At 70.8% G+C, this 230686-nt stretch carries 172 protein-coding genes, 1 tRNA gene and 7 pseudogenes (1 of these 180 cut by a window edge); 55 read left to right on the forward strand and 125 right to left on the reverse strand.

Features of this window, described 5'->3' with window-relative positions; translation table 11 throughout:
- The 4 genes and pseudogenes from ACFYRY_RS31210 to ACFYRY_RS31225 all read left to right on the forward strand — a co-directional run.
- Nucleotides 1-501: pseudogene (locus ACFYRY_RS31210) on the forward strand (glucose-6-phosphate isomerase); the annotation flags it as partial.
- A gap of 10 nt (nt 502-511) precedes the next feature.
- The gene (gene gnd / locus ACFYRY_RS31215) at nt 512-1393 is read left to right on the forward strand and encodes a phosphogluconate dehydrogenase (NAD(+)-dependent, decarboxylating) (RefSeq protein ID WP_389153880.1); all 882 of its coding nucleotides are present in this window, start codon (nt 512-514) and stop codon (nt 1391-1393) included.
- 7 nt (nt 1394-1400) lie between these two features.
- Nucleotides 1401-1988, forward strand: a complete 588-nt coding sequence (locus ACFYRY_RS31220; RefSeq protein WP_389153025.1) for a histidine phosphatase family protein — start codon at nt 1401-1403, stop codon at nt 1986-1988.
- Between the two features lie 252 nt (nt 1989-2240).
- Nucleotides 2241-3704, forward strand: a complete 1464-nt coding sequence (locus ACFYRY_RS31225; protein WP_389153028.1) for a membrane-associated oxidoreductase — start codon at nt 2241-2243, stop codon at nt 3702-3704.
- On the opposite strand, the gene ACFYRY_RS31230 is transcribed toward ACFYRY_RS31225, so the two are convergent.
- Nucleotides 3691-5496: a bifunctional sugar phosphate isomerase/epimerase/4-hydroxyphenylpyruvate dioxygenase family protein gene (locus ACFYRY_RS31230; protein ID WP_389153031.1), complete on the reverse strand. Its 1806-nt coding sequence runs from the start codon at nt 5494-5496 to the stop codon at nt 3691-3693. The genes ACFYRY_RS31225 and ACFYRY_RS31230 overlap by 14 nt on opposite strands.
- Nucleotides 5497-5544: 48 nt before the next feature.
- On the reverse strand, nt 5545-6429 hold the full coding sequence (locus ACFYRY_RS31235) for a shikimate dehydrogenase (RefSeq protein ID WP_389153034.1): 885 nt from the start codon (nt 6427-6429) through the stop codon (nt 5545-5547).
- 162 nt (nt 6430-6591) lie between these two features.
- Here ACFYRY_RS31235 and ACFYRY_RS31240 point away from each other — a divergent pair, with 162 nt between their 5' ends.
- Nucleotides 6592-7257, forward strand: a complete 666-nt coding sequence (locus ACFYRY_RS31240) for a TetR/AcrR family transcriptional regulator (RefSeq protein ID WP_389153037.1) — start codon at nt 6592-6594, stop codon at nt 7255-7257.
- A 127-nt stretch (nt 7258-7384) separates the two neighbouring features.
- Entirely contained in the window at nt 7385-8734 is a 1350-nt protein-coding gene (locus tag ACFYRY_RS31245; RefSeq protein ID WP_389153040.1) for an MFS transporter, read from the forward strand.
- A 154-nt stretch (nt 8735-8888) separates the two neighbouring features.
- Here the strand turns inward: ACFYRY_RS31245 and ACFYRY_RS31250 are convergent, their stop codons facing one another.
- Nucleotides 8889-9956 (reverse strand): N-acetylmuramoyl-L-alanine amidase, encoded by a 1068-nt coding sequence (locus ACFYRY_RS31250; RefSeq protein ID WP_389153043.1) that lies wholly within the window; start codon nt 9954-9956, stop codon nt 8889-8891.
- 122 nt (nt 9957-10078) lie between these two features.
- Complete coding sequence (locus ACFYRY_RS31255; protein WP_389153046.1) at nt 10079-10513, reverse strand: PPOX class F420-dependent oxidoreductase; 435 nt, start codon at nt 10511-10513, stop codon at nt 10079-10081.
- A gap of 196 nt (nt 10514-10709) precedes the next feature.
- On the opposite strand from ACFYRY_RS31255, the gene ACFYRY_RS31260 reads away from it, so the two are divergent.
- Nucleotides 10710-11939: a serine hydrolase domain-containing protein gene (locus ACFYRY_RS31260; protein ID WP_389153049.1), complete on the forward strand. Its 1230-nt coding sequence runs from the start codon at nt 10710-10712 to the stop codon at nt 11937-11939.
- A 7-nt stretch (nt 11940-11946) separates the two neighbouring features.
- Here the strand turns inward: ACFYRY_RS31260 and ACFYRY_RS31265 are convergent, their stop codons facing one another.
- The 3 genes and pseudogenes from ACFYRY_RS31265 to ribA all read right to left on the reverse strand — a co-directional run bounded on the left by ACFYRY_RS31265 (nt 11947) and on the right by ribA (nt 13865).
- Nucleotides 11947-12996, reverse strand: a complete 1050-nt coding sequence (locus ACFYRY_RS31265; protein WP_389153052.1) for a saccharopine dehydrogenase — start codon at nt 12994-12996, stop codon at nt 11947-11949.
- Nucleotides 12993-13154: pseudogene (locus ACFYRY_RS31270) on the reverse strand (sarcosine oxidase subunit beta); the annotation flags it as partial. The gene ACFYRY_RS31265 and the pseudogene ACFYRY_RS31270, both read right to left, overlap by 4 nt.
- Nucleotides 13155-13205: 51 nt before the next feature.
- Nucleotides 13206-13865, reverse strand: a complete 660-nt coding sequence (gene ribA, locus ACFYRY_RS31275; protein ID WP_389153055.1) for a GTP cyclohydrolase II — start codon at nt 13863-13865, stop codon at nt 13206-13208.
- Between the two features lie 38 nt (nt 13866-13903).
- On the opposite strand from ribA, the gene ACFYRY_RS31280 reads away from it, so the two are divergent.
- Nucleotides 13904-14692 (forward strand): creatininase family protein, encoded by a 789-nt coding sequence (locus ACFYRY_RS31280; protein ID WP_389153058.1) that lies wholly within the window; start codon nt 13904-13906, stop codon nt 14690-14692.
- A gap of 116 nt (nt 14693-14808) precedes the next feature.
- On the opposite strand, the pseudogene ACFYRY_RS31285 reads toward ACFYRY_RS31280, so the two are convergent.
- The 5 genes and pseudogenes from ACFYRY_RS31285 to ACFYRY_RS31305 form a co-directional block, all read right to left on the reverse strand.
- Nucleotides 14809-16152: pseudogene (locus ACFYRY_RS31285) on the reverse strand (lysylphosphatidylglycerol synthase domain-containing protein); the annotation flags it as partial.
- Nucleotides 16149-17153, reverse strand: a complete 1005-nt coding sequence (locus ACFYRY_RS31290; RefSeq protein WP_389153061.1) for a class I SAM-dependent methyltransferase — start codon at nt 17151-17153, stop codon at nt 16149-16151. The gene ACFYRY_RS31290 and the pseudogene ACFYRY_RS31285, both read right to left, overlap by 4 nt.
- On the reverse strand, nt 17150-18319 hold the full coding sequence (locus ACFYRY_RS31295; protein WP_389153882.1) for a glycosyltransferase family 4 protein: 1170 nt from the start codon (nt 18317-18319) through the stop codon (nt 17150-17152). The genes ACFYRY_RS31290 and ACFYRY_RS31295 overlap by 4 nt, the downstream gene beginning before the upstream one ends.
- Before the next feature lie 11 nt (nt 18320-18330).
- A complete protein-coding gene (locus ACFYRY_RS31300; RefSeq protein WP_389153064.1) occupies nt 18331-18729 on the reverse strand; it encodes a 6-pyruvoyl tetrahydropterin synthase family protein in 399 nt (132 codons plus the stop codon).
- Between the two features lie 153 nt (nt 18730-18882).
- A complete protein-coding gene (locus ACFYRY_RS31305; RefSeq protein ID WP_389153067.1) occupies nt 18883-19866 on the reverse strand; it encodes a zinc-binding alcohol dehydrogenase in 984 nt (327 codons plus the stop codon).
- Between the two features lie 108 nt (nt 19867-19974).
- On the opposite strand from ACFYRY_RS31305, the gene ACFYRY_RS31310 reads away from it, so the two are divergent.
- Nucleotides 19975-20757 (forward strand): CDP-alcohol phosphatidyltransferase family protein, encoded by a 783-nt coding sequence (locus ACFYRY_RS31310; RefSeq protein WP_389153885.1) that lies wholly within the window; start codon nt 19975-19977, stop codon nt 20755-20757.
- A gap of 42 nt (nt 20758-20799) precedes the next feature.
- Here the strand turns inward: ACFYRY_RS31310 and ACFYRY_RS31315 are convergent, their stop codons facing one another.
- The 11 genes from ACFYRY_RS31315 to ACFYRY_RS31365 form a co-directional block, all read right to left on the reverse strand.
- Entirely contained in the window at nt 20800-21246 is a 447-nt protein-coding gene (locus tag ACFYRY_RS31315) for a GNAT family N-acetyltransferase (RefSeq protein WP_389153070.1), read from the reverse strand.
- A 10-nt stretch (nt 21247-21256) separates the two neighbouring features.
- Entirely contained in the window at nt 21257-22504 is a 1248-nt protein-coding gene (locus ACFYRY_RS31320; protein ID WP_389153073.1) for an MDR family MFS transporter, read from the reverse strand.
- Nucleotides 22501-24297: an ABC transporter permease subunit gene (locus ACFYRY_RS31325; RefSeq protein WP_389153075.1), complete on the reverse strand. Its 1797-nt coding sequence runs from the start codon at nt 24295-24297 to the stop codon at nt 22501-22503. Before ACFYRY_RS31325 ends, ACFYRY_RS31320 begins: the two co-directional genes overlap by 4 nt.
- A 4-nt stretch (nt 24298-24301) precedes the next feature.
- Nucleotides 24302-25798 (reverse strand): ABC transporter substrate-binding protein, encoded by a 1497-nt coding sequence (locus ACFYRY_RS31330; protein WP_389153078.1) that lies wholly within the window; start codon nt 25796-25798, stop codon nt 24302-24304.
- Nucleotides 25795-26328 (reverse strand): GNAT family N-acetyltransferase, encoded by a 534-nt coding sequence (locus ACFYRY_RS31335; RefSeq protein WP_389153081.1) that lies wholly within the window; start codon nt 26326-26328, stop codon nt 25795-25797. Before ACFYRY_RS31335 ends, ACFYRY_RS31330 begins: the two co-directional genes overlap by 4 nt.
- 227 nt (nt 26329-26555) lie before the next feature.
- Entirely contained in the window at nt 26556-28616 is a 2061-nt protein-coding gene (fusA, locus tag ACFYRY_RS31340; RefSeq protein ID WP_389153084.1) for an elongation factor G, read from the reverse strand.
- A 487-nt stretch (nt 28617-29103) separates the two neighbouring features.
- On the reverse strand, nt 29104-31422 hold the full coding sequence (locus tag ACFYRY_RS31345) for an ABC transporter permease (protein ID WP_389153087.1): 2319 nt from the start codon (nt 31420-31422) through the stop codon (nt 29104-29106).
- A 65-nt stretch (nt 31423-31487) separates the two neighbouring features.
- Nucleotides 31488-32180, reverse strand: a complete 693-nt coding sequence (locus tag ACFYRY_RS31350; protein WP_389153090.1) for an ABC transporter ATP-binding protein — start codon at nt 32178-32180, stop codon at nt 31488-31490.
- Nucleotides 32177-32701, reverse strand: coding sequence for a PadR family transcriptional regulator (locus ACFYRY_RS31355; protein ID WP_389153093.1), 525 nt, complete (start codon nt 32699-32701; stop codon nt 32177-32179). Before ACFYRY_RS31355 ends, ACFYRY_RS31350 begins: the two co-directional genes overlap by 4 nt.
- 142 nt (nt 32702-32843) lie before the next feature.
- Nucleotides 32844-33470, reverse strand: a complete 627-nt coding sequence (locus tag ACFYRY_RS31360; RefSeq protein ID WP_389153096.1) for an AAA family ATPase — start codon at nt 33468-33470, stop codon at nt 32844-32846.
- Nucleotides 33471-33552: 82 nt separating this feature from the next.
- The gene (locus ACFYRY_RS31365; protein ID WP_389153099.1) at nt 33553-34383 is read right to left on the reverse strand and encodes an SDR family NAD(P)-dependent oxidoreductase; all 831 of its coding nucleotides are present in this window, start codon (nt 34381-34383) and stop codon (nt 33553-33555) included.
- 200 nt (nt 34384-34583) lie between these two features.
- Here ACFYRY_RS31365 and ACFYRY_RS31370 point away from each other — a divergent pair, with 200 nt between their 5' ends.
- Nucleotides 34584-35528: a virginiamycin B lyase gene (locus ACFYRY_RS31370; RefSeq protein WP_389153102.1), complete on the forward strand. Its 945-nt coding sequence runs from the start codon at nt 34584-34586 to the stop codon at nt 35526-35528.
- Nucleotides 35529-35610: 82 nt separating this feature from the next.
- On the opposite strand, the gene ACFYRY_RS31375 is transcribed toward ACFYRY_RS31370, so the two are convergent.
- On the reverse strand, nt 35611-37326 hold the full coding sequence (locus tag ACFYRY_RS31375) for a CocE/NonD family hydrolase (RefSeq protein ID WP_389153887.1): 1716 nt from the start codon (nt 37324-37326) through the stop codon (nt 35611-35613).
- 97 nt (nt 37327-37423) lie between these two features.
- Between ACFYRY_RS31375 and ACFYRY_RS31380 the strand changes: the two genes are divergently transcribed.
- Nucleotides 37424-38137, forward strand: coding sequence for a TetR/AcrR family transcriptional regulator (locus tag ACFYRY_RS31380; protein WP_389153105.1), 714 nt, complete (start codon nt 37424-37426; stop codon nt 38135-38137).
- Between the two features lie 248 nt (nt 38138-38385).
- Here ACFYRY_RS31380 and ACFYRY_RS31385 read toward each other — a convergent pair.
- Nucleotides 38386-38470, reverse strand: a tRNA-Leu gene (locus ACFYRY_RS31385).
- A 142-nt stretch (nt 38471-38612) separates the two neighbouring features.
- On the opposite strand from ACFYRY_RS31385, the gene ACFYRY_RS31390 reads away from it, so the two are divergent.
- Nucleotides 38613-39941, forward strand: coding sequence for a DUF2254 domain-containing protein (locus ACFYRY_RS31390; RefSeq protein ID WP_389153108.1), 1329 nt, complete (start codon nt 38613-38615; stop codon nt 39939-39941).
- Nucleotides 39942-40062: 121 nt separating this feature from the next.
- Here the strand turns inward: ACFYRY_RS31390 and ACFYRY_RS31395 are convergent, their stop codons facing one another.
- The 3 genes from ACFYRY_RS31395 to sucC form a co-directional block, all read right to left on the reverse strand.
- Entirely contained in the window at nt 40063-41643 is a 1581-nt protein-coding gene (locus ACFYRY_RS31395) for an aldehyde dehydrogenase family protein (protein ID WP_389153110.1), read from the reverse strand.
- Between the two features lie 155 nt (nt 41644-41798).
- Nucleotides 41799-42698: a succinate--CoA ligase subunit alpha gene (gene sucD, locus ACFYRY_RS31400; RefSeq protein WP_389153112.1), complete on the reverse strand. Its 900-nt coding sequence runs from the start codon at nt 42696-42698 to the stop codon at nt 41799-41801.
- An 11-nt stretch (nt 42699-42709) separates the two neighbouring features.
- Nucleotides 42710-43840: an ADP-forming succinate--CoA ligase subunit beta gene (gene sucC, locus ACFYRY_RS31405; RefSeq protein ID WP_389153890.1), complete on the reverse strand. Its 1131-nt coding sequence runs from the start codon at nt 43838-43840 to the stop codon at nt 42710-42712.
- Between the two features lie 176 nt (nt 43841-44016).
- Here sucC and ACFYRY_RS31410 point away from each other — a divergent pair, with 176 nt between their 5' ends.
- The 5 genes from ACFYRY_RS31410 (at nt 44017) to ACFYRY_RS31430 (ending at nt 52056) form a co-directional block, all read left to right on the forward strand.
- Entirely contained in the window at nt 44017-45699 is a 1683-nt protein-coding gene (locus ACFYRY_RS31410; RefSeq protein WP_389153115.1) for a thiamine pyrophosphate-binding protein, read from the forward strand.
- A gap of 10 nt (nt 45700-45709) precedes the next feature.
- Nucleotides 45710-46960: a formyl-CoA transferase gene (gene frc / locus ACFYRY_RS31415; protein ID WP_389153118.1), complete on the forward strand. Its 1251-nt coding sequence runs from the start codon at nt 45710-45712 to the stop codon at nt 46958-46960.
- Nucleotides 46961-46964: 4 nt separating this feature from the next.
- Nucleotides 46965-49097 carry an acetate--CoA ligase family protein gene (locus ACFYRY_RS31420; protein ID WP_389153892.1) on the forward strand — a complete coding sequence of 711 codons (2133 nt, stop codon included), beginning with the start codon at nt 46965-46967 and terminating at the stop codon, nt 49095-49097.
- Nucleotides 49098-49262: 165 nt separating this feature from the next.
- Nucleotides 49263-50651, forward strand: a complete 1389-nt coding sequence (locus ACFYRY_RS31425; RefSeq protein WP_389153120.1) for an OFA family MFS transporter — start codon at nt 49263-49265, stop codon at nt 50649-50651.
- Between the two features lies 1 nt (nt 50652).
- Nucleotides 50653-52056, forward strand: a complete 1404-nt coding sequence (locus ACFYRY_RS31430) for an OFA family MFS transporter (protein WP_389153123.1) — start codon at nt 50653-50655, stop codon at nt 52054-52056.
- Nucleotides 52057-52124: 68 nt separating this feature from the next.
- Here the strand turns inward: ACFYRY_RS31430 and ACFYRY_RS31435 are convergent, their stop codons facing one another.
- The 20 genes from ACFYRY_RS31435 to ACFYRY_RS31530 all read right to left on the reverse strand — a co-directional run bounded on the left by ACFYRY_RS31435 (nt 52125) and on the right by ACFYRY_RS31530 (nt 75856).
- Complete coding sequence (locus tag ACFYRY_RS31435; protein ID WP_389153126.1) at nt 52125-53168, reverse strand: sugar phosphate isomerase/epimerase family protein; 1044 nt, start codon at nt 53166-53168, stop codon at nt 52125-52127.
- An 87-nt stretch (nt 53169-53255) separates the two neighbouring features.
- Nucleotides 53256-54713, reverse strand: coding sequence for an alkaline phosphatase family protein (locus ACFYRY_RS31440; protein WP_389153129.1), 1458 nt, complete (start codon nt 54711-54713; stop codon nt 53256-53258).
- Nucleotides 54710-55879: a metabolite traffic protein EboE gene (eboE, locus tag ACFYRY_RS31445; protein WP_389153132.1), complete on the reverse strand. Its 1170-nt coding sequence runs from the start codon at nt 55877-55879 to the stop codon at nt 54710-54712. Before eboE ends, ACFYRY_RS31440 begins: the two co-directional genes overlap by 4 nt.
- A gap of 3 nt (nt 55880-55882) precedes the next feature.
- Nucleotides 55883-56731: a TatD family hydrolase gene (locus ACFYRY_RS31450; RefSeq protein ID WP_389153134.1), complete on the reverse strand. Its 849-nt coding sequence runs from the start codon at nt 56729-56731 to the stop codon at nt 55883-55885.
- Nucleotides 56731-57447: an EboA domain-containing protein gene (locus tag ACFYRY_RS31455; protein WP_389153137.1), complete on the reverse strand. Its 717-nt coding sequence runs from the start codon at nt 57445-57447 to the stop codon at nt 56731-56733. Before ACFYRY_RS31455 ends, ACFYRY_RS31450 begins: the two co-directional genes overlap by 1 nt.
- Complete coding sequence (locus tag ACFYRY_RS31460; protein WP_389153140.1) at nt 57444-58349, reverse strand: sugar phosphate isomerase/epimerase family protein; 906 nt, start codon at nt 58347-58349, stop codon at nt 57444-57446. Before ACFYRY_RS31460 ends, ACFYRY_RS31455 begins: the two co-directional genes overlap by 4 nt.
- Nucleotides 58346-59380: an SCO3242 family prenyltransferase gene (locus ACFYRY_RS31465; RefSeq protein ID WP_389153143.1), complete on the reverse strand. Its 1035-nt coding sequence runs from the start codon at nt 59378-59380 to the stop codon at nt 58346-58348. The genes ACFYRY_RS31460 and ACFYRY_RS31465 overlap by 4 nt, the downstream gene beginning before the upstream one ends.
- Entirely contained in the window at nt 59377-60570 is a 1194-nt protein-coding gene (locus ACFYRY_RS31470) for an inositol-3-phosphate synthase (RefSeq protein ID WP_389153146.1), read from the reverse strand. Before ACFYRY_RS31470 ends, ACFYRY_RS31465 begins: the two co-directional genes overlap by 4 nt.
- A gap of 88 nt (nt 60571-60658) precedes the next feature.
- Entirely contained in the window at nt 60659-62068 is a 1410-nt protein-coding gene (locus ACFYRY_RS31475) for a ThuA domain-containing protein (protein WP_389153149.1), read from the reverse strand.
- A gap of 15 nt (nt 62069-62083) precedes the next feature.
- Nucleotides 62084-64600 carry a PQQ-dependent sugar dehydrogenase gene (locus ACFYRY_RS31480; protein ID WP_389153895.1) on the reverse strand — a complete coding sequence of 839 codons (2517 nt, stop codon included), beginning with the start codon at nt 64598-64600 and terminating at the stop codon, nt 62084-62086.
- A gap of 82 nt (nt 64601-64682) precedes the next feature.
- The gene (locus ACFYRY_RS31485; protein WP_389153152.1) at nt 64683-65699 is read right to left on the reverse strand and encodes a sugar phosphate isomerase/epimerase family protein; all 1017 of its coding nucleotides are present in this window, start codon (nt 65697-65699) and stop codon (nt 64683-64685) included.
- A 14-nt stretch (nt 65700-65713) separates the two neighbouring features.
- A complete protein-coding gene (locus ACFYRY_RS31490; RefSeq protein ID WP_389153155.1) occupies nt 65714-66970 on the reverse strand; it encodes a Gfo/Idh/MocA family protein in 1257 nt (418 codons plus the stop codon).
- Between the two features lie 256 nt (nt 66971-67226).
- The gene (locus ACFYRY_RS31495) at nt 67227-68285 is read right to left on the reverse strand and encodes a substrate-binding domain-containing protein (RefSeq protein ID WP_389153157.1); all 1059 of its coding nucleotides are present in this window, start codon (nt 68283-68285) and stop codon (nt 67227-67229) included.
- 17 nt (nt 68286-68302) lie between these two features.
- On the reverse strand, nt 68303-69322 hold the full coding sequence (locus tag ACFYRY_RS31500) for an ABC transporter permease (protein WP_389153160.1): 1020 nt from the start codon (nt 69320-69322) through the stop codon (nt 68303-68305).
- Entirely contained in the window at nt 69319-70836 is a 1518-nt protein-coding gene (locus tag ACFYRY_RS31505) for a sugar ABC transporter ATP-binding protein (protein ID WP_389153163.1), read from the reverse strand. The genes ACFYRY_RS31500 and ACFYRY_RS31505 overlap by 4 nt, the downstream gene beginning before the upstream one ends.
- Before the next feature lie 134 nt (nt 70837-70970).
- Nucleotides 70971-72152, reverse strand: coding sequence for an ROK family protein (locus tag ACFYRY_RS31510; RefSeq protein ID WP_389153166.1), 1182 nt, complete (start codon nt 72150-72152; stop codon nt 70971-70973).
- Between the two features lie 340 nt (nt 72153-72492).
- On the reverse strand, nt 72493-73170 hold the full coding sequence (locus ACFYRY_RS31515) for a GntR family transcriptional regulator (RefSeq protein WP_389153168.1): 678 nt from the start codon (nt 73168-73170) through the stop codon (nt 72493-72495).
- 153 nt (nt 73171-73323) lie between these two features.
- Nucleotides 73324-74271, reverse strand: coding sequence for a beta-ketoacyl-ACP synthase III (locus ACFYRY_RS31520; protein WP_389153171.1), 948 nt, complete (start codon nt 74269-74271; stop codon nt 73324-73326).
- Nucleotides 74272-74418: 147 nt separating this feature from the next.
- Nucleotides 74419-74553 (reverse strand): hypothetical protein, encoded by a 135-nt coding sequence (locus ACFYRY_RS31525; protein ID WP_389153174.1) that lies wholly within the window; start codon nt 74551-74553, stop codon nt 74419-74421.
- A complete protein-coding gene (locus ACFYRY_RS31530) occupies nt 74522-75856 on the reverse strand; it encodes an OFA family MFS transporter (protein WP_389153177.1) in 1335 nt (444 codons plus the stop codon). The genes ACFYRY_RS31525 and ACFYRY_RS31530 overlap by 32 nt, the downstream gene beginning before the upstream one ends.
- Before the next feature lie 230 nt (nt 75857-76086).
- Here ACFYRY_RS31530 and ACFYRY_RS31535 point away from each other — a divergent pair, with 230 nt between their 5' ends.
- From ACFYRY_RS31535 to fdhD, 5 genes are read left to right on the forward strand one after another with little or no spacing between them, the layout of a single operon-like run.
- Nucleotides 76087-77058, forward strand: a complete 972-nt coding sequence (locus tag ACFYRY_RS31535) for a 2-dehydropantoate 2-reductase (protein WP_389153180.1) — start codon at nt 76087-76089, stop codon at nt 77056-77058.
- A 36-nt stretch (nt 77059-77094) separates the two neighbouring features.
- Entirely contained in the window at nt 77095-79020 is a 1926-nt protein-coding gene (locus tag ACFYRY_RS31540) for a molybdopterin oxidoreductase family protein (RefSeq protein WP_389153183.1), read from the forward strand.
- A 4-nt stretch (nt 79021-79024) separates the two neighbouring features.
- Complete coding sequence (locus tag ACFYRY_RS31545; protein ID WP_389153186.1) at nt 79025-80857, forward strand: NAD(P)H-dependent oxidoreductase subunit E; 1833 nt, start codon at nt 79025-79027, stop codon at nt 80855-80857.
- Entirely contained in the window at nt 80854-81714 is an 861-nt protein-coding gene (locus tag ACFYRY_RS31550) for a 2Fe-2S iron-sulfur cluster-binding protein (RefSeq protein WP_389153187.1), read from the forward strand. Before ACFYRY_RS31545 ends, ACFYRY_RS31550 begins: the two co-directional genes overlap by 4 nt.
- Before the next feature lie 7 nt (nt 81715-81721).
- Nucleotides 81722-82570 (forward strand): formate dehydrogenase accessory sulfurtransferase FdhD, encoded by an 849-nt coding sequence (gene fdhD / locus ACFYRY_RS31555; RefSeq protein WP_389153190.1) that lies wholly within the window; start codon nt 81722-81724, stop codon nt 82568-82570.
- 162 nt (nt 82571-82732) lie between these two features.
- Here the strand turns inward: fdhD and ACFYRY_RS31560 are convergent, their stop codons facing one another.
- Nucleotides 82733-83740, reverse strand: a complete 1008-nt coding sequence (locus ACFYRY_RS31560) for a bile acid:sodium symporter family protein (RefSeq protein WP_389153897.1) — start codon at nt 83738-83740, stop codon at nt 82733-82735.
- A 162-nt stretch (nt 83741-83902) separates the two neighbouring features.
- Between ACFYRY_RS31560 and ACFYRY_RS31565 the strand changes: the two genes are divergently transcribed.
- From ACFYRY_RS31565 to ACFYRY_RS31575, 3 genes are all read left to right on the forward strand, one after another.
- Nucleotides 83903-84772 (forward strand): LysR substrate-binding domain-containing protein, encoded by an 870-nt coding sequence (locus tag ACFYRY_RS31565; protein WP_389153193.1) that lies wholly within the window; start codon nt 83903-83905, stop codon nt 84770-84772.
- Between the two features lie 514 nt (nt 84773-85286).
- Complete coding sequence (locus ACFYRY_RS31570) at nt 85287-87113, forward strand: AMP-dependent synthetase/ligase (protein ID WP_389153196.1); 1827 nt, start codon at nt 85287-85289, stop codon at nt 87111-87113.
- A 90-nt stretch (nt 87114-87203) separates the two neighbouring features.
- Nucleotides 87204-87809 carry a dihydrofolate reductase family protein gene (locus tag ACFYRY_RS31575; RefSeq protein ID WP_389153199.1) on the forward strand — a complete coding sequence of 202 codons (606 nt, stop codon included), beginning with the start codon at nt 87204-87206 and terminating at the stop codon, nt 87807-87809.
- 157 nt (nt 87810-87966) lie between these two features.
- Here ACFYRY_RS31575 and ACFYRY_RS31580 read toward each other — a convergent pair whose 3' ends face one another.
- The 5 genes from ACFYRY_RS31580 to ACFYRY_RS31600 are packed head-to-tail and all read right to left on the reverse strand — an operon-like array spanning nt 87967 to nt 97526.
- A complete protein-coding gene (locus ACFYRY_RS31580) occupies nt 87967-90000 on the reverse strand; it encodes a PQQ-dependent sugar dehydrogenase (protein WP_389153202.1) in 2034 nt (677 codons plus the stop codon).
- 13 nt (nt 90001-90013) lie between these two features.
- On the reverse strand, nt 90014-92281 hold the full coding sequence (locus ACFYRY_RS31585; RefSeq protein ID WP_389153205.1) for an alpha-galactosidase: 2268 nt from the start codon (nt 92279-92281) through the stop codon (nt 90014-90016).
- Nucleotides 92278-95526: a glycosyl hydrolase family 28 protein gene (locus tag ACFYRY_RS31590; protein ID WP_389153208.1), complete on the reverse strand. Its 3249-nt coding sequence runs from the start codon at nt 95524-95526 to the stop codon at nt 92278-92280. The genes ACFYRY_RS31585 and ACFYRY_RS31590 overlap by 4 nt, the downstream gene beginning before the upstream one ends.
- Nucleotides 95527-95539: 13 nt before the next feature.
- On the reverse strand, nt 95540-96328 hold the full coding sequence (locus tag ACFYRY_RS31595) for a Tat pathway signal sequence domain protein (RefSeq protein WP_389153211.1): 789 nt from the start codon (nt 96326-96328) through the stop codon (nt 95540-95542).
- Nucleotides 96329-96332: 4 nt separating this feature from the next.
- Nucleotides 96333-97526, reverse strand: a complete 1194-nt coding sequence (locus ACFYRY_RS31600; RefSeq protein WP_389153213.1) for a glycoside hydrolase family 105 protein — start codon at nt 97524-97526, stop codon at nt 96333-96335.
- Nucleotides 97527-97985: 459 nt separating this feature from the next.
- Here ACFYRY_RS31600 and ACFYRY_RS31605 point away from each other — a divergent pair, with 459 nt between their 5' ends.
- Nucleotides 97986-98822 carry an aldo/keto reductase gene (locus tag ACFYRY_RS31605; RefSeq protein ID WP_389153216.1) on the forward strand — a complete coding sequence of 279 codons (837 nt, stop codon included), beginning with the start codon at nt 97986-97988 and terminating at the stop codon, nt 98820-98822.
- Nucleotides 98823-99012: 190 nt separating this feature from the next.
- Nucleotides 99013-99723, forward strand: a complete 711-nt coding sequence (locus tag ACFYRY_RS31610; protein WP_389153219.1) for a glycoside hydrolase family 75 protein — start codon at nt 99013-99015, stop codon at nt 99721-99723.
- A gap of 11 nt (nt 99724-99734) precedes the next feature.
- On the opposite strand, the gene ACFYRY_RS31615 is transcribed toward ACFYRY_RS31610, so the two are convergent.
- From ACFYRY_RS31615 to ACFYRY_RS31630, 4 genes are all read right to left on the reverse strand, one after another.
- Nucleotides 99735-100445 carry an SDR family oxidoreductase gene (locus tag ACFYRY_RS31615; RefSeq protein WP_389153222.1) on the reverse strand — a complete coding sequence of 237 codons (711 nt, stop codon included), beginning with the start codon at nt 100443-100445 and terminating at the stop codon, nt 99735-99737.
- 129 nt (nt 100446-100574) lie between these two features.
- Nucleotides 100575-101498 (reverse strand): class I SAM-dependent methyltransferase, encoded by a 924-nt coding sequence (locus ACFYRY_RS31620; RefSeq protein ID WP_389153225.1) that lies wholly within the window; start codon nt 101496-101498, stop codon nt 100575-100577.
- Between the two features lie 249 nt (nt 101499-101747).
- Nucleotides 101748-103460 carry a glycoside hydrolase family 6 protein gene (locus tag ACFYRY_RS31625; protein ID WP_389153228.1) on the reverse strand — a complete coding sequence of 571 codons (1713 nt, stop codon included), beginning with the start codon at nt 103458-103460 and terminating at the stop codon, nt 101748-101750.
- A 29-nt stretch (nt 103461-103489) separates the two neighbouring features.
- Nucleotides 103490-104977 (reverse strand): cellulase family glycosylhydrolase, encoded by a 1488-nt coding sequence (locus ACFYRY_RS31630; protein WP_389153231.1) that lies wholly within the window; start codon nt 104975-104977, stop codon nt 103490-103492.
- Between the two features lie 251 nt (nt 104978-105228).
- On the opposite strand from ACFYRY_RS31630, the gene ACFYRY_RS31635 reads away from it, so the two are divergent.
- Nucleotides 105229-108144 (forward strand): glycoside hydrolase family 48 protein, encoded by a 2916-nt coding sequence (locus ACFYRY_RS31635; protein ID WP_389153234.1) that lies wholly within the window; start codon nt 105229-105231, stop codon nt 108142-108144.
- A gap of 255 nt (nt 108145-108399) precedes the next feature.
- The gene (locus tag ACFYRY_RS31640; protein WP_389153237.1) at nt 108400-111057 is read left to right on the forward strand and encodes a cellulose binding domain-containing protein; all 2658 of its coding nucleotides are present in this window, start codon (nt 108400-108402) and stop codon (nt 111055-111057) included.
- A 67-nt stretch (nt 111058-111124) separates the two neighbouring features.
- Here ACFYRY_RS31640 and ACFYRY_RS31645 read toward each other — a convergent pair whose 3' ends face one another.
- Entirely contained in the window at nt 111125-111796 is a 672-nt protein-coding gene (locus ACFYRY_RS31645; RefSeq protein WP_389153240.1) for a hypothetical protein, read from the reverse strand.
- A gap of 186 nt (nt 111797-111982) precedes the next feature.
- On the opposite strand from ACFYRY_RS31645, the gene ACFYRY_RS31650 reads away from it, so the two are divergent.
- On the forward strand, nt 111983-112678 hold the full coding sequence (locus tag ACFYRY_RS31650; RefSeq protein ID WP_389153243.1) for an alpha/beta fold hydrolase: 696 nt from the start codon (nt 111983-111985) through the stop codon (nt 112676-112678).
- 164 nt (nt 112679-112842) lie between these two features.
- On the opposite strand, the gene ACFYRY_RS31655 is transcribed toward ACFYRY_RS31650, so the two are convergent.
- The 5 genes from ACFYRY_RS31655 to ACFYRY_RS31675 all read right to left on the reverse strand — a co-directional run bounded on the left by ACFYRY_RS31655 (nt 112843) and on the right by ACFYRY_RS31675 (nt 118516).
- On the reverse strand, nt 112843-113862 hold the full coding sequence (locus ACFYRY_RS31655; RefSeq protein WP_389153246.1) for an NADPH:quinone reductase: 1020 nt from the start codon (nt 113860-113862) through the stop codon (nt 112843-112845).
- A gap of 107 nt (nt 113863-113969) precedes the next feature.
- Nucleotides 113970-114863 (reverse strand): aldo/keto reductase, encoded by an 894-nt coding sequence (locus ACFYRY_RS31660; RefSeq protein WP_389153249.1) that lies wholly within the window; start codon nt 114861-114863, stop codon nt 113970-113972.
- Nucleotides 114860-115417 (reverse strand): TetR/AcrR family transcriptional regulator, encoded by a 558-nt coding sequence (locus ACFYRY_RS31665; RefSeq protein ID WP_389153252.1) that lies wholly within the window; start codon nt 115415-115417, stop codon nt 114860-114862. Before ACFYRY_RS31665 ends, ACFYRY_RS31660 begins: the two co-directional genes overlap by 4 nt.
- Before the next feature lie 156 nt (nt 115418-115573).
- Nucleotides 115574-117514, reverse strand: a complete 1941-nt coding sequence (locus ACFYRY_RS31670) for a rhamnogalacturonan lyase (protein WP_389153255.1) — start codon at nt 117512-117514, stop codon at nt 115574-115576.
- A gap of 45 nt (nt 117515-117559) precedes the next feature.
- Nucleotides 117560-118516: a helix-turn-helix transcriptional regulator gene (locus tag ACFYRY_RS31675; RefSeq protein ID WP_389153258.1), complete on the reverse strand. Its 957-nt coding sequence runs from the start codon at nt 118514-118516 to the stop codon at nt 117560-117562.
- A gap of 63 nt (nt 118517-118579) precedes the next feature.
- Here ACFYRY_RS31675 and ACFYRY_RS31680 point away from each other — a divergent pair, with 63 nt between their 5' ends.
- Both ACFYRY_RS31680 and ACFYRY_RS31685 read left to right on the forward strand, forming a co-directional pair.
- Nucleotides 118580-119059 (forward strand): hypothetical protein, encoded by a 480-nt coding sequence (locus ACFYRY_RS31680; RefSeq protein WP_389153261.1) that lies wholly within the window; start codon nt 118580-118582, stop codon nt 119057-119059.
- Entirely contained in the window at nt 119056-119532 is a 477-nt protein-coding gene (locus ACFYRY_RS31685; RefSeq protein WP_389153263.1) for a hypothetical protein, read from the forward strand. Before ACFYRY_RS31680 ends, ACFYRY_RS31685 begins: the two co-directional genes overlap by 4 nt.
- Here the strand turns inward: ACFYRY_RS31685 and ACFYRY_RS31690 are convergent.
- Together ACFYRY_RS31690 and ACFYRY_RS31695 are read right to left on the reverse strand one after the other, a co-directional pair.
- Nucleotides 119492-120244, reverse strand: coding sequence for a class I SAM-dependent methyltransferase (locus tag ACFYRY_RS31690; RefSeq protein WP_389153266.1), 753 nt, complete (start codon nt 120242-120244; stop codon nt 119492-119494). The two genes, ACFYRY_RS31685 and ACFYRY_RS31690, sit on opposite strands and share 41 nt — an antisense overlap.
- Nucleotides 120245-120249: 5 nt before the next feature.
- Nucleotides 120250-120555, reverse strand: a complete 306-nt coding sequence (locus ACFYRY_RS31695) for a 4a-hydroxytetrahydrobiopterin dehydratase (RefSeq protein ID WP_389153269.1) — start codon at nt 120553-120555, stop codon at nt 120250-120252.
- Between the two features lie 252 nt (nt 120556-120807).
- On the opposite strand from ACFYRY_RS31695, the gene ACFYRY_RS31700 reads away from it, so the two are divergent.
- On the forward strand, nt 120808-121641 hold the full coding sequence (locus ACFYRY_RS31700) for a helix-turn-helix domain-containing protein (RefSeq protein ID WP_389153272.1): 834 nt from the start codon (nt 120808-120810) through the stop codon (nt 121639-121641).
- 180 nt (nt 121642-121821) lie between these two features.
- Nucleotides 121822-122685, forward strand: a complete 864-nt coding sequence (locus ACFYRY_RS31705; RefSeq protein WP_389153275.1) for a helix-turn-helix domain-containing protein — start codon at nt 121822-121824, stop codon at nt 122683-122685.
- Between the two features lie 8 nt (nt 122686-122693).
- Here the strand turns inward: ACFYRY_RS31705 and dnaK are convergent, their stop codons facing one another.
- From dnaK to ACFYRY_RS31735, 6 genes are all read right to left on the reverse strand, one after another.
- Nucleotides 122694-124568 (reverse strand): molecular chaperone DnaK, encoded by a 1875-nt coding sequence (gene dnaK / locus ACFYRY_RS31710; RefSeq protein ID WP_389153278.1) that lies wholly within the window; start codon nt 124566-124568, stop codon nt 122694-122696.
- A gap of 126 nt (nt 124569-124694) precedes the next feature.
- A complete protein-coding gene (locus ACFYRY_RS31715) occupies nt 124695-125453 on the reverse strand; it encodes a glycerophosphodiester phosphodiesterase family protein (protein WP_389153281.1) in 759 nt (252 codons plus the stop codon).
- Nucleotides 125454-125460: 7 nt separating this feature from the next.
- On the reverse strand, nt 125461-126849 hold the full coding sequence (locus tag ACFYRY_RS31720) for a hypothetical protein (RefSeq protein ID WP_389153284.1): 1389 nt from the start codon (nt 126847-126849) through the stop codon (nt 125461-125463).
- A gap of 171 nt (nt 126850-127020) precedes the next feature.
- Nucleotides 127021-127449 (reverse strand): OsmC family protein, encoded by a 429-nt coding sequence (locus ACFYRY_RS31725; RefSeq protein ID WP_389153287.1) that lies wholly within the window; start codon nt 127447-127449, stop codon nt 127021-127023.
- A gap of 122 nt (nt 127450-127571) precedes the next feature.
- The gene (locus ACFYRY_RS31730; protein ID WP_389153290.1) at nt 127572-129677 is read right to left on the reverse strand and encodes a phage holin family protein; all 2106 of its coding nucleotides are present in this window, start codon (nt 129675-129677) and stop codon (nt 127572-127574) included.
- Nucleotides 129678-129761: 84 nt separating this feature from the next.
- Complete coding sequence (locus ACFYRY_RS31735) at nt 129762-130193, reverse strand: hypothetical protein (protein WP_389153292.1); 432 nt, start codon at nt 130191-130193, stop codon at nt 129762-129764.
- Between the two features lie 85 nt (nt 130194-130278).
- Here ACFYRY_RS31735 and ACFYRY_RS31740 point away from each other — a divergent pair, with 85 nt between their 5' ends.
- Complete coding sequence (locus ACFYRY_RS31740; RefSeq protein WP_389153295.1) at nt 130279-131052, forward strand: MBL fold metallo-hydrolase; 774 nt, start codon at nt 130279-130281, stop codon at nt 131050-131052.
- Nucleotides 131049-131675: a DedA family protein gene (locus tag ACFYRY_RS31745; RefSeq protein WP_389153298.1), complete on the forward strand. Its 627-nt coding sequence runs from the start codon at nt 131049-131051 to the stop codon at nt 131673-131675. Before ACFYRY_RS31740 ends, ACFYRY_RS31745 begins: the two co-directional genes overlap by 4 nt.
- Before the next feature lie 552 nt (nt 131676-132227).
- Here the strand turns inward: ACFYRY_RS31745 and ACFYRY_RS31750 are convergent.
- From ACFYRY_RS31750 to ACFYRY_RS31760, 3 genes and pseudogenes are all read right to left on the reverse strand, one after another.
- Nucleotides 132228-132743, reverse strand: a complete 516-nt coding sequence (locus ACFYRY_RS31750; RefSeq protein ID WP_389153301.1) for a DinB family protein — start codon at nt 132741-132743, stop codon at nt 132228-132230.
- Between the two features lie 304 nt (nt 132744-133047).
- On the reverse strand, nt 133048-133647 hold the full coding sequence (locus ACFYRY_RS31755; RefSeq protein ID WP_389153304.1) for an SMI1/KNR4 family protein: 600 nt from the start codon (nt 133645-133647) through the stop codon (nt 133048-133050).
- A gap of 73 nt (nt 133648-133720) precedes the next feature.
- Nucleotides 133721-134101, reverse strand: a pseudogene (locus ACFYRY_RS31760) (hypothetical protein); the annotation flags it as partial.
- A 104-nt stretch (nt 134102-134205) separates the two neighbouring features.
- Between ACFYRY_RS31760 and ACFYRY_RS31765 the strand changes: the two are divergent.
- From ACFYRY_RS31765 to ACFYRY_RS31775, 3 genes and pseudogenes are all read left to right on the forward strand, one after another.
- The gene (locus ACFYRY_RS31765) at nt 134206-136506 is read left to right on the forward strand and encodes a molybdopterin-dependent oxidoreductase (protein WP_389153900.1); all 2301 of its coding nucleotides are present in this window, start codon (nt 134206-134208) and stop codon (nt 136504-136506) included.
- Nucleotides 136507-136640: 134 nt separating this feature from the next.
- Nucleotides 136641-137192 (forward strand): EF-hand domain-containing protein, encoded by a 552-nt coding sequence (locus ACFYRY_RS31770; RefSeq protein WP_389153307.1) that lies wholly within the window; start codon nt 136641-136643, stop codon nt 137190-137192.
- Nucleotides 137193-137224: 32 nt separating this feature from the next.
- Nucleotides 137225-138020: pseudogene (locus tag ACFYRY_RS31775) on the forward strand (IS110 family transposase).
- Between the two features lie 215 nt (nt 138021-138235).
- Here the strand turns inward: ACFYRY_RS31775 and ACFYRY_RS31780 are convergent.
- Entirely contained in the window at nt 138236-139174 is a 939-nt protein-coding gene (locus ACFYRY_RS31780) for a zinc-binding alcohol dehydrogenase family protein (protein ID WP_389153310.1), read from the reverse strand.
- 82 nt (nt 139175-139256) lie between these two features.
- Here ACFYRY_RS31780 and ACFYRY_RS31785 point away from each other — a divergent pair, with 82 nt between their 5' ends.
- A complete protein-coding gene (locus ACFYRY_RS31785; protein ID WP_389153313.1) occupies nt 139257-139730 on the forward strand; it encodes a MarR family winged helix-turn-helix transcriptional regulator in 474 nt (157 codons plus the stop codon).
- Nucleotides 139731-140118: 388 nt separating this feature from the next.
- On the opposite strand, the pseudogene ACFYRY_RS31790 reads toward ACFYRY_RS31785, so the two are convergent.
- Nucleotides 140119-140400: pseudogene (locus tag ACFYRY_RS31790) on the reverse strand (DUF6247 family protein); the annotation flags it as partial.
- 1034 nt (nt 140401-141434) lie between these two features.
- The gene (locus ACFYRY_RS31795) at nt 141435-142763 is read right to left on the reverse strand and encodes a Fic family protein (RefSeq protein ID WP_389153902.1); all 1329 of its coding nucleotides are present in this window, start codon (nt 142761-142763) and stop codon (nt 141435-141437) included.
- 267 nt (nt 142764-143030) lie between these two features.
- Here ACFYRY_RS31795 and ACFYRY_RS31800 point away from each other — a divergent pair, with 267 nt between their 5' ends.
- Nucleotides 143031-143513: a hypothetical protein gene (locus ACFYRY_RS31800; RefSeq protein WP_389153315.1), complete on the forward strand. Its 483-nt coding sequence runs from the start codon at nt 143031-143033 to the stop codon at nt 143511-143513.
- A gap of 288 nt (nt 143514-143801) precedes the next feature.
- Here ACFYRY_RS31800 and ACFYRY_RS31805 read toward each other — a convergent pair whose 3' ends face one another.
- The 4 genes from ACFYRY_RS31805 to ACFYRY_RS31820 form a co-directional block, all read right to left on the reverse strand.
- The gene (locus ACFYRY_RS31805) at nt 143802-144878 is read right to left on the reverse strand and encodes an MBL fold metallo-hydrolase (RefSeq protein ID WP_389153318.1); all 1077 of its coding nucleotides are present in this window, start codon (nt 144876-144878) and stop codon (nt 143802-143804) included.
- Nucleotides 144875-146128: an aminotransferase class I/II-fold pyridoxal phosphate-dependent enzyme gene (locus tag ACFYRY_RS31810; RefSeq protein ID WP_389153321.1), complete on the reverse strand. Its 1254-nt coding sequence runs from the start codon at nt 146126-146128 to the stop codon at nt 144875-144877. The genes ACFYRY_RS31805 and ACFYRY_RS31810 overlap by 4 nt, the downstream gene beginning before the upstream one ends.
- Before the next feature lie 238 nt (nt 146129-146366).
- Nucleotides 146367-147185 (reverse strand): hypothetical protein, encoded by an 819-nt coding sequence (locus ACFYRY_RS31815; RefSeq protein WP_389153324.1) that lies wholly within the window; start codon nt 147183-147185, stop codon nt 146367-146369.
- A gap of 185 nt (nt 147186-147370) precedes the next feature.
- A complete protein-coding gene (locus ACFYRY_RS31820; protein WP_389153327.1) occupies nt 147371-148168 on the reverse strand; it encodes an RNA polymerase sigma factor SigF in 798 nt (265 codons plus the stop codon).
- A 237-nt stretch (nt 148169-148405) separates the two neighbouring features.
- On the opposite strand from ACFYRY_RS31820, the gene ACFYRY_RS31825 reads away from it, so the two are divergent.
- Complete coding sequence (locus tag ACFYRY_RS31825) at nt 148406-150202, forward strand: thiamine pyrophosphate-requiring protein (RefSeq protein WP_389153330.1); 1797 nt, start codon at nt 148406-148408, stop codon at nt 150200-150202.
- A 93-nt stretch (nt 150203-150295) separates the two neighbouring features.
- Here the strand turns inward: ACFYRY_RS31825 and ACFYRY_RS31830 are convergent, their stop codons facing one another.
- Nucleotides 150296-150934, reverse strand: coding sequence for a TetR/AcrR family transcriptional regulator (locus ACFYRY_RS31830; protein WP_389153333.1), 639 nt, complete (start codon nt 150932-150934; stop codon nt 150296-150298).
- A 146-nt stretch (nt 150935-151080) separates the two neighbouring features.
- On the opposite strand from ACFYRY_RS31830, the gene ACFYRY_RS31835 reads away from it, so the two are divergent.
- Complete coding sequence (locus ACFYRY_RS31835) at nt 151081-153417, forward strand: MMPL family transporter (protein WP_389153335.1); 2337 nt, start codon at nt 151081-151083, stop codon at nt 153415-153417.
- 165 nt (nt 153418-153582) lie between these two features.
- Here the strand turns inward: ACFYRY_RS31835 and ACFYRY_RS31840 are convergent, their stop codons facing one another.
- On the reverse strand, nt 153583-153819 hold the full coding sequence (locus tag ACFYRY_RS31840) for a hypothetical protein (RefSeq protein WP_389153338.1): 237 nt from the start codon (nt 153817-153819) through the stop codon (nt 153583-153585).
- Between the two features lie 98 nt (nt 153820-153917).
- Between ACFYRY_RS31840 and ACFYRY_RS31845 the strand changes: the two genes are divergently transcribed.
- Nucleotides 153918-154064 carry a hypothetical protein gene (locus ACFYRY_RS31845; RefSeq protein ID WP_389153341.1) on the forward strand — a complete coding sequence of 49 codons (147 nt, stop codon included), beginning with the start codon at nt 153918-153920 and terminating at the stop codon, nt 154062-154064.
- A 439-nt stretch (nt 154065-154503) separates the two neighbouring features.
- On the opposite strand, the gene ACFYRY_RS31850 is transcribed toward ACFYRY_RS31845, so the two are convergent.
- The gene (locus ACFYRY_RS31850; protein WP_389153343.1) at nt 154504-155391 is read right to left on the reverse strand and encodes a helix-turn-helix transcriptional regulator; all 888 of its coding nucleotides are present in this window, start codon (nt 155389-155391) and stop codon (nt 154504-154506) included.
- A gap of 106 nt (nt 155392-155497) precedes the next feature.
- Here ACFYRY_RS31850 and ACFYRY_RS31855 point away from each other — a divergent pair, with 106 nt between their 5' ends.
- Nucleotides 155498-156238, forward strand: coding sequence for an SDR family NAD(P)-dependent oxidoreductase (locus ACFYRY_RS31855; protein ID WP_389153346.1), 741 nt, complete (start codon nt 155498-155500; stop codon nt 156236-156238).
- A gap of 34 nt (nt 156239-156272) precedes the next feature.
- Here ACFYRY_RS31855 and ACFYRY_RS31860 read toward each other — a convergent pair whose 3' ends face one another.
- Nucleotides 156273-156449 (reverse strand): hypothetical protein, encoded by a 177-nt coding sequence (locus ACFYRY_RS31860; protein ID WP_389153349.1) that lies wholly within the window; start codon nt 156447-156449, stop codon nt 156273-156275.
- A 129-nt stretch (nt 156450-156578) separates the two neighbouring features.
- On the opposite strand from ACFYRY_RS31860, the gene ACFYRY_RS31865 reads away from it, so the two are divergent.
- From ACFYRY_RS31865 to ACFYRY_RS31880, 4 genes are all read left to right on the forward strand, one after another.
- Nucleotides 156579-156980: a DUF2795 domain-containing protein gene (locus ACFYRY_RS31865; RefSeq protein WP_389153352.1), complete on the forward strand. Its 402-nt coding sequence runs from the start codon at nt 156579-156581 to the stop codon at nt 156978-156980.
- Entirely contained in the window at nt 156977-157429 is a 453-nt protein-coding gene (locus ACFYRY_RS31870) for a CBS domain-containing protein (RefSeq protein ID WP_389153355.1), read from the forward strand. Before ACFYRY_RS31865 ends, ACFYRY_RS31870 begins: the two co-directional genes overlap by 4 nt.
- Nucleotides 157430-157643: 214 nt before the next feature.
- On the forward strand, nt 157644-158186 hold the full coding sequence (locus ACFYRY_RS31875; RefSeq protein WP_389153358.1) for a type 1 glutamine amidotransferase domain-containing protein: 543 nt from the start codon (nt 157644-157646) through the stop codon (nt 158184-158186).
- Nucleotides 158186-160285 (forward strand): catalase, encoded by a 2100-nt coding sequence (locus tag ACFYRY_RS31880; protein ID WP_389153361.1) that lies wholly within the window; start codon nt 158186-158188, stop codon nt 160283-160285. The genes ACFYRY_RS31875 and ACFYRY_RS31880 overlap by 1 nt, the downstream gene beginning before the upstream one ends.
- 40 nt (nt 160286-160325) lie before the next feature.
- Here ACFYRY_RS31880 and ACFYRY_RS31885 read toward each other — a convergent pair whose 3' ends face one another.
- Nucleotides 160326-160604: a DUF6158 family protein gene (locus ACFYRY_RS31885; protein ID WP_389153363.1), complete on the reverse strand. Its 279-nt coding sequence runs from the start codon at nt 160602-160604 to the stop codon at nt 160326-160328.
- A gap of 57 nt (nt 160605-160661) precedes the next feature.
- On the opposite strand from ACFYRY_RS31885, the gene ACFYRY_RS31890 reads away from it, so the two are divergent.
- Entirely contained in the window at nt 160662-161777 is a 1116-nt protein-coding gene (locus ACFYRY_RS31890; RefSeq protein WP_389153366.1) for a Vms1/Ankzf1 family peptidyl-tRNA hydrolase, read from the forward strand.
- A gap of 71 nt (nt 161778-161848) precedes the next feature.
- Here ACFYRY_RS31890 and ACFYRY_RS31895 read toward each other — a convergent pair whose 3' ends face one another.
- Nucleotides 161849-163468 carry an ABC-F family ATP-binding cassette domain-containing protein gene (locus ACFYRY_RS31895; protein WP_389153369.1) on the reverse strand — a complete coding sequence of 540 codons (1620 nt, stop codon included), beginning with the start codon at nt 163466-163468 and terminating at the stop codon, nt 161849-161851.
- 256 nt (nt 163469-163724) lie between these two features.
- On the opposite strand from ACFYRY_RS31895, the gene ACFYRY_RS31900 reads away from it, so the two are divergent.
- Entirely contained in the window at nt 163725-164546 is an 822-nt protein-coding gene (locus ACFYRY_RS31900) for a class I SAM-dependent methyltransferase (protein ID WP_389153371.1), read from the forward strand.
- Nucleotides 164547-164588: 42 nt separating this feature from the next.
- Nucleotides 164589-164759 (forward strand): hydrophobic protein, encoded by a 171-nt coding sequence (locus tag ACFYRY_RS31905; protein ID WP_356769894.1) that lies wholly within the window; start codon nt 164589-164591, stop codon nt 164757-164759.
- Between the two features lie 104 nt (nt 164760-164863).
- On the opposite strand, the gene ACFYRY_RS31910 is transcribed toward ACFYRY_RS31905, so the two are convergent.
- The 13 genes from ACFYRY_RS31910 to ACFYRY_RS31970 all read right to left on the reverse strand — a co-directional run bounded on the left by ACFYRY_RS31910 (nt 164864) and on the right by ACFYRY_RS31970 (nt 174762).
- A complete protein-coding gene (locus ACFYRY_RS31910; RefSeq protein WP_356769896.1) occupies nt 164864-165148 on the reverse strand; it encodes a gas vesicle protein K in 285 nt (94 codons plus the stop codon).
- A complete protein-coding gene (locus ACFYRY_RS31915) occupies nt 165145-165333 on the reverse strand; it encodes a gas vesicle protein (RefSeq protein WP_356769898.1) in 189 nt (62 codons plus the stop codon). Before ACFYRY_RS31915 ends, ACFYRY_RS31910 begins: the two co-directional genes overlap by 4 nt.
- Nucleotides 165330-166118: a GvpL/GvpF family gas vesicle protein gene (locus tag ACFYRY_RS31920; protein ID WP_389153376.1), complete on the reverse strand. Its 789-nt coding sequence runs from the start codon at nt 166116-166118 to the stop codon at nt 165330-165332. Before ACFYRY_RS31920 ends, ACFYRY_RS31915 begins: the two co-directional genes overlap by 4 nt.
- A complete protein-coding gene (locus tag ACFYRY_RS31925; protein WP_389153379.1) occupies nt 166115-166450 on the reverse strand; it encodes a gas vesicle protein in 336 nt (111 codons plus the stop codon). The genes ACFYRY_RS31920 and ACFYRY_RS31925 overlap by 4 nt, the downstream gene beginning before the upstream one ends.
- Entirely contained in the window at nt 166447-167565 is a 1119-nt protein-coding gene (locus ACFYRY_RS31930) for an SRPBCC family protein (protein ID WP_389153381.1), read from the reverse strand. Before ACFYRY_RS31930 ends, ACFYRY_RS31925 begins: the two co-directional genes overlap by 4 nt.
- Nucleotides 167565-168248, reverse strand: coding sequence for a DNA primase (locus ACFYRY_RS31935; RefSeq protein WP_389153384.1), 684 nt, complete (start codon nt 168246-168248; stop codon nt 167565-167567). The genes ACFYRY_RS31930 and ACFYRY_RS31935 overlap by 1 nt, the downstream gene beginning before the upstream one ends.
- A complete protein-coding gene (locus ACFYRY_RS31940; protein ID WP_389153387.1) occupies nt 168245-168508 on the reverse strand; it encodes a gas vesicle protein GvpG in 264 nt (87 codons plus the stop codon). The genes ACFYRY_RS31935 and ACFYRY_RS31940 overlap by 4 nt, the downstream gene beginning before the upstream one ends.
- Before the next feature lie 7 nt (nt 168509-168515).
- The gene (locus ACFYRY_RS31945; RefSeq protein ID WP_389153390.1) at nt 168516-169286 is read right to left on the reverse strand and encodes a GvpL/GvpF family gas vesicle protein; all 771 of its coding nucleotides are present in this window, start codon (nt 169284-169286) and stop codon (nt 168516-168518) included.
- Nucleotides 169283-169708 carry a gas vesicle structural protein GvpA gene (locus ACFYRY_RS31950; protein WP_389153393.1) on the reverse strand — a complete coding sequence of 142 codons (426 nt, stop codon included), beginning with the start codon at nt 169706-169708 and terminating at the stop codon, nt 169283-169285. Before ACFYRY_RS31950 ends, ACFYRY_RS31945 begins: the two co-directional genes overlap by 4 nt.
- A 67-nt stretch (nt 169709-169775) precedes the next feature.
- Complete coding sequence (locus ACFYRY_RS31955; RefSeq protein ID WP_389153396.1) at nt 169776-170204, reverse strand: gas vesicle protein; 429 nt, start codon at nt 170202-170204, stop codon at nt 169776-169778.
- Between the two features lie 45 nt (nt 170205-170249).
- On the reverse strand, nt 170250-171179 hold the full coding sequence (gene ligD, locus ACFYRY_RS31960; protein ID WP_389153399.1) for a non-homologous end-joining DNA ligase: 930 nt from the start codon (nt 171177-171179) through the stop codon (nt 170250-170252).
- A complete protein-coding gene (locus tag ACFYRY_RS31965; protein WP_389153402.1) occupies nt 171176-173026 on the reverse strand; it encodes a transketolase in 1851 nt (616 codons plus the stop codon). The genes ligD and ACFYRY_RS31965 overlap by 4 nt, the downstream gene beginning before the upstream one ends.
- Nucleotides 173023-174762 carry an FAD-dependent oxidoreductase gene (locus ACFYRY_RS31970; protein ID WP_389153903.1) on the reverse strand — a complete coding sequence of 580 codons (1740 nt, stop codon included), beginning with the start codon at nt 174760-174762 and terminating at the stop codon, nt 173023-173025. The genes ACFYRY_RS31965 and ACFYRY_RS31970 overlap by 4 nt, the downstream gene beginning before the upstream one ends.
- 190 nt (nt 174763-174952) lie before the next feature.
- Here ACFYRY_RS31970 and ACFYRY_RS31975 point away from each other — a divergent pair, with 190 nt between their 5' ends.
- Nucleotides 174953-175915 carry an LLM class F420-dependent oxidoreductase gene (locus ACFYRY_RS31975; RefSeq protein ID WP_389153405.1) on the forward strand — a complete coding sequence of 321 codons (963 nt, stop codon included), beginning with the start codon at nt 174953-174955 and terminating at the stop codon, nt 175913-175915.
- A gap of 34 nt (nt 175916-175949) precedes the next feature.
- On the opposite strand, the gene ACFYRY_RS31980 is transcribed toward ACFYRY_RS31975, so the two are convergent.
- Together ACFYRY_RS31980 and ACFYRY_RS31985 are read right to left on the reverse strand one after the other, a co-directional pair.
- On the reverse strand, nt 175950-177041 hold the full coding sequence (locus tag ACFYRY_RS31980) for an SDR family oxidoreductase (protein ID WP_389153906.1): 1092 nt from the start codon (nt 177039-177041) through the stop codon (nt 175950-175952).
- A gap of 15 nt (nt 177042-177056) precedes the next feature.
- Nucleotides 177057-177581 carry a phage holin family protein gene (locus ACFYRY_RS31985; protein WP_389153408.1) on the reverse strand — a complete coding sequence of 175 codons (525 nt, stop codon included), beginning with the start codon at nt 177579-177581 and terminating at the stop codon, nt 177057-177059.
- Nucleotides 177582-177704: 123 nt separating this feature from the next.
- Here ACFYRY_RS31985 and ACFYRY_RS31990 point away from each other — a divergent pair, with 123 nt between their 5' ends.
- Nucleotides 177705-178055, forward strand: coding sequence for a VOC family protein (locus ACFYRY_RS31990; protein ID WP_389153411.1), 351 nt, complete (start codon nt 177705-177707; stop codon nt 178053-178055).
- A 41-nt stretch (nt 178056-178096) separates the two neighbouring features.
- On the opposite strand, the gene ACFYRY_RS31995 is transcribed toward ACFYRY_RS31990, so the two are convergent.
- The 18 genes and pseudogenes from ACFYRY_RS31995 to eccD all read right to left on the reverse strand — a co-directional run bounded on the left by ACFYRY_RS31995 (nt 178097) and on the right by eccD (nt 219597).
- The gene (locus ACFYRY_RS31995; protein WP_389153414.1) at nt 178097-178696 is read right to left on the reverse strand and encodes a GNAT family N-acetyltransferase; all 600 of its coding nucleotides are present in this window, start codon (nt 178694-178696) and stop codon (nt 178097-178099) included.
- Nucleotides 178697-178782: 86 nt separating this feature from the next.
- The gene (locus tag ACFYRY_RS32000; RefSeq protein WP_389153417.1) at nt 178783-179706 is read right to left on the reverse strand and encodes an LD-carboxypeptidase; all 924 of its coding nucleotides are present in this window, start codon (nt 179704-179706) and stop codon (nt 178783-178785) included.
- The gene (locus ACFYRY_RS32005) at nt 179703-181685 is read right to left on the reverse strand and encodes a prolyl oligopeptidase family serine peptidase (RefSeq protein ID WP_389153420.1); all 1983 of its coding nucleotides are present in this window, start codon (nt 181683-181685) and stop codon (nt 179703-179705) included. Before ACFYRY_RS32005 ends, ACFYRY_RS32000 begins: the two co-directional genes overlap by 4 nt.
- A gap of 16 nt (nt 181686-181701) precedes the next feature.
- Nucleotides 181702-183006 (reverse strand): M20/M25/M40 family metallo-hydrolase, encoded by a 1305-nt coding sequence (locus tag ACFYRY_RS32010; RefSeq protein WP_389153423.1) that lies wholly within the window; start codon nt 183004-183006, stop codon nt 181702-181704.
- The gene (locus ACFYRY_RS32015) at nt 182999-183832 is read right to left on the reverse strand and encodes a M55 family metallopeptidase (RefSeq protein ID WP_389153426.1); all 834 of its coding nucleotides are present in this window, start codon (nt 183830-183832) and stop codon (nt 182999-183001) included. Before ACFYRY_RS32015 ends, ACFYRY_RS32010 begins: the two co-directional genes overlap by 8 nt.
- 197 nt (nt 183833-184029) lie before the next feature.
- Nucleotides 184030-184734: pseudogene (locus tag ACFYRY_RS32020) on the reverse strand (PAS sensor protein); the annotation flags it as partial.
- Nucleotides 184735-184920: 186 nt separating this feature from the next.
- Nucleotides 184921-187353, reverse strand: a complete 2433-nt coding sequence (locus ACFYRY_RS32025; protein WP_389153428.1) for an MFS transporter — start codon at nt 187351-187353, stop codon at nt 184921-184923.
- A gap of 152 nt (nt 187354-187505) precedes the next feature.
- Nucleotides 187506-187949, reverse strand: a complete 444-nt coding sequence (locus tag ACFYRY_RS32030; protein ID WP_389153431.1) for an SRPBCC family protein — start codon at nt 187947-187949, stop codon at nt 187506-187508.
- Between the two features lie 249 nt (nt 187950-188198).
- Nucleotides 188199-188333 carry a hypothetical protein gene (locus tag ACFYRY_RS32035; protein WP_389153434.1) on the reverse strand — a complete coding sequence of 45 codons (135 nt, stop codon included), beginning with the start codon at nt 188331-188333 and terminating at the stop codon, nt 188199-188201.
- A 67-nt stretch (nt 188334-188400) separates the two neighbouring features.
- Nucleotides 188401-209634 carry a hypothetical protein gene (locus tag ACFYRY_RS32040; RefSeq protein ID WP_389153437.1) on the reverse strand — a complete coding sequence of 7078 codons (21234 nt, stop codon included), beginning with the start codon at nt 209632-209634 and terminating at the stop codon, nt 188401-188403.
- A 168-nt stretch (nt 209635-209802) separates the two neighbouring features.
- Nucleotides 209803-210180, reverse strand: coding sequence for a hypothetical protein (locus tag ACFYRY_RS32045; protein ID WP_389153440.1), 378 nt, complete (start codon nt 210178-210180; stop codon nt 209803-209805).
- Nucleotides 210181-210183: 3 nt separating this feature from the next.
- Complete coding sequence (locus ACFYRY_RS32050; protein ID WP_389153443.1) at nt 210184-210639, reverse strand: YbaB/EbfC family nucleoid-associated protein; 456 nt, start codon at nt 210637-210639, stop codon at nt 210184-210186.
- A 195-nt stretch (nt 210640-210834) separates the two neighbouring features.
- Complete coding sequence (locus tag ACFYRY_RS32055) at nt 210835-214458, reverse strand: AAWKG family protein (protein WP_389153446.1); 3624 nt, start codon at nt 214456-214458, stop codon at nt 210835-210837.
- 123 nt (nt 214459-214581) lie between these two features.
- Complete coding sequence (locus tag ACFYRY_RS32060; RefSeq protein ID WP_389153449.1) at nt 214582-215043, reverse strand: type VII secretion system-associated protein; 462 nt, start codon at nt 215041-215043, stop codon at nt 214582-214584.
- A 200-nt stretch (nt 215044-215243) separates the two neighbouring features.
- The gene (locus ACFYRY_RS32065) at nt 215244-215552 is read right to left on the reverse strand and encodes a WXG100 family type VII secretion target (RefSeq protein WP_389153452.1); all 309 of its coding nucleotides are present in this window, start codon (nt 215550-215552) and stop codon (nt 215244-215246) included.
- Nucleotides 215553-215637: 85 nt separating this feature from the next.
- Entirely contained in the window at nt 215638-215973 is a 336-nt protein-coding gene (locus tag ACFYRY_RS32070; protein ID WP_389153454.1) for a hypothetical protein, read from the reverse strand.
- Between the two features lie 554 nt (nt 215974-216527).
- Nucleotides 216528-218144, reverse strand: coding sequence for a type VII secretion protein EccB (eccB, locus tag ACFYRY_RS32075; RefSeq protein WP_389153457.1), 1617 nt, complete (start codon nt 218142-218144; stop codon nt 216528-216530).
- A 46-nt stretch (nt 218145-218190) separates the two neighbouring features.
- Nucleotides 218191-219597, reverse strand: coding sequence for a type VII secretion integral membrane protein EccD (eccD, locus tag ACFYRY_RS32080; protein WP_389153460.1), 1407 nt, complete (start codon nt 219595-219597; stop codon nt 218191-218193).
- A gap of 460 nt (nt 219598-220057) precedes the next feature.
- On the opposite strand from eccD, the gene eccCa reads away from it, so the two are divergent.
- Nucleotides 220058-224086 carry a type VII secretion protein EccCa gene (eccCa, locus tag ACFYRY_RS32085; RefSeq protein ID WP_389153462.1) on the forward strand — a complete coding sequence of 1343 codons (4029 nt, stop codon included), beginning with the start codon at nt 220058-220060 and terminating at the stop codon, nt 224084-224086.
- Between the two features lie 55 nt (nt 224087-224141).
- Here the strand turns inward: eccCa and ACFYRY_RS32090 are convergent, their stop codons facing one another.
- From ACFYRY_RS32090 to ACFYRY_RS32105, 4 genes are all read right to left on the reverse strand, one after another.
- Complete coding sequence (locus ACFYRY_RS32090) at nt 224142-225392, reverse strand: S8 family serine peptidase (protein WP_389153465.1); 1251 nt, start codon at nt 225390-225392, stop codon at nt 224142-224144.
- On the reverse strand, nt 225389-228706 hold the full coding sequence (locus ACFYRY_RS32095; RefSeq protein ID WP_389153468.1) for a right-handed parallel beta-helix repeat-containing protein: 3318 nt from the start codon (nt 228704-228706) through the stop codon (nt 225389-225391). Before ACFYRY_RS32095 ends, ACFYRY_RS32090 begins: the two co-directional genes overlap by 4 nt.
- A gap of 145 nt (nt 228707-228851) precedes the next feature.
- On the reverse strand, nt 228852-230090 hold the full coding sequence (locus ACFYRY_RS32100; RefSeq protein ID WP_389153471.1) for a ricin-type beta-trefoil lectin domain protein: 1239 nt from the start codon (nt 230088-230090) through the stop codon (nt 228852-228854).
- Nucleotides 230091-230094: 4 nt separating this feature from the next.
- Nucleotides 230095-230686 carry the 3' portion of a type VII secretion system-associated protein gene (locus ACFYRY_RS32105; RefSeq protein ID WP_389153909.1) on the reverse strand. It continues 209 nt past the right edge of the window, so only the last 592 of its 801 coding nucleotides appear in the window; the start codon falls outside the window, past its right edge; it ends in the stop codon at nt 230095-230097.

Genomic DNA, 230686 nt, shown 5'->3' on the forward strand with positions numbered 1-230686 from the left:
ACCAACGGGCAGCACGCCTATTACCAGCTGATCCATCAGGGCACCAAGCTGATCCCGGCGGACTTCATCGGGTTCGCCCGGCCTCTCGGGGAGCTGAGTGAGGGGCTGCGGGCGCAGCACGATCTGCTGATGGCGAACTTCTTCGCGCAGACGCAGGCGCTGGCGTTCGGCAAGACCCCTGAGGAGGTGCGTGCGGAGGGTGTGCCCGAGGAGCTGGTGGCGCACAAGACGTTCCAGGGCAACCATCCCACCACGACCATTCTGGCCGGGGAGCTCACCCCGTCGGTGCTGGGCCAGCTGATCGCGCTGTATGAGCACAAGGTGTTCGTGCAGGGCGCCGTGTGGAACATCGACTCCTTCGACCAGTGGGGCGTCGAACTCGGCAAGGTCCTCGCCAAGCGCGTCGAACCCGCCCTCACCCAAGGCACCGACGTACCCGGCCTCGACTCCTCAACCGCCGCTCTCGTGGCCGCCTACCGCGGCCTCAAGGAAGTGAAGTGACATGACAGCGATGCAGCTCGGCCTCATCGGCCTCGGCAAGATGGGCGGGAACATGCGCGAGCGGGTCCGCCGCGCCGGCCACACCGTCATCGGCTACGACCGCAACGCCGAAGTCTCCGACGTGAGCAGTCTGGCCGAACTGGTCGACAAGCTCGAAGCCCCGCGCACCATCTGGGTGATGGTGCCGGCCGGCGCGGCCACCCAGTCGGTGGTCGACGAACTCGGCGACCTGCTGTCCGCCGGCGACACCGTGGTCGACGGCGGCAACTCCCGCTGGACCGACGACGAGAAGCACGCCGAGGAGCTCGGCGCCAAGGGCATCGGCTTCGTCGACGCCGGCGTCTCCGGCGGCGTGTGGGGTCTCAAGAACGGCTACGCCCTGATGGTCGGCGGCGACAAGGAGCACGTCGACCGGCTCCAGCCGATCTTCGAGGCGCTGAAGCCGGAGGGCCCCTACGGCTACGTCCACGCGGGCAAGGTCGGCGCCGGGCACTTCTCCAAGATGGTCCACAACGGCATCGAGTACGCCATGATGCAGGCGTACGCGGAGGGCTGGGAGCTGCTGGAGTCGGTGGACTCGGTCACCGACGTGCGCGAGGTCTTCCGCTCCTGGCAGCAGGGCACGGTCATCCGTTCCTGGCTGCTCGACCTGGCCGTCGACGCCCTCGACGAGGACGAGCACCTGGCGAAGCTGAAGGGCTACGCGCAGGACTCCGGCGAGGGCCGCTGGACCGTCGAGGCCGCCATCGACAACGCCGTGCCGCTCCCGGCGATCACGGCCTCCCTCTTCGCACGGTTCGCGTCCCGGCAGGACGACTCGCCGCAGATGAAGATGATCGCGGCGCTGCGCAACCAGTTCGGCGGCCACGCCGTCGAGTCGGCGAAGAAGTAGGTGCGCCGTGGGGGACCTTCTGCTGGTCCGCCACGGTGAGACGGAGTGGAGCAGATCGGGACAGCACACCAGCTGGACCGATCTGCCCCTCACCGAGCGCGGCGAGGAACAGGCCAAGTCCCTCGCTCCGCTCCTCTCGTCGCGGACCTTCGCCCGCGCGCTGACCAGCCCGCTGGACCGCGCGATACGCACCGCCGAACTGGCGGGCGTCACCGGGGTCGTACCCGACCCCGACCTGCATGAATGGGACTACGGCGGCTACGAGGGCGTCACCACCGTCGAGATCCACCGCACCCGTCCCGACTGGTACCTGTGGACCGACGGCGTACCGCCCGGCCCGGCCGGACACCCCGGCGAGTCGCCCGAGGAGGCAGGCCGGCGCGCCGACCGCGTCCTCGCCCGGGTGGACGAGGCCCTCCCCGACGGGGACGTGATCCTGGTGGCCCACGGCCACTTCCTGCGGGTCGTGACGGCCCGTCGGCTGGGTCTGCCCCCGTCCGAAGGACGACTGTTCCAGCTCGCCACGGGCACCGTCAGCCGGTTGTCCACGGAGCACGACCGGCCGGTCATCGCGGAGTGGAACACCCGGCCGTAGGAACGCCGTAGCGCGAACCGGTCGGAGAAACCCTGTCGTGGGAATCCGGCCGCAGGAACGCCGTAGCGCGAACCGGTCGGAGAAACCCTGTCGTGGGAATCCGGCCGCAGGAACCCGGCCGTAGGAACCCGGCCGTCGTACGAACGGGCCCGGTACCCGGGACGGCTCACCCTGAGCGGTGAGCGCGTCCGGGTGCCGGGCCCGTCGTCTGCCCATTGACAGGGCGGGCCGGGCGCGCCAGAGTCCCCGCTGATGGAGATCGACGACCTGACCCCGGCCGAACTGCGGGTGTGGCGTGCGTTCCCGCGCGGCGAGTCCGTGAACTTTCGCGAGACGGACGACGAGGACACGGCACAGGGCCAGGAGTGGGGTCCCGAACGGACCGTCCGGGCGGCCGTGTTGCGGGCCCTGCTGCTCAACGGGCCGCGTGAGGACGGGGAGATACCCGCCCTGAAACTGGCGGGTGCCCGGATCACCGGCACGCTCGACCTGCGGTACGGGACCTGCGACCACGCCGTACGGCTGAGTCACTGTCACTTCGCGGGAGTCCCCCAGCTGTACGGGGCCCGGCTTCGGCAGCTGAACCTGAGCTCCTCCGTCCTGCCCGGCCTGACGGCCGGCGCGCTGCGGGTGGAGGGCGTGCTGCGGATGTCGGACTGCGTGGTGCGCGGGCCGGTGCGGCTCGGCGGCGCCCAGATCGCGAACGCGCTGTTCATGGAGCGCGCCCACCTCACCGCCGGGCAGGCCACGGAGCCGGTGCTCCAGCTGAACCAGATGACCACCGGCGACGACGTGTGGGCTCCCGAGCTGCGGGTGGACGGCGAGATGCGGCTCAACGGCGCCCATGTCGCCGGATCGATCAACCTGAACGAGGCACGGCTCAGCCGCCCCGGGCATCCCGTGCTCGACGCGGAGACCCTCACCGTGGAGGGTGACGTCCTGCTGCGGCACGCGCGCGTGCGGGGCTGGGTCGGCCTGCGGGGCGCCCGTGTCACCGGCCGCCTCGACCTGTCGTACGCACAGCTGGTGAACCCCGGCGACGCGGCCCTGCGGGCGAGCAGCTGCACGATCGGGGAGCTGTGGCTGCGCAGAGGCACCCCCATGGAGGGCACCCTCAATCTGCGCCGCACCCAGACGGACGTCCTCTTCCTGGAACCGGGGGTCGTGCCGCACGAGGTGCTGCTCAGCGACCTCGTCTACACAACACTCACCCCGCACGAGCCCGCCGAGCGTCGTCTGTCGATGCTGGAGCGGGACGGGGACGGCTATGTCCCGCACGCCTACGAGCAGTTGACCGCGTCCTACCTGCGCATCGGTGACGACCGCGCGGCCCGGCTGGTGCAGCTGGCGAAGCAGCGCCGCCACCGCAGGACGCTGCCCTGGTACGGCCGGCTGTGGGGCCACGTCCAGGACGCCACCGTCGGCTACGGCTTCCGCCCGCTGCGTGCCTGTGGCTGGCTGCTGTCGCTGCTCGCGGTCGGTTCGCTCGCCTACGCCCTGCACCACCCGCGTCCGCTCAAGCCGTCCGAGGCACCGCACTTCGACGCGGTGTTCTACACCCTCGACCTGCTGCTGCCGGTCATCTCCTTCGGCCAGGAGGGCGCGTTCGCGCCGGACGGCTGGTACCAGACGCTGTCGTACGCCCTCGTCATCGCCGGCTGGGTCCTGGCCACGACGGTCTTCGCCGGCGTGACCCGCACCGTCAGCCGCCAGTGAGCCGCCTGACCGCGTGCTGGGCGGCCAGCCGCACGGGGGCGTTCTGGGCGCCGTAGCCCCGGTAACCCTCGTCGCGCTGGACGAGTTCGAAGAAGACCCGGCCGACGGTGTGGGTGTAGCAGTGGCGGAAGGCGCCGTGCGCGTCCCGGTCGTAGAGGATGCCGAGTTCGCGGTACGTCTCCAGCTCCCCGTCGGGGAGCGCGTACCGGGCCGCCAGGTCGTCGTAGTAGTTCGCGGGGATCGGCAGCAGTCGGCCACCGGCGTCGAGGAAGCGCCGGGCCGCGGCGACCACGTCGTCGGTGGCGAGCGCGATGTGCTGGGCGTGGGCGGTGTCGTCGGTGGGGGCCGCGCCGACCGACAGGGCGATGCGCACGCCGCCGTCGGGGGTGGTGACGGCGCGGCTGCGCAGCAGCCCGTAGGGGTCGGCGACGTCGACGCTCTCCTGGGCACGGAGCCCGAGCACGCCGCGGTGGAAGAGGGCCGCCTCGTCGAAGTGGTGCCAGGGCTGGGTGAGGGCGAGGTGGTCGACGCCGGACACGCCTCCGGTCGCTGCCGGGTGCTGGACGTCCTCGAAGTCGGCCCGCCAGTCGGGGAGTTCGGGGTCGCCGGTGGCGCAGAAGAACAGTTCCGTGCCGTCGGGCGCGGCGACCGCGTCGAGCGGGGCGTCCGCGGGGGCGCGTCGGCGGGGCAGCACGGGGGCGAGCAGCGCCTCGGCACGGCGGGCGGCGCCCGCGGGGTCCGGTGACTCGAGTCCGATCGCGGCCAGGTGGGTGCCGTCCCGGCGTACGGCCGTGCCGGTGTTGACCAGGACGCGGGCCTCGCCCTGCTGCCACAGGTCGACGGGCTTGCTGCGGTGGCGTGCCGTGCGGGCGAAACCGAGCGCGCCCAGCAGGGCACCGACGGGGGCGGCGTCCGGGGTGACCAGTTCGGCGAAGGCCACTGCCGTGGGCACGACCGGGGCGGGCGGTGCGGCGACGCCGACCGTCTCCTGGAGGACCAGCAGCGAGCGCCGGGCGTCCACGGCGGTGGGGCCGGCCTCGGCCTGCCGGAAGACGTCGTTGAAGATCTCCAGGGAGAGCGGGCCGTCGTAGCCGGTGGCGAGGACGTGGCGCAGGAGCCCGGCGACGTCGAGGCCGCCCTGGCCGGGGAAGCAGCGGTAGTGGCGGCTCCACTGGAGGACGTCCATCGCGAGCAGGGGGGCGTCCGCGAGCTGGAGGAAGAAGATCTTCTCTCCGGGGATGTCGGCGATCCCTTCCAGGTCCTTCGGTCCGGAGCATCGGGACAGGATGTGGAAGCTGTCCAGGCAGGTGCCGAGCGCGGGGTGACGGGCCGTCTCGACGATGCGCCAGGCGTGGTCGTAGGTGCTGACGTGCCGTCCCCAGGCCAGCGCCTCGTAGGCGACCCGGATGCCGAAGTCCTGTGCCAGGTCGGCCAGTTCGCTCAGCTGCTCGGCGGCGAGCGCGTCGTCGTCCACGGCGAGCGGGGAGACGCTGGAACAGACCAGGACGGTGTCGGCGCCGAGGCGTCCCATCAGCTCGAACTTGTGCCGGGCGCGCCGCAGGTTGCGGGCCGACTCGTCGCGCGGCACGGCCTCGATGTCGCGCAGGGGCTGGTAGAGGTCGACGGTGAGACCGAGGTCGGCGCAGCGGGCGCGGATCTCCTCGGGGGTGAGGGGGCTGGCGAGCAGATCGTTCTCGAAGATCTCGACGCCGTCGAAGCCGGCCCGGGCCGCGGCGGTGAGCTTCTCGGTGAGGGATCCGCTCAGCGAGACGGTGGCGATGCACGTGCGCACCTCGGTACCTCTCTCTCCTCGGGTCGTGTCGGGGGCCGTCGCGGCTCTCTATCGGGGGGTCCGCACGGCCCCGGTCAGCTCGGCGAACGCGGCGAGCATCCGCGCGCTGTCGGGTTCCCGGCCGGTGAACAGGCGGAAGGCGTCGACGGCCTGGAAGACGGCCATGCCGCCGCCGTCGAGGGTGGCGCAGCCCAGTGCGCGGGCGGTGCGCAGCAGCTCCGTCTCCAGGGGGCGGTAGACCACCTCGGCGACCCACAGCCGGGGGCGCAGCAGTTCGGCGGGCAGGGGCAGGCCGGGGTGGGCGGCCATTCCGGTGGGGGTCGCGTTGATGAGGCCGCCGGTTCCGTCGGCCTCGGCGAGCACGTCGGGCAGCTGGTCGGGGCCCGCGGCGGCGGCCCGGCCGTCCCCGAAGCTCCGGTTCAGTGACGCGGCGAGGGCGGCGGCCCGCTCGGGCAGCGCGTCGACGAGGGTGACGCGCTCGGCGCCGAGGGTGAGCGTGGCGTGCGCGACGGCCGCGCCCGCGCCGCCGGCGCCCAGCTGCACGACGCGCTCCAGCGGTGCGTCGGGCAGGCCGCGTGCGAAGGAGGCGGCGAAGCCGGTGACGTCGGTGTTGTGGCCGATGGCACGGCCGCCGTCGAAGACGACGGTGTTGACCGCGCCGAGCGCCTCGGCCTGCGGGGAGAGGGTGTCGAGGTGCGGGATGACCAGCTGCTTGCAGGGGTGGGTGATGTTCAGCCCGTCGAAGCCCAGGTCCCGGGCGGCCCGCACCAGGTCGCCCACCGCCTCCGGCGGCAGGCCCAGGGTGTCGATGTCGATCAGCCGGTAGAGGTGACGCAGGCCCTGGTGGTCGGCCTCCCGCTGATGCAGCGCCGGGCTCAGCGAGGGGCCGATTCCGGCACCGATCAGCGCCACGAGATACGAGTCCTTGGGCACGTGGCCTCCTGAGCCGCTCAACAATGTACTAACCAGTGAGTTAGTCATAGCAGCAGGCGCGGCCCCTGGGAAGCCCCTGCCCGGGAGACGGACACGCCCGGACGTCCGCACGCCGGGGCTTCTACAATCACCGGCACAGGCCCTACCGCCCGAAGGAACCCGATGACCAGCGTCGACGAACCGGCAGCACCGAACGGGCGGATCCGTGACGCCGCCCGTACCCAGGCCGAGATCCTCGACGTCGCCACCCAGGAGTTCGCCCGGGCCGGCTACGACGGGGCCCGGGTGGACGAGATCGCCGCCCGCACCCGCACCACCAAGCGGATGATCTACTACTACTTCGGCGGAAAGGAGCAGCTGTTCACGACCGTCCTGGAGCGGGCGTACGGCGTGATCCGCGAGGCCGAGCAGCGGCTCGACGTCGAACACCTCGACCCGGTCGCGGCCATCCGGCGCCTGGCCGAGCTCACCTTCGACCACCACGAGCAGCACCCGGACTTCATCCGCCTGGTCAGCATCGAGAACATCCACGGCGCCCAGCACATCGCCGCCTCCGAGAAGCTCGGCAGGATCGGCTCGCCCGCCCTCGACGTGATCCGCCGGATCCTGGCGACGGGCCAGGAGTCCGGCCTGTTCACGGCCGACGTCGACGCTGTCGACCTGCACGCGATGATCAGCTCGTTCTGCTTCTTCCGGGTGGCCAACCGGCACACCTTCCGCGTGCTGTTCGACCGCGACCTGGTGGACCCGGCCGAGCGCGAGCGCTACCGCACCATGCTGGGCGACATGGTGATCGCCTACCTGACGGCTGAACGCTCGGCGCAGTGAGCGCGCCGCGCGACCTCTTGACACCCGGGGAAACAACGGCGCAACATCCCACCCACCGCGACTAACTACCCAGTGGGTTAATTAGCCGAGATCCGGCACCTCCCCTTCCGCTCACAAGGAGCACGCCGTGTCCGTCCCCACCGCCTCCCCGCCCACCGGCCAGCCGAAGAAAGCCGCCACTGCGGCCTGGATCGGCAGCGCCCTGGAGTACTACGACTTCTTCATCTACGGCAGTGCCGCCGCGTTGATCTTCCCCGAGGTCTTCTTCGACGAGTCCGACCCGGCCACCGCCACCCTGCTGTCGCTGGCCACCTTCGGTGTCGCGTACGCCGCCCGCCCCGTCGGCGCCCTGTTCCTCGGACACATCGGCGACCGGGTCGGCCGTAAGAAGATCATGGTCTTCACGCTGATCCTGATGGGCCTGTCGACGTTCCTCATCGGCTGCCTGCCGACCCGCGCCCAGGTCGGCACCCTCGCGCCCGTCCTGCTGGTCCTGTGCCGCGTGCTGCAGGGCATCTCGGCGGCGGGCGAGCAGGCCAGCGCCAACTCGATGACGCTGGAACACGCGCCACCGCACCGGCGCGGCTTCTTCACCAGCTTCACCCTCAGCGGCACCCAGGGCGGGCAGCTCCTCGCCACCCTGGTCTTCATCCCGGTCGCCGCGCTCCCCGACGACCAACTGCTGTCCTGGGGCTGGCGGATCCCGTTCTGGCTGAGTGTCGCGGTCGCGGTCGTGGGCTATGTGATCCGGCGCAAGCTGGACGAGACCCCCGTCTTCGCCCAGCAGCAGGCCTCGGGCGAGGGCGTCGCCAAGCTGCCGCTGGCAGTGCTGCTGCGCGAGCACTGGGCGGATGTGCTGCGGGTGATCGCGGGCGCGCTGGTCGCCTCGGTCAGCACGATCTTCACGGTGTGGGCGCTGGCGTACGCGACGAGCGACTCCGTCGGGATGAGCCGCTCCTCGATGCTGTGGGTGGGCGCGCTGGCCAACCTGGTCGCGCTGGCCGCGATCCCGCTGTGGGCCGTCCTGTCGGACCGGGTCGGCCGCCGCCCGGTGTTCCTGATCGGCGCCGCGGGCAGCGCGGTGGCGATGTTCGCCTACCTGTGGGCGATCTCCACGGGCTCCTACCCGCTGACCCTCGTCCTCGGCGTGGTCGCCTTCGGTGTCCTCTACAGCGCCGCGAACGGCGTGTGGCCCTCCTTCTACGGCGAGATGTTCCCGACCCGCGTCCGCCTGTCCGGCATGGCGGTCGGCACCCAGATCGGCTTCGCCGTCGCCGGGTTCGCGGTCACGTTCGCCGCGCAGATCGCCGGCCCGGACGGCGCCGACTGGTCCGCGGTGGCCCTCTTCACGGCGGCCCTGTGCGTACCGCCGGTGGTCGCCGCCCTGTCCGCCCGCGAGACCGCGAAGGTGCCGACCGAGGAACTCGGCGAGCGGACGCGGCCGGAGGCCTCCCAGCCGGAGACGGTGGGGGCCTGACGGCCTGACGGCTCTGCTCCGGGTCCTCGACCGTCACACCCCACTCGTCGTTCCCGTACGGAGCGGGCCGCAGCACTCGCCGCACCCGCCCGTGCGCCCACAGCGGGGCGGACCGCTCCCCACGGCCGCCCCGCCCCCGGCGCTACCCGAGGCCTCAGCTCTCCTTCCACACCATCAGCTTCAGCACGGCGCTGGTGATCCGCACCGGCACCGTTTCGAAGGTCTTCAGCCGGATGCGCATCTGGCGACGGGAGCCGACGCGGCCGGTGAGGGGTAACTTGCCGAACGTGTCGCCGGAGGTGCCGATGAGCTCCCCGATGGGGTGGTCGGTGACGTACGCGCCGGTGGAGTCGACCTCGGACTGGCGCATCTGGAGGGCGTGGCCCGCGGGGAGACCGGAGACACGCAGGTTGAGTTCGCCGGTGAAGCGGGCCGGGCCGCGGACGAAGACGGAGCCGTCATCGGCGTGGCCGCCGGGTTCGTCGGCCCACTCGGCGGTGAACTCGATGGCGTCCCAGTCGCCGCCGGGCCTGAGCGTGAACGGCGCGTCGATGCCGAGGTTCACGTAGAGGGGCATGGGGTCCTCCTTCTCCCAGTGGCCGGCCGGCAGCGCCAGGCAGTCGGCCAGATCACGACGGAAGTCCTTCATGTCGAAGCCGCGCGGGTCGGGCTTCCAGTCGCTCCACTCGAGGTGGCCGATCGCGCTCTTGCGGCCCCAGCCGTGGGCGCGGCAGATCGCGGCGTTGGCCTTGACCATCGCCACGTACTGCACACGCGGCCACGGGTCCTTGCCGTTGCCGAGGTTCTCGCACTCGAAGCCGTAGAAGTAACGGTTGCCGTCGACCGCGCCGGCCGAGCCCTCGTGCTGGTGCGTGGCGGGCGGGCGGTCTCCGTACGACTCGTCGCGCACGGCGGCCAGCACGGCTCCGGCACCGCCGCCGGCGTGGTTGGCGCGGCCGTTGCCCACGAGGTGGACGACGCCGTCCTTGGTGATGCAGCCGGTGGCGAGCGGGCCGGGCAGGTCGCTGCGTCCGTCGTAGACGAGGTCGACGACGTCGACTCCGGATCCGGTCGCGGTGTGGTGGTTCATCACGCCGTACACCGGGCCCCAGGCGCCGACACCGTTGCGGTTGTGGGTCCGCCAGCTGCGGACCTCGTGCACGGTGCAGCCCTCGGCGAGCAGTGCGGCGAGCAGTCTGGAAGCCGTGAGTGGTGTGGCCATCTAGCCTCCGTTTCCCTCTCGTTGTCCCCGTCATGTCGCCGTACGCAGCGTAGGGCGGCCTGGCGGGGACCGCTGAGGAATCCGAACGATCACAGGAACTCACAGGAACCGCATGCCCGGACTCACGCGGGAATGCCGTACGCCCGTTCCACCCGCAGTCGCACCACCAGGCGGCCGTCCCGGACCATGGCGGCCCGGTAGTCGTCCCAGTCGGGGTGCTCGCCGACCACGTCACGGTAGAGGCGGACCAGTTCCTCGACGGTCTGGTCGTACGGGTCCTTCGCGACGGGCAGGAGGTCGGCGGTGCCCTCGACCACCGTGTAGGCGCGATGGTCCGCAGAGGTCACGTGGTACGAGGCCCGCGGGTCCCGTCGCAGGTTGCGGGTCTTGGCACGGTCGTCGGTGACCGAGATCCGGACGACCCCCTCCTCCGGGTAGTAGTGGTGGCTCACGTTCGAGAGCTGGGGACGGCCGTCCCGCTTGAGGGTGACCAGCACCCCGCTGCGGCCGTCGGAGAGCAGCGCGAGCAGTGCGTTCTGTTTCGGGTCCTGAGTCATGCCAGCGACAACCTGAGGGGGCGAGGTGCGCATTCCCCCCGTCGTGGGCAGCGGGGACGGAAGATCACTGTGACACTGGCGACGATCTTGGGAGTGCGGGTCCCCGGACGTCTGTTCCTGCGCGACGATGATGTCTGAGGCCGTTTCCGGCGGGTAGGACGGACCGCACCTCGACGAACGGTGACGGAGGAGAACGATGGCACAGCTGCGGCAAGAGGTGGACCCCCGCGAGGTCGGGCTGGACGCCAAGGCGCTGGACCGCCTCGACCAGCATGTCGCTCACTACGTGGACGAGGGCCGCCTGCCCGGTTTCCTGGTGGCTGTCGCCCGCGGCGGCCGTGTCGCCCACCTCACGACGCACGGCCACCGGGACATCGCGGCCGGTCTGCCGGTCGAGCCGGACACGCTGTGGCGGATCTACTCCATGACCAAGCCGGTCACCGCGGTCGCCGCGCTGCTCCTGGTCGAGGAGGGCCGGCTGTCGCTGGACGACCCGGTCGAGCGGTATCTGCCGGCCTTCGCCGAGCCCCGGGTGTACGTCAGCGGCTCCGGCGCCGACCTGGTGACCCGCCCGGCCGCCGGACCGATACGGGTACGGCATCTGATGACCCACACCGCGGGCCTGACCTTCGCCTTCTACCACACCCACCCGGTGGACGCCCTCTACCGTCAGGCGGGCCTGGCGTCGTCGGTGATACCGGGCTCGACCCTGGCTGAGACGGTCGACGTGTACGCGAGTCTGCCGCTGCAGTACGAGCCGGGCACCCAGTGGAACTACTCCGTCGCCTCCAACGTGCTGGGCCGGATCATCGAGGTGGTGTCGGGACAGCCGCTCGACACGTTCTTCGCCGAGCGGGTCCTCGGGCCGCTCGGGATGACCGACGCCGGTTTCCACGTCGCCCCCGAACAGGCGGGCCGACTGGCCGAGTTGTACGGGGACGCCGACGGCGGCGGTATCGAGCCGATCCCCGGACTCCCGCTGCGGGGCCGGCCCCGCTTCCTGTCCGGCAGCGGAGGCCTGGCGGCGTCCGCGCACGACGTGCACCGCTTCATGGAGCTGCTGCGCCGCCGCGGCGAACTCGACGGTGTCCGTCTCCTGTCCCCCGAGTCGGTGGACCTGATGACCTCCAACCACCTTCCGGGCGGCGCCGACCTGCGTGCGGTCGGCAGCAAACCCGCGCACGACGAACCCGGCAACGACGGCGTCGGCTTCGGCCTCGGCGTCTCCGTGGTCACCGACCCGTCCCGCACCCTGGCGCCCGCGGGCCTCGGCACGTACGGCTGGAGCGGGGTGGCGACGACGACGTTCTGGGTGGACCCGAGCCGCGACCTGACCGTGCAGTTCATGACACAGCTACGGCCGAAGAAGTCCCTCGCGCTCTTCCCGGACCTCAAACGGCTGGTGCACGAGGCGGTCACCGACTAGCGCCCCTCTACGCCCCTGGTTCGAGGCCCAGTTCACGGCATGCCTGATGGAACCGGTCCAGGCAGCGTCCCCAGGCGCCGCCCACCTCGAAATCGAGCAGCTGCGGCAGCAGGGCGGCCGAGAAGTCGGTGCTGGACTCCTTCGGCAGCAGGGACGGGAGGTTGTCGATGGCGATGAGATCCAGCGGGGGTTCCTCGCGCAGCCGCCGGGCGGGCTCCTCCCAGTCGGTGGTGCGGTCGTAGACCGGCAGGACGTTCAGGGGTGAGCCGACGTCGCAGGTGACGTCGCACAGGGTGCGCAGCCGACGGGCGGGGGTGTCGAGGTCCACGTCGCGGAGGAAGGGCGGGACGGGGGTCGTGGCGAGGACCGCGTTCACCATCACGTCGTGCGCGAGCAGGGCCGGCCGGTCCAGGTCGTGGGTCTCTTCCAGGTCCCAGCTGGTGGGTTCGACGCCGGCCGTGCGGAGGGCCACCCGCGCGCCCCGTCCGCTGCGGCCGAGGGCGCCGATCACCAGGGCGGTGAACTCCTCGTCCCCGGCGACCGGACGCAGCGTCGCGTCCAGGGCGTCCTTGTCGGTGGGCGTCAGGGGTGCGGCGAGGCGGCCCCGGTGCTGGAGCACGGCGAGGGCGGCGCCCAGGTAACCGGCCCAGAAGCCGAACGCCGCGAGGCGACGGCCGGTGTCGTTCACCAGGTATTCGAGGTCGAACAACGCCCCTTTCCCGGCGGTGAACCGGCCGAGCAGGGCGGCGGCGGACGGCTGCCGTTTGTAGGCGTGCCCGAAGAAGATGTGCCGGTGCCTCAACTCGGCTGGTTCGTCGGGGAGTTCCTTCAGCCCGAGGATGACGGCGTCGGTCGGCGCCGAGATCCACGACCCGGCCGGGACGACCCGGCAGCCGGCCGCCTCGTACTGCTCGACGGGAAAGATCCGCTGCGGGGACTCCTCGACGGTGAGCGTCACTCCGTTCTCGACGAGCCCGCGGGCGTCGGACGGCACGATCGGCGTGCGCCGCTCGGTGGTGCGGACCTCGTGGCGCAGCCACAGATGGAGCTCGGTCATACCAGGTGGGCCTCCGGTCGCGGTGCGTCGGCCGCGAACCGGCCGGCGCCGAGCGGGCTGACGTTCACGAAGGGTACGCGGCCGCCCAGGTACAGGTCGCGGATGACCTCGCCGACGGCGGGTCCCCGGGGGAAGCCGTGGCGGCGCCCACCGCGGGCGCGGCGGTCGGCGCCGGAGTGGCACCGGCCGACCGCCGCGGGGCCCGGGGTTCAGGAGGAGCTGACGACCGCGTCCAGATGGGGCAGGTGGTGGTCCAGACGCTCCCGCTTGGTACGCAGGTAGGTGATGTTGTTCTCGCACGGCGGTATCAGCAGCGGCACCGTCTCCGCGACCTGGATGCCGTGCCGCAGCAGCGCCTCGCGCTTGCGCGGGTTGTTGGACATCAGGCGGACCGAGTTCACGCCCAGGTCGTGCAGGATCTCCGCGGCGACGCCGTAGTCGCGGGCGTCCACCGGCAGACCGAGCGCCAGGTTCGCCTCCACGGTGTCCAGGCCCTCCGCCTGCAGCGCCATCGCCCGCAGCTTGGCGAGCAGGCCGATGCCCCGGCCTTCGTGCCCCCTGAGGTAGACGACGATGCCGCGGCCCTCCGCGGCGACCGCGCGCAGCGCGGAGGCCAACTGGTCGCCGCACTCGCAGTGCTGGGAACCGAACGCGTCACCGGTCAGGCATTCGGAATGCAGACGCGTGAGGACGTCGTCCGTGCCGATCTCGCCGTAGACCAGAGCCACTTGCTCCTCGCCACGGTCGTGATCGAGATAGCCGACCGCCTGGAATTTCCCGTAGACGGTGGGCAGCGGGGCATTCACGACGCGTTCCACACCCGTGCGCTGCGGCGACTTCTTGCCGAGCACGCCAATTTTTTCTGTCATGATCTGGTTCCTAAGCAGAGACGAAAGGCCGTGAAGAGATGAGTGGTTCGGGCATACGGTCGGCGGCGTACGGCCTGGTGCCGGCGGACACTACGGAAGATGTACGGACGCGAGGCGCGGGCGTCTCAACCCAGGTGGCGATACTTCCGGTCGGGAGCTTCGAACAGCACGGGCCGTACCTTCCGTTGGCGACCGACACGCTCGTGGCCTGCGCCATAGCCCGGGAGATCGCCGCCGCGTACCCGGTGCACCTCCTTCCGCCGGTGACCATCGCCTGCTCGCACGAGCACGCGGCCTGGCCGGGAACCGTCAGCATCTCCTCGGTGACCCTTCACGCGGTGGTACGGGACATCGCGGCGTCGCTGCGCCGCTCGGGCGTCGAGGCCCTGGTACTGGTCAACGGGCACGGCGGGAACTACGTCCTGGGCAATGTCGTCCAGGAGTCCTCCGCCCGCGGTGAGCGGATGGCGCTCTTCCCGGCCCCGGAGGACTGGGAGGCGGCCAGGGAGCGGGCCCAGGTGGCGACCTCGCTGCTCACCGACATGCACGCGGGGGAGATCGAGACCTCCATCCTGCTGCACGCCCATCCCGAAATGGTCCGACCCGGTTACGAGTCCGCCGATTTCGTCGCGGACGACCGCCGTCATCTGCTCACCGTCGGAATGTCCGCCTATACCGATTCGGGCGTCATTGGCCGTCCTTCCCTGGGATCCGCGGAAAAGGGGAAGGAACTGCTGGCGGGCTTCGCCGATTCCTTCGGGGCGTATTTCTCGATGCTCACGTCCACCGACGGCACCCCGAGGTCCGCGGATTCCGAGTCCGCGTAGTCGGCGGCGTCCGCGCCGCGCAGGCCGGTGTACCACCGGGCGACCAGGACGAGGGCGCCCGGCAGGGCCGCCACGAAGCTGAGCACCCCGTACACCACCGCGACCGCCAGCCCGCTGCTCGCGCCGAGGCCGGCCGCGCCGAACGCCCAGGCGGTGACGCCCTCGCGGGGGCCGAAGCCGCCGACGTTCAGCGGCAGCCCCATCGCGAGCAGGGCGAGGACCGCGAGGGGCAGCAGTACGGCGACGGAGGCGCTGGACCCGGCGACGCGGGCGGCGACCACGAACATCGCGAGGTGTCCGGCGAGGACCACGGCCGAGGACAGTGCGACGCCGGGCCAGTTACGGCGGGACAGCAGCCCTTCGCGGGCCTCGGCGAGGCCGGCCCGCAGGGCGCGTCCGCGCCGGGAGGGGGCGCGGTTCATGCGCAGGGCCAGGACGACCGCGAGGGCGCCGAGCGCGGCGAGGCCGATCAGCGGGGCGAGGTGCCGGGCGTCGGCCAGCACGGGCGAGGGCATGGTCAGCAGCACGGCGGCGCCCACGACGGCCAGGACGACCTGTCCGGCGGCGCGTTCCAGGACGACGGCGCGGACTCCGCGGCCGAGGTCACCGGTGCTCTGTCCGTGTCTGACCGCCCGGTGGACGTCCCCGAGGACACCGCCGGGCAGGGCGGCGTTCAGGAACAGCGCCCGGTAGTAGTCGGCCACGGCCGGTTTCAGGGGCAGCCTGATTCCCAGGCCGCGGGCCACCAGCGCCCAGCGCCAGGCGCTGAACACGGTGGTGAGCAGCCCGATACCGACGGCCACCAGCAGGGTCGGCGCGTCGATGCGCCGCAGACCGTCCAGGAAGACGCCGGTGCCCATGCGCCACAGGAGGACGGCGAGGATGACGACACCGACGACGGTGCCGAAGTGGGTGCGGACGGCCCTGGAGTTGACGCGATCCCGAACGCCGCCCAGGACGGACCGCCACCGGGGCGCGGCCGAGGCACCCGCTTCGGGCCTCGCCCCGGGCGTCTCGGTACGGGCGGCGACCACCTCAGCGCGAGGAGCGGGCACCTCGGCGCAGGCCGCGATCACCTCACCGCGAGGAGCGGGCGTCTCGGCGCAGTCCGCGACCACCTCACCGCGCGCCGCCGGAACCTCCGCCCGGCCCGCGAGCAGCTCGTCGCGGGCGGCGAGGGCCTCGGTGCGGGCCGTGAGGATCTTGGTGCGGGCGATGAGGTCCTCGGGTGAGGGCACGCCCGCTCCGGTCGGGAGCGCGAAGACCTCGACCGGGCCCTCGTACCGCTGAGTCGGCTGCCCCCGCTGTTCGGTGTTCGACTCGCCCTGGGTGATGTCCCGCTCGCGTGAGGGGATGTCCGCCTCCCGCGGTTCGGCGGCCTGCTGACACGGCACGGCGCTCGGCGCGCGCGGCCCGACAGTGGACCGGGCCGCCCCCACGCCCACCGTCTCCACCTTCATGACTCCCCGCCGGTCGTCGGCCGGGACAGCGCCAGCAGGTCGCTGTGGTGCACGACGACCCGCAACTCCCCCGCCTCGCAGGCCGCGAGGCGCTCGCGCAGATACCGTTCCGCGCGCGGTGCCAGCTCGGGCCGTTCCTCGACGGCCGCGCCGACCCAGCCGCGCAGCCACTGCGCGGTCAGCGCCGACTCGGAGGGGCCGAGCCGCCAGGGGCTCGGGTGCAGCCGTACCGTGGCGCCGCGCTCGGAGAACGCCTCGCACGCCGCGTTGATGGCGTCCGGCCCGAGCAGGCCGTCGCGGCGCTGGTGGGCGTTGAACGCCTCGGCGATCTCCGCGTCCAGCGGGTCGGAGGGGGTGAGGTCGACCCGGCCGGCCACCGACAGGGTCAGCAGGGCCGGGCAGCCGGCGCCGGTGCAGGCGGCGGCGAGGGCGTCGATCTCCTCGCGGGTGAGGACGTCGAGCAGGGCGGAGGCCGTCACCAGGGACGCTCCGGCGAGGACGTCCGTGGTCAGCCGGGCGACGTCACCGCGGCGTGTCTCCACGGTGACCCGGCTGCCGTCTGCGGCGGAGCGCGGGGAGGCGACGGCGGCGAAGTGCAGGAGGTAGGGGTCCCGGTCGTGCAGGATCCAATGCTGGGCGCCGTCCAGGCGGGGGGCCAGCCAGCGGCCCATCGAGCCGGTGCCGCAGCCCAGGTCGTGGATGACCAGACCGGCCTTCCCGGGCAGGTTCGCGAGCCGGATCCGCAGCGGGTCGAGCAGGTCGTTCGACCGCCCGAGGGCGTCGGCCCCTTCCCGCAGCTCCAGCCACTCGGGGGCGTACCGCGGCGGGTCGTCGGGGCCGGCGTCCCGCAGCCGCACGGTGGCCCGCTCGCCGGGGCCGAGGGTGGGGCCCGCACCGGCGATCACGGTGTTCGTGACCGCTCCGGTACCGCCGACCGCCTCGCGGGGGCCGGGCTGGGTCGGGATCTTCCCCGCCTGCTTGGTCATCGCCGTCTCCGTCATGCCGCCCTCCTGGGTTCGTTCGGCAGTCGGCCCAGAACTCCGGCCAGGCTGCGAGCCGTGGTCGCCCAGCCGCCCAGTGCGGCCCGTCGGCCCCGGGCCGCGGCCTTCAGGCGACGTCGTACGTCCGCCTCGCCGAACCAGCCGCGCAGTTCGGCGGCGAGGGCGGCGGGGTCCTCCGGCGGGACGAGGATGCCGGGCACTCCTCCGTCGGGCGCCCGCCCGACGGCCTCCGCGAGCCCGCCGACGTCCGTCGCCAGCACCGGGATGCCGCGGGCGAGCGCCTCGGTCACCGCCATGCCGTAGGTCTCGGCGTAGGAGGCGAGGACCATGAGGTCGGCTGAGGCGTAGCTGGCGTCGAGTGCGGCGCCGGTCTGGGGGCCCGCGAGGTGCAGGCGGTCCTGGAGGCCGTGCTCGCTGATCAGTGCCCGCAGCCCGGCGACGTACTCCGGGTCGTGCCCGAGCCCGCCGACGAAGACGCAGCTCCACGGCAGTTCGGTCACCGTGGCCAGCGCCTCCACCAGCCGGTGCTGTCCCTTGCGCGGGGTCACGGAGGCCACGCACAGCAGCCGGGAGACGCCGTCGGTGCCGGAGGCGAGGGGGGCGATGTCGGCGCCGGGGGCGGCGACATGGACCCGCTCGGGGGCGAGGCCGTGGTGCGAGACGAGTCTGCGTACGGCCCAGTCGCTGGTGGCGATGACGGCCGGGACGGCCCGCAGCACGGTACGTTCCCGGGCGTCGAGGTCCGCGGCCACCGCCGGGTCCAGTCCCGTCTCGTCACCGAGCGGGAGGTGCACCAGGACGGCCAGGCGCAGTCGTTCCGCCTCGGGGACGACGATCTCGGGCACCCCGCAGGCGACCAGCCCGTCCAGCAGCACCACCGTGCCGTCCGGCAGCTCCCGCAGCACCCGGGCGAGTTCCGCGCGGGCGGCCACTCCGGGACTCGGCCAGCTGCCGTCCACGGCGTGCTGGTGGACCTGCCAGCCGAAGCCGGGCAGATCCAGGCTGACCCGCCGGTCGTAGGCGTTGCCGCCGCTGGGGGCGGCCGGGTCGTTCACGCCGCCCGGCAGGACGAAGTGCACGGAACGCAGCGACATCGGGATGATCTCCGCGTGCTTGAGTACGGAGTTCTGCACCGGCACGTAGCCGAGCGTGGTGGTCCGCTCCATGGTGGTGTCGGTCACAGCGCACGCTCATAACTCGCCCAGGCGACATGCGACTCGTGCAGCGAGACGGTGAGGCCCGCCAGGCCCTTGGCGCCCTCGCCGAGCGCGCCCTTGTGAACGCGTTCGGCGAGCCGGTCGGCGATGACCTTCGCCAGGTACTCCGTGGACGTGTTGACTCCGGCGAAATCGGGCTCGTTGTCGAGGTTGCGGTAGTTCAGCTCGCTGACTACGGCCCCGAGTTCCTGTGTGGCCAGTCCGATGTCGACGACGATGTTGTCGTCGTCCAGCTGCTCGCGCCGGAACGTGGCGTCCACCAGGAACGTCGCTCCATGCAGGCGTTGCGCGGGTCCGAAGACCTCGCCGCGGAAGCTGTGGGCGATCATGATGTGATCGCGGACGGTGATGCTGAACAACGGACGACCCTCCAGGTGCGGCGCGTCTGGTCCCCCAGCTGGTTCCCTGCCGGGGGATGCCGGGTAATACGGCTCCTCACCCCCCGTTGTTCAGCCCCCTCCCACTCTTTTCTCAGGTCAGGCGCCCTTCTCGTACGGGATTGGACCTGTGTGTCAGGTTTGCTGGTCGTATCGGACCCGGTGGCAGAGGGCGGGGATCTCGCCGGAGGTCAGCCGGGGCAGCACGTCCGGCAGTTGCTCGAACTCGCTTTCGCCGGTGACGAGGGCGTCCAGGGCCGGGTCGGCGAGCAGGTCGAGCGCGAGGGCGAGCCGGTCGGCGTAACTGCGGCTTGAGCGGCGGGCCGGGGAGACGGAGCCGACCTGGCTGCTGCGGACGATTAGGCGCCTGGAGTGGAAGGCCTCGCCGAGCGGGAGGCTGACCTGCCGGTCGCCGTACCAGCTCAGTTCGAGGACGGTGCCTTCGGGCCTCAGCAGTTCGAGGGCACGGGTCAGGCCCTGTTCGGTGGCGCTGGCGTGGACGACCAAGTCGCAGTCGCCGAGCGCGTCGCCGGGGGTCGCGAAGTCGACGCCGAGCGCCTGGGCGGTCTTGGCCCGGGCGGGGTCGGCGTCCACCAACTGGACCCGGGTCCCGGGGAAGCGGGCCAGCAGGGCGGCCACCGAGCTGCCGATCATGCCGCCGCCGACGACCGCGATCCGGTCGCCGACCAGGGGGGCCGCGTCCCACAGGGCGTTCACCGCGGTCTCGACGGTCCCGGCGAGGACGGCCCGTGGGGCGGGCACGTCCGCCGGTACGACCGTCACCGCGTCCACCGGGACGACGTACCGCGTCTGGTGCGGGTGGAGGCAGAAGACGGTCCGGCCGACCAGGGCCTCGGGCCCCTCCTCCACCAGTCCGACGCTGAGGTAGCCGTACTTCACCGGTGCCGGGAAGTCGCCTTCCTGGAACGGGGCCCGCATGGCCGCGTACTGGCTCTGAGGCACCCCGCCGCGGAACACCAGGGTCTCCGTGCCCCGGCTGACCCCGGAGTACAGCGAGCGGACGACCACGTCGCCCTCGCCGGGGTCCGGCAGGGTCAGGTCGCGTATTTCGCCGTGGCCGGGTGAGCTGAGCCAGAAAGCACGCGCGGTGCGCTTCATCGGCATCCTCCTGAACGATCGGGAAGCGGTTCACGTACCGAGGTGTGCACAGGTCGCGCACAGTACGCGTCCTTGATCGACTCTGTCACCTGGCCGGAGGAATGTGCGGTGGCCCTGAACAACACTTACGAAGCAAGGCTGGTCCAGCAGGAGACCGCGGTGGGAGCGGGCCTGCAGATCCTTTTGCTGGCCTTGCTCGGTACGGCGATCGGCATGGGGCCGGCGGGCTGGCTGACCGGCCTCGCCTTCGCCGTCGCCACCTGGGCGGTGCTCTCCCGGGCCCTGCACCGCTCACAGCCGCGTTCCTTCGGCCCGGCGAACCGGGTGACTCTCGGCCGGGCGACGCTGGTCGGCGGTGTCACGGCGCTGGTCGCGGACTCCTTCGAGAGCTCACCGCCGGTCACGCTGTTCGTGGGTCTGACGGCGGTGGCCCTGATACTCGACGGGGTCGACGGCAAGGTGGCCCGCCGCACGGGCACGTCGACCCCGCTGGGCGCGCGTTTCGACATGGAGGTCGACGCGTTCCTGATCCTGGTGCTCAGCGTCTACCTCTCGATGTCCCTGGGCCCCTGGGTCCTCCTGATAGGCACGATGCGCTATGCGTTCGTCGCCGCGGCCCGCGCCCTTCCCTGGCTCAACGCGCCCCTTCCCCCGAGCATGGCCCGCAAGACGGTGGCCGCGCTCCAGGGCGTCCTCCTTCTCCTGGCCGCCTCCGGCCTCCTGCCGTACCCGGCGAACTTCGGCGTCGTCGCCGTCGCGCTGGCCCTGCTGGTGTGGTCGTTCGGCCGGGACATCCTGTGGCTGTGGCGGACGTACCGGTCCCAGGAGGCCGCGGTGGCGCAGATGCTGGAGTTGGAACTGGTGTCGGAGCCGGAGCCGGTGGCGTCCTGATCCGGCGCCCGTACCACGGGTACCGGACCGGCTCCTGGCCCGTCAGCCCCGCAGCGGCACCCGGTACACGGTGGATTCCCGGGGCCGGAACCCCAGCCGCTCGTACAGCCGGTTCGCCGCGGCCCGGTCGGGTCGCGAGGTGAGGTCGACGGTCCGTGCCCCCGCCTCCCGGGCCAGCCGCAGAGCCTCCAGGGTGAGCAGCCCGGCGACTCCGTGACCGCGTGCCGCGTGGTCGACGACCACGTCCTCCACCCGGGCCCGCAGCCCGCTCGGCACGGGGAACATCACCAGCGTCAGGGTGCCGACGATCGTGTCGGCGGTGCGGGCGACCAGCACGGTGTTCGCGTCGCACTTCAGGATGGTGTCGACCATCGCGAGGTCGAGCGGGGTCGCGGCCGAGGACAGCTGCGGCAACATCCGGCCGAAGGCGTCGACGAGTTCCTGATCCGCCTCCCGGGCGATCTCCACCCGAATGTCTTGGTTGTCCATGCTGGGGAGCCTATCGGCCGGGCCCGCCCGTCCGCCGCCCCGGCAGCAGCGCGATCGCCGCGGCCGGCACGGCCGCCAGCACCAGCCACGGCACGGCACCCGGCAGCCCGCTGTCCAGCAGAGTGCCGGTCGCCGCGCTGCCGACCAGGACGATCAGACCGGAGAGTGAGGACAACGCCCCCGTGTACAGGCCGAGGCGGCCCTCCTCGGCGAGGTCGGGAACCCAGGCGCGGGCGACGGGGGCGACCAGCATCTGACCGAGGGTGAGCAGGACGACGAAGCCCGCCGCGGGCAGCATCCCCAAGGTGCCGGTCCACTCGGCGGGCCGGGCGGCGGCCACGACGACGAACCCGGCCGCGACCAGCAGCAGACCGCTCACCATGGACCGGCGGAGCGTCAGCCGGCTGTCGGCCCAGCGGGTGAGGGGCAGTTGGGCGGTCACCACCAGCAGCGACGACAGGGCGAACAGCCAGGCCAGCGGCGCCTGCGAACCCGTCGCGCGCTCCACCTCTGCGGGCAGGGCGAGGTAGAGCTGGTTGTAGGCGAGCAGGTAGGCGCCGTATCCGCAGCACAGCGCCAGAAAGCGCCGGTTGCCGAGCAGCAGCCCCATGCCGCCCCGGACCTCGACGCGGGCCCGCCCGGCGATCCGCTGTGGCAGCAGCCAGGCGTGCCCGCCGAGGACCAGCACGAAGATCCCGGCTCCGGCCAGGCACACGGTACGGAAATCCACCGCCAGCAGCAGCGCGCCGAGCAGCGGGCCGACGAACGCCCCGGCCTGTCCGGCGACGGTGAACAGCGCCAGGACCCTGGTACGGGGACCGCCGCCGGTCTCCTCCCACACCACCGCCTGCCGGGCGACCTCGGATTCCACGGCCGGTGAGAACAGCGCGGCGGCGAACCCGATCAGCAGGACGGCACCGATGACCGTCCAGGTCCGTTCGGCGAAGCCGAGCCAGGCGAACCCGGCGATCCTGAGCGCGCACCCGGCGAGGACCACCGGCCGGATGCCGTACCGGTCCGCGAGCGCCCCGCCCACCACGAACAGGCCCTGCTGGCTGAAGGTCCGCAGCCCGAGCACCAGACCGACCAGCCAGCCCGCCATGCCCACGGCCCGTCCCAGGTGTTCGGACAGGAACGGCAGCACGGCGAAGAAGCCGATGTTGAAGGCGAGTTGGGTGAGGATCAGCAGCCGCAGCAGGGGCGAGAGGCGAGTGCGTCCTTGAGACTCCTCGACCGGAACGACCGATGTCGACGTCATCGCGCCGCCACCAACTCCCTTGCGTCTGACGGTTGTTCGGCAGCGACCGGAGGTGGTGTGCGGGATCCCGCCCGCCTGCGTGGCACCCGCACTCCGCCCGCCGCGCTCACCGCGAACGCCCCGAGCAGGGCGAGGACGGCGGCGGGTGCGAGGACCGCCCAGGGGGCGCGTTCGGCGTAGGGCTGGTTCTCGGCGAGGAGCAGACCCCATTCCGGGGAGGGCGGCTGCGCGCCGAGGCCGAGGAAGGCGAGCGAGGCCAGGGCCAGCGCGATGCCGGGCAGGCGGAGCAGGGCGTGGCGGGTGACCGGCGGGAGGACGGCGGGCAGCAGTGCGTGGCGCAGGAGGTGCCCGCGGCCCGCTCCGAGACCCCGGGTGGCGGTCACATGGAGAGCGGCGCGTTCCTGACGCAGCAGCGCGGAGGCGTGCGCCGCGAGGGGCGCCCAGGCGACGGCGCCCACGGCGAGCGCGGGGGTGGCGGATCCGCTGCCGACGACGGCGGTGACCAGCAGCGCGAGGAGGACGGGCGGCACCGCGTTGACGGTGTCGACGAGGGGGCCGGACAGCCTGGGCAGCAGGCCGAGCAGGACACCGGCGAGCAGGGTGGCGGCGCCGATCGCCAGGGTGAGCAGCAGGGTGTCGAGGGCGCCGTGCGCGACTCGGGCGAGCATGTCCCGGCCGAGCGCGTCGGTGCCGAACGGGTGGGACGCGGAGGGGGGCCGGAGGCGTTCGCCGGTGTCGAGGGCGAGCGGGTCGCGGGGCAGACCGAGCGCGATGACGGCGAGGAGGAGCCCCCCGTGGACGTACGGCAGGACCCGGCGGGCCGGTGGCGTGGGCCGGTGCAGCGAGGGCAGCGCGCCGTCGCGCAGCGCCGGGCCCGCGACGATCCGGGTGACGAGGGCGGCCAGCCCGGCCGTCACCGCGGCCAGCAGGATCATGACCAGCGTGCCGGCTTGGAGGACGGGCAGGTCCTGGGCGAGGGCGGCCTGGAGGGTGGTGCGTCCGAGGCCGGGGATGTCGAAGATCTGCTCCACCGCGACCGCCCCGCCGGTCAGGCCGACCACGAACAGGCCGAGGTTCGGCAGCAGTGCGGGCAGGCAGCGGCGTACCGCCTGACGGGCGACGCGCCGGCCGGGCAGTCCGCGTGCGGTGGCGGCCAGCGCCCAGGGTTCGCCGAGGGCGCCGGGCAACAGGTCGTCGAGGAGCCGTCCGATGACGGCGCCGGCGGGCAGGCCGAGGGCGAGGGCGGGCAGCACCGTCCACTGGGGGCCGTACCAGCCGAGGGCGGGCAGCCAGCCCAGTTGGACGCCGACGACGGTGGCGAGGAGGGACGCGGTGAGGAACTCGGGCAGCGCAGCGAGCACCGCCGAGCCGCTGCCTCCCGCCCTGCGCCCGTCCAGGCGCCGGTGCGCGCCGAGCCACAGGGTGCGGGCGCAGATCAGCGCGGCGGTGACGGCGGCGACCGCGAAGGCCACCGCCATCAGCAGCAGGGACACCCCGAGGGCCTGGAGGACGGCGGGTGCGACCGCGTCGCCGGACAGCCACGACCGGCCGGCGTCCCCGTGCCACAGCCCGCCGAGCCACTGCCCGAGCAGGGAGAACGGTCCGCGGTCCAGGCCGAGTTGGGTGCGGATGTCGGCCAGTGCGCCGGGGGTGGGGTCACGGTCGGCCGAGCGTGCCTTGAGGACGGTGAGCGCCGGGTCGGTCCGGGTCAGCCAGGGCAGCAGGCCGATGCCGCACACCAGGGCGGCCGCGAGCACGGCCCGCCACACGGGCGTGGCCAGGTGGCGTCGCATGGGATCAGCGCCGCGTTCCGGTGCCGAGGAGGGTGCGCTCGTACGGGTCGAGGAGGGCGCCGCTGACCGAGGTGTCGACGCCGGTGATGACGCGCTGGTGGACCAGCGGGACCACGGCGTCGGTGCCCAGGATCCGGGCCTCGGCGGCCATGGCCGCGTCCTGCCGTTCGGCGGTGTCGGCGATGCCCTCGGCCTTCGCCACGGCCCGGTCGACGTCCCGGTCGCAGAGCTGGGCGATGTTGAAGCCGCCGTCGCAGGTGTAGTCGCCGGCGAGGACGGCGAGCGGGTCGCCGGTGTCGACGAGGGAGTTGCGGGCGAGGACGACGGCGTCGAACTTCCCGTCCAGGGCGTCACTCTCCAGCCGCGAGTACTCGCGCACCCGCAGCGTGACCCGGAACCCGGCCTTCTCCAGCTGCTGCTTCAACACCTGTGCGACCTCGGGGAGTTCGGGCCGGTTGTCGTAGGTGGCGAGGGTGATCCTGGCGCCGTCGGGGTTGGCGGCCTTCGCCCTGCCGACTGGCTGCCGACGCTTGCCCTCGGCCCAGGTCACGGCGGGTCCGTAGATGCCCGCGCCGGGGTCGGCGTGTTGCTCGTAGACGCCCTCGGCGAGCGCGGAGGTGTCGACGGCCCGGCGGGCGGCGGCGCGCACCTTCGGGTCCTTGAAGGGGCCCGACGTCGCGTTGAGCAGCAGGCTGGTGGTGCGGGTGGTGGCCGTCTCCTTGCGGGTGGCCTGGTCGAGGGTGGCGGCCTGCGCGACCGGGACCGCCTCGGCGAGGTCGATCTCGCCGGTGCGCAGGGCGCTCGCGCGGGCGGCGCCGTCGGCGATGAAGCGGACGTCGACGCCGGAGGCCTGGGCGCGGCCGCCCCAGTAGTCGTCGTGGCGGTCGAGGGTGGCGGACGTGGATCCGCTCACCTTCGTCAGTGCGAAGGGTCCGGTGGCGGTGCCGACCGGGTCGACTTGGTCCTTGCCGTCGTAGGCCTTCGAGGAGAGGACGGCGAGGCTCGGGCTGGACAGGCGCAGGGGCAGTACGGGGTCGGGGACGCCGGTGGTGATCCGCACGCCGGTGGCGCCGTCGGCCTTGGCGGCGAGGGTGACGCCGGACAGGGCGGCGGGCGCGGGCTTGGCGTCGGTGGCGTGGGTGAGGGCGGCGGCGACCGCGGCGGGGGTGACGTCCGAGCCGTCCTGGAAGGTGGCCTCGCGCAGGGTGAACAGCCAGGTGCGGTCGTTCTCCTGGCGCCAGGAGGCGGCGAGCGCGGGGGTGGCGGCGCCGTTGGCGTCCAGCGCGGTCAGGCCCTCGGTGACGCCGAGGCGACTGAGGATGGTGGCGTCGGCCCCGTACGGCGAGAGGTTCTCGGCGGGCGGGAACGCGAGCGCGACCCGCAGCCGGGCGCCGCCCTCGGCGCCGCCCGAGGAGTCGCCGCCCGAGGAGGCGAAGCAGGCAGTGAGGAGCGGGGCGAGCAGCAGGGAAGCGAGTATGTGGCGGCGGCGCACGCCGGTCACCGTCCTATCGGGATCTCGAAGTGGACGACCCCGTTGCCGCGGGAGTCGTCGCGCTCGTCGTGCACGGCCTTCGCGAGTGACCGCCAGAAGGGTTCGGCGCCCGGCACCGCAGGGTCGGTGTGCAGATAGACGGCGCGGTAGCCGCCGTCCGCGGCGGCGAAGGCGAGCAGTTCGTCGACCAGGCGCCGGGCGAGTCCGCGCCGCCGGTGCTCGGGACGGACGTACACCCGGCGAAGCTGCGCGGTCGCGCCGGAGGGATACCGCTCGGCGATGTGACGGGGGTTCGGCGGATGGGCGGGGCCGCGGGAGTCGAGGGCCGCGGTGGCCACGACGGTCCGCTCGTCCGGGTCGAGGGCGACGAGGAGGGTGTGGCGGGCCGGGACGAGGTAGGCGGCGGCCGGATCGATGATGTCGGCGTGCCAGCGGGGCACGTAGCCGGTACCGAAGTCGCGGTAGACGGTGTCGAGCATCACGGCTCGCGCACCTTCGAGGTCGTCGGGGCTCGCCGCCCTGATGCTGTAGTTACGCACTTGCGAATCATATGCATTAAGCCCTTCGGGTGATCACGGGTGGGTGGCGGGCGGGCAACTCCCCGGCGATGAAGCGCGTTGCCCGACACTCCCGCAACTTACCAACATGACATCCATTTTCAAAAAAGTGCGGGAGATGGCCCGGCGATGCGGCCCCGCCCGTATCAGGGGTGGGGCCGCATCGCGTACGGGTTGGGTGCCCGCTTACGGCTGGGCCGCCCGGCGCGTTATCGCGTCGGCGTCACGGCCGGGGCCGGGGCCGGGGCGTAGCCGGTGGGGCGGGTCGTGAAGGTGCCCCGGCCCTGGGTGCGGCTGCGCAACCGGGTCGCGTAGCCGAAGAGTTCGGCCAGCGGCACGGTGGCCGTGACCACCGCCGCGCCCGCCCGCGTGACCGAGCCGGAGACGCGGCCACGGCGTGCGGCCAGGTCGCCGAGGACGGTGCCGACGGCGTCCTCGGGGACGGTGACCGTGACCTCGACGACCGGTTCCAGCAGGGTCATCGCCGAGGCGCGCAGTGCTTCCCTCAGGGCGGAGCGGCCCGCGGTGCGGAACGCCATGTCCGAGGAGTCCTTCACATGGGTCGCCCCGTCGGTGAGGGTGACCCGCAGCCCGGTCACCGGGTGCCCGCCGAGCGGCCCCTCGGTGAGGGCGTCCCGGCAGCCGGCCTCGACCGCGCGGACGTACTCCTGCGGCACCCGGCCGCCGACGACCGTCGAGCGGAACTCGAAGCCCATGATCTCCTCCAGCGGCTCCACATCGATGACGACCTGCGCGAACTGCCCGGCGCCGCCGTCCTGTTTGACGTGCCGGTGAACCAGACCGGACACCCCGCGGGCGACCGTCTCCCGGTAGGACACGCCGGGACGGCCCACGGTGACCGTCAGCCCGTGGTCGCGCCGCACCTTCTCCACCGCGACCTCCAGGTGCAGTTCACCCATGCCGGACAGCACCGTCTGCCCGGTCTCCGGGTCGGTGCGGACCACCAGCGACGGGTCCTCCTCGACCAGCCGTGCCAGCGCCGACGCCAGCCGGTCCGTGTCGGCGGGCCCGCGGGTCTCGACCGCCACGGAGACGACCGGATCGGCCATGGCCGGCGGTTCCAGGACGAGTGGAGCGTCCGGCGCGCACAGGGTCGAGCCGGCCCGGGCCGACTTCAGCCCGACCACGGCGACGATGTCCCCGGCGAGCGCCCGGTCCACCTGGGCGTGCCGGTCCGCCCGCACCCGCAGGATGCGTCCGATCCGCTCGGTCCGCCCCGCGCCCGCGTCCAGCACCGTGTCCCCCTTTCCGATCGTTCCCGAGTACACGCGTATGTAGGTCAGCCGTCCCGTCGCGGTGGCGTGCACCTTGAACGCCAGTGCCGCGAACGGCGCGTGCGGATCCGCGGCCCGCTCCTGCTCCTGCTCCGTTCCGTCGAGCGTGCCGCGTACGGCGGGCACGTCCAGCGGGGACGGCAGATACGCCACGACGGCGTCGAGCAGCGGTTCGATCCCCCGGTTGCGGTAGGCCGAGCCGCACAGCACGACCACGCCGTCGCCGCTGCGGGTGAGGTCCCGCAGGGCCGCGGTGAGGGTCGCGGCGGAGAGCGTCTCCCGGTCGCAGAACTCCTCCAACGCGGCCGGATGCCGTTCGGCGACAGCCTCCTCCAGGAGCCGACGTCTCCGTAGCGCCTCCTCGTACAGGGCGTCCGGCACCGGCCCCTCGGTGGCCGTGTCACCGTCTGGGCCCCAGGTCAGCGCGCGCATCCGGAGCAGGTCGACGACACCGGTGAACCCGTCCTCCGCTCCGATGGGCAACTGCACGACGAGCGGGGCCGGGTGCAGCCGCTCCCGGATCGAGGCGACGGCCGTGTCGAGGTCGGCGCCCGCCCGGTCCAGCTTGTTGACGAACGCGATCCTCGGTACGCCGTAGCGGTCGGCCTGCCGCCACACCGACTCGCTCTGCGGCTCCACGCCCGCGACGGCGTCGAACACGGCGACCGCGCCGTCCAGGACCCGCAGCGAACGCTCCACCTCGTCGGCGAAGTCGACGTGGCCCGGGGTGTCGATCAGGTTGATCCGGTGACCGTCCCAGGCGCAGCTCACGGCCGCGGCGAAGATCGTGATGCCCCGATCGCGCTCCTGCGGGTCGAAGTCGGTGACGGTGGTGCCGTCGTGGACCTCGCCGCGCCGGTGGGTGGTGCCGGTGGCGTACAGGATCCGCTCGGTGACGGTGGTCTTGCCGGCGTCGACGTGGGCGAGGATGCCGAGGTTGCGGACGGTGGTGAGGGCGTTGAGGTTGGTGCGCACGGCCCGGGGCCTTTCGGACGAGATGTGTCAGGGCGGCGCGATTCCCGGCGGACATGACGGCACGTCAACAGGCCTGGTTCCGCGGTTCTGCGGTTCCGCGAGGAGTTGACGGCGCGCTGATCAGAGGGTCGGCACGGGCATCCGGTACCGGCCGCGCAGCGGGCACCGGACGGGCAGAGACACGAGGATCACCTCGTGCAGCGACCGGGGGACGACAACAGCGGTGCGGTACAACACGGCCGGTCCCCCTCTCTGGTCTGCTCTCTGGTCTGCTCTCTGGTCTGCCTTGTCCGCGCATCCGGGCCCGGTGCGCCGGGCGGTGCGTGATCCGTGATGAGTGTAGGGCTCGTGACACGAACACGAGCGGGCATTTTTTGAGGCGTCTCCGTCAGATCGGGATGCAGGTCAGCTCTGTCCACGCCCTTCCCGCGTGCAGGGGTGGGCTCCTCCTGCGCGGAGGAGCCCACCCCATGGGATCTGTCAGTGGTTATTCCGTACGCAGGCCCGACGGGCGCATCATGCGCAGGAGCGGCGGCAGGCTGAGCAGCGTGACCACGCCGACCACGGCCGCGCCCACACCGGTCATGGTGAGCACGCTCGCCCAGTCCATGGTCACCGGCGTACGGGTCATCTTCAGCAGGACGACGCCGAGGGTGACGCCCACCATCGTGGCCAGTGCGAGACCGAGTCCGACCGGCAGGGCTGTCTGCCACAGGACGGACAGGCTGAGGGTGCGGCGCCGGGTACCGAAGGCGACCAGCGCGGAGAGCAGCTTCTTGCGTTCCCGTAGCTGTTCCAACTGGGAGACCAGCAGGCTCGCCCCGATCAGTGCCAGCACGAAGGCGGAGCCGACGAACAGGCCGGTGCGGATGGAGGCGTACTTGGCGTTCTCCTGGGACTCCGACCAGGCGAAGGTCTGCGCCAGGGGGTCGATGCGGGCGGCGACGTTGCGTATGTACTCCCGTGAGTCCGGCACCGAGGGATCCAGACGCAGGTAGACACCGCCCGAGAACACCGCGGGCGCGGCCTTGCGGGGCAGGGCGGAGGGGGTGACCAGCAGACTGGTGTAGTCCTGCAGTGAGTCCTTGCGCGCGTCCACCTCCCGGATGTTCGCGGGGACGTTCCAGGGCACCTCGAGGCCGCGTTCGGGGCCGTCGTACGACGGGTCGATGTAGAGCTTCCGACCGGGCTTCACCAGGGCGATCTCGGATGCGTTGCTGGGGTCGTCGTAGCCGCTCCGCGTTCGCGTGATGAACACGTCCCCCTCCTTGCAGGAGGGCAGTGTGGCGAGTTCGCGCAGGGCGGCGCAGTTGCCCACGGTCAGACCGTTGCCGTTCTCCGGGTTGCGGCGTGAGTCCCCGTACTGGGACTGGGCCAGGGCCACCGCGGCCTGAACCCCCTTGGTGCCGGTGAATTCGCGCTCGACGCCGGACAGTTGCTTGGGGCCGCTGAAGTCGACCTCCATCTGGACCCGGCTGGGGTCCTGGCCGGTGCTCTCGGTGTACTGGCTCTGCGTCCCCGTGAAGAGCATCTGCAGCGCGATGGCCCCGGCCACCGCCACGGCGATGCCGTTGACCATGCGGGCGGCGGTGCCGCTGCTCAACTGAAGCCGTCGCACGGCCAGCTGCCAGGACAGCGAGCCCTTGCCGAGCCGGACGACGACCGCCTCCACGACCCAGGGCAGCAGGGCGGTGATGCCGACCAGCAACAGCAGGACGCCGCCGATGACGAGGTACTGGTTGAAGTCTCCGTTCTTGTGGCCCTGGCCGATCATCGGGTAGAGCATCGCGAGGCCGGCCAGCGGGGGCAGCAGCCGCCACCACAGTCGGCGGCGGCGCTGCTTGGCCGCGCGCACCACACCGAGGGGTTCGACGACGACGCCGCGCATCGCGAGCAGCGTGACCAGCACCGCGGCGACCGGCACAGCCACCGCGACCAGCGCGGCAAGCGCGGGAGTGGGGTTGAGGTAGCTGGGCCAGACGCTCACGCCCAGCAACTCGCCGGTGCCCAGCTTCTGCCGGCCGAGCAGGAAGAAGACGGTGCCCACCGCCAGGCCGAGCAGTGCTCCGGCCAGCGCCTCGCCCGCCGCGATCCGCCGGGTCATCGCCCCGTCGGAGCCGACCAGGCGCAGCGCGGCGAGGCGGCGGTCGCGGCGTTCGCCGCCGAAGCGGACGGCGGCGGCGATGAACACGGCGACCGGCGTCAGCAGCACCACGAACACGACCAACACCATGAGCAGCAGCACCGGGTCGGTCTTCTCGGGCGCCACGTCCGCGTCCGGTCTGCCGAACTTGGTCAGCCGCGTCACCAGAGAGGCGTCCGCGATCTTCATCCCCGAGGCGCCCGCGTAGTAGGCCAGTTCGTGCGAGCCGATCAGACCGCTCTCGCCGATCGTGCCGGTGATTTTGTACGGCAGGCGCTCCCGCAGCAGTTTCGCGTCGTCCGACTCCAGCAGATCCTTGAGCGCGGGGGAGACCACCATCTCGCCCTTGCCCGGGAAGCGGTCGACCCCAGGGGGCAGCGGCGCCCGGCTGCCCTCGGGTTCGACGAGCCGGCCCAGGATGTCGTCGTCGTGCCAGGTGGTGTCGGCGGCGGCGATCAGGAGCGTGTTGTCGGCCTTGGGCACGGCGTCCTGGGAGTACAGGTTGACGTGGCGGGCGTCCTCCACCTTGCTGCGGGAGGAGAACACGTTGGGCATCGCGGTGCACAACAGGAGCAGGGTCACGCCGATCCCGACACCGACCGCCGTCAGTGTCATGCGGACCCAGCTCTCGCGGCCGCCGGTGACGGCGAACCGGGCCCCCATGGCCAGGTCCGCGCATCTCCCCCACGCTCGGCTTCGCTCGCCGGGAAGGTTCCCTGTGCGCGCACTCATACGGCGCGCTCCATGTCCCGCGACTTGCCGTCGCGTACGACGATCTCCCGGTCGGAGTGGGCGGCCACCCGCGCCTCGTGGGTGACGAGGACGACGGCGGCGTTGGTGGAGCGGGCCGCGTCGGTGAGCAGTTCCATCACGCGCTCGCCGTTGTAGGAGTCGAGCGCGCCGGTCGGTTCGTCGGCGAACAGCACCCGGGGGCCGGTGACCAGCGCGCGTGCCACGGCGACGCGCTGGCCCTGGCCGCCGGAGACCTCGCCGGGCCGCTTGCCCTTCAGGTCGGCGACCTCCAGGCGTTCCATCCAGCCGAGCGCCGCCCGCTCGGCCTCCTTGCGGGAGGTGCCGTTCAGCCTGAGCGGCAGGGCGACGTTCTCCACGCAGGTCAGTTCCGGCACGAGCTGCCCGAACTGGAACACGAAGCCGAACTCGGAGCGGCGCAGCGCGCTGCGCCCGCCGTCGCTCATCGTCGTCACTTCACGCCCGTTGTACGTGATCGACCCGGAGTCGGGCGGCAGGATGCCCGCGAGGCAGTGCAGCAGCGTCGACTTGCCGGAGCCGGAGGGGCCCATGATGGCGACGATCTCGCCGGGGTCGATGGCGAACTCGGCGCCGTCCAGGGCGTGGGTGTGCCCGTAGGTCTTGCGCAGGTCCCGCGCTTCGAGCAGGGAACCAGGGGAAGAAGTCGTCATCGGGCTACAGCCTCACGGAGTTTGTCGAGTCGGGCGGCGGTCAGTTCCAGCCAGCGCAGGTCCGCCTCCAGGTGGAAGAGGGCGTGGTCGCAGATCAGCTGGTCCGCCAGATCGCCCTTGCGCTTACGGTCGGTCAGCATGCGCATGCAGCGCAGGTGCTCGGAGCGTTGGGCGTCCAGGATGTCGGAGGCGTCCCGGTGCGTGAGCAGCGCCAGGACGACTTTGGTGTAGAGGGCGGACTGGAGGTACTCCTCCGGCTTCTGCGGGGTCGCGAGCCACTGATCCACGTCGGTGATGCCGGCGTCGGTGATCGCGTAGCGCTTGCGCTCCGGGCCGTCGCCGGCCTCGATCCCGTCGACTTCGACGAGGCCGTTCTTCAGCAGCCGGGACATCGTCGAGTAGACCTGGCCGTAGTGCAGCGGCCGGTCGTGACCGAACGTCTCGTCGAAGGTCCGTTTCAGGTCGTAGCCGTGTCGCGGGCCGGACTCCAGGAGTCCCAAAAGGGTGTGACCAATGGACATGAGCTCACTATACACAGTGCGTATACGCCGCACGTATACATGACGCGTATACGTTACGCGTATAAGCGGAGTGTATAGCTGATGGCGGGTGCGTACGGCCGCGCAGGCGAGGGAGGACCGCGCTCCAGGTCCCGGACAGGCCTCAGACGCCTCGCGTCATCCGCTGCTCACCGACGGCCGCGAGCACCGCGTCCGCCACCTCCGTCACCGGCCGTCCGCCACCCCCGTCGACGCGCCGCAGGCCCAGGCTGTCGACGGTGCCGGCCATGAGGGTCTGGTAACGCTCAGTGCGGGCAAGGAACTTGTCCATCAGGTGCCGCTCCTCGTCCGTCGCGGTCATGTAGTGACCGGAGCGATGCACGCGGTCGCGTACGACGGAGTGGTCGGCGGTGAGCCAGACGGCCGCGGTTCGTGGGAGCGTCGACTCCGCGACGCGGGCCGGCCAGAGGGCCGAGCCTTCCAGGACCAGGCCCGTCCCGGCGCCGCCCTCGGTGGCGTGGGCCGTGATCAGCTCCTCGATCCGAGGCCACAGGCGTTCGTAGTGGTCGAGAACCGAGGCGATCAACTCGTCGACGGTGAGGGAACGGTAGTGCTCGGCGACATGGTCCGGCACCTCCCGCTCCGGTGTCCGCCAGGGCCGCCCGGGATGGCGCGCCAGCAAGTCCGTCGACCGGTGGGCGAACCCGAGCCGCTGCGCCACCACCCGGGCGACCGTCGACTTGCCGACGTTCGACGTCCCACCGATCAGCACCACCCGCACGTCGTCCACATCGACGACCCTACTGATCCCGCGTCGATCCTCCACGTCGATCCCGAAAGCTCGGCCGGGCGGGCGACGGCCGGTCTCGGCGTCAGCCCGGCGCCCTGCGGCTGAGGGACTCCCAGGCCCGGTACTGCTCGTCTCGGGCCCGGTCCCACTCCTGGACGAGGTCGAAGGACCTGCTTCCGACGATCAGGCGCCGCGGCGGGTCCGGCATCTCGGCCAGCTCCATGACCACGGGCGCCGCGGTACGAGGGTCCGGCCCGGCGTCGTCGCCCCACATCTCGAGCAACCGTGCCCGCAGGGTGTCGTAGGCCGGGTCCGCCTCGGCCACCGTGGTGCCGACCGTGAACAGGCCGGTGGAGTATCCGCCCATCTGCACGATGGTGACCTTGATCCCGAACTGCTCGACCTCCATGGCCAGCGCCTCGCTGACGGAGTCGAGGGCCGCCTTGCCCGCGCCGTAGAACCCGACGCAGGCCACGCCGCCCGCGCTCGCGCTGCCCATGGTGGTGATCTGGAGCAGACGCCCGCCGCCCCGCGCCCGCAGGTGGGGGATCACTGCCTGGGCCACCCACACCGCGCCGAAGAAGTTGACGTCCAGGTGCGCGCGGATCTGCTCCTCCGTGGACTCCTCGACCATGCCGTACAGCAGGCCGCCGGCGTTGTTGACCACGACGTCGAGTCGGCCGAAGGCCGCGGCCGCCTTGTCCACCGCTTCGAAGACGGCCGCACGGTCGGAGACGTCCAGGGGGATCCGCAGAAGATCTTCCGGGTACCGCTCAGCCAGTTCGGCGAGCGGTTCGACATCACGGGCGGCCGCCACGACCCGCGCCCCTGCGGAGAGTGCGGCCTCGGCGAACGCGCGGCCCAGCCCGCGCGACGCACCCGTGACGAACCAGACCTTGGCGGTCGATGACATGAGACCTCATCCCCTTTGTGAGTGGTCCGCGACCAGCGATCAGCGATCAGCGATCAGCGACTCAACACGATACGGACCGTTGCGTCTCGCAAGCGTAGCCACCACGCACACCGTCCGCCACCCGTTTAATGCCGTTGCGCCCGCCCCTCCCCCACGGGCAGGGTGCGACGACGTTCACGAGAACACCGGAAGGACCCACCGTGCAGCACTCCGAGACCCCTGCCCTCACGGAGATTCGCGTGGCGGGCGTGGAGGACGGCCCCTACGGCATCACGACCGGACCCGACGGCGCCCTGTGGCTCACTCTCGTTCACAGCGGTCGCATCGCGCGTCTCGCGGCAGACGGCGAACTGACGGAGTATCCGCTGGACTCGCGCACCTGCCGACCGACGGTCATCACGCCCGGCCCCGACGGGGCGCTGTGGTTCACCCGGTCCCAGGACCACCAAATCGGCCGCGTCACCGTCGAGGGAGACGTGCGCTCCTTCACCGTACCGACGCCCGACAGCGGACCCTTCGGGATCGTCGCCGGCCCGGACGCTGCGATGTGGTTCACGCAGATGAACACCGACCGGGTCGGACGCGTCACCGTCGACGGGAAGATCACCGAGTTCGTCCTGCCTGCGGAAGGCGGCTTCCCGTCCGCGATCACTGCAGGACCCGACGGCGCCCTGTGGTTCACGCTCCACCAGGCGAACGCGATCGGCCGTATCACCGTCGACGGCGACACCACCCTGCACCCCCTGCCCACTCCGGGCGCCGGACCGGTGGGCATCACCAGTGACGGTGCGGCCCTGTGGTTCGTCGAGATCGCGGCGGGACAGGTCGGCAGGATCTCGGTGGACGGCCGCATCGAGGAGTTTCCGCTGCCCGACCGCACCGCAAGGCCGCACGCCATCGTGGCAGCCGCGCCCGGAGACTGCTGGTTCACCGAGTGGGGTGCCAACCGGGTCGGCCACCTCACCGTGACCGGAGAAGCGGAGGAGACCACGGACACCGGGATCGTCCGCATCGTCGAGTACGCCCTCCCGTCCCCGTCGTCCGAGCCGCACGGCCTCACCGTGGGACCCGACGGCGCGATCTGGGTGGCTCTGGAGACGGGCGGGGTGGCGCGGCTGGAGCGGGGGCCCGGGGTATCGCCGTAGCGCCCCGAATCCCCCGCCCCCAGGCACTTTTCACCCGCACCCGCACCCCAACCAGCACCAGCACCAGCACCCGGCGATGGACCTATGCGTCCGGCTGATGGTCACCGAAGGGCTGGGCAGCCCCCGCGCCCTGAGGAAGCATCAATACCGACCCGGCGTGGAGGGTCGTCCGTATCGGTGTGAACGTCTTGGCGTCGACCGACGGCTCCCCCGTGCCCGGGTTGCGGGCATAACGCGGATGGGCACCTCCGCTGATCTGCCAACGCATACGATGCCCGGCGGCGAAGCGGTGGGCCGTGTAGCTCATCGGCACGGTGACCTCCGACGGCCCCTCCCCCACGGTCCTCAACTGAGCCAGCCCGTCACACACGTTGGTGGAACGCCCTTGCGGGTCCACGTCGCACAGGCGGGTGAAGACATCGGCGTATCCGGTGTCCGTGGAGACACGCAGCCGCGCGGTGACCGGGCCGATGACATCCACGGGCTCGGACAGCGGCGGGCCGGTGAAGGTCAGAACATCGTCTCGGGCCTCCAGGGCACTGTTGTCGCGTGGGCCGGCAGTCCGGGAGAGCAGACGGCCACCGAGCGACGGGGTGGGGTCCGCCGGGTCGTAACGGAAGGACGTCAGCGGTGCGTTGCCCGTGGGTGCCTGTCGGGTCAGATGCCCGTCCGGGGAGGAGAACCACGAGGCAGTGACCGGTGACAGCGGATAGTCGTCGAGGTCCCGCCACGCGTTTTCGCCGCCGACGTGGACGCGCGCCGTGGTGGGGCGCAGCCCGGAGCGGTCACCGCACAGGTGCGCGCGCAGCCAGGCGAGGCTCTCGGCGAACACCTCGGGCCAGCCCTGTTGCAGTGCGGAGGTATGGGTCCACGGGCCGACGAGCAGGGCGGTCTCGCATCCGGCCCGACGCAGCCGGTCGTACTGCTCGAAGGTCTGGTCGACCAGCGCGTCGTGCCATCCGGTGATCAGGCTGGTGGGCACGCTCAGCCGCTCCGCCGCCTCCCCTGGAGACGCGCCGACCCAGTACGGATCGTCGGCCTCCGGGTGGGTCATCACGCCGTCCAGCCACGGCACTTCACGCCCAAGGGCTGACACGTACGCCCCACGCAGCGGTTGCGCGGTGACGATTTCGCGCAGTCGGCGCTGCAGGCGCAACGTCGCTCTCAGGGACGGTGCCATCCCCCGGTGCTGGTACTCCATGCCGACGCCGACGAGGAGGGCGTTCTCCAGGTGGAGCGCACCGTCCGTGTGGAACAGGGCATAGGGATCGTGCAGACCCACCTGCACCACCATCGCCTTCAGCTCCGGCGGCGGGTCCAGAGCGAGCGCCCACTGCACATACCCGAGGTAGCTGGGGCCGATGGTGCCCAGCGTTCCGTTGAACCACGGCTGCTCTCTCAGCCAGGCCACGGTGGCCTGGCCATCAGCGGCCTCGTTGCGCCACAGATCGAACTGACCGCCCGAGCCACCGGTGCCGCGGCAGCTCTGCAGGACCACATGGAAGCCCTGTTCGGCGAAGAGCATGCCGTACATGGGTGACCACGGCAGGCCCCTGCCGTACGGCGAGCGCACGAGAAGGGTGGGGAAGTCTCCCGCTGCCCGGGGAAAGTAGTGATCCGTGATCAAAGGGCTGCCGTCGGCGGCCGAAACCACCAGCCCCGGCTGCCACCCCACGTCGTGCCGTTTGGCGGGGAGGTTGCGCCAGATGCTTCTCATCATCCGCGAGGACAACGGTGGTTTCCCGGGCGGCGGTGTCCAGGCCGGGTTCGACGCGGCGTCGTGCGTAGGTGATGTCATCATTCCCCTCCACCATTCTCGTACGGTGTACGACAATAGTGGATGCTTGGATGGCCTGTGCAAGGGCCACTGCGAGGAGAAGGGGACAACGAAGATCGTGACCCGTGATGGCGTGTCCGGCAGGGGCGTTGACCCGCAACAGCTCTGGTTGAGCCCCACCGGGCCGCGCAGGGGGCGCCGGCCCGCCTTCAGCCGCGAGGCGATCACGGTGGCGGCCGTCGCCCTGGCGGACACCGAAGGGCTTGACGCGGTCACCATGCGGCGGGTCGCCTCACAGGTCGGAGCCGGCGTCATGTCGCTCTACAGTTACGCCCCCGACAAGGAGACGCTGCTGGAACTGATGGTCGACCACGTCAGCGGCGAACTACCCACGACGGACGCACTCACCGGCGCCTGGCGCGTCGACCTCAAGGCCATCGCCCATCTCCAGCGCGCCCTCATGCTGCGACACCCCTGGCTGCCCGGCGCACTGTCCACCCGCAGGACACCCGGCCCCAACGCCCTGGCCTTCCTGGAACGGGCCCTTGCCGCCCTGCGGCCCACCGGCCTGGACGGCGCGGCGAAACTGGAGGTCTTCGCCCAGCTCACCGCGTTCGTGGCGGGGCACGTCGGCTACGAGATCACGCAGGCCGCAGCGGCACAGTCGCCCGAACGAGCCACAGCCGAAGCCCGCTACCTCGCCGCCGTCGCCGCGGACGGCCACCACCCGGAGCTGGCCGAAGCCCTCACCGCACCCGGACGCCCCCTCACGCCCGAGGCCACCTTCACCCGCTTCCTCAACCGCCTGATCGACGGCCTCGACGCCGACTGATCCGGGACGCCTTGCGCCAGTTGGAGGCGGAGGGGCTGGTCGAGTCCCGCGGCCGCGGACTGTCGGTCGTCGGACTGCACGACGAGGACATCGCCCTTGAGCAACGGCTGGTCAGGCGGGCGAACTCTTCACGCGCCCGAGAGCTCGGGCGGCACCGCGCCGCGCCGACACCGGAGCAGGCCCGGTCGCGTGACCACGAAACGCAAAAAGGTGCCGGCCGAGAATCAGCCGGCACCCGTGTGCCTGTGTGTCCGAGGGGGGACTTGAACCCCCACGCCCGATAAAGGGCACTAGCACCTCAAGCTAGCGCGTCTGCCATTCCGCCACCCGGACGAGGTGTCCGCCGCCTGGACGGGGGTGTTCCCCGCGGCGACATGGACAACAATACCAAGCTTTCGGAGTGCCCTTCACCTGCGTTTCCGTCGCCCGAGCGCCGCTCCCGGACCGGCGGCGCCGGTGACCCTAAGGTCTCACCATGAGCGACTGGATGGTTACGGGCGGACCGGCCACGGGGCGCCGCCCCCGGGCGTTGTCGCCGCTCAGGGAACATCTGCGGGACACCTTCTGGTTCGCGCCCGTCGCGGCGATGGTGGGCGTCTTCGTGGTGTGGGCGGTGGCCTCGGAGATCGACACCCGGATCATCGCGACGCTCCAGGACCAGCAGGACTACGACACGGTCGAGCAGCTGCTGAAGTTCGCCGACGACGCCAGGACCGTGGTGACCACGGTGAGCTCGGCGATGATGACCTTCATCGGCGTCGTCTTCAGCATCTCGCTGGTCGCCGTGCAGATGGCGAGCGGTCAGTTCAGTCCGCGGGTGGTGCGGATCTTCGTACGGAGCAGGATCACGAAGGCCACGTTCGCCGTGTTCCTGGCGACGTTCGTGCTGACACTGCTGGTGCTGACCTCGTACGGCAGTGATCAGGATCCCCGTCTGGTCTCCTCGGTTCCGCTGGTGCAGTCGGTCCTCACACTCGCCATGGTCGGGCTGAGTCTGCTGCTGTTCGTGATGTACGTGAACTCGACGCTGCGTCTGATGCGGATCAGCCATGTGATCGCCCGGATCGTCGCCGAGGCCTTCCGGGTGGCCGCGACGATGCCGACGGGTAAGCCTCCGCAGGAGGGCGCGCTCGGGCCGGTGACCGCGTGGATCGCCCACGACGGGCGGGCCGGTGTCCTGCGGGACGTCGACATCGCGCGGCTGGTGCGGGTGGCCCGGCAGCACGGTGTCGTTCTGAGGCTGATTCCGCGGATCGGGGACTTCGTCGTCCCGGGGACGCCCGTCCTGGCGGTCCACGGCAGCGCCGCACCACCCCGTCGCGCCCTGCGCCGCACCGTGTCCGTGGGCGTGGAGCGCACCTTCCACCAGGACCTCGGTTTCGGGCTGCGCCAACTGTCCGACATCGCGCTGAAGGCCCTCTCCCCCGCGATCAACGATCCGACGACCGCCGTGCAGGCCCTGGACCGGATCGTCCAGTTCCTCGCCGCGGTGTCCCGACGCCCGCTGGACGCGTCGGTGTACCGGGACCGGCGCGGTGAACTGCGGCTGGTGCAGCCGGTGCCGGGGTGGACCGATCTGGTGGATCTGGGGTTCACCGAGATCCGTGGCTGTGCGCTGGGAAACCCACAGGTCACACGGCGTCTGCTGGCCGGGTTGGACGACCTGGCGCTGCTCGCCCCCGAGGAGCGGCGGGCCCCGCTGCTGCGTCATCGGGCACTGCTCGCGCAGGCCGTCGAGCGTCACACTCCGGCGCCCGCGGACCGTGCGTTCGCCCTCCGGCCCGACCGGCAGGGCATCGGCTGACTGAGCGCCAGCCGGGCGCGGCGGGGCCCGGGTGGTTCGTCGCGGGTGACCCCGCCGGTGCCCAGGAACTGATCGTCAGCCATGCCGGCGGAGGAGTCGGTACGGCTGACGATCGTGTTCCTCACGGCATGAGGTGGTAGTCCGGGAAGTTGCCGGGGAGCCGCTCCCCGGCCGGGCCCAGGGTCACGGCACGCACGAGGAGCTCGCCGCCGACGAACGCGCCGCGCCAGGACGCGCCGAACCCGCCGAACAGTTCGTCGCGGTCGCCCCGCGAGCGGGGTGTGCCGTGGCCGACCTTGAACGCGCGGATCTGCGGGGCCAGCCGCTCGAAGGTCGCCGGGTCGTCCGTGGACAGCGTGGCCACCAGCGCGCCGTTGGAGGCGTTCATCGCGGCCAGCAGCTCCGCCTCCGTGTCGACCAGGACGATGGTGTCGACGGGGCCGAACGGTTCCGCGTGGTGCAGCGGGGAGGACGGCGGCGGGTTCAGGAGCGTGACCGGCTGGACGTACGCGGAGGTGTCCTGTCCGGGCAGGAACCGGGCGTCGGGCTGCCGGCCGCGGTGCAGGGGGACGGCGCCCCGCTCGACGGCCTCGGTGACCTGGTCGTGCAGTTCCTTGGCCTTGGCCGCGTTGATCACCGGTCCGAAGTCCAGCTCCGGGTACGGGTCGTCGGGCTTCTCCACGGCCAGCGGGTGCCCGACGCGCAGGGTGCGGACCGCCGGGAGGTAGGCGGCCAGGAACTCGTCGAACAGCTGCCGCTGGACGACGAAACGCGGGTATGCCGTGCACCGTTGCTTGCCGTAGTCGAAGAGCTTGGGAACGATCGCGGTGAGCGCGTCCCAGTCCGTGTGGTTCCAGATGCCCCAGGTGTTGAGTCCCTCCTGTTCGAGTATGTGTCGCTTGCCCAGGTCGGCGACGGCCGTGGCCACCGCGGCGCCGGTGTCGCGGCCGCCGACGAAGGAGACGCAGCCGATCTCCGGTGCGCGCACCAGCACTTTGGACAGCTCGCGGCCGCTGCCGCTGACCAGGGTGACGGGAATCCCCTCGCGGGCGGCGAGCGCGCAGGCCAGCGTCAGACAGGCGACACCGCCGTCGGTCGGGGTCTTGGCGATGACCGCGTTGCCTGCCAATGCCTGTACCAGCACTGCGTGAACGAGCACGCTCATCGGGTAGTTCCAGCTGGCGATATTGGACACCGGGCCGTCCAGCGGAACCCGGCCCGCCAGCATGGGGTCGATGCCGTCGACGTACCAGCGCACACCGTCGATGGCCCGGTCGACATCCGCCTGCGCGAGCCGCCAGGGTTTGCCGATCTCCCAGACCAGCAGCAGCGCGAGCAGTTCGCGGTGTTCGGTGAGGGCGTCGAGGGTGGCGGCGACACGGGCGCGGCGTTCGTCGAGGGGGAGGTGGCGCCAGGCCCGGTGCTGGTCGAGGGAGGCGCGGACGGCCTGCCGGGCGGTGGCCTCGTCCAGCCGGGGCGGGCCGGCGATCGGACTGCCGTCGACCGGACTGGTGGCGGGCAGGGTCCGGCCGTCGGACCGCCAGGCGGAGCCCCAGAGGTTGAGGACACGGTCGTCCCGGAATGCCTCGGGGGCGACGGCGAGACAGCGTCGCCAGGCGTCGGCCCAGGACGTGCCGGACTTGAGGGTGAGGGCGGGGGCTCGGGTTTCCATCGGCGTGTTCGGGGCGAGAGTGAGTGCCATCGTTAGCTCCGCTCACAGTGCACGGTCAGGGGCGGGGGTGCATGACTCGTCGCGCGCACGGGTCGCTCGGGCGGGCGCGGACGACGGGTGGCGGGCGCGGACCATCGTGGGGAGGAAGGTAGTGCGGTCGGCTGGCGCGGGACAGTCACCCCACGTCAACTCTCGGTGGTGTCACGCTCGGTGTTCAGTCGGTCGAGCACCAGCCGGGCCGTCTTCGTCGGTGTGCTGCCCACCTGGACGCCGGCCGCTTCCAGCGCCTCCTGTTTGGCGCGCGCGGTGCCGGACGAGCCGGACACGATCGCGCCGGCGTGTCCCATGGTCCTGCCCTCGGGTGCGGTGAAGCCGGCGATGTAGGCGACGACGGGCTTGGTGACGTGCGCGCGGACGTACGCGGCGGCGCGTTCCTCCGCGTCGCCGCCGATCTCGCCGATGAGGACGATCAGTTCGGTGTCGGGGTCGTCCTGGAAGGCGGCGAGGCAGTCGATGTGGCTGGTGCCGACGACCGGGTCGCCGCCGATGCCCACGCACGTCGAGAAGCCTGTGTCGCGGAGTTCGTACATGAGTTGGTAGGTGAGTGTGCCGGACTTGGACACCAGTCCGATGGGGCCCGGCTTGGTGATGTCGGCGGGGATGATGCCCGCGTTGGACTGCCCGGGGGTGATCAGGCCCGGGCAGTTGGGGCCGATGATCCGGGTGCCTTTCCGCTCGGCGTACGCGGTGAAGGCGACGGAGTCGTGGACCGGGATGCCCTCGGTGATGACGACGGCGAGCCCGATTCCGGCGTCCGCCGCCTCCATGACGGCTGCCTGGGCGAAGGCGGGCGGCACGAAGACGACGGTGACGTCCGCTCCGGTCGCCCGCATGCCGTCGGCGACGGATCCGAAGACGGGCACGGCGCGCTCGTCGAAGTCGACGGTGCGCCCCGCCTTGCGGGGGTTGACGCCGCCGACGATGTTCGTGCCGGCCGCGAGCATGCGGCGGGTGTGCTTCATGCCCTCGCCGCCGGTCATGCCCTGGACGAGCACCTTGCTCTCCTTGGTCAGGTAGATCGCCATGTCCCGTCTCCTCAGGCTGTGGTGGCGAGTTGGGCGGCACGGCGGGCGGCGCCGTCCATGGTGGTGGCCTGCTGGACCAGCGGGTGGCCGGTCTCGTCGAGGATGGCGCGGCCACGCACCGCGTTGTTGCCGTCCAGGCGGACCACGAGCGGTTTGGTCAACCGCACGCTCCGCAGGGCCTGGACGATGCCGTCGGCGACGGCGTCGCAGGCGGTGATGCCGCCGAAGACGTTGACGAAGACGGACTTCACGGCCGGGTCCGAGAGGATCACCGACAGGCCCTCGGCCATGATCTGGGCGGAGGCGCCGCCGCCGATGTCGAGGAAATTGGCGGGCCGGGCTCCGCAGCCGGCGACCACGTCGAGGGTGGACATGACCAGGCCGGCGCCGTTGCCGATGATGCCGACCTCGCCGTCGAGCTTGACGTAGTTGAGGCCCTTCGCGGCGGCGGCCGCCTCCAGCGGGTCGTCGTGCGCGGTGTCGCCGTCGCCCCAACGTGTCTGCCGGAAGCGTGCGTTGTCGTCGAGGGTGACCTTGCCGTCGAGGGCGAGGATCTGTCCCTGCCGGGTGCGGACCAGCGGGTTGACCTCGACCAGGAGGGCGTCCTCGCGCACCAGCACCTCCCACAGCCGTATGAGGACGTCGACGGTCTGCGCCGGCAACCCGGCCGCCCCCGCGATCTGCGTGGCCTTCGCCGGGGTGACGCCCTCGGCCGGGTCGATGGGGACGCGGGCGACGGCGTCCGGCCGGCCGGCGGCGACCTCCTCGATGTCCATGCCGCCTTCCGCGGAGGCGATGGCGAGGAAACGGCCGGCCGCGCGGTCCAGGACGTAGGAGACGTAGAACTCGCTCTCGATGTCCACGGGTTGGGCGAGCATGACGGCGCGGACCGGGTGGCCCTTGATGTCCATGCCGAGGATCTGACGTGTCGTGAGCTCGGCGGCAGCCGGGTCGGCGGCGAGTCGGACACCGCCCGCCTTGCCGCGGCCACCGGTCTTCACCTGGGCCTTCACCACGACGCGGCCGCCCAGCCCGCGGGCGATCGCGCGCGCCCGTTCGGGCGAGTCGGTGACCTCCGCCCTCGGCGTCAGGATGCCGTGTTCCTCGAAGAGTTGCCGTGCCTGATGTTCGTACAGGTCCATCTCGGCTCCCGTCTGCGAAGTCATCGCGAGGCCGAACTCCGATGACTGAAAGTGCCGCACGCCCCCTGGACACCACCCACCGGATGCGGGATAACAAGCTTCATACAGTATTCGTCGACTGTATGCAATGTACCGCGAGAGAGCTCCAACCCCCTACGAAGGGACAGGACTTCGCCATGCCCGACGACACCCAGGACATGATTTCCGGTGGTCATCTCGTTGCCAAAGCCCTGAAGGCGGAGGGGGTCGATCGCATCTACACCCTGTGCGGCGGCCACATCATCGACATCTACGACGGCTGCGTGGACGAGGGCATAGAAGTAGTCGACGTCCGTCACGAACAGGTCGCCGCCCACGCCGCCGACGGCTACGCGCGCATCACCGGCAAGCCCGGCTGCGCGGTCGTCACCGCGGGCCCCGGTACCACCGACGCCGTCACCGGCGTAGCCAACGCCTTCCGCGCGGAGTCGCCGATGGTGCTGATCGGCGGTCAGGGCGCCCTCACCCAGCACAAGATGGGGTCCCTGCAGGACCTCCCGCACGTGGACATGATGACCCCGATCACCAAGTTCGCCGCGGCCGTGCCGGACACGGCCCGGGCCGCGGACATGGTGTCGATGGCCTTCCGTGAGTGCTACCACGGCGCGCCCGGCCCCTCCTTCCTGGAGATCCCGCGTGACGTCCTCGACGCCAGGGTCCCGGTGGCGAAGGCACGCGTGCCGAAGCCCGGCGCCTACCGGGCCTCGACCCGCTCGGCCGGCGACCCCGAGGCCATCGAGAAGCTCGCCGACCTGCTCGTGCACGCGGAGAAGCCGGCCATCCTGCTGGGCAGCCAGGTGTGGACGACCCGGGGTACCGAGTCGGCCATCGACCTCGTCCGCACCCTCAACATCCCCGCGTACATGAACGGCGCGGGCCGCGGCACCCTGCCGCCCGGCGACCCGCACCACTTCCAGCTGTCGCGCCGGTACGCCTTCTCCAACGCCGACGTCATCGTGATCGTCGGTACGCCCTTCGACTTCCGCATGGGCTACGGCAAGCGGCTCTCCCCGGACGCGACCGTCGTACAGATCGACCTCGACTACCGCACGGTCGGCAAGAACCGCGACATTGACCTCGGGATCGTCGGCGACGCGGGTCTGGTGCTGAAGTCGGTGGCAGAAGCGGCCTCCGGGCGCATCAACGGAGGCGCCGCGAAGCGCAAGGAGTGGCTCGACGAGCTGCGGGCCGCCGAGCAGACCGCGATCGAGAAGCGGCTGCCCAGCCTGAAGTCGGACGCCTCGCCCATCCACCCGTACCGCCTGGTCAGCGAGATCAACGACTTCCTGACCGAGGACTCCATCTACATCGGAGACGGCGGCGACATCGTCACCTTCTCCGGTCAGGTCGTGCAGCCCAAGTCACCCGGGCACTGGATGGACCCGGGCCCGCTCGGCACCCTCGGCGTCGGCGTCCCCTTCGTGCTCGCGGCCAAGCAGGCACGGCCCGACAAGGAGGTGGTGGCCCTCTTCGGTGACGGCGCCTTCTCGCTCACCGGCTGGGACTTCGAGACCCTCGTCCGCTACGACCTCCCCTTCGTCGGCATCGTCGGCAACAACTCCTCCATGAACCAGATCCGCTACGGCCAGGCCCAGAAGTACGGCCAGGAGCGCCAGCGGATCGGCAACACCCTCGGCGACGTCCACTACGACAAGTTCGCCCAGATGCTGGGCGGTCACGGCGAGGAGGTCCGCGACCCGGCCGACATCGGCCCCGCACTGCGCCGGGCCCGTGAGTCGGGCAAGCCGTCACTGATCAACGTCTGGGTCGACCCGGACGCGTACGCCCCCGGAACCATGAACCAGACCATGTACAAGTGAGGTGGCCGTCATGACCGGCACGACGGGAACACCGTCCAAGGCTCTCGAAGGCATCCGCGTCCTGGACATGACCCACGTCCAGTCCGGGCCCTCCGCGACCCAGCTGCTCGCCTGGCTCGGCGCGGACGTCGTCAAGCTGGAGGCGCCGACCGGTGACATCACGCGCAAGCAGTTGCGCGACCTCCCGGACGTCGACTCCCTCTACTTCACGATGCTCAACTGCAACAAGCGGAGCATCACCCTCAACACCAAGACCGAGCGCGGCAAGGAGATCCTCACCGAGCTGATCCGGCGCTCCGACGTCATGGTCGAGAACTTCGGACCGGGCGCGGTCGACCGCATGGGCTTCACCTGGGACCGCATCCAGGAGATCAATCCGCGGATCGTCTATGCCTCCATCAAGGGGTTCGGGGACGGCCCGTACACCAACTTCAAGGCGTACGAGGTCGTCGCGCAGGCCATGGGCGGGTCGATGTCGACCACCGGTTTCGAGGACGGGCCACCGATGGCGACGGGGGCCCAGATCGGGGACTCGGGCACGGGCGTCCACGCCGTGGCGGGGATCCTCGCGGCGCTGTACCAGCGGGAGAACACCGGGCGTGGTCAGCGGGTCAATGTGGCCATGCAGCACGCGGTGCTCAACCTCTGTCGGGTGAAGTTGCGCGACCAGCAGCGCCTGGCACACGGCCCGCTCGCTGAATATCCCAACGACGACTTCGGCGACGAGGTTCCCCGGTCCGGGAACGCGTCCGGCGGCGGGCAGCCCGGCTGGGCGGTGAAGTGCGCGCCGGGCGGGCCCAACGACTATGTGTACGTCATCGTGCAGCCCGTCGGCTGGCAGCCGCTCAGCGAGCTCATCGGCCGGCCCGAGCTGGCCGACGACCCGGAGTGGGCGACCCCGGAGGCCCGGCTGCCCAAGCTGGGCAAGATGTTCCAGCTGATCGAGGAGTGGTCCGCCACCCTCCCCAAATGGGAGGTGCTGGCGAAGCTCAACGCCCACAACATCCCGTGCGGGCCGATCCTGTCCACCAAGGAGATCATCGAGGACCGGTCGCTGGTCGCCAACGAGATGGTGGTGACCGTGCCGCACCCCGAGCGGGGCGAGTTCAAGACCGTGGGCAGCCCGCTCAAACTCTCCGACTCCCCCGTGGACGTGACCAGTTCACCGCTGCTGGGCGAGCACAACGAAGAGGTGTACGTCGGCGAGCTCGGACTCGGCGACGAGGAGCTGCGCCTGCTCAAGTCGAACGGAGTGATCTGACGTGATGGCCGAAGACCGCGCCCTGAGGGTACGCACGCTCCTCGACTCCGTACGGGCCGAGGGACGCACCGCGCTGACCGCGCCCGAGGGCAAGGTGATCGCCGACGCGTACGGGATCGCCGTACCCGGCGAGGAGTTGGCGACCGACGTCGACGAGGCGGTGGCGTACGCGGCGCGCTTCGACGGGCCGGTCGTGATGAAGATCGTCTCCCCGGACATCCTGCACAAGACCGACGCCGGCGGCGTGATCGTCGGCGTGCGGGGCGCCGCGGACGTACGGGCCGCCTTCCACCGGATCGTCGACAACGCACGCGCGTACGACGCGCGGGCCCGGATCGAAGGCGTCCAGGTCCAGGAGCTGCTGCCCAAGGGGCAGGAGGTCATCGTCGGCGCGGTGACGGACCCGACGTTCGGGAAGGTCGTGGCGTTCGGGCTCGGCGGGGTGCTGGTCGAGGTCCTCAAGGACGTCACCTTCCGGCTCGCGCCGGTCGACGCCGACGAGGCGCTGTCCATGCTGGACTCGATCCGGTCGGCGGAGATCCTGCGTGGGGTGCGCGGCGCGCCGGCCGTGGACCGGTGGGCGGTCGCCGAGCAGATCCGGCGGGTGTCCCAACTGGTCGCGGACTTCCCGGAGATCGCCGAGGTGGACCTCAACCCGGTGATCGCGACACCGGAGGGCGCCGTCGCCGCGGACATCCGGGTCATCCTCGCCGAGTCGCAGCCGCCACCGCGCCGCCGGTACACCCGCGACGAGATCCTCACCTCCATGCGCCGCCTGATGCAGCCGAGCGCGGTCGCCGTGATCGGTGCCTCCAACGAGCAGGGCAAGATCGGCAACTCGGTCATGCGCAACCTCGTCGACGGCGGTTTCGCCGGTGAGATCCATCCGGTGAACCCCAAGGCCGATGACATTCTGGGCCGCAAGGCGTACAAGAGTGTCACGGACGTTCCCGGTGAGGTGGATGTGGCGGTCTTCGCGATCCCCGCCAAGTTCGTGGCCGCGGCCCTGGAGGAGGTGGGACGCAAGAAGATCCCCAACGCCGTACTGATCCCCTCCGGTTTCGCGGAGACCGGCGAGCACGAACTCCAGGCGGAGATCGTGGCCATCGCCGAACGGCACGGCGTACGTCTGCTCGGTCCGAACATCTACGGCTACTACTCGACGTGGCAGGACCTGTGTGCCACGTTCTGCACGCCGTACGACGTCAAGGGCGGGGTCGCGCTGACCTCGCAGTCCGGTGGCATCGGGATGGCCATCCTGGGCTTCGCGCGCACCACGAAGACGGGTGTGTCGGCGATCGTGGGTCTGGGCAACAAGTCGGACCTGGACGAGGACGACCTGCTGACCTGGTTCGGCGAGGACCCGCACACCGAGTGCATCGCGATGCATCTGGAGGACCTCAAGGACGGGCGGGCCTTCGTGGAGGCGGCCCGCGCCACCGTGCCGAAGAAGCCGGTCGTCGTCCTGAAGGCGGGCCGTACGGCGGCGGGGGCGAAGGCCGCCGGATCGCACACCGGAGCGCTCGCGGGCGACGACGCCGTGTACGAGGACATCCTGAAGCAGGCCGGGGTCATCCGGGCACCCGGCCTCAACGACATGCTGGAGTACGCGCGCGGGCTGCCCGTACTTCCCGCTCCCCGGGGCGACAACGTCGTCATCATCACCGGGGCCGGCGGCAGCGGCGTCCTGCTCTCCGACGCGGTGACCGACAACGGGCTCACCCTGATGGAGATCCCGCCGGACCTCGACGAGGCGTTCCGGACGTTCATCCCGCCCTTCGGGGCCGCGGGCAACCCGGTGGACATCACCGGGGGCGAGCCGCCGTCGACGTACGAGGCGACGATCCGCCTCGGTCTCGAGGACCCGCGCATCCACGCCCTCGTCCTCGGCTACTGGCACACCATCGTCACTCCCCCGATGGTCTTCGCGGAGCTCACCGCGCGCGTGGTGGCCGAGTTCCGGGAGCGGGGCATCGAGAAGCCGGTGGTGGCGTCTCTGGCCGGCGACGTCGAGGTCGAGGAGGCCTGCCAGTACCTCTACGAGCGAGGTGTCGTGGCGTACCCGTACACGACGGAGAAGCCGGTGGCCGTGCTCGGCGCGAAGTATCGCTGGGCGCGGGCGGCGGGGTTGCTGTGAGGGGTGGTCCTCGTTCGGCCGCGAGGTGGTTGGGGGGCGGCGCATGAGGTGAGCGAGGAGGGGCCGGCCGACGGTGCGCGTCGGCCGGCTCCGGAACCCGTGCGCACACGAAAGGCATGGGACAGGGGGCGCTGGCCAGCACTTTCGACGCAAGGGGTGCGACACATGACAACCACCGACTTCTCGAGGTCCGTCCCCTACAGGGAGGTGACGGACCGCAATGGCCGCGTGTACCGGATCGGCGAGACCGACCGGGACATCATGGGCCGGCCACGATGGACCATGGTGCTCTTCCCGTGGATGGGCATGCTGGGCATCAGTTCCTCGGAGTACGCGTTCACGTCGGCCGAGGACACCCTGCACGAGGCCCACCTCTGGAACAGCGGGCACATCTTCTGGCTGATGGGCGTCTGGGTGTTCTTCCAGGCCGCCGTCGCCTTCCCCGCCGGGCAGTTGCGGGAGAGCGGGAGGCTTCCCGCGCGGTACGCGATGATGCTCGGCGCGCTGGGCACCATCTGCGGTTACCTCTCGCTGGCGCTCGCGCCGCACGTGATCGTCGCCTACCTCGGCTTCGGCATGTTCAGCGGCATCGGCGCCGGTTTCGTCTACGCGACCTGCGTGAACATGGTCGGCAAGTGGTATCCGGAGCGCAAGGGCGGCAAGACCGGCATGGTCAACGGCGGTTTCGCCTACGGCTCGGTGCCCTTCGTGTTCCTGTTCACCTCGTACATGGACCTGGGCAACTACCAGGGCGTCCTGGTGACGGTGGGCCTGATCTGCTGCGCCGTCGTGGCGTTCGCGGGGTGGTTCTTCAAGGACCCGCCGAAGAACTGGTGGCCCGCGCACGTCGACCCGCTCCGGCTGACCGACGACCCGAAGATCCGCCGGGCGCTGGAGAAGAACCCGCCGGCGGTCAAGCAGTACACCCCGAGGGAGGCTTCCCGCACGCCCGTTCTGTGGATGATGTGGTTCTGTCTGCTGTGCACCGCCGGCATCAACATCTTCGGCATCGCCTTCCAGGTGCCGTTCGGCAAGGACATGGGCTTCGCGGGCGGAATCGTGGCCACGGCGATGTCCCTGAAGGCCATCGTCAACGGCACGGGACGCGGTGTGATCGGCTGGATCTCCGACAGGGTCGGCCGCCGCCACACACTGATCATCGTCTGTCTGGTGCTGGGGACCGCCCAGTTCGGGGTGCTGGTCTCCGGCCAGATGGGCAGCATGCCGTTCTTCCTGTTCTGCTCCATGGTCTCCGGCTTCGGCGGCGGCGCGATCTTCCCGCTGTTCGCTGCCATGACCGCCGACTACTTCGGCGAGAACAACAACGCCTCCAACTACGGAATGGTCTACAGCTCGAAGCTGATCTCCGGTCTGGTGGGATCCGGGATGGGCGCGGTCGTGGTCGACGCGTGGGACTACGAGGGCGCGTTCGTCATAGCGGGCTCCATAGGGCTGGCCTCCGCGGTTCTGGCGCTCTTCCTGAAAGCACCGGGCAGGCCGAAGGCCCGGCGAGTCGCACCCAACCCGCAACCGCTCGGCGAGGAGATGGCGTGACATGACGGCTGACCCCGTCGCACCGAACAGCTCGGAACGATCCGGCGCCGCGAACCGTCCCTACCGTGAAGTGACCGACGCGCATGGCCGCGTCTACCGCATCGGCGAGACCGACCGGGACATCCTCGGTCACTCCCGCACCATCATGGTGTATCTGCCGTGGATCGCCATGATGGCCATCAGCGTCTTCGAATACGCGTACGGCTCGGCGGAGGACACCCTGTCCCACGCCCACGGCTGGACGCAGAGCAACACCTTCTGGATCCTCAGCGTCTGGGTGTTCTTCCAGGCCGGCATCGCCTTCCCGGCGGGCTGGTTACGTGAGAAGGGCGTCCTGACGGCCCGCAAGGCGATGTACGTCGGCTCGTTCATGTGTGTCGTCGGGTTCCTCGCCCTGTCACACATGGACAACGTGTGGCTGGCGATCCTCGGGTTCGGCGTCGTCGGCGGAGTCGGCGCCGGGCTGGTCTACGCGACCTGCATCAACATGGTCGGCAAGTGGTTCCCCGAGCGGCGGGGCGCCCGGACCGGCTTCGTCAACGGCGGGTTCGCGTACGGGTCGCTGCCGTTCATCTTCATCTTCAACTACGGCTTCGACACGGCGAACTACCACCGGGTGCTGGACCTCATCGGCTGCTACGTCGTGATCGTGGTCTTCGGATGTGCCTTCTTCTTCAAGGACCCGCCGAAGAACTGGTGGCCCGCGGAGGTCGACCCCCTGACGTTCTCCGGCGACCGGAAGAACGCCACCAGCCTGGCCAGGAACCCTCCGGCGGTACGGCAGTACACGCCCAAGGAGGCCATCCGGACGGGCATGCTGCCGCTCATGTGGCTGTCCGTCGTGCTGACCGCCGGTGTGTCGATCTTCGGGATCTCCTTCCAGGTCGACTTCGCCAAGGAGGTCGGCTTCGGACCGCTGGTCGCCGCGTCGTCGATGGGTGTCATGGCGGTCATCAACGGCGTCGGCCGCGGCGTGGTGGGCTGGCTGTCCGACCGATGGGGCCGCAAGCCCACCCTGGTGTTCGTCATCGTGGTCCTGGGACTGGCGCAGTTCGGCGTGATCTGGGCCGGTGACGTCAGAAGTGAAGGGCTGTTCCTGCTGTTCGCCTTCCTCTCCGGGTTCGGCGGCGGCGCCTTCTATCCGCTGTTCGCGGCGCTGACCCCGGACTACTTCGGGGAGAATTACAACGCCACCAACTACGGGCTGGTGTACAGCGGCAAGCTGATCAGCGGTCTGTTCGGCGGTGGTCTCGGCTCCATGGTGGTCGCGGCCTGGGGCTACAACGGCGCGTACGCGCTGGCCGGCGGTGTCTCGATGGTGGCGGCGGGGATCGCGCTGCTGCTGCGGCAGCCGGGGCGGACATCCGGGGTCACCAGCTCCCCGGAACCTCAGCCCGCCGGCTGATCCGCCGCGTACGTGAGGAGGCCCTCCCCGGTGCGGGGAGAGCCTCCTCACGTCGTGCCGGCCGTCGGTCAGCACTTCTCCCGCAACGAGTGCAGGTGGGCACTCGAACGGCGTGCGAAGGTGAAGGACTCGGTCGGGTTGTCGTGCTCGGCCTGCCAGTGGTGGGCCATGCGTTCGCCGCGCAGCCGGGTCACGGCGGAGATGAACCGCTGGTAGTCGATGTCGCCGTCACCGACGTCGGTCATCCGGTAGCCGTACTGGTTCGCCGGGTCGCTCACGCCGTCCTTGACGTGGAAGAGCGGGTAGCGGTGCGGCTGTTTGAGGATGTAGTCGAGCGGCTCGAAGGGGGCGGCGGTGCCGTCGGGCCGCTTCGAGAAGCGGAACTGCCCGGAGTACGCCCAGAAGATGTCCATCTCCAGGAACACGAGATCGGGGTCGGTCTCCGCGAGCAGCACGTCGTAGAGCCGGACCTTGGGGTTGTCGGTGGCGAAGGAGAACTCCTCCGAGTGGTTGTGCTGGTAGAACTTCATGCCGCGCGCCCGCGCCGCCGCTCCGTATGTGTTGAACTCCTCGGCCGCCCGCTTCCACGCGTCGACCGTGGAGCCGTAGCGGAACGGCCCGGAGGCGGTGCCTATGTGTTTGAGGCCGAGGGCCTGGGCGTCGTCGAGGACCTTGGTGAGGTTCTGCGCGAAGGTGTAGGCGTTCGGGTCGTCGGCGTAGTAGCCGACGTGGCTGCCGATCGGGTTCAGGCCGTGGTTGTGCGCCAGCCGCTTGAGCTGGGCGAGCGTGATCGGGCCCGCCGAGCCCTGGGTGTATCCGGCGAACTCGACCTCGTCGTAGCCGTATTTCGCCAGTTCGGCGAAGACGGGCGCGAAGCCCAGCGTGGAGACCTTGTCGCGCAGGCTGTAGAGCTGGATACCGAGCCGGCCGGGCGGCAGGACGGGACGGCCACGGCCGCCACCGGCGGCGGCGGTCTCGGCGGAGGCTGCCGTCGCCGGGGAGGCGGCGGCGCCCAGCAGTGCGGCGGCGGTGGCGCCCGCGGCCACGCCGAGCATGCCGCGCCGGGTGAGGCGGTGGGTGAGTTCGGGATCCGTCTGGGAGGTGCGGCTCATACCTGGAACTCCTCGGTGTCGGAGGGCGTTGTCAGTGGTGAGTGCTTCACTTGTGACCAGTCAGGACAGACAGACCGGTCGGACCGGTCAGGACAGACCGGCCAGGTGGAGCAGCAGTGCTTTCACGTCGGTGGCCTCGATGCGGCCGTCGACAGAGCGGGGGGTGGAGCAGATGAGGAGTGGACCGTCGTCGTCGCTCGCCGGGAGGCGGCCGTGGCTGCCGCGAATAGGTGAGGGATCCAGGGGCACGACCGCCATGCGGTAGCGCAGCCCGAGTTTCTTGCGGGCCAGCGCCGTCGCCGCCTTGACCTTCACATAGGGGTCGAGCGGGTCCATGAAGAGTTCGACCGGGTCGTAGCCGGGTTTGCGGTGGATCTCGACCAGTCGCGCGAAGTCGGGCGCGCGGGCGTCGTCGAGCCAGTAGTAGTACGTGAACCAGGCGTCCGGTTCCGCGACGGCGACGAGTTCGCCCGCACGCGGATGGTCGAGGTGATGGGCCTTCTTGCCCTCGTCGTCCAGCAGTTGCTCGATGCCGGGCAGGCCGTCGAGGGCGGCCCTGGTCGCGTCCAGGTCCTCCGGTCGACGGACGTAGACATGGGCGATCTGGTGGTCGGCGACCGCGAAGGCACGGGAGGCCATCGGGTCGAGGTACTCCATGCCGTCCTGGGTGTGCACCTCCAGCAGGCCGGCGCGGCGCAGGGCGCGGTTGATGTCGACGGGGCGCTCCGCGCGGGTGATGCCGTACTCGGAGAGCGCCACGACGGTACGGCCCTCGGCGCGGGCGTCGTCCAGCAGCGGGGCGAGGGCCGCGTCCAGGTCGGTGGCCGCTTTCAGGGAGCGCGGGTCGTCGGGGCCGAAGCGCTGCAGGTCGTAGTCGAGATGAGGGAGGTAACACAGTGTCAGGTCGGGGTGGCGGGTGCGCAGGATGTGCCGGGTCGCGTCGATGATCCAGCGGCTGGAGACCAGGTCCGCGCCGGGTCCCCAGAAGTGGAAGAGGGGGAAGGTGCCGAGTTTCTCGGTGAGTTCGTCGTGCAGGGCGGCGGGCCGGGTGTAGCAGTCCGGTTCCTTGCGGCCGTCGGAGTAGTAGATGGGACGGGGGGTGACGGTGATGTCGGTGTCGGCGCCCATGGCGTACCACCAGCAGATGTTGGCGACGGTGTAGCCGGGGTGCGCGCGACGGGCGGCGTCCCAGAGTTTGTCCCCGGCGACCAGACCGTTGTGCTGGCGCCACAGGAGTACGTCGCCGAGCTCGCGGAAGTACCAGCCGTTGCCGACGATGCCGTGCTCCGACGGGTGGGTGCCGGTGAGGAAGGTGGACTGGGCCGCGCAGGTGACGGCGGGCAGCACGGTGCCGAGGGGCGCGCGGGAACCGGACTGGCCGAGCGCCTTGAGGTGGGGCATGTGGTCGAGGAGACGGGGGGTGAGGCCGACGACGTCGAGGACCAGGAGGGGCACGGGGTGCCCGGCGCCGGTGGCGCTGTCGGCGTCAGAGTGGGCCTGGGCTGGCAGGTCGGCTTCGGCGCCGGGAGAGGTGGGGCTGCTCATGGGAGTTCCTTCAGGCCGAGGTCGGTCAACAGGTCGCGGGCCAGGGCCAGTTCGGCGGCGATGCCGTCGGCGAGCTGGGTCCGGCCGCGGGGCCTGAGCTCGGGCGGGAGCGCCTGCCAGGTGTAGGTCTCGACCTCCAGATGGCGGGTGAGGGGGGTCGGGCCGCCGACGAGCCGGGTCAGGGCGGCCTTCAGGACGGGAAGCGTGGAGGTGAGGGGCGCGGCGGGGGCCGCGTGCAGGGGGACGTGGAAGTGGGCGCGCCAGGGCGCCCCTTCGGGCAGGGTCTCGCCGGCGAGGGCCTCACCGAGGTCGTCGGTGCCGCGCAGGCCGGCGGCGGTGGAGGTGCGGGTCTGGTGCAGGAAGCGGGGTTCGTCGAAGGCGGCGAGGGCGGCGCGGACCTCGGGGAGGTGGGGGTGCTCGGCGTGCAGGGCGGCCGAGAGCTGGGACTTGATGACGGGAACGCCGGCGTCGGCGAGCGCGTCGATGGCGGTGTGCGGGTCTTCGAAGGAGGTGGCGAGGTGGCAGGTGTCGACGCAGAGGCCGATCCGGTCGTGGGCGATCGCGGTCAGCGGGGTGATGGCGTCGTGGGTGGTCTCGACGACGCAGCCGGGTTCCGGTTCGAGGCCGAGACGGATGGAGCGTCCGGTCAGCTCCTCCAGGGCGTCGAGTCGTTCGGCAAGGGTGAGCAGGGCGGTGCGTGCCGTCTGTGCGGTGCGCCGGTCGTGGGCGGTGCGCCAGGCGAGCGGGAGGGTGGAGATGCTGCCCTCGGTGACGTCGTCGGGGAGCAGTTTGGCCAGGACGCGGGCCAGGGCGGTGGTGTGGTCGAGGCGTTCCGGGTCCGCCCAGTCGGGTTTGTAGACGCGGTACTTGACCTCCTCGGCGCCGAATCCCTGATACGGGAAGCCGTTGAGGGTGACGACTTCGAGGCCGCGTCGGTCGAGTTCGGTGCGCAGTCGGCGCAGCGCGGACGGGTCGCTGACGAGGGCGTGCGCCGCGTCCCGGGCGAGCCACAGGCCGATGCCGAGCCGGTCGCGGCCGAGGCGGCGGCGCACGGGTTCGCAGTGGTCACGCAGTTGCGCGAGGACGCCTTCGAGGGTCTCGGCGGGGTGGACGTTGGTGCAGTAGGCGAGGTGCACGGTGGTGCCATCGGAGTGCCTGAAGCGCATCGTTCACTCCCCGCCGCGCAGGACGGAGTTGCCCTCGTGGGTGCCGGAAGGGTCCGGGACGTCGAGGACCAGGCGGCCGCTGAGTCCGTAGAAGGCGACGGGGTTGCGCCACAGCACCTGGTCGACGTCGTCCTCGCCGAAGCCGCTCGCCAGCATGGCGTCGGCGACGCTGCGGGTCTTGAGGGGGTCGCTTCTGCCCCAGTCCGCCGCGGAGTTCACGAGCACCTTCTCGGGGCCGTACTCCTTGAGGATCACCACCATCCGCTCCTCGTCCATCTTGGTGTCCGGATAGACGGAGAAGCCCAGCCAGCAGCCGCTGTCCCTGGCCTCCTTGACAGTGGTCTCGTTGAGGTGGTCGACCAGCACCCGCTCCGGCGGCAGGGCGGATGCGCGGATCGCGTCGAGGGTGCGGCGCAGGCCGGCGAGTTTGTCGCGGTGCGGGGTGTGGACGAGGGCCGGCAGTTCGTGGTCGGCGGCGAGCTGGAGCTGTGCGGCGAGGGCGGTGTCCTCGGCCGGGGTCATCGAGTCGTAGCCGATCTCGCCGACGGCCACCACCTGGTCCTTGACGAGATACCGGGGCAGTTCGTCGAGGACGGGGAGGCAGCGCGGGTCGTTCGCCTCCTTGGGGTTGAGGGCGATCGTGCAGTGGTGGGCGATGCCGTACTGGGCGGCCCTGAACGGCTCCCAGCCCAGCAGGGAGTCGAAGTAGTCGAGGAAGGAGGAGGGCGAGGTGCGGGGCTGGCCGAGCCAGAAGGACGGCTCGACGACGGCGCGGATGCCCGCGGCGCGCATGGCCTCGTAGTCGTCGGTGGTGCGGGACGTCATGTGGATGTGGGGGTCGAAGAGACGCATCAGGACTCCTTGCCGTCGAGGCCGCGGGTGCCGGGGTCGGCGGGCGGCGTGGGCGTGGGGCCGGTCAGGGTCAGGACGCGGCGCAGGTCCTCGGGCACGGGGCGGCCGGCGGCGGTGCGTTCCTCGGCGTAGTCGTGGAGCATGCGGGCGAGTTCCGAGTCGGCGCGGGCGCGCCGGTCCAACTCGCTCACCTCCGCCACGGGAACGCCGGTGAACAGGCACTTCAGGACGGCGTGCCGCCATGCGTGGGCAGGCAGGTGCCGGGCGGCGTAGGGGCCGACGGCGGCGGCCAGGAGCCGGGTGTCGTTGGTGCGCAGGGCGTCCTCGACCAGCGGGAGCGCCTCGGGCCCGGGCACCAGGTGGGGCAGGGCGTACAGGACGGCGCGGCGTTCCGCGGCGGTGCCCTGGGCGTACACCCGGGAGACGGCGTCCAGGTCGGCGCGGGCCGCGTGGAGGATCAGGACACGGACGGCGTCGGCGTGCTGCGGGCCGCAGCGGCGTCCGGCTTCGGCGAGCCGGAGCTCCCACACGGAGATGGGTCCGTTGGTGCCGGGGCGGGCGGCGGCCTCGTCGAGGGCCTGGTCCAGCCAGGCGCGGGCGGCTTCGTCGAGGCCGGTGGCGACGTGGTGGTGCAGGTCGGACAGCTGGGTGTGGGCGAGGGTGGTGCCCTGGGTGCCGACCGCGGGGTGCGCCGGGTGGGCGTGCGCTCGGGTCATGGGGTGCTCCCTTGTGAGGGCGCGGCTGCGTGGCGGAGGTAGGGAAGGGAGAGTTCGGCGAAGTGGGGGCCCGCGTGGGAGTGGCGGGGCAGTTCGACGACGGTCAGGCCCTGGTAGCCGGTGGCGGCGAGGGCCGCGAGCACGGGCGGGAAGTCGATCTCCCCGTCCCCGAAGGGGAGGTGTTCATGGACGCCGCGGCGCATGTCCTCGATCTGGACGTGGCGCAGCCAGGGAGCGGCGGCGCGTACGCAGTCGGCGGGCGGCAGCGGTTCGAGGCACTGGCAGTGGCCGATGTCGAGGGTCAGACCGAGGAGTTGTGGGTCGCCGAGGGTGCGGCGGAGCCGGTGGAAGTCCGCGAGGGTGGCGAGGAGGTGGCCTGGTTCGGGTTCGATGGCGAGGGGGACGCCTGCTGTGGTGGCCGCGTCCAGGACCGGGTCGAGTGCCTCGGCCAGGCGCTTCCACGCGGTGTCCTCGTCCGTGCCGGCCGGTGGGGTCCCGCTGAAGCAGTGGACGGCGTGGGCGCCGAGGTCGGCGGCGACACGGACCGCGCGGATCAGCAGGTCGACGCGCCGGGCGCGGTCGTCGGGGTCGGGGTCCAGCAGGGCGGGCCCGTGTTTGCGGCGCGGGTCGAGGACATAGCGGGCGCCCGTCTCGACGGTGACCGTCAGGCCGAGCTGGTCCAGCCGGTGTGCGAGGCGGCGGGTGCGGGCGGCGAGGTCCGGGGCGAGCGGGTCGAGGTGCATGTGGTCGAGGGTCAGACCGAGGCCGTCGTAGCCGAGGTCGGCGAGCAGGGTCAGGGCGTCGTCGAGACGGAGGTCGGCGAGGCCGTTGGTGCCGTAGCCGAAGCGGAGGGCGGTGGCGTCGGGTCCTGCGCCGGCCGGGTGGAGGGCTTCGGAGTTCATGTGACGCTCACCTTCTTCGCGAATCTCGCCGCGAGCGGGGCGAGGGTCGCGGTGAGCAGCGCGGTGACGGACGCACCGGAGCGGGCGGTGAGGGCGGACTGGAGGGGGATGGTGGCGCGGATGCCGCCGCCGACGGCTCGTTGGGTGAGCGGGGGTGACGGATTGAGGGTGGCGTGGAGGTAGGGGCGGGCGGCGGTGGCGGCGTAGGAGGCGGCGAGGGCGGCCGCCAGGGCGGTGCGGAGGGTGTCCGGGGCCGGGGGCTTGAGGCTGCGGTGCCTGGTGGCCTGTATGGCACCCGGGCTGCCGTTCGGCTTGCAGGTCGGGTGTGCCAGGAGTCGCGTGAGTACGGCGGTGGTGGCCAGGGCGCCGAGGGGAGCCAGGGGTGAGCCGCCTACGGTTTCCCTCCGCGAGACGGTGGTGACGGCGAGGGTGTGGGTGCCCAGCAGGGCGGCGGACGGCAGGGCTCGGCGCATCCTGCCGGTGCCGGCAGGCGGTGTCGTGCCCCTGGTCCGGCCTTTGACGTTCGTTCCCGTGGTGGCCGCGGCGCCGAGCAGCAGGTCGAGGCCACGGGCGGTCGCCATGGCGAAGGGGCCTGCCGGGGTGTGCTTCAGGGCGAGGTCGTACGCCCACACGGTCGCGGCCAGCGGAACCGCCACGGCGAGGGCGGGCCGGCCGGCGCAGGCCGCCAGGGACAGTCCCGCGCCGGTGAGGGCGCACGCTGCCGTGAGAGCGGCGGCCGGGCGGATCCGGCCGGAGGGGAGGGGACGGTGCGGACGTTCGGCGGCGTCCTCGGCCCGGTCGGCCCAGTCGTTGAGGGCCATGCCCGCCTCGTACAGGCACAGGGAGGAGCAGATGGCGAGCAGGGTGCGCGAATCGGCTCGCACGCCGGCCGCGGCGGCACCCGCGAAGGCGTCCCCGGGGACGGTGAACAGGGCTGGGAGGCGCAGCAGTTCGGCCCAGGCACCGACGCCGGCGGCGCCCTGTGTGGGCCCGGTGTCGACCGATCCGTCGGTGTCCGTCCGGCCGCTCATCGGCCTTCCCCCCGTTGGTCCGTCGCCGGGGCCGGGATCTCCCCGGTCCGCTCCGGTGGACGTGAACCGGGGCCGCCGTCCCGCAACCGCTGCGCGAACCCCACGAGTGCCGCGTACTGTTCGCCGAGCGCCGCCGGGCCCTCGCCCATGGGGTCCTTGAAGTAGAAGCCCAGTTCGGTCAGCGGTCCCGACAGGCCCTGCTCGTGGGCGCGGGCGGTCAGGCGGGCCAGGTCGAGGACCAGGGGGGCGGCCAGGGCCGAGTCGCAGCCCTGCCAGATGGTCTGGAGGATCATGCGGGCGCCGAGGAAGCCGTCGAAGGCGATGTGGTCCCAGGCGGTCTTCCAGTCACCGAGCACGGGGACGTCGTCGATGTGGACCTCGCCCTCGGGGACGGTACCGAGGGTGTCGGCCAGCACCCTCTCCTTGCCGGCGTTCTTCGCCGCCGCGGCGGCCGGGTCGGCGAGGGCGGCTCCGTCGCCACCACCCAGCAGGTTGGTGCCGGACCAGGCACGGACGGCGAGGGCCCGCTGCGCGAACATGGGGCCCAGTACCGAGCGCAGCAGCGTCTGGCCGGTCTTGCCGTCGCGGCCCGCGTAGGGCAGTCCGCTGGTCGCCGCCGGGGCCGCGAGCGCCGGGTGGTGCAGTCCGGTGGAGGGGGTGAAGTTGACGTAGGGGCAGCCCGCGCGCAACGCGGCCGCCGCGTACAGGGAACTCGGGGGCAGGGACCGGCCGGTGGCCGAAGGTTCGGTGGAGGCGACGTTCACCACCACCGCCCGTGCCAGCCCGTGTCGTCGTACGAAGTCCCGTAGGTCCGCGGCGAAGGCGGCGATGAGTTCCTCCTCGCTGCGCGTGTCGCCGGGGAGCGGGCCGCCGGGGGCGATCTCCCGGTCCGCGGCGGCGAGTTCGGCCTGGACCGCCGCGGCGAGGCCGGGTGGCAGGACGCCGCCCGCCGTGAGTGTCTCCGCGCGTTTGGGCAGCGGGCAGTCCACCGTGTCATGGCCGCCGAAGACCAGCGAGGCCAGCGGTGGCAGTCCGCTGTCGGCGAACGCGGGGGTCTCGGTGGTCAGGCCGGTCGGCGGGTGCAGGCCCGCGGTCACTGCGGCGCAGCCCGCCACGACGGTGGTGGCGACGGAGCCGCGGGCGCCGATCAGCCAGACTCCGACGCGCGGTGCGGAAACGGACGCGGACATGGGCAGCCTCCTTCTCGAACACGACGTACGCCCCGGGGTGGGGAGGATGACGGCGGGCGGAGGTCCGGCGTCCCCCGCCCGCCGCCGTTCAGTGGCCCTGCGAAGCCGTGCGTGCCGGGGACTTCGCGGGCAGTTCCTTGATCCGGATGTCACGGAACGACACCCGGTCGTCGGCTCCGTGGTTCTGGATACCGATGTGTCCGTCGCCGAGGCTCCGGGCCGGGTCGGTGTTGGTGAAGTCGTTGATCTTCACGCCGTTGAGCCAGAGGCGCAGGTGTTCGCCCTCCACCCGGATCTCGTACGTGTTCCACTCCCCCGGCGGGTTCAGCGCCCGGTCGCGCCTGCCCAGGTCCGCGGACTGGAAGCCGTAGACGGACCCGGTGGTCTTCTCCGGGACGTCGGTGGCGTCGATCTGGATCTCGTAGCCGTTGTCGACGGCCGACCACGGGTCGTCGGAGGGCGGGAATCCCACGAAGACACCGGAGTTGTCGTCGCCCGACTCGCCGGACATCCTCCAGTCGAGTTTCAGGGAGTACGCCCCGAAGCTCCGGTCGGTGTACCAGAGCATGCCCATCCCGCCGGACGACGTGAGGGTGCCGTCGGCGCCCAGGGTGAAGGATCCCGGGCCGGCCTGGTTCCAGCCGGAGAGGGAAGCCTGGCTGCCGTCGAAGAGCGGACGGTATCCGCTCTCCGGCCGGCAGTCCGCCTGGGCGTCGCCGACCGCGTACCGGATGCCGCCCAGCAGGTGCCGGAGGAATGCCGGTTCGGCGTAGGACTCCTTCGTGTGGCCGAGGCCGGTGTAGAAGGCGCGGCCGCCCTGGTAGGTCTGGCACCAGGCGATCGGGTGATCGCCGTTCATGGTGCCGCCGGTGTACGACGACTCGTCGAGGGAGGCGAGGACGTGGGCGCGGTCCCGGGGGTTGGAGCGGTAGTTGTACCACTCGTCGGTGCGTTCCCAGGCCCGCGGGAGCCCCGAGGTCGCCGGGTGCGCGCCGTCCTCGACGGTCACCGTCGCGGGCTGGATCGCCGGGTGGGACTGGAAGTAGGCGCCGGCGATACCGCCGTAGAACTCCCAGTCGTACTCGGTGTCGGCGGCCGCGTGGACGCCGACGTAGCCGCCGCCGCGGTGGATGTAGCCCTCGAAGGCGCGCTGTTGGGCGGGGTCGAGGACGTCTCCCGTGGTGGAGAGGAAGACGATCGCGTCGTAGCGCCGCAGGTTGCGCGGCGTGAACGCGTCCGCGTCCTCGGTGGCGTCGACCTTGAAGCCGCCGCTGTCGCCCAGTTCCCTGATCGCCGCGATGCCCGCGGGGATCGAGTCGTGCCGGAAGCCGGCCGTCTTGGAGAAGACCAGCACCCGCGCGCCGTCGGCGACATCCGAGGACGCGGCCGGTGAAGAGGCGGGCTGTGCGGACGCGGGGCCCGAGACACAGCCCAGGAGCAGGGCCGCGCCCACAACCGCCGTAGCGAAGCGCCTGGTGGAGCGTCTGGTGGAGTGCATGAGGATCACCTCCGCTCAGCTCGTGGTGAAGACGAAGTCGTCCACGTCGTAGAGGGCGCCGGTGCCGCTGCCCTTGAAGACCAGGTACAGCGTGGTGGTGCCCCTGGGGGCGCGGGACAGGTTGGCGGTGACGTCCTGGAAGGTCTCCCAGCCGCCGGTCACCGGGACGGTCGCCTTGCCGAGGAGGGTGCCGCGCGCGGAACCGGCCCGGATCTCCAGCGTGCCGCCCGCTCCGCCCGAGGAGACCCGTGCGGTGATCTTCTGGGCGTTGCTCAGCACGTACGGCGTGAAGGAGATCCAGTCGCCGTTGTTGATGTCGCCGACCGTCTTGCCGCCGTGCGCGGTGTCCTTGTCGATGGCCGAGACCCCGGAGGAGTCGCTGAAGTGCTCGGCCTGACGGTGCCGCGGCTGGACGACGCTCTGGTCGTGCGTGGTGAGCGCGGCCTGGCCGCCGCCCCCGCCGTCGGTGTACTCGGCGTCGACCACCCCGAAGATGTTGGCGTCGTCGTCGTGGCCGCCGTCGGCGCTGGTCTGCAGGGTGCCGGAGCAGCCCTGGGCCGAGGTGATCGGGTGGCCGTGACTGTCGTGGCCCAGGACGAAGTTGACCTTGACCTTGGAGCAGTCGACGGTGCCGTCCTCCGGGTCGGTGACCCTCACCTTGAACGGGATCGCGTCGCCGAAGCTGAACAGCTGGCCGTCCTTGGGGAGTTCGAGGGTGACCTGGGGCGCGGTGTTGCCCACCACGATCTGCACGCTCGCGCTGCCGGTGCGACCGGACGGGTCCTTGGCGGTCAGGGTCGCCGTGTAGGTGCCGTTCTTCGTGTACTTGTGGGTGGGGTTGGCCGCCGTCGACTTGCCGCCGTCACCGAAGTCCCAGCTGTAGGTGACGGCGTCGCCGTCCTGGTCGGTCGTGCCGGCGGAGGAGAAGGTCACCCGCAGCGGAGCCTGGCCCGAGGTGCGGTTCGCCGCGGCCTGCGCGACCGGGGAGTGGCCGTCGGTGGCGTTCTCGATGCGGTACAGGGCGGAGTTCTCGTCGCCGCCGAACCAGGACACGCCGTAGTCGAGGACGTACAGCGCACCGTCCGGGCCGAAGGCCATGTCCATGATCTGCGTGCCGGTCCACGGGACGTCGTTGATCGACTGCACGGTGCCGTTGTCGTCGCTGCTGATCCGCTTGATCCAGCGGCGGCCGAACTCCCCGGCGAAGAAGTCGCCGTCGTAGGCCTCGGGGAACTTCACGGGCGAGTCGAGCGCGGGGTCGTAGTGGTAGACCGGGCCGCCCATCGGGGACTCGGAGCCGGTGCCGAACTCGGGTACCGATCCGTCGTCGTACGGGATCCAGGCGGGCTGGGCCGGCGGCAGGTCGGTCAGGCCGGTGTTGTGCGGGGAGGTGTTCTTCGGCGCGGCGCAGTCGAAGGCGGCACCCGAGGCCTTGGTCGCGAAGTCGTAGTCGACGTAGGCGTCGTTGTCGCCCGTGCAGTACGGCCAGCCGAAGTTCCCCGGCTTGGTGACACGTGCGAACTCGACCTGTCCGGCCGGGCCGCGGGCCGGGTCGGCGGCGCCGGCGTCGGGGCCGTAGTCACCGACGTAGAGGATGCCGGTCTTCTTGTCGACGCTGAAGCGGAACGGGTTGCGGAAGCCCATCGCGTAGATCTCGGGCCGCGTCTTGTCCGTGCCGGGCGCGAAGAGGTTGCCGTCGGGGATCGCGTACGAGCCGTCGGCGTTCACCTTGATGCGCAGGATCTTGCCGCGCAGGTCGTTGGTGTTGCCGGCCGAACGCTGGGCGTCGAAGGCGGGGTTGCGGTCCGCTCGCTCGTCGATGGGCGTGAAGCCGTCCGACTGGAAGGGGTTGGTGTCGTCGCCCGTCGACAGGTACAGGTTGCCCGCCGCGTCGAAGTCGATGTCGCCGCCGACATGGCAGCACAGGCCGCGGGAGGCCGGGATGTCGAGGATCTTCTTCTCGCTGGCCTTGTCGAGGGTGCCGTCGGTGTTCAGCACGAACCGGGAGAGCCGGTTGACGCCGTCGAAGGGGGCGAAGTCGGCCGCGGTGCCGGTCTCGGGCGCGTCTCCCGCGGGGGTGTTCAGCGGGGGCGCGTAGTAGAGGTAGATGAAACGGTTCTCTGTGAAGTCCGGGTCGACGCCGACGCCCTGGAGGCCCTCCTCGTCGTGGGAGTAGACGTCGAGCTTGCCGGCCAGGCGGGTGGTGCCGGCCGCGTCGGTGAGACGGAGTTCGCCGTCGCGTGAGGTGTGCAGGACCGAGCGGTCCGGGAGGACGGCGAGCGACATGGGCTCGCCGACCTCCGGTTCGCCCTTGGCGAGGGTGACCTGCTGGAAGTCCTCGGCCGCGGCGGCCGGAGCGGTGGGTGCCGTGGCCGGGCCGGTGTCGGCCGCACCGGCCTGCGGTGCGGTGAGGGTGAGGGACGCGCCCGCCAGCAGGGCCCCGCTGAGCAGGGCGGCCGCCTTGCGGAAGGACAGGCGTCGTCTGGGGGTCGGGGGTCCGTCGGTGCTGGTGGTGCCGTCGTACGTGTGCACGGGTGCCTCCAGAAGGGGCCGGTTGTGCATGCGGGTGCCTTGCGCCGGGGTGCGCCGTCACCCCGGAACTCGCAATGAAAAACTAGGAGTTGGCCTGGTCGTTGCCACCGAAGGCAGCGTCGAAGGAGGCCGAGGGCGGCTCGAAGTCGTACGCCTTGAGGCGGGCCAGTGCCTCAGGTGCGCCCTGGAGCCGGTCCATGCCGGCGTCCTCCCACTCGACGGAGATCGGGCCCTGGTAGTCGATGGAGCGCAACATCCGGAAGACGTCCTCCCAGGGGACGTCGCCGTGGCCCGCGGAGACGAAGTCCCAGCCCCGGCGCGGGTCACCCCACGGCAGATGGGAGCCGAGGCGTCCGTTGCGGCCGTCGAGCCGCTTGCGGGCCTCCTTGCAGTCGACGTGGTAGATCCGGTCACGGAAGTCCCACAGGAAGCCGACCGGGTCGAGGTCCTGCCACACGAAGTGGGAGGGGTCGAAGTTCAGGCCGAAGGCGGGCCGGTGGTCAACGGCCTCCAGGGCGCGCTGCGTTGTCCAGTAGTCGTACGCGATCTCGCTGGGGTGGACCTCGTGCGCGAACCGCACGCCCTGCGCGTCGAAGACGTCGAGGATCGGGTTCCAGCGCTCGGCGAAGTCCTCGTAGCCGCGCTCGATCATGGACTCGGGGACGGGCGGGAACATCGCGACCAGGTGCCAGATCGCGGAGCCGGTGAAGCCGATCACGGTGTCGACGCCGAAGGCGGCCGCGGCGCGCGCGGTGTCCGCGATCTCGGCGGCGGCCCGTTGCCGGACCCCCTCCGCCTCGCCGTCGCCCCAGATACGGGCGGGCAGGATCGCCTGGTGGCGTTCGTCGATGATGGCGTCGCACACCGCCTGGCCGACCAGATGGTTGGAGATCGCCCAGCACTTCAGTCCGTACTTGTCGAGCAGCTGGTGACGCGAGTCCAGGTACGAGGGGTCCGCGAGTGCCTTGTCGACCTCGAAGTGGTCTCCCCAGCAAGCGAGTTCGAGTCCGTCGTAGCCGAAGTCGCGGGCCAGGCGGCAGACCTCTTCGAGCGGGAGGTCCGCCCACTGACCGGTGAACAGCGTGAACCTGCGCGGCATGTGCGTACGCCTCCTCAGATCGCGACGGGTGTGTAGACGGAGTTCTTCTCCGCGCTCTCCTCCACGGCCGCCAGCACGCGCTGCACCTGCAGCCCGTCGGCGAAGGAGGGTTCGGGGCGGCGCCCCTCGTGGATCGCGTGCACCAGGTCGCGGGCCTGGTGGACGAAGGTGTGCTCGTAGCCGAGACCGTGGCCCGGCGGCCACCAGGCCTCCAGGTAGGGGTGCTCGGGTTCGGTGACCAGGATGCGGCGGAAGCCGGCGTGCGCTCCGGGTTCCGTGCCGTCGTGGTAGGAGAGTTCGTTGAGGCGTTCCAGGTCGAACGCCAACGAGCCGCGCTCGCCGTTCAGTTCGATGCGCAGGGCGTTCTTGCGGCCGGTGGCGTAGCGGGTGGCCTCGAAGGAGGCGAGGGCTCCGGAGGCGAAGCGGCCGGTGAACACGGCGGCGTCGTCCACGGTGACCTGCCCGGCGCCGCCCGCCGAGACGGCGGCCAGGCCGCTGGTCGGCCCGCCGGGCAGTGGGCGTTCCCGCACGAAGGTCTCGGTGAGCGCGGAGACCCCGGCGAGCTGTTCACCCGTCAGGTACTGGGCCAGGTCGATGATGTGCGCCCCGAGGTCACCGAGCGAACCGGAGCCCGCACTCTCCTTGCGCAGCCGCCAGGTGAGAGGGAACTGCGGGTCCACCAGCCAGTCCTGGAGGTACGTCACCCGCACGTGCCGCAGGGCTCCGAGGCGGCCCTCGGCGACCATGGAGCGGGCCAGCGCGGTGGCCGGCACCCGCCGGTAGTTGAAGCCGACCATCGCCACCTGACCACGCCGGTGGGCCGCCTCGGCCGCGGCGGTCATCGTCTCGGCCTCCTCGACGGTGTTCGCGAGGGGCTTCTCGCACAGCACGTGCTTGCCGGCGGCCAGCGCGGCGAGGGCGATCTCGGCGTGGCTGTCGCCGGGGGTGCAGATGTCGACGAGGTCGATGTCGTCCCGTTCCAGCAGGGCCCGCCAGTCGGTCTCGGTCGCCGCCCAGCCGTGCCGGTCGGCCGCCGCCCGGACCGCGGTCGCGTTCCGTCCGCAGATCACGGACAGGACCGGGTCGCGGGGGAGGTCGAAGACACGGCCCGCGGTGCGCCAGCCCTGGGAGTGGGCGGCGCCCATGAAGGCGTAGCCGATCATGCCGACACGCAGTGACGGCTTCTCGTCCGCAGGCCTCGGTGGACGCGCTGCCTCGGCCGTCTGCGGGCGCTTCGCCCCCGCCCCTTCTGACTGCTGCGGCTGTGCCATACGCGGTGTCCTCCTCGTGGTGGCGCGGTGGGGGGTGCAGCCCGGTCCGTCGATGAACCGGGCTCCTGGGGGTGTCCGCAAAGTCGCGTCGTCCGCCCGAAGGGCGGGCCCTGCGGCGTCCGGTGCGTGCTCTCGGCGTGCCGGGCGGACATCCGCGTACTGGTCGTACTCGGGTGTTCGCCCGGTGCGGCGAGAGTGCGTGCCGGGCGTCGCGGGGCAGGCGGGACTTTGCGGACACCCCCTAAGGCGGGACGCCTCACTTGAAGCCGGTGGACATGTACTGGTCGACGTTGTCCTTGTCGACGACCGCCGAGTAGAGCGTGATCGACGAGGGGATCTCGTACTCGGCGAGACCGCTCACGCCCTTGGCCTGGCCGAGGGCGCGGGCGAGGTCGATCGCGGAGGCGGCCATGGTCGGCGGGTAGAGGACGGTCGCCTTCAGTACGCCGTTGTCCTGCTTGATGGCCTGGAAGGCGGACAGGGCGCCCGCCCCGCCGACCATCAGGAAGTCGTCGCGTCCGGCCTGCTCGATGGCGCGCAGCGCGCCCACGCCCTGGTCGTCGTCGTGGTTCCACAGCGCGTCGAAGCTCGACTGCGCCTGCAGGAGCTGGGACATCTTGGCCTGGCCGGACTCGACGGTGAAGTCGGCTGCCTGGCGGGCCACCTTCTTGATGTTGGGGTAGTTCTTCAAGGCGTCGTCGAAGCCCTTGGTGCGCTGCTTGGTCAGCTCCAGGTTGTCCAGGCCGGCCAGTTCGATGACCCGCGCGTTCGACTTCCCCTTGAGCTTCTCGCCGATGTAGCGGCCGGCGCTGAGGCCCATGCCGTAGTTGTCACCGCCGATCCAACAGCGGTACGCCTGCGGGGTGTTGAAGATCCGGTCCAGGTTGACGACCGGGATGCCCGCGCGCATCGCCTTGAGGCCGACCTGGGTGAGGGCCTTGCCGTCGGCGGGCAGGACCACCAGGACGTCGACCTTCTTGTTGATCAGGGTCTCGATCTGCCCGATCTGCTGGGCGGTGTCGTTCGAGCCCTCGGTGATCGACAGGGTGACGTCGGAGTACTTCTCGGCCCGCTTCTTGGCGTTGTCGTTGATGGCGTTGAGCCAGCCGTGGTCGGCCTGCGGGCCGGCGAAGCCGATGGTGACGGCCTTGCCGGGCTTGTCGTCGGCGGCCGGCCGGTCGTTCGCGGCGGGCTCGTCGTCCTTCGACTCGTTGCTGGTGCAACCGGTGAGGAGGGCACCGGCGGAGACCGCGGCGGTCCCGAAGAGCAGTCCTCTGCGACTGGTGAAGCGGCTCGTGAATGTCGGCTCTGACATGGCGGTGAACCCTTTCCTCAGGTCGTGCTCGCGGTACGGCGCTGGACCAGCACGGCGGCGACGATGATCGCGCCCTTGGCGATCTGCTGGACGTCGCTCTGCAGGTTGTTCAGGGCGAAGATGTTGGTGATCGTGGTGAAGATCAGGACGCCGAGAACCGAGCCGGTGATGGTGCCGCGTCCCCCGGTGAGCAGCGTGCCGCCGATGATCGCGGCCGCGATGGCGTCAAGTTCGTACAGGTTGCCGTTGGTGTTCTGGCCGGAGCCGGACAGAATGATCAGCAGGAAGGCGGCGATGCCGCAGCACAGCCCGGACAGCAGGTAGAGGTACAGCCGCTGGCGGCGGACGTCGATGCCGGCCAGCCGGGCCGCCTCCGCGTTGCCGCCGACGGCGACGGTGCGGCGCCCGAAGGTGGTCCGGTTCAGCACGAGCCAGCCGATGATCGTCACGACCGCGAACACCATCACCAGCGGCGGTACGCCGAGCACATAGGAGTCGCGCTCGCCGAGGTCGAGGATGTTCTCGACGGTGACGATCTGGGTGCGGCCGTCGGTGATCTGGAGGGCCAGGCCGCGGGCCGAGGCCAGCATGGCGAGGGTGGCGATGAACGGGACCATCCCGCCGTACGCGATCAGCAGGCCGTTGACCAGTCCGCATCCGACACCGACGAGCACCGCGGTGAAGAGGATGCCCGCGAAGCCGTACTCCTGGGTGGCGACGGTGGTCGCCCACACCGAGGAGAGGGCGACGATCGCGCCGACCGACAGGTCGATGCCACCGGAGGTGATGACGAAGGTCATTCCGACGGTGACGACACCGATCACCGAGGCCTGGGTGAGGACGAGTTGGAGGTTGCGGGTGTCGAGGAACGCGTCGGGCTTGGTGATGCCGCCGATGACGATCAGCGCGGCCAGCACACCGAGGAGGGAGAGGGTGCGCACGTCGGCGCGGAACACGAGGGACCGCCAGGCCGGGGCGTCGTTCGTCGACGGCACCTTGTCGGTGCTGTCCCTGGGCGGGGAGACGGGCTGCGTCATGACGCGGGGCTTCCTTCCATGACGAGGTCGAGTACGCGGTGTTCGTCGAGGTGGCGGGCGGGCGCCGTATGGACGACGCGGCCCTCGCGCAGCACCAGGACACGGTCGGCGAGGCCGAGCACCTCGGGGACCTCGCTGGAGACCAGCAGCACGGCGAGCCCTTCGTCAGCCAGTCGACGGACGACGGCGTACAGCTCGGCGCGGGCGCCGACGTCGACCCCGCGGGTCGGTTCGTCGAGCAGCAGCACCCGGCAGCCGCGCAGCAGCCAGCGGGCCAGGACGGCTTTTTGCTGGTTGCCGCCGGACAGCGTGCGCACCGGTACGGAGGGGTTGTCGGGCCGCAGCGACAGTTCACGGGTCGCGGCCCGGGCCGCCCCGCTCTCGGCGCCCCGGTCGATCCAACCGCCGTGCGAGAAGCGGGACATGGAGGAGACGGAGACGTTGCGGGTGACGGACTCCAGCATCAGCAGGGCCTGCGCCTTGCGTTCCTCCGGAGCGAGTCCGAGGCCGGCGCGGACGGCGGCGCGCACGCTGCCGGGCCGCAGCGCGCGACCGTCGACGAGGACCCGGCCGGCGGTGGGCCGCCGGGCGCCGTAGATCGTCTCCAGGATCTCCGAGCGGCCCGAGCCGACGAGTCCGGCGAGACCGACGATCTCCCCGGGCCGTACCCGCAGGTCGAGGGGTTCGAACTCGCCCTCCCGGGCCAGCCCTTCGACCTCCAGGACCGCGGGGGTCTGCGAGGCGGACACGGGCCGGTCGGGGAAGACGTACTCGACGTTGCGGCCGGTCATCAGCGCGACGACCTCGCGGGTCGGCGTCGACTTGGCGGGCAGTCCGCCGGCGACGGCCCGCCCGTCCTTGAGCACGGTCACCCGGTCGCCGATCCGTCTGATCTCCTCCAGCCGGTGGGAGATGTAGACGACGGCGACACCGTCGGCGGTGAGGTCGCCGACGATCCGGAACAGGTTGTCCACCTCGTCCGGGTCGAGCGCGGCGGACGGTTCGTCCATCACGATGAGCCGTACGTCGTGCGAGAGCGCCCGGGCCATGGACACGATCTGCTGCTGCGCCGCCGACAACCGCCCCACCAGGCGGGTGGGATCGATCTCCGGGTGCCCGAGTCGCTTGAGCAGCGCCGCCGTCGACGATCGTGCGACCTTGCCCCGTACGACGAACCCGGCGGCTGTGGGTTCATGGCCGAGGTGGACGTTCTCGGCCACGGAGAGGTGCTCCACCAGGTCGAGTTCCTGGTAGATCGTGGCGATGCCCAGCCGCATGGCGGCGATCGGCGAGCGGAGTGTGACGTCCTCGCCGCGCCAGCGGATGGTGCCGGTGTCCGGTTGGTGGGCGCCGGCCAGGACCTTGATGAGGGTGGACTTCCCGGCCCCGTTCTGGCCGAGCAGACAGTGCACCTCGCCGGCCTGGACGTCGAGGTCGACGCCGTCGAGGGCCCGGACTCCGGGGAACGACTTGGTGATGCCGGACATGCTGAGCAGCGATGGTTGTGATGCCATGGGTGGTTCCCCTCGACTGGCGTGCGGGCCGGTTCAGGGCGCCTGTGGGGCAGGCGTTTTCAGGCAGGGCGAAGCATGGCTCGGTACTGGTGTGCCGTATGGGAGACGCCGGTGCGGCCGTACGTCGTCGGCGGCTATGCGGGTGAGAACAGGTGGTCGCTGATGAGGCGGGCCGCGCCGATCACTCCGGCGGTGGGGCCCAACTCCCCCAGCACGATGGGCAGATTGCCGGTGGCGAGTGGCAGTGACTGGCGGTAGACCTGGGTGCGGATCGCGGCGAGCAGGGTGTGGCCGAGGCCGGTCACCCCGCCGCCGATCACCACGAGACCGGGGTTGAAGAAGCTGACCAGACCGGCGATGACCTGACCGACACGGTCGCCGCCCTGACGGATCAGGTCGAGCGAGGTGGCGTCACCCGCGGCGGCCGCGGCGGCGACGTCGACGGCGGTGAGGCCGCCGTTCGCCTCCAGTCGCGTCGCGAGTTCCGCCGAGAGTCCCTGCTGGGCCGCGTCCGTGGCGTCCCGGGCCAGGGCGGCCCCACTGAAGTAGGCCTCCAGGCATCCCCGGTTGCCGCAGGCGCAGGGGCGTCCGTCGGGCACGACCTGGATGTGCCCGATGTCGCCCGCGCTGCCCGTGGTCCCGCGGTGGACGTCACCGCCGGCGACGATGCCGCAGCCGATGCCGGTACCGATCTTGACGCAGAGGAAGTCGCCCACCGAGCGTGAGACGCCCGCGTGCATCTCCCCCATGGCCATCAGGTTCACGTCGTTGTCGACCATGACCGGACAGCCGAGTTCCTGACTGAGCGCCTCCCGCACGGGGAAGCCGTCCCAGCCGGGCATGATCGGCGGAGCCACCGGTACGCCCTCGGGGAAGCGGACCGGTCCCGGTACGCCGATTCCGGCGCCGTCGAAACCCTCCGCGAGCCCCGACGCCCTCAGTTTCGCGGCCATGGACAGGACTTGCTCGAAGACCGCGACCGGGCCCTCGCGGACGTCCATGGGCTGGTTGAGATGACCGAGAATCTCCAGCTCGGCGTTGGTGACGGCGACGTCGACCGAGGTCGCGCCGATGTCCACGCCGAGGAATCGCAGGCTTGGAGCCAGCCGGATGTTGTGGGAACGGCGGCCGCCGCGCGAGGCGGCGAGTCCGTCGGCCACGACCAGGCCGGTCTCCAGCAGTCGGTCCACCTCCACGGCGAGCTTGGAACGCGAGAGGTCGACCTGGTCTCCCAGCTGTGCCCGGGAGTTGGGGCCGGCGTCGCGCAACAGCTTCAGCAGCCGGGCCTGGTGGGTGTTCGCGGGTCGTGCCGTCATGCGTCTCACGAGCCCCTCCCCGCCTCATTCGGCCGCCAGCTGTCGTGCTTTCGAGTGGAACGTAGCAGCGACCGCCGAACCTGGGAAGAAGCTGTGCACAGATTGCTGCCAACTTTCTCCACTCACAGGACAAAGGTGTTCGGGAGGGTCCGGTGACCTGGTGTCTCTAATAACGGCTCGGCAGGATGCGCCGGAGACGCCTTCTGGAGGGCAATTACCCGCAGGGCCGAATCCCCGGAGGCACGAACACCAGGAGACCGAACTCCCACAGGCCGAACTCCCGCAGGCCGAACTCCCGCGGACCGCCGAACTCCCGCGGGCGGTCGAACTCCCTTAGGAACTAAGCCCCTTGGCGCGCGTGGTACGAACGGCGGGTGTGCTCCGTGTGCTCCCGCATCAGCTCGGTGGCGCGCTGCCCGTCACGCTCGGCGATCGCGGCGATCAGGTTCCGGTGTTCGATCCAGGACTCCCTGCCGCGCTGCCTCGCGACCGGCGTGTAGTACCAGCGCACCCGGCGGTCGACCTGCGCGGCGAGTTCGGCGAGGACCGCGTTGCCGGCGAGCTCCATGATCGTGGCGTGGAAGCGGGCGTTCATGGCGACCGCGCCGTCCACGTCGTCGGCGGCGACCGCCCGCTCGCCCTGGGCGCACAGTTCCTCCAGGGCGGCGACGCCGGCACTGCCCGCGTTCGCGGCCGCGAGTCGGGCCGCCTCGGCCTCCAACAGCGTGCGCACGGTGAGGAGTTGGTCGGCCTCGTCCTCGGTGGGTTCGTGCACGAAGGCGCCCTGGGCGGGCCGCAGATCGACCCAGCCCTCGGTGTTCAGCCGCTGCAGCGCCTCCCGCACCGGCTGTCGGGAGACCCCGAGGTGTCCGGCGAGTTCACTCTCGACGAGATGCTGGCCGGGCTGCAGCGCACGGGTGGTGATGAGTTCGAGCAGCGCCTCGTAGACACGGTCGCGCAGCGGACCGGGTCGTTCGAGCTTGGGCACTGCACCCTGCGGCAGTCCTGTCGACAGCATCGCGGTCCCCCTCCTCGGCGGGCCGTGCACCACAGCTGTGAAGCCGGTGTCATCGGACACCCAGTATCGATTGTCTTTCGTCTACAGTCTACGGCTCACGGAAGCCAGGGAAACGGGGAGTCGTTCTCGTCACACCTCGACGTTCCGCGGCGCTCAGGGACAGCGGACGACCTGCCCGGCGTACGACAGGTTCCCGCCGAAGCCGAAGAGCAGCACCGGGTCCCCCGCGGCGACCGCGCCCTGCTCGACCAGCTTGGAGAACGCGAGCGGGATGCTCGCCGCCGACGTGTTGCCGGATTCGGTGACATCGCGGGCGACCACGGCGTTCACGGCACCGATCTTCTCCGCGAGGGGTTCGATGATGCGCAGGTTGGCCTGGTGGAGGACGACCGCGGCGAGGTCGGCGGGGGCGAGTCCGGCCCGCTCGCAGGCCTGGCGGGCGATGGGCGGCAGCCGGGTGGTGGCCCACCGGTAGACGCTCTGCCCCTCCTGCGCGAACCGCGCGGGCTGCCCCTCGATCCGCACCGCGTTCCCCATCTCGGGCACCGATCCCCACAGCACGGGCCCGATCCCGGGCTCCGTCCCCGGTGCGGCCGCCTCCACGACGGCGGCCCCCGCTCCGTCGCCGACGAGCACACAGGTGGTGCGGTCGGTCCAGTCGGCCACCTCGGACATCTTGTCGGCGCCGATCACCAGTGCGCGGGTCGCCGCTCCCGCGCGGACGGTGTGGTCGGCGGTGGCCAGCGCGTGGGTGAACCCGGCGCAGACGACGTTGATGTCCATCGCGGCGGGCGAGGGGATGCCGAGCCGGGCGGCGACCCGGGCGGCCATGTTCGGGGAGCGGTCGATGGCCGTGGAGGTGGCGACGAGGACCAGGTCGATGTCGCCGGGGGTGAGGCCCGCCGTCGCCAGCGCCTTGGCGGCGGCGTGGGCGGCCAGCTCGTCGACGGGTTCGTCGGGCCCGGCGATGCGGCGCGTGCGGATGCCGACCCGGCTCCTGATCCACTCGTCACTGGTGTCGACCATGCCCGCCAGGTCCTCGTTGGTGAGCACCTTGGCGGGCTGGTAGTGACCGACGGCGGTGATGCGCGAGCCGTTCATGGGTGGATCCCCTCGTTGCCTCAGATAGCGGGATCCACCAGTCTGATCAATGACCCACGAGTACGACGGCAGGTGATGCCACAGGAATCGGGCGCCCAGGTTGTCACTTCCGTCATCCCCCCGGACGCCCGACCACCTTTCGAACGGTTACCCGGTGAACAGCTGGGTCGCCTTCTGTACGAGCTCGTAGACGCCGTAGACGAGCGGTGCGCCCACCCACAGCCAGGCGAAGGCGATCAGCCCTCGCCGGTCAGGCGGACTCTGACTGCTGTCGCTGGACATCGACGGCCTCCTGCCTCGGCGCGGGAATGTGGTGACGGGCGTTGACGGGCCGTACGAGTTCGTTGGCGACGAAGCCGACCACGAGCAGCCCGATCATGATGACGAAGGACATACCGTACAGAGACGAGCCGTGTTTGCCGGCGTCCTCCTGCCGGTCGGCGATCCAGTTCACGATCAGCGGCCCGAGGACTCCGGCGGTGGACCAGGCGGTGAGCAGCCGGCCGTGGATCGCGCCGACCTGGTAGGTCCCGAAGAGGTCCTTCAGATAGGCGGGGACGGTGGCGAACCCACCGCCGTAGAAGGACAGGATGACCAGCGCGCACAGGATGAACAGCGGTTTCGAGGAGTCGCCGAACAGCGCGATCAGCGCGTACATCACGGCGCCCACGCCCAGGTAGACGCGGTAGATGTTCTTGCGGCCGATCAGGTCGGAGGTGGACGACCAGCCGATCCGGCCGGCCATGTTGGCCGCCGACAGCAGGGCGACGAAGCCGGCCGCGGCGGACACCGACACCGGGGTCGAGGTGCCCGCGAAGAAGTCCGTGATCATCGGCGCGGCCTTCTCCAGGATGCCGATGCCGGCGGTGACGTTCATGCAGAGCACGACCCACAGGCACCAGAACTGCGGGGTGCGCACGGCGCTGCGAGCCGAGACCTGCGGGCCCGCGAGGGCACTGGGCGCGCCCTCGACCGGCTTCTCGGTGCGCGGCACCCGCACCAGCAGCACGCCCAGGGTCATGAAGACGGCGTAGGTGAGGCCGTGGACGAGGAACGCGAGCGCGATGCCCGAGCTGTCACTGCCGAAGGACTCCAGCATCTGGGCCGACCAGGGAGAGGCGATAAGCGCGCCGCCGCCGAAGCCCATGATGGCGATGCCGGTGGCCATGCCGGGCCGGTCGGGGAACCACTTGATCAGCGTGGAGACCGGCGAGATGTAGCCGATGCCCAGGCCGATGCCGCCGACGAACCCGTAGCCGAGGACGATCAGCCAGTACTGCTCGGTGGCGGCACCGAGGGCGGACAGCAGGAAGCCCGACGAGAAACAGATCAGCGCCACGGTCATCGCCCAGCGCGGTCCGTTGCGTTCCACGAGCGTGCCGCCGAACGCGGCCGACAGGCCCAGCATGACGATGCCGAGCTGGAAGGGCAGCGCGCTCTGCGTGCCGCTGAGGCCGAGGGCGGATTCGAGGGGCGGCTTGAACACGCTCCAGGCGTAGGCCTGGCCGATGGAGAGGTGGACCGAGAGGGCGGCGGGCGGAACCAGCCACCGGCTCCACCCGGGGGGTGCGACTGGGGGACTCATGATCCCGAACGGTAGGTAGGAATCAGCGAGTTGAGAAGGCGGCGCGGCGACGAGTTGCGATGAACGGTATCCAGAGCGCGCCGAACGGTCAGACCGACCGGTTTCTCGTCCGTCCCGTCGTGCTGGTCCTGCGCGAACCCTTGCTGCCCCAACTTCCATACTGTAGACAATATTTCGTCGACATTGTTCGACAGTTCCTCGGTACCCTCGACCGAACGGAGCTCCCTCGTATGAAAGTCGCAGTACTCGGCGCCGGAGCCATCGGTGCCTATGTCGGTGCCGCGCTCCACCGCGCGGGCGCCGACGTGCACCTCGTCGCCCGTGGACCGCATCTGGCGGCCATGAGGCAGCACGGAATACACGTGCTCAGCCCGCGCGGTGACTTCACCGCCCGCGCCCACGCCACCGACGACCCGGCCGAGATCGGTCCGGTCGACTTCGTCTTCCTCGGCCTGAAGGCCAACTCGTACGCGGCGTGCGGGCCGCTGATCGAGCCTCTCCTGGACGACTCCACCGCGGTGATCGCCGCTCAGAACGGCATCCCCTGGTGGTACTTCCACCGGCACGGCGGCCCCCACGACGGCCACCGCGTCGAGAGCGTCGACCCCGGCGGCGCGGTCAGTGCGGTGCTCGCGCCCGAACGGGCCATCGGCTGCGTGGTCTACGCGGCGACCGAACTGGCGGGGCCGGGAGTGGTGCGGCACCTCGAAGGAACCCGGTTCTCCGTCGGCGAGCCGGACCGCGGCATTTCCGCACGCTGTCTGGCCTTCAGCGAGGCCATGCGAGCCGGCGGTCTGAAGTGCCCGGTCGAGCCCGAACTGCGCAACGACATCTGGCTCAAGCTGCTCGGCAACATCTCCTTCAACCCGATCAGCGCGCTGGCCCGCGCCACCATGCGGCAGATGTGCCTGCACGGCGGTACCCGACAGGTCATCGAGATCATGATGACCGAGACGCTCTCGGTCGCCGAGGCCCTCGGCTGCGAGGTCGGCGTCTCCATCGAACGCCGTCTGGCGGGCGCCGAACGGGTCGGCGACCACCGCACCTCCACGCTCCAGGACCTGGAGCGCGGCAAGCCGCTGGAACTCGACGTGCTGCTCGCCGCCGTCGTCGAACTGGCGGAGATCACCGGCGTCCAGGTGCCCACCCTGCGCACCGTGCACGCCATCTCGGACCTGCTCGCCCTGAGGAGCGCCGCATGAGGCGTCCCATGAGGAGCGTCGGATGAGGAGCCCACTGTGAGGAAACGCGACCGGACCCCGAAGACCTACACCCGGCTCACCCACCCCCTGGTCCGGGACTCCCGCGACGAGCCGTTCCGGCAGGCGAGTTGGGAGGAGGCCCTGGACCGGGCCGCCCGGGGCATCGAGGCGGCACGCGGCGCGTTCGGGATGTTCTCCTGCGCCCGCGCCACCAACGAGATGAACTACGTGGCGCAGAAGTTCGCCCGTGTCGTGATGGGCACCAACAACGTCGACTCCTGCAACCGGACCTGTCACGCCCCGAGCGTCGCCGGTCTGTCCGCCGCCTTCGGATCGGGCGGCGGGACGTCCTCGTACGAGGAGATCGAGCACACCGACGTCATCGTGATGTGGGGATCCAACGCCCGCTTCGCGCATCCGATCTTCTTCCAGCACGTGCTGAAGGGCGTCCACAACGGCGCCCGCATGTACGCGGTCGACCCGCGCCGCACGTCCACCGCCGAGTGGGCGGAGAGCTGGCTGGGCCTGAACGTCGGCACGGACATTCCGATGGCGCACGCGATCGGCCGCGAGATCATCCACGCGGGGCTGGCCAACGAGGCGTTCATCGAGCGCGCGACCTCCGGCTTCGAGGAGTACAAGGCGCTGGTCGAGCCGTGGACGCTGTCACTCGCCGAGAAGGTGACCGGCGTACCCGCGCGTGCCATAAGGGAGTTGGCGCACGCCTACGCCCGCGCCGAGCGCGCCCAGCTGTGCTGGACCCTCGGCATCACCGAGCACCACAACGGCACCGACAACGTCCGCGCGCTGATCAACCTCTGCCTGCTGACCGGACACGTCGGCCGGTACGGCTCGGGGCTGCAGCCGCTGCGCGGGCAGAACAACGTGCAGGGCGGCGGCGACATGGGCGCCATCCCCAACCGGCTGCCCGGCTTCCAGGACATCCTCGACCCCGGCACCCGGCGGAAGTTCGAGGCCGCGTGGGACACCGTCATCCAGCCCCACTACGGCATGAACCTGACCGAGATGTTCGAGGCGATGGAGGAGGGCACGCTCAAGGCGGTCTACTGCGTCGGCGAGAACCCGGCACAGTCGGAGGCCGACAGCGAGCAGGCCGTGCGGCGCATGAAACAGCTGGACTTCCTCGTCGTGCAGGACATCTTCCTCACCCGGACGGCCGAGTTGGCGGACGTCGTGCTGCCCGCCACCGCGGGGTGGGCCGAGACCGACGGCACCACCACCAACAGCGAGCGGCGCGTGCAGCGGGTCCGCCGGGCCCTCACCCCGCCCGGTGAGGCGCGCGAGGACATCGACATCATCTGCGAGCTGGCCGCACGGCTCGGCCACGAGTGGAAGTACGCCGACTCCGAGGCCGTCTGGAACGAGCTGCGCTCGGTCTCCCCGGACCACTACGGCATGACGTACGACCGGCTGGAGGAGCACCAGGGCATCCAATGGCCCTGCCCCGACACCGACCGGATCGAACCGACGTACCTGCACGGCCGGTTGTGGGAGTCCGACCCTGACAAACGCGGCCGGCGCGCCCCCTTCGGGCTCGTCCAGCACGATCCGCCGGTCGACCTCACCGACGAGGAGTACCCGATCCGGCTGACCACCGGCCGACGGCTCGACTCCTACAACACCGGTGTCCAGAGCGGGAGTTTCGCGTCCCCGCTCCGGCGCGGCGAGTTCGTCGAACTGTGCCCGGAGGACGCCGAGCGGTACGGCGTCGTGGTCGGTGAGCAGGTGCGGGTCAGCTCGCGGCGCGGCGCGGTCGTGGCGCCGGTGTGGATCGACACCGCACTGCGGCCCGGGCTGGCCTTCATGACCATGCACTTTCCCGACGAGGTGGACACCAACCAGCTGACGATCGAGGCCAATTGTCCGATCGCGGGGACGGCGGAGTTCAAGGCGTCGGCGATCCGTATCGAGAAGCTTCCGGTCGTGACCTACGTGAGGTGAGGCAGTGGACCTGCACTTCGGGGACAGCAAACCGACGGACGAGGAGAGGGCGGCGGTCGACGCGCTGCTGGGCCCGCCCGACTCCTCCTGGGAGGGGGCCGACCGGGATGAGATGAGGGCCGCCGACCTGAGGTGGGCCCGTGGCGGCCACGCGGCCAGGGACCGCCGCGACCAGCTGTTGCCGGGGCTGCACGCGATCAACGACCGGGTCGGCTGGATCAGCGAGGGCGCCCTGGACTATCTGTGCCGGCGGCTGACGGTGCCACCGGCGGAGGCCTACGGGGTGGCCACCTTCTACGCGATGTTCTCCGTCCGGCCCCGGCCCGCGACCGTGCTGCACGTGTGCACGGACCTGGCGTGCGCGGCGGCCGGGGCGTCCGAGCTGTGCGCCGGCATCGAGTCCCGGCTGGGCCCCGGCAGCGGCGTCGCCGTGCAGCGCGGCCCGTGTCTGGGCCTGTGCGAACGGGCTCCGGCGGCACTCGCGGTCAAGGCCGGCGATCCGGTGCGTACGGCGGTCTCGGCGCCGGCGACCGTGGCGGAGGCCGTACTCGCCGCGAGCGCACCCGACTCGGCCCCCGAGGAGCCGGCGGCGGCGATGGCGGTGCCGCAGTCGGGCGACCCGTCACTGACCCTGCTGCGCCGCGTCGGCGTGGTAGATCCCGCGAGTCTCGACGACTACCGCGCCCACGGCGGCTACACCGCGCTGCGCCGGGCCTTCGAGCTCGGTCCCGCCGGGGTGATCCGCGAGGTGACCGACTCCGGCCTGGTCGGGCGGGGCGGCGCCGCCTTCCCCACCGGCCGCAAATGGCAGGCGACGGCGTCCCAGCCCGACCATCCGCACTATGTGGTGTGCAACGCCGACGAGTCGGAGCCGGGCACCTTCAAGGACCGGGTGCTCATGGAGGGCGACCCGTACGCGTTGGTGGAGGCGATGACGATCGCGGGGTACGCGACCGGCGCGCACCGGGGCTACCTCTACCTGCGCGGTGAGTACCCGCGGGCGACCCGCCGGATGCGGCACGCGCTCGACCAGGCGCGCGCCCGCGGTCTGCTCGGCGACGACGTCCTCGGCCAGGGCTACGCCTTCGACATCGAGATCCGGCGCGGCGCGGGCGCGTACATCTGCGGTGAGGAGACCGCCCTGTTCAACTCGATCGAGGGCCGCCGCGGCGAGCCGCGTTCGAAGCCGCCGTTCCCGGTCGAGAAGGGCCTGTTCGGCAAGCCCACGGTCGAGAACAACGTCGAGACGCTCGTCAACGTGCTGCCGATCCTCACCATGGGCGCCCCGGCCTACGCGGCGATCGGCACGGAGCGTTCCACCGGGCCGAAGCTGTTCTGCGTGTCCGGCAGTGTGGAGCGGCCCGGGATCTACGAGCTGCCGTTCGGTGCGACGCTGGGCGAGCTGCTCGCCCTCGCCGGGGTGCGCGGGGGGCTGCGGGCGGTGCTGCTCGGCGGGGCGGCCGGCGGTTTCGTACGACCGGACGAACTGGACATCCCGCTCACCTTCGAAGGCACCCGGGAGGCGGGCACCACGCTCGGTTCGGGGGTGGTGATGGCCTTCGACGACACCATCCCGCTGCCCCGGCTGCTGCTCCGCGTCGCCGAGTTCTTCCGCGACGAGTCGTGCGGGCAGTGCGTGCCGTGCCGGGTCGGAACGGTGCGGCAGGAGGAGGCGCTGCGCCGGATCGTGGACCGCACGGGCGCCGCCGCGGCCGATGACATCGCCCTGCTCAGGGAGGTGGGCCGCGCGATGCGGGACGCCTCCATCTGCGGTCTGGGGCAGACCGCGTGGAACGCCGTGGAATCCGCCATCGACCGTCTGGGGGCGTACGAATGACCGTGACACCGCTGGGGATTCCCCGCCGTCTGCTGGAGTTCACGATCGACGGGGAGGAGGCCCGGGTGCCCGAGGGCACGACGATCCTCGACGCCTGCCGGGCGGCCGGGAAGGACATCCCGACCCTCTGCCAGGGCGACACCCTCGCCCCGAAGAACGCCTGCCGTGTCTGTGTGGTCGAGGTGGCGGGCTCACGCACACTGGTCCCGGCCTGCTCCCGCACGGCCGAGCCCGGCATGGAGGTACGGACCGACACCGAACGGGCCCGCCACAGCCGCAAGATCGTCCTGGAACTGCTCGCCTCCTCGGTCGACTTGTCGACGACTCCGCAGGTGGCCGACTGGATCAAGGAGTACGAGGCGAAGCCGGACCGTTTCGGGCCGGACGCGGCGCGGCTCGACGAGCAGCCGAGGGTCGACAACGAGCTGTACGTGCGCGACTACGACAAGTGCATCCTCTGCTACAAGTGCGTGGACGCCTGCGGCGACCAGTGGCAGAACACCTTCGCGATCTCCGTCACGGGACGCGGTTTCGACGCCCGGATCGCCGTCGAGCACGATGCCGCGCTCACCGACTCGGCGTGCGTCTACTGCGGCAACTGCATCGAGGTGTGCCCCACGGGGGCGCTGTCCTTCAAGTCGGAGTTCGACATGCGGGCGGCGGGTACCTGGGACGAGTCGGCACAGACCGAGACGACCACGGTGTGCGCGTACTGCGGAGTGGGCTGCAACCTGACGCTGCACGTGCAGGAGAATGAGATCGTGAAGGTCACCTCACCGCACGACAACCCGGTGACCCACGGCAATCTCTGCATCAAGGGCCGTTTCGGCTACCAGCACGTACAGAACCGGGGCTGATCAGGACATGGGACGAGTCACGGAACGACGCAAGGTGATCCGGATCCGGGACGGGGTGGTCTCCAGCCGCGCGGACACCCTCGTCGCGGAGGAACCGCTGGAGATCCGTCTCAACGGCAAACCACTGGCGATCACGATGCGCACGCCGGGCGACGACTTCGCGCTCGCCGCCGGTTTCCTGGTGAGCGAGGGGGTGCTGGCCGCCGCGTCCGACCTGCTGAACATCGTCTACTGCGCGGGCGCGACGGTGGACGGGTCGAACTCGTACAACGTCGTGGACGTGCGGACCGCTCCGGACGTGGTGATACCCGACATCACCCTCGAACGGAACGTCTACACCACCTCGTCCTGCGGACTGTGCGGCAAGGCGAGCCTCGACGCCGTCCGTACGACGGCCCGTTGGCCCATCTCCGACACTCCCCCGGTCCGTGTCGACCCGGAACTGCTCGCAGGACTCCCCGACCGGCTGCGCGCGGCCCAACGGGTCTTCGACCGGACCGGGGGGCTGCACGCGGCGGCCCTGTTCACCGAGGAGGGGGAACTGGTCGACGTCCGGGAGGACGTGGGCCGGCACAACGCGGTCGACAAGCTGGTCGGCCGTGCCCTTCAGAACGGCGACCTGCCGCTGTCCCGCACCATCCTGCTCGTGTCGGGCCGGGCGTCCTTCGAGTTGGCGCAGAAGGCCGTGATGGCGGGCATCCCGATGCTCGCGGCGGTGTCCGCGCCCTCCTCCCTGGCGGTGGACCTCGCCGCCGAGACGGGCCTGACCCTGGTCGGATTCCTGCGGGGCAGCTCCATGAACGTGTACGCGGGCGAGGACCGCATCGCCCTGCGGGCCGCGGCCGCCCAGGGCTGACCGGCCTTCCCCGCGACACGGCGGCGGGGCCCCGGACGGCGGGGAGCGCCCCCTGCGCCGCAGGGGCCCCGCCTCAGTCCGGGCGGCGGCCGGTCCGGCCCCGCGGCCGGTGGCCCCGGCCGCGTCGGGAGCCGGCCGGGCGCACCGGCGCCGCGGCGCGGCTCAGCCGGAGCGTGTCCCGACCGCGGGGCGCGACCCTGACGCCGGCGCCGACGCGGTTTCCTCCTCGGGCACATCGCGCGCGCGGCGCTTGGCGATGACCGCGCACACCATCAGCTGCATCTGGTGGAAGAGCATCAGCGGCAGCACGGCCAGCGAGGCCTGCGCGCCGAACAGGACGCTGGCCATAGGCAGGCCGGAGGCGAGGGACTTCTTCGAGCCGGCGAACTGGATCGTGATCCGGTCCTCCCGGCCGAAGCGCAGCGCCTTGCCGCCGTACCAGGTCAGGGCCAGCATCACGGCGAGCATGACGGCCTCGACGACCAGCAGTCCGCCCAGCCGGACGGGGCTCACCTGGTGCCAGATGCCCTGGACCATGCCCTCGCTGAACGCGGCGTAGACGACGAGGAGGATCGAGCCGCGGTCGACCAGGCCGAGGACCTTCTTGTGCCGCGTGACGAACCCTCCGATCCAGCGGCGCAGCAGCTGCCCCGCGAGGAACGGCACCAGCAGCTGGAGCACGATCTCCAGGAGCGAGTCGGCCGAGAAACCGCCGGTACCGCCGCCGAGCAGCGCGGCGGCCAGCAGCGGGGTGACGACGATGCCGACCAGGGACGAGAAGGAGCCCGCGCAGATCGCGGCCGGCACGTTGCCGCGGGCCATCGAGGTGAACGCGATCGACGACTGGACGGTCGACGGGACCAGGGTGAGGAAGAGCAGGCCCTGGTAGAGCGGATGGGTCAAGAACACCGGCACGAGTCCGCGGGCGGCCATTCCCAGCAGCGGGAAGACGACGAAGGTGCACGCCAGCACCGTGACGTGCAGCCGCCAGTGCTTGAGCCCGTCCAAGGCCTCACGGGTCGACAGCCGGGCGCCGTAGAGGAAGAAGAGGAAGGCGATGGCGGCCGTGGACGCGCCGGAGGCCACGTCGGCGCCCGTCCCGCGCGCGGGGAACAGGGCCGCGAGACCCACCGTCCCGAGCAACAGCAGGATGTAGGGGTCGATCGGCATCCAACTCGGCCATCGCAGGCGTTTCACGGTGCTCCACTTGCTGATTGTCCTGTGCGTGTGCGGAGGCCCGGAGGGGCCCCTTCCATCGTCCTCCTCCGACCCTTGATCGGGAATCCGGCATACCACTCTGACTGTCATCATGTTCCGCGATAGCCTGAGCGGGTGTACGACCCGTCCCAGCTGCGTACGTTCCTCGCGGTGGCCCAGACGCTCAGCTTCACGCAGGCCGCCCGGCGCCTCGGCCTGCGCCAGTCCACGGTCAGCCAGCACGTACGCCGCCTGGAGGACGCCACCGGGCGACAGCTGTTCAGCCGCGACACGCACTCGGTGGAGCTGACCGAGGACGGCGAGGCGATGCTCGGCTTCGCCCGCCGGATCCTCGCGGTGCACGAGCAGGCGACGGCGTTCTTCACGGGGACCCGGGTGCGCGGCCGGCTGCGTTTCGGCGCGTCGGAGGACTTCGTGCTGACCCGGCTGCCGGAGATCCTGGAGGGCTTCCGCTACGACCATCCCGAGGTCGACCTGGAGCTCACGGTCGAGCTGTCGGGCACGCTGCACGAGCAACTGGCGGCCGGGAAACTGGACCTGGTGCTGGCGAAGCGGCGTCCCGAGGACCCGCACGGCCGCCTGGTGTGGCGCGACGAACTGACGTGGATCGGCGCGGAACGACTGCGGCTGGACGCGGACCGTCCGGTGCCGCTGATCGTGTACCCGCCGCCCGGCATCACCCGGGCGCTCGCCCTGGAGGCCCTGGAACGGCAGGGCCGGGCCTGGCGCATCGCCTGCACCAGCGGCAGCCTCAACGGCCTGATCGCGGCGGCCCGCGCGGGCCTCGGCGTGATGGCCCACTCCCGGGGACTGATCCCGCCGGGCCTGGTGCGGGCACCGGAGCGAGCAGAGCTTCCGGAACTCGGCCACGTCGACTTCGTCCTGGTCCACGGCCACCGCCGCCCCTCGGCCCAGAGCGCGGCGGACGCCCTGGCGGCGGCGATCCTGGCGGGCGGGGAGCGCTTGCAGCGGCGGGGGGTCTAGGGCGTGTTGCGAAAGTCCCGTCGTCCGCCCGTAGGGCGGGCCGAGCGGCGTCTGGTGCGTGCTCTCGGCGTGCCGGGCGGAAGCCCTCGTACTGGTTGTACGTGGGTTTTCGACCGGTGCGGCGAGAGTGCGTGCCAGGCGTCGCTCGGCAGGCGGGACTTTCGCAACACGCCCTAGCGCCAGGAGTGCCCGCCCGGTGACGGATCCGGGCGTCCCGGCGCTGAGGAAAAGAGGGCCAGTTGCCGGCTCAGGGGCCGACCGCGCACCGTTCAGGGCCGGCCTGCCGACAGGTCAGCGGAGCGTAATCGCGTCGTACAGATTCGGTGGAGATTGCGGGACCGAAACTGACCCAACCGTCAGCTTTCTGTCCGACCCCTACCTATGTGAGCGCATTTCGCGTCACTGATTGCTGCGTATCTGAGCACTGTTCGTGTTCGGACCCCCTCCCGCGCCGCCCCCGGGTGGGGTAGCTTTCACCGCGCTGCGGGGAGCGACAAAGAGCCGGGAGCGGGGATTGCGCGAGTTCACCAACCCTCCGTTGGCGTTGGCACCGCCGGTGGGCGGTCTGGCCGATGTCGTCTTCCAACATGCCCAGGAAGACCCTCTGCATATCGCGCTCGGCCGCAAGGGCGAGGACGGCCAGTGGCGGGACGTGACCGCCGCCGAGTTCCGCGACGAGGTCCTGGCCCTCGCCAAGGGCCTGCTCGCCCAGGGGATCCGCTTCGGCGACCGGGTCGCGATCATTTCCCGCACCCGCTACGAGTGGACGCTCTTCGACTTCGCGCTGTGGGCGATCGGCGCCCAGGTGGTGCCGGTCTACCCCACCTCCTCGGCGGAGCAGTGCTTCTGGATGCTGTACGACGCCGAGTGCACGGCGGCGGTCGTCGAGAACGAGGACCACTCGATGACCATCGCCACGGTCATCGACCGGCTGCCGCAACTGCGTCAGCTGTGGCAACTGGACGCGGGCGCCCTGCAGCAGCTGTACGACTCGGGCGCACACATCGACGACGAGGTGGTGCACCGGCACCGGCAGGCGGTCACCCCGGACTCGGTCGCCACGATCATCTACACCTCGGGTACCACCGGCCGCCCCAAGGGCTGTGTCATCTCGCACGGCAATTTCATGTACGAGGCCGACACGATGATCACGCGCTGGGAGCCGGTGTTCCACTCGAAGCGGGGCGACGAGGCGGCGACGCTGCTGTTCCTGCCGCTCGCGCACGTCTTCGGGCGGATGGTGGAGGTCGCCACGATCCGCGGCAAGGTGAAGTTCGGCCACCAGCCGCAGATGAGCGCGGCCGCCCTCATGCCCGACCTGGCCGCGTTCCGGCCGACGTTCTTCCTCGGGGTGCCCTACATCTTCGAGAAGGTCTTCAACGCCTCCCGCCGCAAGGCCGAGAAGGAGGGCAAGGCGGGGCCGTTCGAGAAGGCCGTCGAGGTCGCCGTGAAGTACGCGGAGGCGATGGAGGCGAAGGCCTGGGGCACCGGGCCCGGTCCGTCGGCGGGCCTGCGGATGCAGCACCAGCTCTTCGACAAACTCGTCTACGCCAAGATGCGGGCGGCGATGGGCGGCCGTATCCGGCACGCGATGACCGGCGGCTCGGGCATGGACCGGCGGCTCGGCCTGTTCTTCGCGGGCGCGGGCGTACACATCTACGAGGGCTACGGACTCACCGAGACCACCGCGGCCGCCACCGCCAACCCGCCCGAGCGCACCCGCTACGGCACCGTGGGGCAGCCCATCCCCGGCATGACCGTGCACATCGCGGACGACGGCGAGGTCTGGCTGCGCGGCAATAACGTCTTCCAGGGCTACCTCAACAACCCCAAGGCCACCGACGAGGCCCTGCACGACGGCTGGCTGGCCACCGGTGACCTGGGCTCCCTCGACGAGGACGGCTACCTCACGATCACCGGCCGCAAGAAGGAGATCCTGGTGACCTCCGGCGGCAAGAGCGTGTCGCCCGGCGCCCTGGAGGAGCGCGTCCGCGACCATCCGCTGGTCGCCCAGTGCATCGTCGTCGGCAATGACCGCCCGTACGTCGCAGCCCTGATCACCCTGGACCAGGAGGCCGTCGAGCACTGGCTGACGATGCGCGCCAAACCGCAGATGCCGGCGGCCCAACTGGTGCGCGACACCGACCTGGAGACCGAGGTCAGGCGGGCGGTGGTCGCCGCCAACACCCTGGTCTCACAGGCCGAGTCGATCCGCACGTTCCGCATCCTGGCCCAGCCGTTCACCGAGGAACACGGTCTGCTGACCCCGTCCCTCAAGCTGAAGCGCAAGGCCATCGAGAACGCGTACGCCAACGAGGTCGAGGCGCTGTACCGGGCGTAGCGCGTGTCGTCGATTGCCGACGCTCCACATCGCCGATGAGTTTTTGGCGCTTGTGCGGTCTACCAGTCGACGAGACGAAGGGAGCGCACCATGCGCAAGATCATCGTTTGCACGTTCCTGACACTCGACGGCGTCATGCAGGCGCCGGGCGGTCCGGACGAGGACACGCAGAGCGGCTTCGAGCACGGCGGCTGGCAGAAGCCGGTGTCCGACGACGAGGTCGGCGCGGCCATCGCCGGCTGGTACGAGACCTCCGACGCGATGCTCCTCGGCCGCAAGACGTACGAGATCTTCGCGTCGTACTGGCCGACCGCCGACCCCGGCAACCCGTTCACCGAGCGGATGAACACCATGCACAAGTACGTGGCCTCCCGGACCCTGACGTCCGTCGAGTGGCAGAACTCCACCCTGCTGGAGGGCGACGTCGCCGATGCGGTACGCAAGCTGAAAGCGTCCGACGGCGGCAACATCAACGTCGTCGGCAGCGGCGACCTCGCCCAGACCCTCATGCGGCACGACCTCGTCGACGAATACCGGCTGACCATCCACCCGGTGATCATCGGCACCGGCAAGCGGCTTTTCGCCGACGGAGCGATCCCCACGGCGCTGGAACCGGTCAGCGTCTCCACGACGAAGGGCGGCACCACCGTCGGCGTCTACCGACCGAACGGCAAGCCCAGCTACGACAGCTACTAGCCGGTTTCCTGGCACCTCGCGGTGGTCACGCCGGCGACCACCCGGCGTCAGCGTTCGGTCCGGGGGTACCGGCTCGAGCCGCGCCCACGGCGCGTCACTCGACGGCACACCCGGACCGGCGATCAGATGATCCGGACGAAGACGGCCTGCGCCGGTCCTAGCTGATATTGACTCGGAAGATCTTGTCCGAGCCGTCCGCCTCACCTCCGTTGTTGTCGCTGTTGGTGGTCGACAGCCACAGCTGGTCGGCGCCCGGCACCTTGGTGACCGTGCGCAGGCGGCCGTAGGTGCCGACGTAGTACGCCGTCGGGGAGCCGACGCTCTCGTTGTCGCCGTTGATCGGGATCCGCCACAGGCGTTCGCCGCGCAGGGACGCCATGTAGACGACGTTGCGGACGATGGCGATGCCGCTGGGTGAGGCCTCGGAGACGTTCCAGGTGGCCTTGGGGTTGGTCATCCCGGAGACGCTGCAGTTGCCCTCGCAGGTCGGCCAGCCGTAGTTGGCGCCCGGCTTGATCAGGTTCAGTTCGTCCTTGGAGCTGTTGCCGAACTCCGCCTCCCACAACCGGCCGTTGCGGTCGAAGGCGAGGCCCTGCGGGTTGCGGTGCCCGTAGCTGTAGACGTAGTTCCCGAACGGGTTGCCGGGGGCCGCCTTCCCGTCCGTCGTCATGCGCAGGATCTTGCCGTTCAGGGAGTTCTTGTCCTGGGCCAGGTCGGGTGTCTGGGCCTCGCCGGTGGAGACGTACAGGTAGCCGTCGGGGCCGAAGGCGAGGCGGCCGCCATTGTGGTAGCGGTTCTTCTTGATGCCCTGCAGCAGCACCGTGTAGTCGCCGAGCTTCGTGCCGTCGTACGTCATACGGACCACGCGGTTGCCCTCGGACGCGGTGTGCATGAGGTAGACGTAGTGGTTGGTCGCCCACTTCGGGTCGACGGCGACGCCGAGCAGCCCGCCCTCGCCGTTGGTGGTGACCGCGTTGGGGACGGTCCCCACCTGGGTCTTCGCGCCGGCCTTCGTGACCTTCCAGACGCGGAAGTCGTCCCGCTCGGTGACCAGGGCGGACTGTCCGTCGGGCAGCCAGGAGGTGCCCCACGGGATCGTCCAGCCCGAGGACAGGGTGGCGACGGACGACGGGACACCGCCGTCGGTGGCGCACGCCTTGGTGGTGAAGTTCACCGTGTTGCTCTGCGCGGAGACGTTGCCCGCCGCGTCGCGTGCGACGACGTTGAGGGCGTACGGGCTGTCGCAGGCGAGCCCGGTGAGGGTGGTCGACGTGCCGCTGGTGACCGACTTGTAGACCGTGGTGTCGCTGCGCACGTCGTACCCGGTGACCGCCCGGTCGTCCGTGGCGGCGCCCCAGGTCAGGTCGACGGCGTTCGAGGTGATGCCCGCCGCGGACAGCGTGCCGGGTTTGCTCGGCGGTGTGGTGTCGGAGCTCGGCTTGGTCGTGCAGTCGACGACCGGGCTCGCGGACGAGGTGTTGCCGGCCGCGTCCCGGGCGATGACGGTGAGGTTGTACGTCGTGTCGGGCGTGAGACCCGTCAACGCCTTGGAGACCGAACTCCCGGACGCCTCACTGATCTTGTTGCCGTGCTCGTAGATGTCGTACGCCGTCACGCCCACGTTGTCCGTGGCGGCGCCCCAGGCGAGGGTCAGGCCGTTCTCGCCGATGTCCGAACAGCTGGGCTGGCCGGGGCGGGTGGGTGCCTGGCTGTCGGCCGCCGCCGCGATGCTGACGCGGTCCAGGTTGGGGCCGCCGGCGTCGGTGGTGGCGGTCGCGCGGATCTTGTTGGACCCGGCCTTCAGCGGCACGTTCACGCTCTTCGTCGCCCAGGTGTCCCAGTCGGCGGTGGCCGGGAAGGACACCCCCGAGGCGACCACGGTGCCGCCGACGGATATGTCCATCGGCCGGTTGGTGGACGTCCCGTTGGCGTACCGGAGGGCGAGCGACGAGGTCCCGGCGTCGGTCGCGCTCACCGTGAACTCCACATAGGAGCCGGTGATGTTGGTGTAGTCGACGAAGCCGGTGCCGGTGTAGCCGGTGTGGTTGGTGGCGACGGTGCCCTGGGAGACGGTGGCGTCCTCGGCCTGGTAGTCGGTGGCCGCCCGGGCGCTGGTCCCGGTGAGGCCGACGAGCGGTAGGGCGAGGGCCAGGGGGAGGCCCCATGCCACGGTTCTGGTGGGTCGCTTCATGGATTGATTCCCCTCAGCCCGTGTACCGGGTGAAGACTTTGAGGTAGTCGTACGGCTGCTGCGACACGCCGCTGCACGCGTCGCCGTCCCCACCCGAGCCGCAGGCACGGTCACGGTTGACGGACCAGTAGGTGAGGCGCCCGATGTGGTGCTGCTGGGCGTAGGCGAGCATGGTCTCGAAGTCGGCGACCCGGACCCGCTCACCGGAGTCGTCGGTCTTGCCGTTCATCGACGACAGCCCGATGTGGGCGTAGGCGGTGGCGTCGCTGTAGCCGTACGCCGACTTGACCCGTGCCTTGAGGCCCTCCATGGCCTGCGTGGTCAGGGTGCCCATGTTGGTGGTGCCGCCGCCGAAGTCGAACGGCATGATGCACCAGACGTCGTTCGCCAGACCGGAGTTCGCGGCCCGCTTGATCATGTCGACGCCGGTGGAGTCGGGGCCGCTGGTGGTGGTGCCGAAGGTGATGACGGTCTTCAGACCGGGGTTGTTCGCCTTCACGGTCTTCAGCGCGTCGACCACGCGCTGCCGCACGGTGGCGTTGGACCACTCGGTGTTCTCGATGTCGACGTCAAGGGCCTTCAGCCGGTACGCGTCGATCACCTTCTGGTACGCGCCCGCGAGCGCCGAGGCGCTGGAACACTTCTCGCCGAGCTTGTTCCCGCTCCAGCCGCCGACGGAGACCATGACGTCGCCGCCGGCGGATCTGACCGCGTTGATCTTCGACTGGTCGGTGCCGCCGGTCAGCGGGCGCGAGCCGTCCCACTTCGGGTTGCAGCCGCCGTCGGAGAGGATGAACGCCAGCGTGAACCACTTGACGCCGGTCGCCGACATCACCGAGGTGGGGTTCGGCGGGCTGCCCCAGCCGAGGTACTCGTAGGGGGCGACGGCCATGCCCGGTGAAGCGGCCGCGCCCTTCAGGGAGTTGACCGGCTTCACGCGGATCAGCCGGGTCTCGCCGGGCCGCAGGGTCGCGCTGTAGGAGTCGTCGATCACGCCCTTGTGGGAGCCGGACCACAGGTCGGTGACGTCACCGGAGCCGGTGAAGCCGACCTGTGACCAGTCCACGGCGACCGTCGCGTTGCCGGACGTACCGGTGTTGAACAGGGCCACCACGTACTGGCCGTCGCTCTCCTTCTTGCTCCAGACCTGCTTGACCCCGCTGCTCACGATCCGCTTGGCGGCGACGCCGTCCTGGTCGACCCCGATGAGCCGGTCGTTGGTCAGCATCGCCTTGTCGACCGGGTCGAGATCGGTGAGGTCGGTGCCGAGCAGCAGCGGCGAGGCCGCCATCGCCCAGAGGGTGAAGTGGGACCGGCGCTGGTCGGCGGTGAGGCCGGCCCGGTCGCCGTTGCCGATCTCCAGGGAGTCGAGGTCGTTCCACCCGCCGGGACCGGCGTGCGGCTGCCAGGAGGCCGCGGTGTTGAAGCGGGAGGAGACGTGGGACCAGTCGGTCAGCGGATAACCGCTGCCGTTGTCGCCCGGACCGCAGTAGCACTCGACGTCACCCTGGGTGCGCCAACTGTTCGCGTGCTTGCGCCAGGTGGCGGCGTCCGCGATCGCGAGGTTGTTGGACAGGGCGAAGTTGATGGGCCGTCCGGTGGCGCGCAGCGCCTTGTCCCAGGCCTGGACGTCGGGGATGTCCTGGCTGCCCACTCCGTCGATCTTCAGGTAGTCGACCCCCCAGGAGGCGAACTGCCGGGCCCAGGAGTTCACGAACTCCTGCGCGCCCGGCTTCTGGTAGTCGATGTAGTACATGTTCTTGCAGTTGTAGTTCTTCTCCGTCTTCGACGTGTCCGCGATGTCCTTCGCGTGGTACGAGGTCCCCTCGATCGGCGTGTTCTTGGTGACGGCGTTCTTGGCGATGCCGGGCGTCACGTAGAAGCCGAACTTCAGGCCCTTGGAGTGGATGTAGTCGGCCAGCGCCTTGATGCCGCCGGGAAACTTGGCGGAGTCCACGGACCAGCGGCCGTAGGAGTCGACGACGAAGCCGTTGTCGTCGCACTTCTGCCAGAAGTCGTCGAGGTTGATGTAGACGAAGCCGTGGTTCTTGAGGCCGCTGGACACCAGCGCGTCGGCCTGGGCCTTGATCTTCGCCTCGGTCGGCCAGCGGCGTGTGAAGCTCCAGCTGCTCCAGCCCATGGCGGGCCGGACGGACTGGCCGTTGTCGGAGGCGGCCGCCGGGCGGGCGGCCGCCAGCAGCGGGACGACCGAGGCGATCAGCAGCCCGACCAGGGCCACGACCAGTGATCTGACGCGGGTGACACGGGTGATGCCTGTCATGACTGTCCCCTCTTCGCGGGAGTCGCGTACGAGGTGCCGATCCACGCCTCGTCGATCCGCAGCCGCTGGTAGCGGGTCGTGTCGGTGGCCGCGGCCCAGGTGGAGTCGACCTGGAGGCGGACGTAGCGTGCGCCCGCGGCGGTCAGGTCGATGCCCTGCATGCCGCGGCGGCTCGGCAGCTGGCCGGTCTTCACCGGGCTGCCCCAGGTCGAGCCGTCGGCGCTCAGATACACCTTGTAGTCCTTGATCCGTGCCGACTGCTCGGTGTCCGAGCGGGCGTAGGCGACGGAGTCCTCGCGCTGGTTGAGCCCGAGGTACTGGACCTTCTTCGAGCTGCCCAGGTCGAAGGTGAGGTTCACCGGGAGGGTCTTGTTGTTGTCCCAGTAGGTGCGGTAGTCGCCGTCACCGGCTGCCGAGCCCGCGTGCGAACTCGCCGAGGCGCTCGCGCTCACCTTGACGCCGGTGAGGATCCCCTGACGGCCGGCCGTCGTGACCTTGAACACCGTGTCGTACGGGTCCCAGTTCCCGAGCCCGGTGAGGGTGAGGACGCCGCCCGACTGCGACCACGAGACCGCCGCTCCCGTACGGAGGTTGGTGACAGACGCGACGCGGTAGCCGTTGTCGCGGACCCGCAGGGTGCTGGTGCTGGGCGGGGTCAGGACGTGGATGTACTGGCGGTTGGCGTTGGTCTTGCTGATCGTGGTCACGCCGTGCGCGCCGTCGTTCCAGAAGCCCGGCTTGAGCCCGCCGTACAGGTAGCCGCCGCCCTCGGTGCCGTGCAGGGACTCCCAGATGGGGTCGAGGTAGGAGTTCGCGAAGTTGTTGAAGTCGGCCTGGTTGGCCGGGAACGTGCCGTTGACCTGGGCGGTCTCCGCCATCAGCGCCTTCACGGACGAGCCGGTGTTGGTGACGAGGCGGCCGAGGGTGAGCATCTTGTCGACCGCCGGGTCGGTACCGCCGTACCACCAGGAGCCCGTGGAGGGCAGCTTGAAGTCGGCCTCGGTGAGGCGGGGCTGGGCCGTGTAGACCGCCTGCGGGTAGTCGTAGGCCGGCGTCATTCCGGTCTTCTGCTCGTTGCTGATCATGTCCATGATCGGCGTGTCTTCGTTGTTGTTGCTGATCGTGTAGTTCGGGCGCTTCTGGTAGACCTGCGCGTAGAGGTTGTTGCTCTCCCAGTACGCGTTGTCGTTGTCGATCCAGAAGCCGCCGAGGTCGGGGTAGCGGTCCATGACCTCGAAGAAGTTGTCGTAGCTGAACTGCCCGAAGCCGTCCCGGGTGGTCAGGTCGACGTCCTTGCCCTTGTACGAGGAGTACGCCGCCGAGTCGAGCCACTCGTGGCCGCCCTCGGCGTGCCACTGGGGGTCGTCGGTCATGTAGAGGATGACCTTCAGCCCCTTGGCCTTCGCGGCGCTGACCAGCTCGCCGAGGAAGTCCCGCTTGGTGGAGCAGGAGCCGGGGATCTTCGACGGCCAGGCGCGGGCGTAGCCGAGGCGGCTGTGGAAGGAGGCGAGGACGATGTACTGCGTGTGCAGCTTCTGGGCCTCCTTCACCCAGTAGTCGGCGTTCCAGCCGCCGTCGGTGACGTCCTTCTCCCAGTCGGTGCAGCTGGTGTGGGCGGGCGCGGTGCGCAGGCCCCAGTGCAGGAAGAGGCCGCCGACGGAGTTCCGCAGGAATTCCTGACGCGGGTTCTCCAGGTCGAGCGGCTTGGCCGGCGTGGCCGCGCAGTTCTCGCTCGACCCGCTGCCGGACACCCGCAGCGCGCCGCCGGAGGTGTTCTGCCCGTCCGTCAGGCAGTAGCCGGTGACGTTCTGGAAGCCCACGTCGTACGGGGATTGATTGCCGCGCTGGGCGGTGAGGCCGGTGAACCTGATTCCGCTCGCCGCGTTCGCGATGACCGCGGGGCGTCCGTCGTCCGCCGCGGACCTCACCGAGCTGTCGGTGAAGGTGATGTTGTCGGCGTTGTGCAGGTACCACCCGTACGCCGGCCGGGTGCCGATGGCCTTCGGGTTGTAGTCGGCCGGGTCGTTGCTCGGCACCGCGGTGGACATGGTGCCGTTGCCGCCGGGGACCGTGATGTTGACGTCGGTGAACGTCACGCCGTTGATGCGGTGGCCGTTCTCGCCCCACAGGGTGGGGCTGAAGGACGGGCTGGTGCCGGTGGCCGTGATGTTGTCGTACGTGACGTTGCTGATGGAGCCGACGCCCGGGTTGTTCCCGCACCGTTTCCGGGTGCCGATCTTCTGCATGATCGGCGAGTGGACGCCGGTCATCGTGATGTCGCGGTAGTGGACGTCGGAGATTTTCGCGCCGTCCATCGACACCATGCCGAGGCCGGACTTGTCGGCGCCCTCGATGCGGATGTTCTCGAACCGGTAGTCCGAGAAGTCGCCGCAGGTCTCGGAGCCGAACATCAGGGCGTTGCAGCAACGGGCGGACAGATAGGAGTCGTTGACCCGTACGTGTCCGTTGGCGAGCTTGGCGCCGAGGGCGTAGTCGCTCTTGAAGACCAGTGCGTCGTCGTTGGCCTTGATGCTGGCGTTGGTGATCGTGACGTTGGTGGTGGAGATGATGTTCCAGCCGTCGCGGTCGCTCGCCGTGTCGATGGTCAGGCGGTCCGAGACGACGTTCTTGCAGCCGTTGACGAGGGCCGCGAAGTGGCCGCCGCGGCGCAGCGTGAGGCCGTCCCCGATGCGCAGTCCGTCGCACCGGGTCAGCGAGATGATCTTGTCGGCCTCCCCGGAGTCCGGGTTGCCGGTGATCAGGTTGCCCATGCCGTCGATGACGCCCTGGCCGACGAACCCGATGTCGGTGAGCCGGTCGCCGTAGATCATCGCGTCGCGGAAGTGGCTGTGCCCGTAGTCCTGGTAGGCGTCGTACGGGTTGGACTCGGCCTTGTCGTAGGTGTCGGCGCTGGAGCCCTGGAGCGTGGCGCCCTTGTCGAGCTGGAGCGTCACATGGCTCTTCATGTGGATGGTGTTCTTGGACTTGTAGTCGCCCGCGGGGAAGCGGACCGTGGCGCCCCCGCTCGTCGAACCGGCCGCCGTGATGGCCTTGTTGATGGCGGGCGTGTCGTTGGTGGAGCCGTCCCCCTTGGCGCCGTAGTCGCGTACGTCGAGGACGGTGGCGGCGGCGGGAGCGGCGGGCGGTGCGGCGGGAGCGGCGGGGTGGGTGAGCCCGAGGACCACGGCGAAGGCGAAGAGAACGATCGACGCGACCCGGTACCCGGGAACAGTGGGGGGTCTCATGGGGCGTGGCTCCTCATCCGAGCTGGTAGCCGCGGAGCTTGGTGAGCAGGAGGTAGGTGTTCTGCAGGGATCCGGAGGTGTCACCGAGGGAGCGGTAGATTCCCCACTTGGGGCGCACGCGGTCGGCGAGGAAGGTGTCGACGCCGGTCTTCGACGCGTCGATGACGGTCGAGCCGCCGCTCTTGAGGATCCAGCGGACCGAGCCCGCCGACCCGTCGCCGACCTTGATCTGGAAGTCGACGTCGGTCCATTTGTCGTGCAGGGGGTCCAGATCGGTGCGGCCGATGAGGATGTCGTCGATGGCGAGCTTCAGCTCGATGGTCTGCTTGCCGTTGACCCGGCGAAGGGACTGCACGACGATCGGCGAGCTGCCGGCGCCCGGCTGCTTCATCTGCATGATGTGCGTGAAGGTGGTGGTCGCCTTCAACGAGCTCGGGATGTACATGGAGTACGTGACCCGCCAGGTCTGGCCCTGGGTCCACTTGAGGTAGCTGCTGCCGCTGGTGCGCAGTCCGGTGACCTCCTGCCGCTGCCGATCGGTCGACGTGTCACGGTCGACCGTGTGCATGTTGAAGCGCCAGTTGTCGCCGGTGGCGTAGATGTGCGGCTGTCCGGCGGTGTGCGAGTCGGCGCGGTCGTCCTCGATCGTCTCGAAGGCGCCCAGGCCGTCATCGCTCGCGGACGGCGCCCACTTCTGCTGCCAGGAGGCGGCGTGCGCCGTGGTCGCGGCCGGAAGACCGACGGCGGCTCCCGCCGCGCCGCCGAGGGCGGCACCCAGCAGTCTCCTTCTAGATGTGCTCATGACACTAATCACCTCGCAGCTGTTCGTTCATGATCAGGAACGCGCCCAGTCCGTGGAAGTCGTTGGTGGCCCGCTTGCGGGCGATGTAGTACGCGTAGTCGCCGACGTTCGTCCCCTCGGAGATGTCGGCGAGTTCGGTACGGCCGTCCGTGCCGACCGACAGCTTCGCCAGGACGCCCTGGTAGCCGCGGCGGGCGACGGTCGCGTAGTGGCGGTCGAGGTAACCCTTTTGCGCTCCGCGGTCGAGGGCGTAGGTGAACATGCTGGAGCAGGACGTCTCGGTCCAGTTGCCGCTGCTGCCGCCCTTGTCGATCACCTGGAACCAGCGCCCGGTCGCCGGGTCCTGGTACTTCTCCAGGCCCGCCGCCAGCTTCCGGAATATCTTCAGGAGTTGGGCCCGGCGGGGGTGGTTGGCTGGGATCGCGTCGAGCACGTTGGTGATCGCCATCGAGTACCAGCCGACCGCCCGGCACCAGTGCTCGGGGGCCAGCCCGGTCTGCGGGTCCGCCCAGCTCACGCTCTTCGACTCGTCGTAGGCGTGCTTCAGCAGGCCGCTCGCGACCTGTAGGTGACCGCCGTAGAGGGAGAGCTGCTTGGCCGCCTCGTCGTCGGCGTACGTCCGGTCGCCGAACTCCTTGCCGTACTCGACGAGGAACGGGTTCACCATGTAGACGCCGTCCGCCCAGAGTTGGTTGGCACGGCTGGCGGTGTCGGCGTGCCAGAAGCCGCCGTCGGAGGTGCGCGGAAAGGTGTTCAGGCGGTCGCGGATCTTCTTCGCCGCCTTGCGGTAGCGGTCGTCGCCCGTCTCGTGGTGCAGGATCACCAGCAGGCGGCCGGCCTGCATGCTGTCCAGGCTGTTGAAGGGCTGGTCCATGGAGCCGTCGCTCTTCACGAAGCGGTCGACGTAGTCCTTGATGTAGGTGAGGTAGCGCGCCTCGTGCGTACGCCGGTAGGTGAGGTACTGGCCGTAGAGGTAGAGGCCGACCGGGTAGGACCAGCTGCCGATGGTGCTCGGGGTGTAGCGGGCCATGGTGGAGTCGACGAGGGCCACGGACCAGTCGGGCGCGGCGGCCGGGCGGCTCGCGGGCCGCGCGCCGGCGGCGACGGCCGGGGACGGGGCGACCGCCGGCAGAGCGGACAGGGTGACGGCGGCCAGGGCGACGGTCGTCAGCGCCGTGGACATGCGTCGGCGTGTCATGTTCCTCCCTTTCGAACGAGGCCTTGCGGTGGGGGCCGTTGCGGCAGAGGGCATGGCCTGCCGGACCCTTTCATCCGATGTCTGGCGAACGGGAGCCTCCGCCTACGCGGCCTGCGTCGTGCTCTTGCTCATGGATGCGACCTGCTTTCCGGAAGGTGGGGGGTATGGAAAGTCCAGGACAGCGCGGCGTTCACATGGGTGTACTGAGTTCAGCGACTCGTTCGACAGCGCCATACAGAGTTGCGGCACGAGGCCACGCGGTCAATGGTCCGGACCGAAGACGTCGGATGCGTTTCCGGCCAATCTCCGGCCGGCCCCCCGCCGATGACACTGACTCACCGGTCAGCCACCAGGGATCCGGATCGATGTGGACGGATTCTTCCGTCAGGAATTCTTCACGGCCCGTGATCGTTGATTATGGGAGTGCCATCTGACGACAACCGTAAGGATCAAGAGCTCGTGAGCAGCAAGGTCCCCCCGATCATCCTGAACAACGGCGTCGAAATGCCCCAGCTGGGTTTCGGCGTCTGGCAGGTGCCGGACGACGAGGCGCAGCAGGCGGTCACCACCGCGCTGGAGGCCGGGTACCGCAGCATCGACACAGCGGCGATCTACGGCAATGAAGAGGGCACCGGCAAGGCCATCGCCGCCTCCGGAGTCCCGCGCGAGAACCTCTTCGTCACCACCAAGCTCTGGAACAGCGACCAGGGATACGACTCCACCCTGCGCGCCTTCGACACCTCGCTGGAGAAGCTCGGCCTGGACTACGTGGACCTGTACCTGATCCACTGGCCCACCCCGTCCCGGGACCTGTACGTCGACACGTACAAGGCGTTCGAGAAGCTGCACGCCGACGGCCGGATCCGGGCGATCGGTGTCTCCAACTTCGAGCCCGAGCACCTGGAGCGACTGATCGCCGAGACGTCCGTCGTCCCGGCCGTCGACCAGATCGAGCTGCACCCGCATCTGCAGCAGGCCAAGGCCCGCGAGTACCACGCCGAGCAGGGCATCACCACCGAGGCCTGGTCGCCGCTCGGCCAGGGCAAGGGCCTCCTGGAGGTCCCGGCGATCGTGGCCATCGCGCAGAAGCACGACCGCACCCCGGCCCAGGTCGTGCTGCGCTGGCACCTCCAGCTCGGTAACGTGGTGATCCCCAAGTCCGTGACACCGTCCCGGATCAAGGAGAACATCGAGGTCTTCGACTTCAGCCTGGACACCGAGGACCTCGCGGCGATCAGCGCCCTGAACGAGGACCGGCGCCTGGGCCCCGACCCGGTGACGTTCAACCAGGCCTGAGCCGTTCGCCCCAGCGCCCCGGGACCGCTGCGGCGGTCCCGGGGCGCTGTCGCGCCGGGGCACCGTCGCGCCCGGCCTGTGAACGGAAGTCGCGACGGACCGCCCTCCAGGGGATTGACGCGGCCATGCCGAGGGGGCACCTTGGTTCCCGCCAGGTAAGGAAACTTTCCTAACAGAAGGGTCCCCCACAGTGCGTATACGACCACTGACCCTCGCCGTGGCCTGCTCGGCCGCCCTGCTCACCGCCGGAGTGCTCCCCGCGACCGCCACCGGCGCCCCTTCACCGACATCCGCCTCACCGGCATCCGCCCAGGAGGGCACGGTCAGCGCGGCCGACCTGCTGGCCAAGCTGTCGGGCTGCTCGCAGCTCTCCAACGGCAAGTACCGGACCGACGACGAGACGTCGGCCACGATCCCCGTGTGCGGCAAGAACGGCGCGGTGTTCTGGAAGGCCGACATGGACGTCGACTGCGACGGCCAGCGCACCTCGAAGTGCAACGAGGACACCGATCCCTGGTACCAGGACGACACGGCGTTCCACCAGTCCAACGGCAAGCCGCTGAAGGCCGATTCACTGCCGTACGTCGTCGTGCCCAGCTCCAGCAGCATCTGGAACTACTCCGGCGCCGGCATCAAGGGCGGCGGCGTGGTCGCCGTGATCTACAATAACAAGGTCGAGTACGCCGTCGTCGGCGACACCGGCCCCACGAAGATCATCGGCGAGGCCTCGTACGCCACCGCCAAGGCCCTCGGCATCGACCCGGACCCTGAGTCCGGCGGAACCGACTCCGGGGTGACCTACATCCTGTTCAAGAACTCCCAGGTGTCCCCCATCGAGAACCACAACGCGGCGGTCACCCTCGGCGACCGCCTCGCGCAGCAGTTCCTGCGGGACAACTGACCGCGGGGGACCTAGATGGGCTGCCCGATCGGCCGTACGACAACCGTGTTGACGTCGACGCCGGCGGGCTGCCCGACGGCCCACACGATCGAGTCGGCGATCTGGTCTGCGGTGAGCAGATGGCCGGGCGGCAGACTCCCGTAGCTGTCCCAGAACGGGGTCTCCACCCGGCCCGGCGCGACCAGCGTCACGCCCACCCCGAACTCGGTCACCTCGCGTCGGGCGTTCTCGGCGAGGCCGGTCACCGCCCACTTGGTCGCCCCGTAGATGTTGCCCGGGCCGTGCACGAACCCGGCGACACTGCCGACCAGCACGATCCGGCCCCGGGTCTCCTTCAGCGCGTCGATCGAGGCGCGGATGAGCAGCGCGGGGCCGAGCACATTGGTCAGCACCATCTCGGTCCAGCCCGTGGGGTCGCCCTCCGCGACGGTGTCGTGGGTGGCGAACCCCGCGTTGGCGACGACCGTGTCGAGCCGGCCGAACTCCTTGAGCGTACGGTCGACCGCCGAGCGCACGTCGTCGTAGTCGGCCGCGTTGCCGACGAACGTCAACAGGCCGTCCGGATCGCCGAGTTCCTCGGCGAAGCCGCGCAGCCGTGCCGCACCGCGGCCGGTGACGGCCACTCGGTGCCCGGCGTCGAGCAGCCGCCGGGCGGCGGCGGCACCGATGCCGCTGCCGCCGCCGGTGATCAGCGCTACCGGAGCGTCGTGAGAGTCGGTCATGAATCCCCCTGAGGTGCCTCGATGTGCTCAACAGACGTCAGGAGTCAATCAGTTGGAGCACTCTCGAAGTCAAGGGCTGTCGACGGCGCCGGGTGGCGGGTGGGCGGGCGCCGGGTACCGGCGGAGATGTCAGCCCGTACGTTCCGCTGTGTACAGCGTGCGGGCCGCCAGCACGAAGACGTCCCGTCGGCGGTGCACGCTCGCCGGGTCCTCGGGGTCGAGCAGTCGGTCGAGGGTGGCCCGGTCGGTGCTGTCGAGGCGGTCGCCGAAGCCGTCGCGCAGGCGGGAGAGGGTGGCGGCCGCATGGGCGCGGGCCCGGTCGGTGGTGGGGGCGGGCAGGTCGAGGAGGAAGCTGCGGGTGCCGGTGTGCCGCAGGCCCGCGGCGGCCATCAGCCCCGGCCAGTCATCGACCTCGGCGACGGCGCCGGGCAGGTCCGCGCGCATCCGCGCGAACCACTCCTCCTCCAGCGCGTCCAGCCGCGCCTGCAGTCCCGGCCGGCCGATGCCGATGTCACGGGGCAGGAAGCGGGCGGGCAGGCCACCCTCCAGCAGCGCGAGCGTGCCACCGGGAGCCAGCCTGGCGGCGAAGCCGGCGAGGGCGGCCCGCTGGTCGCCGATGTGGTGCAGGCTGTTGCTGGCCCAGATCAGGTCGGCAGGGTATTCCAAGTCGTCCAGCACACCAGGCAGTTCACCGGCGAGGGTGCCGAATCGGTCGGCGACGCCGAGCCGGGCGGCCCGGGCGCGGGCCCGTTCCAGCAGCGGCTCGGTGGCGTCCACGGCGACGACCCGGGCTCCGGGGAAGCCATCCGCGAGCAGGCAGGAGATGACACCGGGACCGCTGCCCGCGTCGACGATCAGCCCGGGCTCGGTCTGCTTGTGCCCGAGCCAGGCCAGAGCCCGCTCGTACAAGGGAGTGAACAGCTCGGCCTGGGACTCCAGCATCGGAGCATGTTCGTTCCAGTCGATGTCGGTGCCGGTGTCGGTGCCACCGTGGCCGTGATCGTGGCCGGACCGTTGGTGGTCGTGGCCGGGGTCGTGGTGTGGGTGCGCCATGGTGGTCAGCCTCTCGTCGCGGTACGGCCAGGGTGCGCCGACGCACCGCACCCGGGCCACCACTGTTGCCGACCCGGCAAGAAACTCGGCAGAAGACGCGACGAAAAGCACGACACGAAGCACGGTGAGAAGGAAGCGTCCCCGTCCGGCCGCACCACCTGCGGCCGGACGGGGACCAAGGACAGCCACGTACGCGATGTGCCGGGGGCCGGCCCGGGAGAGCCCGCCCCCGGCACATCGCCGAGGCCGCTACAGCGCCGGGTAGGCGTTCTTCATCAGCTCCTGGAACTGGGCCGAGAACCATTGCCCGGAGAGCGGGGCGTTCGGCAGGGCGCCGGACATGTTGTTGTTGTTGCGCGGGTTGCCCGTGTAGGTCGGGTCGCACATCCGGTCGAAGCCCTTGCCCTCGTCGTTCGGGATCGCGCTGCTGGAGCCGTCGGACTCACCCGGGGGCTTCATCCAGACGTACGCGTCGATCCCGGCGGCCGGGCTGGCCTTCGGGCGTTCGCCGAGACCGGCACCGGACTGGTTGCACCAGTTGCCGACGTGGATACGGCGGTCGTATCGGCCCCCGTTGACGTAGGTGTCGACGTCCGTCATCGCACCGGGGCCGGTGGGCCGTGCGGTGCCGCCCCAGCCGTTGCGGCTGGTGTCGATCAACATGCCGATGTTCGAGTTGAAGCCGGTCGACACCAGTTGGTTGCGGAACGCCTGGGCGAAGGACAGTTCGTCCGTGTACCGGTTCCAGTCGACCCACTTCGACTCGCGGACCGACTTGCCGGCCACCGTTTCGTTGATGGAGAAGTTGTTCTCCTTCAGGGCGCTGTAGTTGGCCGTGTTGGTGATGAAGCCGTGGACGTCGTTCACGGTGGCGCCCTCGGAGGTGGCTGCCTCCTTCATGATCGCGGCGCTGGGGGCGAAGTTGTCGTCCCAGCCGAGCCAGCCGTGGTGCCCGGCGTCGATGTAGTTGTAGACGTTGGGCACGTCACCGAGCTTGTTCAGGGCGTAGCCGACGCCCTTCTGGTAGTTGCCGTTGGCCTTCATCACGTCGCACTGGGGCGTGGCGGTTGCCCGGCTGCCGGTGTTGGTGACGAGGTTGGGCAGCGAGTCGATCTCGATGGCGGTGACGATCCGCAGTCCGGCGTACTTGGAGTCGGCGAGGATCGTCTTGATCGGGTCGATGTACTGCGTCTTGTACTTGTCGATCTCCGTCGGGCCGAGTTCGCCGTTGGAGGCGAGGGCGGAACAGTCGCGGCCTGGCAGGTCGTAGATCACCAACTGGACGACGAGCTGGCCGGAGCCCTTCTGCTTCAGTGCCTCGTCGAGGTGGGCGCGCAGGCCCATATGGCCGTTGGCGCCGTTGATCGCGGCGATGCGGTCCAGCCAGACACCGGTCGGCTGGTTGGAGATCCGGCTTCCGCCGGGCTCGGCCGCTGCGTTCGCGGACCACTCCGGGTTCACGTACACCTTGGCGCCGCTGTAGGGGTTGTCGACCCGGGTGCCGCCGCCGGGGTCCGTCGGGTCGGTCGGGTCGGTGGGGCCGCCGCCGTCGACGTTGCAGGTCACGCCGTCGAGGGTGAAGGTGGCCGGGATCGCGTTGGTCCCGCTGTAGGTGCCCTGGAAGCCGAAGCTGACCGAGCCGCCGGTGGCCAGCGAGCCGTTGTAGCTCTCGTTGGCCGCGGTGACGGTGGTGCCGCTCTGGCTGACCTTGGCGTTCCAGCCGCTGGTGACCTTCTGGTTACCGGCGTACGCCCACTTCACCGCCCAACTCGACTTGGCGGTGCTGTTGTTGGTGACGGTGACGTTGGCGGTGAAGCCGGTGTCCCACTGGTTCTGCACCTTGTAGTCGACGGTGCAGGGGACGGCGGCGACAGCTGCGTCCCCGGCGGCGGCGAACGCCGTCCCGGAGGCCCCGGCGACCAGCGCCAGGGCGGAAAGCAACGCGGTTCTGGTACGACTCATGAGTGCGGGTTCCCTCTCGGTTGCGGGTGTCAGCCGTTCAGGGCGCGCAGATGATCACGCAGCCCGATTCCGTACGCGGTGGGGGTGCCGTCGTAACTGGAGATCAGGGACGGACCGGTGGCGCAGTTCCAGGTGTTCCAGGTCCAGCCCAGGTAGGACAGGCCGCGGTCGTCGAACCACTTCATGACCTGGTCGACGAAACCGTGTGAGCAGGTGTTCTCGCCGATCTCCCCGGCCACGAGCGGCACTTGGGCGGCGACCGGGGCGAGTGTGGAGTTCCAGCAGCTCTCGTTCGAGCAGGTGTTGAAGTTGTAGACGTGCCAGGCGGCGGCGAGATTGCCCGCCGGGTCGGTGGGCCGGTACGCGAGCCACTGGCTCAGGTCGTTGGAGTAGGCGAGTCCGCCGGCCAGGATCAGGTTCTTCGCGCCGGTGGCCCGGATCGCGTCGACCAGATCCTGCATGCCGGCCACCTGGTACCCGATGCCGGGGCAGGTGCCGCCGTCCCGCCAGCACTGCCACGCCTGAGTGGTCGTGGCGGTCGCGCGGTCCGGGTAGGGCTCGTTGAACAGGTCGAACACCACGGTCGGATCGCCCTTGAAGGTGTTCGCCACCGACGTCCAGAAGGACGGCGTGTACTGCATGTCGGGCATCGGCTTCTGGCAACTGGCGTGCACGTCGGAGCAACCGGACGAGTTGCCGGTGTACTGGCCGTAGGTCCAGTGCAGTTCGAGCATGGGTGTCATGCCGTGCGCCCTGACCTTCGCCACCAGGTCCTTGACCGCGTTGATGTAGTTGGCGCCGGCGTACTGGGGTTGGATGTTGGAGAGGCCCAGCCAGCACTCCTCGTTGAGCGGGATGCGGACGGTGTTGGCCTTCCAGTCGGCGATCGCCTTGACCGAGGCGTCGTCGACCGGGCCGTCCCAGATGCCACGGCCCTGCACGCACATGAACTCGCCGCCCGAGCGGTTCACACCGAGCATGCGGCGGGTCCTGCCCGCGCTGTCCACCAGCTTGTTGCCCAGGGCCCGCAGGGCGGGTGCCGTGCCGTCACCGGGAGCCGGCGGATCGGTCGGATCCGTCGGGTCGGTCGGGCCGGAGTCGGTGTTGCAGAGGGTGCCGTTGAGTGTGAAGGTGGTCGGTACGGTGCCGCCGCCCGACCGGGACGCGATGAACCCGGCACTGACGCTCGCGCCGCTGCCGAGCTGTCCGTTGTAGCTCTCGTTGGCGGCGGTGACGGTCGTGCCGGACTGGGACCACTTGGCGTTCCAGCCCTGGCTGACCTTCTGGCCGCCGGCGAGGTCGAAGGTGAGGTTCCAGCCGCTCATGGCAGCCGTGTTGTTGGTGATCTTCACGGCACCCTGGAAGCCGGTGTCCCACTGGCTGGTGACGGAGTACTCCACCGTGCAGGCAGGGACGGCTCCGGACGCCGTGACCGCCGGCACCGTCACGGACCCGAGGAGGGCGACCGCGGCGGTGGCGGTGACGGCTAAAAGTACTGAACGCGGGGGGTGTCGCATGAGCGACTCCTTGCAGATCAGGCGCGTCGTGACGGACGCGTCGACTGATGGAACCGCTCCCACTGGTGTCAAGGAAGGTAGCGCCAAGTGACGGCAAAGAACAGAGGAGTCACTGACTTTCCTTCAAGGCCTGGCGTCGAATCTTTTCGACTCTTCAAGCATCTTGACCCCTACCACACCCATCCCCACTATGGGAGCGCTCCCACTGGTTCAAGCCTTGACTTCTCCGAGCCGCAAGGAGGAACCAGCACATGCCCCCCACGAATAGACGCCGGGCCGCTCGGCGTATGTGGACCGCTGTCGTGGCGGCCCTCGCGCTTCCGTTCACGATGCTGAGTGCGGGTTCAACTCCTGCTCAGGCGGCGCCACTTCAGTGCAGCGTCGACTACAAGACGAACGACTGGGGCGCCGGTTTCACCGCGGAACTGACGATCACCAACCGCGGCACGGACGCCATCGACGGCTGGACCCTCACCTACGGCTACACGGGCAACCAGAAGCTGACGAACGGCTGGAACGGCACCTGGTCCCAGTCCGGCCAGACGATCACGGCGAAGAACGCCACCTACAACGCCAGGATCGCGGCCGGTGCGGCGGTGTCGACCGGCGCGCAGTTCACGTACAGCGGCACCAACGCGGCGCCGACGAACTTCGCGGTCAACGGCACCAGTTGCACCGGTGCCCACCAGCCGCCGATCACCGTGCTGACCAGCCCCACCGCGGGCGCGGTCTACACCCAGGGCGGCGCGGTCCCGCTCGCGGCGACCGCCGCCGCCGCGGACGGCGCGACGATCAGCAAGGTCGAGTTCTACGACAACACCACGCTGCTGGGCACCGACACGAGCGCGCCCTACTCGTTCTCCGCTTCTGGCTTGACCGTGGGCAGTCATTCGTTGCTGGCCAAGGCGTACGACAGTCTGGGCGCCTCCGCGGAGTCCACGCCGGTCGGCGTCACGGTCGCCTCGGGTCCCGCCGTGGTGGCCTCGACCACCCAACTGGCCGTCCAGCAGGGCAAGACGGCCACGTACGACGTGAAGCTGTCGACGCAGCCGTCCGCCAACGTGACCGTGACCACCGCCCGCACCACCGGCAACTCGGGCCTCACGGTGACCGGCGGGGCGTCGCTCACCTTCACGCCGTCGAACTGGAGCACGGCGCAGAAGGTGACGATCACGGCGGACTCCTCCGGGACCGGCGCGGCGACGTTCGAGTCGACGGCCACCGGTCACGGCAAGGCCTCGGTGACGGTCACCCAGATCGCGGCGTCCAAGACGTACGACGCCCGGTTCCTGGAGCTGTACGGCAAGATCACCAACCCGGCCAACGGCTACTTCTCCCCCGAGGGCATCCCCTACCACTCGGTCGAGACGCTGATCGTCGAGGCGCCGGACAACGGCCACGAGACCACCTCGGAGGCGTACAGCTACCTCCTGTGGCTGCAGGCCATGTACGGCAAGGTCACCGGCGACTGGACGAAGTTCAACGGCGCCTGGGAGATCATGGAGAAGTACATGATCCCCACCCACGCCGACCAGCCGACGAACTCCTTCTACAACGCCTCGAAGCCGGCCACCTACGCGCCCGAGCTGGACACCCCGAACGAGTACCCGGCGAAGCTCGACACGTCGGTCCCGGTCGGTTCGGACCCGATCGCCGGTGAGCTGAAGAGCGCCTACGGCACCGACGACGTCTACGGCATGCACTGGCTGCAGGACGTCGACAACGTCTACGGCTACGGCAACTCGCCGGGCAAGTGCGAGGCCGGTCCCTCGGACACCGGACCGTCGTACATCAACACCTTCCAGCGCGGCGCGCAGGAGTCGGTGTGGGAGACGGTGCCGCAGCCGACCTGCGACGCCTTCAAGTACGGCGGCAGGAACGGCTACCTGGACCTGTTCACGGGTGACGCCTCCTACGCCAAGCAGTGGAAGTTCACCAACGCCCCGGACGCCGACGCGCGCGCGGTGCAGGCCGCGTACTGGGCGGACGTCTGGGCCAAGCAGCAGGGCAAGGGCAGTGCGGTCTCGGCGACCGTCGGCAAGGCCGCGAAGATGGGCGACTACCTGCGCTACTCGATGTACGACAAGTACTTCAAGAAGGTCGGCAACTGTGTCGGACCGTCGACCTGCCCGGCCGGTACCGGCAAGGACGCCTCGATGTACCTGCTGTCCTGGTACTACGCGTGGGGCGGCGCCACCGACTCCTCGGCGGGCTGGGCCTGGCGCATCGGTTCCAGCCACGCGCACGGCGGCTACCAGAACCCCCTCGCCGCCTACGCGCTGAGCTCCTACGCCGACCTGAAGCCCAAGTCGGCGACGGGAGCGGCGGACTGGGCCAAGTCGCTCGACCGGCAGCTGGAGTTCTACCGCTGGCTGCAGTCGGACGAGGGCGCCATCGCGGGCGGCGCGACCAACAGCTGGGCGGGCCGGTACGCGACCCCGCCGGCCGGCAAGTCGACGTTCTACGGCATGTACTACGACCAGCAGCCGGTGTACCACGACCCGCCGTCCAACCAGTGGTTCGGCTTCCAGGCGTGGTCGATGGAACGGGTGGCGGAGTACTACCAGCAGACGGGGAGCGCCTCCGCGAAGGCGGTCCTCGACAAGTGGGTCAAGTGGGCGCTGTCCAAGACCACCGTCAACCCGGACGGCACCTATCTGATCCCGTCGACGCTCCAGTGGTCGGGCCAGCCCGACACCTGGAACGCCACCAGCCCGGGCGCCAACAGCGGCCTGCACGTCACCGTCGCCGACTACACCGACGACGTCGGTGTGACCGCCGCGTACGCCAAGACCCTGACGTACTACGCGGACCGCTCCGGTGACACCCAGGCCGCGACGACCGCCAAGGCACTCCTCGACGGCATGTGGAAGAACCACCAGGACAGCCTGGGCATCGCCGTCCCGGAGACCCGCGCCGACTACAACCGCTTCGACGACGGCGTGTACATCCCGTCCGGCTGGACCGGGACGATGCCGAACGGCGACGCGATCAACTCCTCGTCCACCTTCGAGTCCATCCGTTCCTTCTACGAGGACGACCCGGCCTGGTCGAAGATCGAGGCCTACCTGGCGGGCGGAGCGGCGCCCTCCTTCACGTACCACCGGTTCTGGGCCCAGGCGGACATCGCCCTGGCCATGGGCTCGTACGCGGAGCTTCTCGAATAGTCCCCGCCGGGCGCTCCGCGGGTTGGGCGGTTCTTCGACTGCGGGTCAGTTGTGGCTGGTCGCGCAGTTCCCCGCGCCCCTGAAGGGCGCGGGGCGGCACCGCCTGTCTCCGAGGCGCTTGGAAGTTTCGCGTACGTGGTCCCGTCACCTGACGACGGGGCCGGCCGGCCGGGCGGCCTCCTCCCGCACTGGGGGTCGCCCGGCCCTCGCACGCTTCCCTCCTGAACGGCCCTCCCGAAAGGAAGGTCCCCCACCGTGCGAAGAACCCGCATCCTCACGGCCGTGCTGGCGCTGGCGGCCGGTCTGCTCGCGGGCACGCCGCCCGCGCTGGCGGCCGGCCCCGAGCGGGCGGCGATCGCCGCCGACACGTACACCTGGAACAACGCCCGCGTCGACGGGGGCGGCTTCGTCCCCGGCATCGTCTTCAACCGCGCCGAGAAGAACCTGGCGTACGCCCGGACCGACATCGGCGGCGCCTACCGCTGGCAGGAGTCGACGAAGACCTGGTCGCCGCTGCTGGACTCGGTGGGCTGGGACGACTGGGGGCACACGGGCGTGGTGAGCCTGGCGTCCGACTCCGTCGATCCGAACAAGGTGTACGCGGCGGTCGGCACGTACACCAACAGCTGGGACCCGGGGAACGGGGCGGTCATGCGCTCCTCCAACCGGGGCGCGAGCTGGCAGAAGACGGACCTGCCGTTCAAGCTGGGCGGCAACATGCCCGGCCGGGGCATGGGCGAGCGCCTCGCGATCGACCCGAACCGCGACAGCGTGCTGTACCTGGGGGCGCCGAGCGGCAAGGGCCTGTGGCGGTCGACGGACTCAGGTGTCACCTGGTCGCAGGTGACGAACTTCCCCAACGTCGGCACCTACCAGCAGGATCCGACCGACACGAGCGGCTACGCCAGCGACAACCAGGGCATCGTGTGGGTCACCTTCGACGAGTCGACGGGCACCGCGGGCACGGCGACGAAGACCGTCTACGTGGGCGTCGCGGACAAGGACAACGCGGTGTACCGGTCCACGGACGCGGGCGCGACGTGGACGCGGCTCGCGGGGCAGCCGACCGGCTACCTCGCGCACAAGGGCGTGCTGGACGCCAAGAACGGCTACCTCTACCTCGCCTACAGCGACAAGGGCGGTCCCTACGACGGCGGCAAGGGCCAGCTGTGGCGGTACGCGACCGCCACCGGCACCTGGACGAACATCAGCCCGGTCGCCGAGGCCGACACCTACTACGGCTTCAGCGGACTGACCGTGGACCGGCAAAAACCCGGCACCGTGATGGCCACCGGGTACAGCTCCTGGTGGCCGGACACCCAGATCTTCCGCTCCACGGACAGCGGCGCGACCTGGACGAAGGCCTGGGACTACACCTCGTACCCGGACCGGTCCAACCGCTACACGATGGACGTCTCGTCCTCGCCGTGGCTGACCTGGGGCGCGAACCCGTCGCCGCCCGAGCAGACGCCCAAACTCGGCTGGATGACGGAGGGGTTGGAGGTCGACCCGTTCAACTCGAACCGGATGATGTACGGGACGGGCGCGACGGTGTACGGCACCGAGAACCTCACCAACTGGGACGCCGGCAGCAAGTTCACCGTCAGACCGATGGTGCGGGGGCTGGAGGAGACGGCGGTCAACGACCTCGCCTCTCCCCCGTCGGGCGCCCCGCTGCTCAGCGCGCTCGGTGACATCGGCGGTTTCCGCCACGCGGACCTCACCAAGGTCCCGTCGATGATGTTCACCTCGCCGAACTTCACCACCACGACCAGCCTGGACTTCGCCGAGACCACCCCGAACACGGTGGTGCGGGTCGGCGACCTCGACTCGGGCCCGCACATCGCCTTCTCGACCGACAACGGCGCGAACTGGTTCGCGGGGACCGACCCGTCGGGCGTGAGCGGGGGCGGCACGGTGGCCGCGGCGGCCGACGGCAGCCGGTTCGTGTGGAGTCCTCAGGGCGCCGGCGTGCAGTACGCGACCGGCTTCGGCACCTCGTGGGCGGCCGCCGGCGGTATCCCGGCGGGCGCGATCGTCGAGTCCGACCGGGTCGACGCGAAAACGTTCTACGGCTTCAAGTCCGGGAAGTTCTACGTCAGTACGGACGGCGGCGCCACCTTCACGGCCTCCCCCGCCACCGGCCTGCCCAGTGGGGACAGCGTGCGCTTCAAGGCGCTGCCCGGCACGAAGGGCGATGTGTGGCTGGCCGGCGGGGCGAGCGACGGCGCGTACGGGCTGTGGCACTCCACCGACGGCGGGGCCTCCTTCACCAAGCTCTCCGCTGTCCAGCAGGCCGACACCATCGGCTTCGGCAAGGCGGCCCCGGGGGCGTCGTACCAGACGCTGTACACCAGCGCGAAGATCGGCGGGGTCCGCGGCATCTTCCGTTCCACCGACAAGGGCGCCACCTGGACCCGTATCAACGACGACGCCCACCAGTGGGGTTGGACGGGTGGGGCGATCACCGGTGACCCGCGGGTGTACGGCCGGGTGTACGTGGCGACGAACGGCCGCGGGGTGATCTACGGCGACAGCTCGGACAGCGGCGGCGGTACGGATCCCGGTCCGGGCCCGGACCCCACTCCCACCGGTACCTGCTCGGTGACGTACAAGGTCACCAACCAGTGGTCCGGCGGCTTCCAGGCGGACGTGCAGCTCACCAACACCGGTTCGGGCGCCTGGAACGGCTGGTCGCTGGGCTGGACCTTCGCGGCCGGACAGAAGGTAACCCAGGCGTGGAACGCCGAGACCGCGCAGTCCAGTACGGCGGTGACGGCCAAGAACGTCGGCTGGAACGGGACCGTGGCGGCCGGCTCCTCGGTGGGCTTCGGCTTCACCGGCAGCTGGTCGGGGACCAACCCGAAACCGACCGCGTTCAAGCTGGGCGACCAGAACTGCGCGGTGAACTGACGCCGTGGGCCCCCGTCCGGGCACGGGACCGGACGGGGGCGCGGCAGCTCGGGCCTGACCCGTGCCCCTACTTCACACTGCCGGTGAAGATCGCCGTCTCGGAGTCGAAGTCGGGAGCGACCTCGATCTGCAACAGCTTCTCGCCCTTGGGGAGTTCGCAGCCCCACGGCACATTGAGTGACCGGCCGGCCAGCACCTTCGTGTCGGGGCCGCCGTCGAGACCCGCGTCGCTGTCGAAGATGGCCTCGCTGCTGCTCCCGTCCTTTCCGTAGGAGCAGTTGACCGTCAGCATGGTGGCGTCGAGTGTCTTGTCCCCGCCGTTGACGACCTTCACGGTGAACTTCACGTACGGGGTGTTCTCCGGTGACGCGTACTCACCCGACACCGCCCGCGAGAACTTCGAGAGGCTGACGTCCACGTCGCTGTCGTAGGTGACGGTGTCGTCCAGCGCGTAGACGCCGTCGTCGTCGGTTTCCTCGGCGGCCGGTTCCTCGGAGGCGTCCTCGGCCGCGGCGGCGGCCTCCTCGGGGGAGACGGTTTTGGTGACGGTGACCGTGGGGGCGGGTTTCGCCTCGTCGGCGACGTTGGCTCCCACCGCGACGCCGGTGGCGACGATGGCGACGATCACGGCCGCGGCGGATCCGAGGACGATCGCGTTGGCGGGTCCCCTCTTCTGCGGCGGCTGCGGCTGCTGCGGCGGCGGGAAGCCCGGCATTGGCGGCGTGACGTGCTGACTCATGGTCCCCCCAGGGATGGTGCTGTTGCAGGGTGAATCATCCCCGAGAAGACGCACATGGGGAGATCTCGTAACGAAAACGTGTTCATGACGAATCGACTCGGCGTTCCCATTCGCCCTGCCGCACACCTCGCCAACAGAACTGAACTCACTTAAGGTTCGGTCACGGTCTTGACGAGGAGGTCAACCATGGCGTTCGTTCTCATCCACGGTGCAAGCTTCGGCGCGAACTGCTGGGACGAGCTGATGCCCCACCTCGGTGCGGAGGCGTTGGCAGTTGATCTTCCGGGGCGCGGGAGCAGGGCCGAAGTCGACCTGGGCACGGTCACTCTCGCGGACTGCGCCGATGCGGTCCGGGAGGACGTCGAGGCGAAGGACCTGCGGGACGTCGTACTGGTCGGTCACTCCTTCGCGGGAGTCACCATCCCGCGCGTCCTGGACCTCATACCCGACCGGATCCGCCATGTCGTCCTCGTGTCGGCCGTGGTGCCGGCGGACAGATCCCGGGTGCTTGACCAGATCGATCCCGAAGTGCGGGAGCTGGTGGAGCAGTCCATCGCCGGCGGCGTCTACCACCAGACCCGCGAGGGCGCCGCCGCCATGCTGTGCAACGACATGGACGAGGCCACCACCGCGTCCACCCTGGACCGGCTCGCGGACGATTCGGCCGCCCTGCTGAGCGAGCCCGTGGACCTGAGCGGCTACCGACGCGCGATCCCCCGGACGTACGTGCACCTCACGCGGGACCAGTGCTACGTCGAGGAACTCCAACAGCGATCCATCGCGCTGCTTCGGCCCGACGTCATCGATCTCGACACCGGTCACATGGCCATGATCAGTGCGCCCGAGAAGCTTGCCCTGGTCCTCAACACCCTTCACGGCTGATCGCCGGACCGACCTGCGATGGACGGACCGCGAACGGACGGTTGTGGCCCTCGGGGAGTATCGCCGCGGGGCCGGACAGAGGTCGGGGGTGACGGCGCCCACCCGGCCGCCCCATGCGGGGTTCCCCGTGGGCGGCGGGTGGGTGCGCGGTAGCCGACTGGGCGTCAGGAGGTGACGTCCACCAGGACTTTGCCGACGGCGTGGCTCTCGACCGCTCGGTGCGCGTCGGCGGTGCGGTCGAGGGGGAAGCGGATCAGCGGCAGGCCGTGCTCCTCGCCGACCGGCAGCGCGCCGTCGCGCACTGCGGCGGCGACGTCCTGGACGGCCGCGGCGCGTGCCTCCGGACCGGCCGTGTAGAGCACCAGGAACTGAAAGCGGGTGTTCAGCACCATGTTCTGCGGCACGTTCAGTTCGACTGGCTTGCCACCGTCGTTGGCGTAGGTCGAGATCGTGCCGCGAGTTCGCAGCGCGGCCAGGTCCAGTGCGAGGTTCGCGCCCAGCGCCACCTCGGCGACGATGTCGACGCCGTCCGGGGCGATCTTGCGGATCTCGGCGGCCGGGTCGCCCTCGCGATAGTTGATGACGTGGTGGGCCCCGGCGGCGGTGGCCAGCCGGGCTTTCTCCGGGCTGCTGATCGTGCTGATCACGGTGGCGCCGGCCCATCGGGCGAGCTGGATCACCGCGTGCCCGACCGCTCCGGCCCCGCCCGCGGCGAGCACCACCCTCCCGTCGAGTGCCCCGGGCCGCAGCCGGCGCGGGCCGTCCTCGGCGACGGTGAGCGCGCGGTGCGCGGTGAGCGCGGGGACGCCGAGTGAGGCGCCGACGTCGAATCCGGCCTCGTCGGGCAGCGGCACGGCCTGTTCGGCGGGCACGACGGTGAACTCGGCGGCGGTGCCGGTGGGCCGCCCGGCGGCGGCCATGAACAGCCAGACCCGCTGACCGACCCGGCTCTGGTCGACACCCTCACCGACAGCGTCGACCGTGCCGGCGCCGTCGAGGTGCGGGGTGACCTCCGAGAAGTGCTTGGGGTGGCCGACGCCCGAGCGTGCCTGCCAGTCGGTCGGGTTGACCCCGGACACGGCGACCCGGACGCGAACCTCGCCGGGGCCGGGCGCCGGCAGGTCACGGTCGACGAACTGCAGAACGTCGGGGGCGCCGTTGTCGCGGTAGATGATGGCCTTCATGATCCGTCCTTGGAGCCTGGTAGAGCGGGGTTTTCCGGCGTGGCCTGGCGGTGCGTCAGGGTGTCCGGCGTGTGGTGCGGTCGCGAGCCGGGTCGCGTGGGTTCCGGTCAGCCGATAGGGACGTCGTTGGAGCGGGACTCGATGGCATCGAGGGTGGCGAGGGTCGCGGCGTCGAGGGTGATCCCGCTGACCGCGATGTTGGCCTCCAAGTGGGCGGCGTTGGCGGTGCCGGGGATGAGAAGCACGTTCGGGGCGTGGTGCAGCAGCCAGGCGAGGCCGACCTGGGAGGGCGTGGCTCCCAGGGACTCGGCCACGGCGTGCACCGCCGGCTCGTCCGTCGCTTTGGGCAGGCCGGGGAAGACCCCGCCGAGCGGGAAGAACGGCACCCAGGCGATGCCCTCCGCCGCGCACAACCGCAGCATGTCCTCGTCGTCGCGGGAGACGAGACTGTACGCGTTCTGCACGCAGACGATGCCGGCCGGCAGGGCACGGCGCAGGCCGTCGAGGGTGACGCTGCTCAGGCCGATCGCACCGATCTTGCCCTCGTCGCGCAGGGCGGTCATCACCGCGAGCTGGTCGTCGAGGTCGACGACCTGATCGCCCTCAGGACGCAGCCCGGGGCCGGTGTCCAGGCGGCGGAGGTTGACGACCGCGAGCCGGTCGACGCCGAGGCTGCGCAGGTTGTCCTCGATGCTGGCGCGCAGCTGCTCGGGCCGCTGCGCCAGACGCAACGGCACGCGCCCGCCCGGGTTGGGGTCAGCCCCCACCTTGGTGACCACCAGGACGTCGTCCTCGGGGCGCAGTGCCTCGCGGATCACGGCGTTGGCGAAACCGAAGCCATAGAACTCGGCGGTGTCCACGTGGTCGACGCCCAACTCGACCGCGCGGCGCAGCAGCGCGACGGCCTCGCCGCGGCGATCGTGCAGCCGCTCGAGCTGCAAGGCACCGTAGCCGACGCGTAAAACGACGCGGCCGGCGAACGAAGCGGTCGCGGTGGTCATGACGCTGTCTCCTCAGTCGGTGATTGCAAGGCGGTGTACAGCAGTTCGGCCTGGTAGAGCGCCATGACCCGGTGGGCGATCGGAGTGGCGCTCTCCCGGGCCTGGGTCGGCTCATGGTGCTCGACCTTGACGAGCCAGGCTGTGAGGCAGTCGTGCAGCATCGCGCGCATCCGGTCAGTCATGTCGACGACGATGTCGCGGATGGCCGGGTCGGTGGTCGACTCTCCCCAGGTCTGCACGCCGACCCGAGCCTCGGCCGGGTCGATCGCGGCGATCAGACGGGAGAGCAGTTCGTCGGGGCCAGGTGGGGCGTCGGCCGCGGCGTACTCGCCGAGGACATCGGCGCGCTTGGCGAGCACCTCGCGGGCGGCGACCCGGACCAGGTCGGCCTTGTTGCGGTAGTGCGCATAGATCGAGCCGGCCGAGAGACCGGACTCGGCGGTGATGTCGGCGATCGAGGTCCGCTCCAGGCCGTTGCGGCTGAAGCAGCGGACGGCGGCCTCGGCGATCTGAGTACGCCGAAGTTCCTTGCGCGCGTCGGTGAGCCGAGGCACAACACCCCCCACAAAAAGAACGTGCATTCTGCTTATGGGGGGACACTAGCAGAACTACGGTTCTGTTTGTGATGCGTGAGTGTCATACGAGTAGGCCCGGTCATGACGACCGGGCCTACTCGCGATGGGTTCGTCAGACCAGCGCCTGCTACCGGTTCACGGGGTGTACACCGACGGCCGGGGCGCGGTCGCCATGCCGTTGCCGATGAAGAAGCTCGGGTGCGGGGGCTGGTTGTACGCCGTGTTTTGCCAGGCGAGTGCCGTGCGGTACATCGTGTCGTGCAGCAGGGTGGTGATCTTGGTGCCGGTCTCGACGGGCGTGGAGTACACCCGCAGGGCCGTGTTGTTCGACGTGGGCCAGACGACCTCCTCGCGCCAGTCGCCGAGGATGTCGCCGGACAGGGACGGGGTCGCCTTGGTGCTGTTGTTGGAGTGGACGTCGGACCCGGTCAGCAGCCGGGTGTCGCCCGAGGGGCCGTACTTGTCGATGTGGGTGTTGTCGAGGAGTTCGCGGACGGGATCGCCGTCCCACCAGGAGAGGAAGTTGGCCGAGGACGGTTCGCGGCCCTTCGTCGCGCCCGACTCGTCGCGGATGGAGGTGTCGGAGGCCGACCAGACCTCGGCTCCGTCGTTGCCCGCCCAGATGTCACCGGCGACTCCACGGCCGTTGTCACAGCAGGCGGCCAGCTTCCAGTCGACGGTGCCGTTCGCCGGGTTGATGTACAGCTCGGCGGGCTGGCTGGTGGACTCCGAGACCTTGAAGTACTCCAGGCCGGCGTGCGACGGGTCGAGGTCGCCGAGGTGCTGGGCGTCGCCGTGCCCGGTCCTCGTCGTCCACAGGCCGTTGCCGTTGTCGTCGACCGCCATCGCGCCGTAGACGATCTCGTCCTTGCCGTCGCCGTCGACGTCCCCGACGGAGAGGCTGTGCGAGCCCTGACCGTCGTAGCCCTTGCCGCTGTTGGAGGAGGAGTTGGTGTCGAAGGTCCAGCGGCGGGTGAAGGTGCCGCCCCGCCAGTCCCAGGCGGCGACGACCGTGCGGGTGTAGTAGCCGCGGGCCATGATCAGGGAGGGGCGGGCACCGTCCAGGTAGGCGGTGCCGGCGAGGAAACGGTCCACCCGGTTGCCGTACGAGTCGCCCCAGGAGGAGACCGTGCCGCGGGCCGGGACGTAGTCGACGCTCTGCATCGCCTTGCCGGTCTGCCCGTTGAACATGGTCAGGTACTCGGGTCCGGTGAGCACATAGCCGCTGGAGTTGCGGTGGTCGGCCGAGGAGCTGCCGATGACCGCGCCGGTGCCGTCGACCGTGCCGTCCGCGGTCTTCATGGCGACCTCGGCCTTGCCGTCGCCGTCGTAGTCGTACGCCTGGAACTGTGTGTAGTGCGCGCCGGAGCGGATGTTGCGGCCCAGGTCGACGCGCCACAGGCGGGTGCCGTCGAGCTTGACGCCGTCGACGATCGTGTTGCCGGTGTAGCCGGACTGCGAGTTGTCCTTGGCGTTGGTGGGCTGCCACTTGAGGACGAAGTCGAGGGCGCCGTCGCCGTCGAGGTCGGCGACGGAGGCGTCGTTGGCCGCGTAGGTGTAGGCGACGCCGTCGGGGGTGGTGCCGCCGGCCGGCGGGGAGATGGGAACGTCCTTGTAGCCGGTGCGGAGTTGGACGGCGTGTACGGAGTCGGCCTGCTCCACACCTCCGACGATCTCGCGGACCGTGTAGTCGGCCTGGGCGGGGGCGCCGGAGTGGAAGTAGTTCGTCGAGCCCGTCACCGGCGTGGAGTTGACCTTCGTACCGGCCCGGTAGACGTTGAAGGAGACGTCGCCGGGGTCGGTGCCGAGCCAGCGCCAGCTGACCAGGTTGCCGCTGTCGGTGTGCACGCTGACCACACCGCGGTCGAGCTTCTCGACCTGCCGGGCGGTGGCCGCCGTCGGGGCCCCTCCCGCGCGGGTCAGTTCGAGCGTGGGGGAGGTGTCGGGGGTGGTGAGGGTGGTGAGTCCGGCGCCGACCAGGGCCGTGACGGCGGTCATCGCGCCGAGGAGCACGCGGCGTCCGCGGTGCGAAGGCGGGGCGGGGAGCGGGGGCGGCTGGGGGTGCGGGTGCTGCACGGGGCGGGCCTCCTGAACGGGGGGACGGACGCATTCCGGTCCCTGTCAGTCGCCGCCGTGCTCGCCCGGGTTGCCGTATCTTCCAGCCAACTCGGCGACCGTCCGGGCGATCCGCTCACGCAACTCGGGCGGATGGAGGACCTCGACACCGGTGCCCAGGCGCAGGAACTCGGCGTGCGCGTGGTCGACGGACTCGATGGGGACGGTGACCACCGTCCAACCGTCCTGCTCGGTACGGCCGTTCGCCCGCACGGCCATGGGGAGCGTCACGCCCGGCGCCACGCGGACCACCGCCTCGGCACGGTGCAGCCGGTCATGGAAGTCACGCTGGTAGGCGGTCCAGTAGGCCGCTAGGTCGAAGCCGTCGGGGCGTGTGAACTCATCCTCCGAGAGCGCCAGTTGGAGAATCTGATCGACGCGGAAGGTGCGGGGGCCCGGGCCGGCGACCACGTACCAGCGGCCCGCCTTCAGCACGAGCCCGTACGGCTCCAACCGGCGTTCCCCATCGGTGGGTTCACGCCACCGGCGGTACAGGACACGCAGGACCCGGTTGTTCCACACGGCGTCCGCGACCGCCGGCAGGAACGGCGCCTCCTCGGCCCGCGCGTACCAGCCCGGTGCGTCGAGGTGGAAGCGGCCGCCGACCCGGTCGGCATGCGCGCGCAGTTCCGGCGGCAGCGCGGCCCGGACCTTGAGCTGGGCGGCGGCCAGGACGGGACCGAGGCCCAGTTCGGCGGCGGGACCGGGCGCACCGGCGAGGAAGAGGGCCTCGGCCTCACCCGCGGTCAGGCCGGTGAGGCGGGTGCGGTAGCCGTCGAGGAGCCGGTAGCCGCCGGCGTGGCCCGCGTCGCCGTACAGCGGGATCCCGGCCGCGCCCAGCGCCTCCACGTCCCGGTAGACCGTGCGGACGGACACCTCCAGTTCCTCGGCGAGCTGGGCGGCGGTCATCCGCCCCCGGGTCTGGAGCAGCAGCAGGATCGAGACGAGCCGGGCCGACTTCATGATCTCAGGATGCCCGACTTCACTGACACAGGATGTCAGTGAAGCGGCCGTACGGTCCCGTCCATGGCCTTCAGGGAGAAACTGCTGACCGTGCCGCCACCGATCGAGGTGGCCGGTCGTCACATCAAGCGTTACCACGTCACCGCCGACCCGAACGGCATCGCGCCGGACGTGGCGAAGGCGGCTTACTCGATTCTTCCGGAGCTGCTGCCGGAGCCGGACGGGACGCCGCCCGCGACCTTCGTCGTGCTGCACCGGGGCGACGACGACGGCGCCTATCTGAACGCGTACAGCTGGGTGTGGGACAACGTCCTGCACTTCCGGGGCGCGTCGGCGGGCCAGCCGGTCCTCGGCTGCCCGGACCGCGACCCCACGCACTTCATCCGGCCCGACCTGCCGTGGATCGGCTGCGTGTGGGAACTGCCGCCGATCCTGCACGAACGGGACGCCTGGGTACGGCATCTGATCGCCCCCGAAGTCCCCGACCTCGACGCCTACATGGCCGACTCACTGCCCGCCGGCACGACTGGAGACCGCCCATGAGCAGCCCGCACGACTTCGACTTCTTCCACGGCGCGTGGGAGGTCCACCATCGCCGCCGCACCGACTTCCTCGACCCGGACAGCGGTTGGGAGGAGTTCTCGGCCACCAGCCGCTGCTGGAGCCTGTTCGACGGGGCAGCGAACATCGACGAACTCGACGTGCCGGGCCGGCGGTGGAAGGGGCTGACGCTGCGGCTCTACGACCCGGAGAGCGAGCAGTGGTCGCTGAACTGGTCCTCCAGCCGCAGCGGGAAACTGTTCCCGCCGGTGGTCGGCCGTTTCGAGGGCGGGCGCGGCGAGTTCCACGGCGAGGACACACACGACGGCAAGGAGGTGCGGGTGCGGTTCGTGTGGTCGGGGATCTCCGACACCACCGCACGCTGGGAGCAGGCCTTCTCGGTGGACGACGGGGAGAGCTGGGTGACCAACTGGTTCATGGACTTCGCTCGGGCTTGTGGAACCCCAGCACCCTGAACACCGGATCGGCGCGCCGTCGGTCCTGGTCGGGCAGGGCCGCCAGCCGCGCGGCGAACTGTTCGGCCAGCGGGTCGTCGGGCGGGACCCGGGTGAACCAGCCGCGCCGCAGGTCCGCGGCCGTACTGCGCGGGCTGCGCCCCTGACCGACGCCGGGGAAGCGGGCCCGGCCGACCGGATCCAGTCCGCAGGCCACGGCATACGTCGTGACGGCTTCGGTGGCGTCCTGGGCCGGCCGGCGCGGGCGGGGCGCGAGGACCGCGTCGATGTCGCTGCCCACGTCGTGTGCGGCGGCCTTGTCGACGGTGGTGACGTACGCGCCGCCCGGCCTCAGCACGCGGGCGCACTCGGCGACGACCGCGCGGACGTCGCCCGGGCGGTCCAGCAGATGCAGCAGCCAGACACTGGTGACGGCATCGAACGAGCCGTCGGGGAACGGCAGCCGCCTGCTGTCCGCCAGGACGATCGCCCCGGGGAGACGTTCGGCGGCCGTCCGGGCCATGCCGTACGTCAGGTCCACGCCCGTCACCCGCAGGCCGGGGCGGGCCGCGGCGAACCGCCGGGTCACGATCCCGGTGCCGCAGGCGACGTCGAGGAGCCGCCGGGCATCCTCCGGGACCAGGCCGAGCACGGCGTCGGCGGCCGCGGCGGCCCTGGGCTCGCCGCCGCGGGTGACGTCGTAGGCGTCGGCCTCCTTGTCGTAGTCCAGCACCGCCGTCACTGCGCCCCGTGGGCGGCGGCGAGCTCCTGCACCTTGTGGGCGAGCTCGAAGTCCAGCTCGGTCACGGTGCCGCCCGCGCTGTGCGTGTTCACGCTGAGGGACACCGTGTTGTAGCCGAGGGTGAGGTCGGAGTGGTGGTCGAGCTCCTCCTGGACCTGGGCGATGTGGACGACCATCGCGGTCGCGGCGAAGTGCGTGCCGAGCCGGTAGGACCGGGTGAGGCGGTCGCCGTCGACCGACCAGCCGGGCAGTTCCGCGAGCCGGTCCTCGATCTCCTTCTGCGACAGCGGTTCCACGGGCATGGCCTCGCTCCTTCCTGAGTTGCGGATGCCTGTCCAGCCTGCCACAGCTGGGCCGCTTCGGCCCTGGTCAGACGGGCTCCCGAGGGATCGGGTCGCCGAGGGCGCCCCCGATCGCCCCTCCCAGCGGGCAGCCGCGCACGTCGGCGCGCCGGGGCGCCGCGGTCTCCGAGGTCCACGGTCCGGTCGAGCACCCGTTCCTCGGCTGCCGGCGACTCTGCTCCTGGCGGGCGTTCCTCGGCTACGGTCGTCGGTATGACCACCGTCGCGTCCGGTGACGCCGCTCCCGCCACCGTCCCCGCCGACCCGGGCGTCGGCCCGTTGCTGCGGGCCTGGCGGGAGGAACGGCGGGTCAGTCAGCTGGAGTTGGCGCTGCGGGCGGACTCCTCGGCCCGGCACGTCAGCTTCATCGAGACGGGCCGTGCACGGCCGAGCGAGGAGATGGTGCTCAGGCTGGCCGAGCACCTGGAGGTGCCCGTCCGGGAGCGCAACGCACTGCTGCTGGCGGCGGGGTACGCGCCCCGGTATCCCGAGACCCCGCTGACCGACCCGGCGCTGGAGGCGCTGCGCGAGGGCATGGAGCGCCTCATCCAGGGCTACGAGCCCTACCCGGCGCTCGTGGTCGACGCGCTGTACGACGTCGTCGCGGCCAACCGGGGCATCCTGATGCTGCTGGAGGGCGTGCCGGAGTCCCTGCTCGTCCCGCCGCTGAACGCGATGCGGCTGACGCTCCACCCGGAGGGCCTGGCACCCCGTATCCGCAACCTTCGCGAGTGGCGCGGGCATCTGCTCGCGCAGATGGGGCGGCAGATCGCCCTGCGCCGTTCGGAGCGGCTGCGGGCGTTGTACGACGAGGTGTCCGCGTATCCGGTGCCGGAGCAGGACGACGACGCCGGTCCACCGGCCGAGCCCGGCACCTGTTTCGCGTTGCCGATGCGGATCGAGCACGAGGGACGGACGCTGTCGTTCGTCTCCTCCATCTCCACCTTCAACACCCCGATGGACGTGACCGTCTCCGAGCTGGCCATCGAGACCTTCCTCCCGGCCGACCCCGCGACGGTCAAGTACCTTCACTCACTGCTGCCTTGAGGAACCCTCAGGTCGTCGTGCCGGACGCGGACGGCACCTGATACCCCGGGTAATGGGGCCACCGTCGCAAAACGGCACCCGTGTCGCGTGTGTCGCGGTTCCGGCCCGGAGAGACTGATGAGACAGGCAGCGGAACATGACACACTGCATCCGGACTTCGACGCGTAGGGGAGGCGTGGCGTGAGTGAGCGGCGTCCTGCTCCCACGGTGGGCCAGGTGGTGCTCGGCAGGCGGCTGCAGGAACTGCGGGAGGCGGCCGGCCTCAAACGCGAGGAGGCCGCGCGGGCGCTGCGGGTGGCCCCCGCGACCGTACGGCGGATGGAGACGGCCGACGTCGCGTTGAAGATCCCGTACGTGCAGGTGCTGTTGGAGACGTACGGCGTCGCCGACGACGAGGCGGCCGCGTTCGTGGCACTGACCGAGGAGGCCAACCGGCCCGGCTGGTGGCAGCGGTTCCACGACGTGCTGCCCGAGTGGTTCAGCATGTACGTGAGCCTGGAGGGCGCCGCCGGGATCATCCGCTCCTACGAGCCGCACTTCGTGCCGGGTCTGCTGCAGACCGAGGCCTACGCGCGCGCCGTGATGGAGGCCGGGACGATCGGGCAGGCGGGGCCGGGGACGGTCGACCGGCATGTGTCGCTGCGGATGGCCCGGCAGGAGCTGCTGGAGCGGACGAACCCGCCGCACCTGTGGGTGATCATGGACGAGACGGTGCTGCGCCGGCCGGTGAGCATCGACGGCGAGGTCATGCGCGACCAGCTGGACAAACTCGTCCAGCTCGCCGAGAACGACCGGATCACCCTCCAGGTCGCGGAGTTCGAACAGGGCCCGCACCCGGGCACGTACGCGCCGTTCTCCCTCTTCCGCTTCACCGAGCCGGAACTGCCCGACATGGTGTTCACCGAGTACCTCACCGGTGCCCTCTACCTGGACTCCCGCAAGGAGGTCGTCGCGCATCTGGAGGTCCTGGACCACATGTCGGCGCGGGCGGCCTCGGCGGAGCGCACCAAGCAGCTCCTGAGGGAACGCCTCAAGGACTTCTGAGGCCGGGCTCAGGCCGCGCCGCCCTTGCGGTCCTGGTCCTTCTCGTCGTCGACGATCTCGGCGTCGACCACGCCCTCCTCGTCCTGCGGTGAGCTGTGCGCGCCGTCGGCGGCGCCGTCCGTCGGGGTCTGCTGGGCCTGGGCGTACATGGCCTGGCCCATCCGCTGGCTGACGGAGGCGAGTTTCTCGACGCCGGTGCGCAGAGCGTCGGTCTCCGCGTTCTGCTCCAGGAGCTGCTTGACCTCGGCGACCGCCGCCTCCACCTCTCCCCTGGTCTCGGCCGGGACCTTGTCCTCGTTCTCACGGAGGAACTTCTCGGTCTGGTAGACGAGTTGTTCGGCATGGTTGCGGGTCTCCGCCGCCTCCCGGCGGCCCCGGTCCTCCTCGGCGTACTGCTCCGCCTCCCGCATCATGCGGTCGATGTCGTCCTTGGGCAGGGCGGAGCCGCCGGTGACGGTCATCTTCTGTTCCCGGCCGGTGGCGAGGTCCTTCGCCGAGACGTGCATGATCCCGTTCGCGTCGATGTCGAAGGCGACCTCGACCTGCGGCACGCCGCGCGGCGCGGGCGGCAGGCCGGTGAGGTCGAAGACGCCGAGCTTCTTGTTGTACGCGGCGATCTCCCGTTCGCCCTGGTAGACCTGGATGCCCACCGAGGGCTGGTTGTCGGCGGCGGTGGTGAAGATCTCCGAGCGGCGGGTGGGGATCGTGGTGTTGCGCTCGATGAGCTTGGTCATGATGCCGCCCTTGGTCTCGATGCCCAGGGACAGCGGGGTGACGTCGAGGAGCAGGACGTCCTTCACGTCGCCGCGGATGACGCCGGCCTGGAGCGCCGCGCCGACGGCGACGACCTCGTCCGGGTTGACACCCTTGTGCGGGTCCTTGCCGGTGAGCTCCCTGACCAGCTCGGTGACGGCGGGCATCCGGGTCGAGCCGCCGACGAGGATGACGTGGTGGATCGCGGCCAGCTTGATGCCGGCGTCCTTGACCGCCTGGTGGAAGGGGGTCTTGCAGCGGTCGAGGAGGTCCGCGGTGAGTTCCTGGAACTGGGCGCGGGTCAACTTCTCGTCGAGGTGCAGCGGGCCCTCGGCGGAGGCGGTGATGTAGGGCAGGTTGATCGTCGTCTCGGAGGAGCTGGACAGCTCGATCTTGGCCTTCTCGGCGCCCTCACGCAGTCGCTGCAGGGCCATCTTGTCGTTGCCCAGGTCGACGCCGGTCTGCCCCTTGAAGCGCTTGACGAGGTACTCGACGACCCGCTGGTCCCAGTCGTCGCCGCCGAGGTGGGTGTCGCCGTTGGTGGCCTTGACCTCGATGACCCCGTCGCCGATCTCCAGCAACGACACGTCGAAGGTGCCGCCGCCGAGGTCGAAGACCAGGACCGTCTGCTCCTCCCCCCGGTCGAGGCCGTAGGCGAGGGCGGCGGCGGTCGGCTCGTTGATGATCCTGAGGACCTTCAGGCCCGCGACCTCCCCGGCCTCCTTGGTGGCCTGCCGCTGGCTGTCGTCGAAGTACGCGGGCACGGTGATCACGGCGTCGGTGACGTCCTCGCCGAGGTAGGACTCGGCGTCCCGCTTCAGCTTCTGCAGCACCCGCGCGGACAGCTCCTGCGCCCGGTAGCGGGTGCCGTCGATGGAGCCCTCCTGGGGGAACCGCCAGTTCGAGTCGCCCATGTACCGCTTGACCGAGCGGGCGGTGCGCTCCACGTTCGTCACGGCCTGCCGCTTGGCGACCTCTCCGACGAGCACCTCGCCGTTCTTGGCGAAGGCCACCACCGACGGTGTGGTCCTGCCGCCCTCCGCGTTGGCGACGACCGTGGGCTCGCCGCCTTCCAGCACCGCCACCACCGAGTTCGTGGTCCCGAGATCGATTCCGACCGCACGTCCCATCGCTGTTCCCTTCCACCGCGCCAGCGGAGCCTGTGCACTCCAGCAGAAAACTTGAGTGCGCTCTTGTCAATGGGTGGCTCCTGTCAGGAGACGGGTACCCCGGCATAGGAGGACGGGTACCCCGGCTCAGGAGGACGGGTACCCCGCCGGGCGCTCGTCGTGCCGTCCGCCGCGCAGGGCGAGGGCCCGCCGGGGGCGGTCCGTGACCAGGACGTCGACCCGCGGGTCGGCCAGGAAGGTCCGCATCGGCAGGTCCTCGTTGATCGTCCACACCATGCTGAACAGGCCGTGCCGGGCCGCCTCGCGCAGCACACCCGCGCGCGCCAGCCGGTGGTGCACGGCGACCCCGCCCGCTCCGCAGGCACGGACCCGCCGCATGGGCAGCAGCTCGCTCAGCCGGGTGGCGGCCAGGCGGGCCGGAGCGATGTCCCGGCGGTCGCGGCCCAGCGACAGGGCCGTGCGCACCTGCGGGAAGCCCCGCGCGATGGCGGCGACGGAACGGTCCTCCAGGGTGGTGGCGACGAAGCCGTCGGTGCCGAGCAGGGCGATCGCGCGGTCGATCACCGTGCGCTCGTACCCGACCTCCTTGAGGTCCAGGTGCCCGGCCAGTTTCCCGGCGATCAGGGACATGATGTCCTCCATGACCGGTACGGCGTATCCGGCCCGTTCGCAGAGTTCGGCATGCGTGATCGTCGACAGGGGCGGGCCGCCGGGACCGACCCGGGGATCGTGGTAGACGACGAGGACCTGATCCGCGGTGCGCCGGATGTCGAACTCCACGTACTCGGCGCCGGAGCGGACCGCGTCCTCGTACGCCTCCCGGGTGGCGGCGCCGGCGTGTTCGGATCCGCCCCGGTGCGCGGACACGGCGGGTCGTCGCGACATCGGCGGGTCAGCTCCCGGACGGGGATCGGGGCGCGGGCACCGTGGCGGGCCGGCCGTCGGGCGGGGACAGGAGGGCGCCGGAGCGTCTGCTGACCCTCCGGAGCAGCAGGTATCCGATCACGGCGAGGACCACGAAGGGAAGCCAGGCCAGCGCGTACGCCGTGCCGTACGTGTCGAGGTCGAAGATGGAGCGGTCGGAGTGGACGTTGGTGCCGTTGACCCCGAAGTACGTCAGCAGCAGGGTCGGCGGCAGCGCGATCAGGGTGGCCGCGGCGACGAGCGCGGAGACGGTGCGGTCACGGCGATCGTCGCGCTCGGCGAGTTCGGCGTCGAGGGCGGCGGAGCGGGCGCCGATGACGGAGGTGAGCCGTTCGACCATGCGCGCGGAGTTCTCCAGGCTGTCGCGGATGCCCAGGGTGTCGCGCAGGGAGGACTGGAAGGCCTCCATCAGCATCTCCGGGATCAGCAGGCTGTCCACGTACGCCTCGACGCCGAAGGCCAGGTCCAGCTGGAGTTCGTTCACCCCGGCCGACAGCCGGGAGATGAGGGAGCGGACCTCGTACGGCGAGTCGGTCATGGGGGCCCGCTCGTTGGCGCGCATGGTCTCGAAGGCGGCCAGCCGGGTGCGCTGGAGCACGGCGAGGGCGGAGATCATGCCGACGGCGACCAGGATCAGGCCGTTCTCGACGTGCGGGGCCCAGCCGGCCTGGACGGAGACGCCGCGGCCGTGCGCGGAGAGGGTGACGCCGTGGTTCCTGAGGTTGGGCGGCAGGGTGTCCTCGGCCTCGGACGTGCGGTGCGCGGGCAGCCGGCCGCGGTAGACGATCTCGTTCAGCAGGGCGGCCCTGCGGGTGGCGTCGGCGAGGTCCGCGCTCAGCAGGTCGCGCCGCAACCGCCCGCCGGGGAAGACCAGCTGGTGGACGTTCTGGCCGTAGGTGAGGGGGGTCGGCAGGGCGAGCCGTTCGTTGACCACGTCGAGCAGCGGCCGGTCGCCGAGCAGGATGCGCCGACGGTCGAAGCAGGTGTCCGCCAGCCAGGCGGCGAGGGCGTCGGGCGTGGTGTCCGCGGCGAAGCCGCAGTCGACGAGGAGGGTCACGTCGCCGCGCGGGGTGGCGAGGACCAGGAGTTCGGCGGCGGCGAGGGCGAGAGCGTGGTCGCCGTGCGCGGGCCGCAGCTCGTCGGGGCCCAGGTGCTCGGTGAGGACCGGCACGGGCAGGACCGCTCCGCTGGACCTCAGATGGGGTTCGAACCGGCCGAAGTCCAGCCGGTCGACCAGCGCGTCGGACGTGGTGCTGTGCGGGCGGGCGCGGCCGTCGAGGCTGAACAGCAGGACCGCGCGGGTGAGTTCACGGGTCGCGGAGTCGAGCACCGTCGTCCCGCCTGAGGTTCCCGCCACCGATGAGTCCTCCCAGCGCCCGGTCGTTCCACCGCCGTCAGCTACTTACCCGGGCCGGTGCCGGTGAACCGGCCGGGCACGCCCACCGGCCGTGCGCACGGGTCGGCCGGGCCACCCGCCGGGCGCCCCGGCGTGGGGCGGCCCGGCGGATGCGCTGTCCCGGGTGCCGGTTCAGGCGAGCTTCGCCGACAGCGTGATCGATACGGCCTTCAGGGCCTGGCTGACCGGGCAGTTGACCTTGGCCTGCTCGGCGGCGGCGACGAAGCCCGCCTCGTCGAGGCCCGGCACCGTGCCCTCGACGGTGAGGTGGATGCCGGTGATCCCCTCACCGGGCTGGAAGTTGACGTCGGCGGAGGTGACGAGCTTGGTGGGCGGGGTGCCTGCCCCGGCGAGGCCGTGCGAGAGAGCCATCGAGAAGCAGCTGGAGTGGGCGGCCGCGATCAGCTCCTCGGGGCTGGTCTTGCCGTTCGCTTCCTGGGTGCGGGCAGCCCACGTCACCGGCTGCTCGCCGATGGCGCCGGAGGTGTCGAAGGTGACAACGCCGTTGCCCTCGAGCAGGTTGCCTTCCCAGACGGTGTGTGCGGAGCGCGTGGTGGCCACGGTCATTCCTTTCGTATGGTCCCGGTGACGGGATGACGGCACCATCCGATCACACTCCGGCCCGGCTCACGCGAAGGACCTGCCCGCCCGCGCTGAACGACGGCCGCGCCCGACAACACGGATCAGGCGACCCGTCGTTCCTGATGCTCGGTCAGCGGGACCTGGGGGCCGTCCGTCTCCTGGAGCCAGCGGCGCAGCACCTGGTGGATGTGTTCGGCTCCGACGAGTTCCGTGCCGTCCTCGACGGGCGCCGACAGGGCCAGCGGCGACAGCAGGAAGGCCTTGGCCTGGGCCCCGCCGAGACCGCCGTGGGAGCCGATCTGCTCCTCGAAGGCGAGGACCTCCCCGTCGGCCGGGTCGTACCAGGAGTTGACCATGATGTCGGCGGTGTGCGGGAAGGAGTGGGTGCGGCGGACGGCGTCGGCGGCGCCGGGCCCGAAGTCGGCGAGCGGACCGGGGTTGTCGTCGAGTTCGTCGAGCGGGATCTGCGCGCCGAACGGACCGAGGACGACTCCCCCGTGCTCCTCGCTGCGCACCAGCAGGAAGCCGATGCCGGGATGGTTGGCGAGGGTGGTCAGCAGGGCGGGGTGGCGGGCGTCGATCTCCTCCTTGGTCATCCGGTGGTGCACGTCCGGGAAGGAGACCAGGCCCAGGTTTCCGGAGGCCAGCACGATGGGTTCCGAGCGTGGGCCCGACGGGCGGAACTGCTCGGCGCGCTCCTCGACCGGCCGGCGCAGTGCGGCGCGCACGGCCGCGCGGGCCTCGGTGCCGCTGTGGGTGCGCCGCGCCCGGCGCGGCACGGGCAGCCCGGCGCCGGCCCGCACCAGGTCGGAGAGGGTGAGTCCGTAGCGGGAGCGGAAGGTCTCGCCGGGGCTCTGCCCGTGGTCGGACAGCACCACGATCCGGTATGGGCGAGGGGCGTGCTCGGCGACGGTCTCGATGAGGGCGAGGGAGCGGTCGAGGCGTTCGAGGACCTTCTCCGCGTCCCGGCTGGCCGGCCCGGAGTGGTGGGCCACCTCGTCGTACGCGACGAGGTCGGCGTAGACGGCGGTGCGTCCGGCGAGCATGTCGCCCATCACGGCGGCGACGACGACATCGCGTTCGACGACGGTCGCGAAGGCGCGGACGAACGGATAGAGGCCGCCGCGCCCCACCCGGGGCCGTACTTTGCGCGCGCGGGCCCGGCTGGACTCGCCTATCTCACGTCCGACGTCGGCGACGAAGGACATGGCGGTGCGCACCGCGTTGGCCGGGTCGGAGAAGTAGGCGAAGTACCCCGCCCTGGAGCGGGTCTCGCGGCTGCGGCGGCGGGTGGCTATGGACAGCACCAGGGCCTGTTCGTCGGCGCCGCCGGAGAACAGGTTGCCGCGGCTGGCGCCGTCGACGGTGAGCAGTCCGGCGTCGCCGGTGGCCTCCACGGCGCGGCGCTGGAGCTCGAGGGCACTGGTCGGGCGGTTGCAGACCATCACCTCGCCGCGGTCCTTCTCGTACCAGCGGAAGGCGGGGATGTCGTGGTTGCTGCCGTGCAGGATGCCGAGTTGGCTGGCGCCGGTCTGGCTGGACCAGTCGGTGCGCCACGGGGTGAGCCGGTGGCTGGGTCCGCCTCTGGTACCGACGCCGACACCGATGCCGGTGGCGAGCCAACGGGCGACGGTGGGCATCAGTCCCCTGTCGACGGCGTCGAGCAGCACGTCGTGGCCGACCCCGTCGAGCTGGACGAAGACGGTGCCGGGGGCGGGGGAGCAGGCCGGGCCGGATCGGCGGCGGCGGTCGGCGAGCCGGTACAGGCGGCGCCGGTAGGCGTCGTCGTCGCGGACGGCGAGCGCGGCGCCGGTCGCGGAGGCGACGGCGGACATCACGGCGGCCACCACGACCGCGGTCTCCGGAGCGGCGTCGCCCTGCTCGGTGGGGTTCAGCCGCAGCGCGAGCAGGAGCAGCGCGCCGTTGAGGAAGAACACCAGCAGCCCCAGCACCAGGGCGGGCACCAGCAGCAACAGCCGTACGAGGAGGGGCCAGACGAGAGCCGACAGGAGGCCGAAGGCGCCGGCGCCGAACGCGGCGGTGACGGCGATACGGGTGGCGCTGTCGCCGTCGGCGGACTGGAGCCGGAAGTCCGGCAGGATCCCCGCCAGTACCAGCATCGTGAGGGTGCAGACCACCCATACCGCGACGCTCCGCCCGACCTGACTGGCAACCCGCCGCCAACGCCCTGATCGCACGCCCCGCACACCTCACGTCCCGGCCCGTCGTCGGTGCGGGCTCCTGAGCCAAGCCTGTCATACGGGTTTGTCCAGGCGGCCTCTTCGGCAGCGCTAGCGCCCGTCGTACCCGGCCGTGGGCATCGACAGCCTGCGGTGCACCCGGGCCTTCATCTGCGCGTCGTACGCGGGTTCCGCGTGGCCGACGGTCTCCACCCGCACCCCGCGTCGGGCGCACTCGGCGGTGAACTCGTCCACCGACGCCAGCGCGCTGCGCAGCACCCGTAGGCTCGGCGCGACGAACAGGTCACGGCCGGGCCGCACTCCCTCCCACAGGACGCCGTGGTCGGGGCGCAGCGCGCACACCAGGAGTTCCCTGGTGACGACGTGACCGCGCTCGGCGGCCCAGCGGGCGCACATCGCGTGCTGGCTGCGGGAGTCCACCAGGAACGGGTCGTCGTCGAGCTCTTCGAGGGGCGTCAGGCTGGCGATGGCCGTGACGCGCAACGGTAAAGGCGTGCCGAGGTCACCTCGTACCCGTCCCATGGAGTCCCCCCTCACCTCCGGGTTTCGCCGCCGACCCTACTCCTGCCCGTACCCTTCGGGGGAGTCGCGCGAAGGAGGCAAAGAGGTGCCGGTGGAGATCACCTGGTGGGGTCACGCGACCTGCACGGTCACGGACTCGAACGTCCGCGTGCTCACCGATCCCCTGTTCGTCAGACGGCTGGCACATCTGCGGCGCCGTCGCGGGGCGCTGCCCCCGCCGGGCGCCTGGCAGGCCGACGTGGCGCTGGTCTCCCATCTGCACGCCGACCATCTGCACGTCCCGTCGCTGGCCCGGCTCGCACCGGGCACGCGCCTGCTCGTACCCCGGGGCGCGCCCCGTGCGGTACCGGGGCTGCGCCGGCTCACTCATCTCCGGCTGAGCGAGGTGGCGCCCGGGGACCAGGTCCGGGTCGGCGATCTGGTGGTCCGGGTGGTGCCGGCCCGGCACGACGGGCGGCGGCTGCCGTTCGGACCGCACCGCTCCCCCGCCCTCGGCTATGTCGTCGAGGGTGAGGCCCGCACCTACTTCGCCGGGGACACCGGCCTCTTCGACGAGATGGCGAAGGAGGTCGGGCCCATCGACGTGGCGCTGCTGCCGGTGGGCGGCTGGGGACCGTACCTCGGCGAGGGGCATCTGGACGCCGGCCGGGCCGCTCAGGCGCTGGCCCGGCTCGCGCCGCACAGCGCGGTGCCGGTGCACTACGGCACGTACTGGCCGATCGGGATGGACGCCGTGCGCCCGCACGAGTTCCATACGCCGGGCGACGAGTTCGTGCGCCTCGCGGCCGCGCACGCGCCCCGGGTGGCGGTGCACCGGCTCGGGCACGGGGAGAACATACGGCTGGGGGCCGCACGGTGAGCTGGCTCGCCGTGGTCCCGACGGTGGAGCCGACCGCGTCCGCTCAGCAGGCGCTCGGCTATCCGTCGCTGTTCCTGCTGGTGCTGATCGGGGCGCTGGTGCCGGTGGTCCCGACGGGGGCGCTGGTGAGTTCGGCGGCCGTGGTGGCCTTCCACCAGACGGCTCCGCTCACGCTGGTGCTGGTGTTCGTGGCGGCCTCGGCGGCCGCGTTCCTCGGTGACATGGCCCTGTACTGGCTGGGGCGGCGCGGCATGAAGTCGAAGAACGGCTCGCGCTGGCTGGAGGCGATCCGTTCGCGCGCGCCGGAGGAGCGGCTCACGCAGGCCCAGGAGAAGCTCGCCGACCACGGGGTGGCAGTGCTGGTGCTGTCCCGGCTGGTGCCGGCCGGCCGGATACCGGTGATGCTGGCCTGCCTGATGGCCGAGTGGCCGATGCGGCGGTTCGCCCGGGGGAACCTGCCGGCGTGCCTGGCCTGGGCGGTGACGTACCAGGTGATCGGGATCCTCGGGGGCTCACTGTTCCCCGAGCCCTGGGAGGGCGTGGTCGCCGCGGTCGCACTGACCGTGGTGATCAGCACGGCGCCGAGTGTGTGGAAGAGGATCCGTCGGCCGGCGAAAGCCTGATGGGGGATTTCGGGTGTCGGGGGACCCAGGTGTGCTGTCCCGGGACCTTGGCCGCCGACGTCCGCCCCGCTGGCGCGAAGGTCCGGTCGGACACCAGCTACTGGCAGACTGCCGTCGAGGAGCACGTCCGCGATCGGGTAGGGGCCGCCGTGACCAGCCAGCCAGTGGTCGAAGCGCACGTCGCCGGCGGAAAACGTCGCGCCGGTCGCCGTGGCCGAGGTCGTCGACGAGGCGGCCCGCTGCGGCGATTGTGGGATCCGCCGGCGGATCGGTGGGCGGAGGCGGGGCGGTACGGACGGCGCGGACAGCCGGGCGGACCACCGCGCGCACCGTCGGCTCGTCGAGCGCCTCAGGCCGCTCTGGGCGAGCGTGGCGTGTCGGCGGGATCAGCTCCGCGACGTCGCCGGTACGGGCGGAGCCGGTGAAGGGTGAGCAGGTTCTCGCCGCAGGCGAGTCTCTATGGCCCCGTGTCACGTAGGTCAGGGCGGTTCCTGGCCAGTCCGAGGAGCGCTCCTGAACCGTCTCGTGCTGGGCCCGCTTCGCGGAGCTGCGCTAGTAGTAGCCCTTCGTACCGTCGAGCAGCTCCCGGACGATGTCCGCGTGCCCCGCGTGTCGCCCCGTCTCCTCGACGAGGTGGATCAGCATCCAGCGGAGGTTGGCACTGCCGTCGCGGAAGTCGGGGTGACGGCCGGCATCGTCCAGGTCAGCCGCGGCAACGATGTCGTTGCTGCGGGCGCACTGGGCCTCGTACTCCGCGAGGAGCTCTGCAAGGGGGCGGCCGTCGGTGTGCCAGTCGCCGTTCTCGCTTGACTCGTCGAATGCGGGGTTCTGCTTCTTGTCGCCGCCGAGGAATAGCACTTCCAGCCATATGTGCTCGGTCCAGCGCATGTGGGAGATGAGACCGGCCATCGTCATGGCCGGTGAGGTCGGGATGACCTGGCGGCGCGCGTCCTCGTCGCTCAGCCCTTCGCACTTCCAGCGGAGGATCTGCCTCTGCAGGTCCAGCCAGCCGATGAGCGCGGTACGTTCGTCCGCTTGGCGCGGGGGACGTTGCCGTTCCGATGACATGCCGGCGCACGCTACCAGGGGGTCTGGAGGGCGCATCTGGATGACGGGTTCTTTCGCGATTTTCGATCATGGTCACGGCTGAGGGCATCGGAGTGTCACTGGTGATCTTCGCGTGATGCCGTGCGGCGGGCACTCGTCTCCGCAGTACAAGGCGTACGCCCCAGCGACATCACGCATCAAACCGCAGTAACTGCCCTGCCCTGCACGTCAATCCCGCGACAGAGAGAAAACGGGCAAATCTTTGCGTACCGCCCTCTAAGAAATGATCTCATCAGGTTGCTGCTGTGACGAGAGCGGTGGAATCTCACATACCGCGGTCTGGGCCGTACCAAGGTACCGGGCGTTCGTCAGCGGACATCGGAAGGTGCTGCAACTGCACGGGGCCGGGGTAAAAGGCCGTGCTATTGGGCCCGCTCATGTCTTCGCCGACGAGGTAGCGGTAGAGCCATTCCGCGAAACTCATGTGGTGTTCTGCCCAGGTTGCGTCATAGCTCACCAGGAGCCTCGGAGCATCGGGGGCAGCGATCAGGAAGATGGTCTCGCCCCGGTCGGTGCTCGCGATCGGCCACAGCCCGTTGCGGGTACCAAAGCTCAGGTCGTCGAGTCCGAAGAGCTGGCGGGGGTCTTCATCCGCGTCGAGATCGAGGTCGTCCCACGGCACCTCGGACCACGCGGTGATCGTGCTGCGGATGTTTTGTCCCAGGTTCCACCGTTCGGTTGCGGGGTGGGAGAGGGACAGGTGCCCGTTGATCTGGATGGGGGCGAACGCGTCCACAAGGACCCTGTAATCGGGCGGAAGTTGTATGCCGAGCTCTGCGTGGAGACGGTCCCAGGCAGCCGGGTCCGCATAGCGGTTCTGGGCCGGGCCGAGCATCTCCATCACGGCAGCCAGGTAGTCAGTCATGAGTTCCTCGAAGGTGCGTACGCGGCGCGGTCCACCGCGTTGGGCCGCGCCATTTGAAGCCGTACTTTACGGATCACGTCGAGTTGAGAGCCTTCGCAAGTCTGCGGTGGCAGATCAGAGCGGCGGCGATGCCGGCGAAGGCGAGGAAGTGCCCTGCCTTGCGTTCGTACCGACGGTGCAGGCGGCGGCATCCGGCAAGCCAGGCAACCGTGTGGATCTTTGATCCCTTCTTACCGCGATCTACGGGATGCGGACCCGTCAGATCCCCCACTTTCGCTGCCCGCATGTTCACCAAGTCGATCGCGCACTGGGACAAGTCCAGCTCCCCGCGTGCGCCGAGTTCGTCCAGGAGAAGGCGGCGGTCGCCAGAGGCGCTCCGGGCTCCGGTGGAGTGGCGGCGGTGGGAGTCGTGCGCACCGTCAGGGTTGGGCAGCATCCGCCAGGGGGAGCCTGTGTCCTGCGGACCGCTGACTGACGCGGCACCCCTGTGGTGTAGCGGCCGTTGTTCGAGAGCCGGAGAAACTTCAGGGATGGAGTTGATGCACGGTGGAACGACGCATGCCGGTGGCGACGCACTGGGGCAGTTTCGTAGCCGTGGTCGATTCGGGTCAGCTGGTGCGCATTGAGCCCCGGGGTGATGACCCCGCGCCGTCGCCGATCGGCCCGGGCATGGTGACGGCTGCTGAGGACAGTGCGCGTGTGCTGCGTCCCGCGGTGCGCAAAGGGTGGCTCAATGGCTTGCCGCGCGCCGATGAAACGGCCAGAGGTGCGGACGCCTTCGTAGAGGTCAGCTGGGACGACGCGCTCACGCTGGTGAGCGAGGAATTGCGCCGAGTGCGCGCACAGCACGGGGACAGCGCGGTGTTCGGCGGCTCGTACGGCTGGGCCAGTGCGGGCGGGTTCCACAATGCGCAGGGTCAGCTCCAGCGGTTCCTGGCGTTGGGCGGGGGTTACACCGACTCGCGCAACACGTACAGTACCGCCGCTCTTGAGGTCGTCCTTCCGCATGTGATCGGCGGGGCTCCGTGGAGCTACCAGTCCCGGATGCCGATGTGGGACGAGATCGCCGAGAGCTGTGAGCTCGTGGTGGCGTTCGGGGGGCTGGCTCTGAAGAACAGCCAGATCAACCCTGGCGGGCTGGCCCGGCACCAGACGCGGGACCTGCAGCGGAAGTGCCGTGAGGCCGGGGTGCGATTCGTGAACGTCAGCCCGATCCGCAGTGACACCGCCGACTTCCTCGACGCCGAGTGGCTGCCGGTCATCCCCAACACCGACACCGCCTTGATGCTCGGCATCGCGCACACGATGCTGGTCAACGACTGGTACGACGAGGACTTCCTCACCCGCTGCTGCGAGGGATTCGACCGCTTCGCCTCTTACCTGACCGGCGACGTGGACGGCGTCGTCAAGGACGCCGACTGGGCCGCGAGGATCACGGGCGTCAGCCGCGACACGATCCCCGATCTCGCCCGCCGCCTGTCCACACAGCGTTCCCTCATCATGGTCAACTACGCCATACAGCGGGCAGACCACGGTGAGCAGCCGATCTGGATGTCGGTCGTGCTGGCGGCCATGGCGGGTTCGCTGGGCCGGCCCGGCTGCGGCTGGGGCGCGGGCTACGCGACGATGGACGCGACCGGTGTGGCCCCGGGCCGCCCGTCTGTGGCGTCGATGCCACGGGTGGCGAACCCTGTTGCGGACTTCATTCCGGTCGCCCGGATCGCCGACACCTTGCTGGAACCGGGCGCGACCATCGACTACGACGGTCAGCGCCTGACCCTGCCGGACCTGCGCCTGATCTACTGGTGCGGAGGAAACCCCTTCCACCACCACCAGGACCTCCACCGCCTCACCCGAGCCTGGCAGCGCCCGGACACGGTGGTGGTCCATGAAGCCTGGTGGAATACCACGGCGAAGTTCGCCGACATCGTGCTTCCCGTCGCGACAAGCCTGGAGCGTGACGACTTCGCCGCGGGGTTCTCCGACCCTCACCTCGTCGCGATGCCGAAGGTCCGCGAGCCGGCCGGCGAGGCACGCACCGACCACCAAATCTTCGCCGCTCTGGCTGCCCGGCTCGGCTATGAGCGCGAGTTCACCCAGGCGCGTTCCGAGATCGAATGGGTCCGGCACCTCTACGTCCAGACACGGGCGAACCTCGGCGACGACGCGGCCCTGCCAGACTTCGACGACTTCTGGCAACGCGCCTCCGGTGTCGAACTGCCGGCACTCCGCGGGCCGTTTCCTGGCAGCTTCGAAGCACTGCGCTCCGATCCGCAGCGCTTCCCCCTGGCGACGCCGTCGGGCCGGATCGAGATCTTCTCCAAGAAGATCGACTCGTTCGGCTACGACGACTGCACCGGACATCCCACGTGGTTCGAACCCGTGGAGTGGCTCCGCGCCGACCTGGCGGACCGCTTCCCGCTGCACCTGATCTCGAATCAGCCTGCCTCACGCCTGCACAGCCAGTACGACAACGGTGGCCACAGCCTCAAGTCAAAGATCCACGGCCGCGAGCCCGTAACGATCAACCCGCAAGATGCGGCATCACGCGGTATCGAGAACGGCATGATCGTGCGCGTCTTCAACGACCGAGGCAGCTGCCTGGCGGGCGCGATCCTCTCGGACGCCGTTATGCCCGGAGTCATCCAGCTGTCCACCGGAGCGTGGTGGGACCCGGCCCAGCCAGGCCGGAGTGGAACCTTGGATCGTCACGGCAACCCGAACACCCTCACCGGGGACCGCGGGTGCTCGCGTCTGTCCCAGGGACCCAGTGCGCACAGTGCTCTCGTCGACGTCGAGGTCTACGACGGGCCGGTCGAGGAGGTACTCGCCTTCACACCACCACGCCTCGAACACTGAAACGAAGCCAACCCGACGACGCGCGAGTTTGCCGTGTTCACCCTCGTCGGGCGCCCGGTCGGCAGGTCCGACCGGCGCCCGGCCTCCACTCGGACGTTTGCATCGCCGTAACTGCGTGAATACGGTGCGCAGTTATGACTGCACTTCAAGATCTCAAGTACGGCCAGTGGTTCAGGGGCGCCGATGTCGACGGCGACGGGTTCATTACCCAGCACGACGTCCGCAAGATGAGCGAGCGCTACATCAGCGCCCGCGAGACCACCCCTGATGCCGAGACCGTCCGCCGGCTCACCGAGGGGATGGACCAGTTCTGGTCGAACGTCATCGCCCCGATGGATCAGGACGGTGACGGGAAGGTCGATGTGCGGGAGATGATCGAAGGCTTCAAGAGTGTCCTGACCGACCGCGCGCTCTACCCGCAGCAGATTGCGCCGGTCACCAACTGCTTCTTCGACCTCGTCGACCTCAACGGAGACGGCAAGATCGACCAGGCCGAGTTCCAGCAGATGTTCGACTCGGTCGCCGCCGTCCCCGGCGAGGACTGCGCCGCCGTTTTCGCCGCTCTGGACCTCGATGGTTCCGGCGGACTGGACCGTGACGAGTTCCACCAGGCACTCGAAGAGTTCTTCTACGGCAACGACCCCGACGCTCCCGCCAACCACATCTTCGGTAAGGTCACCGCCTGACAGTCCCCGGATACGCCCCCGGACCCGCGCTTATGCCAGGGCCTGCCCCCTGGCTAGCGGCCGCGTGGCGGCGTGGGTCGCGTAGCACCTCAGCTTGTCCTACCTTCCAAGCGTGGATCGGCAAGGAACACCACCACTGCGTGGTGGTCGACGAACGGGGCGAACGCCTCCTCTCGCGCCGAGTCTTCAACGATGAACCGGCCCTGCTGGAGCTGATCGCAGACGTCCTCGGACTGTCCGAGGACGCTCTGTGGGCGGTGGACATCAACCACGGCGGCGCCGCCCTGCTCATCGGACTCCTGCTCAGCCACCACCAGCCGATGGTCTACATCACCGGCCTGGCCGTGCACCAGGCGTCGACGGCCTACGAGTCCAGGGCAAGACGGACGAGAAAGACGCCTTCGTCATCACCGACCAGGCGCGCATGCGCAGGGACCTCGGGCCTCTTCGGCCCGGCGACGAGATAGCCGTCGACCTGTGCACCTTGACCGGCCGTCGCCTCGACCTGGTCAACGACCGAACCTTCAGACCAACCGGTTGCGGGCTCAACTGCTGGAGTTCTTCTCCGCGTTGGAGCGGGCGTTGCGCAATATGCACCGCCCTCGCCGCTACCACCGTGGCCTACTCCGGGCCTTCTACCTCTCCGCGATGGCCAGTCTGAGAACCTGCTCCGCCTCCCAGGCCTACTACGGACGCAAGCGCAACGAGGGGAAGGGACACAAGCAGGTCGTGCTAGCTCTGGCCCGTCGACGAGCCAACGTCTTGTGGGCCATGCTCCGCGACGGAGAGTGTTACCAAGCGCTACCACCCGTTACTGCTGCGGCTTGACATCGTCATTGGGAAGTTCTTTATGGCCTGAGTCGGTTTCGTTGAAAGGTGTAAGATCTCGCCGCCCGTGGCATGGCTCGACGCTGCGACCTGCGGCTTCTCTGGTTGTCTCACGGCCTGGCCGACGAGTTCTGTCTCACCGTCGTGTCATTTCCTCTGCGGGGGGCCTCCCGGCCGCAGCGGCCACTCGTTTCCCGATGCGCTCAGCGTCACCGTCAGGGCAGCAGGACAACCTTGCCGAGGTTGGCACGGGCTTCGATGATCTCGTGCGCTCGTGCCGCGTCAGCCAGCGGAATTTGGGCGTGGACGACCGGCTGCAACTGTCCGGACAGGGTCAGCTTCCACAGTTCCTCGCCATGCTGGTCATAGAGCTCGCGGCGAGTGTTGGCGAACCTCGCCATGGTGAGCCCGGTGATGGTTTTCGATCCTGCCAGGAGGTCGAAGGCGGGAACAGTGCCGCCGCCCGAGTTGAAGAAGACGAGTCGCCCGCCGGGTGCAAGGGCGGAGACGGCGCGTGGAAGTAGATCTCCGCCGACTCCGTCCAGGACGACGTCGACTGGCTCCCCCCAGTGTTCGCTGTCGTAGGTGACGATCTCGTCGGCGCCGAGATCGCGGAGGAACTCCGCCTTGGTGTGCGAACTCACGGCCGCGACGACTCGTCCAATGCCCTGAAGCTTGGCCAGTTGGACCGCGAGATGCCCCACTCCGCTCGCGGCGCCCGTAATCAGGACCGACTCGCTCACGCGGGGACGGGCCGTGGCGAGGGCGGCGAGAGCGACGTGTCCACCGCGCACCAGCGCGACGGCCTGGATGGCGCTCGCTCCGTCCGGTATGCGGCTCGCCATGAAGCCAGGGGCGATTGCCAGTTCGGAATACGAGCCGCCGCTGAAAGTGAGCGACGTGACGCGGTCGCCGACCTGGAAATCCGCCACCCCCGGACCGAGTGCGATCACTGTGCCGGCAACCTCGCCTCCGAGGACTCCCGGTAGCGGCGTCCTGCCGTCTCCTCCGCGAACTTTGCGCACGGAGGGAAGGGTCACGCCGATGGCTTCCGTGCGCACCAGCAGTTCCCCGGGGCCGGGCTCAGGGGCCTCCGCGTCTTCGATGCGGAGCACTTCCGGACCGCCGTGCTCATAGAAACGAACCCGCCGCATACAGACCTCCAGGTCATTGGGAGACCCAACGATAGGGAAAGATCGTAGGGGACCCCAATGATTTTCTGGTTAGTCTGATCCTATGTCCGAGACCACTGGCGCTCCCGCCCGTATCCGCTCCCTCCCCAGCTGGCTCCTGGGCCGCGCAGCAGCTCGGGGGCACCGACTCGTCGCCGAGGCACTCGCTCAGGTAGGCATGCGGATGATGCACCATGCCGTGCTGTCAGCCGTCGCCGAACTGGAACCCGTATCGCAGGCCGAGTTGGGCCGCAGCCTGCGCATCGATCCCAAGGACATGGTCGCGATCCTCAACGACCTCCAGAACGACGGCCTCGTGACCCGCACGCCGGACGTCAAGGACCGTCGTAAGAACGCCATCACACTTTCAGCGAGCGGGAAACGTCGCCTGCTTCAGACAGAGAAACTGGGCCGTGAGGCGAACGATGAGCTGACCGCTGGCTTGACGCCTGCCGAGCGAACCCAGCTCATGGGTCTCCTCGCGCGCATAGTCCAGCAGGATGAGCCTTGCGTTGAAACCGGCCCCGGTGGCGAATAGCAGATCGTCACGCATGCCCGGGAAGACAGCGAGGGAGCCGTCCCACCCTGAGGGCGAGAAGCCTCGGCATCGTGCCCAAATTCTCGGTCGGCGCCTCATGGTCACGTTCCGGAGCCGGACTTTCGCACCGCTGCGGCAACGCTCCTGCCGAACCGGGTGGGTCTCATCCTGCGGCCGCGTTCGGCGCGCTCATGCCGGTTTCGCGGGCGAGGTCCGGCAGAGTTCGCCGGCGGTGGACGTACTGCTCGATGAGCCAGTCCCGTTCGATGGCGCCGTGGCGCTTGTCGATACGGACGTCGTCGCCTTCGGGATCACCGGTGTCCCACTGCCGGAAGCCCCACGGGTCTGCGGCCGCGGCGTCCAGGACGTCCCACACCATCTCTCCGCGTGCCAGGTCCACGAACCCGGTCTCATCCCGGCCTGAGTCGAGGAACGCGTCGACTGCCGGGGCGGAGGCAATGCGGGCCTGCCAGACCTGGACGACCTCGTACAGCGCGGCGAGGGAGGAGGTGCGGGGCGATTCCTCCAGGGCCGTCGCCCACTCCTGATCGAAGGCCGGCACCCACCGCTCCGCGCGGCGGTCGGCGCGCAGCTGGGCGAGCAGTTCGGCCGGAGCTCCCGGCGCGGGCGCGTACGGCGGGACGGGTGCGTGGTCGGGCTGCGCGCCCAGCTGTTCCTCGCGGCGGGTCGTACCGCCACGGTGCGCGCGCCGGGTCGCCGTGGAGGCGGGCATGGGACAGATCGGTCCCACTGGATCAGGGTACTGACGACAGCGTGGGGGCCTGCTGTGCCGACGCGCGACAGTTGTCACAAAGGGCGGCGCCCATCTGCGGCTTTGCCAACAACGGGCACGGTATCTGTCACAGACTCAGCACGCGGCCTGCCACGACGGCAGGTTCGGCATCCCGGCTGTCACCGATAACAGCAGGCCACGCGACCTGAATCAGGACGCCTTGGCTGTCAAGTGGTACGTCGTGTCCACCCAAAAACCGGTCGCGGACTCCCCTTTGATCTCCAGTACATACTGGCCTGGCGTCAAGGGCGCGATGCCACCCCAGATACCCCAAGCAAAACGCCGGGTGAGTCCCGTTCTGAACGGTCCGGAATATTCCTGCAGAGCCAGCGGGATCCCGTTGAGGGACGCTGCGGCCCGCGTAACCGTCAGGGTCTGAGGATCCTTGGCTGACGAGTACCTGTTGAGGACGGGGAAGAAGAGGGGGCGACTCGAGGGGACAGTGCAACGCCGCTCCACCCTGCCCCCGTAGGTCCCTGCGAGAAACCAGAGGTCGGTCGGCTGGTTCCAGGCAGCGTGCTCACCCGTTGTGTCGCTCACAGGGCTGTGGTCGCTGGGGGCGGACAGAGCCCATTTCCACCATCGCCCCGCGAGTACCCCGCCCTCTTCGGCGGTCAGCTTCCATGTGCCGTCTGCCGACTCCGTCGCGCTCATGCCACCCCTCCCGCGCACGCCCCGGCGGGGACGTGTATCGAACAGGTGAACACTACCGTGAGTGGATCATGGGACCGACGGCCCGATGCTGCATGGTGAGGCACGGTAGTTGGCACCAGGTCAGCGCGCTGCTTGTCACCACCAGTGCGCAAAGCACGGCAGTTGTCACCGGCTCCAGTAGGCCGTCGTCCTCTGCAACCTGCACGACGGGGGCCGAGCAGTCCGGACGGTCTCGTCGGCGCCTTCATGCCCAACTGCTAGGAGTCGAAGGAGGTGGTGTTGCGTCGGGTCTCCGTGAGGTGGATGTCGACGTACCGCGTGAGGGCAAGCGCGTCCTGCGGCTCGTCGGCCTGGAAGGTGACGCGGCGCAGCAGGCCGACCTCGTCGAGCGTGATGCCCTCGCGGGCGAGGACGAAGACGAGAGCGAGGAAGGCGGACCGGGCGTTGCCGTCGTCGAACGGGTGGAAGAAGCACACGTCGAGATAGGCACGTGCGGCCCGGGCGGTGAGGGGAAGGGGCGGCTCGGTGCGGCGCGCGCTCTCGGTCAGGCAGGCGTCGAGGCGGGCTCGGGTGTCCGGGGCGATGCCGTAGCGTTCCCGGCCTCCCTTGGCGAAGGCCGGCAGATCGCGGAACGGCGGCGGCTGCGGTGTTCCCAGGACGTGCTGCTGCCAGCGCTGGAGCAGTTCGAAGTCAAGGGAGGCGCCGCGCGCCGCGTCGGCCCGCAGCAGTTCCAGGGCGCCGAGCAGGCCCCGTGCGCGGGCGGGATCCACAGCGCCGTCGAAGGCGCGTATGTCCTCCGCCGCTCCGTCACGCGACGGAGCCACGGGGCCGTCCTGGCTGCCTTGCGAAGCCTCCTGCCATGGCACGCTCTCGCGCACCGCGAGCCAGCGCTCAAGGTGGTCGGGCAGGGGCCTGGCCGATCGTGCGCAGTCGTCAGGCCGCAGCGACAACGCGAGCCGCTCCGCGACGTCCTCGACCAGCACCGAGTCGGGGCCGGTCCAGCTCGCGAACCGCCCGCCGATCGCCCCGTCGACCAGTTCCTGCGCGTGTTCGGGAGCGACCCCCCAGCGGCTGAGGAACCACGTGAGCACTTGACGGCAGTGTCCGTGCCAACCGCTGCCGCAGCCGGTTCGATCGGTCACCTGGAGAATCAGGTCTCGGGCGGCACGCTCCCACAGGATCCGCTGGTCCTCGACCTCGGTCAGGTCCAAGGGGTACGCGTCGAACCACCCGGCGAGACTCTCCAGCCACTCGCGCCACTCGCACAGTGCCGCGACGACACGGGCGAGCGTCTCCTGCGGTGTGGTGATCGAGTCACGTGGGCAGCACCAGTTCCCGACCGGTCCTCCGTCGAAGTCGCCTTCGTCGTGGGCCCAGCGCCAGCCCACCGTCCAGCGGCCGTAGTGCTCGGCGAGGGAATGCGACATGGCGTCGGCCCAGGGCTGTCCCACGCCCCAGCTCCAAGCATTCATCTCCGGGTCACCGAAGGGGGTGCCGGGGCGGCTGGGTACCCTCCGGGCGGGCCCGAGCGACCGCACCACCTGCGGTGCCGACGCACTGTCGAAGAAATGACCGGCGGGATCCACATCGTCCCAGGTCAGAAAATGGGGGGCCAGGTCGACAATCACCGCGCAAGCCTGCCACGTCCACCCGTCCGTGGTTCAAGCGGATTACCGCAAGGCCCGGAGGGCCCGGAGGAAATGCCCGGAAGGGGCCCCTCATGACGACTGTGGTGCTCGAAGCACCGACTGAAGTCTCGAGTACCAGCCGAAGGGGCCGTCAGCCGCCCGGCGCGGGCTCGCCCTGCGAACTTGATCTGCGCGAGCTCGGCGGCACCCGGCCGTCTGTTCGGTATGACCGTCGACGAAGTGGTTGAGGCGGCTGAGACACTCGGCCAGACGAAGGTCAGCGAGTGTGCGCGGGACCACGCGATCTTCTCGCCGACTTGGAAGGTCGAAGTCCACCGTCGCGGGGCGGCCCCCTCACTGCCTGCCGTCACGGCCTATGCGAGCCAAGTTGTGGGGCTGTTCTGCATCGCTGTTGACGCCGTGCACGGTCCCCAGTTTGCGTACGACGGACTCCCGCTCGTCGGGAGGGACCTGTCGGAGCTGGAGAGCGACGCCATCGCGTATGCCGAGGCAATGGACGTGCACTTTCGCTACACACCCGAGGGCTACGCAGGACCGGATGATTCCGGGGTCGTGATGCGCGGGCAACCAGTCGGGCGGGTCCTCCGATCGCGTCCGTTGTTCATGGTGACGCGCGACGGCGCGAATACTCAATGGGACTCGATGCCCTCCGAGGAGTGTCGCGTCAACGGCCAGCCCGCGGCCTGACGTGGTGTGACTCGTGACGTGATTACATCTGTCGCTACTGGGTGCCGCTGACCGCCGACGGTGTGGCCTCGCTCGGACCCCACAGCTCCGTGCCCGTCCTGAGAGACGCTCCGCGAACAGCGATGGACCGCCGCACCTTCTTTACGATCTCCGGCGCCGCCCTGTCCGCGCTGGCTGCGGACTGGGCCGCTGGCCCTAGGGGGTGTTCCGAAAAGTCCTGTGCGGTGCCCGCGGTGTGGGAGGCGTGCCGGGCGCCGTGGGTGCTGTGCGGGGCTTTCGAAACACCCCCTAGCCCTGACCGAGGATCCGGGATCCGCCCACCGGCAGGTCCCACAGGTTCTCCCGGGCCAGGCCCGCCTTCTCCCAGGCCGCCCGGACCCGGGTGAGCGGCTCCAGTACCGGTTCCGCCGACAGCACGAACGTCGCCCAGTGCATGGGCGCCATCCGGCGGGCTCCGAGGTCCTGGGCGGCCCGGACCGCCTCCTCCGGATCGCAGTGGACGTCACTGAGCCACCAGCGGGGGTTGTAGGCGCCGATCGGCAGCAGGGCCAGGTCGATGCCGGGGTAGCGCTGTCCGATGCGGGCGAACCAGTGGCCGTATCCGGTGTCGCCCGCGAAGTAGACGCGCTGCCCGTCCGTGGCGGTGAGGACCCAGCCGCCCCACAGGGTGCGGCAGGTGTCGGTGAGGCTGCGCTTGGACCAGTGGTGCGCGGGCACGAAGTCGAAGCGGACGCCGTCCAGTACGGCCCCCTCCCACCAGTCCAGCTCGGTGACGTTGGTGAACCGTCGGCGGTGGAACCAGCGGCCGAGTCCAGCGGGGACGAACACCGGGGTCTCGCGCGGGAGTCGGCGCAGCGTGGGCGCGTCCAGGTGGTCGTAGTGGTTGTGGCTGATGACGACCGCGTCGACGGGCGGCAGTTCGTTCCAGGCGACGCCGACCGGGGTGATCCGCGCCGGGGTGCCGAGGATGCGGCGGGACCAGACCGGGTCGGTGAGGACGGTCAGCCCGCCGATCTGCACGACCCAACTGGCGTGCCCCGCCCAGGACACGGCGACCGTGCGGGCGTCCACCCGGGGCGGCGGCCCCGGCTCGAAGGGCAGCCGGGGGATGTCGGCGAGGCCTTCACGGCCGGGGCGGATGGAGCCCTCGCGGGCGAAGCGGGCCATGGACTTCAGGCCGGGCAGCGGGGCGGTCAGCCGGTCGTGGAAGGTCCGCGGCCACACCCGGCGCTCACCGAGCGGTCTGGGCGCGACGGGCGGCGCGACAGAGGGCGACAAAGTCGCGGGAGGCGACGGCGGTGAGGCCGTCGGCGCGTCGGCTGCCCGGGTGGGCACGCTCCTGCTGGACTCGGACTGCTGCGTCATCGAGGAGACTCCCGTCCCTGAGCGTCGTCGCGGAGATCGTCGAAGACCGATTCCAGCAGGGTCAACCCGTGGTGCGCGTGCGGCAGTTCCAGCGCCGAGGGGGCGTCGAGGCATTCCGCGCGCTCCTCGTGCGTACCCCCGCCCAGCAGCGGACCGGTGGACAGGCGCACGCGCAGCGCCTGGAGGTCGTCGCCGAAGCGGTGGCCGCCGGGCGCGGGCATGCCGAGGCGGGCGGTCAGGAAGTCCTCCAGTTCCTGGGCGTCGCTCACTCCGTGCGCGCCGAGCGCGGGCCGCAGCGGGTCGAGGTCGACGTAGAGGTGACGGCCGGCCTGCGGGGGCCGGGCGACCGCGCCCGCGGTGACGACGGTGGTGTGCGCCGCGGCGGCCACCCGCGCGTGCAGCCGTACGGCGGCCCGCACACGTGCGGTGACCGGTTCGGGTTCTCCAAGGGCGTACGTGGCCGCGGCGGCCACGGGTGCGGCGACCCGGGCGCCGAGCGCGGTGAGGATGTCGAGCACGCGCGCGTGCAGGCCCCCGCCGTTCGCCTCGCCCGCGGGGAAGCGCGCGACGGCGGCCGGCCAGCCGGTCGGCAGCAGCGCGCCGGACAGGTCGGTGACGAGGGTGACCTGGTCGGGCAGCATCTCGGCCGGGCTGAGCAGCACGGTGGCGTGCGGGTCGTGCAGGGTGTCCCGCCAGGTCTCGTCGCTGACCAGGTGCAGGCCCTCGCCGACGGCGGCCTCCACGGTCTCGTGCAGCAGTTCGGGCGGGGCGACGGTGGCGGTGGGGTCGTCGGCGACGGACAGCACGAGCAGCCGCGGGTCGCCGCCCTCGGCCCGCACCCGGCGCACGGTCTCCAGGAGGGCGTACGGGTCCGGGACACCGCCGCACTCGGCCGGGGTCGGCACGTGGAAGACGGGGCGTCCCAGCAGACGTGCGTACGGCGCCCACCAGGCGGCGCACGGCCGCGGCACCAGGACGTCGCCGCCGAGCGCGGCGGTCAGCGCCAGCAGCAGGGCGGGGGCGCCGGGAGCGGCGGCCACCCGGTCGGTCCCGGTGGACAGGCCGCGCCGGTCCCAGTAGCCGCGGGCGGCGTCCAGCAGGGCGGGCCCGCCGCCGACGGGCTCGCTCACCGGGCGGTCGGCAGCGGCGGCGAGTACGGCGGACAGTTCGGGCAGCACGGGCAGCCCGTCCTCGGGAAGCGGCGGGCCGAAACGGACGGGGCCGTGGCCTTCCGGGTCCGTCGGCGGCATCCGTACCTCCCTGGGGGCCCGACGGTCTCTGGTGGGCCGGTGGGGCTGCTCGTCTCGTCCGTGGGTCGGGGCAGGCGTGGGGTCGGCGGGGCCGGTGGGCTCGTGCGGTGTGTCGTGGGGGGCGGGTCGTGCCCTCGGGCTCTGAGTACCCAGGGTGGCGCGGTGCCATGAGCGTCGATGCCAGTTGCGCGGATCACACCAAGGAGGGTCGGGGTCGGTCGGCGGCGCGGGCTGAGGGTCAGTCGTCGGTGGCGGGCTCCCTGCGGCGCAGGCGGTGGACGGCGGCGCCGAGCGCGCCCGCGATCAGCAGACCACCGGCGACCAGGGCGGGCGTGGATCCGGTGAAGGAACCGCCCTCACCGGCCCGCACTCCGTGCTGGACGGCGGCGCCGTGACTCCCCCCGTTCACGGTGAACGGGGCGCTCCACTGCTTGCCGTGCCCGCCGGGTGCGGTCGGGCAGGTGCCGTCCACGGTCCACGGGGACTCCTTGCCGGCGTCGTCCGCGGCGCCCTCGGCGCCCTCGGCGGTCGCGTCGGGGGCGATGCGGGCGGTGCCTCGGTAGGCGGGACCGGCCGCCTCGTCGCCGGAGACCAGGCCCAGCTGGACGCTGCCCGAGTCGACGGCCTCGGAGGTGGCGGTGATCGAGCCGGGCGGGGTGCCGCCGGTCGGCTCGCAGGAGACGGAGACGGTGACGTCGCCGCCCGGGGACACGCTGCTCGGACTGACCTGAGCGGCCGGATCGACGAGCGACTCCGCGACCGGTCCCGTGGCCGGGTCCTCCAGGGGAGCCTCGCCCGACTGCTCCTCGAGCGGCGCCTCACTCGATTGCTCCTCGACCGGTACCCCGGCCGACTGCTCCTCGGTCGGTTGCGCGACCGGCTGCTCCTGAGCCGGCTCAGCGACCGGCTGCTCCTCGGCCCACTCCTCCGCCGGTCCCGCGGACGGCTGCTCGGCGGCCGGTCCCGCTGTCGGTTCGGCGGAGGCGACCGGTACGGCGAGGCCGATGACGGCACCGGCCAGGACGGCGGCGGACAGGGCACGTGCGCTGCGGCGCATGGGGTGAACTCCTTCGGCCGACTGCGGGGACACGGCGTTCGTGCCCCCGCAGCCATCACAGCCCGCCCACCGCCCGGCCGCGCGCGGCCGGACACCATTCGCGGGACGCGGACCGCCGAGCGGGTGACACGAGGAGCGCCCCCGGACGTCGGCCGCCGGGGCCCCGCGGACACCTCGGGCCCGCCCTACCGGGTGGCGTCCTCCATCACCTGTGCGCGCACCCTCCCGCAGCACCGGCTGATCAGCCGGGACACGTGCATCTGCGAGATTCCCAGCTGCTCGGCGATCCGGCTCTGGGTCATGTCGCCGAAGAACCGCATGTACAGGATGGCCCGCTCACGCTCGGGCAGAGCGGCGAGCCGGTCCTTCACCGCCTCCCGGTCGACCACCAGGTCGAGGGCGGGGTCGGGCGAGCCCAGCGCGTCGCCGAGCGAGTACCCGTCCTCGCTGCCGGGCAGCTCCGCGTCCAGGGACAACGCGGTGTAGCTCTCCAGGGCTTCCATGCCGACGCGGACGTCCTCCTCGCTCATGTCGGCGTGTTCGGCGATGTCCGCGACGGTGGGCCGACGCCCGGAGACGGTCTGGGTCAGGTCCTGGCGGGCGAAGCGGACCCGGTTGCGCAGGTCCTGCACCCGGCGCGGCACGTGCAGGGTCCACATGTGGTCCCGGAAGTGCCGCTTGATCTCGCCGGTGATGGTGGGTACGGCGTAGCTCTCGAAGGCGTTGCCGCGCTCGGGGGCGTAACGGCTCACGGCCTTCACCAGGCCGAGGGCGGCAACCTGGCGGAGGTCGTCGAGGTTCTCGCCGCGGTTGCGGAAGCGGCCCGCGATGCGGTGGGCCATGGGCAGCCAGGCCTCGACGATCTCACCACTGAGGGTGTCGCGGCGATGGCCGGGGGGAAGCCCGGCGAGCTCGAGGAAAGCGGCCGCCGTGTCGGGTGCGTCGTTGTGTGAGTGGCGCTTCGGGCTCGCATGAGTGGGCATACGCGCCGCAACTCCCTAGGTTGTACCGGGGTGGAACGGTCACCGTGGGAGCGTCCGAGGTTCGGGCAGGCGCGTCCGGGAGGCCTGGCGGCCACTCCCGCGGACGTGCCTCCGGTCCGAAGCACTGTGGCTGCGCCTGCCCCGGGCCCCCGGCGGCAAACGCCGGGCGGGTTTCCCGGAGGCGCGCGGGGTGACTCGTAGGGATGCTTGTGTCACCTACGCCCGGGAGGTCCGTACATGAGCACCAAGGTCTCCGACCATGTCCTTGAGCGGCTGCGCGAGTGGGGCGTGGAGCACGTCTTCGGCTATCCCGGCGACGGCATCAACGGTCTGCTCGCCGCCTGGGGGCGCGCCGACAACGAGCCACGTTTCATCCAGTCCCGGCATGAGGAGATGTCCGCGTTCCAGGCGGTCGGCTACGCCAAGTTCAGCGGCCGTCTGGGTGTGTGCACGGCGACCTCGGGGCCCGGTGCGATCCATCTGCTCAACGGGTTGTACGACGCCAAGCTGGACCATGTGCCGGTGCTGGCGATCGTCGGTCAGACACACCGCACCGCGATGGGCGGCTCGTACCAGCAGGAGGTGGACCTGCACTCGCTGTACAAGGACGTCGCCTCCGACTTCGTGGAGACGGTGACGGTCCCCGAGCAGCTGCCGAACGTGCTGGACCGGGCGATCCGCACCGCGTACGCGCGCCGGTGCCCGACGGCGGTCATCATCCCCGGCGATGTGCAGGAACTCGACTACTCGGCGCCCACCCACGAGTTCAAGATGGTGCCCTCCAGCCTGGACCGCAGCTCCTGGACGGCGGTTCCGTCCGAGGAGTCCCTGCGGCGGGCGGCGGAGATCCTCAACGCCGGTGACAAGGTCGCGATCCTGGTCGGCCAGGGCGCGGCGGGCGCGCGGGCCGAGGTGGAACGCGTCGCCGAGATGCTCGGCGCGGGTGTGGCGAAGGCACTGCTCGGCAAGGACGCCCTGAGCGACGAACTCCCGTATGTGACAGGGTCGATCGGCCTGCTGGGCACCCGTCCGTCGTACGAGCTGATGCGGGACTGCGACACCCTGCTGACCATCGGGTCCTCCTTCCCGTACTCCCAGTTCCTGCCGGAGTTCGGCAAGGCGCGGGGCGTGCAGATCGACATCGACCCGCACATGGTCGGGATGCGTTACCCCTACGAGGTGAATCTCGTCGGCGACGCGCGGGCGACCCTGCAGCGGCTGATCCCGATGCTGGACGCCGACCGGGGCGAACGCGACTGGTACGAGACGGTGTGCGACAACGTGACGCGCTGGCGCGACGTGATGGAGGGACGGGCCGGGCAGTCCGCGGACCCGATCAACCCGGAGTACGTGGCGCACGTGCTGGATCCGCTGCTGCCGTCCGACGCGATCGTCAGCTCCGACTCGGGGTCGACGGCGAACTGGTACGCGCGGCACCTGACGATGCGGTCCGGGATGCGCGGCTCGCTGTCCGGGACGCTCGCCACGATGGGCTGCGGCGTGCCGTACGCGATCGGCGCGAAGTTCGCGCACCCGGACCGGCCGGCGATCGCGCTGGTCGGCGACGGCGCGATGCAGATGAACGGGATGGCGGAGCTGATCACGGCGGCGAAGTACCGCGACCTGTGGGAGGATCCGCGGCTGATCGTCGCCGTCTGGAACAACCAGGACCTCAACCAGGTGACGTGGGAGATGCGGGCCATGGAGGGCGCCCCGTCCTTCCTGCCCTCGCAGCAGCTGCCGGACGTGCAGTACGCGGCGTTCGCCCGTTCGCTGGGTCTGACCGGGATCCGGGTCGAGAAGCCGCAGGACGTCGAGGCGGGCTGGCGGGCCGGCCTGGAGGCGGACGGTCCCGCGGTGATCGAGTTCCTCACCGACCCTGCCGTGCCGCCGGTCCCGCCGCACGCCACCTGGGACCAGCTGGAGGCCACGGCCGCCTCGATCCTCAAGGGCGACGCGGACAGCGCGTCCATGGTCAAGCAGGGGTTCAAGGCGAAGATGCAGGAGTTCTTCCCGGGCCGGGAGAGGAAGTGACCTGTTCGGTGTGGAACGGCACTGAGTAGTTCAGTCGCGCACGGAACAGGTCAGTCGGGGCTCCGGTGACCTGGCAGGTCGGGTGGCCATGGATCACGTGCGCGCGACATTGCCGACCGAGGCCCGCAGGTCGTCCTCTCCGGTGACCAACGGAGGCAGGGGGGTCGCGTCGGCCGGGTTGAGCGAGTCGAAGAGCAGGGCGATGAAGCGGGCACGCAGCGAGGGTGTGGTGCCGGGGAGTGCGAGGCCGGCGACGGCCATGACGAGGAAGTGAGGGATGTCCTCGGCGGTGAGGTCGGCACGGATCTCGCCGGCGTGCTGTGCGCGCACCAGGAGCGGGTGGAGTGAGGCGCTGAAGCGCTGGAGGACTTCCACCGCGACGTCGGCGAAGTTGCCGGCGAAGGTGACCAGGCCCCGCTCCTCGGTGATGAGGTCGAGCAGATGCGTGGCGATGCCCTGAAGGGCCTGGCGGGTGTGCGGGGAGTCGGCGGCTCGCTCGATGAGAGGGAGCAGGTCCGTTTCGAGGATGTCCTCCAGGACAGCTCTGACGATGGCCTCACGGTTGGGGAAGTGGCGGTAGAGCGTGGCGATGCCCACGCCGGCTTCTGCCGCGATCTGCTCCAGCGAGGCTTCGCCTCTGCCCAGCACCTTCCGTCCCGCGGCGGTGATGCGCTCCATGCTGGAGCGGGCGTCGACCCGGCGCCGGGGTGCGCGGCCGTCCGTCGTTGCCATCTGTGACTACTTCCCCGATCTCCGATGAGGCCGCTGCATTCGATAGCACCCTACCGCATCGATAGTCTACTCTCACTTTGATAGTACCCTCTCACTTCGCGATGCGGCCTGGCCCGCCAGGCCGCCTGGAACTGAGGGAGAACTCTGTGTCCGTTCTGCTGTATCGGCTGGGAAAGTTCGCCTACGGCAAACCCTGGTACGTCATCGGAGGATGGCTGGCCGTGCTGGCCGCCGTCGTCCTCCTGCTCGTGGCACATCCGGTCAAGCTCAGCAACGAGGTGCGCATCGACGGCACCCCCTCCCAGAAGGTCATCGACGGCTTGGCCACCTCCCTTCCGGAGGCGTCCGGCGGCCAGGGCATGCTGCTCTTCAGCGCGCCGGAGGGTGCCCGGATCAACGACGAGAAGGTCCGGTCCGCCCTGATGGCCGCCGTCGACGCCGTCTACCGCCATGACCACGTCATCGACGCCAGGAAGGCCCTGGCCCGGGAAGCGGCCAAGGGCGAGAACAGCCCACTGCTGCGGGCTCAGGCAGCGGTCGGCCAAGCCGCCGGCGGCCCGTCCTCCGGCAAGACACCCGTCCCCTTGCGGCAGGGCGGTCAGCCGGTGCCCGGGGTCGTCGTCTCCGCCGACGGCTCAACGGCCCTGCTGCAGTTCCAGTTCGACGAGCAGACCTTCGAACTTCCTTCCGGGACGATCGACAGCACCATCCAGGCCGCCAAGCAGCAGTCCGCGTCCGGCGGCCTGGAAGTCCTGCCGTCGGCGGCGATGATGGAGATCCCCGAGATCATCGGCGTCGGGGAGGTCGTCGGTGTCGCGGTGGCGGCCGTTGTCCTGCTGATCACTCTGGGATCGGTCGTCGCGGCGGGCCTGCCACTGATCATCGCCCTGGCCGGCGTCACGGTGGGAGTCGGCGGCGCCTTCACCCTCTCCACCGTTTTCGAGATCCACTCCCTCGCCGCGGTGCTGGCGCTGATGCTGGGGCTGGCCGTCGGCATCGACTACGCGCTGTTCATCGTCAACCGAGAACGCCGGCTGATCCTCGACCAGGGTATGGACCCTCATGAAGCGACCGGCCGTGCGCTCGGCACCGCCGGGAGCGCGGTCTTCTTCGCCGGCAGCACCGTCATCATCGCTCTGGCCGGGCTCCTGGTCATCGGCATCACACTGCTCAGCACCATGGCCATCGTCGCGGCCGCCACGATCGCGATCGCTGTCCTGCTCGCCCTGACCCTGCTGCCCGCCCTGCTGGGCCTGGTCAAGGAACGCGTCTGCCCCGCCCGTACCCGGCGAAGGGAACAAGAGCGGCCAGGAGGACCCGAGCGCACCCGGGCGGTCCGCTGGGGAGCACTGCTGGTCCGCCACAGGTACGCCGCCCTCGCCGCCTCGATCCTGATCCCGGCGATCCTGGCGGTGCCCGCCGCCGGCATGAAACTGGGCCTGCCCTCCGGTGCCAGCTACAACCCCGACACCGGGCAGCGACGCAGCTACGACCTGGTCAGCGACGCGTACGGGCCCGGCTACAACGGTCCCCTCCTGATCGCCGTCGGCTCCACCACGAACGGACAGCCCCTCACCCCCGCGACCCTTGCCGCGGTGACCTCGGACCTGCGAGGCGTCAAGGGCGCCACATCGGTCTCACTGGCCGGGATGAACCAGACCGGAACCACCGCCATCCTCAGCCTGATTCCTGGCAGCGGCCCGAACGACGATGCCACCAAGGATCTCGTCACAGCCGTACGGGCCGACAGCGCGCACATCCGTGAGACCCGCGGCGCTGTCATCGGTGTCGCCGGTTTCACCGCCCTCGCGATCGACGTCTCCGACCGGCTCACCGACGTCCTGCCCGTCTACGTGGCCACCGTCCTCGGACTGTCCCTCCTCGTCCTGCTCCTGGTATTCCGCTCCCTCTTGGTCCCCGTGACGGCCACCCTCGGCTTCCTGCTGAGCATCGCCGCCACCTTCGGCCTCACCACGGCCGTCTTCCAGTGGGGCTGGCTGCAGAGCGTGATCGGACTCGACGCCACCGCACCGGTCGTGAGCCTGCTGCCCATCATCATCACCGGCGTCCTCTACGGGCTCGCCATGGACTACCAGATGTTCCTGGTGACCTCCATACGCGAAGCACACGTCCACGGCGCCACCGCCATCAACGCCACCGTCACCGGCTTCGCGCGTGCCAGCTCCGTCGTCCTGGCTGCGGCCACCATCATGGTGTCCGTCTTCGCCGGCTTCGTCTTCAACGCTCAGCCCATGATCAAACAGGCCGGCTTCGCACTGGCGGTGGGCATCCTCATCGACGCCTTCGTCATCCGCATGACCTTCATCCCGGCCACCATGGCGCTCGCCCAGGAGAAAGCCTGGTGGATCCCCGCCCGGCTGAACCGCCTGCTGCCCGACCTCGACGTCGAAGGCGACAAGCTCGCGCAGAGGATCCCGCTCCCCCACCCGACCGCGGCCCACCAGGCAGAGACCATCAGCTGACCGGCGGCACCGTCCCTTCCCCCACCGTCATCAGGTCATCCGAAAGGGACGAGGCGGTCCCAGACAGACCGCCTTGTCCCTTTCAGCTCTCGGACACCATGAGGACGCCGCGACCGATGCCGGGATCAACATCTGGCAGGACCACCTCGGCACCCGCACCGTGGGTCAGCTGTGGTCGGCGCCCCACCCGTGGGCGCGATCGAGTGCCGCGGCGTAGCGATCCACGACGATGATCTCCGTCTGGGACAACGCGCGAAGGGCCTGGATCGCGATGTGCCCCAGTCCGCCGGCGCCCAGCACGACGGTGCGGGTCCCCGGGACCGCGTGCGGAAGCGCCTTGCGCACCGCGTGGTAGGCCGCCAACCCCGCGTCGGCGAGAGGTGCGGCGTCGGCGGGCGCCATGCTGCTGGGGATCGGTACGACCGCCCGCGCGCTGGTCTTGACGTACTCGGCGAAGCACGAGGGCGGCGTAGCCCTTGTCGGCCAGGCGCTGGGCGTAGATGCTCGTGGTCGGCTCCTTCACGCCCCCGCCCGGATGCGAGACGACGATGGCCGGCAGGCGCTCACCCGCGCGGCCCTCGGGGGCGAAGAACAGCCCCGCGATGCGCAGACCGTTGCTGGTGAAGCTGACCCCGGTGCTCGCGTGAAGCTCTCTCTGTTGGTCGGTTTGCCGGCCGGATGCCACGTTCCGAGAGTGCCCCCGGTGCCACTTGCCGACAATGGGAAGGATCTCTCCTAGTCACTGACCTCCCGGAACCGAGGGAACGCCTCACCCGGGCGGCGATCGTCGAGGCCGTTCGCCGCCTGCTGAGCGGCCGACAAGCAGTGCCCACGACGGCGTACCGGTTGGATCCCCGGCGAGCTTGCGCCACACCTCGCGATAGCCGCAGTCCACGAACAGGGCCGCGTCCAGAGGTGAGGGCCTCCGACGGGGTCGCCGAGTTGACCGCCAGGATCGCCTCCCCCGAGACGAATGTGGCGTGGCTGCTGTGCGATGCCCCAGGCGTGAGGCGAGGGCATGTGGCCGGTGCGACGAACGGCTGGAGATCTCGGCCGGCGGGATCGTGCTCGGCGTAGTCCTGCACCTCACCGGTCGCGGTGGTCGGGCGAGGGACCGGCGGGCTCGGCGTCCTCGGTGGCGGCCCACGCGGCCAGGAGCCGCAGGGCGTCGTGGTCGGGGGTGCCGGGGGCGGCACTGTACGCGGTGAGGGTCAGGCCGGGCTGGGCGGGCAGTTCCATGGCGTCGAAGTCCAGGGTGAGGTCGCCGACGGAGGGGTGCCGGAAGGCCTTACGGCCGGTGTGGTGCAGGCGCACGTTGTGCTTGGCCCAGGAGGTGCGGAACTCCTCGCTGCGGGTGACCAGTTCGCCGATCAGGCCGGTCAGGTCAGGGTCGTGCGGGGCGCGGCCGGCCTCGGTGCGCAGCAGGGCGACGGTGGTGTTCACCGACTGCTCCCAGTCGGTGAAGAAGTCACGTCCGTGCGGGTCGAGGAACTGGAAGCGGGCGATGTTGACCGTGCCCGTGGTGCCGTCGGGGAACAGGGGCGAGTACAGGGCGCGGCCGAGGTGGTTGACGGCCAGGATGTCCAGACGGCCGTTGCGTATGAACGCCGGGGAGTCGGTCATGGAGTCGAGGACGCGCCGGACGCTGTCGGGCAGGGGGCCACGTGCGCGTTTGCGGCGGGTGGGCCGTTTACCGGCGGCGCGGGCCAGGTCGTAGAGGTGGGCGCGTTCGGCGTCGTCGAGTTGCAGGGCGCCCGCGACGGCGTCGAGGACTTCCTCCGAGGCGCCGGCGAGTCGGCCGCGCTCCAGGCGGACGTAGTAGTCGATGCTGACGCCGGCGAGCAGGGCGACTTCCTCGCGGCGCAGGCCCGGCACGCGCCGGTTCCTGCCGTAGGCGGGCAGACCCGCCTGCCGCGGGGTGATCTTGGCGCGGCGGGAGGCCAGGAACTCGCGGATGTCGCTCTCGGTACTCACGCCTTCAGGCTAGAGGGGACGGCCCGCGGCGCATGGGGCCTGTCCGTGCCTGTCATGACAGGCTCTTCCTCAGCACCCGCACTCAGGAAGGAAGGACACGCTCCCCATGCCAGAAGCAGTCACGCGTCGGATCCTGGTGACCGGTTCCGCCGACGGCCTGGGACGTGCCGCGGCGGACGCGCTGTTGTCCGCGGGGCACGACGTGGTCGTGCACGCCCGGAACGAGGAGCGCGCCGCGGGCCTCGACGCGCTGATCGACCGTGAGGCACACCTCGTGATCGGCGACTTCACGGAACGTGACGCCGTACGGAGCATCGCGGCGAAGCTCAACGAGGCGGGGCCGCTCGACGCGGTCATCCACAATGCCGGTGTCTGGAGCGGGCCGGCGGTCATGCCGGTCAACATCATCGCGCCGTACCTGCTCACGGCCCTGCTTCGCGCCCCGAGCCGACTGGTGTACCTGAGCAGCGGCTCGCACTTCGGTGGGAGGCCCACCCTCGACGGCGTGGACTGGCGGGGCGAGAGCGCGGGCTCGTACTCGGACAGCAAACTGTTCGTCACCACGCTCGCGGCCGCGGTGGCTCGGCTGCGCCCCGGGGTGCTGAGCAACGCCGTCGATCCGGGGTGGGTGCCGACCAGGATGGGCGGGCCGAGCGCGCCGGACGATCTCGAACTCGGCCACCGGACCCAGGAGTGGCTCGCCGCCGGCGACGATCCCCAGGCCCTGACCACCGGCGGGTACTGGTACCACCGCCAGCGGCTGGAGCCGCACCGCGCCGTCCACGACGAGGCGTTCCAGGACCGTCTGCTGCAGACCCTGGCCGAGGAGACGGGCACCGCGCTCTGACCAGTCAGGACTCTCCGCGGTCCTGAACCCCAGGTCACCGCGTTGTCGACTGAACCCGTGTATCTCGTCCGACAGCGGCCCCCGCGGGCGGCGCGGCGACCGGTTCGTACCGGTCGGCCTCCTCCCCGGGCAGCAGCATGTCCTCGTAGCGGCCCAGTGCCAGCATCACGCCGAGCATCAGGAGCGGAATCGTCACAGTCAGCAGCGCCATGGCCTGTCCTTCTGCGGGAAAGGTGCGCGGGGGGTCCGATACGGGTCTCCCCGCATCGGGCGTGCAAACCCCGTGTCGGCCTCGGGTCCTCGGGTACGCGGTGCGGACCCCGAAGATGTGGAGGGAGACATGCAGCGAGGCAGTGACCGGCTGAGCCGCCACCGTGACGACGAGATGAAGCACGAACTGCAGGGTCTGCTGCGGTCCGGGCATCCCACCCGGGCCGAGGAGTGGAACGATCCCGAACCGACCGCCGACGACGATCCGGAGATCGCGGGCGGGCCGGTGGCACCACGCGCCGGGGCGTCGCTGGAGGCGGTCCGGCTGGAACTGGCCCGGAGCCTGGGCCGCCACTCGTTCCCCGCGAGCGCCGGCGACCTGGCGCACGTCCTGCGCCGCGAGAACGCGCCCGACGCCCTGGTCGAGGCCGTGCAACGGCTCCCGCGCAAGGAGCACCACGCCAACCTCGAGGAACTCGCGCGGGCACTGACCCGTGGCACGGGCACCGCCCCGGCGGGAGGCCCACGATGACGGCCGACTTCGTGAAGGACGTGATGACGCCCGGCGTGGTCGCCGTCCGCCCGGACGCCTCGCTCGTCGAGGCGGCGCAGCTGATGCGCGCGCAGAACATCGGCGACGTCCTGGTGGCCGACGGACAGCACGTCGTCGGAGTGCTCACGGACCGGGACATCACCGTCCGCGCGGTCGCCGACGGCGTGGACCCGCTGACCGTGAGTGCCCAGACCGTGTGCACACCCGACCCGGTCCTGGTGGCTCCAGACGACCCGGTGTCGGCGGCGGTCGCGCTGATGCGGGCGCACGCCGTGCGCCGGCTGCCGGTGGTCGAGGACGGGATGCCGGTCGGGGTGGTGAGCCTCGGTGACCTCGCCGAGGCCCAGGACCCGGACTCGACGCTCGCCGACATCAGCCGGGCCCAGCCGGGAGAGGAGCGCGGCGGCGACGGGCGGGAGTTCCTGTGAGTCGTCTCCGCGACCAGGCCGCGGAGATCGCCGCCACGGCGCCACCGTGGACGTCGGCGACGTGACCACGCGCTACCGCCGTACGGGCTGCTGAGCGTGCAGCTGGGCGGGGCGGCCGTGCACCAGGGCAAGGAAGAAGCGCGCGACGAGCGACGAGGCCCACGGGCCGGCTCCACGCGCCCCACAGATTTTCAGGAAAGGTCGTTGAACCATCATGCGCATTGCGTTTCTGACGGCACCCGAAGGTGTCGAGCAGATCGAGCTCACCGATCCGTGGCAGGCGGCGAAGAACGCGGGCCACGAGCCGGTGCTCGTGTCGACGAAGCCGGGCCGGATCCAGGGCTTCGAGCACCTCGACAAGGCGGACACGTTCCCCGTGGACGAGGTGGTGGGTGAGACGTCGGCCGACTCCTTCGGCGGGCTGGTGCTGCCGGGCGGGGTGGCCAATCCGGACTTCCTGCGGATGGACGAGAAGGCCGTGGCGTTCGTCCGGGACTTCTTCGAGCGGGGCCTGCCGGTGGCCGCGATCTGCCACGCCCCCTGGACGCTGGTCGAGGCGGACGTCGTCCGGGGCCGGGTGCTGACGTCCTGGCCGAGCCTGCGGACGGACATCCGCAACGCGGGCGGCACCTGGGTGGACGAACAGGTGAAGATCTGCGACCACGGCTCCAACAAGCTGGTCACCAGCCGTAAGCCCGACGACCTCAAGGCGTTCTGCGAAGCGTTCCTGGACGTGTTCGCCGAGGAGGCCGCCTGATGGACCCGGCCGCCGACAAGCAACGGCAGCGCGAGTCGTTCCACGCGGACGACCCGACCGCCGGGCCACTCACCACCGACCAGGGTGTGGAGGTCGACCACACCGACGACTCACTGAGCGCCGGCGAGCGCGGGCCGACGCTGATGGAGGACTTCCACTTCCGGGAGAAGCTCACCCACTTCGACCACGAGCGGATCCCGGAGCGGGTGGTGCACGCCCGGGGCGCGGGCGCCTACGGCTACTTCGAACCGTACGAGTCCTGCGCGGAGTTCACCCGTGCCGCCTTCCTCCAGGATCCCGCGGTGCGCACCCCGGTGTTCGTACGGTTCTCGACGGTGCAGGGGCCGAAGGGCTCGGCGGACACCGTGCGGGACGTGCGCGGCTTCGCCACCAAGTTCTATACGTCGGAGGGGAATTACGACCTGGTCGGGAACAACTTCCCGGTCTTCTTCATCCAGGACGGCATCAAGTTCCCCGACTTCGTGCACGCGGTGAAGCCTGAACCGCACAACGACATCCCGACCGGCGCCTCCGCGCACGACACCCTGTGGGACTTCGTGTCGCTCCAGCCGGAGACGCTGCACGCGATCATGTGGCTGATGTCGGACCGGGCGATCCCCCGCAGCTACCGCATGATGCAGGGCTTCGGCGTGCACACCTTCCGGTTCGTGAACGCCGACGGCCGTGGCACGTTCGTGAAGTTCCACTGGAAGCCGCGTCTCGGCGTGCACTCGCTGGTGTGGGACGAGGCGCAGGAGTGCCAGGGCCGCAATCCGGACTTCAACCGGGGCGACCTGTGGGACGCGATCGAGGCGGGCGAGTTCCCGGAGTGGGAGCTGGGCGTCCAACTCGTGCCGGAGGAGGACGAGTTCGCCTTCGACTTCGATCTGCTCGACGCCACGAAGCTCATCCCGGAGGAGCAGGTGCCCGTCCGGCCGATCGGCCGGATGGTGCTGAACCGCAACCCGGAGAACTTCTTCGCGGAGACCGAGCAGGTCGCCTTCCACACCGCCAACGTCGTCCCCGGGATCGACTTCACCAACGACCCGCTGCTTCAGGCCCGCAACTTCTCCTATCTGGACACGCAGTTGACCCGGCTGGGCGGCCCCAACTTCTCCCAGCTGCCGGTGAACCGTCCGGTGGCGCCGGTGCGGAACAACCAGCGCGACGGCTACCACCAGAGCACGGTCCACCGGGGCACGAACTACTTCCCGAACTCGCTCGGCGGCGGCTGCCCGGCACACGCCGGGGCGGACGGGCGCGCGTTCTCGCACTACGCGGAGCGGGTGGACGGGCACAAGATCCGGCGGCGCAGTCCGAGCTTCCAGGACCACTACAGTCAGCCCGCACTGTTCTGGAACAGCATGGCGGACTGGGAGAAGCAACACATCGTGGACGCCTTCCGGTTCGAGCTCGGCAAGGTCGACGCGATGACGATCCGCACCCGCACGGTCGAGCAACTCGCCAAGGTCGACGGCGAGTTGGCGGCCAAGGTGGCGGCCGGTATCGGGGTGCCGGAGCCGACCGAGAAGGTCAGCGCGTCCAAGGAGGCGTCTGCCGCCCTCAGCCTGGAGAAGGTGCGGGGCGACGGGTCGATCCGCACCCGGCAGATCGCGGTCCTGGTCACCGACGGCGTCGACCCCGAGCAGGTGGCGTCCGTCCGGGAGGTGCTGGCGGCCGAAGGGGCGGTCGTGGAGGCGCTGGCGGCCACCGACGGCACGGTGGCGGGCTCCGACGGCGAGCGGTACACCGTCGACCGCGCGCTGCCCACCGTGGCCTCGGTGCTGTACGACGCCGTCCTGCTGCCGGGCGGTCCGGTGGGCACTCCGGGGACGACCGTCGACCCGGACGCCATGCGCTTCGTGCGGGACGCCTATCGGCACGGCAAGCCGGTCGGCGCGCTCGGCTCGGGCGTCGGGATCCTGTCGGCGCTGGAACCGGAGGGGCTGCACCTGTCCACCGAGTTCCACCGGGTGGTCGCCGACCAGGGCGTGGTGACGGACACCTCGCCGGGTGCCGCGAGCGAGGAGTTCACCAGGGAGTTCGTGGCCGCCGTGGGCGCGCACCGGCACTGGAACCGGCCGCCGGTACGTCGCTGACCGGTCCGTCCGTCCGTTCAGGAACGGCCGGTGTGAGGGTTCAGGAGCGGGGAGTCGCCGACTCCCCGCTTCCGCGTTCCCGTGCCCCCTCGCGGGTGCGGCTCGCGGCCACCGGGCGGTTCGGGTTGCGGCGCAGGAACTCGCCCTCGAGCTGCGCCATGCGGTCGTTGTGTGCCCGCAGCGCGTCGTTCGAGGCGTACAGCAGTGTGTCGTGCCGCGTGCGGTGGATGGTCTCCAGCTCCTTCATGAGCTGTTGGTCGTCCAGCCGGCTGGGGTCGACTCCGGTCATTGTGGGGCCCCGCTCGTCGTGTTCGTTCATACGGTTCGGGTACCCGCCCGGCACGCACTACCCCCGAGCGGAATCCGGGAGAGAATCATGGATCTCGCCTTTCTCCATCCACTCTACGAACATCCGGGCCCCTGGGCCTCCGTCTACGTCAGCACCTCCCGGCATACGGAGGACACGGCCCACGAACGACATCTGACGGCCGTGGCGCTGTCCCGGGAGCTGTCCCGGCAGGGCGCCGACGAGGAGACCTGCCAGGCCGTGCGGGAGGCGCTGGAGGAGCTGAAGCACTCCTCCGAACCGCACGGGCGGGCCCTGTTCGCACGGGCCGGGAAGGTGGTCCTGGATCCGCCGCTCACCCGGGCCCCGGACGGCGACCGGGCGGTGTGGGCCCCGCTGCCGCACACCGCGCCGCTGCTGGAGCTGGCCGGGGAGAACCCGGTCTGCGTGGTGGCGTACATCGACCGCAAGGGCGCCGACTTCGAGCTGCGTGCCGGGCGCGGCCGACAGGACGCCGGCTCGGTCACCGGCCGCCAGTACCCCGTACACCGTACGAGCTCGGCGGACTGGTCGGAGCGGCACTTCCAGCTCCGGGTGGAGAACACCTGGGAGCACAACGCGGCCGAGATCGCGGACGCGCTCGCCGTGTGCCAGGAGGAGGCCCACGCCGACCTGCTGGTCCTGGTGGGTGACGACCGGGAGCGGCGGTCCGTGCACGAGCGGCTGCCCAAGCGGCTGCGCGACCTGGTCGTGGAGGCCCCGCACGGGGCCGGCAGCAGGCTGCTGGACGAGGACGTGGAGCAGGCCCGCGTGGAGCACGTACGGCAGCGGGCCGAGCGTGAGCTGGAGCGGTTCCTGGCCGCCCGGGAGCCGGGTGAGGACGGCCGCGCCGGAGCGGTGGAGGACGTGCCCGCGCTGGTCGAGGCGGCGCGGGAGCACCGTATCGAGGAACTGCTGCTGCGTCCGGACGGCCCCGACGCGCACCGGGAGGTGTGGATCGGCGAGGAGCCGGACCAGGTGGCGGTGCGCCGGACGGATCTGAAGATCCTCGGCGAGCAGAATTCCTGGTCCGCGCGGGCGGACGACGCGCTGATCCGGTCGGCGGTCGCGACGGGCGCCCCGGTGCTCCTGGTGACCGCGGCTCCGGCGGCCGAGGAGATGGAGGTGCCGGTGGGCGGAATGGGCGCCCTGCTGCGCTGGAAGTAAGCCCCCGATGTGCTCGTGACAGGCCCACTCCGTCTCTCGACGGGGTGGGCCGGGCCCGGTGACCTGCGAGGTTACCGGGCCCTTTCGACGCGTCGCTCGTCCCACACCGGCTCGGCCGTCTCCCGGACCCGGCCGTCGCTGCCGAAGACCAGGAAGCGGTCGAAGGAGCGGGCGAACCAGCGGTCGTGGGTGACGGCGAGCACGGTTCCCTCGAATGCCTCCAGACCCTCCTGAAGGGCTTCGGCGGACTCCAGGTCGAGGTTGTCGGTCGGCTCGTCGAGCAGCAGGGCGGTGACGCCCTGGAGTTCGAGCAGCAGGATCTGGAAGCGGGCCTGCTGGCCTCCGGAGAGCCGCTCGAAGCCCTGCTCGGCCTGGCCGGTCAGCTCGTAGCGGCGCAGCCGGGACATGGCGGCGCCCCGGTCCTGGGCGTGCTCCTTCCACAGGATGTCGAGGAGCGTCCGGCCCTCCAGCTCCGGGTGTGCGTGCGTCTGGGCGAAGTGCCCGGGCACCACGCGCGCGCCCAGCTTCCACCGGCCGGTGTGGGCCACCGGCTCGCCGGCCAGCAGCCGTAGGAAGTGCGACTTGCCGGAGCCGTTGGAGCCGAGGACGGCGACCCGCTCGCCGTAGAAGACCTCCAGGTCGAAGGGGGTCATCAGGCCGGTGAGTTCGAGTTCCTCGCAGGTGACGGCCCGTACTCCGGTCCGGCCGCCCTTCAGGCGCATCGTGATGTCCTGCTCGCGGGGCGGCTCCGGCGGCGGTCCCGCCTCCTCGAACTTGCGCAGACGGGTCTGGGCGGCCTGGTAGCGGGAGGCCAGCTCATGGCTGATGGAGGCCGCCTGGCGGAGGTTCAGCACCAGCTTCTTCAACTGGGCGTGCTTCTCGTCCCAGCGGCGGCGCAGCTCCTCGAATCGGGCGAAGCGTTCACGGCGGGCCTCGTGGTAGGTGGCGAAGCCGCCGCCGTGCACCCAGGCGTCGGCGCCCGCGGGGCTCGGCTCGACGGAGACGATCTTCTGGGCGGCGCGGGCGAGGAGCTCCCGGTCGTGGGAGACGAACAGGACCGTCTTGCGGGTCTCCTGCAGCCGCTCCTCCAGCCAGCGCTTGCCGGGCACGTCCAGATAGTTGTCGGGCTCGTCGAGCAGCAGCACCTCGTCGGTGCCGCGCAGCAGGGCCTCCAGGACCAGCCGTTTCTGCTCGCCGCCGGACAGCGTGCGCACCTGACGCCACTGGGCCTTCTCGTACGGCATGCCGAGCGCGGCCGTGGTGCACATGTCCCACAGCGTCTCGGACTCGTAGCCGCGTGCCTCGGCCCAGTCGGAGAGGGCCTGCGCGTACCTCAGCTGGGCGGCCTCGTCGTCGACGGTCATGATGCCGTGCTCGGCCTGGTCGACGGCGCGCGCGGCCTCACGGATGCGGGGCGGCGCCACCGACACGAGCAGGTCGCGCACCGTCGTCTCGTCCCGTACGGAGCCCACGAACTGCCGCATCACCCCGAGGCCGCCGGTGACGGTGACGGTCCCGCCGTGCGGTTTCAGCTCGCCGGAGATCAGCCGCAGCAGGGTGGTCTTGCCCGCGCCGTTGGGTCCGACGAGGGCCACGACGGCCCCTTCGCCCACCCGGAAGGACACATCGCCGAGCAGCGCCCTCCCGTCGGGGAGGTGGTACTCGAGGTGCGCGGCTTCCAGATATCCCATGAGGAGCCAGTCTGCGGTCCCGGGACCTGCCCCGACAAGCCGGTTTCGGCCGCCTGCGTCTGGCGGGGGTCGAGCCGGGCGCGTCTACCGTCCCCCGCGTCCGGCTGAGCCCTCAGCCCGTCAGTCCGCCAGCCCGTCAGGTTGTCCGTATGGCGAGACATGGGGTCTCACTATTCGACATGCAGGCGTACGGTGAGGCCTATCGCCGGTGGGGTCGTGGGGCCCGGTGAGCCGGTGCGTCGAGAGGGGATCAGCCATGTCCGAGGCAGGGGAGAGTGCCGTCTACACGCACGGGCACCACGAGTCGGTGCTGCGGTCGCACACCTGGCGCACCGCCGCCAACTCGGCTGCGTACCTGCTCGGTTCACTGAAGCCCCATATGAGGATCCTGGACATCGGCTGCGGTCCGGGCACCATCACCGCCGACCTCGCCGCACTGGTCCCCGACGGACAGGTCACCGGTGTCGACCACGCGCCGGGCATCCTGGACCGGGCCCGGGCCACGGCCGCCGAGCGCGGCCTGGCCAACGTCGACTTCGCGGTCGCCGACGTGCACGCGCTGGACTTTCCCGACGACACCTTCTGCGTGGTCCACGCCCATCAGCTGCTCCAGCACGTCGGCGACCCGGTGCGGGCGCTGCGCGAGATGCGGCGGGTGACGAAACCGAACGGGTTCATCGCCGTCCGCGACTCCGACTACGCGGCCATGACCTGGTATCCCGCGTCCACGGGCATGGACGACTGGCTCGACCTGTACCACCGGGTGGCCCGCGCCAACGGCGGTGAGCCGGATGCCGGACGCCGGCTGAAGGCCTGGGCGCTCGAGGCGGGACTGTCGGACGTCACGGCCACCTCCAGCACCTGGACCTTCGCCACCGCCGAGGAGCGGGCCTGGTGGAGCGGCCTGTGGGCGGACCGCACCCTGACCTCCGACTACGCGGAGCGGGCCACGAAGGGCGGTCACGCCACCGGTGAGCAGCTGCGGGCCGTGTCGGAGGCCTGGCGGGAATGGGGCGCGCGGGAAGACGGGTGGTTCAGTGTGTTGCACGGAGAAATTCTGTGCCGAAAGGAAGCCTGAATCCCAGATTTCGGGAAACTAGGTGTGCAGGAGGTTCACACTATGGTTCCGATTCTGCTGGTAGCGCTGCTGGTCCTGATCCTTTTCGGCGCCGGTTTCGCGGTAAAACTGCTCTGGTGGATTGCGCTGGTTGTTCTGGTGCTGTGGCTTCTGGGCTTCCTGATGCGGGGTACGACCGCGGGTGGCGGCAGGGGTCGCTGGTACAGGTGGTGAATTGACCCGGAAATGAATCCCGGCCCGACAACCGGGATTCATTTCCGGGGCAACCACCGGGATTCACTCCCAGGAGCATTCCCAGGGGGTTCATTCCCAGGAGTTCATTCCCGGGGAAGCAACGGTCCGAGCGGCCCGAGGTCCAGATTCAGGTCCTCGGGCCGCAGTCCGTAGCGCTCCCGCAGTTCGGTCATACGGTCGTCGAGCAGCATCAGGGTGAGCCCGATGCGCTCCTCCTGGTCCTCGTTGAGGTCGCCCTCGTCGAAGCGGCGCAGCGCTTGCCGCTCCATCAGCTGACGCAGCAGTTCCACCACGGTCAGCACCAGTTTGACCAGGTCCCGCTCGACGGTGTCGGGTTCGAGGTCCAGCCGGTTGCGGCGCTCGGTCACGACGACTCCCCCCACGGTGACGGCACCTGCGCGTTCACCGAACTGATCAGCGCGTTGAGGTCGATACGGACGAGGTCGACGTCAGCGATGCGCAGGGTGATGTCCCCGGTGATGACGACCCCGCCGGCCAGCAGCCGGTCGAGAAGGTCCACCAGGGCGACCTCACGGCGCTCGATCACCGTCACCGGATCTCCTCCTCGCCCGCGAAGGAATAGGCGGCCCAGGGGCCGGTGAGCTCCACACGCATTCCCGCGGTCTCATCTTTCGTGCGGTCCACCATTTCCACGAATTTCTCGGAATCCGAGCGTGGCACGAGATAGGCCGCGTTGAGTACGTTCTGCCCCGAGGCGCCGGAAAGGGCGGGATTCTGCGGGGCGTGCAGCCGAGAATCCTCGGCATGTTCGGAGAGTTTCTCGTGCAGTCGGCTCGCGAAAGCCTCCGCCTGCTGCCACATCTCCTCGCGCGAGCGCACCCGCATACGCCGCCGGCGCAGATAGTCCCGACCCGACATGGCCTTTTCCGCCGGTGCCTCGCCGTCCGCGTCGCCGGCGTTCTCCGCGCCGCCCGCGGCGTCCGTCTCGGCGTACACCTTGACGCCCCATTCGACCCGGCCGTGCAGTCGGTCGAGCGTGCGCTTGAAGGCCTCCTCGCGCTCCTCGATCATCACGCGGACCCCGCTGTCGTCACGGAAGACGGTGCCGAGCCGCAACGGCAGCGGGGTGGTGACGACGGTGAGAGCGTCGATCACGCCCTGGTGGGCGCGGGCGGTCGCGGTCAGCCAGTCCAGGTCCTCCAAATGCCTGTGGAGCGGTTCTTCGGCGAAGTCCCGCTCCGGTACCCGGCTGAGCACGGCGATCAGACCGTGATGCCGCAGCAGTCTGGGCGGATCGCCTGCCACCCCCGTCAACTGGGCCTGCAGAGGGGTGTCGAAGGGGTGGCAGACGGCGTACACATACCGCAGTCCGGTCATGAGGACTCCTTCTCGGTCCGGGTCGGCTCGAGTTGCTCCAAGCGCTCCAGTCGTTCCCGCAACTCCGCGTTCTCCCGGGCGAGTTCGTCACGCCTGGCCCGAGTGGACAACGCCGGGTCGTCCTCCCACCAGTCGATGCCCATCTCCTTCGCCTTGTCCACCGAGGCGACGATCAGCCGCAGCTTGATCGTGAGCAGCTCGATGTCGAGCAGGTTGATCCGGATGTCACCGGCGATCACGATCCCCTTGTCGAGCACCCTCTCCAGGATGTCGGCAAGGTTGGAGCCGCCGCCCTGCCCATAGGGCTCGGGCAGGCGGCTGGGCGTGCTCATCGTCGGCTCCCTCCATCGGAGTCGGCGTACTCGTACTCTTCCTCGTCCTCAGCGGCCTCGGCCTCCGGCTCCTCCGAGTCCTCGGCTTCCTCGTCGTACTCGTCCTCGGCGTCCTCGTCCGCTTCGGCGGGCTCGTCCTCGTCGTACTCGGCCTCGGCGTCCTCGGCGTCGGTCTCGTACTCCTCGTCGCCCTCTTCGGCGGAGTCCTCGGCGGGCTCTTCTTCGTCCGCCCCTTCCGCCTCCTCCGCCCGCGCGGCCTCCTCTTCCTCGGCCACCGCGTCGTCGTGCTCGCGGACGACCTCGCCGTCACGGATCTCACCGCGCCAGCCGTCCTCCGCCTCACCCTTGAGCGTGATGAAGCGGACGAAGTTCTTCAGGTCGAGCCGGGCCCGGCGGCCCTGGGCACGCCAGATGTTGCCGGTCTTCTCGAAGAAACCCGAGGGGTAGTACTCGATGACCAGCAGGACGCGGGTGAGGCTGTCGGCGAGCCGGTGGAAGGAGACGACGCCCTTCGTGTTGCCCTTGGCGCCCTCGGTCGTCCAGGAGATCCGGTCGTCCGGCACCTGTTCGGTGGTCGTGGCCTTCCAGCTGCGGCTGGACCAGAAGACCTTCAGCTGCCAGTCGGACATGACGTCGTCAGCCTTGCTCGCGCTCTTGACGCCCTTCGCGAAGGTGCTGAAGTCCTGGTACTGGGTCCACTGGTCGTAGGCCGTGCGCAGCGGCACGCCGACGTCGACGTACTCGATGATGACGGTGGGCTTCCCGCCCGCCCCGCGCTTCTTCTTGCTCTTGCCGTCGCCGCCGCCACCGAGGTTCTTGAACGCGCCGGTCACGCTGTCCTTGGCGCGGGAGGCGCCGATCTCCAGCGCACTGCGCAAAGGCCCCTTGCCCTCGGCGAGTTTGCGGCCCCCGTCGAGGGCGAGCTTGGCGAAACCGGGGCTGTTGCCGTCGGCTATGTCGTTCAGCTTGCCCGTGGTCTCACCGAGCTTGCGGCCGGCGCCGACCAGCACGCGCTGGGCCTGGGCGGCCAGGTATTCCTGCACCTCGGCCTTGAGCCGGTCGACCGCCTCGCTCCTGGCCACGTCCGTGAGCGGATTGCCGTTCGTCTCGGACATCACTCACCGCCTCCCTTCGGGAGCCGACGGGCGCCACGGCCGGCGCTGCGGGCCGCGGCGGTCTTCTTGCCCGCCGTCTGCTTCGAGGCGGTCTTCTTGGCCGCCGTCTTCTTGGCGGGAGCCTTCCTGGCGGCCGCCTTCTTGGCCGGCGCCCTCTTGCCCGGGGCCTTCTTCGCGGGCGCCTTCTTGGCCGCCGGCTTCCTGCGGGGCTCCTCCTCGGCCTCGGGCTCCTCGCCCTCGTCGGCCTCGTCCGTGGCGTCGTCGGCCTCGTCCTCGGCCTCGTCGTTCTCCTCCGCCTCGGGCTCCTCGTACTCCTCCCGCTCCTCGTCCTCGGAGTCCTCGTCCCCGGGCAGCACGTCCGGCGCCACGCCCGAGAGCTGGTCGCGGACCTCGGCGGTACGGCCGTGCAGACGGTCGGCGAGGGCGTCGATCTGCCGCTCGACCATGGCGCCCGAGGCGGCCTTGCCGACCCCGCGCAGGTCCTCGCGGAGCTGGTCCCCGATCTCCTTGAACTGCGGGTTGTTCTTCAGCTGACCGGAAACCAGCTCCGCGACCGCACGCGGACTCAGGTTCATCCGCTTGCCCGCCACGAGGGTGCCGACGGCGAACGCCAGCTTCATCTTCTTCGTACGTCCGAGGACGTATCCGGCCCCTATCGCGAGGCCCATTGCCGTTCGGTTCATCGTGCCGTCCCGTCGCCAGTCCCCGCGCCTCCGCGCAGGCCGATCTCCAATCGGTCGAGAAGTTCGTCCTCCTGTCGGTCGAATTCCCCGTCGTCGATCTCGCCCGCCTCCAACCGCTCCTCAAGCTGGGCGAGTTCGGCCCTGACCGCGGCCGGGTCGTAGTACAGGCGTTCGGCTTCGTCCAGCACCTGTCTGATCACCCACCCGCTGCCGCGCACGGGTGCGAACGGCAGCAGCAGCACCTCTCCGATCAGTCCCACGGCTCGGTCACTCCCTCGAGCTGTCCTGGCCGACCTTGGTGCCCGCGGGCTCCGCGGGTCCGGGGTCGACGAAGCTGTACGGCGGCAGCGGGCCGTTGACGCGCAGATCCAGGTGCGGGTTGTCCTTGCGGATCCGCTCCACCTCGTTCAAGAACCCGGCGGCCGAGTCCCGCTCCACCAGGAACGACACGTTGGCGAGCCAGCCGGTGGACTCGGGGCCCACACTGGTCGCGTCCGCGAGCGGTTCCAGGGCCTGCTGCACCGCGACGGCGTCCTCGCCCTCGCGGGCCTTCACGGCGGCGACCACCATCTCGCCGAGATGCAGCTTCTGCTCGTAACTGCCGCCACCGGCCTGCCGGTTGGCCTCGGTCAGGGACCGGATCTCCGGGTTCTTGGACATCACGAGATGCAGGACGGCCTCTTCGTCATGGGTCGCCTTGACGTTGTACTCGACCTTGCCGTCCAGAGTCCGCAGCCGCTCCTTGTAGTGGTCGGCGCGCTCGGCGAGGACCGCGGTGACGGCGCCGTCGTCGGGGGCGACACTGCCGAACCGCATCGGCAGGATGCAGCCGTCCGCGCCCGACTCACTGAGGACGTTCTGGTGGGCGAGCAGGTCCCTGCGCTTGGGGCGCAGCCCCTCCGGCGCGTCACTGACGACGGCCGCCAGCTCGCCCTCCTTCAAGACGCGCACGGGCAGCGGCGGGTCGCCGACACCCCCCAGACCGTCCGGCAGCGCGGGATGCGACGCGGCGGTGATGCCGTAGACGTAGGTGCTCACTCGCCTTCCTCCTTCCGGCGCGAGGCGGTCGACTTACGGGCACGGGGCCGGGACTCGCCGTGTCCCTCCTCGCGTGCCTCCTTGAAGGCTCCGGAGATGGTCTCGGCGGCGCCGGACAGCGCACCCTTGGACTTGCCGCGGGCGCCGGACTCGGTGATCTCGCCGACCAGGTCGGGCAGGCCGGGGTCCTTGCGCGGCCCGGCCTCCAGGTCGAGCCGGTTGCACGCCTCGGCGAAGCGCAGGTAGGTGTCGACGCTGGCCACGACGACCCGGATGTCGATCTTCAGGATTTCGATGCCGACCAGGGAGACCCGTATGAACGCGTCAATGACGAGACCCCTGTCGAGGACGAGTTCCAGGACGTCGTAGAGGCCACTGCTGCCGCCTCCGCCGCCGCTCTGCTGGGCCGGGACAACGGTCATGTCGACCGAGCCTCCTTGTCTGTGTGTGTCTGTGGATGTGGAGCGATGGGATGTACGGGCGGACGGCCTAGCGACCGCCCTGCCGATGTGCGTCGGCCCGCCCGCGTTCGTAACGGCGAACGCGCCGGTAGCCGGTGAGCTCTCCGTCCGGGTCGAGCTCCACCTGGTAGCTCGCCATCAGGCTCATCGTGTCGGGCACCCGGGAGAGCTCCAGGACCTCGACCTCCAGCGCCCAGCCGTCCTCGGTCTGCTCGAAGGACGACACGTTCTCGGCGGACATGCCGGTCAGCTCCTGAAGCTGGGCGCGCGCGCCACGCAGCACGTCCATGGTGCTCGGCCGGCGGCGGTGCGCCTGGCGATGCTCGGTGCGCCGTCCGGTGTCCTCCTGCTCGATGTCGTCGCCTTCGGTGTCCTCGGGCGAGTGCTCCGAGGACGGCTTCCGTGCGGGAGCGTCCTGTGAACGCTGTGATTGTGATGTGTTTTTTGTGTTCGACATGGCCACCTCTCACTCCGGGTGGCCGCTCGTTCCTTGGCCAAACCTTCAGGAGGACATCAACGCGTCGAGGCGGCGGCGCGCCGGTCCCAGAGCGCGGCCTTTGCGCATGATGTCGGCCCACGGGTCGCTGCGGGCCTGCTCGACGGCGTCGGCGATGGTCCAGCGGCGGGCGTCGAGGCCGGGATCGTCCAGCTGCTCCCAGGTCACAGGGGTGGCGACGGGGGCGCCCGGCTGGGCGCGGACCGTGTAGGGGGCGACCGCGGTCTGGGCGTAGGCGTTGCGCTGGATGTCCAGGTAGAGGCGGTCGCCGCGGTCCTTCTTGCGGGCCGCGGTGGTGAGCCGGTCGGGGTGGCCGGCGACGAGGGTGTCGGCGATGTCCCGGGCGAACGCGCGGATCTCGTCGACGTCGTGACGGCCGTCGACCGGCACCACCACGTGCAGGCCCCGCGAGCCCGTGGTCATCAGCGCGGAGGGCAGCTTCAGCTCGTCCAACAGGGCGCCCAGCAGCCGGGCCGCCTGCCGCACCGCCTCGAAGTCGTCCCCGGAGGGGTCGAGGTCGAAGACCATCCGGTCGGGCCGCTCGACCCGGTCGACCCGGGACAGCCAGCGGTGCAGGGTGATGCCCGCCTGGTCGGCGAGGTACAGCAGAGTGGCCGTGTCGTCACACACGGTGTGGCAGACGGTGCCGCCCTCCTTGGCGACCTCCACGCGGGTGATCCACTCCGGGTAGTTCTCCGGGGTGTTCTTCTGCATGAAACGCGGCCCGTCGATGCCGTCCGGGTGGCGCTCCACCATCAGCGGGCGACCGCGCAGGTGCGGCAGCATGAACGGGGCGACGGACCGGTAATAGTCCACCAGGTCGGCCTTGGTGTACTCCTTCGCCGCGCCGCCCCCGGGAAACAGCACCTTGTCCGGGCGGTGCACCTCGACGGTGTGCCGGCCCGCCCGGACCGTGCGCGGACGGTCGCCGCTCACCGCACGACCGCCTCCTCCACCAGCAGCTTCCCGGCCGCCGCGATCGACTCGGCGTCGATGCCCGCGGCGTGCAGCTGTTCCTGAGGGGAGCCCGAACCCGGCATCGTACGGACGGCGAGCCGCACCAGGCGCGGCACTGGCCGGCCGTCGGTGAACGCGTCGAGGACGGCGTCGCCGAGGCCGCCCTCCTCGTGGTGGTCCTCCACGGTCAGCAGGCAGCCGGTCTCCTCGGCGGCCTGGCGCAGGGTGAGCTGGTCGACGGGCTTGACCGAGTACAGGTCGATCACCCGGACCGGGATGCCCTGGCCGTCCAGCGACTCGGCGGCGGCCAGCGCCTCCGGCACCGTCACACCCGCGGCGACGATCGTCATCCGGTCCCGCTCGGAGGAGCGCAGCACCTTGCTGCCGCCGATCGGGAACTCCTCGTCGGGGCCGTAGATCACCGGGCTCTCGCCGCGCGAGGTGCGCAGGTACCGGACGCCCTCCAGCCCGGCCATCTCGACGACCAGGCGCGCGGTCTGGTTGGCGTCACACGGGTACAGCACGGTCGAGTCGTGCACCGCCCGCATCATCGCCAGGTCCTCCAGGCCCATCTGACTGGGCCCGTCCTGCCCGATCGCCACTCCCGCGTGCGAGCCGACCAGGTTGATGCCGGAGCCGCTGATCGACGCCATGCGGATGAAGTCGTACGCGCGGGTGAGGAAGGCGGCGAAGGTGGAGGCGTACGGCACCCAGCCGCGCGCGGCGAGCCCGACGGCGGCGGCGACCATCTGCTGCTCGGCGATGTAGCACTCGAAGTAGCGGTCGGGGTGTTCCTTGGCGAAGAACTCCGCGCGGGTCGAGTCACCGACCTCGCCGTCGAGGGCCACGACGTCACCGCGTGCGGAGCCGAGCGCGGCCAGGGCCTGCCCGAAGGCGTTACGGGTGGCCACGTCGTCGCCGCCCTTGTCCCAGCGGGGCAGTTCCAGGTGTCCGGCCGGTACGGAGTGCAGCATGCGGGCCGTCTGCGGCTCGTGCACCTCGACGCGGATGTCGCGGCGGCCGCCGAGTTCGGCGATCGCCTCGTCGGCCTCCGGCAGCGGCTTGCCGTGCAGGCCCTCGCGGTCCTGGACGGACTCGACGCCCTTGCCCTTGAGGGTGCGGGCGAGGATCGCGGTCGGCTGGCCCTTGGTGGACTCGGCCTCGCCGTACGCCCGGTCGATCGCGTCGACGTCGTGGCCGTCCACCTCGACGGTGTGCCAGCCGAAGGCCTGGAAGCGGCGGGCGTACGCGTCGAGGTCGTGGCCGTGCCGGGTCGGGCCGCGCTGGCCGAGCCGGTTCACGTCGACGATCACGGTGAGGTTGTCCAGGTGCTCGTGCCCCGCGTGCTCGGCGGCCTCCCAGACGGAGCCCTCGGCCATCTCGCTGTCGCCGCACAGCACCCACACGCGGTAGCCGACGCGGTCCAGCCGCTTCCCGGACAGCGCGATGCCGACGCCGACGGGCAGTCCCTGCCCGAGCGAACCGGTGGCCGTCTCCACCCACGGCAGCCGCCGGGGCGTCGGATGCCCTTCGAGCCGGCTGCCGAACGTGCGGAAGGTGAGCAGTTCCTCGTCGTCGACGGCGCCGGCCGCCTTGTAGGCGGAGTAGAGCAGGGGCGAGGCGTGGCCCTTGGACAGCACGAAGCGGTCGTTGCCCGGGTGAGTGGGGCGGTCGAAGTCGTAGCGGAAGTGGTTGGCGAGGAGTACGGCCATCAGGTCGGCCGCGGACATCGAGGACGTGGGGTGCCCGGAGCCCGCGGCGGCCGAGGCGCGCACACTGTCCACGCGCAACTGCTGGGCGAGTTCGACGAGTTCACCGGTGTTCATGAGTTTCCTTTCGCGGGAGTGCCGTCGGGGGTGCCTTCGGTCCGCTTGACGGGGCCGGGAGCCGGATGAGGCTCACCGCCGGGCTGGTCACCGGCGGGTTCGCCGCCGGGTTGGTTCTTGGCCGGCTCCGGGCCCGGCTGGTTCCTGGCGGGCTCGGAGCCCGACCGGCTCCCGGCCTCCTCGGGCCCGGACTCGTCCCTGGCCACCTCGGGGGTCGGAGCGGTGATCGTCTGCTGCTCGTCGGGCGTGGCGGGCCCGTCGGCGGTCCCGGCGCCGGGGGCCGCGTCGGCGATCTCGGGGTCGGCGCCCTCCTTCGCCTCGTCAGGCGTCGGCGCGGTGATCGTCTGGTAGTCGGCGCCGCCTCCCGGCCCGTCGGTCACGTCCTCGGGGACGGCCGCACCGGGACCCGACCGGGCCTTGGCGTCCTGCCCTGTCCGGGACTCGCTCGGTCCGCCCGGCACCCGGGCCAGCTCCGGCGACGCCGTGTCCAGCGGCACCGACCAGGACCGGACGAGGCCCAACTGGACGGCCTGGCGCGGGAGTACGGACTCCAGCAGCCAGTCCGCGGCGACCCGGACGCGGTTGCCGGGCATCGCCGCGAGGTGGTAGCCGCAGGTGACCGCCCCGGCCACGGGCCCCGACAGGGGGATGCCGAGCGGGTTGGCGGCGGCCTTCGCGCCACCCAGGTCCACGACGAACCCCAGGTCCTTGTGCTGGTAGGGACGCAGTGTGCCGACGCCCAGCGAGGCGGCGACGTTGCGGGCCGCGACCTTGCCGTGCCGCCAGGCGTGCTGCGCGGTCATCGGGGTGTACTCACCGGGAGTGTTCAGGTCCGGTACGGCGGCCGCGTCCCCGCAGGCGAACACCTCGGGACGGCCCGGGAGCCGCAGGTAGGGGTCGACGATCAGACGCCCGCGCTCCGTCGGCTGCCCGGTGCCCTCGACGAGCGGATCGGGCCGTACGCCGACGCACCACACGAGCGTCCGGGTCGGCACGAACTCGCCGTCGGTGAGCAGGACTCCGTCGGAGGTGGCCTCCTTCACGGAGGTCCCCATGCGTACCTCCACGCCGCGTTCCCGCAGCGTGCGGTCGGCGGTGCGGGACAGGTGCTCGTCCAGCTCGGGCAGCACGCGCGGCGCCACGTCGAGGAGGATCCAGCGCGGCCGTACGCCCTCCCGCAGGGGGTGCTCGCGCACCTGCGCGTCGGTGTACAGCTGCCCGTGCGCGGCGACCTCGGTGCCGGTGTAGCCGGCGCCGACCACCACGAAGGTGGTGCGCGCGGCACAGCTCTTCGGGTCGTCGGCCGCCGCGGCCAGCTCCACCTGCCGGGTCACGTGGTCGCGCAGGTACAGCGCCTCGGGCAGCCCGCGGAAGCCGTGGGCGTGCTCGGCCACCCCGGGGATCGGGAGCAGCTTGTTGACGCTGCCGACGGCCAACACCAGCCGGTCGTAGGCCAGCGTGCCCTCGTTGCCCTCGGGGTCGGCGTAGTGCACGGTCCGGTTGTCCAGGTCGATGCCGTCGGCCTCGCCGAGCACCAGGCGGACGTGCCGCAGGGTGCCGGAGAGGGAGACGGTGACCCGGCGCGGTTCCAGGATCCCGGCCGCGACCTGGGGCAACAGGGGCAGGTACAGGAAGTAGTCGGTCGGGTTCAGCAGGGTGATGTCGGCCTTGCCGCGGGACATCCGGGACAGTTCTCGGGCCGTCCGGTACCCGGCGAAGCCGGCACCGACGATCACGATGCGGGGTCGACTCACGGTTCGCCTCCGGGGCTGTCGCGTACCTCGGGAGACTTCCGCGTCCCCCTGGCCGGGGCACCCAAACGTCCGCCCGGCCCTCGGTCGCCGCCGCCCGGGCCCGGTTTCCGCCCTGACCGCCGGGTACTCGGGTCGGCGAACCACCCGCTCATCCCGTGGAGGCACATCCCCCATGCCCGAGTACGGCTATTTCCTCTCGTGCGAGCAGTACGGTCCCGCGGAGCTCATCGAGCAGGCGCGGATGGCCGAGCAGGCCGGGTTCCAGTCGCTGTGGATCTCCGACCACTACCACCCGTGGAACGACGCGCAGGGTCAGAGCCCCTTCGTGTGGTCGGTGATCGGTGCCCTGTCCGAGGCGGTGTCGCTGCCGATCGAGACGGCGGTGACCTGTCCGACGGTGCGCACCCATCCGGCGGTGGTGGCGCAGGCGGCGGCGACCAGCGCGGTGATGACCAACGGCCGCTTCCGGCTCGGTGTCGGCTCCGGCGAGGCGCTCAACGAACACATCCTCGGCGACGCCTGGCCGCCCGCCCACATCCGCCTGGAGATGCTGGAGGAGGCCATCCAGATCATGCGCCACCTGTTCACCGGCGAGGAGGTCAACCACCACGGCCCGCACTACACGGTGGAGAACGCGCGCCTGTACACCGTCCCCGACGAGCCCGTCCCGATCGACATCTCCGCCTTCGGTCCGGCGGCGACCAAGCTGGCGGCCCGGGTCGGCGACGGCTTCATCACGATGATGCCGGAGGAGTCGATGGTGGAGCAGTACCGCAAGGGCGGAGGCGGCGGCAAGCTCGTCAGCGGCGGCACCAAGGTCTGCTACGACACCGACAAGGACGAGGCGGTACGGACCGTCCACCGGCTGTGGGCCAACGAGCAGCTGCCCGGGGAGCTGAGCCAGGTGCTGCCCTCCCCCAAACACTTCGAGCAGGCGCAGACGCTGGTCACCGAGGACATGGTCCGTGAGAACCGGGTGTGCGGCGACGACGTGGAGGAGCACGTCGCGGAGCTGAAACAGTTCGCCGACGCGGGCTTCGACGCGGTCTACGTCAACCAGATCGGCCCCGACCTGCGCGGCTTCTTCGACTTCTACCGCACGAAGGTGCTGCCTCAGCTCCAGCAGGGCTCCTGAACCCCCGAGGGTCCGGCGAACGCGAGGGGGTGGCTCACGGGGCCGTCGGACGGTTGCGGCCACGGCGCAGTCCGGCGGTCACCAGGGCGCCCAGGCCCGCCGCGGCCAGCGCCCCCGCTCCCACGCGTGTCCGGTTGCGTGACACCCAGCCCTGGGGGCTGTGGGACACGGCCTCGTCGTCGAAACGGCCGTGCGCCCCGAAGTCCCGTCCGTGCGGTCCGTCGGCCGGTGCCCACAGGTTGGCGGGGCCGCCGTGCTGCCCGCCCTCGGGGTCGTCGCGCCCGCCTCGACGGTCGTCCTGCTGGGCGGCGAACCCGGTCCGGGCCAGGTACCGATCCAGTACGCCGGGGGCGACCGCGTTGGCGAGCAGGGTGGCCGCGGTCGATCCGCCGACCCAGTACTCGCGCCGCCGCGCGTGGGACGCGGCGTGCACGATCGCCCGCGCCGCCACCTCGGGCTGGTACACGGGCGGGACCGGCCTGGGCCGCCCGGGCATCCGGTTCAGCACCCAGTCGAACTGGGGGGTGTTGAGGCCCGGCAGCTGCACCATCGTGGTGCGCACGCCGCTGCCCTCGTGCAACAGCTCGCAGCGCAGCGACTCGTTGAAGCCCTGGATGGCGTGTTTGGCCCCGCAGTACGCGGACTGCAGCGGAATCCCGCGGTACGCGAGCGCGGAGCCGACCTGCACGATCGTGCCCCGGTCGCGCGGCAGCATGTGGCGCAGCGCGGCCCGGGTGCCGAACACACAGCCCAGGTAGGTCACTTCGGTCACCCGCCGGAACTCGTCCGGGGTGATCTCCGGAAACGGGGCGAAGACCCCGCTGAAGGCGTTGTTGACCCAGACGTCGATGTGTCCGAACGTGTCGACGACCTGCTGGGCGGCGTCCTCCACGGCCTTGGCGTCGGCCATGTCCACCGAGACGACGAGCGCCTCACCGCCGGCCCGCCGGACGTCGTCCGCCGCGGCGGTGAGGCCCTCACGCCCCCGGGCCAGCAGGGCGACCCTGGCACCCCGGGCGGCGAAGGCGACGGCCGTGGCCCGGCCGACCCCACCGCTGGCACCGGTCACCACGACGGTCCTGCGGCGCTTCGACGACGCGCCCCTCGACAGCGGGCCCTTGCGGATGTCGCGCACCGACCATCACGCCCGGTGCTGCGGCTGCTCGGGGCCGTTGTCATCGGGGCGCGACGGCGCGGACCACGACTCGGCCGGGCCGGGGGCCGGTGCGCCCACCCGGGGCGCCACCGGCGGCATCGGCGGGTACTCCGGCATGTCCGCGGCACTCGGCGGCGTGGCCGGCATCCCGCCGGTGGGCTGCCGGCCGCTCGCGGCGGATCCGGCGGCGTGCGCGGGCGCCGGCCTGGTCATGGACGCCGTCGGCCGGGCGGCCGCGCGCAACGCGTAGGCCACGGCACTGAGGATCGCCGCGGTGATCAGAGCGGCGGCCCAGTCCGGCAGCACGACGGCGAGCGCCAGCCCCACGGCGAGCGCGAAGGCCGCGCCCGCGTACAGGGCCACGGTGCCGGACGCGGCGTACAGCACGGCCTTCCGGCGTTGCTTGCGGGTCTGCTCGCGCAGTTCGTCCCGCACCGTCTCGCGCGCGACCTGCGCCAGCTCGTCGACCAGATGCTTGTCCAGATGCTCCAGATGATCCAAGCGGTCCATTGCCGCCGGGTACCCCGGGCCACCGGCGCGTAACGCCGCGTCGGAGTGCCGCCGGGGCGGCCGGGGCGAAAAGATCACGTGAAGCAATCTCACTCCCCCGGCCAGGCCAACTAGGCTCGTCGCATGGAGATTCTGGGAGCCACGCTGCGCATCTGCGTCGACGACCTGGAGACCGCGGTCCCCTTCTACGAGCGCCTCGCGGGCGGCACGGCCCTCCGCTTCGAACGCGGCGGCGTCCAGGTCGCCGCGGTCGGCTGCTTCCTGCTGATGAGCGGGCCCGAGGATCAGCTGGAGGTGCTGCGCAAGGTCGCCGCGACGATCGCCGTCAAGGACGTCGACGAAACCCACCGGGTGCTGACGGAACTGGGCGCCCGCATCGTCGCGGGCCCGCTCGCGACACCGGGAGGCCGCAACCTGATCGCGATGCATCCGGACGGGGTGGTGTACGAGTACGCGGACCGCGGCGGCTCGTAGCGTCTCGGGCCTCGCGGGCCCCTCCGGACGCCGGGGCCTCGTCACCGGTTCCGGCGGGGCCCTCCCCTCCGGGGTCGCGCGGAATCCCGCATCTCCACCGTGAGCGCCCACCGCTCGTGGTCCCGCCAGGCCCCGTCGATGAAGATCATGTCCGGGGAGAAGCCCTCCAGCCGGAACCCGCAGGCCCGGGCGAGCGCTATGGAGGCGGCGTTCCCGGGCTGCACGTTGATCTCCAGCCGGTGCAGCCGCATCCGTCCGAACGCGTACCCGACCACCAGGTCGAGCCCCTCCCGCATCAGCCCGCGCCCGGCGGCGTGCGCGAAGGCCCCGTAGCCCAGCGCCCCGCACTGGAAACCGCCCTGGACGATGTTGTTGATGTTGACGAACCCAGCGATGGCACCGGCGTCGCCCGACTCGGGGTCCTTCTCGCACACCAGGAACCCGGCCTTGGTCGGATCCTCGATCAGCCGCCCCGCGTACGCGGTGTACGCACGTGCGCTGTCCGGCGGGAAGAGCCACGGATGATGCAGCTCCTTGCTCTCCCGCACCCGGGCGGTGAACTCGGCACGGTCCTCCTGGGTGAAGTGCCGTACGCCCACCCGGGGGCCCTCGGCGAGATAGCGGGAAGCACGATGAGGCACCCCGCCACCCTACGGCCCGCTCACCCGCCCACGGCGGATCCGGCGCCCCGGTGTCCCCCGGCCGCGCCCACCCCGGTGCGGCGGCATCACCGCAGCGCCGGCTCCCGCAAGGTCAGCGTGCCCGCGTCGGCGTCGAGTTCGGCCGCGACACCGAACGGGATCGTCGACGCCCCGTCGCAGTGCCCGAACCCGAACTCCTCCACGACGGGCACCCCCAGGCTCCCCAGCCGGTCGGTGAGCAGCACACGTACGTCGTCGTACGCCTCGCACCGCTCCCAGGATCCGAGCAGCACCCCGCGCACCCCGTCGAGCCAGCCCGCGCGCAGGAGCTGGGTGAGGTAGCGGTCCAGGCGGTACGTCTCCTCGCCCACGTCCTCCAGGCACAGCAGTCCGCCGTGCGCGCCGGCCCTGGCGTACGGGGTGCCGAGTTCCGCGGCGAGCAGACTCAGGCAACCGCCGAGGGTGACGCCCCGCGCCCGGCCGGGCACCAGCGCCGTGCCGCCGGAGGTGATCGTGCGGACCGTCTCCGGGGCGAACAGGGTCGCTCTGAGGTGTTCCTGGGCGCGGGCGCTCTTGATGAAGTCGATGCCGGCCGCCATCGGTCCGTGCAGCGTGACCAGGCCCAGGCGGCGGGCGAAGGCCTCGTGCAGGGCGGTGATGTCGCTGAACCCGACGAACACCTTCGGTCCGGCCGCCCGCATCGCCTCCCAGTCGAGCAGATCGACCATCCGCTGCACCCCGTACCCGCCCCGCGCGCACAGCACGGCGTCCACGGCGGGGTCGCACCAGGCGCGCTGCAGATCGGCGGCCCGGTCGGCGTCCGTGCCCGCGAGGTAGCCGAACTCCCGGTGCCGGTCCAGTACATGCGGTGCCACCACCGGGTCGAGGTCCCAGCCGCGCAGCACGTCGAGGCCGGACTGCAGCCGCTCCTCGGGCACCGGTCCGCTGGGCGCGACGACGGCCACGCGGGCGCCGGGGGCGAGCCGTGACGGCCGGCTGAGTTCCTTCACAGGGTGAGCTCCAATGCGGGGACGCCGGGCGGGTTCAGCCCGAAGACCTGGGCGTACAGGGAGAGTTCGGATTCCAGGACCCGGATCGTGGTCTCGGCCCGGCGGAAGCCGTGCCCCTCACCCTCGAAGGCGAGGTACGCGTGCGGCACCCCCCGGCCCGCCATCCGGGCGAGGAACCGCTCGCACTGGACGGGCGGGCAGATCACGTCGTCCAGGCCCTGCAGCAGCAGGAACGGGGCGGTGATCCGGTCGGCGTGCTCGGCGGGCGAGCGTTCCGTGTACCGGCCGGGGACCTCGGCGTAGGGCCCGATGAGGGTCTCCAGGTACCGGGACTCGAAGTCGTGGGTCTCGCCCGTGCCCCAGCCGACCAGGTCGAGGATCGGGTACAGGATCGTGCCGCAGGCGTACACGTCGGTCATGGCGAGCGAGGCGGCCGCGGTCCAGCCGCCCGCGCTGCCGCCCCGGATCGCCAGCCGGTCACGGTCCGCGGTGCCCTCGTCGGCCAGGGCCAGCGCGACGGCCGCGCAGTCCTCGACGTCCACCACACCCCACTGCTCCCGCAGCAGGTCGCGGTACTCCCGGCCGTATCCGGCGGAGCCGCCGTAGTTGACCTCGGCGACCCCGATGCCCCGTGAGGTGAAGTAGGCGATCTCCAGGTCGAGGACGAGCGGCGCGCGTCCGGTGGGGCCGCCGTGCGCCCACACCACGTACGGCGGTAGTTCCTCGTCGGGCGCGGTGCAGCCGGGGTGGTGCGGCGGGTAGATGTGGGCGTGGATCTCGCGTCCGGCGGGGCCGGTGAAGGTGCGGATCTGCGGCTCGGGGTAGTACGCGGGGTCCACGGCGTCGTCGTGCGGGGCGCCGATCACCCGGGCCCGGCCGGTCCGGGCGTCCAGCTCCACCACCTCGTACGCGCTGCGGGGGCTGGCCCCGACGGCGACGACCTTGTGTCCACGCACGGCGAGGTCGGGCGCGAACTCGGTCCAGGGCCCGGCCGCGTCGACGAGTTCGCCGGTCTCCGGGTCGAGGATGCCGAGGGTGGTGGCACCGCAGCCGTGCACCACGGCGATGTGACCGCCCTCCAGCGGGGCGAACCAGCGGGATCCGAGCTTCCACAGCGGCCCGCCGAACTCCTCCTCGCGCGGGGCGAGCGAAGCGGGAGTGGGGTCCCCCCGCCCGAAGGGCTCGCCCTCCCGGTACAGGTTCCACCAGCCGGTACGGTCGCTCGCGTACAGCAGACCGCCGTCCGCCGACCACTCCACCTGGGCGATGGCCTCCGCCGGTCCGCCCGCCACGGTCCGCGGCTGTCCGAAGGTGCCGTCCGTGCCGACCTCGGCGATGACGAGTTCGGTGCCGTCCCACGGCATCCGCGGGTGGTCCCAGGCCAGCCAGGCCGCCCGCCGCCCGTCGGGCGACAGGTCGGGCCCGGCGACGAAGCGGTGCCGGTCGTCGGTGAGTTCGCGTACCCGGGTCCGGTCCTGGGCGGCCGAGCCGTCCAGCGGTACGGCGGCCAGGACCCGCCGAATGTCGTCGGGGCCCTCGCCGGTGAACTCCTCCAGCACGCACCACACTTCACCGTGGTCCGGACGCAACCGCGGCTGCGCCCAGCGCAGTCCGTCGCCGACCGGGGAGAGCGGGGTGAGCGGGAGCGGTTCGCCGTCCGACCGCAACCGGTACAGGCGCTGGTCGGCGAAGTTCACGAAGACGACGAGCGGTTCGCCGTCGACCACCGCACCGGCCCAGGGCTGTCCGCCGTACTCGATGACCCTGCTGCGCACGTTCCACGGAGCGGGCAGTACGGACTCCTGGGTGCCGTCGGCGCGCCGCCTGACCAGGGTGCGCCGCCCGCCCTCGGTGGGCCGGGGTTCGGTCCACCAGGCTTCGTCGCCGACGAACCCCACGTACTCGGGTCGCCCGTCGTGCGCGGCGGCGAGCTCGGCGTCGATGGGTGAGGGCCAGGAACCGTAAGCCAACGTCCGCACGTCGTCCCCCGGGTGTCTAGGCGGTGCGCAGGAAGCGGTCGAGGACACGGACGCCGAAGTGGAGCGCCTCGATGGGCACGCGCTCGTCGACCCCGTGGAAGAGGGCCTGGTAGTCGTAGCCCTCGGGAAGTTTGAGCGGGGTGAAACCGTAGCCGGTGATCCCGAGTCGCGAGAACTGCTTGCCGTCGGTCCCGCCGGACATGCAGTACGGCACCACGTGCCCCTCCGGCGCGAACTCCTGCACGGCGGCCCGCATTCTCGCGTACGTCACCGAGTCCACCGGCGCCTGGAGGGCGACGGAGCGATGCTGGAACTCCCACTGGACGTCGGGCCCGGTGAGCAGGTCGAGGGTGGCGCGGAACTCGTCCTCGGCGCCGAACAGGAAGCGCCCGTCCACGTACGCCAGGGCCTGCCCCGGGATCACGTTGAGCTTGTAACCGGCGTCCAGCATGGTCGGGTTGGCGCTGTTGCGCACCGTGGACTCGACGAGTTTCGCCGCCGGGCCGAGCTTCTCCAGCAGCCCGTCCACGTCACTCAGGTCCGTCTCGAGGCCGTACAGCGCGGCGAGTTCGGTGAGCGCGGCGCGCACGGTCGGGGTGAGCCGCAGCGGCCACTCGTGCTCGCCGATCCGGGTGACGGCGGCGGCGAGCCGGGTGACGGCGTTCTCCCGGTTCACCTTGGAGCCGTGTCCGGCGCGGCCGCGGGCGGTCAGCTTCAGCCAGCCGGTGCCGCGCTCACCGGCCGCGATCGGGTACAGCTCCCGCCCGCTGCCGTCGTGGAAGGTGAACGCACCCGACTCGCTGACGCCCTCCGTGCAGCCCTCGAACAGCCCGGGATGCTCGTCGGCGAGGAATCCGGAACCGTCGACGGCGCTGTCCTCCTCGTCGGCGGTGAACGCGACCACGATGTCCCGCCGGGGCCGCACGCCGTGCCGCGCCCAGTCCCGCACGACCGCGAGGATCATCGCGTCCATGTTCTTCATGTCGACGGCGCCCCGCCCCCAGACGACCCCGTCGCGGATCTCCCCGGAGAAGGGGTGCACGCTCCAGTCCCGGGCCTCGGCGGGCACCACGTCCAGATGACCGTGCAGGAGCAGCGCGTCGGCCGACGGGTCGGTGCCCTCGATCCGCGCCACCACGTTCGTACGTCCCTCGGTGCGCTCCAGCAGGGTGGGCTCCAGGCCCGCCTCGGCGAGCCGCGCGGCGGCGTACTCGGCGGCGGCCCGCTCCCGGCAGTCGCCGCCGCCCCGGTTGCTGGTGTCGAGGCGGATGAGGTCCGAGGTGAATCCGACGACCTCGTCCAGGGCCTGCTGGTCAGCCATACTGCTCCTCCACGGCGGCCGAGACGATCGTGGTCACCGCCTTGAAGGTGCGGATCCCCTCGTACATGGTGTCACTGGTGTACGACACCTTCCGCTCGCCGACGCCCTCCACCCCCGGCACGACGGTGGCGGCCATCGCCAGGTGCGCGGCGTCGAACTCCAGCACCACGGTGAACGGCCCTCCGTCCAGCGGTTTCTGACGGACCGCCAGGGACGCGGCCGCCTTGGCCGCCGCCCGGATGTCGGCGGCGGTCCTGGCGGGTGTACGACACACGGCCGCGTACCGCGACACATGGTCCTTGACGGCGACCTTCAACGCCTCAGGGGCGTAACCGAGCGCGTCCTCGCAGGCCACGTCGTCGCCGGTGACCAGGACGACGGGCACTCCGTACTCGGCGACGACATGGGCGTTCAGCAGTCCCTCGCTCGCCCGTACGCCGTTCAGCCAGACACCGGTGACGGAGTTGGCGAGGTAGGTGTGCGCCAGGACGCCCTCCATGCCGGCGCCCGCGTGGTAGCCGACGAAGGCGACGCCGTCCACGTCGCCGTGCTGCACGCCTTCCACCATGGACAGCGACTTGTGGCGCCCGGTGAGCATCTCGGCACGCTCGTCGAGCTGTTCGAGGAGCAGGTTGCGCATGGTCCAGTGGGCCTCGTTGACGACGACCTCGTCGGCGCCGCCGTCGAAGAAGCCACGGACGGCGGCGTCGACGTCGGAGGTGAACATCGAGCGGCACCGCTCCCACTGCGGGGTCCCGGGCAGCACGTCGGCCGGCCAGGTCACGCCGGTGGCACCCTCCATGTCGGCGCTGATCAGGATCTTCATGCTCGGTCACGTTACGCGCCGGAGGGGGAACCGGCCAGGAAGCGCGGGTGTCCGCGCTGGGCCCGTGCACGCTGTGCCCATCCACGCCTGATCGCCGTCCGCGAGGCCGCGAGGCCGCGAAGACTGGTCGCCCGGGACGCGAGGCCGACACCGTGTGATCGGCCTGTGGCGCCGGTCCCCTGCTCAAGTGCTCAAGCCGGGGTCACGGGCACCCGGTCGGGCCGGCTGAACTCCAGGAACGGGTAACCCAGTTCGAGGACCTGGGCGACGACGCGGGCACTGTCCGCGGCACTCATACCGGGCAGGATCTCGCGGAGCCGACGGGCGAGTTCGTCGGCGCCGGGGAAGTCGGTGCGCGGGGCGAAGGCGGGCGCGATCCGCTCGACGGCCCTGCCCTGGTCGGCGTCGCCGTGATGGAGTCCGCCGGCGTCCGCGGCGAGGACGAGCAACCGCTCCGGCCCGGGGCCGGCCAAGGGGTAGGCCCACCACAGCACATCGACCCTCCGCCGCCCTTCGGGCGGGGAGTCGCCCGTCTGCTGGTGCTCGTTCCCGGGCACGGTGAGCCGGGCGCGTCCCGCGGCCGGAGAGGTCGGCGCTCCGTCCAGGGGCGGTTCGAGGCCGGGGCCGAGGCTGTCATCGGCCGCGTAGGGCCCATGGGGCGCGGCCTCGTCCTCCTCGGGCAGTGCTCCGAAGACGGGCAGCAGATCGACGACCGGTCGCCCGATCGCCTCCCGTGCGGCCACGGCGAACAGGCGTCGGGCGCCGGTGCTCCAGTGGGACACCCGGCCGCGACGGTCCGCCACCACCACGGCCAGCGGGATCCGTCCGGCCTCGGTGGTCCTCGCCGTGCCGGTCCCGGCCGAGATGCTGGGAGGAGTGTCGCTGTGGGTGCCACGGTCCACGGCCCAGGCCCTCTCTCCCACGGCTCGAGCAAGATCTGTACTGCCGTCACCACCGTACGGCCTCGGCCGGTCACCAGGTGCGGCAACACGGGAATCGGTGGCACCGGAACACACCGGCGTGCGCCCCCCACGGCCCCGCGCTGAGCTGGGACGACTGCTCGCGGACCGTGGAGTCACCAGGGGCCGTCATTCCTCGTGCCCCAGCCTGAGATCGCGCTGGGCGGGTCCCGCGCCCGCGACCTGGAGCACGGTGGCGACCGGCGGGTAACCCGCGGCGATGACGGTGTACTCGCCGGACGACAGGTCGACGAACCGGAATGTTCCGTCCGGGCCGGTGTGGAGGGTGTCCACGACGTGGCCTCCCACCTCCAGCAGGGTCACCCGCGCGTCTTCGACCGGGCGCCCGTCGGCCGCCCGCACGGTGCCGTGCAGCACGGCGCCGCCGACGAGTTCGACGTCCTGGCGGGTCTCCCTGGCGGCCTGGACGGTGACGGGCAGCGCGGCCGGGCGGAAGGCGGGAGCTCCGACGGCGAGGGTGTACTCGCCGGCCACCAGGTCGGTGACGACATAGCCGCCCTCGCCGCCGCTGCGGGTGGTGGCGACGACCTCGCCGCGCACGTCGGTGAGGGTGACCGCGGCGCCGGGCACGGGCGTGCCCTTCGCGGTCAGCACATACCCGGCGAGGCGTCCGGCGCCGCCGAGGACGACGTCCAGTTCGACGGGGCGCTCGCCGAGGGTCACCGAGACCGCCTGCGGCTGGTGTCCGCCGGCGGCGGCGATCAGGACGTACGGGCCGGAGCGCGCCGTGGACACCGCGTACCGGCCGTCCTCGTCGCTCGCGCCCCTCCCCATCTGCTGTCCGTCGGTGTCGATCAGAGTGAGCGCCGCGTGCGGCACCAGGGTGCCGTCAGGGCGCCGCACGGTGCCGCGTACGGGGGCGCAGGCACCGTACGGCGAACGACGCGCGGCGCCGGCCCCTCCGCCCGGTGGGCGGGTGCGGGCCCGCGGGACGGTGGCGTTCGGCTGCGCGGCCTCTGGCTCGGCGGCGGGGGCGTCGAGCGGCACCAGCGGCTTCTCCTTGAGGAAGAAGGCGAGGAGCAGACCGAGGACGAGCACCGGTACCAGGTAGAGGAAGATCCTCGGCATGGCGTCGGCGTAGGCCCGGATGTAACCGTCGCGCAGCGCCGGGGGCAGCGCGTGCACGAGCTGCGGGGTGATGGATTCCGGGTCGGGCAGCCCGGCACCCGCCCGCGTGGGGAGGCGTTCGCGCAGGGCGTCGGCGAGCCGGCCGGCGAAGAGGGTGCCGAACACCGCGGCGCCGATGCTGCCGCCGATCTGCCGGAAGTAGGTGGTGGCGCTGGTGGCGGTGCCGAGGTCGGCGGGGCGTACGGAGTTCTGCACGGCGAGGACGAGGACCGGCATCACCATGCCGAGACCGGCGCCGAGGACGGCCATCCAGACGCTGTAGTGCAGCCGGGGTGTGTCGGCCTCCAGGCGGGACAGCAGCCACATGCCGGTCGCGGTGAGCGCGGCACCGATGACCGGGTGGATCTTGTAGCGCCCGGTGTGGCTGATGAGCTGTCCGGAGATGACGGAGGCGCCGACGATGCCGCCCGTCAGCGGGAGCATCAGCAGACCGGACTCGGTGGCGGAGGCCCCGTCGACCATCTGCAGGAAGGTCGGCAGATAGCTGGCGGCGCCGAACAGGGCGATCCCGATGACGAGGCCCATCAGGCTCGTGACGACGAACACGGAGTCCCGGAACAGCCGGAGGGGGATGAGGGGTTCGGTCGCGACGTGCTCGACGACGAGGAACAGCAGGGTGGCCACCACCACGCCCGCGCCGAGGCCCAGGATGACACGCGAGTCCCAGGCGTACTCGGTGCCGCCCCAACTGGTCAGCAGCACCAGGCAGGTGGAGGCCGCGGCGAGCAACAGCGCGCCGAGGACGTCGAAGCGTGCCGTCCTCTCGGGCTTCGGGAGCTTCAGTACGACCGTGACGACGGCCAGGGTGACGAGACCGAAGGGCACGTTGAGGTAGAGGCACCACCGCCAGTCGTGCTGGTCGGTGAAGTAGCCGCCCAGGAGCGGGCCCGCGACGGAGGCGAGTCCGAAGGCGGCGCCGACCGCGCCCAGGTAGCGCCCGCGTCGCCGGGCCGGAACGATGTCCGCGATGATCGCCTGCACGCCGATCATGAGGCCGCCGGCGCCCGCGCCCTGGACCGCGCGGAACGCGATGAACTGGTCCATGGTGTGCGCCTGGCCCGCGAGCGCGGAACCGACGACGAAGACGACGATCGCGAACTGGAAGACGCCCTTGCGGCCGTACAGGTCGCCGAGCTTGCCGTAGACCGGCAGTCCGACGGTGGCGGTGAGCAGGTACGCGGTGATCGCCCAGGACATCCGGTCGAGGCCGTGCAGTTCGCCGACGATCTTCGGCAGCGCGGTGGCGACGATCATCTGCTCCAGCGCGGCGAGCAGCAGCGCGAGCATCAGTGCGCAGAACACCAACCGCACGCGTCGTGGGCCGAGTTGCGTGGCGGTGGCGGATGTCGGGGGCGGGTCGTCACCGAGGGGTGTCGTGACCGGTTGGTCCTGCACCAGAGTCGTTCCGCCCACGAACCGTTCCCCTCGTCGCACCTGTCACGCAATTCCCGCAGTGAGCGACAACTACGAACAAGTGCGACGAGTTACGGCGTCATGGCGGTCCGATCGGAGTTCCACTCGAACCGGTGAGGAGCCAATCGCCCGTCATGAGTGGTCGGTTGGACCTACTTCTCGACCTCGGTGGCCAGCTTGGCGAGCAGGGCGTCGTAGATGCGGCCGAGTCCCTTGGGCGCGAAGGTCTTCTCGAAGAAGCCGCCGATCCCGCCGGCGCCCTGCCAGGTGGTGGTGACGACGACCCGCGCCTTGCCCTCGCCGGCCGGAGTGACCCGCCAGGTGGTGACCATGGAGGAGTTGCGGTCCTTCTCGACCAGCTCGCCGTCGGTGGGCTCGCTGACCTCCAGGAGGCAGTCGCGCACGCGCTTGCTGGTGGCCTGGAGCCGCCAGTGCACGAGGGTGCCCTCACCGTCGCCGCCCTCGCGTACCTCGTACTCGCTGAACTGCTCGGGCAGCAGCTTCCCGCGGGTGCCGGTGTAGTCGGCAAGGGCGTCGAACACGTCCTCCGCGTCCGCCGCGACGACCCGCTCCGTAGTGGCCTCGACCTGCGCCATTGACTTCCTCCAGGACCTGAGTGCTCGGGGTTGGGGCAAGCCAACCACCCCGGCCCTCGGGCTCCCAAATCGGGGTCCCCGAAGCGATCGGAAACGGCCCTTGCACGATCACGCGAACAGGTGTTCTATTCTGGGGAACAGTGCTACCGAGGAGGCCTCATGCGCTGGGAGAACCTCACCGACTCCGGCGAACACAGCCGGGCGGACGCCACGCTGTTCGACGCCGCGGTCAACCCGTACCGGGGCTGCTCACACGCCTGGGTAGCGGCTGTCGCGGTCGCGCAGCAGGTAGCGGAAACCGGACGCCCGTTCGCCGAGGAGGTTGCGGGCGAGCTGGGTGGCCCAGGCGGCGGTCGGGTGGGCGGTGATGCCGAGGAGGTGCACGGTGCGGGTGCCGACCGCGCAACCAGGCCGTCAACATGCCTGGCTTCCGCCGTCACGGTGGCCCGAGTCAGGTCGTGTCGGCCTGCTGAATGCTGTCTCCGCTGTTGCCGATCGCGATGTAGGTGCCGATGCGACGGAAGTCGTTCATCACACCGAACATCGTCTTGTTCGACGGCAGGAGGGCCCGGATGGAGGGTTGTTCGGCCAACTGGGCCGCCAGCATCTCCTTGTAGGCGTTGAACACCCTCGCCGTGTAGTTGGGCTCCTTCGCCGCGTTCATCCGGTAGTCGTTGGTGAGTGCGATGGAAGCCAGGTCCATCAGATAGCAGTCGATCAGGTCCGTTACGTCCTGGGTCCTGGCGCCGTCCTCCCCTACGCGTGCGTCCTCCGCCAGGACACCGGCCATCTTCAGCACGATGTCGCGGTAGATCTTGTGCCTTGTGCTGCTGGGATAGGCGGCCATGATGTGGTCCGCCTGGCCCGCACCGTCGGTGTTCATCATCCGCGGTGTGTTCAGATCGCCCAGCCCCGGTACCGCCAGCGGGATGCCCCGGAACATCGCCTCCTCGTCGGGGATGTCCCCGTTCCGCGAGGCGAGCGGATGCAGGCCGATCTCGTGGGCGAGCATGCCCATGATGTGGCCGATGTCGTACTTCTCGAAGTAGTAGCTGGCCAGGTTGATGTCGACTCCGGCGTCACCACGGTCCGTCACATCGGCCGGCGTCTCCGTCGTCCGCACGTGCAGGGTGATCCGGACGCGACGGTCACCGACGTACTCCTTGATGGTGTCGTGCTTCCGGAGCAGATCGATGATGCGGACCGCCTTGTCGCGGTACGCCTCGTTCGTGTGCTTGAGGTTGGTGAACTCGAAGTTCCCCGAGGAGAACGGCGCGTAGGTGGGTGCTGCTTGGTCTGCCGGCTGACCTGATGACTGGTCGGTCGCGGCGCTCGGGTTGTGCGGCATGTGCGCCGGGACCCCTGTGGACGCCGTGTCGTCGGCGCCCTCGGCCGGCCGGGGCAAGGAGACAGGGTCCACCCATACCGCCTGACGGAGGACCCCGTCGGTCCCCTTGCGTGCCTCTTCCCAGGTCTGTCCGATGTGCTGTGCTGCGTCCTGTGCCAGGTCTTGTGCTGCGTCCTGTGCAGGCTCCTGTGCTCGGTCCGGCTCACTGGCCGGTGTGAGGCTCTGCTCGATGAGCTGCGCGATGCTTCGCTCGACGTGCTGCCCAACGTTCTGCTCGACGTCCTGCGCGATGTTCTGCCCAGTGCCTTGTTCGCTCGGCTCAGGATGCTCAGGCTGCCGAGGACGGGGGGTCACGTCACCGATCAGCGCACCCAGCAGGGCCAGGTGTCGGCCCCGGAGCCCGGCGGCGGCCAATGAGGAGTCCTCCGGGGCCGCGGTCAGGACGCCGAGCAGGCTGCCGGCGATGTGGGGGCGGTGCGGAGAGTCGGCGTCCCGGTACTCGTCCCGGAGGCCGAGCTGATGGGTCAGTTCGTGCACGAACTGGACCGGGTCGGCGTCCACCCACCACGTGATCTGGTCCATCACGCGGTCCCGGCCCACGAGGTCCACCGTCAGGTGCGGGGACTCCGAGGGGGCAACCAGTTCGACGGTCACGTGCAGCAGGTCGCCGTTCGGCAGCCGGTGACCGGGGGCGTTGAGGAACTCGTGTACACCTGCGGAGAGTTGCTCGAACGCGTGTGCCGCCTGCACGTCCGTGCCATGCATCGTGATGCGGACGGTGAGGTCCGTGATCTGCTCCCCCTGGTATGAGAGCCGCCGGGCGTCGAAGCCGGACCGCACCACGAAGCGAGACCGGCTGTCGCGCGGCCCCACCAACTGCTGTGTGACGGCCGGGGTTTGCTCGATGCTCCCCGCTGCCCGCGCGTCACCTTCGCTGGTCCGCGGAAGCCTGGGGTGGGCGTCGTCCGCAGGGATGGGCTGCTGGATGCTGTCGCCGCGGTTGTTGGTGGCGAGACTCGCGGCCAGTGTCGCGAAGTCCCGTACGACACCGAACATGCCCTTGTCGGCGGGCAGCAGACCTCGGGCTGGGCTGTCCTCGGCCATACGGGCGGCGAACTGTGCCTTGTAGGCGTTGTAGACCTTCGCCGTGTTCCCCGGTTCCTTGGCCGCGTTCATCCGGTAGTCGCTGGTGATCGCGATGGAGGCCAGGTCCATCAGGTAGGTGTCGATCAGATCGGTGACGTCCTTGGCCTTGGCACCTTCCACACCGGCCTGCGCGGCCTCGGCCAACATGTCGGCCATCTTCAGCACGATGTCGCGGTAGATCTTGTGCCGCGTACTGCTCGGGAACGCGGCCATGATGTGGTCCGCCTGACCCGCGCCCTCGGTGTTCATAGTCCGCGGTGTCCTGAGATCGCCCAGTCCCGGCACCGGCAGCGGAATCCCCTTGAACATCTCCTCTTCGTCGGGGATGTCGCCGTTCCGGGAAGCCAGCGGGTGCAGGCCGATCTCATGGGCCAGCATGCCCATGATGTAACCGATGTCGTACTTCTCGAAGTAGTAACTGGCGAGGTTGATCTGCACGCCCTCGTCACCCAGGTCGCGTACGTCCGCCGGAGTCTCCGTCGTCCGCACATGCAGAGTGATCCGTACGGGACGGTCTCCGACGTACGCCTTGATCGTCGGGTGGTCCCGCAACAGCTCGATGACGCGGACGGCCTTGTCGCGGTACTTCTCATCCGTGTGCTTCAAGTTGGTGAACTCGAAACGCCCCGACCTGAAGGGGGTGAGAACCGGCTGGGGTGCCAGTGCTGGTGCCGGGTTGGACGTCGGCGCCGGCGTCGACTCGGTGTTGGTCTGGGGCAGCCTGGGTCGCGCCTCGCCGGTGTTACTACCGGTGTTGCTGTCCTCGGTGCTGCTGGTCGGGTCCGGAGCGACGGGCCGCTGAATGCTGTCACCACGGTTGTTGGTACCGACACTCGTGGCGAGCGCCGCGAAGTCACCAAGGACACCGAACCTGCCCTTGTCGGCGGGGAGCAACGGCCGGACGGGGCTGTTCTGGGCAAGGTGTGCCGCCAGCTGGGCCTTGTAGGCGTTGTAAGCCCTCGCCGTGTACGCCGGGTCGGTGACCGCCCTCCCCCGGTGATCGTTGGTGACCGCGATGGAGGCCAGGTCCATCAGATACGTGTCGATCAGGTCAGTGACGTCCTTGGCCTTCGCCCCTGCCACCCCGACCCGCGCGTGGTGGGCCAGCACCTCGGCCATCTCCACCACGATGTCCCGATAGATGCCATGCCGGATCGTGTGCGGGAACGCCGCCATCACATGGTCCGCCTGACCGGCACCCACGGTGTTCATGAAGCGCGGCGTCGACAGGGATTCCAGGCCCGGCACCATCAACGGCATGCCCTGATACAGGTCCTCCTCTTCCCGGATCCTCGTGTTGCGCGTGGCAAGCGGGTGCAGCCCGATCTCATGGGCCAACATGCCCATGACGTAACCGATGTCGTACTTCTCGAAGTAGTAACTCGCCAGGTTGATCTGGACGCCCTCATCGTCGAGGTCGATCACGTCCGCTGGGGCCTCGGTCGTCCGCACGTGCAAGGTGATCCGCACTGGGCGCCCGCCGACATAGTCCTTGATCGTCTTGTGCTCATCGAGCAACTCGATGATCCGGACCGCCTTGTCGACGTACCGGTCCGTCTGGTTCAGGTTCGTGAACTCATAGTTCCCCACCTTGAACACGCGCAGAGTCGGCACCGGCGCCGCAGGCGCCGAGTCACCCGACTCCTGCTGCATGTGCGCCGGAACGCCGTCCGTGGCCGTGGTGTCCTCGGCCGGTCGTGGCAGGGAGACCGGGTCCACCCACACCGACTTCCGCAGAACCGGGTCGGTCGCCTGGCGAGTCGCGTCCCAACTCTGCGCGCTGTCCTGACCGCCCTCCTGGACCTGGGCTCGCGGAGTCACGTCCCCGATCAGCGCACCCAGCAGGGCCAGGTGCCGGCCGCGTAGGCCCGCGCCCGCCAATGAAAGATCCTCGGGGTCGGCGTTCAGGTCGCCGAGCATGCTCCCCGGAATGTGCGGGCGGTGCGGCGAATCGGCATCCCTGTATTCGTCCCGGAGACCGAGCTGATGCGTCAGCTCATGCACCATCTGCACCGGGTCGGCGTCCGCCCACCAGGTGACCTGATCCATGGCCCGGTCCCGACCCACCAGGTCGACGGTCAGGTGGGGGACCTTGTCCGGAGCCGGGTCCGGGCCCAGCTGGTCCAGATCGACATACTCGACCGTCACGTTCAGCAGGTCACCGTTGGGCAGCCGGTAACCCGGGGCGTTCAGGAACTCGGCAACACCCGCACTGAGTTGACCGAACACGTCCGGGACCCGCTCCGCATCCCCGCGCATCGCGACCCGGACCGTCAGGTCGGTGAACGACTCACCCTCGTGGGTGAACCGCCGCGCGTCGAAGCCCGACCGCACCACGAACCGCGGCCGACTGTCCCTCGAACCCCGCAACGGTCTTGTGACGACCGGAGCTTGCTCGATTGCGCCCTCGGTCGACGGGGTGCCGTCGGTGCCTTGCGGGAGCCGGGGGTTGGCCTCACCAGTAGGCGCAGGCCGCTGGATGCTGTCGCCGCGGTTGTTCGTGGCGAGGCTTGCGGCCAGCGTGGCGAAGTCCCGTACGACGCCGAACATGCCCTTGTCGGGAGGCAGCAGACCACGGGCAGGACTGTCCTCGGCCATCCGCGCCGCGAACTGTGCCTTGTAGGCGTTGTAGACCTTCGCCGTGTTCCCGGGTTCCTTGGCCGCGTTCATCCGGTAGTCGCTGGTGATCGCGATGGAGGCCAGGTCCATCAGGTAGGTGTCGATCAGGTCCGTGACGTCCTGGTTCTTGGCCCCCGGCACCTGCGCCTGTGCGAACTCCGCCAGCATCTCCGCCATCTTCAGCACGATGTCGCGGTAGATCTTGTGCCGCGTACTGCTGGGGAAGGCCGCCATGATGTGGTCCGCCTGACCCGCGCCCTCGGTGTTCATAGTCCGCGGTGTCCTGAGATCGCCCAGTCCCGGCACCGGCAGCGGAATCCCCTTGAACATCTCCTCTTCGTCGGGGATGTCGCCGTTCCGGGAAGCCAGCGGGTGCAGGCCGATCTCATGGGCCAGCATGCCCATGATGTAGCCGATGTCGTACTTCTCGAAGTAGTAGCTCGCCAGATTGATCTGCACACCCTGGTCACCCAGGTCGCGTACGTCCGCCGGAGTCTCCGTCGTCCGCACGTGCAGAGTGATCCGTACGGGACGGTCTCCGACGTACGCCTTGATCGTCGGATGGTCCCTGAGCACATCGACGATCCGGACCGCCTTCGCGCGATACCGCTCGTTCGACTGCTTCAGGTTGGTGAACTCGAAGTTGTCGATCACGAACGGACCGGAGTCGGTCGCGGCCGTGTCGGCAGGTGCCGTGTTCGGGCCCTGCGGCATGTGCGCCGGGACGCCGTCGGTGGCCGTGGTGTCGTCGGTCAGTCGCGGCAGGGAGACCGGGTCGACCCACACCGACTTCCGCAGGACCGGGTCGGTACCGGTACGCACAGCGTTCCAGGTCTGCTCGCTGTCCGCCTGCGCGTTGGCCTCGGGACGCGGGGTCACGTCCCCGATCAGCGCGCCCAGCAGGGCCAGGTGCCGGCCGCGTAGGCCCGCGGCGGTCAGGGAAAGGTCCTCGGGCTCCGCGTTCAGGTCGCCGAGCATGCTCCCCGGAATGTGCGGGCGGTGCGGCGAATCGGCATCCCTGTATTCGTCCCGGAGGCCGAGCTGGTGGGTGAGCTCATGCACCATCTGGACCGGGTCCGCGTCCGCCCACCAGGTGACCTGATCCATGGCCTGATCCCGGCCGGTCAGATTCACGGTCAGGTGGGGAGCCTTGTCCGGAGCCGGGTCCGGACCGAGCTGGTCCAGATCGACGTACTCGACGGTTACGTGCAGCAGGTCGCCGTTGGGCAGGCGGTAACCGGGACTGTTCAGGAACTCCGCCACACCCGCGTCGAGTTGGGCGAAGGCGTGCGCGGGCAGGCCGTCCGTGCCGCGCATCGCGACGCGGACGGTGAGGTCGGTGACCGGGTCGCCGTCGTACGTGAACCGCCGCGCGTCGAAGCCCGACCGCACCACGAGACGAGGCCGGCTGTCCCGCGATCCCCCGGGCCGTTGCGAGCCGACCGGTGGCGTCCGCGGGGCTGCGCCGGTGCTGCTCCCGGGCAGGTGCGGACGTGCTTCGCCGGTCTCGGTGCTGCTCTGCGCCGGCGCGGCGGTCTGGATGCTGTCTCCCTGGTTGTTGAACGCGACGCTGCTGCCCAGCCCCAGGAAGTTGCCCGTGACGTTGTACCAGCTCTTGTCAGCCGGCAGCAGCCTGTTGACGGGGCTGTCGTCCGCCAACCGCGCCGCGAACTGCTCCTTGTAGGCGTTGTAGACCTTCGCCGTGTACCGCGGCTCCCAAGCGGCGTCCTTGCGTTTGTCGTTGGTCAGCGCGATCGTCGCCAGGTCCATCAAGTAGGTGTCGATCAGATCCGTAACGTCCTTGGCCTTCGCACCTTCCTCACCTACGCGTGCGTCCTCCGCCAGCACCTCGGCCATCTTGAGCACGATGTCCCGGTAGGTCCGATGCCGCGTACTGCTCGGGAAGGCCGCCATGATGTGGTCCGCCTGACCGGCGCCCTCGGTGTTCATCGTGCGCAGCGGAGTCAGGTGCGTCAGGCCCGGAACGGGCAGATCGACTCCGGCGAACATCCCCTCCTCGTCACGGATACCCGTGTTCTGGGAGGCCAGCGGGTGCAGACCGATCTCATGGGCCAACATGCCCATGACGTAACCGATGTCGTACTTCTCGAAGTAGTAACTCGCCAGGTTGATCTGGACGCCCTCGTCACCGAGGTCGATCACGTCCGCCGGCGTCTCGGTCGTCCGCACGTGCAGCGTGATACGGACCGGACGGCCGTTGACGTAGTCGCGGATCGTGTCGTGCTTGCGCAGCAGCTCGATGATCCGGACCGCCTTGTCGCGGTACTTCTCGTCCGTGTGCTTCAGGTTGGTGAACTCGTGGTTCCCCGACTTGAAGGGGATGAGCGCAGGATCCACCGCCGTGGGCGCGGGCGCGATGTTCGGGTTCTGCGGCATGCGGGCCGGGACGCCGGTGGTCGTCGTCCCGTCGGTGTTGCTCTGGGGCAGCCTGGGGCGCACCTCGCCGGGCCGACCAGCGGTGTCGGCGGCGGGCTGCGCCGGAGTTGGCCGTTGGATGCTGTCGCCGCGGTTGTTGGTCCCGACGTTGGCGGCCAGCGTCGCGAAGTCTCCCAGTACGCCGAACCTGCCCTTGTCCGCGGGCAGCAGGGCCCGGACCGGGCTGTCCTGGGCGAGGTGTGCGGCCAGTTGAGCCTTGTAGGCGTTGTAGACCTTCGCCGTGTAGTTGGGGTCCCTGATCGCACGGGCCCGGTGGTCGTTGGTGACCGCGATGGAGGCGAGGTCCATCAGGTACGTGTCGATCAGGTCGGTGACGTCCTTGGGCTTGGCGCCCGCCACCCCGACCCGCGCGTGCTGCGCGAGCACCCCTGCCATCTCCAGGACGATGTCGCGGTAGATGCCGTGCCGGATGCTGTGGGGGAAGGCCGCCATGATGTGGTCTTCCTGGCCGGCGCCGATGGTGTTCATGAAGCGCGGCGGGTTCAGGTTCTCCAGCCCCGGCACCAGGAGGGGCATCTCCCGGTACAGGTCCTCCTCCTCCGGGATCCTCGTGTTGCGGGACGCGAGGGGGTGCAGCCCGATCTCATGGGCCAGCATCCCCATGACGTACCCCGTGTCGTACTTCTCGAAGTAGTAGCTCGCCAGGTTGATCTGAACGCCCTCGTCGCCCAGGTCGATCACATCGGCCGGGGTTTCCGTCGTGCGCACGTGCAGAGTGATCCGTACAGGGCGACCGTCGACGTAGTTCTTGATCGTGCTGTGCTCGTCGAGCAGCTCGATGATCCGGACCGCCTTGTCGACGTATCGGTCCGTCTGGTTCAGGTTCGTGAACTCGAAGTTCCCCAGCTTGAAGGGACGCAGGACCGGCTCCGGAGCGGCGGGCGTGGTGGCGGGTGCCGTCTCCGAACTCATCGGCGCGTTCGAGTCCGTGGGCACGTTCGTGTCCGTGTCCCTGCCGGACAGCGTGCTCAGCTCGTACGCCTCCTCCTCCTGGAGTCCCGGGAGGTTGCTGTCGACGGGCGTCGTGACCTGCCCATCGGTATCCGTTCCGGGAGCCTTCGGTTCCGGAGCGGCCTTCTGCTCGGAACCCTTCTTCCCGGTGTCCTTCGGTTTCGGCGCCTTCGAGTCCTTCGACTCAGGGGCCTTCGCGTCCTTGGGATCGGGAGCCTTGGGATCGGGAGCCTTCGGCGCAGGGGCCGGGGTGTGAAGGCTCACCGGCACGAAGTCGCCACCGCGGCGCCGGAGCCGGATGTGCGGGCCGCTGTCGCCGCCCGGACCCGCGTACGTGTGGAAAGTCCCGTTCTCCTCGATCAGCGTGACCGTCGCGCCGGTCGCGGCGGCGGCCCACTCGGCCATCGCGCGGTCCGCCCCGGGACCCCACGGGGCCTCGGCGAGGTGCCGGCGCAGGTGGCCGTCGAGGGCGTCCTGGCTCGGCGCGGGCGCGCCGGGGCGGGCCCGGAACGGCGGGGGCGTAAAGAGCGTGTCGCGCTCCGCCCGGTCGCCGGGCAGGCCGTTCAGGCGCATCAGCTGGGCGGGCGTCGCCCCGGCACGCGAGCGCAGGCGTGCCGCCTCCCGGCGGTCGAGGCCCGGCTCTGTCGCAGCCTGCCTCAACGTCGTGGAGAGCGCGTCGAAGAAGCCGTTGCCGCGGCCGGCGGGCGTGCCCTGGGTGTAGGTGGCGCCGTCGGGTGCGGTGAGGACGCCGTCGCGGTCGAGGCGGTAGCGCGGACCGCTGCTGTCGGCGGGCGGCAGCCAGGGCGCGATGGTGTGGCTGCGGTGGGCGGGCGGCTGCTCCGACGCCGGGCGCGTGATCTCCCTGGACGTCTCGGTCGTCGTACCGGTCGTACCCGTCGTCCCGGTCTTCGTCCCGGTGGTCCCGGTTGTCGTACCTGGATCGACCGCAGTCGCCGGCGGCGGCGCCGGCAACGCCGTCGCGACCGGCGCCGGGGTGCCGGTCGGCAGCGCCGCGTGGAAGAACCCGTCGGTGGCGAAGAGGACCGGGTCGGCGGCCGGGTCGACAGCGGCCGGGTCGACGCCGTGCGGGAGGTGGACCTGGTCGCGGCCCTCCCCCGTCACCACGGTGATCGGCGTGCCCAGGACCCTGGCCGCGAGGGCGGGCAGCAGGTCGGCGCCGCCGTGGTCGCCCGCCCGGCGCTCGGGCGGAGCCGGCCGGTCGGCCGTCGACGAGGTGTCGTCCTGTCGCGGCTCGCTCGCGAACGGGCGGGACAGGGCCGCGGTGGCCAGCGCCACCCGCTGCGCGGGGGCCGGCCAGTAGGTCTGCGGGAGGCGCCCGAAGGCGTCGAACTCGGCCTGCTGCGCGGGGGTGAACACCACGCCCGCCGCGTCGAGTTCGGCCTGGGTGAAGGTGTCCGCGGCGTCCAGGGCGAGGGCGTCGAGCAGGTCCTCGTTGCCGTCGGCGCCCAGTTCCCAGGCAAGGCGGTCGCGGGCGGCGCCGATGGCCTCCGCGGTGACCACCGGGTCGCCGGGGTCGCGGCTGAACCGGTCGGCGAGGTCGTCGCCGAGGAGGTACGGCAGACGGCCGCGGGTGTCGGCGGCGGCGAGCAGTGCGTGGAAGAACGAGGCGCCGTCGTGCGGCATGTCGTGCACCTCGCGCACGGTGGTGCCGTCCGGCGAGGTGAGGGTGCGCGGGGCCGTGTCGGTGGCGTCGGTGATCGTGTACGGCTCGGGGGCCTCGGAGCGCCAGTCAGGGGCGGTGTACTCCTGCGGCCGGTCCGGCACCGTGACCGAGGCCGAACCCTGATGGTGGGCGGTGAGCCGGGATGCCGCGAGCTGCAGCCGGTGGTGGTCGGCGGCGGCCGCGTCGGTGCGCTGCTCCCAGCGGTGGACCTCCTCGCGGGCGGCCTGCCAGGCGACGACGGCGGGCGACCAGGGCAGGTCCGGCGGCAGGTCGGTCGGCGGGCCGGAGTTGTCGTCGCCGAGCGCGGTCTGTTCCTCCGCGCTCAGGTCGAGCCACGTCTCCCGGGCCCGTGCCCGGGCGTCGTAGTAGTTCTTCTCGGCGGTGGCGAGGTCTGCGGCCGCCTTGGCCTGGCCGTCCCAGGCCGCGAGGACCTCGTCGGGGAACGTGGAGTCGTCCAGGAGCCCGTAGTCGCGGGCGATGTCCTCGCGCAGCCAGACCAGGGCGGTGGTCTCGGTCTCGGCGGCGCGCGGCCCGCGCTTGGCCTTGCCGAGCGCGTGCAGCGCGCGGCTGTCGGTGTACCGGTGGTCCACCTCGGCCACCGACAGCCAGGTCACCGGCACGGCGAAGAGCATGCTCCGGTCGGTGACGACCTTGATGTGGGTGCCGAGGGTGGTGTCCGTGGCGCCCTTGAGTGTGGTGCCGTCGTTCGTCCCGGCGATCGGGACCGTGGCGCCGGGGTTGGTGACACCGGCGTTGCTGTTTCCTGCCAGCGGCGCGGTGCCCACCGCGCCCTCGACGTTGTCGGTGATGCCGGCTTCGAGCGCGTCGGAGGTCTTCGCCCGCTGCATGGCCTCCATGCGGGGCTTGTTCTCGACCGCGAGCAGCCGGGCGCCGCGGCGGTGCATCTTCGCGTAGAGGCGGGAGTCGGCGGTGTGGGACTGGCCGAAGAGGTGGGCGGACGCCTGGGTGGGCAGCGCCGTGCCGTTCGCGCCGAGCGCCTCGCGGAAGCCGGAGGTGAGACCGACCTGCGAGGTGGCCTCCTGCTGGGCCTGGGCGGGTGCGGTGCCGAGGCCGGTGAGCGTGGTGAGCCGGGCCGTGCGCACCCGGCCGGCGACGTCCTTGCCGATGTGCCGCTTGCCGAGGTCGGTGTCACCGAGGCCGTCGGCGCGTGCGGTCGCGATGGTGAGGGCGTCGTGTACGTTGCCCGCGCCGCGGATGTCCACGGCGAGGATGCCGGAACCGATCGTGTCATCGAAGGACAGGACGTCCGGGTCGGCGCTGCCGCCGGGGTCCCCGGCGGAGGAGGTTCGCCAGGTGGCGATGCCCTCCGGGCGGGCCTGGGCGGCGGTCAGTACCCGTACCGAGCGCTCGGGTTCCGGTATGTCCTGCTCGGTGAGTGCTCCGTCGTCACCTTCGCCGACCGGGGTGAGCAGGCTGGCCGGGAGGACCTCGTTGAGACTGCCGACGGGGACGGAGGAGACGCCGGGGGCGAGCGCGTCGCCGGTCGAGTCCGTCATGACGACGGTGAGGGTGTAGCCGGTGACGACCTCGGCGTGGGCCTGGGTGGTGGCGATGTTCGGCATCGAGGTGGTGCCGGCGGTCTGGGTCCGTACGCTCGACCGCGCCTTGGCCGCGGTGCCCTGGAGCGAGGGGTTGGCGATGAGGATGCCGTCCTCCGCCGCGCGCTGGCCGCCGCTGAGCGTCACGTCGGCGCCGCGGTCCTGGGAGGTGCCGGCGGCGTCGTCGCGGGCGGTGGTGCGGTAGTCCTCCAGTTCGTAGCCGGTGCGCAGCTTGTCCACGGTGGTGGTGACCGGGGTCAGGGTGAACTTGAGCTGTCCCGGGCTGCCGCCGACGGGCAGGTGGAAGGGGTCGGACCAGGTGCGGTAGCGGACCGGGAGGGTCATCCCGTCCGTCGTCAGCTCGTGCAGGTGCGCGGCGAGGAAGTCCGGGGAGAGCCGCTGGATGACCTGTTCCCGGTCGTGCGCGGGCACCCCGATCCGCTCCAGCTGCGTCAGCAGTTGCTGCGCCGCGGCGCTCGCGTCGAGCTGACCGCTGGGGTGGGTGGGGAAGCGGCGGAACCGCAGGTAGGGGGGCAGCCGGTAGCCGCCGCCGAGGTTGTGCGGGGTGTCGGTGCCCAGGCCGTCCGGGGCGAGCCCGGCCTCGATGACGTCCTGCATCGGCAGGTGGAACATCACCGCGTCGCGGATGCGCTGCAGCGCGGCGGCGGCCCGGCGCGGGGAGAGACTGTTGCCGAGCCGCTGGGAGATACGCCCGGCCGCGGAGCTGATCCCGGCCCCGGCACGGGTGCCGATCGCGCCCATCGCGGCCGTCCACCGGTCCCGTACGGCGACGGTCTCGGCGGCGTCGGCGACCACCAGGTACATCCGCCCGGCGTAGGAGAGGGTGGTGTTACGGCCCCGGGTGACGGTCTGCGAGACGCTGCGGCCCTTGCCCCAGGCGTACTGCAGGGCCGCCGAGTAGGAGCCGACCACCGCGGGCTGGCCGGGTGCCTGCTGCAGGGGTGAGGCGGCGCCCTGAAGGCCGAGGGTGGTGCGGGTGACGGTGCTCGCGGTGCCGTTGATGCGGTGTTCGTTGCCCACGGTGGTCTCGGAACTGGCCGGCTTCGGGTCGCTCCTGACCCGGAAGTTGCTCAGCTCGCCACGGATCGCTCCCTTGAGGTAGTGGGTCCGGAACGGGCCGGCGCCGTTGAGTGCGGGGATGCGGGAGCCGAACGGGCCCAGGTACTGGCCGAGTTGGCCGGCCACGCTGAGGTTCGCCATCGCGCGGCGCAGCGCGGTGCGTACCGGGGCGCCGGGTGCGCTGACGTGCCAGGAGGTGCCCGAGGCGCGGTCGGCGGTGTCCTGCATGAGCTGCTGGCGCTGCGGACCTCCCTCGGCGCTGAGCACCACGTGCGGTGCGCTCAGCAGCTTCTTGGTGAGCTGGTGGTCGGGGGATTCCGTCGCCGGCATGGGGCGGGTGCCGTCGAGGAGCTGGTCCGCCTCGGCGGAGGAGAGCTGCTGCGGCGCGGGGGTGGTCGTCGTGGCCGGGGCCGGCCCGGTGGGCGGCGGGTCGGCGGGCGCGTAACGGTCGGAGCCGTGTGCGGACGGGACGGCCAGTTCCACCCGGCCCACGGTCTCGCTGCCGCGGCTGAACAGCGGGCGTTCCTCGACTTTGCTGACGAAGACGCCCGCGCCGAGCAGGCCGATCGAGGCGAGCCTGGCCCAGCCGCGCGGGCGGCGGTGGCCCTCGAAGGTCGCGCCCAGTTCCACCTGGTAGCTGTAGAGGTCGGCGCCGGTCTGGAACATCAGGTGGTCGTGGGCGACCGCAACGGTGTTCCTGGTGGCCTTTTGGTCGGTCCTGGCGTGCCGGAGCCCGACGGCCACGCTGCCGGCCTGACGCGGCAGCCCGACCCCGTCCACCTTGTCGTGGTCGCGCGGCCCGACGCCCATCTCGACACCGCCGGAGAGGGTGACGGCCGCCTGCTGCCCCTGGCCGGAGACCTCGGTGCCGATCACGGCGTTGCGCAGCGAGCGCTCGCTCATGGTGGTCTCGAAGCGTCGGTCGGTGAGGCGCGCCTTGAGGATGAGGGTGTGGTGGCCGCGGCGCACCTTGCCGTCCTCGGTGAGGGTGACCGGCACCCCGGTGGTGGTGAGGTCGTCCAGGCTCTGCGCGAGGCTGGGCCGGTTGAGCGCCTCGCGCACCTGCCGGTCGTTGTGGAGCGCGGTACGCATGCGCCCGTCGCCGTACCAGAACTTGGCGAGGCGCGGATGCCGCAGCATGAACGGCGGGACGAACAGCGACGGGTACGAGCGGTGCAGCGTGTCCAGGACAGTGTCCGCGAAGGCCTTCATGGGGTCCTGGGACGGAGGCGGCGGAGCCTGGGTGGGCCCCTGCTGGGTCTGCGGCTGCCCGTGGGTCGTGGGCTGGGTCTGCGGCTGCGTCTGGCTCTGTGTCTGCGGCTGTCCCAGGGGCTGCGGCTGGACCTGAGTCTGCGGCTGCGGCTGCGGCTGCGTGAGAGGTTGCGGCTGGGTGAGGGGCTGCAGCTGCCCCTGCGGGTGGCTGGGGCGGAAGCCCTCAGCGCGGACCTGGCCGCTCAGGTGGACCGGGTCCTCCCGGGTCAGGTACCACGGCACCGGCGGCTCGGCGTCCGGGTTGGGGCCCGCCTGGCCCGGCGTACGGCTGTCCCAGCCCGCGAGGCGGCGTGCGTCCTGCGTGGAGATCCAGTCCAGACTGACCACCCGGACCGGCCGGGCCGCGGAGGACGGTTCGCCGGGCTTGCGCACCATCAGGGTGCGCTCCACCCGGTAGAGCGCGACCGGGTGGTTGCGGACGCGCCCGGTGGTCTTGCGGGCCGCGTCGACACCGAGGTAGTGCCCGCGCCCGGTGGAGATGTCCGCGCGGACCAGGGGCCCGCCCTGGAGGCGTACGTCGGTCTCCGGGCCCGCGATGGTGTAGTTGGGCCCGGCGGTCACCTGGAAGCCCAGCCGGGTGTCACGAACATGACCGCGCTCGTTCTGGTACGTGGTCTGCGTGAGCTCGCGCAGCTCCGCCTTGACCGACTCGGTGACGAGGGTGGCCCGCTGCGGCACCGACCGCTCCACGATGAGGTGCCCCAGCGGGTGCTGTCCGCTGCCCTTGGTCAGCTCGGGCCCGGTGACCGGCCCGGAGAACCGGCCGAACAGCCCGAGCAGCCGACCCGGCCGGACGTACGAGACCAGCGTGCGATGCGCCGAACTCCCGGGCCGCGCACCGGAGATGGCGAGTGCCATGTCCTCCGGCGGGTCCACCAGGTGCAGTCCGGTGGTGTCGGTCATACGCGGCTCGCCGCCGTCCGGGAAGGTGAGCGTCTTCGGCGCCCGCTCAGGTCCCTTGTAGGGCACGGTGAGATCGTCCGGCAGCCGCCAGCTCAGCCCGTCGCGCATCGCGAACTCCGCGGTGTGCACCTGGGTCCGCTGCCAGTCGGGCTTCGGCAGAGCCGGAGTGACCGGGGTCGTGGGCGTGGCCGAGGTCGTGCTGGTGGCCGTGCTCATGGTGGTGCTGCCGCTCGGCCCACTGTCCGGACCGGTGGTCTTCGGTGCCTCGGTGACGCGGTCCACCCGCACCCGGTAGTGGACGTCGTCCAGATGCAGGTGCGAGCCCTCCCAGTTGCGCCACTCCGACTGGTTGTAGGCCTGGGTGCCCTGGGCGTAGTCGGTCTTCCGGGTCCAGCCCAGCGAGAAGCCGATCTTCAGCAGCCAGTTGAGGGGTGGGCCCATGCTCAGGCCGCCGGCGATCCGGCGCCCGAAGCCGACACTGCGCCCGCCGCCCGTACCGGCCTGGCCGCGCCGCATGGTGTCCACCCGGACGGTGGCGTCCCCCACGTTGGAGAAGCGTTCCCAGCGGTGGTACGGGATGGCCTCGACGGTCATCTCATGGCCGACCCCGGACTTCTCGCGGCCCACGAAGCGCGCGCCGCGCGGGGCGGTGAAGGCGGCGGGCTGCTCGATCAGCAGACGCAGCAACTCCGCCTCGTCGAACTGGTCGCGCAGCTTCTTCGGCAGCTTGCCGAGGATCTCCTCGGCGACCTGCTCGGGCGAGCGCAGGGTCGTCTTGCCGAGGCCGGTGAAGAGCCCGGTAGGGCGGCTTCGCCCGGGCCCGGACGGCCGGGCGGCCGGGGGCGTGGTGCCGTCGTCGGGGTCGGCATCCGGGCTGATCAGGACCGTGGGCAGCCGACTGCCGTCCTCGAAGGTGACGGTACGCGGCGGCGGGCCGGGCGGCCGGGCGTCCGGCCCGGTGAGCAGTCGGGCCGGGCGGTGCCGGTCGAGCTGCGTCTCCAGCGGCACCGGATCGCCCCGGTCGGGGGTCTCTGTGTCGGAGCTGTCCAGATCGGTGACCCCGCCCATGCTTCGCAGCCACTCCCCGAACGGACCGGAGTCGTCCAGGTCCTGGGTGGCCGGATTCTGGAGCGCCGGGTCCTGAGTGACCGGAGGCGGGGTGAGGGACGGGTCCGGTACGGGGGTGAGCGGGGCCGACGCAGGCACCAGCGCGTCGTAGTGGTCGGTGCCGTTGTAGGCCAGGTGCAGGGTGCCGCCCTGGCCGCCCGGGTGGAGGTTGGTGACGAAGGTGGTTCCCGGCGACTGCCGGTCGGGCTGGACGAGCCGCAGGTCGAGGTCGAGGGTGTGGGCCAGGGCTTGCGGGAGCAGGTCGGCGAAGGGGGACGCCCACAGTCCCGGAAGCTCCGCCGCCACGGCGATCAGTTCCTCGGTGCCGAGCTCGCGGGCGTCGGCCGGGGTGGGCGCGACGTCGGCGAGGTGAGGGTAGCCGCCGTCCCGGAGGATCTGCTGCCACCGGACCGCGTCGCTGTCGTTGACGACCGCCTGCGCGATCCGGTCCCAGTCCTGATTGATCTGGCTCTGCTCGTCCGCGTCCTCCACCCCGGCGATGGCGGTCATCCGCAGGTCGTCGACGACGGCGAGGACCGGATCCGGGGTCGCCTCGGCCGCGGCGGCGGCCAGCTCGGACCCCCTGATCCGGTCGCTGAGCAGGCGGCGCAGGCCGGCGACGTTCAGCGCGGCCCAGGCGGGCGGTATGTCGTGGCTGCGCGCGCTGTCCAGAGCGCCGCGGAAGAGGCAGTTCCCGCCGCTCGGGGTCTCCAGGCGCCGGAAGGCCAGGCCGTCCGCGTGCAGCACAGTGTCCGCGCCGGCCGGCGTGGTCTTGCTGAGGAGGGTCAGGTCCTCGGCGATGCTCTCCGGGCGGCTCGGCGCGGGCGCCAGATCGGGCCTGCGGCGGGCCAGTTCGGCGGTGTCCTCGGAACTGAGGCCCAGCTCGGACAGCGGCAGCGGGGTGTCGGACAGCGACCAGGTGACCTGCGCGGAGGGCGCGTAGGACAGACCGCGTACGTCCTGTGGCGAGACCATCGTGGTCGGCGGGAGCGCGGGCGGCGGCGGGGGCAGCAGGGCGTCGAGTGTGGTGTCGGGCCCGGCGCTGTTCCGCAACTCGGCCGCGGCACGCAGGAATTCGGTGTACTGCGCGACCGTCGGTTCGGCGGACGGATCGATGCCGGTGCCCGTCGCACCGGCCCGGTCGACGACCATCCGGCGCAGCAGATCCTGGGTCATCCGGCCGTCGCCGTAGCGGGCGGCGGTGTCCGGGCTGAGCCAGCGCAGGCCGTCCACGTAGGCGAGTCCGGCGAGCAACTCCCGGTTCCCCGGCTGCTGTTCGGCGTCCGTGCCGAGGGTGTCGCGCAGTGTGCGGACCTGCTGGAGGGTACGGGCCTGAGCGAAGGCGTCGGCCGGTTCCGGACCCGCGTGCAGACCGGCGTCGCGCGCCAACGCGTCCAGGTCGGCGCCGCTGGGCTCCGGGGTGAAGAGGCGCCATGATCCCGGCCCGTACGGGCCCTCGGTGAGTACCGCACGGACGTTGCCGTCCCGGTCCCTGGCCGTGCCCACCTCGGTGGTCGGCGCGTACACAGGGCGGCCGGTCCGGTTCGCCACGTGCTGAGCCACCGGCAGACCCGCCACCTTGGGCTGCTGTCCGGTCTCGCAGGAGAACAGCACCAGTGGCCGCTCCCGGTCGCCGTCCTGCGCCCAGGACTTGAGGACCTCTCCGAGCTGCACACCGCTGACCTTGACGGTGGGGCGCGTCGCGTCCTCGGTACCGAGGGTGACGGTACGGGAGGTGCCGTGGCTCGTGAAGTAATCGGCGCCGCTCTCGGTGTCCGAGCCGGGCAGCGCGGTCGGCGGGCCGGTGAACACGGTACGGCGGACGGGCGGGTCCGCCACGGTCTGCGGGTTCGAGGTGGGCGGCGTCGTCGAGGCGGTCGAGGTGGTCACTGCCGCCGGGGCCGGGGACGGGGAGACCGACGTGGTGCGTACGCCGCGGAAGGTGTCCTGGTCGAGCAGGGCGCGACGCCCCGCACTGTGCGCCGTACCGTCGTCGCCCGGGCTCTGCGAGATGGTCAGGGTCTGTACGGCACGCCCGGGCCGGGGCTTGGCGGTCGCGCTCGGCACCAGGCGCCGCAGCTGCGCGATGGGCACCTTGTGGCCGTCCAGGGTGGTGACGACCGGGCCGCCCGCGGGGCGCGCGGGACCGTTCACGCCGTCGGTGGTGCCGCCGCTGTCCGCGGGCCGCACGACGATCCGCCCGGCGGGCGGAAGCACCACGGGGGGCGCCGCCGTGGGGTTGTCCGACGCGGAGTCGTCCCGCGTGAGGTCGTCCGGTGCGAGGTCGACCGACGTGGTGTCGTCCGTCGTGGTGGGTGGCGGAGGCGGGGTGCCGCCGTTCCCCGGCTTGTGTCCGCCGCCGAGGCCGGGGGCATGGCCGCCGGTGCCCGTGCCTTCGTCGTTGCCCGACTCCAGGTACAGGTCGGTGGCCGTGTCGGTCCAGGGGCGTGACAGCGTGGCGAGCTTGGCCGCGGCGGGCCCGGTGGTGAGCGTGGAGTCCGGGCCGACGCCGTTGCTGACGTTTGTGGCGTCCAGGAGGGACGTCACGTCCGAGACCAGCTTCGGGCGCGCGGCCGGGGTGTCGACCGGGCCGCTGTCGGTCTTGACGGTGGTCTTCGGAGTGGTCCGCGTATCGGGTCCGGAGCCCACGGCGGGAGCCGGGCCGAGGGCGTCGGCGAGCGGCAGCAGCACGTTCGCACCGGGGAAGGCGGTGTCGGCGTCGCCGTCCGGCGTCGCGGCGGACGGCGGACCGGTGAGCCGGCGGACCTGGACCGGAGCGTCCGGCCCCTCGCGGGTCAGCTCCGCGGCGGCGCGTACCGGACGCCCCGTCCCGTCCGGCGCGACCGCCGGACCGAGCACCACGGCCCGGTCGACTCCGGCGCCGTCCAGCAGTGCGGCCGCCTCCGGCGACGACTCCACCGGCGGCGGCGCCTGAGAGACCACGATCGTCAACGGCTGCGCCTGCGTGGACGAGTTGTCAGTGACCGTCGGGGACGGACCGGCCTTCACGTCGGTCTGGCCGCCGATTTCGGTCGCATCGCTCGTGTCGGCGTACGAGCTGGTGGTGTTCACCTTCGGCGGAGCGGCGGTGATGTCGGACACCGGGGCGGCGCCACGTTCGGTGAGGTCCGAAGTGGCGTCGCTGTCGAGCGAGTTGACGGTCTCCGGCGACTGCGGGACCCGCGGTCCGTCGTCGGTGGTGACCTGCGAGTCGGTGTCCGTCGTGATCTGCGGATCGTTGGCGGTCGTGATCTGCCGGTCGTCGTCGGTCGTGTTCGACGCGGTGTGGTCGGTGGTGGTGGTCTGCGAGCCGTCCGGCCGGCCTGTGGCGTCCGGGTTGCGGGACCCCTGGGGCTGCGGAGCCGAGGGGGTCTGGTTGCTTTCACCGGCGGGTACGCCGCTCGGCCGGCCGGTCCCGGTGTTCGAACCCGATCCCGTGCCCGTACCCGTACCCTGCGTGGCGGAGTTGCCAGGGGCGGGGGCGGGACCTGCGACCTCGCTGTCCGGCGAATTCTGGGCGGAGTTGTCCGGGGAGACCTCGGTCGAGTTCTCCGGTGATACCTCGTGCGCGGCGCCGTTCAGGTCGGCAGGGTCGTCGAGCTGGAGGTCCGTGTCGAGGTCCACGGTCGAGTTGCCGTCGCCATCGACGTTCATGTTGTCGTTGGCGTTTCCGGTGGGACCGGGCACGGAGTTGCCCGTGGAGCCGCCCCCGAACCCGTTCGAGGAGATCGGGGAGTCCACCGTGACCGGCGTGCCGAAGCTGTCGAGGACGCGGCGGATCTCGTCCGTGTCGATCTGGGCGGCGGAGCTGTTCCCGGCGGGGACCACCCGGACCTCGGGCAGCTGCGACAAGTTGTCGTGCAGGCTGTCGCGGACACTGATCTCGGTGCTGCCGGGCGGCTGGGAGCCGCGCAGGGCTGCGAGGTCCTGCAGTGCCTGCTCGCGGATCTCGGGTGTGCCGTTGTAGATCTGCTGCCACAGCTCGTTCTCGGCGGCGGTCACGGGCAGCGGGCCCGGCGAGTACGCCGGCGGGTCCACGGTGCTGTACGGCGGCGGGTCCACGCCGGAGTAGGGCGGCGGCAGGTCGACGCCGGCGAAGTCGCCCGTACCGGTGGAGTCCCCCGTGCCTGTGGTCTGCCGGGACACGGGCGGGGGCGGCGTACGCGTGGAACCGCTGCCGCCCGTCGAGCCGGAAGACCCCGACGTGTCCGTGCCTCCGGAGCCTTCGGCGTGGCCGGAGCCGTTGCCGGAGCGCGTGGAGTTGTCGGCGTCCCGTGTGTCGGTGTCGGTGTTGCCGCCGGAGACGGTGGGCGGCTGGTTGCGCAACTTCTCGATGGCGTTGCGCAGTTCGGCGCCGCTGTTGATTGCGGTGTCCGAGAGGGTGGCCTCGACCTGGCTGCTGAGGCCCGCACCGACGAAGGTCGACCAGTTGGTGGACCAGTCGCCGTCGAAAGCGCCCTTGATCAGGATCTCGGCGAGCGCCTCACCCGCGCCGGCGGCGAGGAAGTCGGCGGTCCCCTTGAGGCCGTAGTGCCCGGCCAGCGCGCCCGGCCGATCGGCGTTGTTGCGCAGGATCTGGTTGTTCCGCCACAGGTTGGTGTTGTTCTTGAAAGAGGTGGGGTTGAACCGGAACGTGAACGGGTTGTTGTTCTTGAGGTTGGGGCTGTTCAGGTTCGGGTTGGGGCCCGGACTGTTGCTCGGGGTGTTGTCCCGGTTGGAACCGGGGCCCGGGCCTGGGCCCGGACCGGGATCCGGCTTCGGGTTCGGGCCGTTGTTCTTGAGGTTGATGTCCGGGGGGTTCTTGAGGCTGGGGTTGTTCTTGAAGTTGAGGTCGGGCCCGTTCTTCAGGAAGTTGTTGTCGTAGCTCTTGACGATGTTCTTCGCGAAGTTGTCGAAGATACTGGTCAGGAAGCCCGCAGCAGCACCGAACGCGGCCGACTTGAGGATGTCGTTCCAGTCGAAGCCGTCGGGGCGGCGGCCGTTGGGGGCGAAGTTCATCATCGCGAGCCGCACCGCGAAGGTGGTGAACGCCTCGGCGAACGCCTCGGTCAGCGAGGGCGCCAGGTGCAGCCGCTGGAGCAGGTGGCTGAGCGTGGTGAGGATCATGAACCGGCTGCGGAGCTTGGCCATCATGATCTGGCTGGCCGAGGCGCCACCGGTGAAGAAGGACATCGCGAGGTAGATGGCGATCTCGATGAGCAGCCGGATGACCTCGGCGATGACCTGCCACTTGGACTCCATGATGTCCATGGAGGTCTTGCGCCGGCCCTCGGCGATCTTGTCGAGCTGCTCGGAGAACTCGCGCAGGTAGTTCTTGCCGCCGTCGTCGATGAGCATGCCCATCGCCTTGGCGTACGACTTGGAGAGGTCGTCGGGCATGACCTCGGCGATGTCGTGGATCGACTTCTCGATCAGCGACGACACCCGGTCGAGTTTGCGGCCGAGGCCGGAGTAGGGCCGCCTGCTCTCGTAGGCCAGGTCCTCGTCGGCGTCGATGAGCTTCTCACCGGTGAGGATGAAGATCATCGCGTTGACCTCGGGCGACGCCATCATGCTCATCGGGGGCCGCCCGAGGGGCCGTTGGAGCAGAACTCATCCGAGTGGAACAGGGCGGGGCGGCATGGATCCGAGCAGTACCGGGGCGGGCGGCACGTGGACGCGCCGTACCGGTCCGGGCAGCACGGAGCGGCCGCTTCCGGCATGCGGAAGCGGCCTGCGGTGCGGAGGTCAGCGACGGCCATGCCCGCCCGGGCCGCCTGTGCCGTCCAGCCCATGGGTGTCGATTTCCCTGTTGTTCTGCTCGATGTCCTCGATGTTGGCGTCACGGGTGCTCTTCATCAGCCGGACCTGACTGACCGTGGCGTCGGTGATGCCCACCAGGGCGTCGCGGATCGACATCATGGTCTCTTTGGTGGTCTGCCGCTCCTTCTGCTCCTGCGGCTTGGCCTTCTCGGCGAACTCGCCCTCCGTGCCGGGCCACCGGACCGTCGGAGCCAGTTCGTCGAAGAACTCCTCCGTCATGCTCCTGGTGAGGGTGCCGATCTCCTCCAGCTGCCCCGCCAGTGCCTCGATGCGCTGCGGATCGACGTAGTACCGCTGTCCCATGGGTCAGTCCTCTCCATCCTCGCCCAGCGCGTCCCGCCAGGCCGGGGTGGCCTGGCCGTCGCGTTCCGTGTCCTCGTCATCCTCGCGCAGTACCTCTGGGCCGAAGATCCGCTCCCAGTCCAGCTCGAAGCCCTTCAGCTCCGGCACGTTGCTGCTGGGCTCCGTGAAGGGCGCCATCGCCTTCATCACGTGCCGGTTCATCTTCGTACGTGCCGCGCTCGCCGCCTCCAGGACGCTGGCCGCCAGCTCCGAGGGCGACATGTCGCGGTACTTGTTCTCCAGGAACTCGATCCCGGTCAGTTCGCCCTGCGGGCCCACCACGGCACGGACCGCGCGGTCGGAGGAGAGCACCGAGAACGACGCCTGGCGCAGCTCGCGCTCGGTGCGCGCGACCGCCTCCTGGGCAGCCTGGAGTTCGGCCATCGCCTTCTCCAGCCGCTTCTCCAGCGGTTCCGTCACGTCCGCTCCGCCCTTCTCCGTCGGTCTCTCCGTACGCCCGGTCGTCGGGCCGTGTGCACGGCCCCGGCCCGGGGGCCGGCAACTACCCTGCTGATCTTGCCTGGTGAGGACTCTGCTGCGGAATCCGGAACGGGGTGGTGTTCGTCTCTCCGTTCCGGAATCCGCTCGGTTCCGCTCCCTCGCCGGAGCCCGGCGCTACCGCCCGATGACGGCCGGGGTGCCGCCCTCCTCGGTGCCCCACACGTCGGCGCCCTCCTCCAGGTAGTCGTTGGAGCTGGTGACCCTGCGGCCCGGTTCGGCCTCCTCCTCGGTGGAGTCGGCGCCCGCGCCGCCGCCGGTGGTCGACACCCTGGAGGCCGGGGCCAGGAAGGTGTCGTTGTCCTCCTGGCGGTTCCAGGGGCTGCGGCGCCGGCGGTTGCGGCGCTCGCTCTCCTCGGCCGCGTCGACCAGGACGGCGCGTACCCGCTCGCCGTTGCCCTTCTCGCCGCCCGCGCCCATGCCGCCCATGCCGCCGCCCATCGGCGTGCCAGGGGTGCCGGGTGCGCCAGGCGCGCCGGGGGTGCCGGCCGTCGCGGCGGCGGGGCCGAGCGCGGAGGCCGTGCTGTCTGACAGGGGGGCGACGCCGGCGCCGCTGAACTCGTTCGAGGACAGGGAGTCCGACCCGGAGAGGCCACCGCCCAGGCCGCCGCCGAGACCCAGTTCGGAGAGCGGCACGTCCCGGGAGACGGTGCCGTCGCCGCCACCGACCCCGTTGAGGTCGCCGAGGCCGTCGAGGATGTCCGAACGGTCGTTACCTGCGTTGGAGTTGAGATCGTGCAGGTCCACCCTCTCGGTGTTGCCCTGCGGGTCGGTGAGGGTGGCGATGCCGGTGTCCGGGTCGATGACCTGGGTGCTGCCGTCGGGGAAGGTGGTGGTCAGCTGGCCGTTGTCGAGGGAGGTGACGGAGCCGTCCGGGTTGGTCACCGTGGCCCCGTGGGTGAGGTCCGTGGTAGTGGTGTCGCCGTTCGCGTCGGTGGAGGTGAGCAGCCCGTTGTCCGGGTCGAAGGAGGTGCTGCTGCCGTCCGCCAAGGTGGTGGTGAAGTCGCCGGCGTCGTCGAGCGTGAGTTCGCCGCCGGTGGGGGTCTCCAGGGCGGACCCGTCGCTGTTGAGGTCCCCGAGATTGCCGAGCGACTCGGTGGTCACGTCGTTGTCGATGTCGCCCAGATCCCCGAGATCTCCCAAGTCGCCGAGGTCGTTGATGTTGTTGTGACCGTTGAGGCTGCCCAGGTTCTCGGTGATCGTCTTGCCGTCCGGGTCGGTGGTGACCGCCTGGCCGGTCGACGGGTCGACGGTCTGGGTGGTGCCGTCCGGGAACGTCGTCGTCAGCTTCCCGTCGTCGCCGAGCGACGTCACCGAACCGTCGGGGTTAGTCACCTTCAAGCCGTCGCCCAGGTCCTGCGTGGTGACCGTGCCGTCCGGCGAGGTACTGGTGAGCAGCCCGCTGTCCGGGTCGAAGGAGGTACTGCTGCCGTCCGGGAAGTCGGTGGTCACCTCACCGGCGTTGTTCAGCTGGCTGTTGGTGCCGGTCGGGCCTTCGAGCACGCCGTCGCCGTTGAGGTTGCCGTTGAGGTCGGTGAGGCTGCCCAGGTCGGTCGTGGTGGTGCTGCCGTCCGGGTTGGTGGTGACCGCCTGGCCGGTCGACGGGTCGACGGTCTGGGTGGTGCCGTCCGGGAACGTCGTCGTCAGCTTCCCGTCGTCGCCGAGCGACGTCACCGAACCGTCGGGGTTCGTCACCTTCAGGCCGTCGCCCAGGTCCTGCGTGGTGACCGTGCCGTCCGGCGAGGTGCTGGTGAGCAGCCCGCTGTCCGGGTCGAAGGAGGTACTGCTGCCGTCCGGGAAGTCGGTGGTCAGCTTGCCTCCGTCGGCCCGGGTCTTCCCGCCGGTCGGCGTGTTGAGTGCGCCGCCCCCGCCGTTCAGGCCGCCGAGGTTGCCGAGGTTCTGGGTGACCGGGCCGAGGTCGGTCTGGCCCGGGCCGGTGCCGTCACCGTTGAGGTCTCCCATGTCGCCGAGACTCTCGGTGGTGACCGGGTTGTTCTGGTTCAGCAGGTCGTCGGGGATGTCGAGGTTCTGCTCGTTGACCGCGTTGGGGTCGTTGAGCCCGCCGAGGCTCTCCTGCACGGTCTTGGCCTGTTCCTCGGCCTCGCGCTTGGCCTCTTCCTGCTCGCGCCGCTGCTCCTCGCGCAGTTCGTTGGCGTACTTCTTGTCCTCGTCACGCTGCTGGTTCTGCTCGTTGCGGAGCTCTTCGGCTTCCCGCTTGGCCTCGTCCTGCTCCGCCTTCTGCTCGTTGCGGAGTTCCTCCTGGTACTTCTTGTCCTCCTCACGCTGCCGGTTCTGCTCTTCCCGCAGCTCGTCCTGGTACTTCTTGTCCTCCTCACGCTGCCGGTTCTGCTCCTCCCGCAGCTCGTCCTGGTACTTCTTGTCCTCCTCACGCTGCCGGTTCTGCTCCTCCCGCAGCTCGTCCTGGTACTTCTTGTTCTCCTCGTTCTGCTTCTTGAGCTCCTCCTCGGCCTCCTTGGCCTTCTTCTCCTCGTACTCCTCCGAGGCCGTGCTGGTCGACTTCGGCTTGGGCACGTTGTCCGCGAAGTCCTCGCCGAGGTCGAGGAAGTGGTTGTTCAGGTTGGACTGCACCGTGGCGGCGGGCTTGCCCAGGTACTCGGCGACGCCCTGGCTCCAGACCTTGACCGCCTTGTCGCCGACCTTGGCCCAGTTGGCGATGTCGGTCAGGTCGCCGTACTCGGGGTGCACCTGGGTGAAGCCTTCCTGCGGGGTGTGCCGGACGGTCGTGGTGTAGCGGGTGGTGGTCGACGTGATCTTCGTCTTGGCGACGTTGTCGCTGTCCACCCACTGGGCGAGTTCGTCCAGGACGTAGCGCAGCACCTGGTGCGGGTCGTAGTACGGAGACTTGGCCCACGCCAGCCAGGCTTCCAGCAGCTTGCTGGCGGCGTCCTCCAAGTACGTGCGGCCCAGCGACAGGGCGCGCGAGTACACCGTGTTGCCGGTGCCGGTCTCGTCGCCGGTGCCGGCCGAGGAGTCGAAGGTCTCGATGTAGTTGTCGTAGTTCTCGCGGATCTTCGTCAGCAGGCTGCGGAAGACCTCCGCAGCCTCACCCTTCCAGCTCGCGTCGTCCCTGCCGAAACGGTCCTCCCAGTCCTTGAGGACGACCGCGTGGTCCCGGAAGAACTTGGCGGCGTAGTCGAAGGAGTCGCCCGTCGTGTTGAAGGAGTTCAGGTCGACCGCGTCGCTGCCGCCCACGCCCAGGTTGCTGAACCGGGCGTTCTGGGTGCCGCCCCTCAGCAGTTCGCGGAGCGCCGTCCGCGGCCCGTTCATGTACCGGGCGAGCGGGATGGTGGACATTTTGTCCTTGTTGTAGTCCGTGAACTCGTTGCCTTCACGGACCTGGGCGTCGTTGACGTTGTCGGAGCCCGGGTCGGCGAAGATGATCTCCTCGCCGGCCTTCACACGGCCCTCGAACACGATGCGGGCCTGCATGATCTTCGTCTTCTTGCCGCCGTCGAAGAAGAAGATGTCGTAGTCCTCGCCGGTGTTGGTCAGGAACCCGGAGTCCTTGACCATCAGGCTGAGGCTGCGCTCCTTGATGTCCATCCGGAAGAGCTTGCCGCCGTGGTCGGAGCGGAGCGTGTCGAAGATGGTGTTGCGGTCCGGTACGGGATAGCCGGTGATGTGGGTGACCAGGGTGGCCCAGGTGTCACTCGACGGGTCGCCGGCGTTGTCGAACTTCTCGAGGTTGGTGCCGGAGTTGGGGTCGTAGCGATCGGCCACCGGGCGCCCTTTCTGGTCGATTGTGGTCCGCGCCGGCCCATCGTGTCTTCGTACGGATGCGCAGGCGTGTGTCTCTTACGGGGGCGCGCCGGTCGGCCGTGGCCACCGCCGGCGCGAGGATGGTCAGTCCTCTTCTTCCGTACTGCCGGCGGTGAGCGTGTCGACCTCTTCGAAGGTCTGCAGCAGGGTCTGCGCGTCGATCGCGTCGATGTTCTTGTTCTTGGTCTTGTTGGCCTCCTCGATGGTGTCCGAGAGAGCCTCCTTGAGTTCCTTGAAGAGGTCCATCTGGTCGCCCAGCAGCTTGTCGATGGCCTCGGCCGCGGTGCGGACGCCCTCGATCAGCTTCGGTCCCGAGACCAGGGGTTCGGTGACCATCTTGCCGATGCGCAGAAGCTGCTTGTCCTGGTCGAGGTTGTCCGGGGTGGTGTGTCCGTCGACGAGCTGGCCCAGCGGGCGGATCGTGCTTCCGTCGCCCTCTTCACGGTGCTTCTTCGCAGCGGTGTAGACCGGCTGTACCTCGTTGTCCCGGAAGTTCTCCATCTGCTTGAGGTCGAAATGCTTGACGTCTGCCTTCTCACCGGCCATGAGACGTTCTCCTGCTGCTTGGTGCCGGACGGGGATGCGGGGTGACCCGGTGGGGGGTTCCGCCTGCGGGCGACGGAGGCCCGGCCCCGTCGCCCGGCCGCCCGCATGACACCGCCATGCGGGCGGCCGGGCGACTTCGATCGCACGTGCACGACGCCGGGCCCCCGTCCTGGGGACGGACGGAGAACCCCGGCCAGACCCTAACGGGCCCGCACGTTGCCCCAGTTGTCGGCGCTCCTGCGCTCGTCACGGGAGTGGTTGTCGTGGATGGTGCGGATCAGCTCACCGTTGTCACCGAGGAGCTTGGCCATGTTCTTGGTGGCGTTGTCCCACTCAGCCTGGACCACCCGGTACTGCTCCTGGTCCGCACCTTCCCAGGTACTGACGAGCGGCTTGAGCTCGTCCTCCAGGTTGTTGAGGGTCGTGATGATCACCTGGGTCTGCTCCATCAATTCCTCGATGGCCTGCTGGACCTTGGGGTATTGCACGTCAATGATGCCGTCGGCCATGACGTCTCCTCTCGAAGGCCGGGCGCCGGGCCCGGGAAGCTCACGAAGTCCGGCTCCACCGCAGGGGGCCGGTACCGCGGGTGGTTCAGCTCAGTGCTTCGAAGACGCCCTGGCTGGTCTTGCTGTTGAGAACCTCGGTCAGGTCCTGGTTCTCCTTCGCCAGGCGGTTGGCGGAGGTCACGTTCTCCTGGAGCGCGTCGATCATCGTGCTGATCTGGACGACGACCTTCTGGGCCTCGGTGTTCCAGCTGCGGAAGAGCTTCAGGAGGGCCTCGCCCTCGTCACCGCCGACACCCGAACGCGCTGCGATCTCGGCGACGTTGTTCTGGGTCTTCTCGACCTGGTCCCGGGCCGACTCCAGAGAGGAGACGCCCCCCAAGCCCTTGGCATAGTCCGCTTTCCTTGCGGCACTGTCCGCCATGTCACGCTCCCTTCGTTCAGGCGCGTCTCACGCACCGTTGCCCGCTGAGGCTAAAGAGAAAATAGGGTTCCGCGCAATGCGTGTAGGCAACAGGTGAGCAACAGTCAGTTCGGCAGAATTCGCCTGTATGGCACCGGAGTTGTGCGAACGTTGCAGCTGCATGAACGCTCGCACCCCGGCGCCGGGGAAGCAGGACGGGAACCGCCCGCCTCACACGCGAAGCGGGCGGAAAGCGGGCGCGCACAGAGACCGAACGGTCACCGGAAGACCCGTCCCGCCAATGCACGTACGCCCACGGGATTGCATCGGTGCGAGCGGCCGCGATATTTGAGCTTCTTCTGAGGTTTCGCCTTCTTGTCGACCTCGCGAGAAGCCTTCGTATCAGGTCTTCGAATCCGATCCGCATATCAGATGCCAGGCCATCGGTCGACTTCGAATTGTCGACTTGACGTCACAGGCGCCGAGTTCGGCTCAGCGCATTCCCGCGGCTGCTCCTTTCCCTTTCCATTGCCCCCGCCGTGGTATGGGCCGCTTGCCGGGATCGGCAGGTGGTGTCAGCTCTGCGAGACGGTGCCCGCCGAGACCGGCTTGCCCGCCTTGTCCGCCGCGTCGGCCTGGTCCGTCCTGTCCCCCTCTTCGCTCCTCCCGGGCTTCTCCGTCCGGCCGGCGTCGCCGCACTCGGGAGCGGTGGCCTTGGGGTCCGTGACGCCCGCTGCGGCGGCCGGGTCGAGGTCGACGCCGGTCGGGAAGGCAGCGAGCATCGGTGCCGGGACCGAGCCGATGTCCGAGGCCTGGTAACCGAGCGCCGACAGCGAGTCCTTGGCGGAGACGCGGTACTTCACGCCGTTCTCCGCCACCAGATAGGTGGTTCCGGCGTGCGCGGCGCCGCTGGCGTGCAGGGCCCGGACCAGGGCGCCGTGCCCCGGCCGTACCACCGCGGCCTCGGTCGGGACGCAGGCCGGCTCCAGCGGCTCGGCGGTGCCCGCGGACACCGCGACCGGGGCGAGCTGGGTCAGCGGGACCAGCACGGACCTGATCCGTACGCCGCCGTCGTCGCCGTCCACCTGCGCGCAGAGCGCGGTGCCGCGCGACACGGACTGCGGGAGCGGCGGGGCGTCGGGCAGTTCCGCGGATTCCGCGGCGCCCGAGTCCTTCGCCCGGTGCTCGCGCAGCGCGTCCGCGCCGACCGTGCGCACCTCGGGCGACTGCCCCTTGTAGGCGTCCTTCTGGGTGGCCGGGTCGCCCAGCACCAGGGCGGCGCCGAGCCGGGTCAGCGGCACCAGGCCGTCCTTGCGAAGCAGGTGGTAGGTGCTGCCGCCGCCGGGGACGCTGACCTTGAACAGTTGGCCGACACGACTCGCCTCACCGCCGAGTACAGGGCCCTCCTCGCCCCGCCCCGGCACCGCGGGCGGCTTGAGGGTGAGGCCGGGAGCCAGCGCATCGAGGAAGGCCGCCGAGACCGGCATGGCCGTCTGGGAGCCGTAGCCGAGGGCGTTGCGGGCGTCGGACTCGCGGTCCAGTGGCAGCCTGCTGCCCCGCCACACCAGGTACTCGGTGCGGTCCGGGCCCCGTACCAGCACGCCCCGGTCGCGGCCGATGCCTCGGGAGTCCACGGGCATCCCGGCCACGACGGTGGTGGCGCCGGGCTTGTCGACCCCGGTGGTGGCCACGACACCGGAGGTGTTGGCCAGTGCACCGTCCGGTCCGGTGACGCACATGTGCCAGGCGCCGTCGTCGAGCCGGTCGGACGCCGGTACGACGTCCGGGGCCCCGGGTATGCCTACCGCGGCGCCCACCGGGACGCCCTGCAGAGAGGGGGTTCGGACGTCCGCGGTCGCCAGGTCGGAGCCGCCGATCAGCCGCGCCGAGGCGTAGTTGAGCACCGGGTGCAGTACGCCGTCGGTGCCGGTCCACAGATAGCGGGCGCCGGTGTCCCGGTTGACCACCAGGTGCTCACCGTCGCGCCAGCCGTCGTTCCCGCCAGGACGCAGCAGACCGTACACGGTGGCGCCCGCGCCGATCAGGACGGTCACCAGGACGCCGAAGACCACACCGCGGGTGGTGCGCCCGAGCGGGCTCTCCGGGGCGTCCGGGTCGGCCGTCAGCAGGCCCGAACTGAGTCTGCCCATCATGAAACTGTGGGCGTGTACCTGGTCTCGTTTGGACTGCACGGCCTCTCCTCAACTCCTTCTCCATGCCTGGGCGTACGGGGTGTGCTCAGCCGAACAGGCCACGCAGCCAGCCGAAGAGCCCCGCCGCCCAGAGGGCGAACGGCAGCAGTGCCACCGCGAAGCCGGTGTGTGCCAGTTCCGCCGCGCGGCCCCAGTACGGCAGCACCCGGCGGCCGGGGACCGTCCAGGCGGCGATCACGAGTGCGGCCGCGGCGGCCAGCAGCACCGCGAAGACGATGACGCGCGCCTCGCTGTCGTCAGCCACCGCCCAGGCGCGGGCCAGCAGGAGCAGTCCCAGGACGCCGGGCACGGCCAGGGTCAGCCGCTGCGAGATGTGCACCAGCCCCCGGCAGTGCAGGAGCAGCAGCAGGGTCAGGGCGACGGAGGTCAGCACCTCGGGCAGGTTGGGGCCCTCGGTGAGGACGACCAGGGCTGCCGTGGCGATGATGCCGGTGGCGGCGAAGAGCGCGGTGACCCAGCGTCCGGCCAGCAGGGTGCGCTCGGCGACCTCGTCGCCCGCGTAGGGCTCGATGCCCTCCTGCAGCTGGGCTGCGGAGGACGGCAGCGAGGGCAGCCGCATTCCGGCCAGTTTGAAGGCGAACGGCGCAACCGCTCCGGCGGCGAGCGCGACCACGGTCGCCACCAGCGCCACGGAGGCGGGCACGGACAGGCCGGAGTACCCCATGAGGCCTCCGGCCACCGCGGTCGCCACCGAGACCAGCGCGGTGGCGAACAGGGCCGGGGCGCCGACCGCGGTGGCGGCGAGCGCGAGGACCGCGCCGCCCGCGCCTGCCGCGCCCCCTGCGAGCAGCCGCGCGCCCACGACCTGGGCCGCGTCCGGGCCGGTCAGGTCACCGCCGGGCAGCAGCCAGCCGGCCAGGGCCAGGCAGGGTGCGACCAGCAGGCCGAGCGCTGTCGCGGAGACGCGGTCGCCGACCGCGCGGCTGGCCGAGCCCGCGCCCGCGAGCAGCAGCAGCCCGGTCACGGCCGCGAAGACGACCGGGGAGAAGCCGGTGCCGTCGGCCCCGGGCCAGAGCACCAGGGCGAGGGCGGCCATCACGGTCACCACCGCGGTGCCCACCAGGAGTCCGCGGGCCGCCTCCGGGCGCCAGGTCTTCAGCCGCCGGCCCGCGGTGTCGGCTATGCCGTCCACCAGGTCGTCGAGCCGGGCCTCGGGCAGTGCCTCGGTGTGCGGGCGCAGGTGGAGCACGGCGCCGTCGACGAGCCCGGCGCGGGCGAGGGTGGTCTCCTCGTCGAGGGGCGCGTCGCCCAGCAGCTGGAGCACCCAGCCCGCGTGGTCGAGCCCGGCCTCCTCGGCCTCCTCGCCGACATAACGCAGCAGCGTGGGCAGGAGATCGGCGACCGGCACATCGGCCGGCACGGCCAGATCGACGGAGACGCTTGGCGCACGTACGGTCAGGCGGCACAGTTGGGCCACCGCGCTGTCGGTCATCAGCTGAACTCTCGTCTTCCGTGGGGGCTTTGACAGGAGCACTTCTTCCCCGGGAGCGGGGATGTGCGAAGAGTACGGACGGCTCGCGCGCGGTCGGGAACCGGGGTTGCCCGACCGGGGAATTGTGTCCGCGCGACCGGCGACCGCCTCTCCCGCGTGGACAGGTCGCGTTCCGTGAATGCAGACTACTGCCTACGCCCGCCGGATCGTGCTGCGGACCGGACTCATTGTCCGGAATGGAGTTGTCCATCACGGGAGTTGACCGTCACCCGATATCCGCTCGAAACATTCACCCGGCGTTCGCCGCCTCGTGCGGGCCCGGAGAATCGGCTCGGTGCGGTCTTTCCCCGCTGCCGGGTGCGCCCGTATTCGGCGCGGGCCGGAAAGCCAGTAAAACCGGAGGTTCTGTTCCTTGAGTGTGGTGCTGTTTCGCCGGCCGGCCCGCAGACGCGGACCGGAGATGCCCGAAGGCCAATTGACCCTTCAGGAGCCACCGGTCCTCGCCGAGACCGTGCCCGACACGTCGGCGATATGGACTTATTTGCCGATGGCCCTGATGTCGGTGTCGATGATGCTGATGTTCCTGCGCCCCGGCGGCGGGAACGGCGTCTTCATGTACCTGGCGATGGGCGTCATGGCGCTCTCCGCCGGCGCCATGCTGCTGGGCCAGCTGATGCGCCGCTCCAGCGAGCGCAAGCAGCGCCTGAAGGGCGAACGCCGCGACTACCTCCGCTACCTGGCCCAGATCCGCAAGCGGGTCCGGTCCACCATCACGGAGCAGCAGCGGGCGCTCGCCTGGCGTCACCCCGATCCCGCCGCCCTGCGCTCGCTGGCCCGAACCTCGCGGCTGTGGGAACGGCGCCCGACCGACGAGGACTTCGGCGAGGTCCGGCTCGCGGTCGGTGAACAGCAGCTCGCGCTCACCCTGGAACCGGTCTCCACCCGGCCGGTGGAGGACCTCGAACCCCTCTGCGCGCACGCCCTGCGCCGCTTCATCCGCGCCTACTCCACCATTCCGGAGCAGCCGCTCGGCCTCTACCTGCGCTCGTCGGCCCGGGTGCTGCTGCGCCCGGAGGAGAGCGCCGGCCAGGCGTCCGCCGAGCCGGGCGTCCCGCCGAACGGCGAGCCGGGCGAGGGCCGCGTCGCGGCCGAGGGCCCCGGTCCCGAAGCCGTACGCGCCCTCGTGCGTGCCGCGCTCGCCCAGCTCGCGGTGTTCCACGCGCCCGAAGAGCTGTGGCTCGCGGTGTGTGTCAGCGACGACCGGCGACCCGACTGGGAGTGGGTCAAGTGGCTGCCGCACGCCCTGCACCCGCACGAGGAGGACGGCGCCGGCCAGGTCCGCCGGATCACCGCGGAACTCACCGAGCTGGACGACCTGCTCGGCGCCGAGTTCGCCGAGCGGCCCGGCTTCGACCCCGACGCCCGTCCCGGCCGTGACGAGCCGTACACAGTCGTCGTACTGGACGGCGTCAACGTCCCCGAGGGGCACCGCTGGGAGGGACACGGCTACCGCAACGCCGTGGTCCTCGACGTCTCCGGGGCGCTGCGTTGGCGGCCCGGCCGCAACACCCTGCGGCTGACCGTCGGCCCCGACCGGGTGAGCCTGGTGCGTACCGACCGCAGCCGCAAGGAGCGCTCCGTCGCGCTCGGCCGCCCGGACAGACTGGGCCCGCTCGGAGCGGAGTCGCTGGCCCGACTGCTGACCGCCCGCCGGATCAGCCTCGGCACCGACGTCTCGCAGCCGCTGGAGACCGACGTCGAGCTGACCACGCTGCTCGGTATCCCCGACCTGCACCGGCACGACCCGCAGACCCTGTTCGACAAGCACATGGGCGCCGCCCGCCTGCGGGTGCCGGTCGCGGTCGGCGTGGACGGGCGCCCGGTGGAGCTCGACATCAAGGAGTCCGCGCAAGGCGGCATGGGCCCGCACGGCATGCTCATCGGCGCCACCGGCTCCGGCAAGAGCGAACTGCTGCGCACCCTGGTCCTCGGCCTCGCCCTGACCAACTCCTCCGAGACCCTGAACTTCGTCCTCGTCGACTTCAAGGGCGGCGCCACCTTCCTCGGTCTTGAGGAACTCCCGCACACCTCCGCGGTCATCACCAACCTCGCCGACGAGGTCGCCCTGGTGGAGCGCATGCAGGACGCCCTGCACGGCGAACTCATGCGCCGCCAGGAGCTGTTGCGCTCCGCGGGCAACTACACCTCCGCCCTGGAGTACGAGCGGGCCCGCGCCGCCGGGACGAACCTCGCGCCGCTGCCCAGCCTGTTCGTGGTGGTCGACGAGTTCAGTGAACTACTGTCCACGCACCGGGAGTTCATGGACCTGTTCGTAATGATCGGCCGCCTCGGACGTTCCCTCGGAGTTCATCTGCTGCTCGCCTCGCAGCGGTTGGACGAGGGCCGTATGCACCAGCTGGAGAGCCATCTCTCGTACCGCATCGGTCTGCGCACCTTCTCCGCCATGGAGAGCCGCGGTGTGCTCGGTGTGCCGGACGCCTACCAGCTTCCGGCCCAACCCGGCAACGGCTACCTGAAGTCCGGTGTGGAGGCCCTGACCCGGTTCCGTGCCGCCTACTCGTCCGGCACCTACCGGCGTCGTACCGGCGCGGTGGTCCAGGCCCGGGTGGCCAGCCAGGTGGTGCCGTGGACCAGCGGCTGGGTGGTGCCCCGCACCCTGGAGGCCGCGCCCGAACCGGAACCGGAGAAGGAGGAGAGCGAAGAGGACGAGGAGACCCTGCTCGCCGTGGCCCTCGACCGGCTGCGCGACTCGGGCCCCGCCGCCCACCAGGTGTGGCTGCCGCCGCTGGACGAGCCCTCCCCGCTGGACGCCCTGCTGCCCGGTATCGCGCCCGACCTCGAGCGCGGACTCACCGCCAAGGGCTGGCTGGGCACCGGCAAGCTCCGGGTGCCGGTCGGCCTGGTCGACAAGCCCTTCGAGCAGCGGCGCGACCCGCTGATCGTGGACCTCTCCGGCGCCGGCGGCCATGTCGCCATCGCGGGTGGTTCACAGAGCGGCAAGTCCACCCTGATGCGCACCCTGATCGGTGCCCTCGCCCTCACCCACACGCCCGCCGAGATCCAGTTCTACTGCCTCGACTTCGGTGGCGGTGGTCTCTCGCAGCTCGCCGGCCTGCCGCATGTGGGCGGTGTCGCGGCGCGGTTGAACCCGGAACGGGTGCACCGGGCCGTCGCCGAGGTGATGACGCTGCTCGCCCGGCGCGAGCAGTTCTTCGTGGACCACACCATCGACTCGATGCAGTCCTACCGCCGCCGCCGGGCCGCCGGGGAGTTCCCCGACGAGCCGTTCGGCGACGTGTTCATGGTGGTCGACGGCTGGTCGACGGTCCGCCAGGACTACGACGACCTGATCGCGAAGTTCAACGAACTGGCCGCCCGGGGCCTCAACTACGGCATCCACCTGCTCATCACCACCACCCGCTGGGTGGAGTTGTCCGCGCAGGTCCGCGACCAGGCGGCCACCCGCCTCGAACTGCGCATGGGTGACCCGATGGACTCCGAGATCGACACCCGCAAGGCCCGCTCGGTGCCGCGCAGCGGTGGCCGGGGCATCACCTCCGACAGCAAGATGCACTTCCTCGCCGGTCTGCCCCGCCTCGACGGCAGCGGCTCCCTGGAAGACCTCGGCGACGGCGTCGGCCACCTGGTCACGGAGGTCGCCCGGCACTGGCCCGGCGCGCCCGCCCCGCAGGTCCGGATGCTGCCGCACCGGCTCCCGTTGTCCGAACTCCCCGCGCCCGAGTCCACCGAGGGCGACGGTATGCGCCTGCCGCTCGGTATCGACCAGGACGCTCTGGAGCCGGTCTGGCACGACTTCAGCCGCACCCCGCACCTGGTCGTGGTCGGCGACACCGAGAGCGGCAAGACCAACCTGCTGCGCCGCATCACGGAGGGCATCACCACCCGGTACTCCCCCACCGAGGCGAAGATCATCGTCGTCGACTACCGGCGCACCCTGGTGGACACCATCCCGGAGGAGTACCGCATCGGGCATGTGATCTCGCTGGACAACCTCAAGGAGACCATCGAGGGCGCGGCCCGGGCGATGAAGACCCGGGTCCCGGGCGCCGACATCGCCCCCGGCCGGATGCGCAAGTGCGACTGGTGGACCGGCCCGCGTCTGTTCATCCTGATCGACGACTACGACATGGTCTCCGGCAACTCCTTCCAGAGCCCGATGGAGCCGCTCTTCGAGTACCTGACTCTCGGCTTCGAGATGGGCCTGCACCTGGTCGTCGCCCGCAGCGCGATGGGCGCCGGCCGCGGTCTCAGCGACGCCCTCATCCGGCGTCTCGACGAGGCCAACAACCCGGCCGTCCTGCTGTCCTGCCCGCCCACGGAGGGCCGCCTCTTCGGCAACGCGAAGCCGCGCAACCTGCCGCCCGGCCGGGCCCTGCACATCGCCCGCCGCCGCGAGAGGCTGATGCAGACGGCGCTGGTGGACGAACTCCCGCCCCAGCCGGACTGAGACCGAACGCCACACACGTGAAGCGGGGCCGCCTGTTCAGGCGGCCCCGCTCAGTTCAGTCCTCTTCAGCCACAGCCGTGGCTGGGGCACCCGCCCCCGCCGGCTTCCACCCCCGCGCCCGCGCCTTCGGAAGTGCGAAGGCCCCCCACAGCACGGCAAGCACACCCCCCGTGCCGAGAAGCACGAACAGGGTGGCCCGATCGGTTGCCCGATCCGCCGCGGACGTGTCCCGGACGGCCACGGGATCGGCCGCACGCTCGGCGCCCGCCGATCCCCCCGAGCCACCGAGAACCGTGGTGACGGCGGCATAGGGATCGAGCTGAGGAATGTCGGCGGGATAGGCCGTGGCGGTCAGCCGGCGGGCGATCTCGTCGCCCGAGTCGTCGGGCCGGGCGGCACGCACCGCGGCGGCCGCCCCAGCGACATAGGCGGTGGCCACCGAGGCACCGGCCCCGAGGTAGTGGCCGTCGCCGCGCGGCCCGCCGGAGACCACCCCGGCGCCGGGTGCCACCAGGTCGACGCCGGCGGTCCGCAGCGCGTCGTCCGGGCGGACCCCGCCGGGAAGCATGTCGGCGACCGACAGCACGCCGGGTTCACCGGCCGGCCAGTAGAGCTGCGCCGGAATCTCGTCGGTGCCGGTCCGGGGCGGGTCAGGGGTGGCCGCGGCGACCACCACGGCCCCCTTCCGGCGGGCTTCGGCGACCGCACGGGTCAGCTCCGCGTCGCGGCGCGGCAGGGCGACCGCGACCGCGATCACTTCGGCCCCGGCCTCGGTCGCATCGCGCAGTGCCGCGACGACCAGGTCGGCGTTCGCCTGTCCGCGCTGGTCGGTGCCGCGTAGGGCCAGGATCTTCGCACCGGGGGCGGCGCCGGTCAGGCGTGCGCCGTTTCCGCCGGTCCCGGCGATGAGTCCGGCGAGGAAAGTGCCGTGCCCGACGCAGTCGTCACCGGCCGCGCCCTGGGCGGTGACCCGGCCGTCGAGTCCTGCGGCGCCGGTCTCCACACCGGTGTCGATCAGGGCGACGGTCACTCCCGCGCCGACGCTGTACCCGTGCAGCCGGTCCAGGTCGAGGCGCTGGCGCGACCAGTCCTGCTTCTTGGCCTTCTCACGGGAGGCCGGGGTGCAGGCGGCGTCCGCGTCGAGCGCGGAGGGCATGCCGGGCAGTTTCTGGCCCTTCTTGCCGTCGGCCGTCGGCACCTGCGACAGCGGTACGGCCTGGGCCGGAACGGCGGCGGGCAGCAGCAGGGCGGCGACGCAGCCGACGCCGGACAGCAGGCGGGCGGTCCCGCGGGCTGACGCCTTCATCGGGGAGCCGCCTTCGGCGTCGCCGCGGCCACGTCCGCGGGGAGGAGGATGCGCAGGTCGTCCAGGGTGGGCGCGACCAGCGAACTGAGCCGTCCCGCCTGGCGGGTGACCATCGACTCGACGACCTGGCGGGCCAGGCGGGCGTTGCCGAACGAGCGGTCCCTGGGCAGCGAGTCGAAGTACTCCTTGAGCAGCGGGCCGGTGCCGGGGCCGCATTCGTACCCCATGTTCGCGGCCTGTGCGCGCACGATGGTGACCAGTTCCTCGGAGGAGTAGTCGGCGAAGCCGATCCGGCGCGGGAAGCGCGAGGACAGACCGGGGTTGGAGGCGAGGAAGCGCTCCATCTCGTCGGTGTAGCCGGCGACGATGACGACGACCTCGTCGCGGTGGTCCTCCATCAGCTTCAGCAGGGTGTCCACGGCCTCCTGGCCGAAGTCGGCGCCGCCGCCCTTCGGGGTGAGGGTGTAGGCCTCGTCGATGAACAGCACACCGCCGCGGGCCTTCTCGAAGACCTCGCGGGTCAGCTGGGCGGTGTGGCCGATGTAGCGGCCCACCAGGTCGGCACGGGCGGCCTCGATGAGCTGCCCCCGGCCGAGGACTCCGAGCTGCGTCAGGATCTCCCCGTACAGGCGCGCGACGGTGGTCTTGCCGGTACCGGGTGGGCCGGTGAAGACCAGGTGGTTGCTGAGTGAGGGCACCGGCAGTCCGGCGGCGGCCCGGTGGCGGGCCGTGGTGATGAGGTTGACCATGTCGGCGACCTGGCGCTTCACCTCGGCCAGGCCGATCATGTCGCCGAGGCGGGTCAGCGGGTCGTCGGCCGGTGCGGTGGTGTCGCCGGCCTTCGCGGCGGCCGTGGCGGAGACGTCCTCCGGCAGCAGCAACCGCAGGTCGTGCTCGCTGACCTGCTGCTGGGAGGCGAGCCGGACCGCCTGTCTGTCCACCATCTCCTCGAACACCCCGCGCGCGGCACGGCCGTTGCCGAATCCGGCGTCCCGCGGCATCGCCTCGAAGTGCGCGGCCAGCGCCGCCTCGGTGCCCTCACCCAGCTCGTACTGGTGCTGAGCGCACATGTTCTCCATGATCGCGACCAGTTCGGGCACCGAGTAGTTCTCGAACTCGACGGTCCGCGAGAAGCGGGAGGCCAGGCCCGGGTTGGAGCTGAGGAAGGAGTCCATCTCGCGGGAGTAGCCGGCCGCGACCACCACCACGTCGTCGCGGTGGTCCTCCATCAGCTTCAGCAGGGTGTCCACCGCCTCGCGGCCGAAGTCCGCGCCGCCGTTGTTGCTGTCCGAGGTGAGGGTGTACGCCTCGTCGATGAACAGCACGCCGCCGAGCGCCCGTTGGAAGGTCTCGGTGGTCTTGATGGCGGTGCCGCCGACGACCTGGGCGACCAGGTCCGCACGGGAGACCTCCACCAGGTGTCCGCTGCGCAGCGAACCCAGCTCGGCCAGGATCGACCCGTACAGACGGGCGACGGTGGTCTTACCGGTGCCGGGCGGGCCGGCGAAGATCAGGTGCCGGCTCATCGGCGGGGCCGACATGCCGAGTTGTTCGCGGCGCTGGGCGAGCTGGGTCAGGTTGACCAGCGTACGCACCTGCTGCTTGACGTTCTCCAGACCGATCAGCGCGTTCAGGGCGCCGAGCGGGCCCTCCGGACGGTCCGCCGGGGGCGCGTCCGCGGCGCCTGAGCCGGCCGGGTCGGTGTTCTCGGCGCTGCCGGAGCCCCAGGCGTCCCGCTTGCCGTTGCCGGTGCTGTTGAGGCCTTCCACGGCCAGCCGCTCGCCGGGCGCGGTCTGCACCAGGCCGCCGCCCTCGTTCTCCCGGGCGAGGCAGTTCACCAGGGAGACCGGCGCGGTGGATTCCACCCGGAAGCCGTCCTGGGCACCGCCGGAGACCTCGCAGCCGCTGAGGGAGGCGATCGCGCCCTCGCGGAGCAGGAAACCGTGGCCCTTGGGGGCGTGCACCGAGGTGCGGTTGGCGGTCAGTTCGCCGCCCGCGGCGACGACCACGCCCTCCTCGCCGGATATCTCGACGCGGAAGTCGCGGACGGTGACGTTGCCGCCGTCCTCCACGACCAGGCCGTGGGTGGCCGTGTCGGAGACCCCGCCGCCGGCCAGGTAGAGGGTGCTGCCGGAGGACACCCGCACGCCCGAGCCCTTGGGCCGGACGATCTCGCAGTCCTCGGCGCGGCCACGGGCGTCCTTGCTCGCCACGATGCCGTCGCCGGCGGGCTCCACCAGCCGGGCCCGGCGCAGCAGCGGGTTGGCGCCGCCGCGCACCGCGATCGCGGGCGAGCCGCCGATCACCTCGAGGCGGTCGAGCTCCGGCGCCGAGTCCTCCTCGAGGAGCAGCCCGGTCTGGTCGCAGTCGCGCACGGTCAGACCGGTCAGGGCCGGGGAGGCCGCCCCGGCGACGCGCAGCGCGGCGCCCTGCGCGCCGTCGATCCAGCAGTCCTCGAAGGTGCCGCGCGCCCGGTCGGTGACCAGCACGCCGTGCCCGCGGGTCCGCGAGACGCGGCAACGGCGCAGTACCGGGTCGGTGCCCTTGGCCAGGACGATCCCGTTGCCCGACGAGCCGGTGACGCGGACGTCCTCCAGCGTCGTACGGCCCCCGCTGCTCAGGTGCACACCGGTGCTGGTGTCGTGCACGACGGTGCGGATCACCGAGAGGCTGCTGTTCTCCTCCAGGGCGATGGAGGGCTTGTCGGTGGAGGAGATGTCGCAGTCCTCGACGGTGCCGCGGGACTCGCCGTTGGCGAGCAGGCCGTTGCCTCGAGCGTCGCGCACCGTGCAGCCGCGCACCCGTGCCTCGCCCTGTTCTGCGAGGACCAGGCCGCTGGTGCCCAGGTGCTCGAAGGTGCAGGTCTCCACGGTGGTGGGCGTGGTCGAGGTGACCACGATGCCGGCGCCCTGCGAGTTGCTCACCCGGCAGTCGCGCAGCGCGAGTGAGCCGGTGCCGCCGGCCAGCAGCGCGGTCCAGGCGGAGCCGACGATCTCGCAGCCGTCGAGCGCGGCCTGGCCGCGCCGTACGTCCACGGCCGGCTGCTCGGCGTCGCCGCCGCGCAGGGTCAGTTCGGAGATCATCACGGCGTCGGCGCGCAGCGCGAGCACGCTGCCCGTGCGCGGCCTGATCTCGACCGTGCCCCGCCCTTCGGCGGCGGCGAGGGTGACCCTGGTGTTGATCACCAGATTCTCCGCGTACGTCCCGGGACGGACGCTGATGAGCGCGCCGGTACGGGCAGCCGAGAGCGCCTCACCGATCGTCCGGTAGCGATCCCGATCCCCCGGACCGACCGTCAGTACCTGGCGCGACACGCACCAACCTCCTTGCCACGGGGGCTTCATCAGCGGGCGCCCCCTCACCGGGGGCGCGTGTCGGTGAAACCGACGGTGCCATCATGCCTCGCCCTGAGGGGCGGGCGGGTGCCGAGAGCCTGCTTACGGGCTGTCGGCGTCCTGTTCAGACGCTCCACTTCTGGTTGTCGGTCCCCGCGCAACTCCACAGCTGCAGCCAGGCACCACTGTCCCGGTTGTTGTCCTTGATGTCGACGCACTTGCCGACGACGGTGTTCACCAGGTCGTGGCTGGCGTTCAGTACGAACTTCTGGGCGTCGTTGCCGCTGCACCAGGCGATCTGAATGGGGGTGCCGTCGTTGTAGTTCGCGTTGGCCACATCCAGACAGAAGCCCTTGATACGGACGGTGCCGTCGGAGGCGAACTGCCACTTCTGCGCGGCGCCGTTGTTGCAGTCCCACACGAACAGCTTCTTGCCGTCGCCGAAATCACTGCCCGGTACGTCGATACACCGGCCCGAGAGGTGACTGCGCAGAGAGACGGGCGCACCGAGAGTCACCCCCGAACCGGCCGTCCCGGGATTGCTCTTGTCGCCATCGGACTTGTTCCCGCCGCTCTCCTCCTTCGGCTCGTCCTTCGGAGCAGCGCCCTTCTTCGGCTCGTCCTCGCCCCCGCTCTTGTCCTCGCCCCCGCTCTTGTCCTTGCCCTCGCTCTTGTCCTTGCCCTCGCTCGTCGTCGGCGCGGACGTGGAGGCGTTCTGCGCCGACCTGCCCTGCCTGAAGGGGTCCTTCTCGCCGTCGCCCGAGGAACCGGCGTCGGGCGAGGCCTCCGCGAACTCGCCCGGTACGTCCTGCGCGTTCCCGCCGAGCACCGTTCCCGCCGACGCTGGTCCCTTACGGTCCTCGTCGTCGTTCCCTCCGAGCATCAGCAACGGCACGCAGACGAGCAGCGCCCCCGCGACGGCGGCCCCGGCCAGCACGGCCTTGCCCGGCCGGCCCACCGGCCCGGTCTGCTGCTGCGGCCGGTCGATCGCGGTCGCCGTCATCGTCCGCACGAGCGCGGGCAGCCGGCTCTTGGCCTCCGCGGCGGCACCGGGGTCGGCCTCGGCCTCGGACCGACTGCCGGAAGCTTCCCCGCTCTCGGACGTGGTCCCGGCTTGGGGCTCGGTGGCGCCGCCCGCTCGCGCAGCCGCGGCTGTGGCCGCCGCCTCGGCCTCGGCCCGGGCGGGCTCCGCGTTGGCCTCGGCCCCAGTCTTCGCCGCTGCGGGCTCGGACGTGGGCGCGGACTCGGGCTTGGGTTCCGCGACGGCGGCGGCGCTCTCCGCCGTCTCCTCGCCGCCGGAACCGGAACCAGGACCGGGCTCGGTACTCGGGGAGGCGGGGTTCTGCTGGGTCGAACGTGTCACGGGGTCATCCCTGCGATGTGGGGGCGGGTTCGGGAGAGTTGTCCGTCCGGGGCACGGCCTCAGAGCCGGTAGGGTCCGCCGCGCCGGAGGAAGCACCGAGGTCCTCCGCCGCAGGTACCCCCTCGACACCCCGTCCACGTACGGGACCGAGAAGACTGTCCGCCGGGACGAGCAAAGGGGCCACGGCCCCGGCGTTGACCATCAGCAGGGTGCCCGAGCCGCTCAACGAACGGGCCAACTCCCGCGCCGGAAGCGTGCCATGGCGAAGTACCGGGGACATGAACTCGTGTGCCTGTGAGGTGAACAACAGCACCACGGGTGCCCCGTCCTGTTCGGTGGCCGTGAGCGGCCCACCGTCCGGCGCGCGCACCACGGTGACCTCCGCCTCGGCGAGCGCAGCGAGCGCGTCGTCCACCGAGCCATAGCCGGTGGCGGCCCGCTGCGCCGCCGCGTCCACCGGGTCGGTGGGCTCTGGCCAGCCGAGCACCCGGGCCGAGGGCCGGTACTCCGGGTTGGCGCGGTAGTCCCCCACGCCCCCGCTCTCGTCCGACTGCCACTCTCCCAGGACCGCCCACTCCGGCGGGGTCCGCTCATCG

It is taken from the genome of Streptomyces sp. NPDC005263 (genome assembly GCF_042872365.1).
Taxonomy (GTDB): Bacteria; Actinomycetota; Actinomycetes; order Streptomycetales; family Streptomycetaceae; genus Streptomyces.

Excerpts from the sequence above, each read along its gene's own strand:
- ACFYRY_RS31820 (WP_389153327.1), bottom strand. The coding sequence starts at position 148,168 with ATGCCCACTCATGCGAGCCCGAAGCGCCACTCACACAACGACGCACCC.
- ACFYRY_RS31770 (WP_389153307.1), top strand. The coding sequence starts at position 136,641 with ATGACTGCACTTCAAGATCTCAAGTACGGCCAGTGGTTCAGGGGCGCC.
- ACFYRY_RS31600 (WP_389153213.1), bottom strand. The coding sequence starts at position 97,526 with ATGACACGCCGACGCATGTCCACGGCGCTGACGACCGTCGCCCTGGCC.
- ACFYRY_RS31260 (WP_389153049.1), top strand. The coding sequence starts at position 10,710 with ATGGCACAGCTGCGGCAAGAGGTGGACCCCCGCGAGGTCGGGCTGGAC.
- ACFYRY_RS31675 (WP_389153258.1), bottom strand. The coding sequence starts at position 118,516 with ATGAAGTCGGCCCGGCTCGTCTCGATCCTGCTGCTGCTCCAGACCCGG.
- ACFYRY_RS32090 (WP_389153465.1), bottom strand. The coding sequence starts at position 225,392 with ATGAAGGCGTCAGCCCGCGGGACCGCCCGCCTGCTGTCCGGCGTCGGC.
- ACFYRY_RS31630 (WP_389153231.1), bottom strand. The coding sequence starts at position 104,977 with ATGCGACACCCCCCGCGTTCAGTACTTTTAGCCGTCACCGCCACCGCC.
- ACFYRY_RS31695 (WP_389153269.1), bottom strand. The coding sequence starts at position 120,555 with ATGCCCGTGGAACCGCTGTCGCAGAAGGAGATCGAGGACCGGCTCGCG.
- ACFYRY_RS31455 (WP_389153137.1), bottom strand. The coding sequence starts at position 57,447 with ATGACCCGAGCGCACGCCCACCCGGCGCACCCCGCGGTCGGCACCCAG.
- ACFYRY_RS31890 (WP_389153366.1), top strand. The coding sequence starts at position 160,662 with ATGGATCTCGCCTTTCTCCATCCACTCTACGAACATCCGGGCCCCTGG.
- ACFYRY_RS31880 (WP_389153361.1), top strand. The coding sequence starts at position 158,186 with ATGGACCCGGCCGCCGACAAGCAACGGCAGCGCGAGTCGTTCCACGCG.
- ACFYRY_RS31490 (WP_389153155.1), bottom strand. The coding sequence starts at position 66,970 with ATGGCACAGCCGCAGCAGTCAGAAGGGGCGGGGGCGAAGCGCCCGCAG.
- ACFYRY_RS31735 (WP_389153292.1), bottom strand. The coding sequence starts at position 130,193 with ATGGGACGGGTACGAGGTGACCTCGGCACGCCTTTACCGTTGCGCGTC.
- ACFYRY_RS31575 (WP_389153199.1), top strand. The coding sequence starts at position 87,204 with ATGCGCAAGATCATCGTTTGCACGTTCCTGACACTCGACGGCGTCATG.
- ACFYRY_RS31515 (WP_389153168.1), bottom strand. The coding sequence starts at position 73,170 with ATGCTGTCGACAGGACTGCCGCAGGGTGCAGTGCCCAAGCTCGAACGA.
- eboE (WP_389153132.1), bottom strand. The coding sequence starts at position 55,879 with ATGCGCTTCAGGCACTCCGATGGCACCACCGTGCACCTCGCCTACTGC.
- ACFYRY_RS31495 (WP_389153157.1), bottom strand. The coding sequence starts at position 68,285 with ATGTCAGAGCCGACATTCACGAGCCGCTTCACCAGTCGCAGAGGACTG.
- sucD (WP_389153112.1), bottom strand. The coding sequence starts at position 42,698 with ATGGCGATCTACCTGACCAAGGAGAGCAAGGTGCTCGTCCAGGGCATG.
- ACFYRY_RS31265 (WP_389153052.1), bottom strand. The coding sequence starts at position 12,996 with ATGACCGAGCTCCATCTGTGGCTGCGCCACGAGGTCCGCACCACCGAG.
- ACFYRY_RS31305 (WP_389153067.1), bottom strand. The coding sequence starts at position 19,866 with ATGAAGCGCACCGCGCGTGCTTTCTGGCTCAGCTCACCCGGCCACGGC.
- ACFYRY_RS31655 (WP_389153246.1), bottom strand. The coding sequence starts at position 113,862 with ATGAAGGCCATCATCTACCGCGACAACGGCGCCCCCGACGTTCTGCAG.
- ACFYRY_RS31780 (WP_389153310.1), bottom strand. The coding sequence starts at position 139,174 with ATGCGGCGGGTTCGTTTCTATGAGCACGGCGGTCCGGAAGTGCTCCGC.
- eccCa (WP_389153462.1), top strand. The coding sequence starts at position 220,058 with ATGCCCGAAGGCCAATTGACCCTTCAGGAGCCACCGGTCCTCGCCGAG.
- ACFYRY_RS31350 (WP_389153090.1), bottom strand. The coding sequence starts at position 32,180 with ATGACGACTTCTTCCCCTGGTTCCCTGCTCGAAGCGCGGGACCTGCGC.
- ACFYRY_RS31535 (WP_389153180.1), top strand. The coding sequence starts at position 76,087 with ATGAAAGTCGCAGTACTCGGCGCCGGAGCCATCGGTGCCTATGTCGGT.
- ACFYRY_RS31520 (WP_389153171.1), bottom strand. The coding sequence starts at position 74,271 with ATGAACGGCTCGCGCATCACCGCCGTCGGTCACTACCAGCCCGCCAAG.
- ACFYRY_RS31295 (WP_389153882.1), bottom strand. The coding sequence starts at position 18,319 with ATGGAGCGGACCACCACGCTCGGCTACGTGCCGGTGCAGAACTCCGTA.
- ACFYRY_RS31955 (WP_389153396.1), bottom strand. The coding sequence starts at position 170,204 with ATGTCGAACACAAAAAACACATCACAATCACAGCGTTCACAGGACGCT.
- ACFYRY_RS32010 (WP_389153423.1), bottom strand. The coding sequence starts at position 183,006 with ATGGCTGACCAGCAGGCCCTGGACGAGGTCGTCGGATTCACCTCGGAC.
- ACFYRY_RS31470 (WP_389153146.1), bottom strand. The coding sequence starts at position 60,570 with ATGTCCGCGTCCGTTTCCGCACCGCGCGTCGGAGTCTGGCTGATCGGC.
- ACFYRY_RS31810 (WP_389153321.1), bottom strand. The coding sequence starts at position 146,128 with ATGCCGCCGACGGACCCGGAAGGCCACGGCCCCGTCCGTTTCGGCCCG.
- ACFYRY_RS31925 (WP_389153379.1), bottom strand. The coding sequence starts at position 166,450 with ATGAGCACGCCCAGCCGCCTGCCCGAGCCCTATGGGCAGGGCGGCGGC.
- ACFYRY_RS31650 (WP_389153243.1), top strand. The coding sequence starts at position 111,983 with ATGGCGTTCGTTCTCATCCACGGTGCAAGCTTCGGCGCGAACTGCTGG.
- dnaK (WP_389153278.1), bottom strand. The coding sequence starts at position 124,568 with ATGGGACGTGCGGTCGGAATCGATCTCGGGACCACGAACTCGGTGGTG.
- ACFYRY_RS32065 (WP_389153452.1), bottom strand. The coding sequence starts at position 215,552 with ATGGCCGACGGCATCATTGACGTGCAATACCCCAAGGTCCAGCAGGCC.
- ACFYRY_RS31700 (WP_389153272.1), top strand. The coding sequence starts at position 120,808 with ATGACCACCGTCGCGTCCGGTGACGCCGCTCCCGCCACCGTCCCCGCC.
- ACFYRY_RS32070 (WP_389153454.1), bottom strand. The coding sequence starts at position 215,973 with ATGGCGGACAGTGCCGCAAGGAAAGCGGACTATGCCAAGGGCTTGGGG.
- ACFYRY_RS31585 (WP_389153205.1), bottom strand. The coding sequence starts at position 92,281 with ATGACAGGCATCACCCGTGTCACCCGCGTCAGATCACTGGTCGTGGCC.
- ACFYRY_RS31685 (WP_389153263.1), top strand. The coding sequence starts at position 119,056 with ATGAGCAGCCCGCACGACTTCGACTTCTTCCACGGCGCGTGGGAGGTC.
- ACFYRY_RS31240 (WP_389153037.1), top strand. The coding sequence starts at position 6,592 with ATGACCAGCGTCGACGAACCGGCAGCACCGAACGGGCGGATCCGTGAC.
- ACFYRY_RS31550 (WP_389153187.1), top strand. The coding sequence starts at position 80,854 with ATGACCGTGACACCGCTGGGGATTCCCCGCCGTCTGCTGGAGTTCACG.
- ACFYRY_RS31440 (WP_389153129.1), bottom strand. The coding sequence starts at position 54,713 with ATGAGCAGCCCCACCTCTCCCGGCGCCGAAGCCGACCTGCCAGCCCAG.
- ACFYRY_RS31830 (WP_389153333.1), bottom strand. The coding sequence starts at position 150,934 with ATGGCAACGACGGACGGCCGCGCACCCCGGCGCCGGGTCGACGCCCGC.
- fdhD (WP_389153190.1), top strand. The coding sequence starts at position 81,722 with ATGGGACGAGTCACGGAACGACGCAAGGTGATCCGGATCCGGGACGGG.
- eccD (WP_389153460.1), bottom strand. The coding sequence starts at position 219,597 with ATGACCGACAGCGCGGTGGCCCAACTGTGCCGCCTGACCGTACGTGCG.
- ACFYRY_RS31930 (WP_389153381.1), bottom strand. The coding sequence starts at position 167,565 with ATGTCCGAGACGAACGGCAATCCGCTCACGGACGTGGCCAGGAGCGAG.
- ACFYRY_RS31895 (WP_389153369.1), bottom strand. The coding sequence starts at position 163,468 with ATGGGATATCTGGAAGCCGCGCACCTCGAGTACCACCTCCCCGACGGG.
- ACFYRY_RS31950 (WP_389153393.1), bottom strand. The coding sequence starts at position 169,708 with ATGACCGTTGTCCCGGCCCAGCAGAGCGGCGGCGGAGGCGGCAGCAGT.
- ACFYRY_RS31325 (WP_389153075.1), bottom strand. The coding sequence starts at position 24,297 with ATGCGACGCCACCTGGCCACGCCCGTGTGGCGGGCCGTGCTCGCGGCC.
- ACFYRY_RS31660 (WP_389153249.1), bottom strand. The coding sequence starts at position 114,863 with ATGACCACCGCGACCGCTTCGTTCGCCGGCCGCGTCGTTTTACGCGTC.
- ACFYRY_RS31290 (WP_389153061.1), bottom strand. The coding sequence starts at position 17,153 with ATGACGGAGACGGCGATGACCAAGCAGGCGGGGAAGATCCCGACCCAG.
- ACFYRY_RS31530 (WP_389153177.1), bottom strand. The coding sequence starts at position 75,856 with ATGAGTCCCCCAGTCGCACCCCCCGGGTGGAGCCGGTGGCTGGTTCCG.
- ACFYRY_RS31475 (WP_389153149.1), bottom strand. The coding sequence starts at position 62,068 with ATGCACTCCACCAGACGCTCCACCAGGCGCTTCGCTACGGCGGTTGTG.
- ACFYRY_RS31625 (WP_389153228.1), bottom strand. The coding sequence starts at position 103,460 with ATGAGTCGTACCAGAACCGCGTTGCTTTCCGCCCTGGCGCTGGTCGCC.
- ACFYRY_RS31225 (WP_389153028.1), top strand. The coding sequence starts at position 2,241 with ATGGAGATCGACGACCTGACCCCGGCCGAACTGCGGGTGTGGCGTGCG.
- ACFYRY_RS31465 (WP_389153143.1), bottom strand. The coding sequence starts at position 59,380 with ATGAGCGGCCGGACGGACACCGACGGATCGGTCGACACCGGGCCCACA.
- ACFYRY_RS31825 (WP_389153330.1), top strand. The coding sequence starts at position 148,406 with ATGAGCACCAAGGTCTCCGACCATGTCCTTGAGCGGCTGCGCGAGTGG.
- ACFYRY_RS31900 (WP_389153371.1), top strand. The coding sequence starts at position 163,725 with ATGTCCGAGGCAGGGGAGAGTGCCGTCTACACGCACGGGCACCACGAG.
- ACFYRY_RS31500 (WP_389153160.1), bottom strand. The coding sequence starts at position 69,322 with ATGACGCAGCCCGTCTCCCCGCCCAGGGACAGCACCGACAAGGTGCCG.
- ACFYRY_RS31990 (WP_389153411.1), top strand. The coding sequence starts at position 177,705 with ATGGAGATTCTGGGAGCCACGCTGCGCATCTGCGTCGACGACCTGGAG.
- ACFYRY_RS31965 (WP_389153402.1), bottom strand. The coding sequence starts at position 173,026 with ATGAACACCGGTGAACTCGTCGAACTCGCCCAGCAGTTGCGCGTGGAC.
- gnd (WP_389153880.1), top strand. The coding sequence starts at position 512 with ATGCAGCTCGGCCTCATCGGCCTCGGCAAGATGGGCGGGAACATGCGC.
- sucC (WP_389153890.1), bottom strand. The coding sequence starts at position 43,840 with ATGGACCTGTACGAACATCAGGCACGGCAACTCTTCGAGGAACACGGC.
- ACFYRY_RS31460 (WP_389153140.1), bottom strand. The coding sequence starts at position 58,349 with ATGAACTCCGAAGCCCTCCACCCGGCCGGCGCAGGACCCGACGCCACC.
- ACFYRY_RS31805 (WP_389153318.1), bottom strand. The coding sequence starts at position 144,878 with ATGACGCAGCAGTCCGAGTCCAGCAGGAGCGTGCCCACCCGGGCAGCC.
- ACFYRY_RS31345 (WP_389153087.1), bottom strand. The coding sequence starts at position 31,422 with ATGGGGGCCCGGTTCGCCGTCACCGGCGGCCGCGAGAGCTGGGTCCGC.
- ACFYRY_RS32060 (WP_389153449.1), bottom strand. The coding sequence starts at position 215,043 with ATGGCCGGTGAGAAGGCAGACGTCAAGCATTTCGACCTCAAGCAGATG.
- ACFYRY_RS31280 (WP_389153058.1), top strand. The coding sequence starts at position 13,904 with ATGAGTGGTTCGGGCATACGGTCGGCGGCGTACGGCCTGGTGCCGGCG.
- ACFYRY_RS31560 (WP_389153897.1), bottom strand. The coding sequence starts at position 83,740 with ATGCCGATCGACCCCTACATCCTGCTGTTGCTCGGGACGGTGGGTCTC.
- ACFYRY_RS31865 (WP_389153352.1), top strand. The coding sequence starts at position 156,579 with ATGCAGCGAGGCAGTGACCGGCTGAGCCGCCACCGTGACGACGAGATG.
- ACFYRY_RS31875 (WP_389153358.1), top strand. The coding sequence starts at position 157,644 with ATGCGCATTGCGTTTCTGACGGCACCCGAAGGTGTCGAGCAGATCGAG.
- ACFYRY_RS31920 (WP_389153376.1), bottom strand. The coding sequence starts at position 166,118 with ATGACCGGACTGCGGTATGTGTACGCCGTCTGCCACCCCTTCGACACC.
- ACFYRY_RS31315 (WP_389153070.1), bottom strand. The coding sequence starts at position 21,246 with ATGGACAACCAAGACATTCGGGTGGAGATCGCCCGGGAGGCGGATCAG.
- frc (WP_389153118.1), top strand. The coding sequence starts at position 45,710 with ATGACCGGCACGACGGGAACACCGTCCAAGGCTCTCGAAGGCATCCGC.
- ACFYRY_RS31355 (WP_389153093.1), bottom strand. The coding sequence starts at position 32,701 with ATGTCCATTGGTCACACCCTTTTGGGACTCCTGGAGTCCGGCCCGCGA.
- ACFYRY_RS31815 (WP_389153324.1), bottom strand. The coding sequence starts at position 147,185 with ATGCGCCGCAGCGCACGTGCCCTGTCCGCCGCCGTCCTGGCCGGTGCC.
- ACFYRY_RS31785 (WP_389153313.1), top strand. The coding sequence starts at position 139,257 with ATGTCCGAGACCACTGGCGCTCCCGCCCGTATCCGCTCCCTCCCCAGC.
- ACFYRY_RS31320 (WP_389153073.1), bottom strand. The coding sequence starts at position 22,504 with ATGACGTCGACATCGGTCGTTCCGGTCGAGGAGTCTCAAGGACGCACT.
- ACFYRY_RS31620 (WP_389153225.1), bottom strand. The coding sequence starts at position 101,498 with ATGGCGCACCCACACCACGACCCCGGCCACGACCACCAACGGTCCGGC.
- ACFYRY_RS31860 (WP_389153349.1), bottom strand. The coding sequence starts at position 156,449 with ATGGCGCTGCTGACTGTGACGATTCCGCTCCTGATGCTCGGCGTGATG.
- ACFYRY_RS31435 (WP_389153126.1), bottom strand. The coding sequence starts at position 53,168 with ATGAGCCGCACCTCCCAGACGGATCCCGAACTCACCCACCGCCTCACC.
- ACFYRY_RS31580 (WP_389153202.1), bottom strand. The coding sequence starts at position 90,000 with ATGAAGCGACCCACCAGAACCGTGGCATGGGGCCTCCCCCTGGCCCTC.
- ACFYRY_RS31375 (WP_389153887.1), bottom strand. The coding sequence starts at position 37,326 with ATGACATCACCTACGCACGACGCCGCGTCGAACCCGGCCTGGACACCG.
- ACFYRY_RS31935 (WP_389153384.1), bottom strand. The coding sequence starts at position 168,248 with ATGAACCGAACGGCAATGGGCCTCGCGATAGGGGCCGGATACGTCCTC.
- ACFYRY_RS31635 (WP_389153234.1), top strand. The coding sequence starts at position 105,229 with ATGCCCCCCACGAATAGACGCCGGGCCGCTCGGCGTATGTGGACCGCT.
- ribA (WP_389153055.1), bottom strand. The coding sequence starts at position 13,865 with ATGACAGAAAAAATTGGCGTGCTCGGCAAGAAGTCGCCGCAGCGCACG.
- ACFYRY_RS31885 (WP_389153363.1), bottom strand. The coding sequence starts at position 160,604 with ATGAACGAACACGACGAGCGGGGCCCCACAATGACCGGAGTCGACCCC.
- ACFYRY_RS31365 (WP_389153099.1), bottom strand. The coding sequence starts at position 34,383 with ATGTCATCGACCGCCAAGGTCTGGTTCGTCACGGGTGCGTCGCGCGGG.
- ACFYRY_RS31975 (WP_389153405.1), top strand. The coding sequence starts at position 174,953 with ATGCCCGAGTACGGCTATTTCCTCTCGTGCGAGCAGTACGGTCCCGCG.
- ACFYRY_RS31615 (WP_389153222.1), bottom strand. The coding sequence starts at position 100,445 with ATGACCGACTCTCACGACGCTCCGGTAGCGCTGATCACCGGCGGCGGC.
- ACFYRY_RS32040 (WP_389153437.1), bottom strand. The coding sequence starts at position 209,634 with ATGAGCATGATGGCGTCGCCCGAGGTCAACGCGATGATCTTCATCCTC.
- ACFYRY_RS31870 (WP_389153355.1), top strand. The coding sequence starts at position 156,977 with ATGACGGCCGACTTCGTGAAGGACGTGATGACGCCCGGCGTGGTCGCC.
- ACFYRY_RS31485 (WP_389153152.1), bottom strand. The coding sequence starts at position 65,699 with ATGCCGCGCAGGTTCACGCTGTTCACCGGTCAGTGGGCGGACCTCCCG.
- ACFYRY_RS31255 (WP_389153046.1), bottom strand. The coding sequence starts at position 10,513 with ATGACTCAGGACCCGAAACAGAACGCACTGCTCGCGCTGCTCTCCGAC.
- ACFYRY_RS31645 (WP_389153240.1), bottom strand. The coding sequence starts at position 111,796 with ATGAGTCAGCACGTCACGCCGCCAATGCCGGGCTTCCCGCCGCCGCAG.
- ACFYRY_RS31510 (WP_389153166.1), bottom strand. The coding sequence starts at position 72,152 with ATGACGGCACGACCCGCGAACACCCACCAGGCCCGGCTGCTGAAGCTG.
- ACFYRY_RS31715 (WP_389153281.1), bottom strand. The coding sequence starts at position 125,453 with ATGTCGCGACGACCCGCCGTGTCCGCGCACCGGGGCGGATCCGAACAC.
- ACFYRY_RS31505 (WP_389153163.1), bottom strand. The coding sequence starts at position 70,836 with ATGGCATCACAACCATCGCTGCTCAGCATGTCCGGCATCACCAAGTCG.
- ACFYRY_RS31755 (WP_389153304.1), bottom strand. The coding sequence starts at position 133,647 with ATGACTGACTACCTGGCTGCCGTGATGGAGATGCTCGGCCCGGCCCAG.
- ACFYRY_RS31410 (WP_389153115.1), top strand. The coding sequence starts at position 44,017 with ATGCCCGACGACACCCAGGACATGATTTCCGGTGGTCATCTCGTTGCC.
- ACFYRY_RS31845 (WP_389153341.1), top strand. The coding sequence starts at position 153,918 with ATGCTCGTGGTCGGCTCCTTCACGCCCCCGCCCGGATGCGAGACGACG.
- ACFYRY_RS32015 (WP_389153426.1), bottom strand. The coding sequence starts at position 183,832 with ATGAAGATCCTGATCAGCGCCGACATGGAGGGTGCCACCGGCGTGACC.
- ACFYRY_RS31250 (WP_389153043.1), bottom strand. The coding sequence starts at position 9,956 with ATGGCCACACCACTCACGGCTTCCAGACTGCTCGCCGCACTGCTCGCC.
- ACFYRY_RS31390 (WP_389153108.1), top strand. The coding sequence starts at position 38,613 with ATGAGCGACTGGATGGTTACGGGCGGACCGGCCACGGGGCGCCGCCCC.
- ACFYRY_RS31840 (WP_389153338.1), bottom strand. The coding sequence starts at position 153,819 with ATGGCGCCCGCCGACGCCGCACCTCTCGCCGACGCGGGGTTGGCGGCC.
- ACFYRY_RS31525 (WP_389153174.1), bottom strand. The coding sequence starts at position 74,553 with ATGTCCAGCGACAGCAGTCAGAGTCCGCCTGACCGGCGAGGGCTGATC.
- ACFYRY_RS31395 (WP_389153110.1), bottom strand. The coding sequence starts at position 41,643 with ATGGCACTCACTCTCGCCCCGAACACGCCGATGGAAACCCGAGCCCCC.
- ACFYRY_RS31855 (WP_389153346.1), top strand. The coding sequence starts at position 155,498 with ATGCCAGAAGCAGTCACGCGTCGGATCCTGGTGACCGGTTCCGCCGAC.
- ACFYRY_RS31750 (WP_389153301.1), bottom strand. The coding sequence starts at position 132,743 with ATGTCATCGGAACGGCAACGTCCCCCGCGCCAAGCGGACGAACGTACC.
- ACFYRY_RS31430 (WP_389153123.1), top strand. The coding sequence starts at position 50,653 with ATGACGGCTGACCCCGTCGCACCGAACAGCTCGGAACGATCCGGCGCC.
- ACFYRY_RS31985 (WP_389153408.1), bottom strand. The coding sequence starts at position 177,581 with ATGGACCGCTTGGATCATCTGGAGCATCTGGACAAGCATCTGGTCGAC.
- ACFYRY_RS31765 (WP_389153900.1), top strand. The coding sequence starts at position 134,206 with ATGCCGGTGGCGACGCACTGGGGCAGTTTCGTAGCCGTGGTCGATTCG.
- ACFYRY_RS31425 (WP_389153120.1), top strand. The coding sequence starts at position 49,263 with ATGACAACCACCGACTTCTCGAGGTCCGTCCCCTACAGGGAGGTGACG.
- ACFYRY_RS31800 (WP_389153315.1), top strand. The coding sequence starts at position 143,031 with ATGACCGTCGACGAAGTGGTTGAGGCGGCTGAGACACTCGGCCAGACG.
- ACFYRY_RS31420 (WP_389153892.1), top strand. The coding sequence starts at position 46,965 with ATGGCCGAAGACCGCGCCCTGAGGGTACGCACGCTCCTCGACTCCGTA.
- ACFYRY_RS31680 (WP_389153261.1), top strand. The coding sequence starts at position 118,580 with ATGGCCTTCAGGGAGAAACTGCTGACCGTGCCGCCACCGATCGAGGTG.
- ACFYRY_RS31595 (WP_389153211.1), bottom strand. The coding sequence starts at position 96,328 with ATGAGCACATCTAGAAGGAGACTGCTGGGTGCCGCCCTCGGCGGCGCG.
- ACFYRY_RS31450 (WP_389153134.1), bottom strand. The coding sequence starts at position 56,731 with ATGCGTCTCTTCGACCCCCACATCCACATGACGTCCCGCACCACCGAC.
- ACFYRY_RS32045 (WP_389153440.1), bottom strand. The coding sequence starts at position 210,180 with ATGGGACAGCGGTACTACGTCGATCCGCAGCGCATCGAGGCACTGGCG.
- ACFYRY_RS32030 (WP_389153431.1), bottom strand. The coding sequence starts at position 187,949 with ATGGCGCAGGTCGAGGCCACTACGGAGCGGGTCGTCGCGGCGGACGCG.
- ACFYRY_RS31905 (WP_356769894.1), top strand. The coding sequence starts at position 164,589 with ATGGTTCCGATTCTGCTGGTAGCGCTGCTGGTCCTGATCCTTTTCGGC.
- ACFYRY_RS31590 (WP_389153208.1), bottom strand. The coding sequence starts at position 95,526 with ATGAGACCCCCCACTGTTCCCGGGTACCGGGTCGCGTCGATCGTTCTC.